This window comes from Lapidilactobacillus achengensis, assembly GCF_003946655.1.
GTDB lineage: Bacteria > Bacillota > Bacilli > Lactobacillales > Lactobacillaceae > Lapidilactobacillus > Lapidilactobacillus achengensis.
This window is the reverse complement of record NZ_RHOV01000001.1, coordinates 1-230,686: the sequence shown is the minus strand read 5'-3', so window position 1 is coordinate 230,686 and position 230,686 is coordinate 1. Positions and strand designations below refer to the sequence as shown.

The following is a 230,686-nucleotide window of genomic DNA, read 5'->3' as shown; positions in this document are numbered from 1 at the left end:
TTTAGCGGCTGGAGCGGAGAAATTCGGGGTGAGATCGCCGTGAAATTGTCCTTGGCGGCTCTGCCGCTTAGGACAAGGCTCAGCTTTGAGATTTTCGGCGCCCTTCCGAAAAGCTCAAAGTGACGCCCACAGCGAGCTCACCCCGAATTTCGCAGCGCAAGCCGCGGGCATAATACTTTACATGACCAAACAAGCTTCAAACAGCAAGCAAGTGAGTGACGACTAGTCGCACTTGCAGGCAATTTTTGTTATAATTTACTGAGAAGAAACGAGTTAGGTGCGAAGAAAATGACACGAGAAGAAATGTTAGAACGACAAAAGCATATCCGCAATTTTTCGATTGTGGCCCATATCGATCATGGTAAATCAACGATCGCGGATCGGATCCTTGAGCTGACTGATACGGTAGCGCCGCGGGAAATGCAGGCGCAGCTACTAGATAATATGGACCTAGAACGGGAGCGGGGCATTACCATCAAGCTCAACGCCGTGGAACTCCATTATCAGGCGAAGGATGGTCAAACGTATATTTTCCATTTGATCGATACGCCGGGACACGTGGATTTCTCCTATGAGGTTTCGCGGTCGTTGGCGGCCTGTGAAGGGGCGGTCCTGGTGGTTGACGCGGCGCAAGGTGTGGAAGCCCAAACCTTGGCCAACGTTTATTTGGCGCTGGATAACGATTTGGAGATCTTGCCGGTCATCAATAAGATCGATTTGCCTTCTGCTGATCCTGATCGGGTCAAGGAAGAAATCGAGGACATGATCGGCATTGATGCCAGCGAGGCGGTTTTGACCAGCGCGAAGGTTGGCACCGGGATCCCGGAATTGTTGGAGCGGATCGTGACCGATATTCCCGCGCCAACTGGTGATCCGGAGGCGCCACTGAAGGCCCTGATCTTCGATTCTGTCTATGACAGTTATCGGGGCGTGGTGTTGAGCGTGCGGGTGGTTGATGGCACCGTCAAGCCTGGTGACAAAATCAAGCTGATGAGCCACGGGCACGAGTATGAGGTGACCGAAGTTGGCGTGATGTCGCCGAAAGCGGTCCAACGAGACGTGCTGTTGGCGGGGGATGTGGGTTATTTGACCGCCGCGATCAAATCTGTTCAAGAGACTGATGTGGGTGATACGATCACTGCGGCGGCGCGACCGGCGGCCAAGGCCTTGCCGGGCTACCGCAAGATCCAGCCGATGGTGTATTCGGGGATGTACCCAGTGGATAACGCCAAATACAACGATCTCCGGGAAGCATTGGAAAAATTGCGCTTGAATGATGCCGCCTTGGATTTCGAACCAGAAACGTCGCAAGCGTTGGGTTTCGGGTTCCGTTGTGGCTTCTTAGGTTTGCTCCACATGGATGTGGTCCAGGAACGGCTGGAACGTGAATTCAATTTGGATTTGATCATGACCGCGCCTTCTGTGGATTATCACGTGGTGTTGACGGATGGGACCGAGCAGGTGATCGACAACCCGGCAGCGTTGCCAGAAGTTTCTGAAATCAAGGAAGTGCGCGAACCTTATGTTAAGGCGGAAATCATGGTGCCCAATGAGTATGTTGGCGCGGTGATGGAACTCTGTCAGCGTAAGCGTGGCGAATTTGTCACGATGGACTACTTGGACACATACCGGGTCAATGTGATCTATCAGATGCCGCTTTCCGAAATCATTTACGATTTCTTTGATGACCTGAAGTCCAATACCAAGGGTTACGCATCGCTGGATTATGAAATCAGTGGCTATCGCGCCAGTGATCTGGTCAAAATGGACATCCTCTTGAATGGCGAAGGCGTTGACGCGTTAAGCTTCATTGTTCACCGCGATTTTGCTTTCGAACGGGGACGCTTGATCGTCACCCGGCTCAAAGAGGTGATTCCGCGGCAACAATTCGAGGTACCGATCCAAGCGGCCATTGGCAATAAGATCATTGCCCGCGCGACGATCAAGGCCTATCGGAAGAACGTTTTGGCGAAATGTTACGGTGGTGACATCACGCGGAAACGGAAATTGTTAGAGAAGCAAAAAGCCGGTAAGAAACGGATGAAGGCGATCGGGAATGTTGAAGTGCCGCAGGAAGCCTTTATGACGATCTTGCAGCTCAATGATGACGATATCAAAGGTAAGTAAGGTCCAAGCTTTTTGACAGATGGGGGGTCCGACCATTGAAAAAGAAATTGAAGATCGTTGGTCTGATTTTATTGTTGCTGGTGTCCTTGACGCTGATCTTTAACCAACAGATCAAGGATCAGGCCATCAAATGGATGTCCAATAATCGCACGGAACAAGTGACTAAGAAGTCGATCAAGCAAGCCAAGAATGTTAAGGGTGAGTTCGATTTCTCCAAGGTGAAAAGCATTGATACGACCCAAGTGGCCAAAGCGGCAATCGATCCTGATCCCGTGGGCGCCTTGGGGAAAATCGCCATTCCCAGCGTTAATTTGTATTTGCCGATTTTCAAGGGTCTCAGCGACACGGCGCTATCTTCTGGCGCGGGGACGATGAAGGCGGATCAGGAGATGGGTCAAGGTAATTACGCTTTGGCTGGTCATTACATGACGAACAAAGGCATCCTCTTCTCGCCGATCGCCCAAACGCAAGTGGGTCAGTTGATTTATTTGACCGATCTGGAGAAGGTCTACACTTATCAGATCACCAGTAAAGCAGTGATCAAGCCTGAAGCGGTCACGGTCATTGATGATCGCGCTGGGGAGAAGATCGTCACCTTGATTACCTGCGCGGATGGCGGCGCCAATCGTTGGGCCGTTCAAGGCGCGTTGCAGAGTGTTAAGGCCGCGACTAAAACAGCCATGCAAGTCTTCGCCCACTAGGCTGGCGTTAGGGTGAGCGAACTGGATGTTCTAGCTGGTTCTTCTGAAGAATAGCGCGAAGGATGACCGTTAAGTTTGTGCGCGGAGACTTTGACTGGCTGGCTTTCTAGCCAAAGGACCAGCGGCTGGTCAGTAGGAATGTGTCCCAGGGAAGCCGCGGGAACGGTGCACTGGAAAAATGTCGAAAGTGATGGGGTTTGATTTTTTGCAAGATAAGTGGACAGCACCAAAAAAACTAGATCAAGCTGAGGTAGCCAATTTAGCAGCAGCCTTAAACTTGCCGCCTTTGATCGTGGCGATCTTAATGAATCGGGGTCTAACTGATGCGGCTGGGATTCGGGCGTTCTTGAACGTGGATCTGAGTCAATTGACCACGCCAGATCATTTTCATGATTTGGACCGGGCGGTGGCGCGGATCGAGCAGGCACTGGATGATAACGAGAAAATTACGGTCTACGGTGATTACGACGCGGATGGGGTCACCAGTGTGGCGATCCTTGTCGACACTTTTAGCGCGTTGGGCGTGGATGTGGACTATTATGTGCCCAGTCGCTTCAGCGATGGCTATGGCCCTAATCTGGCGCGCTATCAGGAGCTAGTTGCTCAAGGGACCAAGTTATTGATTACCGTGGACAATGGCATTACCGGTGTTGATGAAGTGGCTTATGCGCAGGCTCATGGCATGGATGTGATCATTACGGATCACCATGATTTGCCGGCGCAGCTGCCAGAGGCCTATGCGATTGTGCATCCACGGCATCCGCAGTCAACCTGTGACTTTGGTTATTTTGCTGGTGCTGGGGTCGCTTTTTATTTGGCTTGGGGTCTATTAGGGGATATGCCCGTAGAGTTGCTGGATCTGGCCACGATCGGCACCATTGGTGATGTGATGCCGTTGGTCGCGGATAATCGTCTGTTGGTGGCCGCAGGGATCAAGCAGATCCAAGCGGATCCACGATTAGGACTGACCGCTTTGGCGGAACTGGCCAAGATCGATCTGACGCAGATCGACGCCCGCCAGATTGCCTTCGGAATCGTTCCGCGGCTGAATTCACTAGGCCGCGTGGGTAGCGCGCGACCAGCCGTCGCCTTATTAACAACGTTCGATGATCAAGCAGCCGCTAAAATCGCCCAAGATGTTGAACAAACTAATCGGCAACGCCAAGACCTTGTGACGGAGGTCCTGGCTCAGGCCCAGACACAATTGGCCAATGAGCCAACACCTAAGGCAATCGTTGTCGCCGGTTCAGATTGGGCCGAGGGGGTCTTGGGAATCGTCGCCAGTCGGTTGGTCGATCAGTACCAGTGTCCCACTCTGGTTTTAAGCATCGCCGGAGAAACCGGCGTGGCCAAGGGTTCAGGTCGATCAGTGGGTGAGTTCGACCTGTTTCAGGCATTGGCTGACTACCAAACCCATTTTCAGAAGTTCGGGGGACATGCCGGCGCGGTGGGCTTATCGCTAGATGCGACCGAAATCGCTGGGTTACGGGAGCATTTGCAAAACGCCGCCCAGTCGCAATCAACGGCCATTACAGCCACGAGCGGCTTGTCAGCTGATTATGCCTTGAGCCCGACCGAGGTGGCAAGCTTAACACCAGAACTGATTGGCCAGCTGGCAACCATCCTTGGCCCCTTTGGTGAGAAAAACCCAGAACCAAATTTCATGTTTGATCAATTACCCTGGCAACAATGGCAGGCGATCGGCAAGGATCAACAGACCTTGAAAGGTGTCTTGACGCCGCAGATTGAGGCATTGGCTTTTCGCGCAGGCAACTTAGCGCCCCGTCTACGCCAGGCAGGCAGTCAGGTCGCGCTGCTAGGATCACTGGGCACCAATACTTGGCAAAGTCAAACCAAAGTTCAAATCATGATCAACGGGGTTCAGTTCCTGACCCCGGCGGCCACGCCAAAATCAGCGTCAGTTCAGCCTCAAGAATCACCTCAACCGGCGAATCCAACGCCAACAACGACCAGATCGACAGCGCCTTCAGCCCCGTCAAATCGCGCCAGTGAGTCCCCAGCATCTACTAGTACTAGCGAAAAAACGCCTGGTCAGGCCAGCGCTTTGGCCAAGTATAATACGGACCACTGGCAATGGCCGCAGCAACAGTTTGAAGTTGTCGATTGTCGCCGCTTACATCTCGGGGCACAAATGCTTCAGCACCCTTGGACCTATATTTGCTTCGACAGTCGGCTTAGTCAACGGCTTGGCCAACGCTATCAGCAGGTCAATTTCATTTCTCATCCCGACCAACTGACCACGCCTACCGCGGCGACGGTTTTCATCGATTTGCCCCGGCAAGTCAGCCAGCTACAAGCCTATTTGCAGATCTTGCAAACGCCGCGGCTATATCTGCTGTTCTACACGGCGCCCAAACGCCGCGAACAGTTGAAATTACAGATTCCCCAACTGCGCGCCTTATTAAAGGAAATCTATCAACAGCCCGCGATCGAGCAGCAACAGCTAACCCAATTCGCCGAGCACTGCCGCTTAACGCCGGCGCAACTAGATTTTGGAATTAGGGTGTTTTCTGAGCTGAATTTTGTTAAAATGGATAAGGATCGCTTGGTGGCCAACCGACAAGCGGTCAAACAACCGTTGACCGCTTCGGCGACCTTCAGGCAACAACAAGCAATGCAACAGGCTTATCAGCAATTGGCGTTAGGCAGTTTACAACAAGTAGCCCGATTTCTGAAACAAGCCTGACCTGTTGAACACGTTTTAAAAAAAGAGTGCGAACCGACCTGGTCAGCTTCAGAGCATTAGCCTATCCACTAGTTTGGCGGCGGGTTCAAGCCCGCGAACTAGCGGCGTAGCTAAGCGGAAGAAGCTAGGTCGGTGAACACATTTCCAAAAAGTACAGATAGATAAGGATGTAGAACATGACAGAGAAAGAAATTGATTTTCACGATTATATTGCCTCAGTTCCAGACTTTCCGGAGCCAGGGATCATCTTTCGCGATATTTCACCACTGATGGAAAACGGCCCTGCTTATGCGGCTGCCACAGCTAAAATTACCGCTTTTGCGAAAGAACACGGTGCAGAAATGATTTGTGGTCCTGAAGCACGGGGCTTTATCGTGGGGTGTCCAGTTGCGGATCGCTTGGGGATCGGCTTTGCACCAGCTCGGAAGAAGGGTAAATTGCCGCGGGAAACTATTTCGGTGACCTATGATTTGGAATACGGGCAAGCCGAGTTGTTCATGCACAAAGACGCCGTGAAACCAGGCCAAAAAGTGCTGGTCGTCGACGACTTACTGGCGACCGGTGGGACCATCAAGGCGACCATCGATTTGGTTGAACGTTTAGGTGGGATCGTTGTCGGAACAGCTTTCCTGATCGAACTGGTTGACTTAAAAGGCCGTGAGAAGATCAAAGATTACGATTTATTCACATTGTTGCAATACGAGGGTAGCTAGACCGAATCAAGCTGGTCAAGTTGCCATCGCTTTAACGTTAGATCGTTCTGATCAACGCCAAAAATAGACGTGAATCTGATTAAAATCAGACGCACGTCTATTTATTTTCAGAAAAATGTCTAAAATCGGCTAAAGAGTGGCAACTTCTTGGCCGATGACAACTGGATCATGGACCTAGTCTTTTAAGACCAAGGCTTAAAGCTACGGTCGGTATCACGATCCAGAGCGTAAGGCTGGCGTTGTAAGCGGGCCTGGCGAATCTTCACCAGACTCGGTGCCGGTTTGTGCCGATAGAGTAGCCAAACTAGCAAGGGTTCCAACAATAGAATGGCCAAACTAAGACCGACGACCCAATGGGCAGCATCGCGCATTTGCTTGACTGTAAAATGAAGTGATAGTTGTTTTTCCAGGAATCGTTCAAAGCTTGTTAACTTGTTTTCATTTTTTTCATGGCGCACGAGTTGGTGCTGGTGGCTGGAAACAGTGACTAATGGCGCCTCACCGGCCTGATGATTGACAAAGTAGCCACCGACCAGGCAAAGTAGGATTGTTAGTACGAAAATGAGATAACTATTTTTCTTAAAGAAGGCTGACATTTGATTTGCACTCACTTACACAAAAAGTAATTTTCATTCTAGTATAACACTTATCTCACTAAAATGTATGCGCTTTTAGAAAAAGATGAACAAATTTGAAAGGGCGATGCTTTTTGGTGAAAAGATTTTTCCTAGTGTTCACGACAGTCGGTTGTCACCATGCGATTGGCAAGTTATAATAAGTGTCATAACATTCTGGACATGAATTGTCGCAAGTGGAGGCGAAGAGCAGTGCATTCAAGGTATCGACAAAATAAATTGATTGTTTCATTCTGCGCGGTCTTGCTCGGGCTCTTCGTGTTACTGGGAATCGGGCTTTTGTTGCACGATCATCAGCAACATCAAGTTTTCGCATCCTTGGACATTCAGTTTTCGGCGCGCGAGACTGTCCCTTATGGCGCCAAGGTGACCAGTGCCGATTTAATAAACAAGATGACACCAGGGGCTCATTTGAAAAAGGCGTCAAAATTGAATACGAAGCGACCAGGTCGACAAGAATTGACCTTTGTCATCAGTAAAAATGGGGTCGACAAGCAGGTCGCCCATCGCGTTGAAGTTCAAGCACCTGAGAAGCTTCGGCGAGTCAAACCTTATCAATTGCCCAAGTCTGGTTCAGTCAAGGCCAGCTATTATCGTGATATTTTATTGGTCAATAAGACGCATCCAGTGCCGGAAACCTTTGGCGGTCCCAACGCTACCGCGGAGCAGGCCTTGTTGCAGTTGCAAGATGCCGCGCGAAAAGCCGGATATCAAATGCCGCAATTATCTGGGTACCGAAGTTATGCCACACAACAGCAACTCTATCAAGATTATGTTCAGCGTGATGGCGTTGCGGCGGCGGACCGCTATTCGTCGCGACCAGGTTTCTCCGAGCACCAGACTGGCTTGGCTTATGATGTGGGTGTGATTGATGATCAGTATGGTCAGACCCCAGCTGGTCAATGGCTGGCCCAGCATTGTGCGCAATTCGGTTTCATTATTCGTTTTCCCCAAGGTAAGGAAGCGGAAACCGGTTATCAATACGAACCTTGGCACATTCGTTATCTCGGCGTGACGGTTGCGCGGCAGATCATGACCAAGCAGATCACGCTGGAGGCTTACTTGGATCAAGTCGAGCTGCTGACGACGGGATCATGAGGTCGGCGACGGGCCCCTTTGCTGGCGAAACTCAGGGCAATTTGCCGGGTCGTTGGCACTAAAGACTGATTACTTTGACGGTGGCTATGTTATAATGTAAGCAACCGTTTTATTTGAAAATTTTTTATTTAACGTTGGAGGTAATGGTATGCAACAACCTGAAATCGTCAAAGACGATGGTCTGAAACGTTTCTTCAATCAAGTTTATGGCTATATGGCACTTGGCGTCGGCGTGACTGCAGGCGTGGCGTTCGTCTTGAATATGTTCTTTAAAAGCACGGTCATCACTATTTTAAATAATTATAGTTGGCTGATGTGGGTGGTTTTCGCTGGCGAGTTGTTGATGGTGATCTCCTTAAGCCGCGCGGCACTGAAATCAAAGGCGCAGACCATGGCCTATTTCGTTCTTTACTCCGTTTTGCAAGGCCTGACCTTTACGATCATTCCGTGGGTTTATGACCTGGGCGCGATCACGGCGGCTTTCTTGACCGCCTTAGTGGTCTTCGTCACCATGTCACTGTACGGTCGCTTGACCACCAAGCCACTGCACAAAATGGGGCGGATCGCCTTCATGGGTCTGATCGGAGTCTTGGCGGCGACCGTGATCAATATTTTCCTAGGCTCATCACAAATGGAATTTGTCTTGTCTTACGCCACTTTGATTGTTTTTATTATTTTGACGGCTTGGGACAACCAGAAATTAACCTTGATGTATCAGAACGCCACCGAAACGGGCAGCATTCCCGTGGAGAATTTGGCGATTTACGGCGCCTTGGAACTTTATCTGGACTTCATCAACTTGTTCTTGTCGATTTTACGAATCTTTTCACGGAACAATTGATCGGGATGAAAACGTTCCTCAGAAAAAAAGCTGCAGTTGTCACTGCGGCTTTTTTCTTGCGATTTAGTTGAAACAAGCTTGAAAATAATAAGTGCCATGTGAGCGCCTGGCCCATCTGGGTACAGAAAAGGAGGATAAACGAATGAAACTAATGTTGATTGGGTCACCTGGCAGTGGGAAGTCCACCTTGGCGCGCCAAATTCAGCTCGCGACCGGTTGGCCCTTAATGAATCTAGATTACTATTGGCATCAAACGGACTATTCGATGGTTGCGAAGAAACACTTCGATTTTCAGCAAAATGAGTTCATGTTGGCTCATCCTCATCACTGGATCATTGATGGCAATTATGGCGCCACCATGGACACCCGGATGCGCCATGCGGATGCGATCATCTGGTTGCAGGTCCCACGGGCGGTAGCCGTTAAGCGGGTATTAGCGCGTTCCTATCAGACGCGGGTCCATCACCAACAGCGCGCTGATATGGCGCCGGATTTCTCCGAGCACCTGGACCGAGACTATTGGGACTTTGTCAAGTTTGTCTGGAATTTTCCCGAACGCAATCGTCAGGCAATTCCTGAATTGGCCCACCGTTACGCGCCGCAAACGCCGTTACTGCTGGTCGGTCAACGGGATAAGGCGGCGCTGCTGGCCAAGATTCAGGCGGGCACCCTGCTGGATTTCCCTGATCGCATTTAGCGCCGCCGCGGTTTCCGAGGCGCAAATCACCAATAAAAGCTGAGCCAACCCACGACACCTGCCCCAAGGGTTAACCAAATTGGATTGATTTTGTAACGGGCGTTGAGCCACAAGGCGGCCGCCATGATCAATAGATTCAAGGGTTCTATGTGGAATTGGCGCCACTGACTTAGGTCATCGATCCCCATGGTGGTGCTGAGTAATAGCGAGAAGGCCACCGCGAAAATCAAACCGACGGAAACTTTTTTGACCGCCGTCAGCATTTGCGCCAAATAAGGGTTGCGGCGGATCAGCGCTTCGCGGCGCATGAAGAGTGGCACCAGCACCATTGAGGGGACACAAACCGCTAAAGTAGCGACTAAGGCCCCAGGAAAGCCGGCGGTGATCTGCCCCAAATAAGTGGCCGAATTAATGGCAATCGGGCCGGGGATCAGTAGATCCAGCGCGTTCAAATCGGCGTATTGCGCCATACTGAGCCCTAACTGGCGCATCTCGTTGAGCAGTAGGGATAACATGGCATAACCGCCGCCGAAGCCGAGCCAGCCGATTTTCAGAAAAGTCCACCACAACCGTGTCAGCATTTACTTGGCCTCCTGTTGTTGCCGTCCGGCTTGGAGAAGCCCGCAAGCTAGCGCGCCTAGAATCAAAAGCGGGGCGCCCACCAGGTTGGTGATCGTCAGGGAAAATGCCGCAATGGCCAGCAACCAAGAGTACCGGTCGGTCAAATTATGCCGGGCCAGATCAAAGGCGGCCACGAAGAGAAACGAGGCGGAGGTGGCTCGGATGCCGGCCAAGGCGGTCATGACCGGTCCGGAGTTAGGCAAGACTTGATAAAGGATGGTTGCCGCTGACATCAGCACATAAGCGGGTAGAACCGCGCCCAGACCCGCTGCTAGCATGCCGCGGCGGCCATTGATCTTGCGGCCGACGAAACAGGCGTTGGTCAGCGCGATCACGCCGGGAAAGGTTTGGGCCAGGGTGCTGTATTCTAGCAAGGTCGCGCGACTGATGACCGCATGTTTCATGCATAATTCTCGTTCGACCAAGGGCAGCATCGCCATCCCACCTGAAAAAGTCAGGCTCCCCGCCAGTAAATAAGTTTTGAATAAAAGCCAATTTTTTGACATCTGATCACTCCTTAAGTCCAGTGTAGCAGGTGGAAATGATAACCAAAAATACATCTTTAGTCATTCGACCATATCAAAAAAGTTATGAGGTGCGTTAATGAATTTGCGTCAATTGCGTCTTTTTCTCAGTGTGTGCGAAACCAAATCCGTAACCCAAACGGGACACCGCTATTATCTGTCGCAACCGGCCGTCTCCAAGACAATCAGTCAGTTGGAGCAGGAACTGGGGTTGAACTTGTTTGATCGCGTTCGGGGTCAACTGGTCTTAAATCGCGACGGCCAAGCTTTTCGCCAGCAAGCACAACAGCTGGTCCAGGCGCATCAAGACTTGGCTGATTTCAAGCAAACACGCCACCAACAAGCGCCGATCGCCTTGGGGCTGAGCTTGACCATTGGCACGCAAGCCCTGACACCAGCGCTGCAAAACTTCCAGCTCCAATATCCCCACACCCCTGTGAAAATATACGCGGAAAACGTGGATCAGATTCAGCAGCGACTACTCAACGGCGAGATCGACGTCGCTTTGATCGAGGGCTTCCGGACGAACGCCGCCATTGTGCGCCAGCCCTTGTCAAAATACCGCTTATTCTGTGTGGCCAGCCCACAGGCAACCTTTTGGCGGGAAACTTCTTGGACACCGGCCGAACTGGTGCAGGTGCCCTTATTGTTGCGCGAGCGGGGCAGTTCACTGCGGGATAGCTTCGACGCGCTGATGTGGCAGGCACATTTAGCCGTCACACCCATGATTGAAAGCGTCAATACCGAAGTCTTGATCAACGCGGCCTGTGGCGGGCTAGGCTTGACCGTGCTCCCAGAACCATTGTGTCAGCCTTACTTTGCCACTAATCAGCTGCAACGCCTGCAAGTCAACGCCCCGCAAATGAGCACGCAGAATTATGCGGTGACATTGAAGGACCGCTCTCAAACCGCCGCGGTTCAAGCTTTGATTGCTTGCTTTGCGGAACTGATGTTAGCTTGACCGGTGCACGCAAGCCGGCTTGATCAGATTGATCAAGTTGGTTTGACCGATTCTTGGACGTTTGGTCAGCGTCACAGGTGCTAATTGGTTGGCAAAAACTATTTATCATTCGAATAAGAAAATAGAAATGATTTTTCCAAGCGTTTTCTGGTCACTCTGGCTTCGGATACAGTATAATATAGCTATCTAAACGAAGAGGGTGTTGATCATGAAGAAATATTTGGCATAGTTTATTGGGACGTTTATGCTGGTCTTCGTCGGAACTGGTTCGGTGGTTCTAGCGAAAGGCGATGCTTTGACGATTGGGTTGGCGTTTGGGCTGACGGTGACGGTGATGGCCTATTCCGTTGGCGCGATTTCCGGCGGGAATTTCAATCCCGCGATTTCCACGGCCTTGATGGTCAATGGGCGCTTATCGATCAAGGACGGCTGTAGTTACATTGTCGCGCAGTTTCTTGGCGCCACCGCCGCGTCAGGCATTGTCAAATGGTGGACGATTGGATTAGGCCAACCGGGAAATTCCTTGGGGCAGACCGATTTTCCTAAAGTCAACGCGGCCACGGCCTTTGTTGCCGAGACTTTGATTACGTTTATTTTCGTCTTGGTGATCTTATTGGTGACCAGCCAAAAGTATAGCGCCGGTCAAATGGCGCCAGTGGCGATCGGGTTGACGCTGGGCTTGCTGATCATCACCGTGCTAAATGTCACCGGGGGCTCCTTGAATCCTGCGCGGAGTTTCGGCCCCGCGATCTTCGCTGGCGGTACTGCTCTGGCTCATTATTGGGTTTATCTGCTAGCGCCATTACTAGGTGGGGTGCTGGCGGCCTTTGCCGGACGAGCCTTAGGAACAGAAGAGGATTAAACTTCGCCTGCACGCGGGAGCGCTTAGCACTTGGCAGGTGACTGGGATGAGCATCAGAATTTGAGAACATTAAACACAATTTCAACGACTTGTACCGTCTGGCGTCATCAACGTTTTGGTGACGAGTCAGGATGGTACCGGTCGTTTTTTGTGGGTTTGGGTTCTGGGAAATTAGCCCACCTGCCTGAGAAACCCGATATTTGCTACGCTCCAAGGATTGATCGCGCATTAAATTTAATTTCGATTGCCGGAAACGTGCCGCTCAAACGTTACTATTAGTAGAGGAACCATTCCTCGAAAAACAGAGTGTAAATCGACCTGCACAGCTTCTGAGCATTAGCCTAGCAATGGTTATGAAAGCTTGGTTGTGCTTTCGGAACCATTGCGTAGCTAAGTGGAAGAAGCTAGGTCGATGCACACGTTTCAAAATAATGAACGCGGGCTGAATTGAACCGCGTTTTGGCGAAGAAGGCAGGGAGAATCATGGCGCGACCGATTAAGAAGGGAATCGATTATTTCCCGTTAGATGTAAATTTCTTGCAAGATTTGAAGGTGCGTAAAGTTCGTCGGAGTTGTGGCGATCAGGCGCCGTTGATCCTGCTTTGCGTGCTGGCCCATGTGTATCAAGATGAGGGCTACTATTTGGCTTGGGATGAGGATGTTTGCTTTATGATCGCCGAAGATACGGGGGTCAGCGAGGAGCTGGTTTTGCATACGGTGGCACGCGCCGCGGCGGTGGGCTTCTTTGCCCAGCAGTTGTGGCAAGATCAAAGAATTCTGACATCCCATGGCATTCAGGCGCGCTATGCCAAGGCCGCCTATCAAAAAATGGACCATTCGCTGAGAGCCGACTTGGTTTTATTACCGGGAAACGTGCCGGCGGAGGGCTGCCAATGTGCTAGCTCCTGACGAGAACAAGGTAAATCAGGTGATCAATCCCCAAAGTAAAGAAATAGCAAACCAGACCAAAAGAGAGTATCAGAAAAGTACTCGCGAAAGCAGCCCATCCGTTCCTAAAGTTGCTGATGATCAATCCAGTGCCGTGCTTGCCGTTTCCAGCTTTAGCGGCAATCGCCAAGGCGCGGCTCAGCCCCAAACGGCCACCGCCCCAAGCTCACCTTTAGCGCAAGCGTTGGCCAAGGAACTGTTAGTGGCAATTCGCCAACATTTGCCGCGCTTACGTCAACCTGATCTCGGTACCTGGGCCGAAGTTTTCCAACAAATGTTGACGGTGGACCAACGTGCGGTTTCAGAATTGCGACAGCTGATTGCCTGGTCGCAGCAAGATTCCTTTTGGCAAAGCGTGATCTTGGATGCCAAAAAATTCCGCCAACATTTCGACCAAATGGCGGCCCAACAGCAGCGCCCCGCGCGATCGCAAGTGCCAACGAAGGCTCAGGTCATCATTCCCTCTTGGTTGCGGGAGCAGGAAGCGCAGGAAGCTCAGTAGAATCAATGAGATAATGAAGGTGCGCTTGATTTTTGGCGCGGGGTCCAGGGATTACCACAATGACGTTTCAGCCTGCGTGGACTTTTTCAGAAATTGCCGCCGAAGGATTTTTTTAAAAAACTGACTTGAATTTAGCGGCAACTCTTTGGTATACTAATTGAGTTGTGGAGAGTTGGCAGAGTGGTAATGCACCGGACTCGAAATCCGGCGAACCGGTAACACGGCGCGCAGGTTCAATTCCTGTACTCTCCTTTCATAGTACTTCATTGCTTGTTGATGGACCCCGGAAATGCTGATATAAAGGCATTGCGGGGTTTTCTTTTTGGTTGCTTTTTGTACGACTCGGACAAACTAGGGTAAGTAGCACACTCGCTATAATGCCTGAAGTGCAGTCACAGAGGTCTCTACTAAATCACGTTCAAGGATTTTTAAAGGTGCGGTCCACGGATGGCGATCATTGTACCATTGTGGCAATGATGGAAAAGGATTACTATTTTGACCAGGGTCTATCAAAACAAAATCACCAGAACACGGAGGATCAGCAAATGGATCAAGTTGAACAATGGCAGGCGGAAAGTCAGTTAGCGATGCACGGGTGGGATTTCAGCCATCTTGACGGCCGCTGGACAAATGAGCCTTTACCTTGGGATTATCAGGCTGTGGTCAAGGCTAATCTTAAGGATGAGCTGATGTGGCTTGATGTTGATACTGGAGGCGGTGAACTAATGGACAGCTTTGGGCATCCCACGAATAAGACGGTGGTTACGGAAGGCTGGGGGCCAAATTTACAGCTCTTGCGCGCGAAATATGCCACTTCCGGTGTGACCGTGATTCCCGATCCAAACGAAGACTTGGCCCAGGTGCCAGCTGATTACTTTGATATCATCACCAACAGTCATGGGGCGTTGCCAGTCCGGGAAACGGCCCACAAGTTACGCGCCGGTGGGATTTTCATTACCCAGCAGGTGGGCGCGACCAATAATTTCGCCTTGTCGCGCTTCCTCGACCCCAATTACAGCCCGGCGTATCCCGACAATACCCTGATCGACGCCTGCGCGCGCTTGCAGCAAGCCGGTCTGCAGATTGAGCAACAGAATTCGGCCTATAGCAAAATGAGTTTCTTCGATGTGGGCGCGATCGTCTATTATGCCACCGTGATTCCTTGGGAATTTCCAAATTTCTCGGTAGCGACTTGCCTGCCTCGACTGAAGCAACTTAGTCAGCTGATTGAGGCGAACGGGAGCGTCTCAACTTTCGAAGATCGATTTATGATCGTGGCGCGTAAGCCCGACGAAAACAGAGAGGGGCGCGCCGAATCCAGAGAAAGCGATTCGCACTAGTGTCTGGTGTTGTCCATCTTGATTTCCTGAGCGATTTAAGGGTCCAAGTGTTCTGTTCATTTTGACAAGCGAGCAATAGGGCGCTAGCGGCTTAAACCATCGTCCTGAGGCTTCAAAAACGCGTGACTTTTCCCTGAAACCAACTGACGCTCTTCTCACGGCGCTCGATCTGGTGGCTAGCTCGTTTACCGGCGTTGTTTACCAGTAAAAATTCCTTTTTACCTGAACTTGGGGTATCATATTATTAGAAACTAAATTAAGCTAGCGAGGTTCCCGATAGCGGCGCCTAGCTTGAGCAACTGAACCTGAAGCGGGTTAAGCTGACTGGTCTGAGCGATGCTGGCGGATTTCGTCACGTGAGTTCGTTGATGGATTGTTTGCGCCCTGACGGAGTTTTCCATGAATCAGCGTGTGTTCCCTGATCAGTGGGGATGATCGCGCGATTACCAGCGCTGTTTTAACCTGGCTTCGCTATATTGCCAGCGTGATTTGGCGGTGCAATTTGAACATACACCGGGTGCCCGCGGTCAAAATCGCCGCTTGCCAGGATTGGCTTAGCCTGAGGATTAAGCTGACCCCTGCCGGCATGATTTTGACTTGCTAACCGCGAACTGACAGGGCAGGGGACAACCAACGGCACAACTGAATAGCACACTAATGAGATGAATTGAGTGAGATGAACATCATGACAACAGAAACTTTAACGGTATACATCGATGAGTCCGGCAATCTGGGCCAAGATCAGGGCCGTTATTTTACCTTGGCCGCCGTTGTTGGCACGACCGAGGCGATGAAAGGCTTGCGCCGCCGTCAAAAGAACGCGGCCGAGCGCTTTCGTCGTAGCAGCCCAACGAAAAAATGGCCCAACAACGAGGTCAAGGCCGCAGCGTTGAACCAAAAAGAGCGAGCAACCATGTTACGGCAGGTACTCACGCCAGAAATCCAAATCTATGCGTTGATTTTGGATAAGCGGCATTTACCGGTGACCGATTTCGCCAGCAAAAACAGTTCTTACGATTACTGGGTCCAGTTGTTGCTGGATCAAATCGTTGCGACCCAACCGCGGATCACTGAGCTCTTGACCCAATTGGATCAACGGGCCCTGAAAGATGGTAGTCAGAATTCCTTGGCGGATCATTTGCGGATCCATTTCAACTTCGAAATGCAGCGTCCTGATCTAACCGTGACGATCAGTTATTACGAGTCCCAACTTAATTATGGAATCCAGGCCGCCGATTTCGCGGCGAACGCGATCAATAATTTTTATGAGACGCAGAAAAAAGGGGCCTACACGGCGTTGCATAAAAATCTGCGCCAAACGGTCACGCTTCCACAGGCTGTTTTCGGCGAGAACGGGAGCCAGTCAGCTAAGCCGCGGCGGAAACGTCACCGTGCCGCTCGCAAAAATACCGCCAAAATCACTGCCCTCGTCCCAGACGCAAACGGCCAGGCTGACCAAAAAGCTGGCCGTAAATCGGTGGGCGCGCCAACCAGCGCCACACCAACCGGCAAGCGGGCGCGGTCCCAGGCGACGTCTAGGCGGAAAGTTACGGGCGCAAAAAAGGCGAAAGCGACCGCCATGTCAACGACGCAGACTCAACCAACCGGGAAGAAGCGGACAGACAGTGCCGCGCTGGTTCCCGAAGCGCAACCGCAGCCAAGTAAGTTGGCGCACTCAGCGGCAACCACGAAGTCGGCTACGGCAGATTCGGCGCCAACACTTGCGGCGCAACCGAACCCAACAGCGCGTAAACGCCGCCATAAACGGGGTGGTCGTAATCACCCTAAGCGTCAACCGTCAGCTGAGCAACTTCAGCCGCAAGCACCGGTGGCCACCCCGCTTAGGCAGGTAGCCAGTCAGGCCCAAACCGCACCCGTCGCGCCACCATTACCGACCAGTAAGCAGCGCCAGCGTAAACACCGGCAGCGCCAGAAGCGACACACATCGACGCCGCCGACGTCAACGATTTTGACCAAGAAACAGGCCAATGGGAAACAAACCAACAACGAACAGGTTATCGAGGAACAGACCAACAAGAAGCAGACCAATGAGAAAATGAGGAAACAAGCAGTGAAAGCAGATCAAGTCAAGACCGGTCAGCCCCACGCAGCGGCCAACGAGAGCAATTCCCAGCTGCGAGTAAAAACGACAGCCAAAACAGGACGGAAAATAGGCGCTAAAGCCGGTTCAGCCCAGGCAAAAACTAAATCAGGCCAAGCCGCGCAGAAGCAAGTTAAGTCCGGGTCCGCTACCCAAACGCCCAAACAGACAGAACCAACAGGTAGCAAACAAGGGCAGGGTCAGCCCCACAAGCGTGCGGCGCAACAAGGCGGCGCTCGATCCGGCGGCCAGCCAGCAGCAAAACGTGGCCAGTCCGCCGCCACATCGTTGCAGGATCAATTACCAAGCCAATCCCAAGTTCGGTCAACTGCGGCGGGCAGTCAGTCTAATCGCCGTAACCAGCCTAAATCCCAATCACGAAAACCGGCGACCACGGCGGCCAAATCAGCCGTGACGAAGCAGATTCAGCCGCATCGGTGGACGATTCGTCCGATTACACCAGCCGTTTCCACGCAAGAACAATTGATCCATATCAAGATGACCGCGCAACAAACGGCAACTTCTGGGCCAGCGCGGCCGACCCAAGCAGTCCCACCCAAACAGCAACCATCCGTCAAACAAGCCCGCAAACGCCAACGCTCCGCGGCGCCAGTGTCAACGGCCAAATCAACCGACGCCTCAATCACCAACGCGAAGCAGCATCAAGCGAGCAAGGCGACCGCGCCAGGCGCCAAATCAACACCTGCTCGCCAGACAACCAACAACCGCCCCTCAAAAGCAAAAGCGACTGGTAAGGCGGTCGTCAACCAGGCCAGCGCTCAACCAGCGGCTAAGGTTCGATCTGCCGTCAAGGGTCAGGCTGCCATCAAAGCACAGCCTCACAAGCAGGCTCCCGCCAAGTCTGGCCAGCCAACAGGGCAACAACCAGTTCAGCAGGGGACTAAGACGCACGCGCCCCGACCAGTCGGCTCGCGTGTTAACGCCCCTAAGCAGTCTTCACCAGCAAATCAACAGCGCGCTAAGTCGGCCAGCAAGCCTGCGACCAAAAAAGTTGGCCAACCAGCTTCCCACCAGGACGCCACGCCGGCAGGTCAAAATCCAGCCAAGCGGCCAGCGCGTCAAGCGGGCCAATCTTCGTCTCCAGTAACTGCACGAAAATCAGGAGCCAAGTCGCAAGCGGCCAAAGCGAAGGGCTCGGCAACCTCGACTCAGACCGTTAAAGCCAAGAATCAGGGTCAGCAGAAGGCAAGGCCTGAAACAGTGGCGGTCCCCCAACCGAAGAAGACACAACGTTCCGCCAAAAACGCCCAGCGCACCCAGCCAGCCAAACCGCGTCATGCCCAGAACCAACCAATTAAGGCCCAAAACGGGACCCAATCAACGCCGCAACAATCCTCATCTACCACCCAATCACGGCCAGTGGCCCAGCCGCAGAAACAGCCGCAACACACCAGTGGGAAAAGTGGTCAACAACCCGATCAAACTGCGCAACGTCAGTCACAATCGGAACAGCGGCGAGCTCAGCGGTCAGCGTCAAATCAATCAAAGTCAAATCAATCAAAGTCAAATCAATCAAAACCATCCAAGCAGCCGGCACATCGCCAGCAAGTCAAAAAGCCGGGCCAACCGGTAAAACCAACGCCGGCAGGGGATTCAGAAACCACCGCGCGTCGTCATCCTTGGACAATCCGCCAAATTGATTAGGTCCATCAAATTCTGTTAAACTAGTTTTAAGCCAACCATGACGGATCTGTGGTCATGGTTTTGTTGCCCAGGTGATTGGGTTGACGTCCGGCCAATTCGTTCAATGGGAGATCAGCTATTTTCACCAAATGATTTTTGACCAAATGTTGTGTTAACGTTTGTATTTCTTATTTTTAGCAATTCTGCAACTTTTGATAGCTTGCTATCTTTCACATCTGGGAGGGAAACTGATGAGTTTAGTTGTTCTAATTGGCGCTCAAGCGGTGGGAAAAATGACGGTTGGCGAGGCCTTGGTGCCGGCGCTGAATGGCCGTCTGTTGTTCAATCACCAAACGCTTGATCTTTTCGCCAATTATCTTGGTTATGATCGGCGCACTTTCCAGTTGTCGGATCAAACACGGAAGGCACTCTTTCGGGCTTTCGTAGCCGATCCAGCGGCCAATCCAGTGGACACCATTATTTTCACGGTGATGATCGATTTCAATAGTCAGGATGATTTGGATTTCCTACAAGAAATCAGCACGATTTTCCTCACTGCCGCCGAGCCCGTTTATTTCGTGGAGTTGCAAGCAGACTTGGCGGTCCGGCTGCAGCGTAATCGCAGTGAGCATCGGCTGGCGGCAAAGCCTTCCAAGCGGGATTTGGCTGCGTCGGAGCAAGATTTACGCGAAAGTGTGACCCAATATCGCTTGACCAGTCGGCCAGGAGAGTTGGCGCGCTTGTTTCCCCAAGTAAACTGCTTGGTGCTGGACAACACAGGCTTAGCGCCCACCATTGTGGCCCAACAGATTTGCCAACATTTTTCGATCGGTCAGCATTAATCGCCGAATAATATTCGTTGTAGCTTACATACGAATCGTTGTATAATGCAAAGTGCTGTCAAATAGCATTTAATTATCTGCACGATTAAGACTAAAAAATTAATTATATGCGCATTCTTATGTATGCTTTCGGCTGGATCTGATGAGACTCGGCGCGCCAACGACAAAAAAGAAGCTTACCTAATCAATTAAACATTGGGCAAGCTTCTTTTCTGATTTACGTCTGATTTAGGCGGTGGTCTTGATGCATCCACCCATTAACCAGGTTGCTGAACACGTATTGACGGATTCCTGCTTCGGACCGGTTTGGTGTGACCCAACACGTTCAGTGCGTAGGTCAGTCCTGGTCAACATCGGAGGGCAACAGAATCGTTTGGGAGTGCCCATCATCGTAGGCCAGCACCGTTTCGGGGTAACTGGTGTGATAGGCGGCCTGCGTATCGATCGCGATTTGGTCGCCGGTGGTTTCTGAGTCGAAGCTGATTTGGACGTTGTTCTGGTCATTTGCGGCAATGGAAAATTGGAGCAGATTTTTCAGCGGGAAGACACCTTGAAGATCGTGATCGATAATCAGCCAGAGCGCGTCGATCAGGGCATCGGGTAGTTGACTGGCCACAGCGATGGTGGCAAAACGTTTATCTGTTGCTTGAAACATGGACAAAACCTCTTTTCAGTGGTGGACATTCAGTCGTGAAAAAGCAGTTGGAAATAATTGTCATGAAAGAACTGTGGCGAAAGAACAGTCGGGCCAAGGCCGTCGGGACAAAATAAGCAGGAACAGAATTGGTAGCTCAAAATTGCTGATTATTCAGGAGCAACCGTCAAATCGGTGACAGTTGCTTCGACGAAATCAATCAGATCTTGCGGAGCCAACTGGACAGAGCGCCCTAGTTTACCGGCGGAAACGGTCATCGTTGGGTGCGCCAGCGCCGCTTGATCAATGTAAATCGGGAAGTGGTGTTGTTCATGGATCCCGATCGGCGTGTTGGCCCCGTGGACATAACCGGTTGTCTGTTCTAGTTCTTTTTGCGGTAACATGCGAACCCGTTTATTGCCGGAAGCGGCGGCCAGCTTGCGTTCGTCCAAGTGGGCATTGATCGGGATCACACCGACCAACGGCCCTGTTTTCTCTCCGTGGAGCACCAGTGTTTTGTAAATCAGCTGCTGCTCATCGGCTTCGTGGGACTGGCCTAGCGTGAATTCCAGTTGTTCATAGGGAATCTTGGCGCGATCGAGAATCTTTTCCACCAAGGTCTTTGGTAATTTATTCTTACGTTTACTCATTTAGACACCTTAATTCTAGCATTTTTTCGGCGCGCTCACTATAATAATGGGCAAGAGGTGAGGAACATGTTCGCTTTCAGAAAGAAAAAATCGACCGATGAAGCTGAGTTCGATTTCACTAAAATGATGCGTCAGGTGCGGCAAGATCCCCAGCACTTGGAGCAAGTCCAGCAAGATTTCAAGAAGTACACACGCAGCTATCCCCGGCCGAATCAACCTGTTTCTCACGGATCAGGCAAAGATCGGCAGGAAACCTAGGAGAGACTGGGGCAAAACATTGTTTTGCGCCAGTCTCTTTTTTCATGTTTATTCTTTCGCTGGACCGGTTAACTTTGCTTGCTTAGGCGTGCCGGTCAACGATCCGCCGCTCAAGCCTGATTCCATCAATGAAAAGCGTCACATCCATTGTTTCATTCTTGTTGCGCCTTGTCGTTCAGATCTTTATTTTAGCTTGTTCCAGGTGGAGACGCAACCGCGCCAAATTCGTCGCGGGGCTAGCGTTGACACTGCCCGGAATCCGCTGTCTGGTTAGTGTGACGCAAAATCCGTTGCCGACCTAGAGATCCCAAGCGGCCGAGCTTAGTTCATCAATGGCCCGATCCAGTGATTTACTCCCATCGGAAACCGTGATTTCCAGACGTTTCAACTCCGGACGGTGGGTCAATTTGACTAACAAGTCGGCGACATTATCCCGGCTCACGCTGGCGGACAAATCGCTACCTTTGTCAAGGTTAACGTCGCCAGAACCAGCATCGTTGGTCAAGGCCACGGGCCGAATAATGACATAATCCAAATGGGTCCGGTGAGTCAACCATTCATCCGCGTAATGCTTGGCGATGAAGTAGTTGTGCAGGCTACCTGACCACTTCTCGGCATGGTTGGCATCAACAGAGCTAACGAGTAAATAGCGTTTGACCCCAGCCTTTTCGGTGGCGTTCATGGTTTTGATCGCGCCATCAAGATCGATCTTCAACAACTCCTGACCAGCTGATCCTGCCGTGAAAATCACTACATCCTGATGTTCGAGTACAGGCGTCATTTTCGCGACTGGCCAGTCTAGGTCAAAGGCGACATAACTAACATTTTTTGCGGTTGAAACGGCCTGAGTTGCCGGTTTGCGCACGCCTGCTGTGACTTGATCACCTTGAGCCGCTAATTTCTCAACTGTTCTTTGGCCAATTTGACCATGGGCACCGATAACAAATACTTTCATATTCGAAGTCCTCCTATCATTTACTAATTCTAGTCTAAGCTAAAAGAACGAAATTGTTTAGTGATTACACTTTCGGAGCGCCACTGACAGGTGGCAAAAGTAGGTTGACCGCAGCTTGCGCTGCGCGTGGCGTTGGTGGTGGGCAGATTTGGTGGGGCTCCAGGTCGGGCTGGGGGTGGTGGAACGCTGCGGGCACGACTTGAAGCTTTTCGGAAAACCACCGAAAATCTTCAAGCTCGGCCTTATTGTAGGCGATAAATCGCCAACAATAATATCGCGGCTGACTCACCCCCAGCCCGACCTTCCGCCAACGCCCAGGGTCAGCTTCTGAGCATTAGCCTATCAACTATTTTGTAGGCTGGTTTATGCCCCCAGAATAGTTGATAGGCTAAGCGAAAGAAGCTAGGTCGGCGAACACGTTTTGTGTGGAGTACGTTTCTATTTTGGCCGCGGCTTGCGCTGCGAAATTCGGGGTGAGCTCGCTTGCGCTGCGAAATTCGGGGTGAGCTCGCTGTGGGCGCTGTTTTGAGCCAATCCGCAAAGTGCGCGGCTTGTCTCAAAATCAGGCCTTGTCCTAAGCGGCAAAGCCGCCAAGGACAATTTCACGGCGATCTCACCCCGAATTTCTCCGCTCCAGCCGCTCAACGTTATAACAGCCGCTTGAGCACTCACGCCGACCGGCAAGCTATGGTCAATTGATGGGGAGCCACGAAATTGACGACCGTGGCTAGTGGTCATCAGCTTTAAATGGGTGACACCAGTACAGTCGGTCTGATGAACTAAGGCGAGTTCTTGATGAAGCAGCCGAATCGGTCGGTTTCCAACCAGTGATTGTTAAGGAAACAAGTAGAAATGTTTGGCCTACGCAAAATATCCCGACCTCCTAATCCAAATCAGTTGGCATTGCCGTACCACCCCCCCCAAAAAAAAGAATAATTGTTTGATCTCTAGCTTGCCAAACCACTTCGTCAAATCCTTCGCTTCGACTGCAGATTGACGCAATACTGCCTAGCAACCGGCTGGGACTGCGCGGCTCAGTGGTGAAATTGTCCTTGGCGGCTTTGCCACTTAGGACAAGGCTCGATTTTGAGACAAGCCGCGGGTTTTGCGGATTGGCTCAAAACGATGCCCACCACGTTCCAGTCCGCAACAGCAGTCCCAGCCGGTTGCGTCCCCACCCAAACCCATCATATCCGCAATCAGACGAAAAATCTGAACCGGCAACCGTGCTTTTCCAGGTTGGCTTCAAACGATCATCCCGGATTCTCGACTTGTTTTTTGTGGTGAGAAGGGCGGTTCTGTGTCATAATAGGAACAGCAGCACAAGCAAGGTCGAACAGTGACATTCTCGAATGCGGAGATCCGCGCGGAGCGGAAAAAGGAGCGCAATAATATGGATATTCTAAGCTATTTAGATGAGCAGATCGAACAAAGTGATTTTCCTGGGGATTTGAATATTAATTGGGACAAGGAGATTCGTTCATTTGAAATCGAAATTCTGATGACAGGCCAGACCAATGAACTGGAAATTGAAGACCAAGAGGGAGACACTCAGGCTGAGGAAGTCAGTTATGATGACGCGATCCTGATTTATGACGACCAAAAAGTAGACGGCGCGGATTACGCGGACAATTACTTGGCGACGGTGCCGTTTTCCGGGCGGCAGGGGATCGAGAAGGCTGTTTTGCAAGGGTTGATGGCTTACTTAGGCGATTTGCTTGACGATGGGATGAATGATTTTCTGGATTTCTTGGATCCGGATCTCGAAGTGGCAACTTTTCAATTAGCTTGGTCACAACCGGCTTTTGAAGCGGCGGTAGCGGCGGCGCGGGAGAATGGTGCCAGTGGCTTCTACGCTTATCCTAAATATTAGGCGGTGGCAAGATGAACTGGGAACAAATTCGGATTGATTGTCCTGCGGCGGCATTGGATTTGATTGCCAACCAATTGATTGAGTTGGGGACTGGCGGGGTGCAGATTTTGGATCAAGAAACCGCGGCAACCACCACGGCGGTGTTGGCCTACTTGCCAGCGGATGAAGAATTAGATAAGTTTGTCGCGGCGGTAACGGCGCGGTTAGGAAACTTGCAAACGGAGGGCTTTCTCCATGGGCCCTGGCATTTGTCAACGCGGCAGATCGATGGTCAGGCCAGCGCAACCGCGTGGGAAGCTTACTATCATGTGCAGCATTTGACCCGCTTCATTACGGTGGTGCCGCAGTGGGAACCTTATCAGCCCACCGCAAGCGGCGAAATCGTGATTCGCCTGGATCCAGGTCGTTCTTTTGGGACGGGGATGCACCCGACGACTCAGCTTGCGGTGGCGGCGTTGGAATTGGCCATGCGTCCGCAAATGCGTGTTTTCGATGTGGGGACCGGGTCAGGAATCTTAAGTTTGGTGGCCAAGTCGCTGGGCGCGGCTACGATCCAGGCAACGGAACTGGACGAGGCCGCTTTGGCCTTCACGTGCAAGAATCTTGAGCTAAACCAAGCGGCGGATCAGATCCAACTGTACGCGGGGAGCTTACTAACGCCGATCGTAGGTCAAGCGGACTTGATCATCGCCAATATGTTGCCTGAAGCGCTGTTGCCGTTGATTCCGCAACTTGATCATCATTTGGCGGTTGATGGTCAGGTGATTTTGACGGGGATCATCGCTGAACAGTTACCGAAAATCACAGCGGCCCTGACGGCGGCAGGCTTCGTCAGTTCGCTGACCTTGAGTCAGGGACCGTGGTCTTGCCTAAATTGTCGCCGCAAAACGGAGGTGGCCTAATGCAGCTTTTGTTTGTGGAACGACCCTTGATGCCGGCGGCGCAGTTGGTGTTAACTGGCGCGGCTTATCAACACGTGATTTGCGTCTTGCGTTTGGAGATCGGCGCGGCGCTGGAGCTCGTTGGGTCAGATCAGGTGGGCTTCGCGGCGACGATCACAGCGATTGACCCGGCCAACAGCAGTTTTAGTGTTCAACTGGCCGCAGTGGCTTTGCCAAACACGGAATTGCCGGTTCAGGCGACCATCATTTGCGGGTTACCCAAAGGTGAGAAAACCAAGTTGATCGTCCAAAAAGCGACCGAGTTAGGCGTGGCGCGGATCATTTTCTGTCCGATGCAGCGGTCGATCATGCGGTGGCGTCCGGAACAAGTGACCAAGAAAGTCGCTCATTTGCAACAGATCGCCGCTAGCGCCGCCGAACAATCTCATCGCCGCCTGATTCCCCAGGTCGAATATTGGCCTACGTTGGCGCCGTTGCCGAGTGTCGGTCTGAATTTGGTCGCGTACGAGGAAGTTGTGAAAAACGGCCAACAGGATCTCGCGCTGGCCCAAGCGTTTCAGACGCTACGGCAACAGTTGTTGGCGCTGCCCCATGAAGCGGCGGTCCCGCCGACTGATCGGCCAGCAGTGCGGATGATCTTCGGTCCCGAGGGTGGCTTGGCGCCGGTGGAAGTGGCCGATTTAACCGCTCGCGGCGTGCAAAGTGTGGGTTTGGGCCCGCGGATTTTGCGAACCGAAACGGCGCCTCTTTATTTTCTCAGCAGTTTAAGCTATGCTATTGAGGTCGAGACTTTGCCAAGGTAGGTCTGTCTGCTGGATTTGGACTGCTTGGCCGTTGACGCGCTGTCTGTGAGCGCGCGAATAATGATCGTGTATCGATCAAGATGAATAGGAATGAATGTTGAACCGATGACAAAAATAAAAAAAATCTTGCCCTTGCCGATGCTGATCTTCTTAGCGGTGGCTTTGATTGTTTGTTTCCCGTTACCGTTATTGACGAGCTGGCTTCATGTCTCCACGGTGCACCGCATCATCAGTTTGTTTCTGATCGTGGATCCCTTGCTGGTGATCGTCAGCGCGGTGGTGATCAAGCGGGCGCACTTTGCGAAATGGTGGTTGTTGGCTTTTCCCGCGATCTTTGCTTTGAGCGTGTGGTGGCGGTTTGCGAAATATAATTATTGGTTAGTGGGGATGTACCTGTTGCTGGCGATCATCATCTATGTGGTGACGCCTCAACCTAATGCCCAAGCGTGATCTTGGCGCTTGCAGGCGCGTTTGGCACTTGCGGTAGACGGGTAGACGGCAACAACGATTGATTAAAGATTAAGGATGATGGCGATGTCCAAGGAACGTGTCTTGACTCAAGATGAAGTCATGGAACTTTGCCGAGAATATATGAATCAGGATCATTTGGCTTTCGTGCAGAAAGCCTATGACTTCGCGGCGTATGTTCATCGGGAACAAAAGCGACAGTCAGGGGAACCTTATATTATTCACCCTGTCCAAGTCGCGGGAATTTTAGCGGAATTACATATGGATCCAGAGACGGTGGCCTCTGGCTATTTGCATGATGTGGTGGAAGATACCAATGTAACCTTGGGTGATGTGGAAGAGCTGTTTGGCAAAGACGTGGCGATCATCGTTGATGGCGTGACCAAGCTCGGCAAGATCAAATACAAGTCGCACCAAGAACAACTGGCGGAAAATCACCGGAAAATGTTACTGGCCATGGCCAAAGATCTGCGCGTGATCATGGTAAAATTGGCGGATCGATTGAATAATATGCGGACCTTGCAACATTTACGCCCGGATAAGCAACGCCGGATCGCCGATGAAACTTTGGAAATCTATGCGCCCTTGGCGGATCGGTTAGGGATCAGTCGGATCAAATGGGAGTTGGAAGATATTTCCCTGCATTATTTGAATCCGCAACAATATTATCGGATCGTCCATTTAATGAACTCCAAGCGTGGCGAACGGGAAAGCTATATTTCCGAAGCCATTGGTGAAATCAAGGCGGCGTTGAGTGAGCTGAACGTGAAGTATGAAATTTATGGCCGGCCCAAGCACATCTACTCGATTTACAAAAAAATGCGCGACCAGCATAAACAATTCAACGAACTCTATGATCTGTTGGCGATTCGGGTCGTGGTGGATTCGATCAAAGATTGCTACGCTGTTTTAGGCGCGATCCATACCAAGTGGAAACCATTACCAGGTCGGTTCAAGGATTATATCGCCATGCCCAAGGCCAATGGTTACCAATCACTTCATACCACGGTGATCGGGCCGCAAGGGAAGCCGCTGGAAGTGCAGATCCGCACCCAAGAAATGCACCAAGTGGCCGAGTATGGGGTCGCGGCGCATTGGGCGTACAAAGAAGGCGTTAAAGATGAGATCCATCTAGACGCCACTGGTCAGAAATTGGATATTTTCCGGGAGATCTTGGAAATTCAGGATGAATCCGAAGATGCCAAGGACTTCATGGAAAGTGTCAAGGGTGACATTTTCAGTGACCGAGTCTACGTGTTCACGCCTCGGGGTGATGTTTACGAATTACCGAAAGGCTCGGTGCCGATCGATTTCGCTTATTTGGTTCACACCGAAGTCGGCAACCATACCGTCGGCGCCAAGGTCAATGGCAAAATCGTGCCGCTGAACTACCAGATGAAGAATGGTGACATTGTCGAAATGTTGACCTCAACTTCGGCGTCACCAAGTAAAGACTGGGCGACGATCGCGTTTACAAGTCGGGCCCGCAACAAGATCCGCCGTTTTTATAAGCAAAAGGAAAAAGATGTCAACGTTGATCGTGGCCGCGAATTGCTGGAGAAGCAGCTCCAAGAATTAGGCTACCCGGCCAAGCAATTCATGGATAAAGATCACATGGGTCAGGCGCTGGGTCGCTTTAATTTCAATACCGATGAGGAATTGCTGGGCGCTGTGGGTTACGGTGAGATCTCGGCGCAAGTCGTCGCCAACCGCTTGACCGAAAAGGCACGCAAGGAAAAAGAAGAAGAGCTGCAGAAGCAACAAGCTGAAGAAATCTTGACCACGCCGAAGACTCCAACCAAACCGAAGGATAGTAACGAGAAACTCAAGATCCAACACGAAGGCGGGGTCGTGATCCAAGGGGTCAATAATCTCTTGATCCGCTTGGCCAAATGCTGTAATCCAGTTCCTGGTGATCCGATCGTTGGTTATGTGACGAAAGGACGCGGGGTGACGATCCACCGCGCGGATTGTCCCAATATTTTGAATGAACAAGACGAGATGCGTTTGATCGAAGTGGAGTGGGATGAAGTTGACGACACGACCCAATCCTACTTGGCTAATCTGGAGATTTTCGGGTACAACCGCAGTGGGTTGCTCAACGAAGTCTTGCAGACCTTGAATTCGCAAAGCAAGAATCTGAATAACGTGAATGGCCGCGTCGACCACAACAAAATGGCCAATATCTACGTTACCGTCGGCGTGCGCAACGCCCAACATTTGGAACGGATCATTGATAGCCTGAAGAACATTCCCGATGTTTATGAAGTCAAGCGCGCCAAAGGTTAGGGCTGACCGCGAGAGCTAGTGTCTAAATTTGCCAATATTTGCCAACAGTCACGAACAAAGTCGCCAACCGATGAGTTCTCATCTGGCCAGGCGCTTTTTTCGTGGGGCAGAATGGCAGCGGCGCAAGACGGACAGGGGTCAGCAGACAGAATTCCAAGATTAGGAATTTCAACAAGATGTCGAATATGAAGATATTGAATGCTATGATATTGAATTTTAAGATATCGAACATTGAGATATTGAATACCAAGATATCGAATTTCAAAATGTCGAATACCAGGATATCGAATACCAAGAGATCAACTTTGTAGATGGGAGTTTTTAGATATGCGAGTCACTTTACAACGGGTCAAATCGGCTAATGTCAGTGTTGCTGGCGCTGTGATCGGTCAAATTCAGCGGGGGTTGGTGCTGTTTGTGGGCATCGCGCCAACGGATACCGCGGCCGAGTTCACTAAAATGGCCAACAAGATCGCGAAGTTACGGATTTTCGAAGACGATCAGGAGAAAATGAATTTGAACGTGCAACAGGTTGGCGGCCAGATCCTCTCGATTTCCCAATTCACGCTATACGCGGACACGCGCAAGGGGAATCGGCCGAGTTTCACCGCCGCCGCTAAACCGGACCAAGCCGAGGCCGGCTACTTAGCATTCAATTTCATTCTGGCAAGCCTGCTGGCTCAACCGGTCCGCACCGGCAAATTCGGTGCGGACATGACGGTGATGGCGGTGAATGATGGACCGGTGACGATTAATTTGGAGGTATCCCATGATTAAGAACTTGATTTGGGATTATGATGGGACCTTGTATGATACCTACCCGAAAATGTTGCATTGCCTGCACCAGGCTTTGGCTGATTTCGGGCAAACGAGCTTGAATCGTGACGAATTGTATCGGCTGATCAAAATCAAATCGATCCGCTTCGCCTTGAATTATTACCAACAGGTTTATGGGATCCCTGCTGATCAAGTCAATCAGCGGCTTCATTCTTATATGCGGGCGCCAGACGCGCTGGTTGTAAAACCATTTGCCGGGGTGGCGGCCGTGTTGCGCCAAGTTGTGGCGGCCGGTGGTGTCAATTTGCTGGAGACCCACAACAATCATGAGGCGATTGCCCAAATGGAACAAGATGGTCTCTGGCAGTATTTTGCCGGGGGGATCACCGCTGACGACGACTTCCCGCGGAAGCCTGATCCGACGGGGCTGAACGCGTTGGTGGCACAACACCGGCTCCACCCAGCGCAAACGGTGATGGTCGGTGATCGACGGTTGGATATTGAGGCCGGGACCGCCGCCACGCTGCCAACGATTTATTTCGACCCTGATCATTTCACCGACGCGCCAATGGCAACTTATACTGTTGATCAGATCGCCGCGATCTCACCGTTGTTGACCGCGGCCGAGCCGGGGGATTTTTTTGAGCTAGTCAGGAAGTTTTGAGCTAGTCAGAAATAATGTCTGGATCCATTTTAGGGGCGTTTATTGCGGTGTGATTTTGAAATTTTGCATCTGTCGAAATGAGCTGGTTCTGCAGCTAATGGGGGGTCTATCTGTTGAAATTTTCAAAAGAAATGGATCAATATCTGGTTCAGAAGCGACCAACCCCCGTTGGAGCTTCAGTTCATTATGGGAATTTGTCGAGGTTAGCGATGGCAAAGGCACAGGCGCGGTTAACCCCTGTGCCCGTTGATGTGATCGTTAAGTTAATCAATGAGTTCTTGGGGAAAATCGATCTGCCAGAAGTCGCACACCCGATCATGACTGATTTCAAAGTGGATCAAGCTACCAAGAATGCTGCGCTGGATTACAACGCAATAAAGCGGGACAATGATTTGAATGCGGTCAATCACATCGTCTGGCTTAAATTCACGATGGATAAGTTCCTTGGCGTTGTCGCATCGGGAAATGATTGTAATTTCGACATCCCACCTGATCCTGCGAATTACAACGATCCCGGTCGTCAATCAAGATGGCAATACAACACTTCGGGCATCCTGATCGATCAGCTAGGAAAGAAGTGGGATGAGCGTCTGCTTGTGGTCTTTCCCTTGCCTGGGATCACCAATAAATCGAAATCCGCTATCGATCGCGGGATTGGCCAGTACTTACTGAAACATGATGTCCCGATCTTAGATTATTATTCACATCTTTTTTGATTGAAATCAGCAGATAGAGGCTGACGACTGGCTTTATTTCATTTTTCTGTTTTTGTCTGAACCGGCCTCGATTCTTTGAACGTGAGTGGATTCGAATTTCTTGATCGTTAAAACAAGGTGCCCATCGATTTGATGGACACCTTGTTTGTTTTACGATCAAAAATGATTTTATCTGGTTAAGCGGTCAACGCGCGGCTGCAAAACTCGGCTTGGATGCTATGACCACAGGAAACGAGGAATTATTTGAAGTAATTGGTCAGAGCAATCACGATGTCGTTGGCAACTTTGTTGTAATAACTGCTCTTGGTGATATAGCGGAAGTCCTTGCTGTTGTTGATGTAACCCAGTTCCAACAGGACGGCCGGTCGTTGATTGTCGCGCAAGACTTGGAAGTTGCCAAACTCATAACCACGATTGGTCAGTGGCAGGTTGCCCAGTTGCGAGCTGAGTAGTTGCGCTAGTTTCTTGTCACGATTGTCATGGTAGTAGTAGGTGGTGATCCCGGTGGCGGAATTGACGGTATCACTGGAATCAAAATGCAAGCTGATGAAAGCGTCCGCCTTCAGTTGATTGGCCGCCTGGGCCCGCGGAGCCAGATCCAGATAGCTATCATCGGTCCGCGTCAGCACCACATTAGCGCCAGCGGCTTTCAATTTGGATTCGATCACGTTGGCGATGGCCAAGGTGTAACTCTTCTCATATTTGGCGCTTTGGGAGAGGGCGCCGACGTCATTGCCGCCATGACCAGGATCCAGCACGATTGTCGCTTCGGCCAGATTTGAGGCGATTTTTGGCATGGTGTCCTCCAGCGTTTTCCGGTTGGCCATGGAGACGACCCAGCTGGCCACATAACCGGTTTTGCCCGCTTTGGTTTTGACTTCATACCATTGATCGACGGTTTTGACATAGGTCAAGATGGTCTTGGCCGGCAGATGTTCCAGCACATTGGCGCTGGTATTCGGTTGCGACCGTAAAGCCGTGTTGTCAGTGTCGACAACGGCCACTTGGTCCTCAGCCTTCGTCGGTAGAACGCTGGTATCACCGATATTGGTGGTTTTGGCGTTACTTTCTACTTGATCCGTGATCTTGACCTTGGTCTTCTGGACCCAAGCGACTGAATCTTGATATTTCACCTCGAGCCAATCGCCTTCTTGGTAGAGGATCGTGACCTTGTCTCCGGCGTTGAGCTGCTTCAGCGGCTGAGTGTTGAGCTCATTGCTGGCGTAAATCGGGGTGTCACCTTGATCGATCAGCCCGATCCGATTGGCGGTGGCGCTGACTTCTGTGTTCTTGATCAACCAACTGGCGACCCAACCGACAGAAGTTTCACTTAGTCGCACTTGGTACCATTCATTCCGCTCGCTGATCACGGTCAAGCGCTGACCTTTTTTGACTTGGGCGGTGACATCATAAGCCAGTCCTGGGCCCTTGCGCACATTAAGCACGTTCGCCTGGACCACGACTTGCTGCGAGTTTGCCATGACGATCGAAGTGCCGATCGAACCAATGATCGCCAAAACCACGATCAATGTGAGCCGCCACTGCCACAGTTTATGTAAGAAATTTTTCATTCGCGCCATTCCTTTACGCCTTATTCAGGGAACCGTCTGCTGTTCGCGTTACCTAGTTTGATTTTACCATGATTAAGGTCGTTTTGCGCCTACTGACCTCATTTTTAACAAAAATGGTTGGGATTATTCTGGGGCGCGGGTTGAAATGAGCTGAGATGCCGGCTGCATGCTGAGAAAAACGCCAGCGTTAGCACCTTGTTCTTAGGCGGATCGAGATCAGAATGAAGCTGTTTGGGGTAATCTGATCGGATTTAGCTTGTTGACATTCTGACAATTTCCGCTAGAATCGGCCATGGGATTGGCGTTGACGGCAAGCACACCTCAGTGGCCGTTGCGGGTGCGCCAACCCGCGTAATCCAATAAATAGTGACAAAACTGGAGCCATCATCTAAAAAAGATGAGATAGGAGCAGATGATATGGTGAAACCAAATGAGGATCCGCGTGAAGATATTCAGCGCCAGGAAGATCCAAGCGCTGAACAGCTTTACGTCCCCACAGATAACGCTGAGAATCTAGTCTTAGCAATGTTGGCCATTTCGCAGAAGATGTCGGGCACACTGCCGACCAAGGCCGATTTTTATGATAGTTTGAATCAGTTTGGGGTTGAACCGACCGCGGAATTCCTTGCGAAAGTTCACGCGTCATTTCCAGAATTGGAGATCTGATAATTCCGTTTGGCTAAAAGGGGGTCGGGCAAGTGTGGTCGGGCTCCAGGTCGGGCTGGGGGTGGTGGAACGCGGCGGGCGTCACTTTGAGCTTTTCGGAAATGCACCGAAAATCTCAAAGCTGAGCCTTATTCTAGGCGGCAGAGCCGCCAAGAATAATATCGCGGCTGACTCACCCCCAGCCCGACCTTCCGCCAACTAGTAAACAGCCCACCAACGCCAGAGTGTGAATCGACTTGGACAACTTCTGATCATTAGCCTAGCTACCCAAGGTTTTGGAAGCTGGTTTCGCTTCCCAATGTCGGGCATCGCTAAGCGCAAAATTCAGACGATTTGTCACCGTGAAAACGTTGCCAGTCTTGACTTTTGCTGACTAGACGTGTAAATTAGTAAGCGAATATCAAACCGATGAAAAATGAAAAGTAGTTCAAGCACAGAGACTGCGGTAGGTGAGAAAGCAGAATGAATGAAACGACCATTTTGAGGTTGAGCCTGGGCTCCGTCTGCAACGACGTTATCCAATTAGACCAAATTAAGGTGGTACCGTGCAAAAAGCACCCTTATCAAACAAGATAGGGGTGCTTTTTGTCTTTTTTCATCAAGGAGGAATAACCATGCGCTATCAAAAACCGAAAGGCACTGCCGATATTACCCCAGCAGAGTCACGTAAATGGCAATTTGTGGAACAAAAGGCGGCGGAAGTCTTCGGCACCTATGACTTTCAAGAAATTCGAACGCCGATCTTCGAATCCTATGATGTTTTCGAACGTTCGTCCGGCGAAAGTTCTGACGTTGTTTCCAAAGAAATGTATGATTTCTTTGACAAGGGCGAGCGTCATATTGCTTTACGCCCGGAAGGCACCGCTGGTGTGGTCCGCGCTTATGTGGAAAACAAACTCTTTGGACCGGAATATGTCAAACCTTACAAAGTTTATTATCATGGGCCGATGTTCCGTTACGAACGGCCCCAATCCGGTCGTCAGCGGCAATTCCACCAAATCGGGGTCGAGGCGTTCGGCGCCAGTTCACCAGCCTTAGATGTGGAAATTATCGCGATGGCGGAGGAATTGTTGCATCAGTTGCAACTCAGCGATTTGAAATTGGAGATCAACAGTTTAGGCGATGCGGCCACGCGGCAAGCCTATCACGAAGCTTTGGTCAATTATTTGACCCCTTTGCAAGATCGGCTTTCCGCTGATTCCCAACGGCGCTTGACGACAAATCCCTTGCGCATTCTTGACAGCAAGGATGCCCACGATCAGGAGTTAGTCGCCGACGCGCCAAGTATCTTGGATTATTTGACCCCTGACTCCGCCGCTCATTTCGCGGCGGTCAAGGCGGGCTTGGCCGCTTTAGGAATCGACTACACGGTCAATCAAACCATGGTTCGTGGGTTGGATTATTATACGGATACGATTTTTGAAATCATGGTCAGCGCGCCGGCTTTCAACAACACAGAAATGACTGTGATCGCTGGCGGTCGTTATGACGGACTGGTTCAAGAATTCGGTGGACCTGATGAACCGGGCATCGGCTTTGGAATCGGTCTTGAGCGGCTGTTGTTGTTGCTGGATGAGACGAAATTGGGTTTGGCCACGCCAGGATTGGACTTTTATCTGGTCAAGGCAGGGGACCAATTGGATAGCCCGGCCTTGCAGATCCTGAACGCGATTCGCCACGCCGGGTTCCGCGCCGATCAGGATTATCTTGATCGCAAAGTCAAAGGCCAATTCAAAAACGCCACCCGGCTGAACAGCCGCTTCGTGATCACATTAGGTGATAGCGAGTTGGCTAGTGGGCAAGTTCCAGTGAAGGACTTGGCTTCTGGCGAGCAGGTTTCCGTCAGTCTCAGCGCGATCCAGGCTGATTTTAACAAGGTTTATCAAGATTTGATGCAACAATTTGGAGGCAAAGCGTAATGGTAGAACGAACAACATATTGTGGTTTAGTTGATGAACAGTATTTAGGTCAAACCGTTGATCTGGCGGGCTGGGTTCAGAAACGGCGGAGCTTGGGCAATCTGGTTTTCATTGACTTGCGTGATCGGGAAGGAATCGTCCAATTGGTTTTCAGTAATGAAATCGATGAGGCTGCTTTAGCCGTCGCGGAAACACTGCGTTCTGAATACGTGATCGCGGTCCAAGGCCGGGTGCGCGCTCGTGGGGAGCATGCGGTCAATCCGAAAATGAAAACAGGTAAGATCGAAGTCGAAGTGACCAAATTGACGGTTTTGAATAAGTCAAAAACACCACCCTTTGATATCGCTGACAATGTGACCGCTTCCGAAGATACCAAATTGAAGTATCGTTATTTGGATCTGCGCCGGCCAGAAATGATGAAAGGCTTGCGGACGCGGGCCCAGATCGTTAAGTCAGTCCATCATTATTTAGACGATCATGGCTTTATCGAAATCGAAACACCCGATCTGACCAAGTCGACTCCCGAAGGCGCTCGGGATTATTTGGTGCCATCGCGGGTCTATCCAGGCAGCTTCTTCGCCTTGCCACAATCGCCACAATTATTCAAGGAATTGTTGATGGGCGCGGGTTTTGACCGGTATTACCAGATCGCCCGTTGCTTCCGGGACGAAGATTTACGGGGAGACCGCCAACCGGAATTTACCCAAATCGATTTGGAAACAAGTTTCTTGTCCGCTGAAGAGATCCAAGCAATCACTGAGGGTGTCATCGCTCAAGTCATGCACGATGAGAAGGGGATCGATGTCAAATTGCCGTTCCCACGGATCACTTGGAATGACGCCATGGCCCGCTATGGTTCTGATAAACCAGACTTGCGTTACGGCATGGAACTCCAAGATCTGAGCGACTATTTCAAGGAGAGTAGCTTCAAGGTCTTCACTGACGCCATCGCCAATGATGGTCAGGTCAAGGCAATTGTCGCGCCGCAAGCGGCAGCCCAATACTCACGGAAAAAAATCGACGGCATTCAAGATTATCTCAAACGTTTTGGCGCTAAGGGGTTGGCTTGGGTCAAAGTCGAAGCAGGCACCGTTGCTGGACCGATCGCGAAATTCCTGAAAGATGACGCTGCCAATTTGTTGGACCGCCTGGGCGCGCAAGATGGCGACTTGATTCTTTTCGTCGCCGCCAGCCAAAAGGTTGTGGCAGACAGTCTGGGCTATTTACGGACTTTCTTCGCCAAAGAATTGAACCTCATTCCGAAAAATCAATTTGCGTTCACTTGGGTCGTTGATTGGCCTTTATTCGAATATGATGAAGGCGACCAGCGTTGGATCGCGGCGCACCATCCCTTCACGATGCCCAATGAAGAAGATGTTCATTTGCTGGACACAGATCCTCACGCCGCTCACGCGCAAAGCTACGATATTGTCTTGAACGGCTACGAATTAGGTGGTGGTTCGATCCGTATCCATCAACGTGAGATCCAAGAAAAAATGTTGAAAGCCTTGGAAATCAGCCCGGAAACAGCCCAAAAGCAATTCGGCTTCTTGCTGGATGCGATGGACTACGGGTTCCCACCACTAGGCGGCTTGGCGATCGGGTTGGATCGCTTTGCGATGCTGCTAGCGGATCGGGACAATATTCGGGATGTGATCGCCTTTCCGAAGAACTCCAACGCTACCGAACCAATGACCGCGGCGCCAACGCCAGTTGCGCCAGCGCAATTGGACGAACTTGGTATCGAGGTCGAGAAACAGGATTAGGGTTTGGTGGCTTGAACGCCAGCAAAGCGCCCTTAATGAAAAGTCATGTCTGCGGACATGGCTTTTTTGCATGGAATTTGGGAATTGGATGATATAGTAGGTTGGCCGCAGCTTGCGCTGCGCGTGGCGTTGGTGGTTGGCAGATGTGGCGGGGCTCCAGGTCGGGCTGGGGGTGGTGGAACGCGGCGGGCACGATTTTGAGCTTTTCGGAAGTGCACCGAAAATCTCAAAACTCGGCCTTATTGTAGGCGATAAATCGCCAACAATAATATCGCGGCTGACTCACCCCCAGCCCGACCTTCCGCCAACGAGTAAACAGCCCACCAACACCACGCTCCGCTCCAGCCGCTCAACGTTATAACAGCCGTTTGAGCACTCACGCCAGTTGGCAAGCTATGGTCAATTGATGGGGATCCACGCAATTGACGGCCATGGTTAGTGGGCACCAGCTTTGAATTGGTGACACCAGCGAAGTTTGTTTGATGGACTAAGGCAAGTTCTGGATGAATCAGCTGGATCGGTCGGTTTCCAACCACAGATTGTTAAGGAAACAGTTGGCACGTTCAGCCTACGCAAAGTATCCCGGTCGCCTAATCCTAATCTGTTGGCATTGCCGTACCACCCCAAAAGAGGGTAATTGTTTGACCTCTAGCTCGCAAAATCACTTCGTCAAATCCTTCGCCTCGATTGCAGATGAGCTCGATTCTGCCTAGCAACCGCCTCAGGACGTGTGGCTCAGCGGTGAAATTGTCCTTTGCGGCTCTGCCGCTTAGGACAAGGCTCGATTTGAAGACAAGCCGCTGGGCTTGCGGATTGGCTTCAAACGATGCCCACCGCGTTCCAGCCACGACAAACGTCCTGAGGCGGTTGCGTCACCGCAACACCCGCTACACATACAATTAGGCAAAAAATCCCGAACAGGAGGATCATCAAAACAAATTGTACCCAATTTGTTTCGTTGCATTTTCGGGGCATAACACAGATAATGGAGTTAACGATGGAGAAAGAAGTGAGTTTGATGACACAAGCAAGCGCGATTTTTGCCGGTGGCTGTTTCTGGTGTATGGTGCAACCTTTCGATCAGCATCCAGGGATTTTGAAAGTAACCTCGGGGTATACAGGCGGTCATGTGGTCGATCCAACTTACGAGCAAGTTTGTAGCGGCACGACTGGTCATACGGAGGCGGTCAAGATCGATTTCGATCCGGCGGTGATTTCGTATCAGGAGCTGGTCGACATTTATTGGCAGGTGACCGATCCAACTGACGCGTCTGGTCAATTTCAGGATCGGGGCGATAATTATCGGCCGGTCATCTATGTGGCCAATGAAGCGCAGCAGCAGATCGCCACGGCTTCGCGGGCGGCGTTGGCGGCTTCCGGGGTGTTCAAGGAGCCGATCGTGACGACGATCGAGCCGGTACAGCCGTTTTATCCGGCGGAAGATTATCATCAGGATTTCTACAAGAAGGATCCGGCGCGGATGGCGCTTGAAGAAGCGGGCGGGCGCGCGCACTTTATCAAGTCGCACTGGTCGAAGTAACGCGGTAACGCGCACCCAGGTGGCACGGCACCTAGCGTGATGAGTTCGCTCGCGACCGCGATCGGAGCATTCATTGAGGCGATTACAGTGCCTGCTGTGACAGGCTGGCCCAGGTGCTCAAGCGCTTTTTTCAAAAAAATGCTGGGGCAGGACTAACTCCCAATGGTGACAGTGTGTTACAATAATGGCACATTAGCTTGTAGAGAGGATCCTTACGACCATGTTTAACGATTTAGAGAAAATGAGGAAGCGACATTCTAACTTGTCTAAGTTATCAATGGCGTTTTTTTATGCAATTGCGGTTTCAATCGCCTTGAACTTCTTCTGGCAACCCGGTAAAATTTATTCATCCGGCGTCACGGGGGCGGCCCAAGTGATCGCCAGTCTTTCAGAGAAAATCCATATTCCATTGACCACGCCGATTCTATATTTTGCCTTGAATATTCCGTTGTTTATTTTGGCTTGGTTTAAAATTGGACACCATTTTACGGCCTTTACTTTTCTGGCGGTTCTCTTTTCGACGCTCATGATGCACCTGATGCCTGGGGTCCATATTACCAACGATCCGATCGTCTGCGCGATTTTTGGCGGGTTGATCAACGGGATGGGCACAGGGATGGCCTTGAAAAATAATATTTCTACCGGTGGCTTGGATATTATTGGAATTATTATTCGCAAGAAGACCGGGCGGAGTATGGGCTCGATCAATATTTTCTTCAATCTGATCATTATTTTGGCGGCCGGATTCGTTTTTGGCTGGGTCCACGCCCTTTACAGCGCCATGGGGATCTTCATCAACGGTCGGGTGATCGATATGGTTTATACCAGTCATCAGCGGTTGCAGGTGATGATCATTACCAATCAACCGAAGAAAGTGATCAATGAGATCCAGCATTCAATGCGGCGGGGGATCACGATCGTTCATGACGCGGAGGGCGCCTTCAAGCATGAGGAGAAGACGATTCTGTTTACGGTCATTTCCCGCTATGAAATGCACGATTTATCTGACGCCATGTCCAAATCGGATCCCTATGCCTTTGTCAGCATCACTGAATCCTTCAAGATCATGGGCCATTTCTATGAGCCTAAAGTTGAATAAATAGAGAGTGTGAGCCGACCCGGGTAGCTCCTGAGCATTAGCGCGGCACGTTGCAATGTTGTCCGCTGCTTGCGCTGCGAGAATCGGGGTGAGCTCGCTGTGGGCGTCACTTTGAGCTTTTTGGAAGGGCACCAAAAATCTCAAAGCTGAGCCTTGGTCTAAGTGGCCAAGCCACTAAGACCAATTTCACGGCGATCTCACCCCGATTCTCTCCGCTTCAGCCGCTCACGGTAGCTTATTCTTTTAAGCATTCACGCCGACTAAGAAGCTATATTCAAATGAGTTGGCGCTACGCAAATGACGAACACGTTTAAAGATAGAGTGTGAGCCACCCGAATAGCTCCTGAGCATTAGCCTAGCCAGGATTTTGGAGGCAGGGGCTTGGCCTCCGGAAGCCTGGCATAGCTAAGCGGAAGGAGCTGGGGAGGCGAACACGTTTAAAAAAGGAGACTTTACGATGACCACACCATTATTGATCGGTTCTCACGTGAGTATGAGTGGGCAGAAAATGTTAGTCGGCGCCGCGGAAGAAGCGATTTCCTATTCGGCGACCACGATGATGGTTTTCACCGGCGCGCCGCAAAATACGCGGCGTAAACCGATCGCGGAGTTGCGGATCCCTGAAGGGCAAGCGTTGATGACGGCCAATGGCATTGCGAAATTGGTGGTGCACGCGCCTTATATTCTCAATTTGGGCAATACGATCAAACCGGAAAAGTTGCCCTTCGCGATCGAATTTATGCAAGAAGAGGTGCGTCGCGCCGATGCGTTAGGGGCTTACGCAATCAGTTTCCATCCTGGCGCTCATGTTGGTGCCGGCGCTGATGTGGCGATCACCCAAATCGCTCATGCGTTGGATGAAATCATCTCCCGGGACCAAAAGGCGACGATCGCGCTGGAGACGATGGCCGGCAAAGGGACGGAAGTTGGGCGAACTTTTGAAGAACTCGCGCGAATCATTGATCGGACCCAGCAAAACGACCATCTTAGCGTTACTTTCGATACCTGCCACACCAGTGATGCTGGTTACGACATCAAGAACGACTTCGATGGGGTTTTGAACCAGTTCGATCACATCATTGGGCTGGAGCGGTTAAGCGTGATCCATTTGAATGACTCGAAAAATCCCCAAGGCAGTCACAAAGATCGCCACACCAATCTGGGCTTCGGCACGATCGGGTTCGACGCGCTGAATCAAGTCGCGCACCATCCCCAATTGACGGCGGTGCCCAAAATCATGGAAACCCCGTATCTGGGGGTGACGCCGGAAGCCAAAGGCACGATCGCGCCGTACGCGGCGGAGATCGCCATGGTGCGGGCCGGGCGTTTTGACCCGGACATGATCGAGCAACTGCGGGCTCAAGCTTAAACTGCTTGGCGCGATCTGAAAAATGGGACCTGGTCATGGGAACTCTGGGTCGCGCGACAGTAGCTACCCAGATCAGCATTGCCCAATAGCATGGACTAATTGAGAAAATTGACCAACCAGAAAACGCGTCCAGACCTGGCGTTCCTGTCCAATTGACAGGAGCACCGAGTCTGGGCGCGTTTCTTGGTTGATTATTTTGTTGACGATATTGTTTGTGCTGATATGGCTGCTGTTGTTGATGATCTTGCTACTGATGATTTCGGTAATCATTATTTTGTTCGCCCGTTGTTGCTTTTGTCAGGCAGGGCGGTGAGCTTAATAATGATCTAAGCCTAGGCGTTCGAGGATCATGGTGGCAGTTTCTTCGATCGAACGGTTCGAAACATTGATCACGTAACAGCCCAGTTTCTTGTAAAGCGTCTCCGCGAAAGCCAGCTCGTTTTTGATTTCGTTCATATTGGAGTAGCTGGTATCTGGATTAAGACCGTAAGCGATCATGCGCTCGCGGCGGATGTTGTTGAGCACTTTCGGATCATTGGTCAAACCAATGATCTTGTGGGGATCAACTTGATAGATTTCATCGGGAATATGGGCTTGGGGCACGATCGGCAAATTGGCCACCTTGATATTGCGGTTGGCCAGAAACAGGGAGATCGGTGTTTTCGACGTCCGAGAGATTCCCAACAGGATCACATCAGCCTCCAAGAACCCGCGGGGATCCTTGCCGTCATCGTAAAGAACCGCGAATTCCATCGCCGAGATGCGATCGAAATACATTTCGTTCAAATGATGGACCGCGCCAGCTTCATGGGTCGGCGCCAAGGAGAAGCGTTTGCTGACTGAGCGGACGACCGGTGTCAATAAATCGATCGCGGTCAATTCATGATTGGCGGCTTCGATTTGGATATACTCACTGAGCCCTTGCGTGACCACCGTGTGGGTGATAATGGCATTCTTTTCCACGGCAACTTGGATCAAACTGTCGACTTTCTCCTTCGTGTTAACAAAAGGATAGCGTTCATAGATCGGTTTGATCTCAGGAAATTGCGCCATGGCCGCTTGGGTCAATTTAAAAGCCGTTTCTCCCACAGAGTCCGAGATCAAGCATAAATAAAGGGTTTTTCGTTGTGCCATTGCTATCATCCTCATTTATTTCGTCATTTTCTTTACTAAGTTAATCATAGCATATTCAACGCTTACATAACTATTTTAACGGAATTTTCCTAAAGTTGTTGACCTCATTTTTATCTTTCGCTATAATAGACAAGAACACTTATGGGGTTGCGCAATTTGCACAGGTCGTGGGTAGTTACATAGAAACCGGAAGGAGGGAAATCACATGGCTAATAAGACAGTTGTCCGTGACAATGAGTCAATTGATGATGCTCTTCGACGTTTTAAACGTTCCGTTTCTAAAAGTGGTACACTTCAAGAATATCGGAAACGAGAATTTTACGAGAAACCTAGCGTTAAGCGTAAATTAAAATCCGAAGCTGCCCGGAAACGTAAAAAGTTTAGATAATGAGAAACGCCCTCTTGGTTTGGGATTACGAATGTGATCACCAACTAGGGGGCTTTTTTCTTTGTTGGCGAACTTTAGCGGCTTTTACGGCGGACGCAGGAAACTGACCTGACGCCGCCAAACTATTTTTTCAAAAAATGAAAGCGAGGAATTATGATGGATCTGACCACACAATTGACCAATGATTTGAAAACGGCGATGAAGGCCCATGACAAAACCAAATTGAATGTCGTGCGGATGATCAAATCTTCACTGATGAACGCTAAAATCAAGAAGGAAAGCCTCCAAGCCACCTTGACCCGCGAGGAAGAATTAGCGGTTTTGAGCACCGAACTGAAACAACGCCAGGATTCGCTGGCTGAATTTGAAAAGGCGGGTCGCGACGATTTGGCCGCCGAAACCAAAGCGGAAATCGCCATTGTCCAAACCTATCTACCCGCGCCTTTGAGCGATGCCGAGTTAGGTGAAGCCGTCAGCGCCGCGATCGACGAAACCGGCGCAACCTCCATGAAGGACATGGGGGCAGTGATGAAGGCCCTGATGCCCAAAGTCAAGGGACGGGCCGATGGCGGCAAAGTCAACCAACTCGTCAAAGCAGCCTTAACGAAGTAACGCGTTCAAGCGCCTGGTAAGGCCGCAGGAGCGTTCCTTGTCGGCTGAGAGTATCAGTACTGATCGCGCTCGTTTGCCCGTCGCTGGCGGCCAAGACGGCGCTAAACGTCCAATGACTTCCACAGTTCGGCTGCCAACGCATTGTTTAACTGCCTAGCGACATTGGAACGCTTGAAATTTTAGTCCCACTAAATAATGATCATGGCAACGGCACTCGGCCAAAAAGCGAGTGCCGTTTTTGACCCCAAAAGTTAATAAGCGCTTGTCTGGACAGATTGTTACTGCATTCTGGCCTGCGATTTAGTTCGCTGGGTTTGGATGTGGACGCAACCGCCTCAGGACGTTTGTTGTGGCTGGAACGCGGTGGGCACTGTTTTGAGCCAATCCGCAAGCCCGGCGGCTTGTCTCAAAATCAGGCCTTATTCTAAGCGATAAATCGCTAAGAATAATCTCACCGCTGAGCCACACGTCCTGAGGCGGTTGCTGGGCAGAATTGAGCCTATCTGCAATCGAGGCAAAGGATTTGACGAAGTGCTTTTGCAAGTAAGAGGTCAAACAATCGCCTTCTTTTGGGTTGGTACGGCAATGCCAACGGATTTGGATTAGTAGGTCGGTATATTTTGGATAGTGTCGACAACTTTATCTCACTACAAAAGCGGGTTTGAGTTCGCAATCGACCGATTCAGCTGATTCAACAAGAACTGGTTTGTTAATCAGACAGATTGTACTGGTGTCACCAATTTATAACTTGTAACCACTAACCAAGGCCGTCATCTGCGTGGTTCCCCATCAATTGACGATAGCTCGCCCAATTGGCGTGAGTGCTCAAACGACTGCTATAACGTTGAGCAGCTGGAGCGGAGAAATTCGGGGTGAGATCGCCGTGAAATTGGCCTTAGCGGCTCTGCCGCTTAGGCCAAGGCTCAGCTTTGAGCTTTTCGGTGCCCTTCCGAAAAGCTCAAAGTGACGCCCACAGCGAGCTCACCCCGAATTTCGCAGCGCAAGTTGCGGCCAAACTACTTTCACCTTTTTTGCTAGTCGCGCTCTGGAGCGGTTTGTGCTAAAATTTAGGTATTGCAAGTATTTGATGGGAGCGAAATAGTTGGTCGAAGAAACCTCGGTTGAAAAGGCGTTCACCTTGACCCACCCAGAGCAGGCGTTGAACCTACTGGGAGTCAATGATGAATTTCTCCATTTGTTAGAAGAAGACTTGAACGTTGAACTACGCGCTTTCGCGGAGAAAATCACGATCACCGGGCCGGCGCACACGGCTAGTTTAGCGCTGCAAGTCTTGGAACAATTAGCACAAGTCAGCGCCCAAGGAATCACCCTCAGCACCGCCGATGTTCAAAGCGCTTTGAAAATGGCGCAAAAAGGGACTTTGGAATATTTTAGCGAACTTTATCAGGAAGTCCTGATCCGGGACAGTCGACAGCGGCCGATCCGGGTGAAGAATCTGGGGCAGCGCCAATATGTTCAATCGGTCCGCCACAATGAAATCACCTTTGGCGTAGGACCAGCAGGGACGGGGAAAACATTTCTAGCGGTGGTCTTGGCGGTCTCGGCCTTGAAGAGCAACCAAGTCCAGCGGATCATTTTGACCCGGCCCGCGGTTGAAGCAGGTGAGAGTCTGGGCTTTCTTCCCGGCGACTTGAAAGAGAAGATCGATCCATATTTACGGCCGCTGTATGACGCGTTGTACACGATTTTGGGTACGGAGCAGGCCAATCGGATGCTGGATCGGGGCATTATTGAGATCGCGCCGCTGGCTTATATGCGTGGGCGGACTTTGGAAGAGGCGTTCGTGATCTTGGATGAGGCCCAGAACACGACCACCGCTCAGATGAAGATGTTTCTGACCCGTTTGGGGATCAATTCGAAAATGATCATTAACGGTGATTTGACCCAAGTGGATCTGCCGCATAATCAGAAGAGTGGGTTGCGGCAGGCGACCGAGATCTTGCAGCAAGTCAAGCGGATCGGGATCGTGCGCTTTTCTTCAACGGATGTGGTACGCCATCCAGTTGTCGCTAAAATCATTGACGCGTACGAAAAATTTGATCAGGAGCAGATGAAACGTGAATCTAGAAATCATTAATGACGACCATTTGTTGCCCGCAGAACGGGAAGATTGGATCCGTAAATTAGTCGAATTTGCGGCGGCGAAGCTGGAATTGCCTGCCGAAACGGAAATGTCGATCAGTTTGATCACCGATGACAAGATCCGCGAGATCAATCGGGAGTATCGCGACAAGGATCGGGTGACGGATGTGATCAGTTTCGCCATCGAGGATGATGAGGCTGATGAGTGGCCCAACTTCCGCGAGCTGGAAGACGAGCTGGACATTCCGCGCAATATCGGCGATTTGTTTATCGCCCCTGGACATGTGGCGGAACAAGCCAAAACTTACGAACATAGTTTTGACCGGGAATTCGGCTATACGGTGGTCCACGGTTTTCTCCACTTAAATGGTTATGATCACATCGAGCCCGCCGATGAGCAGGTGATGATCAAACTTCAAGAAGAAATACTTGATGCTTATGGCCTCAAACGTTAAGCCGCCGCAAACAGGCAAGAACCATAATTTCTGGCAGTCGTTCAAGCACGCTTGGACCGGTCTGCGCTTCACCTTCCAGCATGAGCAGAATTTCAAGTTTCACGTCTTGATCGGCTTGTTGGTGATTATTTTCAGCGCGGTGATCCAAGTCAATACCACCGAGTGGCTCTGGCTGATCGGGGTGATTTTCATTGTGTTGATCGCCGAACTGTGGAATACGGCGGTGGAATATATCGTCGATTTGTTGGTGGCCAAACAGTATGATCCCTTGGCCAAGCACATCAAGGACGTTTCCGCGGCGATTGTCTTGGTAGCCGCGGCGTTGGCGGTCATCGTCGGCTTGATTATTTTCATACCATATTTTTGGCAGTTATTGTTTTAAAAAACATTTTGCATGATAAGGGAGATTTTTGGATGGATCTAACAGAATTGACCGCAGCGGCGCAAGAGGCGCGGCTGGCTGCCTATGTACCTTATTCCAAATTTGCGGTGGGTGCCGCCGTTTTGACCGAAAATGGCACCATCTATCAAGGCTGTAACATTGAGAACTCGTCCTTTCCGCTGACAGTTTGCGCGGAGCGGGTGGCGATTTTCAAGGCGGTGGCCGCGGGTCAACAGCACATCAAGGCGATCGCGGTGGTGGCTGACACGAAAGGCCCCGTTTCACCTTGTGGCGCTTGCCGCCAAGTCATGACCGAGTTCATGGCTCCAGATGGCACCATCACCATGAGCAATCTTCATGGTGACACCAGAACGGTATCGGTCAGTGAGATCTTGCCGTTTTCATTTTTCCTAAAGGATGATCGTAATGACGGAACAACCATTTAAATCAGGCTTCGTGGCCTTACTAGGCCGCCCCAATGTGGGCAAATCAACGTTAATGAATCGAATCATTGGCGAAAAGGTGGCGATCATGTCACCTAAAGCGCAGACCACGCGCAATAAGATCCAGGGCGTGATCACCGACGCCGACGCTCAGATCATTTTCTTGGACACCCCGGGGATCCACAAACCTAAAAACGATCTGGACAACTATATGGACCAAGCGGCTTTCTCCGCGTTAAGTGAAGTGGACATCGCCGTTTATATGACCGGCGCCGCCGATAAAATCGGTCCTGGTGACCGTTTCATTTTGGAGCGCTTGGCGAAACTGGACACGCCTTTATTCTTGGTCATCAACAAAATCGACTTGGTCCATCCTGACGACTTGCTGGACCTGATCGTGGGCTACCAAGAGTTGGCGAAGTTTGCCGAAGTGATTCCATTATCGGCCACGGAAGGCAACAATGTGGACGAATTGGTCAAAGAAATCAAATCCTATTTGCCAGCGGGACCGAAATATTATCCTGACGACCAATTGACCGACCACCCTGAGTACTTTATCGTGGCGGAATTGATCCGCGAGCAGATCCTATTACTGACCCGCGACGAGATTCCCCATTCCACTGCGGTCATCGTCAATCAAATGAATACCCATGAGCAGGGGAAGCTGGTGATCGACGCCACAGTTTTCGTTGACCGGGATAGTCAAAAGGGCATCGTCATTGGCAAAGGGGCGGCGATGATCAAGCAGATCGGGATCCGCTCCCGGAAGGAGATCGAGCCGCTACTTGGTGAGCGTGTCAACTTGAAACTGCAAGTCAAGACGCAACGGAATTGGCGCGATAACCCGATTTTCTTACAACGAGCTGGCTACAATCAGAAGGATTTCAAGAATTGAGTCGTTTGATCGACGCCGAATTTCAAGGCTTGGTCATGTATCGGCGTGATTACGCCGAGCGTGATTTGCTGGTTCAGATCTTGACCGATCAATTCGGCCCGAAAATGTTTCTCGTTCGGGGAGCAAAAAAGCGCGGGTTCAAGCTGACCAGCGCTATTTTGCCATTTACGGAAGCAACTTATGTCGGGCGGATCAGTCCCGAGGGCTTATCCTATTTGACCACCACGAAAACAACCAAACTCTGGCGTAACATCAGTGAAGACCTGTTGTTGCAGGCTTACGCGGCTTACATTCTCAGCCTGGCTGGCGCGGCTTTTCCCGAAGGTGAGCCTTTGGGTCGGGCCTTCACCTTGATCCAAACCGCCTTGAACCAAATCGACGGCGGCATTGATCCGCAATTATTGACGAACATGGTGGAAATCAAATTGCTGGACCGTTTCGGTGTCGCCCCTGATCTTAGCGGTTGCGCCATTTGCGGCCGCAATGATCTGCCTCTTGATTACTCGGAAGCGTTTGGCGGCCTGCTTTGCCAGAACCATTGGGCCCGTGATCCCCATCGCCTCCACGCCCAACCTAACGCCGTCGTGCTGGTGCAACGCTTGGCGCGGATGATGCCCTTGCAGTTGGGCGCCACGGACCTGAATCCGCGGACCAAGCGCGAATTACAACGCGTTCTGGATCACATTTATCAAGATCAAGTCGGGCTAGTGCCTAAGAGTAAGAAATTTCTGGATGGACTGGTCAATGGCGGTAATGGGCTATTGTTGAAGCGAGATTGATTACTAGTTGGTTCAACTCATTGAAAGGTTTGGAGGTCATTTAGCAATGGCACAAGCACCATCATTTCGCAACGCGCTGCCAGAAAAGTTACTTGAATACGGCTTTCAAGCGGTCGGTCGGGGCTATCACTATAGAACAACAATTTTGAACGGCGATTTTCATTTGTCGGTTTTGATCGATCAAGACGGCCGCGGGCAGACAACTTTGACCGAAATAGCGAGCAATGAGGAATATATTCTCTATCAAACCAACGCCACGGGCGCGTTTGTCGCGGAAGTGCGCGCAGCCGTCGCCGCGGTTCTGGACGACATTGCCGCTAAATGTTGCGTGACCACGGTTTTTAAAACCGCGCAAGCGATCCAGCTGATCAACGCTGTCCAACAACAGTACGGCGATCAGTTAGAATTTCTCTGGGAAAAATTTCCCACCAACGCAGTCTGGCGCCGCCAGGATAATAAGAAATGGTATGGCTTGTTGCTGACTGTCCCGCGGCGTAAATTAGGCGGTGATTCCGATGAAATCGTGGAGATCATTGATCTGCGCAGCGCACCAGAGAACTTAGCTGGGCTGCTTAAACGGCCGAACTATTATCCCGGCTGGCACATGAATAAGCAACATTGGTACACGATCATTCTAGACGGGTCGGTGCCGCTGACTGAAATTTGCCAGCGCATAGAGGAAAGTTATTTGTTGGCGAAGTAGGCGCTATCGCCGGTGTTGGCGGGTTGACCCGTTCGCTTGATCAATGTTGGCGCATTCGTCATTTTACTCTATATGAACAAATAAATGGCATGACTCCAGGTTTCATTGCGAGTCATGCCATTTATTGAATTAGATAACTTTCTAGCTGTTGAGGTTGACCACAGGATCTAGGCTAGCCTGAAACGGGTACTTTTCGAGTATTTTGTCAGATATTTTGCGATTGGTTGAAATCAAGGACTCCGTCAACCGCGGTAATAAAATCTGGATTAGCAAAATGATGACTGACGACGATCAGCGTGACGTCGCTCAGTTGCAACAAGGCAGTCTCGATGGCAGTTGCCGCCTGCGGATCAAGCGAAGCTGTCGCCTCATCAACCAGCCAGATCTTCCGTTGCTGGTAGAAACCACGGGCCAACGCGATCCGTTCCCGTTGGCCACCTGATAACTGCTGACCAGACTGAATGATCTCTGTTGCCACGCCCGCTGGAAAAACCTGGGGCATTTGATCGAGCCCGCTGAAATGTAAGGCGGCCTGTAACCGTTCCGGATCTTCCGGCGCGTCCAACATGATATTGAAGCCTAACGTCGCCGAAAAGATATGCGGCTGTTGGCTGAGATAAACAATTTGTTCGCGGATCTGAGGAGCGGGCAATTGTTGATAGTCCTGACCGGCCAGCGTCACAGTTCCCGTTGTGGGAATGAGTCGCCCGGCCAATAAATTAAGCAAGGTGCTTTTGCCCACACCTGATGGTCCGATTATGGCGTATTTTTGCTGAGCGGTAAAGGTATAGGAGAAATCCTGGAGGATCGGCTTGTCGTCATAAGTAAACGTGACGTCCTCCAAACTGACTGTCGCCGGCGCTAATTGTGCCGGTGCGGCAGTGGTCGTGGAAATGTGCGGCGACGCTGTGACTTGCGTATATTTGGCAAAAATCGGTTCAACAGTTTTCATTTCGACCAGATTGGCCATCAAGCCCGTCAGGTTAGCGAAGATCGTGGCGGAAAAGTAGCGCGCACCACTGATTGCCCCAACCGGTACCAGTTTTGCGAAGAACAAAGCGCAGGCGTGGGCCATGACAATGACTTGACTAGTCAAACTGATGAAATTTGAGGCGCCCATCATACGCCCAGACGTGCGCGCCTGCGCGATCTTGCTGGTCGCAAAGTTGGTCGTGGCGCCTTTCGTGAACTTAACGGCGGCTTTCTGCCGATTCAATTGCATCAGTTCATCGAAACCACCAAACAGATCCGTAAAACTTTTGGTCAGCTGTTCGGCGCTGTGTGAGGACTTCAAGGCCGCGGCGTTCATTTTCTTCGTGAAAACGCGTGGCGCCGTCAACATCACTGCCAACAGGAGCGCGATCGTAATGATCAATGAATAGTGAAATTGAATGATCGCGCCAATACTCATCACGATCGTCAGCCCCTGTGAGACGACTAAGGCCAAGGTCTCAAAACCATAATCGTTGATCGTATTGATATCGTTGGTCACCCAAGAAAGATAGGTTGCCTGGTCCTGCTGATGATAATCCGCATACGGCAAGCGACTTAAATTAACCACGATCTGCTGGCGAATATCCTGATCCATGGCTTGGACCCATCTTTCCATACTGGTTTCGTTCGCAACGATCTGCCAACCCCAAACGATATTTGTTAATTCGAGAACAACCAGCCATAAAATGACAGCTCTCAGATTCAACTTAACGATATTCGTGACAATATTTGCACTGCCCAAGCCATACATGGTTGTACAACCAGCGCCCACGATTTGCCAAAACAGCGTGATCAGACTAAGCCGACGCTGCCGCTTGATACATTTCCAAAGTGACATAGCACTCCTCCAATTATAAAAACAAAATTTTAAAACTTATACAACTATTTCAGTATACGAGTTTTCCCCAAGCTCAACAAGTCATTATTAAAAAAACACACAAATAATGGCGGATGAACTCATAATACCCGCGAGTCATGTCTCATGACTTTAATATTTTCCGATTGGGAAGGGCTGTTATCTTCAAATCCACTTTATAGTATTCGTGCGTATCTCAATGACTAGGATAATGTTGAGGGGCTGGAGCGGTGCGGGCGTTGGTGGGCTGTTCGTTAGCTGGTGGAAGGTCGGGCTGGGGGTGAGTCAGCCGCGATATTATTGTTGGCGATTTATCGCCTACAATAAGGCCGAGCTTGAAGATTTTCGGCGGGTTTCCGAAAAGCTTCAAGTCGTGCCCGCAGCGTTCCACCACCCCCAGCCCGACCTGGAGCCCCACTACACTTGCCCACCACCAACGCCCCGCGCAGCGCAAGCCGCGGCCAAGCGACTTTCCACCTTGCTAAACCGGCAATTATCGACTCCGCCATTAATTTTAACTCTTGCAATTTCACAAATTTAGGGCTATCATAAGTCGTAACTTAATACCACCGCAATGATCAGGTCAATCAGCGTACCCAGCGAGTGCCGACAGTGAAAGGGCACAGTCACGCTATCTGGCGCCTAGGAGCGGTTAAGCAATGAAGTGTAGATGTACGCATCTAAATTAGGGTGGAACCGCGAAAATAATCGTCCCTATGTGGCTACCAGTGTAGCCGCATAGGGATTTTTTTATGTTCCGGGAACGCTTAAGGCGGATGGACAATTAACGATGAGGTGAGGAAATGGTCAAACAGTTGAATATTCAAGAGATGATCTTGACGTTGCAACAATTTTGGGCGAAAAAGGGTTGTATGTTGATGGAGGCCTATGATAATGAGAAAGGTGCGGGTACGATGTCGCCGTATACTTTCCTGCGGGCGATCGGGCCAGAACCTTGGAACGCGGCTTATGTGGAACCATCACGGCGGCCGGCAGATGGGCGTTATGGCGAGAATCCGAACCGCTTGTTTCAGCATCATCAATTTCAAGTAGTCATGAAGCCGTCACCGAAGAATATCCAAGAATATTACTTGGATAGCTTGCGGGAGCTGGGGATCGAGCCCTTGGAACATGATATTCGTTTCGTTGAAGACAACTGGGAAAATCCGTCAATGGGTTGTGCCGGTGTTGGTTGGGAAGTTTGGCTGGATGGCATGGAGGTTTCGCAGTTCACCTATTTCCAACAAGTCGGGGGACTGACCGTTGATCCGGTCACGTCTGAAATCACTTATGGGGTCGAACGTTTGGCTTCTTATATCCAAAACGTCAATTCCGTTTTCGATTTGCAGTGGGGCGATGGCGTGCTCTACGGCGATATTTTCAAGGAACCAGAATACGAGCACTCAAAGTACGCTTTTGAAGAGAGCGACCAGGAAATGTTGCTGAATTTCTTCAACAGTTATGAAAAAGAGGCGCTGCGGTTGATCAAATTAGGGCTGGTCCATCCTGCCTATGATTACGTGCTGAAATGTAGCCATACCTTCAATCTGTTGGACGCCCGCGGTGCCGTTTCCGTGACCGAACGGGCCGGCTATTTAGCACGGATCCGCAGTATGGCGCACAAGATCGCCAAGGCCTTCGTGGAAGAACGGAAGAAACTGGGCTTCCCATTATTGGAACATGCTCAAGCAAACGCTGGGGAGGAAAACTAAAATGACGGCAAATTATTTATTAGAAATTGGTTTGGAAGAAATGCCGGCCCATGTTGTGCGCCCAAGTGTGGAACAACTGAAGACCAAAACGGCCGCTTTTTTGAACGACCAGCATTTGGCGTTTGCGCGGATCGAGGTCTTCGCGACACCGCGGCGTTTAGCTGTCTTGGTGCGGGATCTGGCGACAGAACAGCCCGACCAAGTTGAAGAAGTCAAAGGTCCCGCTAAGAAGATCGCCTTGACACCTGATGGCGAGTTCAGCAAGGCGGCGCTTGGTTTTGCTCGGGGTCAGGGCGTTGATCCCAGCGCAATCACCTTCAAAGACTTCAAGGGCGTTGATTATGTCTTCGTTGAAAAAAAGACGGTGGGTCAACCCGCCGCCGCAATCTTGCCAGAATTGATCGAGGTGGTCAAAGGCCTGACCTTCCCAACGCGGATGAAGTGGGGCACGAATCACTTCGAATATATTCGGCCGATCCACTGGTTGGTCAGTCTGCTGGATGATCAAATCATTCCGATGAGTCTGTTAGACGTCACCGCTGGCCGCGTTTCCCAGGGCCATCGTTTCTTGGGGCAACCGGTGACAATCGCCACGGCGACTGATTATGAACAAGACTTGGCCCAAGAGAAAGTGATCGCGGATTTGGCGCGCCGGCAGGCCTTGATCGAGGCTCAGATTCAAACCATCGCTAGCGACAATGATTGGCAAGTTGATCTTGACCCTGATCTGTTGGAAGAAGTGGTCAACTTGGTGGAATACCCAACGGCGTTCGCTGGCCACTTTGATCCCAAATACTTGGCCGTTCCTGAACCGGTTTTGATCACTTCGATGAAGGATAACCAGCGCTATTTCTACGTGCGTGACCAAAACGGCCAGTTAGCCGCTGATTTTATCGGGGTTCGCAATGGTAATCGCGAACATCTAGACAATGTCATTGCTGGTAACGAGAAAGTGCTGGTTGCGCGTTTAGATGACGCTCGCTTCTTCTTCGAAGAGGATCAGAAGCTGTCGATCGACGCTTATGTGGCGAAATTGAAGAAGGTCACCTTCCACGACAAGATTGGCACGCTCTATGAGAAAATGCAGCGGGTCAATGTCATTGCCCAAAGCCTAGGCCATTTATTTGGCTTAAGCGCGCAAGAGATGGCTGATTTGGATCGGGCCAGTCGAATCTACAAGTTTGATCTGGTGACCGGCATGGTCGGTGAGTTCCCTGAATTACAGGGCACGATGGGGGAGATCTACGCGAAGATTTTCGGTGAAAATGACGCCGTCGCCCAAGCGATCCGCGAACATTATTTGCCGATCTCCGCGGAAGGCGCCTTGCCCGCTTCGAAAGTTGGCGCCACCTTGGCGATCGCCGATAAACTCGACAGCACGCTGGCCTTCTTCGTGGTGGGAATGATTCCCAATGGTTCCAACGATCCTTACGCGCTGCGGCGGCAAGCTTACGGCGTAGTCCGGATCCTGTTGGCCAACCAATGGCACCTTTCCTTAGGCAAATTACAAGCCGAAATCGAACAAGTTTTGGCCGACCGGGGCTTGACCTTCAAGCTGGACTGGCTAAAGAACGGCGCCGAACTGCGGCATTTCTTCGCCGACCGAATGCGTCAATTGTTCAGTGAGAAGAATTTCCGCCATGACTTCGTGGAAGCCTTGGCTGATTCCAACGCGATCGATCCAACCACGATCAACGAGGTGGCCGAGACTCTGAACGAGCACCGCCACGATGATGACTTCAAGGAAACCATCGAAGCGTTGACTCGGGTCTTGCGTTTGACCAAGCAAACCGACGCCAAATCCAGTGAGTTGTCCGTCGATCCCGCCTTGTTTGAGAACCCCTCCGAACAGGTGTTGTATGACGCTGTGGTCCAGATCCGCGGCCATTTCGCCCACCAAACGGTTGAACAAAATTATGAAGCGCTCCGTGATCTACGCCCGCTGATCGAAAACTATTTCGAAGAAAATATGATCATGGCTGACGATCTGCAAGTGCGGAATAATCGCTTGAACCAATTGCGAATCCTGCAGAAGCTGATCACGATTTTCGGTGATCTGCAAGAATTAGTCGTCAAATAGGCGCGGCTGTTTTAAACTACGGTTGACCGACTAAAAATATAAAACCCGCTTTTCAGTAACACGCTGATTTTCTGACGCGCGGCTGAGGAGCGGTTTTTGATTGGTGGAATATCGTTAATAACGGTAACGCTAGCAACTAGGGAACGTTTTTAACCAAAAGCGCGTGAAAGGTCAATTCGAAAGGAGCGCGCTGATTTTGAAACATGCTCAAGCACTACCTGGGTCGGTTTGTACACTTGGCGCCGTGTAAGTACGTCAGCTTAAGTAAATCACTGTGGTTTCGACTTGGAAGCCGGCATTTTCATATAACTGATGGGCCCGGGCATTGCTGGCCTCCACACCTAAGCGTAAATACGGGATTTGATCATAGGTTAGGCATAATTGGTTAAGCAAATAAGTGCCCCAGCCGCGACCTTGCCGCTCCGGGCTGATGAACAAACTGAATAGATAAGCGCTGTCCCCATCCAACTTAATGGCGCAAGCACCCAGCGGTTCTTGCCCCTGCCAAAGAACTTGAAAGTCATTTTGTTGATCCTGCAGGCAACCCAACAGATATTGGCGGGTACTGTCCATGGTGTTTTCTGGGAAGGCTGCCTGGTAGATCGGCAAAACGTTGGGAATCTCATCAGTACTTAGTGGTCGTAAAACAGTATCGGCGCGCACAGGGAGGACCAGTGTTTTTTGTCGCGGGCGTACCATTTGCATTTCCCAATCCGGATCCGCCGTTAACCCAATCGCAGCTAAAAAATCAGGCTCCCTGTTTAAAAAGGCCAGTTCCGTCCAATATTCCCAGTGCTCATAGCCAAATTGACGCAACGTTGTTTGACAAAGTTCGCATAACTGCTGGCCGATCCCTTGACGCCGCTTCTGTGGAAGCACAAAAACCGCCATTTCCGTTTCCTCTGGTGGTTTGGCGTCGGCGTAGATCGTGGCCACGCCGACCACGTGCTGGTCACTGATCGCCAACGCAACCCAAGGCATTTCCTGAAAATAGTTAAAGCGATTATCCAAATAAGGATCTTTGGCGCCGCCATCATAAAGATGACACTGGGCGATCAAGTCCCCGATTTCTTCAGTCTGTTGTTCGCTGAGCTGGGTTGAAATTTGAAAATTTAGCATTCTACGCCCCCATCTTAACCTAGTATGATGATTCCTAGTTTAGCGCCACGGTGGCAGAGAGGCAAATTTATTTGTAAAGAGGATGATCTTTCAGAAAATTTATTTGCGTGGCTTTGCAAAAAGCAATTTTCGTTCTAATTTCTTTCCTGATTGCATGTGGGGTGGGTTTGGGGGTGGACGCAACCGCCTCAGGACGTTTGTCGTGGCTGGAACGCGGTGGGCACTGTTTTGAGCCAATCCGCAAGCCCGGCGGCTTGTCTCAAAATCAGGCCTTATTCTAAGCGATAAATCGCTAAGAATAATCTCACCGCTGAGCCACACGTCCTGAGGCGGTTGCTAGGCAGAATTGAGCCTATCTGCAATCAAGGCGAAGGATTTGACGAAGTGGTTTTGCAAGCCAGAAGTCAAACAATTGCCCATTTTGAGTGGTACAGCAATGCTAACTGATTTGGATTAGGAGACCGGGATACTTTGCGTAGGCTGAACATCTCTACTCGTTTTCTTAACAATCCACTGGTGGAAGCCGATCAATTCAGTTAATTCACCGAGAACTAGTTCTGTTCATCAAACAGACTGCACTGGAGTCACCAATTTAAAGCTTGGCTCACTAACCACGGTCGTCAATTGCGCGAATCCTCATCAATTGACCATAGCTTGCCAGATGGCGTGAGTGCTCAAACGGCTGCTATAACGTTGAGCGGCTGGAGCGGAGAAATTCGGGGTGAGATCGCCGTGAAATTGTCCTTGGCGGCTCTGCCGCTTAGGACAAGGCCTGATTTTGAGACAAGCCGCGTACTTTGCGGATTGGCTCAAAACAGCGCCCACAGCGAGCTCACCCCGAATTTCGCAGCGCAAGCTGCGGCCAACCTAAGTCGGCGTAGTTGCCCAGCTAGCCAAAATTTTCCGCAAGCACCACATTTGAAGTTCTCACGATTTTATGTTAAATTATAAGTTGTATAAGTGTGTCTAGGCTGGCGAACAGATTGTGGTCAGCCTATTTCTTGCTTATGAGTTACGAGGAAAGGATGTGAAGATCATGGCAACGAAGATTCCCGAGAGCTACATCGACATGGTGCGCTCCAAGACGAATATCGTTGATTTGATTGGCCAAACTGTCCAGTTACACAAGTCGGGCAAGAATTTGTTTGGTCTGTGTCCTTTTCACGAGGAACGGACGCCGTCATTTTCAGTCAATGAAGAGAAGCAGATCTTCCATTGTTTCAGTTGTCATCGCGGTGGCAATGTTTTTAAGTTTTTGATGGAGCTGGAACAGATTTCTTTCCCAGAAGCGGTCATTAAGGTCGCCGAGTTCAGCGATTTACCTTTGCCAGAGAATGTGGTCGCCGCTAATCAGCAGGATCAGCATTCGGAAACGCGGCAATTGCAGAAGTTGTATCAGGACGCGCAGGTGCTGTACAGTCATATTCTGACCAAGACTCAAGTCGGTGAGGGCGCGTTGACTTATTTACATCAGCGCGAAATGACCGATGAGGCGATCAGTGAGTTCGGTTTGGGCTACGCGCCGCAACAGGCTAATGTGTTATTGGATTTCCTGACCAGTCGTCAGGTTTCCCGGGAGTTATTGGTGCGTTCCGGGCTCTTCGCGCAGCGCGAGGATGGCACTTTGATCGATCGCTTTCGGGATCGGGTGATGTTCCCGATCCAAGATCAAAATGGCAATGTGATTGCATTTTCCGGGCGGATCCTTAGTCAGAAAGAGCATGAACCGAAGTACTTGAATTCTCCGGAGACGAAGCTTTTTCAGAAGCGGGAAACGTTGTATCATTTCGCTCAGGCTCGACCGGTGATTCGTCAGGAACAAACGGCGATCCTGTTTGAAGGCTTCATGGATGTGATCACGGCTTTTCGGGCGGGTGTCAAGAACGGCGTCGCTTCCATGGGAACCAGCCTGACCAGCCAACAGCTGTATCTGTTGTCCCGTGCGGCGAAGAAACTGATCGTTTGTTATGATGGTGACGATCCCGGTCAGCACGCCTCGGCGGCAGCGCTACAACTGTTGAAAGAGACTGATTTTGAAGTCGGTGTGGTCAGTTTGCCCGAGCAAAAGGACCCTGACGAGTTCGTTAAAAAGTACGGGGCGCTGGCGTTTCAAAAGCAATTACAGGATCATGTCCAAACTCCGATCCAGTTCACCTTGGCGCAACTGGCGCGGCGGTATAATTTAAATCAAGACGCGGATCGGTTGGCCTATGTCCAGGCAGCCTTGCAGGAACTGGTCAAATTACCGTCCGCCGTGGAACAAGATCTATATTTGAAACAGGTGGCGCGGCAAGGTAACGTTGATTTAACGGCGCTTCATCAAGAATTCGAAGGTGCGGCGCGGCAATTTCATCGCCAACAACGAGCGCAACAACGGCAAACGCGTGAGGTGGCGCCACCAACCGCGCAGCAACCACCGACGCCAGCGTTGTCAACGAAACTGGATGGCGCGGCGATCTCTGAACGGCGGCTGCTCTATCTGGCGATCCGCCAAGATAGTCTCTTGGCGCGGTTGGCCGCCGATGATGATTTTCATTTCAATAATGAACAGATCCAGGCCTTATTCGAGGCTTGGCGGGATTACGCGGAGAGTGCCGGCAGTCATTCGTTGTCGGCCTTCGTTGATCTGCTGAGTCCGGATCTGCAGAACTTGTTGATGGAGATCGAGATGATGGAAGTGCCTGACGAGGTCTCCGATGGAGAAATCGATGATTATCAGCGCAATATCATTCAGGCCAAAATCAAACAAGCCCTCGTCGCCGCTCAGCAAAATGTGCAACACGCCACCGAGGTCGGCGACGAAGAGGCGGAAATGGTTTGGCTCAATCAGGTGCTGAATCTGAAAAGACAGTTGATTTAAACAGATTCAGTTATGCCGCACGAATTTTATAAGTGAGTTTACTAGTTAAAATGGGGGTAGAATTGATGGCAAAGAGCACGAAAAAAACAGTCCAACAACCCGATGTTAAATTGGAAACCGCAATCAAGAACTTGATCGCGGCGCACAAAGCCGATAAAGAGGTGACCAATGATGAATTGGTCAGCAAGATCGTCCAACCTTATCAGTTGGAGGACAAGGCTGTTGAAGAATTATTGCAACAAATGGAAGACAAGGGTTTTGCGATCGTTGATGCGAATGGTGACCCCAGCGAATTATCCCTCAAGAAGCAAAAGACCGTCACGAAGAAGGAAATGGCCAATTTATCAGCGCCGACCGGGGTTAAGATCAACGATCCCGTGCGGATGTATCTGAAAGAAATCGGGCGGGTCCCTTTACTGACAGCAGAAGAAGAAGTCGCCTTAGCGCTTAAAATCGAACAAGGCGACCAAATCGCGAAACAACGGCTCGCCGAAGCTAACTTGCGGTTGGTTGTTTCCATTGCCAAGCGTTACGTTGGGCGCGGGATGCAGTTCTTGGATCTGATCCAAGAGGGCAACATGGGCTTGATGAAAGCCGTCGAGAAATTTGATTACCGCAAGGGCTTCAAGTTCTCCACCTACGCGACTTGGTGGATCCGTCAGGCCATCACCCGTGCCATCGCCGACCAAGCGCGGACCATTCGGATTCCGGTGCATATGGTGGAAACCATCAATAAACTGATTCGGATCCAGCGTCAATTGCTGCAAGATCTAGGACGGGAACCGACACCAGAAGAAATCGGCGCCGAAATGGATATGCCTACGGAGAAAGTTCGTGAGATTTTGAAAATCGCCCAAGAACCGGTTTCGTTGGAAACCCCAATTGGCGAAGAGGACGATTCTCATTTAGGTGACTTTATTGAAGACGCGGACGCGACCAGCCCTGAAGATCACGCTTCCTATGAGTTACTCAAAGAACAATTAGAGAGTGTGCTGGATACCTTGACCGACCGCGAAGAAAATGTCTTGCGGTTACGCTTTGGTCTTGACGACGGCCGAACACGGACGCTGGAAGAAGTGGGCAAAGTCTTTGGTGTGACGCGGGAACGGATTCGCCAAATCGAAGCTAAAGCGCTGCGGAAATTGCGGCATCCATCACGGTCTAATCAACTGAAAGACTTTTTGGAATAAGCATGAACAGCAACGTCAATTGAATCATCATCAGCAGTGGCGCCAGGCAATCCTGGTGTCACTGCTTTTTTTGCGTCCAAGTCACTTTCAATGGTCGCGTTCGGCATCGCGCATCCGCCAGAAAGACGGCAAAAATTCTTTCAAGAAAGCAAATCCCAGTGGCATCATAATGGAAACGCTTCAAGAAAATAAAGTTGGCTTAGCAGTTAAAAAACTACAAGATGTAGGTTGACTAATGCACAGTGTCGTAATATAATTCAAAACTGTAGTAATAATAGTGGCACACCAAGGGAAAAAGGCGGGTGATTACTTGTGGCAAAGCAGCGTGATATGAGTAAAGAAAAGATTATGGCCACGGCTCAGGAAATTGTCGAAGAGAACGGTTTTCCGACATTGTCATTTCGGAGTTTAGCGCGGAAACTCGATATTCGTTCGCAATCGCTTTATAACTATTATGCGAATATCGATGCGGTGATCGAAGATATGGGGGCGACTTTCATGAAGACCTTGTATTTGAAAATGACGGAAAATTTGACCGGGATCTCCGGCAAGGACGCGCTTCGCGGATATGCCAATATCGCTCATGATTATTTCGAATCGCAAGGACCGATGGTGCAGTTACTGTATTATGTCCATCGTTATTCTGAAGAGAGTCCCTTTGTCCAAGAAACTGGACGGGTCTTAAATCTATTGCGACGAGTGATTCGGCACATCAAGCTCAAACAAATGGACAACGACGCTTTTGAAGAGGCCTTCATTAGCAGCGTGATGGGTTATACGGTGATCGAAATCATGGGTTTTTTAAACAAGGTCGGCGCTGAGCAGCACCGGTCGTTCCAACAATTGATCGATTTATACCTAGGAGAGGTCATTTCCTAGCGGGAGGACGTGTTTTTTCAAATGGTTAAGGACGAATTTGGTTTTATTAAGAAAAATAAATTGATTTTATTATCGGTACTGGTCATTATGGTGATTCCCTTCTTGTACGCGATCTTCTTCTTGAAGTCGGTCTGGGATCCTTATGGCAGTACTCAGGATCTGCCGGTCGCGGTGGTCAATAACGATCAGGCAGTCAAATATAACGGCACAACGATGAATGTCGGTCAAGAAACCGAGAAGAAGTTGCGCAAGAACAAAGAACTTGGCTGGCATTTTGTTAGCGCCAAGCAGGCTAAACAAGGGATGAAGGACAACAAATATTACACGGTCGTCACGATTCCTGAGAACTTTTCAGCCAATGCGGCAACGGTTCTTGATGAACATCCTAAGAAAATGCAACTCAAGTATGAAACCAATGATTCGTTGAACTACCTGAGTCAAGTTATTTCCGGCGTTGGGGTGTCCACGTTGGACAAAGAAATTCGCGCCAATGTGACCAACGCTTATGCCAGCGCTTTGTTCGACCAAGTCAAATTGGTGGGCAAAGGGATGAAAACCGCGGCCAAGGGTGCGACCCAATTGAACGACGGGTTGGTGACCTTGGACGACGGCGTTAACCAATACACTGTCGGGGTGTCCACAGTTCATGATGGCATCCAAACCATGAGCCTGAAGGTCAAGCCATTGTCCAGCGGCGTGCAACAATTGGCCACTGGCGCTAACCAACTGAATAGTGGGTTAACAACTTATGTTAGTGGCACCGCCAAAGTTGCCGCCGGCTTAAACACCTTGAATGGCCAAACCGGTACCTTGAAGACAGGCGTCGCGCAATTAGCTCAAGGCAGCAAATCCTTAAACGCCGGCGTCAGCCAATACGTTGACGGCACGACCCAGATACTGAATGGCTTAACGCCGTTGACCAGTATGCTCCAACAAGCGGGTCAACTCCAAACTCAGTTGACCACTGCGAAAAGCAGTATCACGAAGTTGAGTAGCGCGTTGCAGGAGAATCAGACAAGCGTCGCGAAGGCCAATGCGGCTTTTGAACAGGGCGAGGCTGCCATCAACGCAGGGTTGGCCGACCCGAATCTTTCGCAACAGAGTAAGGCTCAAATTCAGGGCGGCCTGACCGCAATGAAGCAATCCTATAATGGCCTGGCTCAGGTTCGCAATGGCGAAGCCCAGGCTACTACTCAACTGCTCCAAGGCATGAGTTCGGCGTTAACAACGATCGACACCAAAGTTTTGAGTGCAGCAAACCTAGCCTCAGCCCAAAAATTGGCAGCGCAATTACCAGCTTTGAACGCTGGGATCGCGGCCTTGAAGACCAATGGACCGAAGCTGAAAGCTGGTGCTAGCCAGTTAGATACAGGTTTGAACAGCTTGAATGCCAGCGTGCCCGCGTTGATTGCTGGTGTCAACCAACTGAACGCTGGTGGCCAACAATTGGCGGCTAACGGCAGCGCGTTGACCAGTGGTTCCAGTCAATTGGCTAGTGGTTTGACCACCTTGAATGGTCAAATTCCAACTTTGACCAGTGGCGTCAACCAATTGTTAGCGGGCACCACTCAACTGACCGCCAAGAACGATCAATTGACTTCCGGTGCTGACAAGCTTCAATCTGGCAGCAAAACCTTGTCCTCATCATTGGGCGATGGCGCCAAAGAAGTCAATGGCATCAAGTTGAGCAACGAAACCGCGGAAATGTTCGCGGCGCCAACCAAGACAACTCATACTTATTACAGTAAAGTTGCCAATTATGGTCACGCCTTAGCGCCATATGTTTTGTCCTTGGCCCTGTACGTCGGCGCGTTAGTCTTTAACTTCGCTTATCCGATTCGTAAGGTTTCCAAGAAAGACGGCACGGCCACACAATGGTTCTTCAGTAAAATTACCATTGGCGCCGTTGTCGCGACCGGGATGGCCTTGGTTGAAGCGAGCTTGATCATGGCATTCGGCTTACAAGTTGATCACGTCGGCTTGTTCTACCTGATTGCTTGGTTGTTCGCGATGGCCTCGATGTACCTGATCATGTTCCTGTCCATGTGGCTGGACAACCCAGGTCGGTTCTTCGCGATGATCCTCCTGATGCTTCAATTAGGTGGCGCCGGCGGGACCTTCCCAATGCAGATTACCAACCACTTCTATAACGTGATCCATCCATTCCTACCAATGAGTTATTCGATCATGGGCTTCCGTCAAGCCATCACCAGCGGCATCAACGGTGGAACAGTCAACTTCGCGATCTTCTTCCTGATCTTGGTCAGCGTGATCTTCCTAGCACTGTTATGGTTAGTAATGAATCATTTGCAAAAGAAGCATCTGATGGGTGTCTCGCAATTAGACGACAATCAGAAATTGCAAGAAGTTGAACAATAGGCAACTTTTGAAGTTCACCGAAGTTCTAAATCACTAGTCAAAATTTTTGCAAAATTATCATGAGATCACCGGCCGTTCGCGGTCCGGTGATTTTTTTGTCGGCCGATATTGGGACCAAGGTTCTGCGCTTGATTGCGGGTGTGGTAGGTGTTGCGCGTGAGCGCAACCGGCTGGGACTGCTGATGCGGACTGGAACGTGGTGGGCATCGTTTTGAGCCAATCCGTAAAACCCGCGGCTTGTCTCAAAATCGAGCCTTGTCCTAAGCGGCAAAGCCGCCAAGGACAATTTCACCACTGAGCCGCGCAGTCCCAGCCGGTTGCTAGGCAGAATTGCGCCTATCTGCAATCGAAGCGAAGGATTTGACGAAGTGCTTTGGCAAGCTAGAGGTCAAAATAATCGTCCACTTTTTGGGGTGGTACGGCAACACCAACGGATTTGGATCGGGAGGTTGGGACATTTTGTGTCGGCTGACAGCTCTGCTTGTTTCCTTAACAGTTCATTGATGAAAACAACCCACTCAGCTGGTTCATCCAGAAATCGCCTCAGTTCCTCGAGCAGACTGCGCTGGTGTCACCAATTTAAAGATTGTAACCACTAACCACGGTCGTCAATTGCGTGGCTTCTCATCAATTGACCATAGCTTGCCGAGTGGCGTGAGTGCTCAAACGTCTGTTATAACGTTGAGCGGCTGGAGCGAAGCGTGGCGTTGGTGGTCCGTTTGTTTGTTGGCGGAAGGTCGGGTTGGGGGTGAGTCAGCCGCGATATTATTGTTGGCGATTTATCGCCTACAATAAGGCCGAGTTTTGAGATTTTCGGCGCACTTTCGAAAAGCTCAAAATCGTGCCCGCCGCGTTCCACCACCCCCAGCCCGACCTGGAGCCCCACCACATCTGCCCACCACCAACGCCACGCGCAGCGCAAGCCGCGGCCAACCTACTTTTATCTGCAACGTACCAACAGCTCAGCCGCGGGCAAATTGTCCGAAGGGCTTGCCAGAAGTAGGCCCAATAGCGTACAATTAAATTATTATTTTATTAGAGAGGAGGGACAGTTCGATGGTCAGCATGTCAGAAACCCTACAACCACGCAATTTGATCGGTGCCTACACCAGTTTTTGTCATGCGATCGTGTTCGACTGTGGGCCAACAACGCTACCAGTCTATCCTTTTTTAAGCAAACCAACACGAAGAAAATGACCAATGTCCCTCAATTTGAAAACGCCGTTACGGCTTTTTAGGTCATGAATCTCGCTTCATGACTTTTTTTGTGGGCTGGGATAAGGAGTCCAACTATGTATTTACAAGCAAATGACATTACCAAACGTTTTAGCAATTATCCGATTTTAGACCATTTAAACCTGCAACTGGAACCTGGCGAGAAGTCTGCCTTGATCGGCGTCAACGGTAGCGGCAAAACAACCTTATTCGAGGTTTTACTGGGGATTGAAGGGGTGGATGCGGGCAGTGTGAGCCAACAGAAAGGCTTGCGCATCGGTTACGTTCAGCAACAAACCGCCAATGAATCCGTCAGTGTGATGACTTATCTACTCCGGAATTTCAGTCAGATCAGCCAACTCAGTGAAACACTTCATTACTATGAAAAGTTGATGACCGATCCGCAACAAGATCTAACCGCGATTCTGCCCAAATACAGTCGCGTTCAGGAGGATTATGAGGCCGCCGGCGGTTATACCTTAGCGGAGCGCCTGCAAAGTATTTTGAAGGGGGTCGGCTTAGGCGATTTGGCTGAAGCGCCGCTGGATCAGCTTAGCGGGGGCGAGAAAGTGAAGGTCGAGCTGGCCAAGGCCTTGGCTCAGGAGGCCGATCTTTATTTACTAGACGAACCAACCAATCACTTGGATCTGGCCGGGATTTTATGGCTGGAAGAGTTTTTGAAGCATACCAAAGCGGCCTTTCTGGTCATTTCCCATGACCGCGCTTTTCTTGATCACGTCACGACCAAGACGTACCAACTTGAGGACGGTCAGTTGAAGAGTTACCCTGGCAACTATTCGCGTTTTCGCTTCTTGAAGCAGGCCGAGTTGGAAAAATTGCAAAAAGACTATGATTTGCAGCAAAAAGAGATCAAGCGACTGCAACGTTTGATTCGGCAATATCGCCAGTGGGGCGTGGAAAGTGATAATCCGAAATTCTTCAAGAAGGCTAAGGAAGTGGCCAAACGTTTGGAACGGCTCACCGTGATCAAGCGACCGCAGCCGCAAACGCCACCCGTCCCGAAACTCAGCGCTAGCTCGCGTTCGGGCAATGAAGTCCTGTTGGCACGGGGAATCGGCTGTTTTGCAGGGGAGAAGTTACTCTTCGCTGACAGCGATTTTGCCATTTATCGTGGTGATAAGGTGGCCCTGCTAGGTGATAATGGCGCCGGCAAAACCACGCTGGTTCAAACGATCTTACAGCAACATGAACTGGCGGACGGCGAGTTGAAGCGCGGCGCCAGTTTGCAGATCGGTTATTTGCCGCAGCATATCCGCTTTGCGCAACCGCAACAACGCTTGTTAGCCTATGCGATGGGCTTCATGGGTGCCGAGGAACCGGCGCGACGCTTGCTGGCTCGCTATGGCTTTCCCGCATCAGAAGTGACCAAACGCTTGCAAGATTTATCCGGCGGCGAAACGGTGCGGTTAGTTTTGGCGAAATTGGCGCAGCAAGCGGTCAATTTGTTGATCCTTGATGAACCGACGAACCATTTGGATATTGAAGCGAAAGAGGAAATCGAGCAGTTGATCCATGATTATCAGGGGACTTTGCTGGCCATCAGTCATGATCGCTATTTTCTGGAACAGAATTTCGATCAGTATTTGTTGATCAAAGATCAGCAGATCCAGCAAATGACGACGATGCCGATCTTATAAAAAGTTTGGTTGCGTAGCTCAGCAGACCTGGAGTGGTGGAACACGACACTTCGCAGACAAAAGTAGGTTGGCCGCGGCTTGCGCTGCGAAATTCGGGGTGAGCTCGCTGTGGGCATCACTTTGAGCTTTTCGGAAGGGCGCCGAAAATCTCAAAGCTGAGCCTTATTCTAAGCGGCAAAGCCGCTAAGAATAACGACACGGCGATCTCACCCCGAATTTCTCCGCTCCAGCCGCTCAACGTTTTAACAGCCGTTTGAGCACTCCCGCCGACTGACAAGCTATCGCCAATTGATGGGGTTTCACGCAAATGACGGCCATGGTTAGTGGTTGCAAGCTTTAATTTGGTGATACCAGCGCAGTCTGCTTGCTGAACTGAGGCAAGTTCTTGATCAGTCGGTTGAATTGGTCGGTTTTCACCCAGGGAATGTTAAAGAAACAAGTAGAACTGTTCAGCCTGCGCAAAATAGCCCGACCGCTTGATCCAAATCAGTTAGTATTGCCGTACCACCCCATAAGTGGGTAATTGTTTTGACCTCTTGCTTGCAAAAGCACTTCGTCAGATACCCAACTTCGATTGCAGATAGGCTCAATTCTGTTCAGCAACCGGCTGGGACTGCGCGGCTCAGTGGTGAAATTGTCCTTGGCGGCTTTGCCGCTTAGGACAAGGCTCGATTTGAAGACAAGCCGCGCCCTTTGCGGATTGGCTTCAAACGACGCCCACCACGTTCGAAACAGAGTGCGTAGCGCAACGGGTTGACTTCGAGCATTAGCCTAGCTCTTGTTTTGGAAGCGTCCTTCGCTTCCGGAACAAGAGCGTAGCTAAGCACAGAAGTCAGTTGCGCGGAGCACGTTTCCAGTCCGCAACAGCAGTCCCAGCCGGTTGCGCTCACGCGCAACACCCACCAAAACCTGCAATTAGGCGATAGATCAAAACAGGGAACTAAAAGCCCACTAAACAGCAATTCCCGCCCAATCCCCAGCTAATTTTAATCGGAGCTTCGTTTTTCCCACCAGCAACCTCAAGATTTGCGCCTGCGGGAGGTTTTTTCAAAGCGGAATAATTGCTATAATAGGGATATTATCAACTGACGAGTCCCAACTTGTCTGAAGAATTGAAATGCTGAAGGAGGTCACTGCGATCCAAAAATTATCAAGACGTTTACAGGCTGTCGCGGATTTGACGGCGCCGTGGTCGCGCATCGCTGATATTGGCTCCGATCATGCCCATTTGCCGATTTATTTGGCCGAGATCGGTCAATTGCAGCAAGGGGTGGCTGGCGAAGTGATCCCGGGACCTTTCGCCATTGCGGAGGAACACGTGGCCGCCGCGGGCTTAAGTGAGCGGATCACGGTGCGCTTGGCCGATGGGTTGGCGGCTATTGCGCCTGCCGATCAGATGCAATGCGCGGTTTTGGCGGGAATGGGTGGTTTTTTGATCACGCAGATCTTAGCCCGCAGTGCGGCGACGGTCGCTAGTTTAGCGGGGCTGGTCTTACAACCGAACCAAAATGTGGCCGAGGTGCGGCAATGGCTGGCGGCCCATCAATGGCGGATCACCGCGGAGAAAATCGTGTTTGACGATGGGCACTGCTATCAGATGATGCAGGCGCAGCCCAGCAAGGAACCGCTGCAATATACCGACCTCGAAGCGTTGATGGGGCCTTGCTTGCTTCAGGCCGGGGCAGAGCCAACGTTTGTGCGCTACTGGCAATTCAAATTAGCGCAACGACAGAAATTGGTGCGTCAACTACAACAGGCACAAACCTTGCCGCTGGAGAAATTGGCGGCCTTGCAACGCGAGATCACTTTGATCGAAGCCGGGCTCGAACAAGTCCAACCGCGAAAATAATTTTTTGTCAAGGAGGGCACTGATGAGCACACCAACTGTGCAACAATTGATCACTGAAATGGAACGATTAGCGCCACCGGCCTATGCGGAACCGCATGACCCTGTGGGATTGCAGTTAGGACGGCAGGAGCAAGTGGTCCACAAAGTGATGGTCACGTTAGACGTGCGGCCCGAAGTTGTGGCTGAGGCGGTGGCGGCCCAGGTCGATTTGATCATCGCCCATCACCCAATGATGTTCCATCCCGCGGTCAATTTGGATCTGGCGGATCCGCAAAACGCCATGTACGCCACGTTATTGCGACATGACATCAGTGTTTTTGCGGCGCATACAAACCTCGATGAGGTCAGTGGCGGCATGAATACGTGGCTGGCCGAAGTTCTGGGTTTGACTGAGTTGCGGGCGTTCAATCCGCGTCCGAAAGCCGAGCCCCAATTGGCGGCATATTTGGGTGTGGTCGGGCGTTTGCCGCAAGCGCAAACGGTCCGTGAGTTTGCGGTGACTTGCAAAAGCAAATTTCAGGTCGCTGGTTTACGCTTGATCACGCACCAGCCCGACCAATTGGTGGAGCAGGTGGCGATCATTGGTGGTGACGGTGGTAAGTTTTATCCGGCGGTGGCTGGGACAGGCGCGCAAGTGTTGATCACCGGTGATGTTTATTATCATACCGCGCACGATATGTTGGCCCATGGTTTATCGGTGATCGATCCCGGACATCACATCGAAGCGGTCATCAAGACCAAACTGCCGCCGCTGATCAGCCAGTGGGCCCAGGCCAACAACTGGCAACTCAGCGTGTGTTCGTCCCAATTGAGTACCGATCCGTTTCAATTTATTTAGCAGAGTGTGAGCTACCCCGGTTAGCTTCCGAGCATTAGCCTAGCAACTATTTTGGAGGCTGGTTTATGCCCCCAGAATAGTTGCGTAGCTAAGCGGAAGAAGCTGGGCTGGCGAACACGTTTAAAAAATTTGGAGGTTTTCCCATGACAAAATATCAAGAGCTACTCCCTTTATTCCTCAGTTACGTGAAAGAAAATACCCGCTCAGACGAAAATTCGACGACAATTCCTTCAACGGAACGTCAGGTCGTTTTTCTAAACAAGTTGGTCCAGCAATTAAAGGATCTGGGTTTGGCGGAAGTAAAGTATAACGAAACTAATGGCTACGTGACTGCGCTTTTGCCAAGTAACCAAGCCAAAAAAGTGCCCACGATCGGATTCTTGGCCCATGTGGACACCGCTGATTTCAACGCGGAAGGGGTTGCCCCGCAAATCGTGGAGAATTATGACGGTCAAGCCATCATTCCGCTTGATGCGGCTGGCAACTATGTCTTGGATCCGGCAGAATTTCCGGCGCTGACCCATTATGCGGGGCATACTTTGATCACCACCGATGGCAGTACGCTGCTTGGTTCCGATGACAAATCAGGGGTGGCCGAGATCATGACCGCGCTGGCGTATTTGCTGGCCCATCCGGAGATCAAGCACGGTGATTTGAAGGTTGGTTTTGGGCCTGATGAAGAAATCGGGACCGGAGCCGATAAGTTTGATGTGGCTGATTTTAACGCTGATTTCGCTTATACCGTTGATGGCGGTCCCGAAGGTCAGTTGGAGTACGAGACGTTTAGCGCCGCGGCCTTAGAAGTTACTATCGCCGGCAAAAACGTGCATCCTAGCACGGCCAAGGGGATCATGGTCAATGCCTTACAACTGGGAATCGATTTCCAAAACGCTTTACCAGCGGCGGAAGTCCCAGAAAAAACGGACGGACGGGCGGGCTTTTTCCATCTGTTGAGCTTCAATGGAACCGTTGACGAAGCGAAAATGTCCTATATCATTCGGGATTTTGAACGCGACGGTTTGGCGCGGCGCAAGGCTTTGGTGGAAAAAATCGCGGCGAAATTGAACGAACCATTTGCCCAACCACGTGTTCAAGTGAAGATGTATGACCAATATTACAACATGGTCGAAGTGATGAAGGACCATATGGACGTGGTTGAATTGGCGGAGCGAGCGATGGTTGCCCTAGGAATCACGCCTGATGAAGAACCTGTTCGCGGTGGCACCGATGGCTCCAAGATCTCCTTCATGGGCTTGCCAACGCCTAACTTATTCGCAGGCGGCGAGAATATGCACGGCCGTTACGAATTCGTTTCGTTACAAGTGATGGAAAAAGCGGTGGACGTGATCTTGAAGATCAGTGAATTGAATGCCCAATAAGCCAGCTGAAAGCAAGGCGATGGCCGGCGCGGCTAACGCAGGTCTGGCCGCCAAACCGCTGGCTATGCCGATCGATGCGGCCACGCAGGTTTATGGTTTGTTGGCTCATCCAGCTCATCATAGTTTATCACCATGGCTGCATAATCAAGGCTTTGCGGCGCGTCAACTTAACGCGGTTTATCTGGCGTTTGACAGTGGGAACCATTCAGGCGCGGCGTTAGCGACAAGTATCCGGGCCTTGAATTTGAGCGGTTGTAATCTTTCGCTGCCAGATAAGGAGACGATTTTGCCTGATTTAGACGTGCTGACGCCCACGGCTCAATTAATTGGCGCGGTCAACACGGTGACCAATTCGGCGGGTCAGCTCGTCGGCACGAATACGGACGGCATCGGTTTTGTTCGTGGGTTACAGGCTGCGGGGATCACCACGACCAGTAGTCGAATCGTGTTGTTGGGTGGCGGCGCGGCGGCGCGGGCGATTTTGGTGGCCTTGGTGCAAGCCGGGGTGGCGCAGTTACAAGTTTTCCAGCGCCAGCAACGGCCTCATTTTCGCCAATTACAGGAATTGGTGGCGGAATTAGGCGCGGCGACAGTTGCCGTGATGGATTGGGCCCAATTGGATCAGGTCGCGTGGTCACAGGTCGATTTGGTGATCAACGCCACTGATCTTGGTTTTGGCGCTCACCAGAACCAGAGTCCCTTAGCCTTGGCCAATTTGCGGCAGTTGCCGGCGACGGCCAGTGTGTGGGATGTGATCTATTCACCGCGCCAGACCAAGTTGTTGGCCCAAGCGGCCGCCTGTGGTTTGGCGACGCATAATGGCCTAGCCATGTTGCTATATCAAGCGGACGCGGCCTTTCAAACGTGGACGGGGCAAGAATTACCCTTGACCCAATTGCGAGACTATTTAAAAATAAAGTGAGGTTTTACTTTGATTATTCAATTTAAACAACCAGTGAATCAAGCGGTCCTCCAAGAGATTTTGCGTAAACTCAAGGATGCTCATTATCATGGCATCTTGGTTAAAAATCATTTGGTTATCTTTGATGTGGCCCATTTGGAATTAACGCCGCGAGAGCAGGCAGCCATCGCGGACGTGATCACCGAACAACCACGGTATGTCTTGGGAAGTCGGGTTTTTCATCCGGAGGACACGATTATCCAAACTGCGCATAACCGGATCGGTGGGCAGCAATTCACGGTGATGGCGGGCCCTTGTTCTGTGGAAAACCAGGCGATGATCACTGATTTAGCCGCGAAGGTCAAAGCGGCGGGCGCCACGGTGATTCGTGGTGGCGCCTACAAACCGCGGACCTCACCTTATGACTTTCAAGGCCTAGGGGAAACCGGGTTGCGCTACTTACGCGCCGCGGCGGATCAACAGGGTCTGGATGTGATCACCGAGGTCATGTCGATCGATGAAATCGCCGTCGCCGCGCCTTACACGGATATTTTCCAAATCGGGGCGCGCAATATGCAGAACTTTGACCTATTAAAGGCCGTGGGTAAGGCGGGGAAACCTGTCGCGCTGAAACGGGGCCTGGCTGCGACAATCGATGAAATGTTGAACGCGGCGGAGTACATCGCGGCCCAGGGCAATCTACAGATCATGCTGGTCGAGCGGGGAATCCGTTCCTTTGATAGTACCTATACGCGCAATGTTTTGGATGTCGGCGGCATTGCGGTCTTACGCAAACTCAGCCACTATCCGGTGATTGTTGACCCTAGCCACGCTTCTGGTCACGCTGATCTGGTTGCGCCGTTGGCTAAGGCTGGCGTGGCCGCTGGCGCCCAAGGCATGTTGGTCGAAGTTCATCAAGATCCCGCCAAGGCTTTGTCCGACGCGGCGCAACAATTAACGCCAGCGCAGTTCGCGCCCTTGGTGCAACAAGTTCAACAGATCCACGCCTTGCTGCAACAACCGCTAACATCAGACCTGCAGACGCCGGCGCAGTCCACTGCCACTACGGCACCTGTTGATCATGACTAAGCCCAATGACGGTGCTTCTCAACTTCAACCCGTGGCCAAGTCCAGCGCGGCGCCGGCAACGGTTGGTGCCACTGAATTGAGCCAATGGACCTTGGCGCTGGCGGACAAAACGACCCAGATCACCTTGGGACCTGGCGCGCGTCAGCAGTTACGGCCATTTCTACAAACGACCGCGGCGCGAAAAATTTTGCTCTTAAGCGACGACAATGTGGCGCCGCTTTATTTGCGTTCCTTGGTCACTGAGCTGACCGCGGCTGGGTTGACGGTGATCACGCAGGTTATCGCCGCTGGTGAGGCCAGCAAGAATTTAACGACCGCCAGCACGCTTTATCAGGTTTTGCGCCGAAACGAATTTTCCCGCCAAGATGTCTTGATTGCCTTAGGTGGTGGGGTGATCGGTGATCTTGGCGCGTTTGTGGCCAGCACCTATATGCGGGGGATGGGTCTGATCCAACTCCCAACGACTGTCGTGGCCCAAGGTGACAGTAGCCTGGGCGGTAAAACGGCGGTTGATTTCGCGGAAACGAAGAACTTGATCGGTAGCTTTTATCCGGCCCAGGCGGTGTTCAGTGATCCGGTGTTTCTGACCAGTCTGCCACCGCGAGAAATCAGCAGTGGCTTGGCGGAAATGATCAAGTGCCTGTTGATCGGCGCTCAGCCTGATCAAGCGCAGACCCATTTGACCAGCTTGAACGCTGGTTTAGGCGCTGGTATCAAGCAAGGGGACCCGGCGCTGTTGGCCTTGATCGCCCCATTAGTGCGCCAGGGCGCTCAGGTGAAAACCGACTTGGTTACCCGCGACTTTTACGATTTTCGCGAACGCCGCTATTTGAATTTCGGCCATACCGTCGGCCATGCTGTCGAAGCTTTGGCCGCGGGGCAATTGCGTCATGGCGAAGCGGTCAGTATTGGCATGGTGAGTATTCTGACCGCAGCCGTCGCCCATGGGTTGCTGGCTCCGGCGGTTCTGACGACCGTCAGCGCGACGTTGACGGCGTTGCAGTTGCCCACAGCGATCCCGGCCGCGATGACGCCAGCGCAATTGTTGGCGAAGATCGCGCTGGACAAGAAAGTCGCCGCCGGTCAAGTTGAGCTGGTTTTACTGCGGGATTGGGGTCAACCCTATCTGCATCGAGTCCCATTAGCGGCGTTAGGGGACTGGTTAGGATGGTCAAAATGTTGAATTATGTCACAGCGGGTGAATCCCACGGCCCATATCTGTCCGCGATCATTAGCGGTTTCCCAGCCAATGTGCCTTTATCGCGCACAACCTTATGGGCAGATTTGGCGCAACGGCAACAGGGTTACGGTCGAGGCGGGCGCATGCAGATCGAAACCGATCAGGTGGAAGTTATCAGCGGGTTGCGCTTTGGTCGGACGCTGGGTTCACCGATTGGCCTGCTACTGCCCAATCGAGATTTTACCAATTGGCAAGACGTGATGGCGCCATGGCCCACGGCGGAAAATGACGCCAGCGGTCAAACTAGCTCGGCCGCGCGACGGAAACGGACGATCAGTCAACCGCGCCCCGGTCATGCGGATCTTAGTGGGGCGCTGAAATACGCGCAAACGCAAGATCTGCGCAATGTTTTGGAACGGGCCAGCGCGCGGGAAACCGCCATGCGCGTCGCCGTCGGCAGTTTGTGTCGTCAGTTTTTGCAAGCGTTTGGAATCGAGATTTTGGGCTGGGTCAGCGGGATCGGTGCCGTCACGGCCGCCCGGCAAGCGCGTGGTGCGGTCAGCGCGCCGCAAAGTTTGACCGCTTTCGCTAAAATCCAGCAACAAGTGGCCGCCGATCCTGTGCGCACAATTGATCCGGCGACCAGCACCGCCATGCGGACGGCGATCGATCAAGCGCAAGCCGCGGCGACCACATTAGGCGGCCGCTTGCAAGTGGTCGTTCAAGGCTTGCCGATCGGTTTAGGTTCTTATGTGGCCGCCGACACCAAACTTGACGGTCGCTTGGCCCAAGCGCTATTGAGTATCAACGCCATCAAAGGGGTCAGTTTCGGTGGCGGCTTCACGCTAGGCGAACAGCTGGGGCGCGCGACATTGGACCCAATTCTAGCCACCGAAAATGGCTTCACTCGGGCCAGCAATCATCAAGGCGGCCTGGAAGGTGGCATGACGAACGGCCAACCCCTGGTGATCGATTTGGTGATGAAGCCGATTCCCACACAACCTCAAGGCGCGCCCACCGTTGATTTACGCACGATGCGCGCCACTGGGGCCACGGTGCAACGCGCGGATGTGACCGCTGTCCCTGCCGCTGCGGTGATCGCCCAGAGTATGACCGCGATCGTGTTGATGCAGGCTTTTTGCGAAATGTTTGGCGGCGATGAGTTTGGTCGGATCCAGGCGGCCTATCAGCACTACTTAACGACGACCAAAGCGGAATTCTTTGATAAGTAGCGCTTGGTTCGTCGGTGTCCAACTGGCGGCTTGCGCTTGCGTCAGGCCCGCCCGCCAGCGCTAGCTTACTGGGCCGCTGGTTGTCGACTGCCAATGATCCTGGCTTGATGATTCAGAACAACCTTGAAAGGAAGCGAGTCCGTGATGACGCCGACAACGCTATTTACAACTGAATTTGATCCGACAATTGACGCGGGATTGCAGGGCAACTACCAGACGCCTGGCGACAAAAGCATTTCCCACCGAGCGCTGTTGCTCGGCGCGTTGGCGCAAGGGACCACGGTGATCCATGGCTTATTGCCGGCTGCGGACATCCGCTCAACGCAACAAGCCTTACAAAGTTTAGGCGTCAAGTTGATCACCCGTGATCACACCACCGAAGTTATTGGCCAGGGGGGTTGGCAATTCCAACCGACTGCCGAAGCGGTCAGCCTTGATTTAGGCAACTCGGGAACAACGACCCGCCTGTTGCTCGGTTTGTTGGCCCGCCAACGTTTTACCAGTCACTTGCAGGGCGATGCCAGTCTGTCCCAGCGCCCGTTACGCGATATTATCGAACCGTTGAGTGAAATGGGCGCCAAGTTCACGACGGAAACGGCGACACTGCCATTGATGATCGCGCCCAATCAGTGGCTCAATGGCTTGCGCTATCGCCTCCCGGTCGCCAGCGCCCAGTTGAAAAGTGCTTTGATTTTGGCGGCGCTACAGGCAGACCAACCCAGTGTCTTCTGGGAATTAGCGCCGACACGCGATCATACCGAACGGCTGTTGCAACTATTCGGCGCGCAGGTAACGGCCACCGCCGGTAAAATTCAAGTAACTCCACAACGGCAGCCTTTACAGGCCCAAGAATTAACGATTCCCGGGGATCCTTCCAGCGCCGCTTTCATGATTTGCGCCGCCTTATTCCGGCCCCACAGTCGACTGACTATCACCAACCACAGCCTTAATCCCACCAGAACAGGGCTGTTGCGGCTGTTGCAAGCGCTAGGCGCGCCGATCACGATTTTACCTTCGAGCCAAACAAAAACAGTTGAGCCCGCCGCAGATCTCTTGGTTGAAACGTGGACCCAACCGACGGGGACCATCCAGATCGACCAGCATAATCTGGGTGGCGTCATTGATGAAGTGCCCTTGCTGGCGCTATTGGCGACCCAATTGCCTGGAACTTCCGTCATTACTGACGCGGCGACCTTGCGCCATAAGGAAACAGATCGCTTGGCCGTGATTACCGAACAGCTCCGCTTATTTGGCGCCCGAATCGATGAGAATCCCACGGGACTGGTTATTCACGGCGGCCATGCCTTACACGCGCCCACGGTGGCCACTTTGAACAGCCATGGCGATCATCGAATCGCCATGACGCTGGTTATCGCCGAATTGTTGCTGCAGGCGAAAGTTCCCATTGCCGGGTTGGATAGCATCGCCATCTCCAATCCCACCTTTTTACAGGATTTAGTGCGCGCGTTGGGGGGACCAGCATGACCTTGATCTTGATCGGCTTTATGGGTGTTGGTAAAAGCACCGTCGCGCAAACCTTGGCCCAAGGCTACCAGTTATCGCTGTGTGATCTTGACCAAGTCATCGTCCGCGAACATGGCCCCATCGCTAAAATCTTTGAGCAAAGGGGGGAGGCGGGTTTTCGACAATTGGAATACGACAATTTGACCCAGTGCCTGCAACGTGGACCGGATATTCTCGCTTTAGGCGGCGGAATCATCGAAACCCCTGCTAGCCGCCAACTTTTACAGACCCAGCCACAAGTACTCTGGCTAAAAGGAAGCTTTGAATTGTCCTGGCAGCGAATCAGTCACGACACCGGACGCCCACTAGTCGACACCTTGACCCGCGATGGCTTGCGGCAGCGTTTTGAGCGCCGCCAAGAGTTGTACGCGGAAGTGGCGACGGCACAATTGGTCCTGACCGACCCCGTCCCAGCGCCAGCTGACTTGGCGGCCGAGCTTCATCGCCGCTTCTTTACTGGTTAAAAAACACCGTCAGAATTCAACGTGAATTCTGACGGTGTTTTTTGTTTGCTGTGGTGGTGATAACGATGCTGAATTGATTGAGAATGTCCTGTCCCGCTGCTCGAACATTGGTGAAGAGCTGGTTCATCAAGAACTTGCCTTAGTTCATCAGACAGACTGCGCTGGTGTCACCAATTTAAAGCTGGTAACCACTAACCCAGGTCGTCGTTTCCGTGGATCCTCATTAATTGACCATAGCTTGCCAGTCGGCGGGAGTGCTCAAACGGCTGTTAAAACGTTGAGCGGCTGGAGGCGAAGACCAGCCTCCAAAAGCCTGACTAGGTTAATGCTCGAAGTCAACCCGTTGTGTTCCGCACTCAAAACGTGTTCGCCGACCCAGCTCCCTGTGCTTAGCTACGCAATTGTTCCGGAAGCAAAGGGCGGCTTCCAAAACAATTGCTAGGCTAATGCTCAGGAGCTACCCGGGTCGGCTCACACTCTGGCGTTGGTGGGCTGTTCACTCGTCTGGCGGAAGGTCGGGCTGGGGGTGAGTCAGCCGCGATATTATTGTTGGCGATTTATCGCCTACAATAAGGCCGAGTTTTGAGATTTTCGGTGGGCTTCCGAAAAGCTCAAAATCGTGCCCGCCGCGTTCCACCACCCCCAGCCCGACCTGGAGCCCCACCACACCTGCAATCCACCAACGCCCCAAGCCCACCAACCCAAGCAATTTACAAGTTAGGATCCACCTTAAAGTTCAGCGGCGACCGGGCCGTCTGCTTAGTGATCAATGTGCTGATCAGCTTTTGATAAGCACTAAGCGCGACTTTGGCCACCTGGGCATTACTTTGATCCAGAGCAGCTTGGCGTTGCTCGCTAGCCAAGGCGCTGATCTTAGCGTCGGCCAGCGCTAATTGTCGCCATAAATCCTGCGTGGTTTGCGTTTGCGTGCCACTTAAATCGCGGGCATAGGCCTGAGGCGCCCGGTCAACCAAAACGCCAGCCTGCTTGAAGACCCAATAAGCCGAGGTGGGGGCATAAGTTTCTCGACCACGTTGATACATTTGCGGAACCTTCGCGCCTTGACTGTAGAAAGGCACAAAAACACTTTGCGCGGTCACGCCCATTGCCAGCCAATGGATCCCAACCAACTCTGGCGTCGCGGTGGGCCGCAATTGTAACAAATGGGATTCTTGGGTGGTGGCGACACTGATCGGGCGAAAACGCTTGGCCACCGGTTGATTTCCCATTAAATCATAAGGCGTGCCTTGAAAATGATCGCCTAAAACACGCGCCGCGGCCGCAATCGTGATCGGATAATCTGGCTGCCGCAAGAACGGCAATTCATGATCCTGAGGTGTTTGCTGGCAGGATGGCGTTAATAACCGTTGGCCACTCCAAACGCGCGGCGTATTATAGGTCAGATCCGAGTCATCGTTGGTGCCAAAAATCCGACGAAAATTGAATGGCCGGTCGGCAGGCCACAGGTTATTTTCCGTGACGAAATCTTGCAAGTGGGGTGCCCAAATAAAGTGATCTGGATCAGAAAAGTCCACGGTTTGGATCGAGATCTGATTGGCGACAACGGCGTACGCGTCATCTGGGATTCGTTGCGCGACCCACTGGTGCCCAGCCGCGACTTCGAAATACCAAGCCTCATTTTGATCCGCAAATAAGATCCCATTGGCCTCCGCGCTACCATGCTCGTCGATGATCGCGCCTAAACGTTGTACGCCGGCTCGCGCGGTTTTGACGTAGGGGAGCACGACGGTCACGATGGCCTCTTCCAATAAGCCGGTTTCCGTTTCGAACGGATCATGGGCCAAAACCCGTTCATTCCCATAAGCGCTCTCGGTCGCGCTAACCGCCACATGGTACTCGTTGATCCCGTCTTCGGCAAAGATCCCGTAACGATCTGTCCACTCTGGAGTGGCCGAATGTTGAAAAATCAACTCGGGCAGCTTCAGTTCAAATTTATTTGCCCGCGAGCGAAAATGATTACCTGTGACCCTTTGGCGGGGATTGAATTGCAGATGCTTCGGCCAAGCCGTTTGACTATCCTCGTTACGCCCGATGATCACCGAACCATCATTGCTGGCGTTTTTACCGATCAGGATCGAAGTGCAAGAACTTCTCTGAATTTTTGGTTGCATTTTAAGCGCTCCTTGTTCATGATAAAGGCAGCCCCAATTCCAATTAAGGAGGAAAAAAAGATGCCTTTAGTTCATATTGATTTGATTGCTGGCCGTAGTGAAGACCAGTTGAAAGCTTTAGTCGCCGAGGTAACGGCTGCAGTGGTCAAGAATACCGGCGCGCCGGCGGAACATGTCCATGTCGTTTTGAACGAAATGCAGCCGAACCGTTACGCGGACGGCGGCGTTTTACGCAGCGAGCAATAAACCAGCTGAGCGAAAGCGCCCATTAACCGACGGGCAAACAACAGGTGTGATCGCGCTGAGGCGAACCGCCAATCTTGCCCGGCGGCAAAATTCGACCAGAATCAAAAAATAGAGTCCGGTTTTGCCCACAAGCGGCGCCGCGACTCTGTTTTTGAAACGTGTTCGCTACCCCAGCTTCTTCCGCTTAGCTACGCAAATGTTCCGGAAGCCAAACCCGTGCTTCCAAAACCTTTGCTAGGCTAATGCTCAGAAGCTCCCGGGGTAGCTCTCACTCTGTTTTTGAAACGTGTTCGCTACCCCAGCTTCTTCCGCTTAGCTACGCAAATGTTCCGGAAGCCAAACCCGTGCTTCCAAAACCTTTGCTGGGCTAGGGCTCAGAAGCTCCCGGGGTAACTCACACTCTGTTTAAACGGCCAAGTACTTGGTCAAATAGTCGGCTAATCCGTCCTCGTTGTTCGGCAAAGTGGTGATATCATTGGCGGCGGCCTTCACCGCAGGAACGCCATTAGCCATCGCCACGCCCCAACCAACATGGGTCAACATTTCCAAATCGTTGACCTCATCGCCAAACGCAATGATGTCCTTATTGGCAATATCAAAATACTCCGCCAAATATTGAACGCCGCGATACTTGTTGATGCCTTTCTCGACGATTTCCAAAGCGTTGATCGCGCCGCCCCAACTATTCATTTCAATATTCGGATATTTAGCGTAGAGCGTTTCGCGAATGAATTCTTGATCCTGATTATCCACGAAAATCGTCAGGGAAGTGGGATCCGCCTGCAGATTTCGCTCGTTTAAAACCTGATCTGGACCCAGCGCCTTAGGAAAGAAGCCGATATCCAAGTCAGAAACTCGGTCAGCGTAAACAAAATTTTTACCTTCCGCTGCGATCATTTCGATCGGCAGGTCTTGCTTCAACTTCAAAACATCAAAAACCAGATCCCGCGGAATCGCTGATGAATATTCCCCAGCCCATTGATGTTCAGGAATGTGGATCAACCCGCCATTGAAATTCACCATCGGTCCTTGAAGCCCTAACTGATGATAATAATTCTCGCTGATCCGATTTGGCCGACCGGTCGCGATCGCCACCATATGTCCTTGCGCCGCGGCCCGGTGCAACACTTCAACGGTTTTCGCCGTGATCTTTGACTCGTTGTTCAACGTTGTGCCATCAAGATCTAAGGCAATCAATTTCTTTGTCATAATGATTTCGGTTACTCCTTATTTCAATCTTTCACTTTAAATTGCTTTTTTAATTTTTCTCAATTTTTCATACAATAAATCGGTATGTTGCTTTATTTTAGCAAAAAATAGCGCATAAATAAAGCAGATAATTCAGAAATGGCGCTTTGTTCTGGTATTTCTCGTCCCAAAAATTGCCTTAGCTCGTTATTTACGTTGATCCAGGTCGGAGCCAGCACCAACGAGTTTGGATTAGTCAAGTGGGCACGTTGCATAGGTTGACCAACTTCGCTCGGTTCCTTAGACAATCTTAGTCAATCCTTGAGTGAAGGCCAATGATTCGGTTGATTCGTCAAGACGCTGCCTGAGCTCATCAGACAAACTGTACTGGTGTTACCAATTTAAAGATGGCGACCACTAACCACGGTCGTCAATTGCGTGGTGCCCCATCAATTAGCCATAGCTTGCCAGCCGGCGTGAGCGCTCAAACGACTGTTAAAACGTTGAGCGGCTGGAGCGGAGAAATTCGGGGTGAGATCGCCGTGTCGTTATTCTTAGCGGCTTTGCCGCTTAGAATAAGGCCTGATTTTGAGACAGCCGCGCACTTTGTGGATTGGCTCAAAACAGCGCCCACAGCGAGCTCACCCCGAATTTCGCAGCGCAAGCTGCGGGCAACCAACTTTTGCGAGACGAATGCACAGAAGGCTACCCAAGCCAGCGTGAAAACACGCTATTTGTCAATTGCGCTTTTGTAAGTGAATCAGTATAATGACGGTAAGGAGTGATAGCAGTGGAGCAAGCAGAAGCAATGCAAGAGAAGATTCTCGGCGCCTTAGAAACCGTGATCGACCCAGAATTAGGCATCGATATCGTCAACCTCGGCCTGGTTTACGAAGTTGAATTAGACGACGACGGCCTGTGCTCGATCAAGATGACTTTGACGACCATGGGATGCCCGTTGACCGATTATTTATCCGAAGCCATTGACACCGCCGTGATGAAACTACCTGAAGTCAATGATGTCGCGATTGACTTAGTTTGGTACCCCCAATGGACACCGGAAATGATGAGCCGTTACGCGCGAATCTCATTGGGGATCGGTTAGTTTTACCAAATCAAGGAGCTGATGAAATGGCCCAACCACGAATTTATCGCATGAGCTTTGGTCAGATCTACCCGCTTTATTTACAGAAAATCACGAAAAAAGGGCGCCAACAAGCCGAATTAGATCAAGTCATTACTTGGCTGACCGGCTATTCGCCAGCGCAGGTCCAAGCACAGATTGCCGCGCAAGTTGATTTGTATACCTTTTTCGCCGAGGCGCCCGCCTTCAATCCGAAGGCGAAACTGATCACCGGGAAGATCTGTGGGGTCCAGGTGGAAACGATCGCCGAGCCGTTAATGCAACAAATCCGTTACTTGGATAAATTGGTTGACGAATTGGCTCGCGGTCGCGCCATGGCGAAGATTTTGCGGACGTGAGACCAAGAGCGACCCCATCCCGTTCAACAAAAAAAGACCGCATCAGCGGCCTTCACTGTCATGACAACGGTTATTTTTTACTTGCAAAATAGGCCGTTAGCCGTTTAGCTTCTTCGTCAGTGGGTTCGCTTTCGCCTGCTTTGATTTGATGGATTTTCTCCACAGTAAAGTGACTTTCGAACGCGATCTGCGTGTCTGTCAGTTCTTTCTGTTTCTGAAAATCAATCAAAGCTTGGCCGATAGTTGATAGTGCCATTTCGTCATACCTCCTTAATGTCAGTCGGAAATTGGACTCAAGTTAATTTTAGCATTAATCTAGAGAGATACAAAATAAAATGTAGGTGAAGTAGATGTCAAATCAAGATTTATCAAGTTTCCCCACCGGCGAGTTCGCCGCTTTCTCAACCACAAAAATGGCTAATTTCCTGCCATATAGCGAAAAAACAACCATGACCATGGTCAAAGCCTTCTTCGGCGCTGATTATGGCAAGAAGGCCGACGTGATCAACGAGCGCCTGGTTGTGCTCGGGAGTGAAGGTTGGGCGCCAGTGGAATACGGCAAGATCATCGCGCGTTTTGTCAATAAGAAATATAAAATTATTGACGGCGACTACTATCGCCGCAACTTCAACGCGCCGATCATCGACGAGCAGGGGCAAGGCATCCACTGATTTCCTCAAAATCACTGGGGCAATGATCTGGCTGACCGGATGCCGCACGCAATACCTGTGAACGAACTCATTCAAACAACTGAAAAAAGCATTTCCGGTGTCGTGGTGGTCCTGCTGGACGTCATCCACGTGACGGAAATGCTTTTTTATTTGGGTGGAAAACGGGCAATCAGGATCCTCGAATCGGGGTTTCAAACGGGACCCAAAGACCGGGACGCCCAAAAAATCATGGTCGCCAAGACGTCCTTTGAACCTGTGCCCATAACCGACCAAATCGGACTAACTAACCCGCTTGCCAGTCAGGTAGCACCTGATAAATCAGCGGCGTCAATGGTGGGGGTCAGCCCTTGCGGGACTGCTTAAGCGTTCAGCCCGGCTTGAAGTTGTGCCAGGGCCGCTTGTTGCAGATAGTTCGGCAGTTCTGGCAATTCCTTACTCTTCAAATGCGTAATGACGCGAGGCACCTTCAGGTCAACGATCTGGCGTAAAATTTGAACCGCTTCAAAATCGGTTTTACCATCATCTCGGTCCGTGATTCCGGTGATGATCGCTTCCGGAGTTTGGAAAGGATCAGTCGTGCTGAGCACAATGGCATCGGGCAGCTGTTCGGACTGAACAAGGGCGCTGGCCAAGGCTGTCTGAGCACCTAAGGTCATTTGATCTTGTGTTTGTCCGCGCCGAATCTCCCGCAAGCCCGCGGTGGTTGTCACCGGCGCGCAACTGAGCCAAGACGACCAACTGGTTTGGAGGTCAGCCCAAGCGCTAGTCAATGGCAATGCTTGCTCGTGGAAACTGGCAGCTAGGCGCAAGGCGTTTTTGGCTAGAGGCCAGTTAGTAGTCAGTTCAGCGCCAGCGGCTACGGCGGCCAGTGGACTGTCCGGCCCGATTGCGGCCAGGACCCGTTTGATTGGCGCGCCTAAAAGTTGCGCGTAGCGGGCGGCCAGCACCTCGCTTAAATCATCACTGGCACAAACAATCGTCAATTCCTCAGCAGGTGCTTGTTGGGCAATCAGGAAGTAGCTCAAAATTTGCGGAACCAACACGCTTAATTGACCACCGTCCACAGGAACATAGACTTGGCCCGCAGCCTTAGTGGTCTGACTGAGAGCCGCTTGTTCGGCCTGCCAGCCCGTCAAAGAGTTCAGTGACGCTGTTTCGTCAACCGCAACGGGGGTGACCTGTTCCGCTAAACTTGCTGCGGCAAACTGTTTTTGAACCAAAGGTGGCACTGTTGCAAGGGCCGCGTAGCCAGTTAGATGGTTGCCGGCGTCCAAATGTTCTGCCAAGGCAATCAAGGCATTGGCGTCGTGCGCCACCAGAGCTAGCGGTTGAGCCGTATCCACGAGGGACTGCACCAAGGCCGTGTTCCAATCAGCCGCTGACATGGTTAGTCCGGTGGCCATCTCGGCATAGCGCGTCGCCAATTTTCCCCGTTTCGGGGTGACCGCGATCGGCGCCCGTTTACCCCAAGTGGCTGTTAAGGCTGTTGTCGCCAGCGTCGTTAATTCCGTTAAGTCACGCTCAGGTAAGAACGCCTGCAAAATCGCCGCCAACAAATCTGGGGCCGCCGCTGTTTGCCAGGTGTCATCCAGTGGCGCTAACCCAGTAGGCACAACCACGCGACCATCGTTACGATCAGCGCGCCAAGCTGCCATTGCATCGGTCAATGCTGTTAAATCATCACCAAATTGATATTTCACCGTCATTTAAGTCCATCCTTTGTCTCTGTTTTGATCACGGCATTTAACTTCTTGTTACGTGGTTAAACGCTCTCATCTATATTTTAACGTAGTTTTGTGAAAAGACCAGCAGTTCTCTGAAAAACTTCCAATTTTTTCCAGAAAATTCACTGGGCAAATTGTTGGCAAGATCAGGCGGGTATCGTTTGAACTGACTGGTTATTATTCTTGATTTCTTGTTTGATTGCTGGTGTGGTGGGTTTGGTTGGGTACGCAACCGCCTCAGGACGTTTATCGTGGCTGGAACGCAGTGGGCACTGTTTTGAGCCAATCCGCAAGCCCGGCGGCTTGTCTCAAAATCAGGCCTTATTCTAAGCGATAAATCGCTAAGAATAATCTCACCGCTGAGCCACACGTCCTGAGGCGGTTGCTAGGCAGAATTGAGCCTATCTGTTATCGAAGCGAAGGATTTGAAGAAGTGATTTTGCAAGCTAGAGGTTAAAACAATTGCCCACTTTTGAGGTGGTACAGCAACGCCAACGGATTCGGATTAGAAGGTGGTACAGTTTGCATCGGTTGAACATCTTTACCCGCTCCATAAACAATTCTTGATGAAACCGACTAATTTAACTGATTTATCAAGATCATGTCCTAGTTCATCAGGCAGACTTCACTGGTGTCACCAATTTCAAGCTGGTGACCGCTAACCACGGTCGTCAATTACGTGGCTCCCCATCAACTGGCCATAGCTTGCTGGTTGGCGTGAGTGCTCAAACGGCTGTTATAACGTTGAGCGGCTGGAGCGGAGAAATTCGGGGTGAGATCGCCGTGAAATTGTCCTTGGCGGCTTTGCCGCTTAGGACAAGGCTCAGCTTTGAGATTTTCGGTGCTCTTCCGAAAAGCTCAAAGTGATGCCCACAGCGAGCTCACCCCGAATTTCGCAGCGTAAGTCGCGGTCAACCTACACAATTATCTAGGCAGACAGCTGATCATCCTGCCGTTCAAAAAGTATGGATTTTAGGGTATAATAACAAAAGACTGGGCTGGACAGCTCACCCGCAAAAAACAAGGAGGCGGCCATGGATTATTTGAAAAACATCGACCATTTGGCCCGCCGCTACGCGACAATCCTCGACATCCAATTGCAAGTTGAGGAGATTCGGCGTTGTTGTGCTGAATTGCAGTCCGGACAATTGCTGTCGCGGCCTTTACCGCCGCTATGCTTGAACGAGTCGATCTGGTGGCAAATGGTGACTGTTGCCGAGACCCAAGCGCTGAGTTTGTCCGTGGCACAACACGATTTTCAACAGCTGGATCATTTACTCCATCATTTTCGTAAATATTTGCAATATCACTTTGGTCAGTGGACCCTGATCTCACAACAAGCGTTGACGATTTGGACGCGACAGTGGCCCTGGCGGCGTTATTTAGAAGTGATGGCCGGTGATGGTCGGCTCGCCGCGGCTCTGGCGGCGCGCGGCCAACAGGTGATCGCGACCGATAGTTTCGCTTGGCAGGGGGAGAATTTAACTGGTCGCCAGACTTTCTTCCCGGTGCAGCGGTTGACGGCCACGGCGGCGGTAGCACAGTATGCCCAACAGGTGGACGCGGTCATTTTGTCATGGAGTCCCAATAATGATCCGACTGATTTACTATTGTGGCAACAGTTACAACGGCTACCGGCGGCGCAGCGACCGCAATTGCTGGTTCTAGGTGAGGTATTCGGCGTGACGAACAGCTTGCTCTTTTGGCAGCAGGTCCCGCACCATTTCTCGGCGCCGGCACAACTGATCTCCCGCTATTTGCCCGCGACCAGCGACGGACTCCGTGAACAATTACGGGTTTATTGAAATTCCAGTGCTAAAAAATCTAATGATAATAAATGAAACAAATGGAGAATTTTCAGAAAAGTTAAGGGTCGGTGAAGATGAAACGACGAATGATTTTGGACTTATTATTAGTGGTGCTCAGCGGACTGCTGGTCTTGTGCTTTCAACAGGACGATCAGCGGAATAACCAAAGCCAGCTCGATCGGAATGGCCTGTCCGAGAATAGTTTGATCATTACTGGTGGCAAGAAGCTGGCCGTGACGCCGCTGATCAAAACGTTAGCCAGTAGTGATCTGGATAATTTCCAGTTGCAATTGATCGATAACAAGGACGATAATTTTTCCTATATTTACATCAAAGGCGATGTGACCGAGGTGATGCCCACGGTTTCAGGGCGTTTGCTTAATGCCAATGACTTTCAGTCCGAAGTGCCCTTTGTCCTCTTAGGTAAGAACCGCCTTAAGGAAGCTTACAAACCACAATCCCAAGAGTATTTTCTGAAAAATGATCACTATTTGGCGGTGATTGGGGTGATCGGGACTAGTGGCGATTACGCAATCAACAATCATATTTTCATTTCACTTTCACCTAATCAAAGCGATCAAAATTTAATGACGACCGATTTTCGCGTGGTTTATGACCCGAAAGAGCCGAATAGCGCGCAAACCAAGGAAATCATCAAATTATTTGACGCCAAGAAGGCCACACGGTTGGTGGATACTTCGTCGGTTCAACGGGAACGACAAGGCTGGTTCCAGCGGTCAGGCATCTTGTTGACACAAGCGATCCTGATATTTACGGTGATGGCCACGCTGGCTTGGATCATGATCTACTATATTGTGTTGGCCGGTCGCGGTTTCGATTTGGGTGGTTTTCTGAAAGAACAACTGCGATTGAAATTGTTGGGGCAAACTGCCTTTCATCTTTTTCTGCCCACATTGCTAGGTTATTTCATTGGTGTGAAAATTTGGTCGGCGAGCCACGCCATGGTGATCCTAGGATTATTGTTATCATTTGACGTGGTGGCGTTACTGATCACATTCTTGTATTTAACTTTTTCACGGAATTATCCACGGTTGCAACAAGCGGTGGATCAGCTCAATCAGGAGGAATTCAAGCATTGACAACGACCGAACAATTACCAGTAGCCTTTTGTCAGAAATATCAAGCGCTACTTGGTCCTGAAGAAGCTGCCCGTTTTCTGGAAAGTTTCCAAGCGCCGGCGGAGAAGGGCTTCCGCCTGAATCCTAAGAAGGCCAGCAGTGCTAATCCCGAGATCATGGCGCTCCGTGCTGCCCATCAACCGATTCCGTGGAGCCCTCAAGGTTATTACGGGCAGGTCAAGGGGTTGGCCATTAGCCAAACCTCCGGGGCGGTTTACAGTCAGGAGCCTAGTGCCCAGGCGGTGGCGGCTTTGGCGGCACCGGCGCCGGGGAGCCGGGTGCTGGATCTGTGCGCCGCGCCTGGCGGGAAAACCACTCAGTTGGCCAGTCTTCTAGGCGAGACCGGGTTATTGGTCGCCAATGAAATCGATCCGCAACGAGCCAAGATCCTTTCTGAAAATGTGGAACGATTTGGGTACAGCAATGTGGTGGTGACCAATCATGCCCCCGATCAGTTGGCCCAGTTTTTCCCGGCGTTCTTTGATTTGATCGTTGTGGACGCGCCGTGCTCGGGTGAGGGCATGTTCCGCAAGGATCCAGACGCGATCCAGTACTGGGAACCCGACTATCCGTTGGCCTGTCAACAACGGCAACGGACAATTTTGACGGAAGCGTTGACCATGCTTAAGCCCAATGGCAGCTTGGTTTATTCGACTTGCACGTTCGCGCCAGAAGAAGACGAGGAAAATATTGCTTGGTTGCTGGCGCAAGAACCGCGCTTTCAAGTCGTCGCGCCAGAAGGTCCTGGCTGGGACCAAGTTGATCGCGGGCGGCCAGCCTGGGGCGCTAATCGACCTGAAATGACGGCCACTCTACGCTTTTGGCCGCAGAAATTGCGGGGTGAAGGTCATTTCATGGCCAAATTGATCCGCACGGACGTCCATCAATTGACTGAGCCCCTTCAAGCTGAACCTGGCGTGACACCACCGCGCCTCAACGAGTGGGCCGAGCGCGCCGCTCAAGAAGTGACTTCAGACCAGCGGCAATCTTGGCCATCAGCGCCATCCAATAGTCACACTGCCAGAACCAAGTTGGCTAAACGCGGAACGACCAAAGCTGACAGTAAGCTGCCGCAAGCGCTGACCGCTGCTGAAACCCAGACTTGGACCACTTTTTTGCAAGAGAATCGCTTGACCTTGCCGGATTTCTTCGCGCAATTGACCCTAGTGCGGGTGCAAAACCAGTTATTTGCTCGGCCCAACTGCCTACCGGCGGATTCGCGGATCCGCTACGTGCGCCGCGGGTTGTGGTTAGGCGAATGGCGCAAGAACCGCTTCGTGCCCAACCAGGCCTTGGTCATGGCCTTGCCCGCAACGGCTTTTGGACAAATCCTCGATCTGTCGGCATCTGACTATCAACGGTTTCGTCATGGAGAAACCGTCTCACTGGCCGCCACGATGATGGCTGAACTGGGATTGCACAAGGGTTGGTATCCCGTGGCCCACCAAGGCTTGATCTTTAGTTGGGGTTATTTGGTGGATACTACGATCAAGAATTTCTACCCGAAAAATTTGCGAACGCGTTAAGCCAGCCAGACTGTGAGTAGCGCGACCAAGCCAACCAACGAAATGTTAAAATAAAAGGTCAAGAACGCCTGGTGTGAGATCATCTTTCAACACCAAACAACACCAAAAATTCTAGACCCAACAAATGCCAATCTAAAAAACCACCAAACCAGAGTAGCCAACGGTTCCTCTGGTCTGGTGGTTTTTTTCAATACAGCAGCTTTGGTGGCAAAATCTGACGCCAATACTGGCAGAATCCGCCGGCGCTGGTTGCCAAGCGCCGCGATTAGCTAAGTGTTCAATCAGTTTGGGTGCCAGCGACAAGTTGGCAGCGTTCAACCGCGCCGGTGGGTCAGGGCGGTTGGGTCCAGACCGATTTGCTGGCCGAAATTAGCCAAATCCGGGCTCAAGATCAGCGGAACCTGGCGGAGTTCGTGAACACGGCGGCAACCCAGCAGGTTCAATAAACCGCGAAATTCAGCCAGCCAAGCCGCAAAGGAGGTTACCATCGCCGCCTCGTCCTGATGCAGGGCCAAATGGAGAAAGTAACCAGACATGCCCACGAAATCGGCGCCTAGCGCGAAGGCTTTGATGGCTTCCCAAGGCGTTCTGATCCCGCCACTGGCAAAAGTTAGAGGCGTGAAATGACCGGTTGTTTGCCAAATTTGTTGGCGGCCTAGCAAACTTTCCACGGTTGAAAGACCGAAATCGCTTAAATCAGAAAGTAGAGGTTGGGACCGGCGTTCGTTTTCAATCGCAATGAAATCGGTGCTGCTGGCGCCAGAAAGGTCAACGCCGGCGATGCCCCAAGCCGCAAAGTCGCGCAGGGCAGCGGGCGCCATTCCGAAACCGACTTCTTTGGCGATCAGTGGGACCTGGCTGCCCAGCGCTTGTTGTAGTTTTTGAAAGTTATGGCGCCAGTGAAAGTCTTGATCTCCTTCAGGCATGGCGAATTCCTGGGCCGCATTCAAATGGATCTGTAAAGCGTCGGCCTGCAGCAAGGTCACCATTTGAGTCGCCATAGCAACGGAATGACTAGCACCCAGATTAGCGAAAACAACCCCTTGGGGATTCTCTTGGCGGACGATCGTAAAACTTGGCGCTAATTCTGGTGCTCGTTGTAAGATGCTCATGGAGCCAACCGCCATGGGAATCTGAAAATGAGCGGCCAAGTGAGCCAACTTGCCATTGATCGTTTGGGCGCTATTTGTGCCCCCCGTCATGGCATTGATGTAGATCGGTGCCTGCACGGTTTTGCCAAACAAGGATCGGGCCAAGTCAATCTCGGTTGGATCCGTTTCCGGCAATTCTGGATGCAGCAGGCGCACTTGCGCGAAATCAGGATGGCCTTGGGGATGTTGGCGATAGAATTTCTCCGCCAAAGCCAAGTGGGCGCGCTTGCGTTGCGCTTGTTGTTGCAGCGGGTCGATGGCTGTCATACATTCGCTCCTGTTAATTCGAAAACAGTTAAGGGTAGGGTGGTGATCTGATGTTGGTTCCAAGCCGAAATCAGGCGGGCCTGATCAACACTATGGTCGGTCAAAACAATCCCACAATCGCCACCACCGGCGCCAGAGGATTTCGCGGCGCCGCCATAATCTTCGGCGATCTGGCAAAGTTCGGCCAATTCGGGTGTTTCGATATCCACCTGCGAGAAGACGCCTAATTGCTTGATCAGTTGGCGATTCAGGCGAATGCCATCCTTGATGACATTGACTTCGGCGGCCTTGATGCCTTTGATCATCGTTTCCACACAGCGGCGACTGGATTCTAAGAAATTCTGATACTGCTGCTTTTGCGCAAATTTGGCGATCGTGATCCGATCGACTAAGTGACTCGTTGACGCTGGTGAGCCGGTCCAGCCGATCAACAGTTCCAACTCGCTGGGTACGCGTAATAATTCGATTTTCAAGCCGGGCCAATCACTGGCGATGATCTCACTAAAGGTATTGTTCTTCAAAACAGTGCGCAGCCAATCCTTGTCGAAGGTGCTAAAGGCGATCCAGCCGCCGAAAACACTGGCCGCGATATCGCCTAAGGAGCCGTTACCTTGAACGTTGAAATGCGCGATGGCGGCCAATTTGAAAATATCCAAGCGATTCAAAGGCAGTTGATAGAATTCGATCAGCGCTTTGACTGTGGCTACGGTCACCGCTGCAGAACTGCCTAACCCATATTTGCGGCCACCTTGATCCTCCAATTGACTGTTGATATCCAAATCAAAGACCCGCAGCGTGTGCCCCATTTCCAATGCCAAAGCCTCAACCACGCGAATCGCTTCCAGAATATAATGATAAGGATTATCCCGATTGTCGAAAATCATTTGATCGCCGCGGCGACGCCAGTGAAAATTAGTTTCCAAATATTGTCGCGAATTGATTGTCCCTTGATCTTGGGTCTCCGTGATCGAAACGGTGATAAAACGATCTAGCGCCACAACCAAAGCCGGATGACCAGGCTCCAGAACCGCGTATTCGCCTGCAATATATAATTTTCCCGGTGCCTTTACTGTAATCATGCAATTGATCGACCTTTCCTGAATGAATTAATCTTTTGAAACTGTTAAACATTTGCAGCTTTCAAACATTGCAGCATTCAAACATTTGCAGCAGTTAAAACATCTGCAGCAGTTAAATTGCAGCAGTTAAATCTTTTAGCGTTATGACATTTTATCGTTATTGCTGAGAGACGACGCTTGCGCTGCGCCTCTTCAGATGGGAGATGGGACGCCCGCAATCTGTCCCCGCGGTCAAAGGCTGCCGACCTCAATCTCGGTAAGCGACGCCAGGTCCCGGTTGGCAGATCGTACACTGCAATTGGGGTAGCGCTGCCTGCAACTTTTTGACCACGGCGGCGGCATCTTGCTTAGCACATAGTAGTTTAGGGTTGGGACCGGCGTCAAGCGTTATGTAACAACTTAACCCTTTTGTACGAAATTCCTGGACCAACTGCCAGATTTTCAAGGTCATGGGGGCAAAATAGGTGAAGGGCGGCACCGCGCTCAAGGTGGTGGCGTGCATTTGCATCGCGTTGGCCTCGGCGAGCTGACCGATTCGGGCAATGTCGTGGGCAGCGATGGCCTGAGACATGGTGGCGATCCCACTCTCCGCGGTTTGGACCCACGCGGGGTAGAAGGGGGAGGTTGCCACAGATTGCTGCATCCCGGCGCTGGACAGGACTTTCTTCGGGCGCTGGTCAACGAGGACCGCAATCACCACAATGGGGAAATCGACTGTCGCCAACAAGGGTTCCGCGTAAGAGCTTTGGTCATCATGACCAGCATGCCAAACGACAAACCCACCGAAAATCGAACGGCACGCGGAGCCAGAACCGTGCCGAGCAAAAATCGACAATTCGCGCGGGGATAGTTGCAGCCCCGCAGCCTGCGCGCCCGCGGCGGCCAACGCGGCGAACGCCGACGCGGAGGAGGCCAAGCCCGCGGAGGTCGGGACATGATTTTCAGTTTCAACGCGGGCGAAGTTCGACCAGCCAGCCGCTTGCCGAATCAAGTTCAGCATGCGGGTTATTTTAGGACTGACCGGTTGTGCCACCCCAGCAAAAACAAACGAATCAGCGGTCTGATTCGTTTGTTTAGGCAGAAATTCGACCTTGGTCTCCGTATAGAACTGATCCAAAGTTAAGGATAGCGAACTGTTATACGGCAACATTTGTTGAGGATCTTGCTTGCCCCAGTACTTGATCAAGGCAATATTTGTATAGGCGCGAGCGGTAGCCATGGCGCAACTCCTTTGGTTTGATTCGTTTGATTGTTTGATTCGTTTGGTTTGAGAGGGTTGATTTTTTCTGACGGTCAAGTTTTGAACTGGATCAACCGCCGTGCTATTGGTTCATTGAGCTGGGCGTTGCCGACACCATCATGAGAGGTCGGTGACCCACGTTTGGTAATCCGCGAAGGCTGGCCGCGCTTGCTTGGCGGCCAGGGCCGTCGGGAAGTAGCCGAATACGCAACCGCCTAAGCCGCCGCCGGTCAATTTTGCGCCCCAAGCGCCAGCCACGCGCAACCGCTGGATCAATTGATCCAACTGGGGCAGACTGACCTGCAATTGCTGCAAGGCTTGTTGATTGGCGTCCAAAAGTTCTCCCAGTCGCCGCTGACTTGCTTGGCGGGCCTCAGGTTGGGTTGGTTGTTGTTGCAATAGCAGCCGGATCTGCGGGGTGATCTGACCAATAGCCTGCATCAGGGCTTGCCATTGTTGCGGTTGCGCTTGCCGTAACGCCGCCACTTGCGCGATTGCCGTTCCCGTTTGCCCAGTCAGACCGCTGTCCACGATCAATAACGCGCCTGGCAAACGCAAGTTCAATGCTTCTGGCATGTGTCCGCGGCGGAAGTAGTAACCCTGAGCCGATCCCACCACTAAGGCATCCAATCCACTGGGATTGCCATGCTGGATTTTCTCTTCTGTGGCGATCAGTGCCTTTTGGCGGGCAAGCGATAAGGTCGAGGGAAATTGAACCGCCAAAGCCGCGACAATCGCCGAAGCAATCGCCGCGGACGAGCCCATGCCCCGTTCGAAGGGGATCGCGCTGGTCAGCGTGACTTGCATTGCTGCCGGCAAAGGTTGCGCCGCCGGAAAGTAGGCGAAGAAGGCCGCGAACAGTCCCTGTAAATTGGCGAGTTCCGCCGGGGCAAGCGCCAAGTCGCCCTGATAGAGGTCAGACAGCAAGGTGACGCTTGGCGCTCGGCCTGCTTGCTGGCCTTGACTGCTGATTTGCGCGGTGACCTTGATAGCCCGCAGTGGGATCGCGATGCCAGGAATATCGTAAACCACCGCGTGTTCACCTGCCAAAATCAATTTGGCATGACTGGCGCCCACGCTAGTTTGGACTAGCGGCCACTGCTGTGGTGTGGTTGATTCTGGGGAAGTAGTGCTCAAATAGATCCGCCTTCCTTGATTTAAGATCCGCCAACCGCTGAAATCATCCGGAGCTGGCGCTTTTTCTTATTCGATTATAGCATAGGCGACCTAGGATATTCATTAATTGCTAATCTTTCACTTTCGTAAAATATTTGAATTTTCAACGGCGGCTCCGTTTCACCGCCGCAGGTCACAACTAGACGGCCGCCGTGATCACCCAGTTGAAAATAACGGCGGCCCCGCGCAAATTAAACCAATATTATATGCTAAAATAAGATAAGTTGAGATGAAATCATGGAGGTGCCCGCATGTCTTTGAAAATCATTTATGGGTTACAGCAAGATAATGTGACCGGAGAAATGTACCAACAAATCGGCCAAGCTTATCAGCGTTCGCCGGAAAAACAATTTATCTGTTTGGTGCCCAACCACATCAAATTCAGTAGTGAGGTGCGAATCTTACAGGCGATCGGTGCCAGTGATCCACGCCTGAGCAGTAATGGTCTGATTGCCAGCAGCCGGCTACAGATTCTGTCGTTTTCGCGACTGCTTTGGTACTTCTTGCGGGATGATCCTTACTATCAGCAGCCCCAACTAACGGCAGCTAGCCAGGCCATGTTGTTGAGCGAGCTGCTGAATCGGGAACGGGCGCAATTTCCGATTTTCTACGGCGAGCGGCGACGAATGGGCTTTCTAGAGCAATTGGGGGCGCAGTTGACCGAACTGGCTCAGGGGGAATTCAGCCCCACCGATTTGCAGCAAGCGGCGACCCAGTTGGCGACTCAAGGGGTGCCTCGCTCGACCACGGCCAAATTACAAGAATTAAGTCGGATCTTACAACTGTATCAAGCGGAGATCGCCAGTCATTTCGTGACCAATGAACAGCTGATGACTTATTTGATCGCTCAGGTGGAGCAGCGTGATTTCAGTCAGTTCGAAATTTTCATCAACGGCTTTTCTGAATTCAACCAGCAACAGTTGAGCTTGATCCGTGGCTTCTTACGTCAGGGCGCGACGGTTTATTTGACGTTATATCTCCCGGCGGCCACGAGCCAGATTCCTTATTACTTCGATAGTTCTTGGCGGATTTTGAAACAATTGGGCTATGATTCATTGGCTGATTTAGGGACGGCGGCGCTGTTTCCGGCCAGTCAGAAGCGCTTGAGTCCCGAGTTGCAGCTAGTTGAAGATTTCTGGATCGCCAGCAACGCCGGCATCAAGGTGGCACCACCAGCCACCTTGGCCCAGCAGAATCTTCAGGTTTGGCAGGCTGACTCGTTGACCAGTGAGGTGCGGGGTGTGGCCAATTATATTCGCCAGTTGGTGGCCTTGCAAGGCTACCGCTACCGTGACTTTTTGGTTTTGGCTGAGGATCTGAACGTTTATTCGGCTACGATCGAGGCGCTTTTCCGCCAAAACGAGCTGCCTTTCTTTAGCGATCAACAAACACCGATGGCCAACCATCCTTTCGTTGTCTTCATTCGCAGCTTATTGGCCTTGAGTCAAGGTAATTTCCAGCTCAATGACCTTTTGGTGCTGCTGCGGACGGAACTGTGGCGACCGGAAGCCCAATCGTTGACCGAATTCCGCCAACACTTGGACTGGTTAGAAAACTATGCGTTGGCGTTTGGGTTGCGGAGCTATCACTGGTTGAACGCGACGCCTTGGCCAATGGCGGGACCGTATGTCAAGCATCCCGTTGACCCGGCGCCGCAGAGTTCGCCTGAGCAATTGGCCCAACAGGCCGCCATCGAAGAGCTGCACCAGTTCTACGGGCAAGCGCTCAAGCAATGGCAACAAACTGTTAAGCACGTGACGCAAGGCGCCCAGTTCGCCCAAGCGCTGTTTGAATTCCTGAAGCAAAATGGCGTGATCGCCCGGTTGCAGGAATGGGCCCAGGCTGACGTGACCGCCAACGATTTGGTGTTGGCCCAACGCCCGCAGCAAACCTACCAGGCCTTTATTGGCTTGTTGGACGATTATGTGCAGGTGTGGGGCGCCCAGCCCTTTGACCTCGCCTTATTCACCGATCTGTTGAACGCCGGGTTCAGCAATACCGAGTTTGCCCAGATCCCGGCCACTTTAGACGCGGTGCTGGTTTCCAAAATCGGGATGGTCCAGACTCAGACTCAGCGGGTCACAATTATTTTGGGAGCGACGCGGCAGAACTTGCCCAGCCTGACCCAAGGGCAACAATTGATCGATGATCAGGAACGCCAATTATTGAACCAACTGCATCAAGAACCAGGTGAGCCCCAATTGCGCCAAGCCAGCGTGGAAAGTTCGGCGGATCTGCCTTTACGCTACGCTAATATTTTCTTCAGTAGCAACGAGCGGTTGATTTTCACCTATCCTAGTCACAATGACCAGCAAGGCGCCCAAGAATTATCGCCTTATGTGGCCCGGTTGCAGCAGCAATTCAAATTGGGCGCGCCGGCCTATTTGGCGGATCACCCACAATTGACGCCAACGCGGCAGCAACAGCCGGCCTTGGGCTATGCCGCGTCGCGCGCGGGGGTCGCCGAACCCTTATTGTTACTGGCGCGCGAGGCGCAAACAAAGCAGACGGACTTGCCTGCTGACTGGCAACGCGTGGCCGCGATTCTCTTGGCTGGTCCTGCCGGCGCCTTTTACCGGCGCTTGTGGCGGAGTCTGAGTTATCACAATCAGGCTGTCAATCTTGAAGCGCAAAACGTCGCCTTGATCTATGGCGACCATTTATTTAGCTCGGTTTCGCAATTGGAGAGTTTCTATACGAATCCATACGAATTCTTCCTGAAATACGGCTTACGCTTGCGGCCACGACAACGCTTTGCCGTTAATAGTGCTGATACTGGCACCTATTTCCATGACTATTTGGATCGATTCTTGAAGGCAGTGGCGGCGACGGATCAGCCGCTTGCCCAGTTGACGGCCGCCGAACTGACCCAGATCACAACACAGATCCAACAGACTTTGGCCGAAGATCCCCGTTATCAATTGCTGAACGGTCCTGGTCAGATGCATTATTTCGCCCGTCGCTTGGCCACGACCAGCGCCTTTATGGCCAACGTCTTGCAAGAGCAGGCCAGTCACTCGTTCTTACGGCCTGCGAAAACCGAGATCCAATTTGGCCAGATCAGCGCGCCAGGGCAACTGCCGGCGCTGGATTTCAAGTTGCCTGAACAGCGCGAACTGTCAGTACGCGGGAAGATCGACCGCCTTGACGTGGGCCAGTGGGGCGGGGATTGGTATTATCAGATCATCGACTACAAATCGGGCCAGAAGAAATTTGATTATACCCGCGTTTTCTACGGTCTATCCTTGCAGCTGTTGACTTATTTGCAAAGTGTCCAAGACAATCGCCAACAACTGGCGCTACCTGAGGCCACGTCTATCGGCGCTTTTTACCTGCATCTGTCGGATCAGAAAATGACCTATAAAACCGGGCTTGACGACGCCAAAGTGCTCTTGGCGCAGATTCTCGATGATCATCGCTATAACGGGATCCTTTTGGAAAACACCACGGCGAAAGAAGCCACCACAGCTGAGTCGCTTCAGGCCAACCAGGATTATTTGGCCGCGCTAGACCCGGCCAATCAGGCCAGCAAGTCCAGCCTGTATCCGCGCGGTTTCAGTAAGGCGAAAGGCTACGCGGTCACCTCGGATAATGGCTTCCCACGACCGCAATTACCAGAATTATTAGCGTTCAATCGGCATTTATTGACCCAAGCGGCGATCGAGATCTTTTCTGGAAAATTGCGGATCGCGCCTTATCGGATCGGCGCCGACGAAACCGGATTGCAGTACAGTGATTTCAAGGGGATCATGATGTTTGACGCGATGTTACCTGAGAATCAATATCGCCAATTGATCACACTTGATAAAACGGATTTCTTAGCAGAATTAATGAAATTTACCGCCGCCCAAGCGGCCAAGGAGGGACAACCTCATGCCTAATTTTACCCAGCAGCAACAAGACGCGATTCGTCATCACGGTCATGATATTCTCGTGTCAGCCTCGGCCGGCTCCGGCAAAACCACGGTCTTGGTGGAACGGTTGATCACCGAGATTTTGGAGCAGGGGACAGATCTGGACCAATTACTGGTCGTGACCTTCACGGACGCCGCGGCGGCCGAGATGCAGGCGCGGATCCGCAAGGCCTTAGAACAAGAATTGGCCCGTGCCCAAGCCCCCGAACAACAACGGCTCCGCAAGCAAATCAACTTATTGGCGGCGGCGCAAATCAGCACCTTACACGCCTTTTGCTCGCAGGTGATCCATAAATTCTATTATTTACTGGATCTGGATCCCAGCTTCCGGTTATTGACCGATGACACCGAGCGGCAATTATTGATGGAGCAGGTTTGGGGCGAATTGCGAGATCGTTATTACGACGCGGATGACCGTGAATTCTTTGACTTGGCGGACCAATTCGGCAGTGATCGTTCTGACGACGGTTTGACGCAAGTGATTTTCCAATTGTATTATTTTGCCATCACTCGACCGGAAACCGGGCAGTGGCTGACCGGTCTGACCCAGAATTATCAAATCGATCAAACAATTGATAGTAGCCTGTTTTATCAGAAATGGTTGGCGCCTTACTTCCGGCAACGTTGTCAGCAGTTGCAGCAACAATTCACGGTCCTGGCGCAAACCGCGAAACCGATCATCAAGGCCGAAGTCGTCACCGAACCAGCGGCGGCTAGTTTAGCGTTGCTGACGGCGTTGTTGGCCCAACCCCACCCAACCTACGCGGATTTCAAGAACACGATTGCCGGCTTGCAGTTGCCTGCCCGCTTCATGAAGGCGTTAAAGAAGAACGGGGAGGTGATCACCGCCGCCGAAACAGATACCCGGTTAACGGTCAGTCGGTTATTACAAACGCTCCGGGAAGATCTGAAGAAGTTCAGTGGGGATTATTTCCAACGCTCCGAAACGCAAATTGTCGCCGATCAGAAAAAAGCCCAACAAGTGGTTCAGACTTTAGCCAAAATCACCACCGAATTCATTTCGGCTTATCAAACCGAGAAGCGTCGTCTGAAGGCCTTGGACTTCAACGATTTGGAACAATTGACTTGGCAACTTTTGAGCTATCAAGACCCTCAAGACCAAACACGGCCGGTTCGCGATTACTATCAACAACGGTTCCACGAGGTGATGGTCGACGAGTATCAGGATATCAACCCGTTGCAGGAAGCGATTTTGCAGACGGTGTCCCAACGCGATCCAGGTAATTTATTCATGGTCGGGGATGTTAAACAGTCGATTTATGGCTTTCGCCAGGCCGACCCGCGGAAGTTTCTGGATAAATACGCGGCCTTCAAAGCAACGTCCAACCCAGGTGAGCGGATCATTTTGGCCGAAAACTTCCGCTCGGCCGAGAACATCAACGCCAGCACTAATTTTATCTTTGAGCAATTGATGCACCATGATCTGGTCGAACTGGATTATGATGAGGACGCGCAACTGAAAACCGGCGCCACCGCCTATCCAGCCAGCTTGGGCACCACCACCGAATTGTTACTATATGAAGCTAAAAATAGCGGCGCGGCCGCGGAATCCGCAGGGATCAGTCCCGAAGCCTACGCCGCTTTTGATAAAAAGCAGGCGACGATCGCGATTTTGGGACGACGTTTGCAACAAATGCACGCCAGCGGCTATCAAATCTGTGATGGCCCTGATCAGCCGCTACGTCCGATGGCTTATCGGGATGTGGCGATCCTGGTGCCAACCCGGGCCAATAATTTGGAAATCGTCAATCAATTGGCTGAATTTGGAATCCCCGTGTATGTGCAAGATGCCAATGATTATTTCCAAACGACCGAGATCCAAGTGATGCTGGCACTGCTGGCGTTGATCAACAATCCGGAACAAGATATTCCACTGGTGACAGTTTTGCGGTCACCGATCGGTGATTTCGATGAGAATGATCTGGCGGCGATCCGCGGGCGCCAACGCACAGGTAACTTCTACCAAGCGCTGCAAGCACTGGCGGCTTTAAGCGTTCCAGCCGCCGAAGCAATTGACCCGGTGGCGGCAGAACAGGCAACGACAAGCCAGACCAGCGAACCCGGTCAACTTAGCGATCAACTGCGGACGCTGGCCAAGAAGTCGCAGGACTTTTTGGCTATGTTACAGGACTTTCGTGATTATAGCGCGCAACACAGCATCGCCGAATTGGTTTGGCGAATTTATCAAACCACCGGTTATTTAAATTATGTGGGTGGGATGCCTGGCGGTTTGCAACGCTCGATGAACTTGCACGCCTTGTATCAACGCGCTTTTGTCTATGAACAGTCCAGCTTCAAAGGGCTTTATCAATTTATTGACTTCATCGCAGAGATGCAGAGTCATCAGCAGGACTTGGCCCAAGCGCAAGTAGGCGATGCCGATCAAGACGCGGTTCAACTCATGACCATCCATGGCAGTAAGGGGCTGGAGTTCCCGATCGTCTGCCTTTATGATCTGGACCATGGCTTCAATAACAGTGACTACACCAAAAACGCCGTCGTGCTTGATGGCCAGCTGGGGTTAGGGCTGAAATATTATGACCGTCAAACGCGGATCAAATATCCGACCTTGATCGACACGTTCATTCGCCAACAGCGGCAACAGGGGAGTATCGCCGAGGAAATGCGGAAACTCTATGTGGCCTTGACTCGGGCCAAGCAGAAATTGCTGCTGGTCGGCGCGATCGACACTTGGGAGAGCACCTTAGCGAAATTCGAGAATCCGGAAGCGGAGCAAACACCGTTACTACCAGTGACACTCCGAGATCCCAGCAAACTTCATAACTTCTTAAGTATGATTTTGCCCGCGGTCCTGCGCTCACCGAAGTTGCAGATCAGCGGTGGCAGTGATCAAACCGATAGCGCCGCCAAAATCGCCCTGAATCAGGCCGATTTCTTGATCCACTTGTACCAAGCGCCAGAATTGATGCAAACGATCCAGCCAAGCATGGCCGCACCGAAAACGGCACCTACCACCTTAACTCATTTAGATGAGAAGTTGGCGGCGACCATCACGAAGTTGCTCGACTTTCAATATCCGCACCAAACCGCCACTCAGACGACCGCCTATCAGTCGGTTTCCGAAATCAAACAAGCCTTTGCCGATCCCGATCAATTTCAGTTGAGCTTCTTGCCACTAGCCACCGGTCAGACCGCGGCTAGCTTACAACCGGCCGCAGCGAACGCCAAAATGGACGAGCCCGTGGCATCTAGGCAGCCCGCCCCAAGTGGTCGCTATTTGGACCAAGAGTTTCCGGCGCCGGCCTTCTTGACGGCGACGCAGGAAGTCACTGGCGCTCAAATCGGGACCGCGACGCATCTTTTGCTACAGCGCGTTGATTTGCGCCAAACGATGACTTTGGCTTATTTAGCTGGCCTGCGTCAAGAATTGACCACGGCCGGCTTGATCGATGCTGCGGTGGCTGCACGGATTGACTTAACAGCCGTTCAAAATTTCTTCGCCACTGACTTGGGTCAACTCCTGCAGGCGCCTGAAAATCAAGTTTTTCGTGAGGTGCCGTTCTCGCTATTGCTGCCGGCCCAGGCGATTTTCGCCATGCCAGATGAACCCGAGATCCAAAATCTGCTGGTTCATGGTATTATGGACGGGTACGTGATCACGCCGGATGAGGTGATTCTCTTCGATTATAAGACGGATCATCTTGGTAGTGGGCCAAATCAAGCTAAGCGCTTAGCGGCCCTGATTGAGAAATATCGCGGTCAACTGAATTTATATGGCCAGGCGTTAAGCAGTATTTTGCAACGACCGGTTTCACAACAGTATCTCTATTTCCTGAGCGCGAATAAATTGGTGGCGTTGACGGGAAATAATTTGACAGCGTGATTTATTGGAACAATTATGGAATGAATGGAGGTGAGGGTGGTGAACACTCGAGATTATGCGGTGGTGGATCTTGAAACGACCGGGACCCAGCGTGGTGCTGGCAATCGAATCATTCAATTTGGGTGCGCGATCATTCATGATCGGCAATTGACCGAACATATTTCGCTGGATCTGAATCCCCAGCGTGAAGTGCCCTTGGAGGTTCTCCAGCTAACCAAGCTAGATCCGAAGAAGCTTGAGCAGGCGCCAACTTTTAAGGAAGTGGCCGCGACCCTCCAACAACTTTTAGCAAACAAAATTTTTGTCGCCCATAACGTGAATTTCGATCTTCCTTTTTTGAACGAGGCCTTTCAAGATGTCGGCTTGCCGCCGCTTCATGTGACGGCGATCGATACCGTGGAGTTGGCCCAGATCATGTTACCCCAAGCGGCCAGTTATCGGCTGCAAGACTTGAGTCAATATCTGAATATCACCCACAAACATCCTCACCAAGCGGACAGTGACGCGATCGCCACTGCCAAAATTTTGCTGCTGCTCCTTAAGCGGATCGACCAAGTACCTGGTCCTGTCTTGCAACAACTTGGTCGCCTCGGCCGCTATTTGAGCCGGGAGACCGGACAGGTTTTCCAGCGGGCGGCTTCGCGGCGGCATCAGCAACCGTTACCCGATCACTTGGTGCAAGTGGGTGAATTGGTCTTGCGGCGGCCCTTACCAGCGGCAACCAGCCAGCCGCTGGGGCCCGTCGCCCAGTATCCGGAAACATTCACGGCGAAAATGCAACTTTGGGGCAAATTATTACGCCCGCGCCAAAGTCAGTTCAAAATGATGGACTTTATTCAGCAACATCGCCATGAGCCGGCAGGGCGGCCGTTGGTGATCGAGGCGCCTACGGGGATCGGGAAATCGCTGGGTTATTTGCTGCCGTTATCGTACCAATTGACAGCGGCGCCCACGCCCTTGCGGTTAGTGATTACCACGCCGACCACGGTTTTACAAAACCAACTTTATCGACAAGCGGTGCCCTTACTCAATGATTTGCGGCAAACCCATTTCAGCGCGGCCATTCTAAAAAGCGCCAGCCACTATGTTGATTTGGATCGTTTCACCCGCTACTTGCGGCAGGGTCCGCAGAATCGTGGTTCTGTCATCAATGAAATGCGCCTGTTGATCTGGCTGATGCAAACCAAAACCGGCGATTTAGACGAGCTCCAAATGACGAATTACGAAACTGCCTTTTTCCAAAGCATCAACCATTTGCCGCAACTGACCGCCAGCAGTCCCTACGCCGCGGTCGACTTTTGGCGGCGCATCGTCACTCAAGCGGCCCAGGCGGATATTACCATCACCAATAACGCGTACTTGGCCCAACATTTAGCTGAGTTCACAGCCGACCAGCAGATTTTGGTGGTGGATGAAGCCCAGCATTTCGCCGATGATCTGACCAACAGTTCGCACCATTACTTCTCGGTGATGCGCCTTGTTAGCTGGGCGCGCCAAGCCTTGGAGTTGTTGCACACCCTGATTGATAATAATGATGTGGAACCCACGTTGGAACAAAGTTATTTGCATTTGACCGAGACGCGTAGCTTGCTGAATTTGTTCCAACAAGAACTCTTGACCTTGAATGATTCGGTGCTGCTCTTGGCCCACGCTAGCTTTATTACCAAGCCCGTTTATTTGGATCTGACCGCCAATCCGGATGAGCGCCAACGTCTGATCGGAACCTTGCGTCAGACTTGTCGCGCCCTCGATCATTATTTGGAAGCCAGTTTCGCGCTGGAACAGAACTTCAGCGCCAGCCAATTGCAGTCTAGCACCCGGCAAAAAGTCACCGATTGGCAGCGGCTCAACACCAAATTGGAGCGCGGTCTCGATCAGTTAGAAAATGCGCAGACGCGTTTGCAGGAGCAGGCCTTTAGCGAGTTCGGATTTTATTTGGATCTGGATGATGATGGCATCAATTATCGCTTCAATTGGTTGGCACGTTCACACGAAGTCATGCGTCAGGCCCTTGACCAGCAGTTTCCCCGCCAAATTTATACCGGCGCGTCGTTAGCGATCGGCACCGATTTCAGCTATTTCCTGAAACAATTGCATTATCAGCGCCAGCAAGTTGACCTTTTACAATTACCATCGCCTTTCGATTATGGTCAAAAGGCCGAATTGGTCACCCCCGCGACCACTTATTCACCCTCCGAGAATGGCGCCGACTACGATCATTGGTTGGTGGCGGTGATTTTGCCGATCCTGCGGAAAACCCAGGCGCAGACCTTGATCCTCTTCAATTCATTGGCCAGTGTCAAGAACGTCTACTACCCCTTGCAACGGGTTTTAGGTGGGGAGCGGGAGATCATGGCCCAGGGGATCACCGGCAGTAATGACAAAATTGCCAAACGGTTCCGGTTTACCAATAACGGGATTTTATTGGGTTCGCAAAGTTTCTGGGAGGGGATCGATTTCCCGGGGCAACAACTATCCTTGTTGATCATTACCAGGATCCCGTTTGAGTCCCCGAAAAATCCGATGACCAATTATCGGCAACAACAACTGGCCAGTCATGGCTCCGGCAGCCCCTTCTGGGATGACGGCCTGCCCCGAGCGGTCTTGAAACTCAAGCAAGGGTTCGGCCGGTTGATTCGTTCGGAAGACGATCGCGGTTTAGTGGTGGTTTTGGACGAACGCCTGGATGAAAGTAGCTACGCCGGGATCGTTCAACAGGCCTTTCCCGCGGGCCTCCCTCGCGTCAAGCTGGCTAATTCGCTCTTACCCGACCACATTCACGATTTCCTTAAAGCCTAGGCGGTCGCCGAACTGGCGCGACTGAAACCAATCGGTAAACCTTAAGTTCAGCTAAAAAAAGGAGTATTTACCGACTTAACGTTCCAAAGCCGGGTTTTTTTGCTATAATAATTTCAGTGACCCTTGGCTGCTCAATACCAGCCACCTTTCTGGAGCTGATCGGGAAGGTGCAACTGGCTGAGGCGGCGAGGCGGGACTTTTTCAAAGGAGTGAACCACGATGACGCGACGGCGCAAACGCACGATTTGGATCAGTGTTCTGGCAGCCGTGGTTTTACTGGTGGGTCTGTATTTGGCGACCATGATGCCGCGGATCAGCGCGCAACGGCAAACAGAAGCCATTGCTAAGAAGGCCGGGAATTTGACGCGCACCACTGACTTTATGATTTATCACCGCCAGCAGACTTATTATGCGGTGGCTGGCTATAATCAGAAAGACCAGCTGACCTACGTGATCGTCAATGGCAAAACCGGTAAGATCAAGGTGCTGGCGGCACGCCGGGGGTTGACCCAGGCAGCTGTCCGAGCGCAGGTCCAAACGCAACAAGCTCCACAGAAAATCTATGGGATCAATTTAGGCATCGATGCGGGCGAACCAGTTTGGGAAGTCGCGACGAAGAAACGTAATGGGCGACTCAGCTATCGCCTGGTTGATTTCTATACGGGCAAGACAGTCGATTTGATCGATAACTTATAATTTGTAATGGGTTGAAGCAAGATTAAATAAAAGTTGGGAGTTTTTAAGATGGTACAAATCATTCGCATCGACGAGGCTAAAGATCACGTTGACGAAGAAGTTAAAATTGGCGTTTGGCTAACAGACAAACGCTCCAGCGGAAAAATCGCCTTTCTGCAATTACGTGACGGGAGCGCCTTTTTCCAAGGGGTGATCGTCAAGAATAATGTCGCGCCGGAAGTCTTCGAAGCGGCCAAAGAGATGCATCAGGAAACAAGTTTCTGGGTCACCGGCACGATCCATCAAGATACCCGTTCGCATTTCGGTTATGAGATCGAAGTCAGCGATATTGAGATCATTGGCGAAAGCAACGATTATCCCATCACACCGAAAGATCATGGGATCGAATTTCTATTGGATCACCGTCACCTCTGGCTGCGGTCGAAGCGGCCCTTCGCAATCATGCAGATTCGCAATGAAATGATTCGGGCTACCTATGAATTCTTCAATCAAGAAGGATTCATCAAGATCGATCCCCCAATTCTAACTGGCTCGGCGCCAGAAGGGACAACCGAACTCTTCCAGATCGATTACTTCGATCATGACGCTTACTTGAGCCAAAGTGGTCAACTTTACATGGAAGCTGGCGCGCAGGCGTTTGGCAAGGTCTTCTCCTTTGGCCCAACTTTCCGGGCGGAGAAATCAAAGACTCGGCGGCACTTGACTGAATTTTGGATGATCGAACCGGAAATGGCTTTCACGCACCAAGAGGAAAGCTTGGCGGTCCAAGAGAAGTATATTGCCTATCTGGTGCAAAGCGTGTTGGATAATTGTGACTACGAGTTACATTTATTAGGTCGCGATCCGGAAGTTCTGAAGAAATATACCAAGTTGCCTTATCCGCGGATCAGCTATGATGAAGCGGTCAAGATGTTGCAAGATCATGGCACGGATATTAAATGGGGCGATGATTTTGGCGCGCCGGACGAGACCTTCTTATCCGATCAATTTGACCAACCCGTCTTTGTTCTCAACTACCCCGTGGCGATCAAACCGTTTTACATGAAGAAGGCGCCTGATCGTGATGACGTTTATTTATGCGCGGATTTGTTAGCGCCTGAAGGTTACGGCGAGATCATCGGCGGCTCCGAGCGGGAAACGGACTACGAGGTCTTAAAGCAACGAATCTTGGACGCTGGTCTGAAGGAATCTGATTACGATTGGTATTTAGATTTACGCAAATACGGCAGCACCCCTCATTCCGGCTTCGGCTTAGGTTTTGAACGGGCGATCACTTGGATCTGCAAGTTAGATCACCTGCGTGAGGCGATTCCGTTCCCTCGGATGATCAATCGGATCGAACCGTAAGCAACCAGCGCAGGCGGCAATTTCGCCACTATTTTAAAAAAGGAACCGTGATCAAATGACTGAATTTACTATCAACGATTTGGTCGGAACCTCTTACACGGTAATTGCCAACTTGATTTTAGATCACTATGCCGAACTTGGTATGAACGATCATCAGTTGGCAATTTTTCTACAAATCGTTAAATATAGCCAGCGGGATGAGAAGTTTCCTAGTCCGGATCAACTGGCCTTAGTTGTCAAAAAGCCGGTGGGGGAGGTTTACCAAGTTCTATCTCAACTGACGCAACAACATTTCATCAGTGTGACGACTGATACGTATCAAGAGCAGCACCGCGATCAGTATAGCGTGGCGCCATTCTTTCAACGAGTCGCCCAATTACGTGATCAGCAACAAGCGGTCCAAACATTTCAAGCGGAACAAGCCGAGATCAGCAAACTCTACAAAGAATTTCAAGTGGAATTTGGTCGCACCTTATCCCCATTCGAAATGGAAACCATCGACAACTGGCTTAATCGCGACCGTTACAGTGTGGATCTGATCCGCTTGGCCTTGCGTGAGGCCGTGCTTAGCGACGCGCGGTCACTTCGCTACATCGATCGGATTCTATTGGATTGGCAAAAGCGGCACATTACCAACGCTACCGACCTCCAGAAGTATAAAGCTAAATTCAATTAGCTTCAGCCAGTTTTGGCGGTCGTTCTTTAGTGTCGACAAAGGGGTCCATTGACTTAGCAAGCTTGTTGGCCCTGCGGCGGTGGTAATGGGGGACTTCGCCATCGTTGTGCCGGCATCAAGATGAAAGGGATGGGAAAATGTTATCAAAAGACGAGACTCGTCTGGCCATTGAACGGATCATTGCTTTATATCCCAACGCCGTGCCCAGCTTAGACGCGCGCACGCCGTTTCAGAAAGTGGTTTCGGTTTTACTCAGCGCTCAGGCCACGGATGTCTCGGTGAATAAGGCGACTCCGGCTTTGTTTGCGCGTTTTCCGGACGCCGCTGCCTTAGCCGCGGCCACCCCGGCGGAAGTCGAACCTTACATCAAAACGATCGGACTCTATCACAATAAAGCCAAATATTTAGTCGCGTTGGGTCGCAAACTCCTAAGTGACTTTGGCGGCCAAGTGCCCCAAACGCGGGCCGAACTGGTGACCCTGCCAGGCGTGGGCCGTAAATCCGCCAATGTTGTTTTAGGCGATGCCTTTGGGATTCCCGCGTTTGCGGTGGATACCCACGTGACTCGCGTCAGCAAGCGGTTGGCCATCGCCGCGGAAACCGACAGTGTGCGCCAAGTCGAGACCCGGATCACCAGCGCCTTGCCTGAATCGGAGTGGATCCATGGCCACCACGCAATGATTTACTTTGGTCGGGAAATCTGTCACGCCCAAAAGCCTGCCTGCCAAACCTGTCCGCTGTTCGATATTTGCGCGTTTGGCCAAAGCTATCTGGCTAACTTGGGCTGAATTTGGCCCCGCGACACTCCAGGCAAAAGCTAACGGCGTCCTTCAGCGAGCGATAAGGGAAAATAAGGATCATTGGCCGAATCAAATAAAGGGTCCGGACCGAGAAATTCAACGAATTTCTTGGTCCGGGCCTTTTTAATTTGGCTCTGATAATCAGAAGGTCACGGGCCTAGGCGCATTGGTGGTCACGTCATCAGCTGGCGGTGCTTGCCTGGCGCTGCCCAATCATCGGTGGTGGAAAAAATAATTTTCATTTTATGAGAGCTTTTTTGAAATATTAAAAATACATTTATTTGGATAATCAAATCCGTGTTTCAGCCAAGGATAGCAGAACTAGTACTGAGAGGTGCTGGTGTCAAAAAACGATATTCCTGTTTTAACCGCGTTGGTTCACTGATTCCAACAAACAATCCTAACTTATTTGGATAGTTCTCGTTCGTATCTTGAGCATCAATCTAACGGAAATAATATTCATACCGAGATATTATTCAACGTAAATTCGCTGCCAGATAAAAGAATCATTAAAAGAGGTTGACTTCATTCTAATTTTATTTTATTATCTTATCAATCACTTGTGAAATAAAGTTCGGAACTGGCGCTCGATTGGGAGCGGGCGTTCAAACAAATCAGCATTGACGCGGCCGTGAACGCGGTCAATTCCGGATCAGAATTTGTTCAGTTTGGTGATGATCAACGCGTTTCAACGGGGAAGGGCATCCCCGACCGGATAATTGAAGGGGCGCGACCAGTTCAAGTTTTGACAATGATGGAGAAGAGGAGGAAACCAAGCGGGCCAAGAATGGGTCTGATTTGGCAATCAATGAAATGAAAAAAATAAAGACGGGGCCAACAATTGATGTGTTCGGAGAATTTAGCGCTAAGGTTGCCAATTCCCCTGACGAAATCATGATCTTAACGGCATCCCAACAAATAAACTATCGGCAGATGTGCCAGGAGGTTGTCACCCTGGCCGCCAGCCTTCAACGTCAGGTCGCCGGTGAAAAGGCGCGGATCCTGCTGTACTTGCCCCATTCATACAAAATCATTGTCAGTGTTTTGGCGGTGTTGAAGCTGGGTTATAGCTATGTACCCGTGCGTCATGGTGCCACAGCGGCGGATATCGCTAAAATCGCCGCGGCCTGTCAGACGAAGTTCGTCATTACCGCTGAGGAAGACGATCCTCGTTTGGCCGGATTGGCCCAGATCGTTCTTGATCAGTCGCCGATGATGCTGGTACCCGCAGACGCCGCTGATCATCACCTCTATCAACCGGATGAAGAGTTGTACGTCTTGTTCACCTCAGGCAGTACCGGCGTGCCCAAAGGATGTGCCGTCAGCGCAGGCAATGTTAGTTATATTTTGCATAATTTAAAAACAATTGCCCAATATGAACCCGACGATGTGGTTTGCTTTAGCACGCCTTATACCTTTGATGTGGCGGTCAGTGAGATCTACGCTTTTACCCTCGATCCGAAAATATTGGTCTATGATAGTTCGGAGTATGCCGAGTTCAAGCGTTTCCCCGACGTGGCTTACGCCAACCACGTCACCCATATGGCGGTTTCGCCCTCTAGCTTACTCAATATGATCAAGGTTTATCGTGAGGAGCAGTTGCGGCGGCTTTTCGCCCACATGAAATGCATGATGGTGGCCGGTGAAGCTTTCAAGCCGGAACTAGCCAAGGCCTGGAACCGCAACGACTGGGATTTCAGGTTGATCAACTTATACGGTCCCACCGAGGCGACCGTTTACGCCACGGCTTACGAGTTGGTCAAGGGCAACGATTATGGCACCAATATTCCGATTGGTCAACCATTGGCAGGTTGCCATTATCAAATCGAACATCCGAACGCGAGTGGCGTCGGCGAATTGGTTTTATCCGGCCAAGGAATTGCCCACGGCTATCTGAACAACCAAGCTGAAAATAAAAAAAGATTCCGTGATGTTGCTGGCGTCAGATCATTTCGGACAGGTGACCTGGTCAGCCAGGAAAATAGCCAGATCATCTTCCATGGGCGTAACGATCAGCAGGTCCAAATCAATGGGATCCGAGTGGAATTGGGCGAAATTGAATCCCGGATTTCCGAGGACCAGGAGATCACTGACGCGGTGGTTTTCAGTGATGGCGCCACGATTTCCGCGGTCGTCACCGCTGCCAATCAAGCTTTAGATGTGCCGGCATTGCAGAAACGTCTGATCAGTCGGATGCCCCGCTACATGATCCCCAGTGACATTCGCGTGCTGGCGCAACTTCCTTTGAACGCCAGTAATAAAGTTGATCGCAAACAACTGAAGCAGCTATTCCAACCAGCCGCGGCCACTAACGCCGCAACACCAGCGGCCACGGATCAGAGCACCGAAATTTTGGTCGGCTTGATGCAACGGGTACTTGCTAGTAAGACTAAGCAACAGTTTGACGCCCAGACCGATTTCTTCCGTGCCGGCGCGGATTCGCTGGATACGATCGGCTTATTGACCGAAATTGAAACGACCTTTGGCGTAGCGATCAGCGTCGACCAGGTGTATCAGTTGCGCACCGCGGAGAAACTGATCAGGCAAATTCAGCGCGAATCCAATTCGACGGCACCCAACGCTGGGACCGAACTCGCGCGCGGGGTCACGTCAAACAATGATCAAGCCATCGCAAGTCTCAGCAAGCAGGTAGGCGCCTTCTTATTCGCGCCGAACGAGCTGGTTAAGCAGGCCACTTATGAGGCGCTTTACTTACAGCGGTTTTATTACGATAAATTTGCCAAGAACACCTTGCCGTTTGTTTTTAAAGCCAATGACAATGCCAGTGTCGCCGCGATCGAACAGGCGATTCGCCAGTTGATGCAGGAGAACACACTGCTTTACGCGAAAATTGTCAAGCGGCACGGCAAATTACTTTTCGAAGATTACGCGGTGCCCGCCGATTTGAAGATCCCGGTGATCAGAGTCCAAGGGGACGCGCCGCGATTCAATGACTTCGTGATCGCGAACTATGAAGATGAGCTGTTTTATGCCCGCTACCATCAAGGTTTCTTGGCTGTCTGGATGATTCTGGTCTATGACACCCATACCGATGTGGTGGGGTTGTTCGATCATACCGTGGCCGACGCGCCAAGCTTGACGGCGATCCGTGATCGGCTTAGTTTGCTTCTCAGCCCCGGCGACCACCCCTTAGTTGCGGTGCCACCTTATCAAGATTATTGCGCATTGATCCGGCAGAACAATACCGATCCCGACGCCACCTTGAACAATTGGTACATGCAAGCGTTAAAGAACTGCGCGGTGGCTCATCATGAAGCGGTGTTGGCCGATCTAGGTGGCATCGACAGTTGCCTCGTCGAAAAAGATTTCACCTTTGTGGATAGCGTGGATGCGACGATTCAGACCGCCTATCTGGTCGGCCAGCGGCTTTTACCTCTGCTTGACCAAAGTGCGGTGGCCGTGCGCACCATTATGAATATTCGCAACCTCCCGGGATTCACCTTTAACAAAACCGTGGGTGATCTGCATGTTAGTATGTCATTTCCCTACTATCAGACAGATACTTACGCGGCGTTTAAAGCCAGAGCACAGCGCGTCCTGAACTTGTTTGCCACTGAGAATTTCCGGCATTCTTCGATTTTAGAGGATGATGCCTTTCAGAATGACCCAGACCGCAATCAAATCAAGGCCATCGTCAGCGCCGCGGATCTGGTGGTGGTGAACTTCTTAGGTCGCGTGACGCATCAGGAGCTTGAAGCATTCAGGCGGGATGTGGTGACGATTCAGAAACGATTGAACGCCAGTGATCCGCGGGTGTATGTGACTGCGGTGGAAAATAAGGGCATGTTAGCGATTTTCAATAACAGAGGCTTACAGTGATAATGAAAATTTTGGTAGTAAGAATAACGAAGCGTGGTGATTGACGACCAACATCAAGTCAACGGGGCAACTCCGCCGGCGGATCAAGCCAGGGCAATCGTGGCGTTCGGTCCAGACTTGATCATTGGCGTGCCTTGATCCGCGAATCGAAGTGAATGGATCTGATCAGGGATGAATAAGAATAAAAGATATTTATTTTCAAGTCGAAGTATTTCCAAGATCGGGGACGTGCTGTTCGATTATGGCAACGTCACTTGGATGGCGGGACTTAGCGCCGGTATGGCCGCAAAGTACGTGGCCTTATACCAATCGGTCCAATCAGTCGTCTCGATCATCTTTAATTTATTCGGCGGGGCGGTGGCCGATAAAGCGAATCGGAAAAAGTTGATCGTCGTGGCCAACGTCTTGAGCGGATGCGCCTGTATCATCATCTCGTTGTTCAATCAAACCGCCACCATGGCTTTAGGCATGATCGTGGTTAATTCATTCTTGGCGCTCATTGGCGCTTTCTCCAGTCCGGCGTATAAATCGATCATTCCTCTAGTTATGAAAAAGGATGATATCCTAAATTTCAACGCCAATATGGAAACGGCGATCCAAATCATCAATGTTAGTGTGCCCGTGCTGGCGTTACCCTTGGTAAAACTCGTTGGCGTTCGCGGCGCGTTGTTGATCGATGGGGTTTCATTTTTCATCAGCGCCTTACTCAACAGTTTCATTGTCGCCCGTGATCCAAACACGTCTCGGGTTGGCAAACGCCCTGGCATTCTTGTTAGTATTTTCGATGGGCTCAAATATGTGCTTCATGATGCGACTGTCCGACTACTGCTGATCGTTTCGGCGCTGATCAATTTGTTTTTGGCTGGCTATAATTATCTGTTGCCCTTTGGCGGAAATATCTTTATGGACAATAAAGCCTATGCCATGCTCCTCAGTTCGGGGGCGATCGGCTCGATCATTGGCGCGTTCATGTCCAATAAAATCAGGAAAAGAATCAGTGTCTTTTCGTTACTGAGCTGGTTGGCCGCCAGTGGTGTGTTTATTGTTTTGATGGCCCTGTCACCCAATCTTGTCGGCACGATCATCGCCAACGCGATTTTTGAAATCTGCTTGACGATCTATAACGTCCAGTTCTTTAGTATTTTACAAATGAGCGTGAATGATGAAATTCAAGGCCGGGTTTTTAGCGCCGTCTTTACGGTGGCGGTCTTGTTCATGCCGGTGGGCACTTGGATGTTCTCCGAGTTCGTTTCGATTCGGGCCAAATGGGGCTTCCTGTTTGCCGGCTTGGGCATTTGCGTCACGGCGCTCATCGGGATGAGTTACGAGAAAATCTGGCGAAAGAGCAGTCACTAAGCCACTTCTCATGGGCCACACCAACCGGCTGGCGCCGATGGGTTGAGGAGAACTAAAGTGTCTTATGAAATAGAAACACTTAAATAGAAATGCTAAAATAGAAACGCTAAAATAGAAATACCGAATCAGAAATCTTGGGATTTTTGATTCGGTATTTTTTTGTGACGGCAAAAACCTGCCAGATTGCGTACTTATCAAGGTGAGCACGTTTAAAAAAACAGCCGACCAGTCACTACGAAAGTGACTAGACTGCTGTTTAAGGTGAGACTGATTATTGCGTCGTGCTACTGCTGCCAGTTCCTGGCGATTCGGTGTCACCGCCATTGCCGCCACCTGTTGTTGGGGAACTGCTACTGGAGCTGGAATCGTTGCCGCCAGGTTCGGTCGGGGTGGTCGTGGTGCTACTGGACGAAGATTCACCGTTTCCAGGTTGCTCCTGATCGATTGCGCTACTACTCGTCGAACTTTCACTGGAACTGGAACTACTACTCTCTGAGGATGATTCATCCGTTTGATCATCGGTCGCGCTGTCAGGCTCAGAACCTTTGACATACAATTCGCCGCCTTGGCTGACGACACTACTAGGCATGGTCCAATCCGAGTTGCTGACTTTTTGGCTGAGGTAAACCATCATGTAGCGGTAAATCAACTGGGCAATCGTTTGATTGGCCACCCCGTGTTGATTGGCCTTGTCGTAGCCGGTCCAGACCGCGATCGAGTAATGCTTGGTATAACCAGCGAACCAAGAATCCTTGACCGTATTGTTCAAGGCCGCATTCTTGGCGATTTCTTTATCTGTATAGCCGGTGGTCCCGGTTTTGCCAGCTTGGTAAAGGCCGGAAATGGCGGTGCTGGTCGCGCTGCCATTGGTGATCACGTCCTTCAACACATCGGTGATCATGTACGCCGTGGAAGCCTTCATCGCCCGCGTGCCTTCGTTGCTGTCGGTGTAATCGTGTTCGATTTTGTCAGCGGTGGTGATTTTCTTGATGTACTGCGGTTTGTAATAGGTCCCACCATTGGCAAACGCGTTGTAAGCGGAAGCCACTTGCAGGGTGGAAATATTCGCCCCGATCCCGACGGATAAGCCAGCGCTACTAGGAATCTTGATTCCTAGATTGCTGACGAATTGGCTGGCCTTGGTCAAGCCGACTTCTTCCAGCGTCCGGACAGCAGGGATATTCCGGGAAACGGCCAGTGCCTGCCGCAAAGTCATCGTGCCTAGATACTTACGGTCCCAGTCCATCAAACTAATATTGGTGCCTGGGTAGGTATAAGGGGTATCCTCAACCTTTTGGGCGGTGGACCAGTCGAGATATTCAAAGGCCGGCGCGTAATCCAAAAGTGGTTTGATCGTTGAGCCGTTGCTGCGATCGGTTTGTGTCGCTCGGTTCAGCGCCATTTGCACATTGCCGACCTTACGATTACCGATCATCGCGATCACATTGCCGTTATTGGGATCGGTGATCGTGACCCCAGTTTGGAACAAATCATCTGGGAAGGCAATCTGTGTCCCATTGACCAATTGATAAAGATACTTTTGCGTTGGTAAATCCAAGTTGGTCACCACAGACAAATTGTCGCGGTAGGGGTCATAGCCCTTGCTCTTGATTGCCTTGATGACTTCCTGGATGTACGCGTCGGCGACCAGCGCATTGTCATTGGATCCGGCCGCCGCTGCTTTCGCCTGTAAACCAGTATCGATGGCGGTCGCCTTGGCGGTAGCTGCTTCACTGGCCGAGATCTTGCCATTGTCAGCCATCGCTTGAATGACCAGATCACGCCGGTTTTTCGCCGCTTCGGGGTGCACATAAGGATCGTAATTATTCGGGGAGTTGGGGATCCCGGCGATCAGTGCCGTCTGGGCAATAGTCAGTTTGTCCAGATCCTTGCCATAATAGTAGGTCGCCGCAGTTCCCATGCCATAGATCCCATTGGCCTCATAAACCGCGTTGATATAGTACTCCAGAATCTGCTCCTTGGAAAAGTGCCGTTCCACTTGCATTGCCAGCCAAGCTTCTTGGGCTTTACGCCGCAAGGTTTGATCAGACTTCTTGGTGGAGAAGTAAGTCAGTTTGACCAGCTGCTGAGTCAAGGTGCTCCCACCTTGGGGATCACTATTCGGGTGCGTCAAGTTATAAAAAGCCGAAGAAGCAATTCGAATCGGATCGATCCAAAACGGCTCATTGTAGAAACGGCGGTCCTCGATCGAGACGACCGCGTCCTTCAGTTGTTGCGGGATCGCGGTGCTCTTCACATTGGTCCGATTCTCGCTACCTAGCTTCGTCAGAACTGTTTTGGCATCGGCGGCATAGATGGTCAAACTTTGGCCGCTTTCCAATTTACTGGCGGATAATGCTGGTGCATCCTTCGCATAGTAGGCGAACAGCCCGACACCAAAAACGGTGCCCGCCACGATCAGCCAAAGGAACCATTTGATGATCCGCCGCCACAGTGGCTTTTTCTTCTTAATTGGCTTCTTCGAGCGTTTGTTCCGTGTTTGCGCAGCTTTCCGCGCCTCGCGAGTCATTGCTTTATTTTGTTGCGCCATAAAACGATCACCTATTTTTTCAAATTTGTCTTCTGGATCAATTGATCAACTGCCGTTAAGTAATCTAAGCTGGGTCGATAATGCAACCGTAATTCATAGCCCGTGGCCGCGATCTCGGTTAGACTGATCGACTTACGCCCAGTAGTTTGCGCTTGCTGCCAATGCTGGATCAACAGGGAAGCGGGCGTGACGAAATACCGATTCAAACTGGTGAATCGCATGATCGTGAAACAGATGCCACCTTGTTGCAAACAGCGTTGGAAATGGTCGACCTGATGTTGATGGAAATTCTTCAAGGGGAAAGATTGTTTATTGGTGGTTTCCTTGGCCTCAAAGTCCAGATAATAACCTTGGTAAACCCCGTTGTAGTCGGTCGTCGAGGCCTGACGGAAATAAGCCTCACGAATCACCGCTTGACTGCGTTGCGGATAGTCCACCTTAACGATCTGGATCGGCGTCGGCTTCTTATAGATCACCGCTTGTCCTTGCTGACGGTAGAAGTCGTTGCTTTCATTGATGGTTTCTTCCAAAGTCATGCCCCGGCCGCCAAAAATCACTTTTTGTGACCGCGGGCGCGGCTGTTTTGTGTTAGACTGAGATTCATCTGGTTGAAATTGATATGGTTGCCCATTTGGATAATTGATTATCATTGTCGACACTCCCAATGCCCACATTATACCAGATTGTCCCCCTGAACTTCATTAGAAAGGCTGTTTCCCCATGGCAAATCGATTGTGGTTGACTGGTTATCGTTCGTACGAACTCAATGTTTATCAAGATACGGACCCGAAATTGAAAGTTATTAAGTATTCGCTAAGAAATACCTTACAGCGCTATCTAGATGATGGTCTGGAGTGGGTGTTGACCGGCGCCCAATTAGGCACGGAGCAGTGGGCGGTTAGCACGGCGGTGGAGCTGAAAGCAACTTATCCCCAATTGCGGGTCGCGATCATGTTGCCGTTTAGTGCGTTTGGGCAACAGTGGAACGAGAAAAACCAAAACAAGCTGGCGCAGATCCTGGCCCAAGCTGATTTTGTTGGCTACACTTCTCAGGAGCCCTATCGCAATCCCAGCCAGCTACAAAATTATCAACACTTTATGGGGCAGCATACCGAACGAGCCTTGCTGTTGTACGATCCGGAACATCCGGGCAAGCCGCGTTATGACTACGAATACATTACTCAAACCTTGCAGCCTCAAGGGTATGAATTAGAACTGATCGATTTCTATCAGTTGCAAGATCAAGCCGACGAAATGAATCAACGGGAGTGAGTTTTGCAAGTAATCGGGAGAAATCGGGAGTTTTAGTTCTCATTTGCTTGATTTTTTGGTATACTGTTAAAGATGCGTGATCGATGATTAATGAGGTGCAAGAATTTATGGACAAACCAGAAGAGAATCGCGAATTCAAAATCAATCTTTCACCTGAAGACATTGTTAACAAGGACTTCAAGAAAAAGTATCGTGGTTACGACGATGCGGAGGTCGATCCCTTTTTGGATCAAGTCATTCAGGATTATGAGAGTTTTCGTAATCGAATCAAGACCTTAGAGCAGGAGAATACGCGCCTGGTCAAGCGGGTCGATGAGTTGTCGCGCCAACTTGATACCAACGGCGCGAGTACGCCGAGCTTCAATAGCGGTGTTTCCGCGGTGCAAAATACCACTAATTATGATATTTTGCGGCGGATCAGTAACTTGGAGCGTCATGTGTTTGGCGAGAAAGAAGCGGCGAAGATCGCAGGTAATCCTGCAACAACTCAGCCAACAACGCCGACACAACCGAGTAATAATTTCGGCGGTCCAAGCCAAATCGATCGGTTCTAAATAACACCGATCATCGCAACATCATCAATTCATGTGAATAATGGTAAGTTTCGAGTAATCGCGGTTTATTTCGGATAAACTGAGGAAAGTCCACGCTCGCACAAGCTGTGATGCTTGTAGTGTTCGCGCTTAGCCCAATAAGCTAAGGTGCCTGGTGACAGGTAACGGCAGGCAGCGACCTAAAGTATACGCCATGGTCAATGCCTTGAAAGTGCCACAGAGACGATGCGCCCCTGAAAATCGGCGCCTGGAACGGGTAAACCCCACGAGCGAGCAACCCAAATTTTGGTAGGGGAGTCCTACGGCGGAAATCGAACCTAAAGTAGGAGCGTCAGCAGATAGATGATTACTGAAGATCAGAATGGACCTAATTCTGGTTGGAACAAAACGTGGCTTATAGAAATTTACCAAGGTGGTTGGCGCAAACTCGTTTTGCGTCAATTTTTTTCAGAAAAAATCAAACTGTCCACTAAACGGCAGTTCCTTAAAACAGCAAATATTGGCGGCAAATACGCTTGTTGAGGATTAGTCTTTAACAATCCGGTTTGCCAGGAACATTAAGCAAGATTGGCATGATTAACATTTGTATTTGTGAGGAGGCAACAAATGACCTATCAGTTAATGGCCACCATGGCGGCCGGCTTCGAAGCAATCGTGGCGAAAGAATTACAAGCGTTGGGGTATCAGACCCAAACCGATAACGGCCGTGTTTATTTCCAGGGTGAGGCCGCGGACATCATCAAAACCAACTTATGGCTGCGCACCGCTGACCGAGTGATGATCATCGTGAAGACATTCAAGGCGATGGATTTCACCGAATTATTCGATCAAGTCAACGCGATTCCTTGGGAAACTTATTTGACGATGGACGCGCAATTCCCGGTCACTGGCCGCTCGGTAGCTTCGAAACTGCACAGCGTCCCCGACGTGCAAGCCATCACTAAAAAGGCGATCGTGCAACGGTTGCAGGATGCTTACCATCGCCGCTCCCGGTTACCAGAAACGGGCGCCCTCACCAAAATTGATATTCGCTTGCGGAAGAATCAAGCCGAGTTGTTGATCGATACTACCGGCGACAGCCTCTTCAAACGTGGGTACCGGATCGATCACGGTGGCGCGCCCTTGAAAGAGAATTTCGCCGCTGGTCTGATTGCCCTCACACCTTGGCGGGCCAATGATCCATTTCTTGATCCAATGACTGGCTCAGGCACGATTGCCATTGAAGCGGCCCTAAAAGCGCGAAATATCGCGCCTGGATTGAAGCGGCATTTCGCTTTTGAGCAGTTTGCGGCCATCACACCAGAAATGGTGGCGGCGGCGCGCGCGGCGGCCCAAGCCGAGATCAGAAACGATCTGACCTTGCAGATTTTTGCCAATGATATCGATGAAACCATGATCGCGTTGGCGAAAGTCAATGCCGCCCAAGCCGGCGTTCTCCACGACATCACCTTCAAGCAGGTCGCCGTGAAAGACTTCAAGACCGACCTGCGGAACGGCATCATCATCGCCAATCCACCATACGGGAAACGCTTGAACGACCAGAAAAAAGCCCGCGAGATCTATGCGGACATGGGCCAAGCTTTCCGTCCCTTGACGACTTGGAGCAAATACATTCTTACCAGCGATCTAGAATTCCAGAATTTCTACGGACAGCGCGCCACGAAACGGCGCAAGCTCTATAACGGTTATCTCCGAACCGACCTGTTCCAATATTGGGGCCGCCCAGATTACAAAAACAAGAGTGAGAGCCAACCTGGGTAGTGCTTGAGCATTAGCCTAGTCGCTGTTTTGGAAGCGTACTATGCTTCCGGAACAGTGACGTAGCTAAGCGGAAAGCACTGGGTTGGCGAACACGTTTCGAATCATGTCCGCGGCATAAGCTGCGCGAAGCGTTGGTGGTGGGCAGATGTGGTAGGGCTTCAGGTCGGGCTGGGGGTGGTGGAACGCTGCGGGCACGATTTTGAGCTTTTCGGAAACCCACCGAAAATCTCAAAACTCGGCCTTATTGTAGGCGATAAATCGCCAACAATAATATCGCGGCTGACTCACCCCCAGCCCGACCTTCCGCCAGCAAGCAAACAGCCCACCAACGCCAGAGTGCGGAACACAACGGGTTGACTTCGAGCATTAACCTAGTCAGGATTTTGGAGGCCGGTCTTCATCTCCAGAAGCCTGACGTAGTTAAGCGCAGAAGACAGTTTAGCGCACGCTCCAGCTGCTCAATGTCTTACTAATACGATTAAGTGGCGCCACGCCGAGTGATAGGTGATGTCCAATCAATGGAAGGTCACGCGATTGCCGACCCGAGGATTGAGGATGAATACATTTCAAAAAGACGAGCAGGATGGATGACTGCTCGTCTTTTTGTTGCTGTTTTCTCGGTAGGTTAACATTTGAGAAGCGCTTTAAATAAAGTGGTCGCGATGCAGCCGGTAGATCACCCAGCCGATCGGAATGATCGAGATCAAGATCGAGAAGAGCCAACCCCATTCTTTGTCGGCGAGGGGCAGGGTCATATTCATCCCGTAAAATCCAAAAATAATCGGCGGAATCATTAAGACAACGGAATAGATCGTCAATAGTTTCATCACTTGGTTCAAATTATTATTCAACAGGTTGTTGTAGGTGTTCGATAACTTGTCCACGATGTCACTGTTCAATTCCAGCATTTCTTGGGCTTGCCGCGCTTCGACCTCCACATCTTCCAGCTGAGATTGACTGATACTACTCAGCTGTAAATTGGCTGCTCGCCGCGCCGCCAAGCTTAGTTGGCTGATGGCGACTAAATTACCGTTGGCGCCAGTTAAATAGTAAGTCAGATCCGTACTTAAATTAGCCAGTTCAAAAATATGCTTCGAATTATTCCGCTGACGTTGCCGTAAATGAGTTTCAATTTGAGCGCGCACCTGGGTCAACCGCTGAATATGATCAAAATAGGTCGTCGTGATCTCAAACAATAACGAGAAAATCGAATCCCAAACGCCCTTAGTCTGATCACCCACATTCAGATCCGTGGTCATTGACAGCACGTATTTGGTCTGCTCCGTCACGAACACAAACAACAGATTATCCTTGATGATAAAGCTGACCGGATGGATCACGCGGCGATCTGCTTCGGTGGCGGCGACCGGCACATTATAAACAATCAACCAATTTTGCGTGAAAGAATTGAATTCGACGCGCGCCCGTTCCAGCGGGTCCGTCGCGTAACGCAAGAACTCCCCCGTCAAATGATAATTATCCATTAATTCCGTGCGATCTTGCGGCGTCATCGCGATCACCGAGATGATTTGATTATCCGCCTTGGTCTTTCGTCCTACCCGTAACATAACTTGCTCCTTCGCGATAATGATAATTACAGCCTAATGCAAAATCGGTCGAGAAACAAGTTTATTCGCAAACTTCTGCCAAAGTTGAGCAGGGGGCCAGCTACACCAGGCGTCAGAATAGCCAGCGCGCGCAATCGACCCCGTTAAACAAACGAATAAAAAAGGCAAGCCCACATTTTACGTGAGCTTGCCTGGCCAACCAAGACTTGTGCTTATTGCGCCAGCAAATCGATCAGCTGTTCTTGACTGATCCCGGTGAAATACTGACTAACATCGAGTTTCGCCAAGGCCGTAGTCAAATGACCGCGATCATAAATGATGCCGGTTAGATGATCCGCGAGTTCATGGACATCCTGAGGACCGAAGAAGTCCCCGAAGAAAGTGATGGCTTTGATGCGCCCATTTTCCACTAACATCCGAGCGTCGATCGTGCCATAATCGAAGTGTTTCCGTTTTTGAATACTGAATTGAGGATTCTTGCCGTAGACCCAGTTCCAGTTACGGTAAGTGTCTTGAGCAATCAAGTCGATGGCCGCTTGATCCTCAGCGGTAAGCCGATATTCCTTATCCGCGACTTCCGCCAAATCAGCCACCCCAAAGATTTCTTTGATCAGGCGGTCACGGAACTGTTCCGTGGTCAGCCCCTGAAATTCTGGGCGTAAGTAAGGCTTGATGTTGGTGACCCGCGAACGAATCGACTTAATGCCTTTAGAGGCGATTTTATCGGCGGGGACATTCAACGCCTTGGTCAAGACGTCCAGATCCACGTCAAAGGAGAGGGTGCCGTGACTGAAAGTCTTGCCGTTACGCGTATACATGGCATTGCCGGAGAACTTCTTCCCGTCAACGAGAATATCATTGCGCCCACTGACTTCAACGGAACTCGCGCCCATCTTCTGCAAAGCCGTCACGATCGGTTGGACGAAGGACTTGAAATCGCCAAACGTCTGATCCTTGGCGTCAACGACGAAACTGAAACAAAGATTGCCCAAATCCTGGTAGACCGCGCCGCCGCCGGATAAACGCCGGGTCACAGTGATACCGTGTTCTTCCACGTAAGTTTGGTTGATTTCCTCGAAAGTATTCTGATTGCGGCCCACAATGATACATGGCGCTTCAATATAGAATAACAATAAAGGCTCATCAAAAGATTTCTGATTCATCAGGTATTGCTCAGTCGCCAAGTTGTCGCGAATATCGCGCTTGGGCATGACCACATAGTACATAACGACCCCTCCAATGACCGCCGCGCCAGGCACGACAGTTTAAATTCTTGCACTTCCAGTCTAGCAAACTTCGCTATGAAAAACGACTAAAAAGAATTGCGAACAATTAAAAAAGAGTGTGAGCCAGTCCGGGAGCTTCTGAGCATTAACCTAGTCAGGATTTTGGAGGCGCACCATGCCTCCAGAAGCCTGACGTAGCTAAGCGGAAGAAGCTAGGGTGGGGATCATGTCCGCGGCTTGCGCTACGAGAATCGGGGTGAGCTCGCTGTGGGCGTCACTTTGAGCTTTTCGGAAGGGCGCCGAAAATCTCAAAGCTGAGCCTTGGTCTAAGTGGCAGAGCCACTAAGACCAATTTCACGGCGAGCTCACCCCGATTCTCTCCGCTCCAGCCGCTCACCGTTTTCTTATTCGCTCTAGCGCTGGCACCATCTGATCAGCGATGTCCAATCGGTGGCAAGTCACGAAATGGACGACCGTGGTTATCGAACTCAATTCATCTTGTTGGTGACCCTAGGACACTTGGCCTGCTACCCAAATCAAGTCTTTCGATAAAATTTCGAAATAGATTGTCAGCGCTCGCCGGCTGTATGGAGGGGGGCATTAGTCTTCTGACCAGGCGTGGTGTGGTAAAGCTTGCAGGCATTATTCGGCAGTCCATTTAAAAAACCATCGACTCCCCAAGGAATCGATGGTTTCAATCGAACGGTTTCAGTTGGCTGCCAGGTGCACTTAGTCCTGCACAAAGCTAACTTGGCTCATTACCTGACCACAAAGAGTACTGATCAACTTATGCAAATAATAACGGTAACGAGGAGATCTAAGAAAATACGAATAATAGCTTGATTAAGCTGGCCTTAGAATTTCTCCCAGTCCTTGGCCCAAATCATGGACATGGCCTTCTCACCAGTGTGGACACCGATCACCGGGCCAATGATGCTAGTATCAAAGGTAACTTGTGGAAATTTCTGGGAAAATTCTTGGAGCCATTCCTGTTTAGCGGCGGGATCGTTGGCGTCAAAAATCGTACACCTGATGGGGTAGTCCACCTCTGCGATCGCAGCCGCAAAATGGTCCATGATCCATTGAACCGCGCGTTTGGTTTGACGTTCCTTGGCGATCGCGGAAATCTCGCCTTTACCCGCGGCGTGAATATCAATGGAAAGGATCGGTTTGATTTTCAACAGCCCGGCCACAAAACTGGAGGCGTTACTTAGGCGGCCAGTGCGGCGTAAGTGGGCCAGATCATCGACCATGAAGTAGACCCCGGTCGTTTCCCGGAGGTCGGCTAGGGCGGTCATGATTTGCTCCGGATCAGCATCCGGGCTTTGCGCCATCTTACCCGCTAATTGGGCGGCAAAGGCCAACCCCGCGCAGGTAATGTGGGAATCAAACGCGTAAACTTTCAGGCGTTGCTCCTGAGCCGCATAAGCCGCTAAATTACTATAGAAAGAACTGATCCCGCTAGAGATCACGGGCGCGATCAGTGCCTCGTAACCCTGATCGGCCAATTGACCGACTAATTCTTGGACAGCCCCGATAGAAGGTTGTGACGTGGTGGGTAAGACCGGATCGGTACGCATCCGATCATAAAAAGGTTCCTGGCCAATATCGATCATGTCTCGTAACGTTTCATCGCCCCAGAGAATCGGGATCGGTAACACATGGATTTGATAGCGCGCGGCTTGCTCTGGTGTCAAGTAGGCGGTGCTATCAGTCATAACTGCAACTTTCATCTTGAAACTCCTTTTTAAGATAATGCCTAAATTTTATCATAGTTTCCCGCAAGATTCACGAGTTGCGGGCAAACTGTTTATTTTACCAACTGCCCATTGCCGGCGGAAACCGCTTAAGTCGCCCGAATCAAGGGACTTGGCCACTCCAACCTTTTTCCCACGCGCTAAATCGAAAAAAGTCGCCCGGCCGAGTATAATTATTAGACTTACTTTAAACAAGTTGATATATTGGAATCAAGGAATAAAATTCAAATTGAGTTGGGAGTTTTTATGATGAATCAAGACTATTTAGCATTATTGAAACAACGACGGTCGATCTATGCCTTAGGTAAGGAAATCACCTTGACCGATGAGCAAGTGGTTGACTTGGTGGAAGCGGTGGTCGCGGAATCACCGACCGCCTTCAATAGCCAAACGACTCGGGCTGTTTTTCTATTCGGGGCGAAGCATGATCAACTCTGGGAGCTGATCGCCAAACGCCTGGAAAAAGAAGTTCCCGATCCTGAAGCGTTCAAACGCACGGCCGCTAAGCTGGCGACCTTCAAGGCTGGTCACGGCACGATTCTGTATTACACGGATATGGCAGTCGTTCATGATCTGGAACAGAATTTCCCGCTATACCGCGATAATTTCCAAGACTGGTCGGAGCAAGGTCAAGGCATTATGACCGTCGGCGTTTGGACAAGCTTGGCGAATAACGGGATCGGCGCCAGCCTGCAACATTACAACCCGCTGATCGACGCGGAAGTAGCGGCGGCCTTTGATATTCCAAGCACCTGGCGTTTACGGGCGCAAATGCCTTATGGTTCCATTGAAGCCCCCGCTGGTGACAAGGATTATTTGCCTGCTGATCAGCGCTTCCGGGTGCTCAAGTAGACCCGTCAGCGCTGGCTGATCTGATGTTAGTTAGTTGTTAGTTAATGATCAACAAAAAAGTCTTAACTGGACCCACATCCGGTTAAGGCTTTTTTGAAACGTGTTTGTTATCCCAGCTCATTGCGCTTAACAACGTCAGGCCTGACTTCCATAGATTGCCTGACGCGCTAGGTGGTGGGCGGTGGTATTCTGGCGATCGGTGATTTGCTTGACGATAAAGAGCTGGCACTGGTCACTGACCGCCAGAATTTGTTTCAGTTCGGTGTCATAGTGCTTGGCGTAGCGCTTGGTCAAGGCCTGCGCCACCAATTGGCTATCGGTTTGTAAAATTACGGCGCTGGTCGCCAAGGGCCAATGCTGCGCCAAATAGGTCAGCCCGGCCAGGACCGCCGCGAATTCGGCATGATGATTGTCGGTGTAGGGAACCTGTTGTTGCCAACGCACCGCCATTTCCGGTCGATCATGATCTTGAATGAAGAAGCCTAGTCCCGTGATTTGCCGCGCGCGATCCACCGCAGCATCCGTTGTCAGCCAAAGCATCGCCACACTCCTGACTCGCTAAATGATCCGATTCACCGCCACGAGCGAACAGCGGCGGCGACGTGATCACCTGGCGTGATTGATAGTCCCATTGTACAACAGTCTGTGATAAGATAGACGATGAGGTGCGCCTTTTATGAAAATAACGAAGAAAATCTACTGTCAAACACTGACGTTGAATCGTCTGAATCTCTGGCTTTGGACCACCGCGATCCTGCTGCTGGGCGTGATCTTTCAATTGGAAATGACCGGCGCGGTTAGTTGGATTGCCGTCGGGCTCGGCCTGATTTTTCTAGGGTTGGCTACATATTTGGGATTAAGTTCCTATGTACAGCTCGACCAAACGACCGGTCAGTTACAACTCCATTTTCCCTTCCGTCGCCAAGCCTTTACGTTACCTTTAGCAGAAGTCCAGCGGTATGATTTCAGTAAACGCACGATCACGGTGGCCACCACGAAAGCGAAAGAATATCGACTCTGGCTCAGCGCGAAACACGTCCGTGAATTCCAAAAAATGATCATCCAAAAGGGGCAAATTGAACCATGAAAACAGATATTGCCATTGCACAAGCAAATCAAGCCGCGCCGATCGAGACGATTGCGGCCAAATTAGGCCTCACCGCCGCCGAGATCGAGCCCTATGGTCATGACAAGGCCAAATTACCAGGTGCCACTTTGGCCAAATTGCGGCAACGACCGCTAGGCAAGTTGGTTTTGGTCACGTCGATCAATCCTACCCCTGCAGGGGAAGGCAAATCAACAGTTACCGTCGGCTTGGCGGATGCCCTGAATCAAAGTCACCATTCTGCGGTGATTGCCTTACGGGAGCCTTCTTTGGGCCCAGTGATGGGCATGAAGGGCGGGGCCACCGGTGGCGGTTACGCGCAGGTGGTGCCCATGGCGGACATCAATCTGCACTTTACTGGGGATATGCACGCGCTGACCGCGGCCAACAACACTTTGGCCGCGTTGATCGACAATCATTTACACCAAGGTAATCAATTGAACTTGGATCCGAAACGGATTCGCTGGCCCCGAGCGTTGGACATCAATGATCGCGCCTTGCGGGAAACAATCATTGGTTTGGGGAAACCAGCAAACGGTCAGATGCGCAGCGCCAGTTTCCAAATCACGGTGGCCAGTGAAATGATGGCGATTCTCTGCCTGGCCCATGATTTGACCGATCTCAAAAAACGCTTGAATCAGATTTTGATTGGCTATACTTACCAGCGCCAACCTGTTTTTGTCGCGGATCTAGGCGTGGCGGGCGCTTTGACTGTGCTGTTGAAGGACGCGCTTTGGCCTAACTTGGTCCAAACTTTGGAACAAACGCCAGCAATCATCCATGGCGGTCCCTTCGCGAACATTGCCCATGGGTGTAATAGTATTTTGGCCACGGAGGCCGCGCTCCACGCTGGGGAATACGCGATTACCGAAGCCGGCTTCGGCGCTGACCTAGGCGCGGAGAAGTTCTTGGATATTGTTACGCCGCAGCTGCCCAAAGCCCCTGATGTGATCGTGGTCGTGGCGACCATTCGCGCCTTGAAATATAATGGCGGCCAGCCATTGGCGGACCTGGATCACGAGAACCTAGCGGCGTTACGCCAAGGCTACCAAAATCTTCAACGCCATTTGCGCAACATGCAACGCTACCAAATTCCCGTCGTTGCCAGTATCAACCAATTTGCGACTGACACCAGCGCCGAATTGACGCTTTTACAAGATTTGATCGCGGCGGATCACGTGGACAGCGCCCTAACTTCAGTGTTCGCTGACGGGGGTAAAGGCGGCTTGGCCTTGGCGGATCTAGTCGTCACCGCCGCACAACGGCCGGCCACCTACCAACGCCTATACCAGGATAGCGCCGATGTGGTCACGAAATTGACCACGATCGCGCAGAAAATCTACGGCGCGGCCGCCGTTGAATTGACCCCAACCGCCCAGCGCCAACTCCGCCAATTGCGCAAATTTGGCTGGGAGAACTTACCGGTTTGTATCGCCAAGACCCAATATTCTTTCTCGGATGATCCGAAAGCTTTGGGCGCGCCTAGTGGCTTCACCTTAACGATTCGCGAACTGATTCCTAAATTGGGCGCAGGCTTTATCGTCGCCATGGCGGGAAATATCTTGACGATGCCAGGTTTACCGGCTCACCCGGCGGCGGAAAAAATCGATATTGACGCTGATGGGCAAATCACCGGTTTGTCCTAGACGAACCATTCTAAACTGTTACGCGCTGCGTAAAACCGAAGGAGAAAAAAATAGATGCAGATTTTTATCATGGTGCTGGGAGCGCTGGTTCTTGGCGGCGATCAATTACTCAAATACTGGATCACGCAAAATTTAGCCATGGGGCAGGCGCGGACAATGTTGCCTGGCTTGTTGTCCTTGACCCGGATCAACAATAGTGGCGCCGCTTGGAGTAGCTTTGAAGGGCAGACCTGGTTCTTCTATATTGTGACCATCGTGGCTTTGGCGGTGATCCTACCTCTGTTGGTCCGCGCGTTTCGGCGCCACGACAGTCTGGTCTACTTTAGTGGGTTGGTTTTGATTTTGGCGGGCACATTAGGCAATTTCATTGATCGGGCGCGGCAAGGTTTTGTTGTCGATATGTTTCAACTGGACTTCATCAACTTTCCTATTTTCAATGTGGCTGATATGGCGTTGACGGTCGGGGTGATCTTGATCTTCATTTATGTGCTCTTTCTCGACCGTGACGAGGACACAACTTCGAAAGGATCGCAGCGCTAATGGACAAACAAACTTTCACCATTCAAGCCGAACGGGGCCGCTTAGACAAGGTTCTCAGCCAAATGTCCCCGGAATTAAGTCGTAGTCAGGTGCAAAGCGCAATCAAAGCGGGGCAGCTGTTGGTCAATGGGCAACCCACGCGGGCCAAATATAGCGTTCAAACCGGTGATCAAATCGAATTGAGCCTCCCAGAGCCGACACCGATCGCCGCCGAACCTCAGGAAATGCCTTTGGATATCATCTACGAAGATGATCAAGTCCTGGTGGTCAATAAGCCACAAGGACTGGTCGTTCACCCCAGTCCGGGCCATCCCGACGGCACCTTGGTCAACGGACTGTTGGCGCACGGGCAGCTGTCCAGCATCAATGGCCAGATTCGCCCAGGAATCGTGCACCGCATCGACAAGGATACCTCAGGGTTGTTAATGGTGGCAAAAACCGACCAGGCCCATCGTAGTTTGGCGGCCCAACTGAAGGCCAAAACAAATCTCCGGCAATATTTGGCTTTGGTTCACGGGGTGATCAGCGCCGACACCGGCACGATCGACGCGCCGATCGCCAGAGATCCTAAGAATCGCCAGCGTCAAGCCGTGGTTGCGGGTGGACGGCCTGCAGTCACACACTTTGAAGTGTTGGAGCGCTTTGATCAATTCACCCTTGTGGCTTGTCGCCTGGAAACTGGACGGACCCATCAGATCCGCGTCCATTTCCGTTACATTGGCCATCCTTTAGCTGGCGATCCGCTGTACGGCCCGAAAAAGACCTTGCCTGGTCACGGTCAATTTCTCCACGCTGGGACGCTAGGTTTCACCCACCCAACGACAGGAGAATGGTTAACCTTCTCAGTTCCGGTACCAACGATTTTCCAACAGACACTGGTGCGACTACGCGCCCAACAAGCGCACCAGACGCACCCAGCAGCAGGAACCAAGCGAGACTGAATTAGCAGGGGCTTGTCCACTGCCAACAGATGAACGCGGCGCGGTGGCCAGTTCCCGTTCCCCACCTGGCTGGCATGGTCCTGGTCCGGTGTCCAGCGTGCTTGACTTTTATTATCCTGATCCCTAGACTGAAATTATCGACCTGAGCTTGGACCGGGAAAGCGGGCCGCTCATTCTTTTCAGCGCGGGATAGCAGTGATGTTTGACTCACGGCCACAAGGGGACGTGAGTTTTTTTAGGAGGAGACCCATGACAAAAGTAGTCTTGGACAAAACGGCGATGCAACGCGCGTTAACGCGGATCACCTATGAAATTATCGAACAGAATCGCGGGCTCAACGACTTGGTGATTGTCGGCGTCAAGACCCGCGGCATTGTGTTGGCCCAGCGAATCGGCGAGCGGATCGCCCAATTGGAAAATACAAAGATTCCTGTTGTTGCCCTGGACGCGACTGAATATCGGGATGATCGGACCGTCAGCCAGCCCACACCACCACAATTAGCGACGCCGATCACCGGTAAAAATGTGGTGTTGGTGGATGATGTGCTCTATACCGGTCGCACGATTCGGGCGGCGTTGAATGCCTTGATGGCAGCGGGGCGGCCCCAAAAGATCGCCTTGGCGGTCTTGATCGACCGTGGTCATCGGGAATTGCCGATTCGCCCTGACTTTGTCGGCAAGAATATTCCCACCGCCCGGACCGAGAAAATCAAAGTCCAAGTGGCGGAGATCGACGAAATTGATCAGGTCATCCTGGCCTGAGTCAATGTTGCTGGCGTCAATGTTATTTTGATCGATGTCGCTTAGTTCAATGTTGCTTAGAACAATGTCGCTGGCAAGCGTGGCTAGGTTCGGCGCTGCTTGATTCCTAGCCGACGATCAGTCCTCATCCCTTAACAAGACCGGAAATGAAGGCCAAAATAATGAAACGATTTTTGATACTTGAAGATGGTACTGTTTTCCCAGGCGAGTCTTTCGGCGCGTCGATCAACACCACGGGAGAATTGGTGCTCTATACTGGCGCGACGGGTTACCAAGAAGCCATCACCAACAAGAGCTATACCGGCCAGATCATTGGGTTTACTTACCCCCAGCAAGGGGCGGTCGGTATCAATCGCGATGATTATGAATCGATCGAGCCCACCATCAAGGGGGTGGTGATCGGTGAATCTTACGAGCTGACCAGCCATTGGCGCGCGCAAATGACCTTGGATCAGTTTCTGCGCTCCAAGCGGATCCCTGGTCTAAAAAACGTGGATACCCGCCGACTCTATCGACATTTGGCGACTCACGGCAATATGAAGGCGAGCTTGATGGATACCCATGATGACCACGCCCATGATCAGATCAAGGCGTTGGTCGTGGCCAACAATCAAGTCAGTCAGGTCTCGACCAAGCAGGCTTATCCCAGTCCTAATATTGGGCGCAATGTGGTGGTTTTGGATCTCGGTCTGAAGAATACTGTTTTGCGGGAATTATCGAAACGTCAATGTAACGTGACAGTGCTGCCTTTTGACACGCCCAGCGAAACGATCACGACGATCTCGCCCGATGGTATTTTGATCAGTGATGGCCCTGGCAATCCCCAAGCCCTCACGAAAACCATCGCCACTTTGCAGGAGATCCAAGGTCATTATCCCATCTTCGCCATTGGCTTAGGCTTCTCGGTGGTGGCGTTGGCCAATGGACTGGCCGTTGAGGCGCGTCATTTCGCGCGCCATCAGATCAATTTAGTCGTCAAGGAGAAGATCACCCAGAATATTTGTCTGACTGCCCAAAATGGTAACTATGGTCTAACCGCGATCCCTGCGGACTCCAATCTGTTAACGACCCACTTGGCGGTCAATCATCAGGAAGTGCTGGGCTTTCGCCATCGATTCTTGCCGGTTTTCGCGGTCAATTTCGATCCTGAAGCCGCGGCTGGTCCCACCGACGCGCAACATTTGTTCGATGACTTCTTGGATCTAATGAACGCGGATATTGAGCGAAAGCAGAGGGTATTTTGATGGGTAAACGCACAGACATCGATAAAATCTTGGTGATTGGCTCCGGGCCCTATGTGGTCGGGCAATCCAGCGAATTCGATTATTTAGGTACCGAGGCCGTCAATACCTTGGCTGCCGCCGGTTATCAAGTGGTTTTGATCAACTCAAACCCGGCAACCAACATGACCGACCGGCATCCCAATGTTAGCATCTATCTAGAACCGATCACCGAGAAGTTTCTAACCGAGATCATTCGCAAAGAGCTGCCTGACGCGATTCTAGCGACTGTTGGCGGCCAAACGACCGTTAATCTAGTGATGGCGTTGCGGCGGTCGGGCTTGCTGGATCAATTGGGCGTGCAGATTCTAGGCACTGATCTTAGTCGCGAAACACCGGCGACCAACGTTGATCAATTTCAACAAGCGATGCAGGCGTTGGATCTGCCGATTTTAAGCAGCTTGATCGTCACGAACAGCGCCGAATTGACTCACGCCAGCAGTCAGTTAGGCTGGCCGATCATGGTGCGGCCGGTTAATTCCATTGGCGGAACAGGCGGGGGCATCGCTGAAAGTCAACACCAGCTCCAGCAGATTTTCAAACGGGCCGTGGCGTTATCGCCGCGGCATCAAGTCGCGCTGTGCCAAAGTGTGGTCGGTGCCAAAGAAATCGAATTCGAAATTTTACGCGATCGGGCCGATCAGGTGACCGCGGTTTTCAACTGCGAGCAATTAAATCCGGTGGGAATCCATTCTGGCGATTCAATCACGCTGGCACCGATCCAGACCCTGACCGATCGCCAAGTGCAACAACTGCGGCAAACCGCGATCACGATCGGGCGACATCTAAATATTGTCGGCTCCTGCAATATCCAATTCGCCGTCGCCGCAGACAGCGATGCTTTTTGGATCATGAAGGCAACGCCGCGGCTAGGGCGAACCAGCGCCTTCGCGGCCAAAGCGCTGGGCTATCCCCTGGCGAAAATCGCCACCTTATTAACCTTGGGACTGCGGCTGGATCAAATCGAGCACCCTTATGAACAGGGGAGCACCGCCTTGGTTGAACCGGCTTTTGATTATATCGCGTGCAAGTTCCCCGGCTGGCCGTTTGACCGGATCACTGGCGCTGATCGAACCTTAGGCGCGGAAATGAAGGCCACTGGCGAAGTCTTGGTGTTTGAACGGAATGTGGAGGCGGCCCTGTTGAAAGGGGTGCGCTCCTTTAATTTGCACATTGATCATCTATGGAAGCCGAACGTGGCGGCCTTGCCTGATGATGAACTGACCGCGCAGCTGATCCACCCCACGGATGAAGAAATTTTCTGCTTGGCGGAAGCGCTGCGGCGCGGATACAGCGTCAGCGATCTGAGCCACATCTCCAAGGTCGACGCGTTTTTCGTGGCGAAAATCCAGAATATTATTCAATTGGAGCAAGAACTCCGCAACCATAAGGGCGACCAAGCAACCTTGGCCAAGGCGAAAATCTACGGATTCTCTGATTTGAAGATTAGTCAATTATGGGAGATCCCCGTTGCCCAATTGCGCGATTTTCGTAAAGAAGCGGAGATCGAGCCAGGTTTTCAAGAAATCAATAGTTTAGCTACCAGTCCGCTGGTTCATTCGCAACAATACTTCATTACTTACGCCACAGGCAATGAGGTCAGTCCCACCGATCAACGGGAGAAGATTCTCTTGATCGGTTCCGGCCCCACCAAGATCGAACAGGGCAGCGAAGTTGACTATGAAACGGTTCGGGGTCTGTTGGCGTTGCGGCAATTAGGCTATCAAACTGTCTTGTTGAATAATAATCCCGACGCGTATTCCACCAGTGTTGGGGTTGCCGATCGCCTTTATTATGCGCCGATCAACGCGGAATCGGCGCTGAACGTGGCGACCGCGGAACAACCCGACTATATCATCACCCAGCTTGGCGGCAAATCCGCCAGTAAGTTGACCGCCGCATTGGAAGCCCGCGGTCTCAAAATTCTTGGCGCCGACGCGGCGGCTTTAAATCAAGTCCATCAACCAGAACAATTCCGTGAATTATTGCAACGCCTGCAGTTGCAGGGTCCGCAAATCGTGCAATTATTGCAACCAGAGGCTATTCCCGAGCTGTTACAGCGGCATCACTTGCGCTATCCTTTGCTGATCCATCCCAACCCTGACCATTTCTTCTCACCAACGGAAGTCATTCGCAACGCCCCCGATCTCCAACGTTATTTGGGCCATTTCCAACACGATTTGGCGAATTTCCCCTTCACCTTGCGGGAGTTTCTGAGTGGCGACAAATATGAGGTTGACGGGATCTTCGATGGAGAACACGTGCTGATCACGGGCATTTTAGCGCATCTGGAACATTCCAGTCTGCATTCTGGCGAGGCGATGACCGTGACCCCCGCCCAAAATCTCAGCGTGGCCATGGCGGAACAAATCAAGAATGTTTTCAAAACCGTCGGGCAAGCCTTATCCGCGCGAGGTTTTATGAATATTCGCTTCTTGGTCAATGCGGGCCAGCTCTATGTGTTGGCCATCGACTTGAAGGGTAGCCGCAACTTGGCCTTTATTAATAAAACCACCACGGAGCCAGTGGTGACGCTGGGCGTGCGCGTTTTGCTGGGGGCCAGCCTGGCCGAATTAGGCTATCCTGGCGATGGCAGCCTTAAAATCGCCAATTATCACATTAAGATCCCAGTTTATTCCTTTACGAAGCTCAATAAGCGGGAGAAATTATCCCAGGTCCAAATGAAAACGACCGGTGAGGCCATTGGCAGTGACATCACCTTTGAAAAAGCACTCTACAAAGCCTTGGAAGCAGCGCGGCAACCTTTGCCGGCTTTTGGCCGGATCCTCTTCTCGATTGCTTCCCATGATTTGGCGCAAGGTCTGGCGATCGCGCAACGGTTCAAGCAATTGGGCTACCAGATCGTTGCCACCGCTAAAACCGCCACCGCCTTTCAAACCGCGGGCTTACCCACTGATTTCGTCCACAATATCGGTAAGAAACAGCCGGACATCGCCGCAGAAATCAGTGGCGGTCGGATCCAAATGGTGATCAATACCACCGAATGGCGCGGTCCGGTTAGCATTTCCGGCGCGTTGTTGCGCGAAGTTGCGGTGATGCATAGCGTCCCGCTGATCACCACCATGGATGAGGCGGAAGCAATCCTGACCGTACTAGAATCACGGGCCTTCGCGATCCAACCCTTGATCTAACTGGCGAGAGCACGGTCAACCGTCGCGCTAACTGGTAGCGTCGTGCCAACACAGAAAACAGCCTGATCGTCATCAATGACGGTTGGGCTTTTTGCTGGTCCGATTTGGCCAATCGGGACTGACCAGGGCCAACGACTTCAATTTCGCAAAATCAAAATCACCCAACGCGCCAATTCGAAAAATCTGAAAGCAAAAAAACCAGCGCGAGCCCAAGTGGCTAGCGCTGGTACTGAAAATGTCTGAGCTAGTTCATGCCTGCAATGAGGCAGTTTGAGCCAGGGGGCTTACTTACTAACGGATTGAGTCGGTTTCTGACGCAACTGGTCGACGAGCGCCAATTCCGGCGTGACGTAAAGAGTATGTTGCCCGGTGTAAATGACAAAACCGGGTTTCGCGCCATTAGGCTTGTGGATCGCCTTGACCGTTACATAATCGACGGGAACTTGGCTGGATTGTCGCGCCTTAGAGAAGTATGCCGCCAACATCGCCGCTTCCTTGATGGTTGCCGCGCTCGGATCCGCGGCGGAGATGATCACGTGAGAGCCAGGAATGTTCTTGGTATGCAGCCATAAATCGGTCTTTTTCGCGGTTTTCAAAGTTAATTGATCATTTTGGAGATTATTCTTTCCGACGAGAATTTCGGTGCCATCACTGGCGTAGAAACGTTCAGCCGGATTGACCTTGATTCGTTGTTTCTTCCGCTTTTGATTCGGACGCAAAACGCCTTGTTGCTCTAATTCGAATTGAATATCCACCAAATCTTTCGGATCGCCAACCCCAACCTGGGCTTCAACCCCAAGCAAATAGTCCAACTCACCTTGAGTCTCTTGCAGTTGTTCCGCCACCACCACTAGGGCGGTCTTCGCTTTCTGATAACGCGTGAAGTATTTCTGCGCGTTCTTCGATGGCGACAGATCCGGCGCCAAGTTGATCACCAGCGGCGTCTCGTTTTCGTAATAATTGGGGAGGGTGACAGATTTCGCGTGGGCCGGAACTTGACTCAAATAAGTCGTCAGGATCTCACCTTTGATCCGATCAATATCCGCGTTCTCCGCATGGTCCAAAGTCGCCTGTAATTTCTTGACTTTCTTCTGGTTCCGTTTGATCACAGTGGTCAGGCGTTGCAACATGTTGCTGGCCAATTGATGTTTGCGGTCCGTCTCAGCCTTTTGTCCATAGAACTGATCCAACATTGTACTCAGATCCGCGAAATCGGTTTGCTGAGCGGTCATGGTTTGGTAGGGGATGGCGCTGAATTGCAACTGCCCCTGGAAATCACCGATCGTCGCCTGGCGCTGGGCGAAACTTTGCCAAAAATTGGTCGCGGTATCCCGCAAACTGGCCAGATCCAGACAACGACTGGTCCGTTGCGCGATTTCGGCTGCGGTATCCTTACCCAGCCCTTGGAACGTGCGTTGCCAGACCTGATTTGGTTTGGTTTTTAGATCGTGCAACGCCAACAATAATTGTTCCCAGTCTTGCTCCGTCATTGCCTGCGCCGCAAATGGATCAAAGCCCGTCTGCAATTCCGGTTGCACATACTGCGCTCCTGGCATCAAAAGGCGGAAACGGTTTTGATCCGGTGAAACATGCTTGATCAAGTCGATGATGCGGTTCGTTTCACTTTCCACCAGGAAAATATTACTGTGGCGACCCATGATCTCCACAATCAGCAAAAGATCCTCCTGATCGCCTAACTCATTTCGGGAGCGCAACCGTAGCTGTAAAATCCGATCATTGGCAACTTGCTCGACGCCAACCACCGTGGCGTTTTCAAGATATTTCCGCAGCGTCATCACGAAATTCGGCGGGGTTTTCGGATTGGCATATGGGATCCGCGTAATCTGCGCCCGGGCCAAAGTTGGATTGATCGACAGTAACAGTGGGAAATTCTGCCGCTGATTGCGGATCACAACGATAATATCTTGGGGGTAGGGTTGCTGCAACTTAACGACTCGACCACCAACCAGCTGGTTTGCCAGCTCCGCCGTCATCGCATGCAAAAACACACCATCAAATGACATAAAATCATTCCTTTCATTGATAAAAAAGCATTCGTATTATTAGTTGTATTATGCATTCGTTTTGTTGTATAATACAATCATCTTAAAAATAGAGGAGATTTGATTCTTATGGAGGCTCTCACCGCAGTCCTCGTCGACCTGGCCCAACAGATTCGTCTGGTTGAACAACAATTAAGTGAGCAACTGGATCTGCCAATTTCGCAAATGCGCTTATTACTAACGCTATCCGAGCAGACCGTCAGTTTGGCCCAATTGAAGACCACGTTGGTTTTGGATAATTCCACCTTAAGCCGTCAATTGGCCGGGTTGACCAGCAAAGGTTTAGTGGCCGTCGTCACGCAAGCCGATAAACGTCAACGATTTTACCAGCTAAGCCCCACCGGATTACAAGTCCAAACTAAAATCGAGCAGCAATTACGCGACTTGCAAGAATTCCTGATCGGTAACTGGGATCAAGAGGAGAAACGGCTATTGACCACGCTACTGAATCGATTGTTGCGCAGTACCGCCAAACTTCATTTGCAGGAATCCCACAAAACCAGCTCCACTCAAGGGGACTAACGGATCAGCCGGGAGTCAACTGGTTTAGTGTGCCGACCAGCTCGACAGCTTGCCGAGTTGGGCCCAGTCCAGTAAATTTAACAAAAACACTGGTCAACCTAATCAAGCCTGACAACACCGCTTAAAGGATTCAGAGCAAGCAAACCGCAAGCCTAGTAGGCAGACTGTTCTATTTTACCATAGATTCAAGCGAGTTTTACCATGAGCGACTGCTAAACGTCGATGACTGCAAGCGGCGCTTAAGTAACTGACCGCGTCGCCGCGATCGGGCGGACGCCATTCTTATTTCTGGGGGTTAATTCATTGAAAATCGCAATCGTCACTGATAGTTCTGCTTATTTATCCGCCGCGGAATGTCGTCAATACGGCATTACCGTGATTCCGATCCCGTTGATCATGGATGATCGGGTTTATCGAGAAGGCGTTGATCTGGCGCCCGCCGCTTTCTATGAGCAGTTACGTCAGGCCAAGACCTTGCCCAGTACCTCGCAACCGGCCGTGGGCGATCTCCTGCGCACTTATGAGAACTTGGCTAACGCTGGTTATGATACGGTGATTTCGATCCATTTATCCAGCACGATTTCCGGCTTTTATCAGACTTTGGCGACACTGGCGCCTCAGGTCAAGCACTTGCAGGTCTTGCCCTATGACTCGGGGATCACTGTGCGGCTATTGGGTTATATGGCCATCGAAGCGGCGCGGCTGGCCCAACGCGGCGCCACGCCGGAGCTGATCTTCGCCCGTTTGGATCAATTGCGGCATCAAATCAATGAAGTTTTCATCGTCAATGACTTGCAGAACCTGGTGCGCGGCGGACGCTTATCGAATATGTCCGCGGTTTTGGGCAATATGTTGAAGATCAAGCCCTTATTAACATTTGCCGATGATACGAATAAAATCGTGCTTTTCGACAAAGTCCGCGCGTTGAAACGTGCGTATCAACGCGCCGAGGCGATTTTCGCCCGGGACTTAGCGCAAAGTTCGGTACCGCTGCGGTTGTTGATCATTCACGCCAACGATCCCCAGGCCGCCGAAAATTGGCAAACCAGTTTACAGGCCAAATTCCCCGAAGTCGTCACCGAAATCACTTATTTCGGACCGGTGATCGGCACGCATTTAGGTGAGAAGGCGATCGCGCTTGGCTGGATGCCGGATATCTTCGCCACTGAGGTTCAGCCCTGATTTAACAACGTCGACCAAAGAACTGCTTGGGGCTCGACCGCAACCGCGCCTCGCCGCTCAGCCACACCAAGCGCAGACACAGTTCATCATAACATCACGAAAATATCCCGAGAACGCCACTTTCTCGGGGTATTTTCTTAATATTCAGCGGGCATAATTTGGTCATTGGCTCAGTAAAGCCCCTAACTAGGTCAACGGGTTTATTCAGCATTTTTGGCTGACTGTTTTTAGACACTTTGGCCAATGTGTCAAAAATGCGACACTTTTCCCGTTTTGTCTAATGGTTTTTTGCCGCCCTGGTCCTATAATGGAGCTGTAAAAGTAAACAAGGAGTGATAGTTATGACCCGTAAAGCTTATATGATCGGTACAGGTATTGGTAACTTAGCAGCAGGTCTTTATCTGATTCGTGATGGTCACTGGCAAGGAAAACAAATCACCATGTATGGTTTGGAAACCCACGGTGCCAACGATGGCGCTAAAGTCAGCGATTACGAACACGAATATAGTAATCAGGCATTAAGCAACAATAAGGGTTATTTGGCGAAAGGTGGCCGGATGCTCAACGAAGAAACTTACGAGAACCTTTGGGATCTGTTAGGTTCCGTTCCTTCCGAAGACCATCCTGGCTGGAGCGTCACTGACGATATCCTGAACTTCGACCATGATCATCCAACCCATGATGTCGGCCGCTTGATGGATAAAACTGAAGGATTGCGAATCAACGGCGGTAAGAACGATTATCGTCACATGCAATTCAATAACCGCGACCGCGAACTTTTGACCAAATTGATGATGTTGCCTGAATCCAAGGAACCAGAATTGAACAACATCAGTATTGAGGAATGGTTCGCTAAGAGCCCGCATATGTTCACGACGAACTTCTGGTACATGTGGGAAACTACCTTCGCGTTCAAGCGGCAAAGCGCGGCGATGGAGCTGCGGCGTTACATGAACCGGATGATCCTTGAATTCAGCCGGATCAACACGTTGGAAGGGGTCACGCGTTCTCCATACAACCAATATGAAAGTATTATTTTGCCAATGCGCCACTTCCTAGAGAAACAAGGCGTGACGTTCGTTAACAATTGTAAGATCACGGAATTATTGTTCGCCGACACGCCGCTCCGCGATGATATTATCGTTGAAGGCTTACGCTACGAACGGGTTGATCAACCTAAGGACGCCAAAGACGCTCGCGGGATCATCAAAGTTGATCCTGACGATTTCGTCTTTGACACCAATGGTTCGATCACTGATAGTAGCTCGATCGGTGACATGGATACCCCAGCGAAAGAGAATATGGAATATGCCGCTTCCGCGCAATTATGGAAACAAGCCGCTAACCATTTCTATCAATTAGGTCAACCTGATAAATTCTTCGGTGATCGGGAACAATCTGAATGGACCAGTTTCACAGTAACGACCAACAATCATTACCTGTTGAATGAAATCTGCCGGATCACCCAGCAACAACCAGGGAACGCGCTGAATACTTTCATTGACAGCAATGAATTATTGTCGATCGTCGTCCACCATCAACCTCACTTCCATGCCCAAAAAGAAAACGAAACCGTCTTCTGGGGTTACAGCTTGTACCCACGCCAAGTCGGCGATTATGTGGACAAACTATTCATGGAAATGACCGGTCGGGAAATGTTGGAAGAGTTCATTGGCCAACTGGCCGCAATCGATCCAAGCCGGGACAACATCCGTAACCATATGGATGAGATCATGGCCAGCATCGTCAACGTGATCCCCGCACACATGCCATATGCCAGCGCCTTATTCAATCAACGCGCTGTCGGCGACCGGCCTGCAGTCGTGCCTAAGGGATCCAAGAACTTGGCTTTCATCAGTCAATTCGTGGAAATGCCATTTGACATGGTCTTCACCGAACAATATTCCTTCCGGGCTGCTCAAGTCGCGGTTTACCACTTTTTAGGCATTCCTGACAGTCAATTAACGAAACTCCATCACTATGAGAAGAACGCCAAGGTAATGGCGCGCGCGACGCGGACAATGTTCCGTTAACACTTGCTTCTTAACGTAACTGGCCTATCCTTCCTGCACTAGTCTAGTTGCGGTGGTGTTAGCAGCTCTGACACTTCACTTGATCCAGATCATTTAACCTGTTGAGGTTGATGATCTGGATTTTTTTGTTGCCTGATTGCAGGTGTAGCGGGTGTTGCGCGTAAGCGCAACCGGCTGGGACTGCTGTTGCGGACTGGAACGTGGTGGGCATCGTTTGAAGCCAATTCCAAAAGTGGGAATTGTCTTCAAATCGAGCCTTGTCCTAAGCGGCAGAGCCGCCAAGGACAATTTCACCACTGAGCCGCGCAGTCCCAGCCGGTTGCTAGGCAGAATTGAGCCTATCTGTAATCAAAGTTGGGTATTTGACGAAGTGCTTTTGCAAGCTAGAGGTCAAACAATTGCCCGCTTTTTAGGGTGGTATGGCAATGTCAACGAATTCGGACCAGGAGGTCGGAACATTTTTGGAAACAGAGCTTCTCTACTCGTTTCCGTAACCAATCCATGTGTGGAAATAGATTGATTCAGCCAGTCCATCAAGATCATGTCCTAGTTCATCAGACAGACTGCGCTGGAGTCACCAATTTAAAGTCCGTGACCACTAACCACGGTCGTCATTTGCTTGGCTCCTCATCAATTGACAATAGTTGGCCGGTCGGCGTGAGTGCTCAAACGACTGTTATAACGTTGAGCGGCTGGAGCGGAGAAATTCGGGGTGAGATCGCCGTGAAATTGTCCTTGGCGGCTTGCCGCTTAGGACAAGGCCTGATTTTGAGACAAGCCGCGCACTTTGCGGATTGGCTCAAAACAGCGCCCACAGCGAGCTCACCCCGAATTTCGCAGCGCAAGCTGCGGACAAGCTACTTTTCAAATGAACTCAATCAAAGTCACCAGCTTGTGCGCTGCGCAAAAAAACCTCTTGACAGCAGCCGATTTGTTCGCTATGCTAGTTGCAATCAGTCAGTCCTTTAAAATAGTCCCGTGAGGCTAGCAAGGAATAAGTGCCCAAGTCTGCCTAGACTTGGCAATAACCGTGTCAAAACGGATCCTTCCTCTGCCCACTGGACAGGGGATTTTTTTATGGAAAGGGAGCCGATCCAGATGGAAAAAGAAGTTATTGATGGGGTAACCATGAAACGAGCGCTGACCCGAATTACTTATGAGATCATCGAACAAAACGCCCAACTTGATGATCTGGTCTTAGTCGGGATCAAAACGCGGGGGATCTATCTGGCGCAGCGGATCGCCCAACGCCTGACTCAGTTGGAAGGGCGGCAGGTGCCGGTGGGGGAGCTTGATATCACGCTTTATCGTGACGATCATCATCAACCTGGTCCTAACGATCCCGAAGTCCACGGGGTCTCGCTGCCCGTCTCGATCGAAAACCGGCATGTGGTGCTGATTGACGACGTTCTTTTCACCGGTCGGACGGCCCGCGCGGCCTTGGACGCCTTGCTTAGTCAGGGACGGCCACAACGAATTTCATTGGCGGTACTAGTCGACCGGGGCCATCGTGAATTGCCGATTCGCGCCGATTTTGTCGGCAAAAATATCCCCACGTCGTTAGACGAACAAATCAAAGTTGCGGTCATGGAACACGATGGTCGCGACGGCATCTACATTCAAAAAAATTCATAAATCACCAACCGTAACGATTTAATTGTCCCCAGAGAGAGGCAGAATGGTTTCGCGTCGGGCTCTTACCGAACGGTCATTCTTCTGGGAAACTAGTGGGGTGACCGTTTTTTGTAGGAAAAACCGCGCTGATTTTGCGCGGAAAACCCCAGTCCCATCGTCAGATGAGCAGCCCCAACACGGCTACCCACCAAAAGCAATCAACTAGACGCTCAAGACGCCTAAATAGCATTAAATAATCCATCATGAGGTGACCAGTATGATCTTTTTATCTAAGCTAAATCAGCAAAAAGCCATTGTTTCAATGGCCGATTTCTCAGCAACCGCGGTGACACAATTACTCGATCGGGCCAGTGCTTTCAAAGCCGGCGCCCAGGCGCAAGTTCAAGAGCCAACCTTTGCGGCCAATTTATTTTTTGAAAATAGCACCCGGACCCACACCAGCTTCAGCATCGCCGAACAGCGCTTGGGGCTTAAGACGATCGAGTTTTCACCGCAAAGTAGCTCGGTCCAGAAAGGGGAGACCTTGTATGACACCTGCCTGACCATGGCGGCGTTAGGCGTGCAACTGCTGGTGATCCGTCATCCCGAGAATGCCTATTATCAACAATTGCTGGGGCAAGCGTATCTGCCAGTGGCCTTGATCAACGCCGGTGATGGTAGTGGTGAACATCCCTCCCAAAGTTTGCTGGACTTGTTGACGATTCGCGAAGAGTTTGGCCATTTCGCTGGTTTAAAGGTGGCGATCGTCGGCGATCTCGCCCATTCACGCGTCGCCCGTTCCAATATGGAAATTTTGCAAGCGCTGGGAGCCGAGCTTTATTTCTCCGGTCCGGCGCAATGGTACCAAACGCAATTCGATCGTTATGGGGAATATCGCCCGCTGGATGAGTTGGTGGGCGCCGTCGATGTGCTGATGTTGCTGCGGGTCCAACATGAACGCTTAGAATCAGCGGAAAACCAGACTTTCAGCGCGGCCGCTTATCATCAAGCTTATGGGCTGACGGAGGCGCGGGCGCAACGATTACAGCCCCAAGCAATCATCATGCATCCTGGTCCGATCAATCGCGATGTGGAACTGGCCAGCAGCCTGGTGGAAAGTCCCCATTCTCGCTACTACGAACAAATGCAAAATGGCGTGTACGTGCGCATGGCGATGATCGAAACCGTTTTGCAAGCCAATGATGTCAAATTCAAATCAAACAGGAGGGTAACGCAATGACGAACAGCTCTAAATCAACCACAATCCTGATCAAAAACGCCCAGATCAATTCCGGCGGCAACCAGTTGCAACCACAAGAACTGCTGATCCAAGCGGGCAAAATCACCGCCATGGCCACCGAGATCCCGATCCCCGCTAACTTTAGCGGGCAGATTTTTGACGCGGAGCACCATTTGGTCAGTCCCGGCTTAGTCGACTTGCACGTGCACCTGCGAGATCCTGGGCAAACCTACAAAGAAACGATTGCCACTGGTAGCCAGGCCGCGGCTCGAGGTGGCTTCACCTATATTGGCGCCATGCCGAATCTGACCCCAGCGCCAGATACACCGGCGCAACTGGCCGTGATGAATCAACGTAACCAGACCGAGGGCGTGGTGCACATTGGGCAATACGCCACCTTGACCACCGACCGCCGTGGGGATCAGTTGGTGGATTTTGCTGGGCTTGCCGCAACCGGTGTGCTGGCTTTCTCCAATGATGGCTCCGGAATCCAAACCGCTGACACCATGTATCGGGCGATGTTGGCCGCCAAAGCAGTGAATAAGCCAGTGGCCGCTCACGTGGAAGATGACAGCCTGCGCCATGGTGGGGTCCTCAACGCCGGGGCCAAAGCTCGGGAATTAGGACTGCCAGGTTTACTAGAGGTCGTCCAAACGGCCCAATTGGCGCGGGATTTAGTTTTGGCCCAAGCGACCGGGGTCCATTACCATGTCTGCCATGTGGCCACCGCCGCGGAACTGACCTTGATCCGCCAGGCTAAAGCCGCGGGCGTCCAGGTCACCTGTGAGGTCAGTCCCCACCATCTGCTCCTAGCCGACCAAGACATTCCCGGTGATGACGCCAATTACAAAATGAACCCGCCGCTACGCACCGAATCCGACCGCCAAGCCATGGTCGCGGGGCTTTTAGACGGGACGATCGACTGCATCGCCACCGACCACGCGCCTCATAGCCAAGCTGAAAAAGAGCAAGGCTTTCGCCAAGCGCCTTTCGGGATTGTCGGCAGTGAAACAGCCTTCGCGTTGTTGTATACGAAATTCGTCCAAACCGGGATCTTCACCTTGGCCCAATTGTTGAACTGGCTTAGCCAACGACCCGCAGCGCTGTTCCAACTCAATCAAGTTGGCCGTTTGGTTGTTGGTGGTCCCGCTGATCTGGCCCTTTTCGACCTGGATCACACTGCGCCAATCATGGTTCAAACATTTGCCTCCAAAGGTCAAAATTCACCTTTCATTGGCTGGCCCGTTGCTGGCCACACCGTCGCGACCATGGTGGCCGGGCAATTTGTTTATCAACGTCAGGAGGTCCAAAGATGACCGCACGTTATTTAGTTTTAGAAACGGGGCAAGTCTTCACCGGCGTGGCTTTCGGGGCAGCCCAGGCCGCGGTTACCGGGGAGTTGGTGTTCACCACCGGGATGACCGGCTATCAAGAATCGTTGACCGATCCGTCTTTTTGCGGTCAACTGATCATGTTTACTTATCCGCTGATCGGGAATTGTGGAATCAACCGGGACGATTCTGAAGCAATCGATCCCACTTGCGCCGGGGTCGTTGTTCGTGAGGTGGCGCGGTTGGCCAGCAATTGGCGCCAACGCCAACCCTTGGCTGATTTTCTCCGGCAGAAGGAGATTCCGGGGATCAGCGAGGTGGATACGCGCGAATTGACTAAACTGATCCGCCAAGCAGGCACGCTCAAGGCGCGGTTAGTTGATGAGTTGCCTACACCGGCGCAAATCGAAGCGATCAGCGCGACCCCCTTGGCTCGTAACCAGGTCGCCCAAGTTGCCACGACCAAGGCCTATCCCAGTCCTGGTAAAGGTTATAATATCGCCGTGATCGATTTCGGGTTGAAGCACAGTATCTTGCGCCAATTAGCCGCGCGGGATTGCGATGTGATCGTCTTACCGGCGACGACCACCGCCGCTGAGCTGTTAGCGCTGGCTCCTGATGGCGTGTTGCTCAGTAATGGCCCCGGTGATCCTCAAGATGTTCCCGCCGCCTTGCCGCTGATTCGCGGGATCCAAGGTAAAATCCCTTTGATGGGCATCTGCCTTGGCCACCAACTGTTCGCGCTGGCCAATGGCGCCACCACTTTCAAAATGAAATTCGGACATCGCGGCGGCAATCATCCCGTCCGCGAAATCGCCACCGGTCGAATCGATTTCACCTCACAAAATCACGGCTTTGCGGTCGACCCGGCCTCCTTGGCTGGCACCGATCTCCTGGTGACTCACGAAGAATTAAATGATCAAACGATCGAAGGACTCCGCCATCGCCGCTATCCCGCGTTCTCCGTTCAGTTCCATCCGGACGCCACTCCCGGTCCCCACGACGCCACGCATCTCTTCGATGAGTTCATCGAAATGATCACGGCCACGAAACGTGCTTGAGTCACGCTTAGGTGGACGGTAATAACCTGCCATCGCCTGTCGTCCACCCGAGCCCCAGTTAAATGCCATCAGCAGAAAAAAAGGAGTTCCCTCATGCCTCAACGTACAGATATCCAAAAAATCATGGTCCTCGGTTCGGGACCGATCATTATTGGTCAGGCCGCGGAATTCGACTATTCCGGCACCCAAGCCTGCCTAGCGCTGCGCGAAGCAGGCTATCAGGTCATCTTGGTCAACTCCAATCCGGCGACGATCATGACCGACCCCGAGATCGCCGACCAGGTTTACTTAGAGCCCTTGACCTGTCCCTTCGTCAGTCGGATTTTACGCAAGGAGCTGCCTGACGCGATCTTGCCCACACTAGGTGGCCAGCAGGGGTTGAATCTCGCCCTGGAATTGGCGGAGAGTGGGATTTTAGACGAATTGCAGATCGAATTACTGGGCACCAAACTGACCGCGATCAATCAGGCCGAAGATCGGGAATTGTTCAAGCAATTGATGACTGACTTGCAGCAACCGATCCCCGCGTCAACCACGGTCCAAACCGTGGCGGCCGCTTTAGAATTCGCCCAACAAAATGGCTATCCCGTGATCGTCCGACCTGCTTTTACCATGGGGGGCACCGGTGGGGGACTTTGCGCCAATCCAACCGAATTGGCGGAGATCTGCGCCAACGCTTTGAGCCTATCGCCGATCACCCAGGCCTTGATCGAGCAAAGCATCGCCGGCTTCAAAGAAATCGAATATGAGGTCATGCGCGACGCCGCCGACAACGCCTTGGTGATCTGTAACATGGAAAATGTTGATCCAGTCGGCATCCACACCGGGGATTCGATCGTGACCGCGCCAGTGCAAACCTTGACCGATCGCGAGAACCAAATGTTGCGCGACGCGTCCTTGAAAATTATCCGGGCCTTGAAGATCGAAGGTGGCTGTAACGTTCAGTTGGCGCTAGATCCTCAGAGCTTTCAATATTATGTGATCGAGGTCAATCCCCGTGTCTCACGTTCCTCCGCGCTGGCGTCCAAGGCCACCGGTTATCCCATCGCTAAAATCGCCGCCAAAATCGCGGTGGGCCTGACCCTAGACGAGATCGTCAATCCGGTGACTGGAACGACTTTGGCGGAATTTGAACCGACCTTGGATTATGTGGTGACGAAAATCCCCCGTTGGCCGTTTGACAAATTCGCCCAAGGTGAACGCCGTTTAGGCACCCAAATGAAGGCCACCGGAGAGGTCATGGCCATCGGGCGAAATTTCGAGGAATCCTTGTTGAAGGCCGTGCGTTCGCTGGAAATCGGTACCCATCATTTGGAACTGCCTGAACTGGCTCAAGTCAGTGACCAACAATTAAGCGACCAATTGATCCATCCCCAAGATGACCGCTTGTTCTATCTGGCCCTGGCTTTGCGCCGAGGCTATGACCTAACGGAATTGCAGGAGTTGACCAAGATTGATCTGTTCTTCTTGGATAAGGTCCAACACATTATTGAGCTGGAGCAAGCGCTGGCGGCCCATCCCCAAGATCAAGCGGTTTTACGGCAGGCTAAACGCAATGGTTTCAGCGATGAGACGATTGCCAGGCTTTGGCAAACAACGGCGCTGGCGATCCGCCAACAGCGGCAAGCCCTAGGCCTAACCCCGGTTTACAAAATGGTCGATACATGCGCAGCGGAATTCAGCTCGCAAACGCCTTATTTTTACAGCAGTTATGAACATGAGAATGAAAGCCAGCCCAATGGCAAACCGGCTGTCTTGGTTTTAGGCGCGGGTCCGATCCGCATTGGCCAAGGGATTGAATTCGATTACGCGACCGTTCATTGCGTTCAGGCGATCCAGGCTGCTGGTTACGAGGCGATCATCATCAATAATAATCCGGAAACGATCTCCACGGATTTCTCGATTTCAGATAAGCTGTATTTCGAGCCTTTGACCTTGGAAGATGTGCTGAATGTCATTGACCTGGAACAACCTTTGGGCGTGATCGTCCAATTCGGGGGTCAGACCGCGATCAATTTGGCGGCGCCTTTAGCAGCGGCAGGGGTGAAAATTCTCGGAACCGAGCTGGCCGATTTGAACCGGGCTGAGGATCGGGATGAATTCGAGCAGGTGATCCAAGAACTGGGGATCCCCCAACCACTAGGCGACACCGCGACCACCGCGCCAGCTGCGTTAGCCGTCGCTGAACGGGTGGGCTATCCCGTTTTGATCCGTCCCAGTTACGTGCTCGGCGGGCGGGCGATGAAAATCATCGCCGATCCCAATGAACTTGAGCGCTACATTCATGACGCTGTCCAAGTTTCCCACGAACATCCGGTTTTGATCGACCATTATTTGGTGGGTAAGGAATGCGAAGTTGACGTGATCTCAGATGGCCACCAAGTTTTACTGCCTGGGATCATGGAACACATTGAGCGGGCTGGGGTCCATTCCGGCGACTCGATGGCGGTTTATCCCGCGCCTTCCTTCAGCCCCGCCATCAAGGCCAAAATCGTTGCCGCCACCCGACAATTAGCGCTAGCGCTGAACTGTGTCGGCTTGATGAATATTCAGTTTATCGTCCGTGATCAGCAAGTCTACGTGATCGAGGTCAATCCCCGGGCCAGCCGCACCGTGCCTTTCCTCAGTAAAGTTACCGGGATCCCCATGGCCCGCGTTGCTACTAGGGTGATTTTGGGCGCCAGCTTGGCAGAACTCGGTTACCAAGATGGTCTATATCCTGAAGGTCCCTTGGTCCACGTCAAGGCGCCGGTCTTCTCCTTCAGTAAACTGCACAACGTCGATAGTCTGTTAGGCCCGGAAATGAAATCAACTGGCGAGGTCATGGGTACCGATACCACCTTAGAAAAGGCGCTCTTCAAGGCCTTCACCGCCGCCAAATTGGTGTTACCTGAGTATGGCACGATCTTGTTCACAGTGGCCGACGAAGATAAGGCCGAAGCCAGTCAGCTGGCCCGCCGTTTTCGTGAGTTGGGCTATCAGATCATGGCTACCGCTGGCACCGCCGCCTATTTCCAGAAGGCAGGGATCAACGGGCAAACAGTGGCGAAGTTGCCCGTAACCACGGCGCCTAACATCCTTGACCAATTGCAGGCAGGTAAGATCCAAGTCGTCATCAATACCTTGAACCGTGATCAAGATGCCGCTTCTGATGGTTTTCAGATCCGCCAAACGGCCACCGAACACAATGTACCGCTCTTTACTTCACTTGATACCGCCGCGGCGATTTTACGCGTCTTAGAATCACGGACCTTTACCACCAATCCGTTAGGAGGAACAGTGCGATGATCCAAGAACAAATGACGATCGTCCGTCAGCACCAATTGACCGACGATGTCTATGAATTGGTTTTGGCTGGGGCGATGGCACGCCTGCCTTGGACCCCGGGGCAATTTGTCGAAGTGCAAGTCCCAGATCCGCGGCTACTCTTGCGGCGCCCGTTTGGAGTGGCCGCCTTGGATCCCGCCCAAGGTCAGTTGACATTGCTCTACAAAACGGTCGGCGCCGGCACCGCCGCTCTGAGTCAGGCCCGACCCGGTGAAAAATTGGCAGTCTTGGGTCCCTTGGGCCATGGCTTCCCTAGTGATTTTCTCCAAGCAGGGAAGCAAGCGCTCTTGATCGGTGGGGGAACGGGGATCCCGCCACTTTACGCGTTAGGCCGACAACTCCACCAACAAGGGATCCAGCTGACCAGCGCCTTGGGCTTTGCGACCAAGTCACAATTTTTTTATCAAGCCGAATTCGCGGCCTTAGGTGATCTGGCGTGCGCCACCAATGATGGTAGTCTTGGTTTTCGCGGTCATTTAGGGTTACTGTTGGACACGCAATTCGCGGACGCCCAGACACGTTTCGCGGCGATTTACGCCTGTGGTCCCACCGGCTTGCTCATGGCCGTCAACAACCGTTATCGAGACCATCCGCACGCCTATCTATCTCTAGAAAGTCGGATGGCCTGCGGTGTCGGTGAATGTTACGCCTGTGTGGTGCCCGCGGCCTCAGATACGGCAGCCACGGCCGTTTATAAAGTCTGCGATGAGGGTCCTGTTTTTGCCACCGGGGAGGTCAAACTATGACAACAAGCAATCATGATCATCAGAATCATCAGGCAACCAACGAGCACCCCGCCCACCACCTGGCGTCGGCCGACCGTTTAGCCGTCCATTTACCTGGCCTTGATCTGAAAAATCCGATCATGCCCGCCAGCGGCTGCTTCGGCTTTGGTCAACATTACGCGGAACTGTACGATTTGAACCAGTTGGGCGCGATCATGATCAAGGCGGCGACCAATGAACCGCGGTTAGGCAATCCGACCCCGCGCGTTGCTGAAACGGCTAGCGGCATGCTGAACGCGATCGGGCTGCAGAACCCGGGACTTGAGGCGATCATGGGCGAGAAACTGCCTTGGTTAGCCACAAATTTCCCAGATCTACCGATCATCGCCAATGTCGCCGGCACAACCGAAGCCGATTATGTGGCGGTTTGTCAACGAATCAGTCAAGCGCCCAATGTGAAAGCCATCGAATTAAATATTTCCTGTCCCAATGTGGCCCACGGCGGACTAGAATTTGGCACGGATCCTAAAATGGCCGCCGCCTTGACCGCCGCGTGTCGCGCCGTCAGTCAAGTTCCGCTATACATCAAACTTTCACCCAACGTCACCGATATTCGCCCGATTGCCCTGGCGGTAGCCGCGGCAGGGGCGGATGGCTTGACCATGATCAACACCTTGGTGGGCATGCGGCTGGATCTACGGACCCGCCAACCGATCCTGGCCAACGGTACCGGAGGTTTGTCCGGCCCCGCCATCAAGCCGGTGGCCGTTCGCTTGATCCACCAGGTCCATCAAGTCACCGATCTGCCGATCATTGGCATGGGCGGGGTGATGACCGCCAGTGACGCCTTAGAATTGATCATGGCCGGTGCCAGCGCCGTGGCGGTGGGGACCGCCAATTTCGCTGATCCTCAAGCCTGTCCTCGGATCATTAATGAATTGCCTCAAGTGCTCGACCAATATCAGATCAGTAGTATTCAACAACTGATCCAAGAAACGGCGGTAGTCAGATGAAACCAACGATTGATCCAAGTGATCCAAAGCGACCGATCATTGCCCTTGATTTTCCCAGTAAAACAGCGACCTTACGTTTTTTAAAAAAATTTCCCCAAGACGAACACCTTTTTGTCAAAGTCGGCATGGAATTGTATTACAGCGCTGGTCCGGTGATCGTCGAACAGTTGATCGAGCAAGGCCACGATGTCTTCCTTGATCTCAAATTACATGATATTCCCCATACTGTGGAACGGGCGATGCGCGTGATCGCTGGCTTAGGGGTCCGCTATACCGACGTTCACGCGGCGGGGGGCAGCGACATGATGCTGGCGGCGCGGACGGGTTTGGAAGATGGCACCGCCGCTGGCCAGCCGGTACCAAAATTATTGGCGATCACCCAATTGACTTCGACCAGCGAGCAACAGATGCAGTCCGAGCAATTGGTCAATGCCACACTGAACACCAGCGTTAGTCATTATGCCCGCCTAGCACAAAAGGCCTGGTTAGCCGGCGTGGTTTGTTCCGCGCAAGAAGCCAGCATGTTGGCCCAGATCACCGGTCCTGAATTTCTCCGGGTCACACCGGGAATCCGCTTGGTTGCGCACCAGGCCGGCAGCGATGATCAGAAACGGATCATGACCCCGGAGGCGGCCGCTGCGCAGGGGAGTAGTCAACTGGTCGTCGGGCGCCCGATCACCGAAGCCGCCGATCCCGTTAGCGTCTATCACCAAATCAAACAACTTTGGGAGGAAGCCAGTCATGGTCTCAATAAAACAAGCAAAAAATCAAACCAGTAAAGCGAGTCAACAGATGGGTAACAAGCAAGTCGCAACAACTTCGAGCACCGCTCAAATCAATCCCAATCAGACCAAAAACACAGCCGCTACTTCTGCCGCTTCCGCCGCAACTGGCGCGGCCGTGGACAGTCAAGCGCTGGCGCACCAGATCGCCGCTGATCTTTTGCGCATCAAAGCAGTCACACTCAGCCCGCAACAACCGTTTACCTGGGCCAGTGGCTTGAAAAGTCCGATCTACACCGACAATCGGCTAACGATCAGTTATCCCGCCATTCGGCAACGAATCGCCCAAGGCCTGGCCACGATGATCCAGCAACTTTATCCGCAAGTAGACGTGATTGCCGGCACCGCGACAGCGGGCATTCCCCATGCCGCGATCGTCGCGAGCTTGTTGGATCTGCCCCTGATCTACATTCGTTCCCAACCCAAGGACCACGGTCAAGGTCGTCAAATCGAAGGTCATCTAGCCGCCAATAGCAAAGCTGTCGTGATCGACGATTTGATTTCCACCGGTGGCAGTGTCCTTCAAGCCGTCCAGGCCGCCCAACGTGAAGGCGCGCAAGTCTTAGGTGTGGTTGGGATCTTTAGCTATCAACTGCCAGTGGGCCAGGCGAATTTTGTCGGCGTAGACCTGCCGTGTACCACCTTGACCAACTACACCAGCTTGATCGAGACCGCCGTCGACCAAGGATATATCAGCGCTCAAGATCGCGAGATTCTGCAACAATGGCGCCAAGATCCCCAGGCTTGGGGCGCGCAATTCGCGAACTGATTTCGGGACTTGATGAGGTGCAGAAGCTCAAGTGATCAAGTGATGAGTAATAAAGTGATGATACGAGTTCCGCTTCCGCTAAGGATAAATAAAATGACAAAGAGAGAATCTTTCGCAGTAGCAGATTTTCTTCTTGTCATTTTTTGCGTCCAGATTAAATGTTCAAGTAATGTAATTCAGTTAGATCATCCCAGCCGTCGCTAAAATTTTTTCTCGGTTTCGCCATAGTTATTCGCAGGATAATCTCGGGGATGGTCCAGATATGGGTGGGTAGGTTAGGTAGCGCGAACTGACTGAGCCATTCGATAAATCTAAGTTAACATAATATATATTATCGGAAGTAGTGTTACGGGAATAATTCCTGGGTTTGTACGTCCTTGAATGAAGCCCGCTCAGCGTGTAATTGATCTTATTAGTGTTATCGAGATCTGTCTGGGTTCTGAATTCTGACTCTTGCAACCCAATCATTCCCGCTACCAAATCACAACACTGACTTTTTATTTAATCACCAGCCATCAGTCAGTAATCAAATAGCGCTCTAACAATCAACGCGCCGACATTCTAGTTACTTATCTATCGACTTGTATCTACTAGCGCCAACAGCCACACTAACGATCAGCAATCCAAGTGCAAGTCGCGATCACAAAAAATGAACCGTAGCTCAGTTCAATGACTGCTGCCACGGTTCACGTTTAGATTGCTTAGTTGTGATGACTTACTGGTCCTTTTTAGTTTGAACGCCGCTGACAGCCTTCTGACGCACCATCCCGAAATTTTCAAGGTTGTTGCATCCAATCCTTTTTGACATCCGTTTTTTTTCAGGCAATCTTTTGCATTCGAAAATTGATCAGGATCAGTTGTTGTCGCTCAACCTGATTTTCCTTGATAACTTGATAACCATGATGTTCAAAAAACGGTCGCGCTGTGATCGAGGCGTCCGTCGTCCAAACCGATGCGGGTTGGCGCCGCTCGATTGCCCTTAATAAATGTGCGCCGATGCCCGCGCCTTGGTGAGCCGGATCAACATAAAGATAATCCAAGTAACCCGTGGCGGTCATTGCCGCAAACCCAGCAATCTCTCGATCTTGAGTAACGGCTACTAGCGTTGTCATGGACGCGATCGCCGCTAGCCAAGCCTCATTGCTGAAACTAGCCCAAGCTTGGCGCCGCGGCCAATCATAATCTCGATCTGGAATTTGCTGAATCGCACGCCGAATCATGGCCAGAGTCGCTTCAGCGTCCTCCAGTTGAAAATCACGATAGCTGACCGAAGCGGGCTTGCTGGTCGCCATTAACAGACACATCCTTTTTTCTCAAGCTTTTAGTTCAAAGAAATAACAGCAATTTCCGAATGCTAGCCCCTCAAAAACACGATTTCATGTTACCTTATTCACGTATTTTCCCGAAATTAGCGCCCCCACTTGATTCATTATTCGTGGGTTTCTGGCGCCTGATCCGGGCCTGTGGACCCCGCTGGCTTGCGCTCACCTGTCAAAAAAGCCTTCGCCCGCGCTACATAAGGCGTCCGCTGATTGCAGGCGGCCAACGTCTGGGCATCATGGGTACTGGACTGCCCAGTGAGACAAACCTTGCGGTACAACTCGTAATATGGCAACCCCACTTGTTCCGCCGCAGCCAGCTCCGCGGAAACATCGTAAGCCACATGACGAAAATCAACCCCGGCGAACCCTTGATCATCAAGGTGCAACAAGGCAAATTGGGCGCGGTGATCTTGAAACAACGGCCCCCACTCACTAAACGGTTGCCCAATAGATCCCGGATTGAGCACCAGTTGATCCTGACGACTCGTTCGCAACAGTTGATGATGCACGTGTCCGTAGACGGCCAAATCAACGGGACCGCCAGCCTGTTGCTCCGCCTGGGTCAGCAAGTTATCGAATTGATCTTGCTCCTCAAAGGGTAACAGCTGATGGCCATAATTGATCTGCGGTAAATTATGATTCAGGGAAATCGTCAGGCCATTGCGCCGCACAATGGCGGTGATTGGGCTAGTCGCTAGCCGTTGCGCGTAGGCCGGCTTCAGGTCACGACAAACATATTCTACCAAGTTGGTCACGTAGACATCTTGCGTATTGGCCAAATCAACGAACTGAGCGCCATTGCGACTGATTTCGTCAACGAAAGCATCCCAATTCCCTTTGAGAAAAACAGTCAGATTGACTTGATCAAGTAACTCAAACAATTGGTTGGTCCCCGGTCCCGGCATCACCAAGTCTCCTAAGTACCAATACTCAGTCGCGCCTTCTGCTTGCGCCGCCGTCAAAACTGCCGTTAACGCTTGAACATTGCCATGAACATCCGATAAAATTGCGATGCGCTGATCCATAATTACCCTCTTCATTCTGTCTAACTTAATCTATTTGGCTAACATTATCTGAATTTGATTGGATCTGAATTTGATTAGTTTCTGATTTTTAGATTTTAGAACTGCTCAAATCAGCCGTCAAGCAAAATCATTCTTCCTAATTACATCACATATTACATGACATTTTACATGACATTAAGGATTCCATTAAGTTCGATGACCAGTTTAAGCGCTGATTTCCCGGCGCCAAGCCATCGCAATCTCCGGGAATCCGGTATTCTGATCGATTTGGTGACAACTGATCACGAAATTCTGGCGCAAATAGAAATTGATTGCGTGAGTATTCGCCTCGTAGGCGTACAAGGTCAATTGCGGGACCGCCTGCTTCGCCTCAATGATCAAGCGCTGCCCCCAGCCTTGGTGGCGATGCTCCGACGAGATGAACAAGCCCGCGATTTCTGTATCGATCAGCCCCAAGAAGCCAATGATCGGCCCGGTCGCCGTTTCGCGCGCGACAAACAAGCGTGCCTCGGGCAATTGTTGCCGCACACTTTCCAAATTCTCCTGCCAATAGTCAGCCGTAATGAAATCATGCGCGTCTAAATTACCCTGTAACCAAATATCAGCGATCGTTGTAATCTCGGCCATCGTCGGCACCAAAAGTTCATTGATCATAAATCGACCCTCCATCACCGCTCATTGATCTTGAGTAGCTACGTTTTAGTGGCGCTAATTCTGTCTTGACGGATCTCAGCCCAGCAGCCACCGCCACTTGGTCGACCCAGTCTCGTTACTTGGTTCATTGCTTGGTTTTATTTTAGATTTCTGATTATCAAAATATTTATTTAGCGTTGTCTTCTAGCAAGCTGCCAAGTTGGCAACAAGCTATTTTAAACAACTCTTTTATCGCTATCATTCTATTTTTTGTAACTTTCTACTTCGGTACCACTCAATTTTTAGCAACATCTTTTAGCAACATTTTTTAGTAACATTCTATTTAACAACATTCTATTTTAACAATAATGCGGTCAGAATGAAACCGCGGTTCTGATCAATTCCACCTCAGCGGCCTGCCATGCCACGAAAAAAGCCAGGGATCAGCATTGATCCTTGACCTCGTTCGCTGGTACCGTAGCGTTGAACAACCGAAAACTGTTGCCACCGCTGCTTTGATCAAATTCTTTGATTGCTCTAATTGATCGTTCTAAAAAGCGGCCGTCAATGGTGGGACGACTTGTTTCTTCCGGGAAACAACGCCAGGTAACTCAACCACGTGATCAACCAATTTCTTGCCAAACGCCTTTTCGAAGGCAGCTAACCCGTTCGCGGCGCCATAGGCCAGTACTTGGGAATCGCTGGTCAAAATATTAGTGATGATGACGACGAATAAGGCGTAATCGTGGGCGCTGATTTCTTGATCGATCGCCGCCGCTAACGCAGTCTGGCGCGCTAAAACACTAGGAAGGTCGATGGTGTTGATCTGCGCAACACGGACCGCGTTCCCGTTCATTTCGAAACTTTTAGCGTCAAGGTCAATCAATTCCGCCTCTGATTTAGCGGACAGATCTGTTCCCGCCTTCAACATGGCTAACCCATAGGCCTCATAGTCAACATCAGCAATCTTCGCCAAAGCGACAACAGCGGCGCGATCCAAAGGTGTGGTGGTTGGTGATTTGAAAAGTAAGGTGTCCGAAATAATCGCGGACAACATCAGACCAGCAATCGCTTGAGGAATCGCGATCTCATGTTGCTCATACATTTCCCACAGGATCGTGCTGGTACAGCCCACAGGTTCAGCGCGATAATATAAAGGTTCCGCCGTATTGAAGTTGCTGATCCGATGATGATCGACCACGTGTGAAACGCGCACGTCGGCAATATCGCTGACACTTTGTTGCGGTTCGTTATGATCCACCAACATGACGGCTTGAACTTCATTAGCCGCTGTTTCGATGACCCGCGGTGCTGACACACCGAAATGATCTAAAGCATAGGCCGTTTCTTCATTCGGCGCGCCTAAAGCCACCGCTTCCGTATCCGCGCCTAATTGTTTTTCTAGATAAGCGTAGGAGATCGCCGCCGCGATCGCATCTGTATCTGGATTTTGATGTCCGAAGACAAGTTCCTTTGCCATAAAAAAAGCTCCTTCACTGTTATCATCTTGACTGCTAAATTGCCTGTTTTACAAATTAACTGTTCAGTTCTATTCTACCGCAAAAAGCAGAGTCTGTGACCCCCAATCGCAATTTATTCCCCCAAGCCAATTGCCGACAGCAAAAAATCCAGGAGACAATGAACTGTCCCCTGGATTGCTAGGTCAAATTTAACGGAGCGCGATGCCTTCGCTTAAGACCGTGCCATAATCACGTTCCTTGAAGAAATCATCCCACTCACTGAAGAAGCGTTCGATCCGCGGAATCTTCAGCTTATCTTGACGATAAACGAAAGCCATATCGAAATTGATCGCCGGGTCAAAGGTTGCCTGCTCCAACTTAAACTCATTTTGGTGAGCTAACCAGAAGCTATACGGTAATGCGGTTGACAAGCCACGCGCTTGCGCGAAACGCATGATTTGGAATGGTGACGTGAACTGCGCCCGACTGACCGGTTCATCAACCATCTTATTCTTGTAGACTTCCATCAGCAATTGCGAAATAAAGTAATCAGGTGGATAAGTGACCCAATCGGTTTTCGTAGTCGCTGGTAAGCGAACTTTAGGTTTATTCGCCAACTTCTCGTCTTGATGGAAGAAAATCAAATGATCCGAAAAGATCTTGCGGCTACCATAAGAACGCCAATTTTTGATGCTTTGGTCTGGCACGTACATCACCGCTAAATCGATTTGGTTGTTCTCTAGTTGATCCCAGATCTCCCGCCGCGTCAGTAAAACAAACCGCACCTTAATATCCGGATATTTCTCCGAGAAGTGAATGAAGAAAGCCTCGAAAGCGCTGTCTTCCATTGACGAAAGAAAACCGATATTGATTGACCCACTGGTTGGGCTGGTAGATTGCTGTACCTTATCCAAGGCTTCGTTGACCAGCGCGAAAATTGACTGGGTGGTCGCTAACATCGTCCGCCCGGCATCCGATAGATATAATTTTTTCCCGATCGAGAAGAAGACCGGAGCCCCCACAGTTCGCTCTAGCTTCTTGATCTGTTGTGTTAGCGCCGGCTGCGTAATTCCTAGAATCTGCGCGGCTTGCGTGTAATTCATCGTCTCGGCCAACTGTAAGAAATAAGTCAGCGTTTTCGAGGCGAATAAGTTCTCTTGACGTGTCTTCATAAAAATCCCCCCACTTATTTTAAAGTCTTCGGAACTTTAACATTATAATAATATAAGGGCGTAAAAAGGGCAACAATTTTGATTGTTGCCCTTGCTTAAGCCATTTCTAAGACGACTTGCTTACAAAAAGTTAACTATCTTGTCTAGCCAAGTCCTACTTTTCGTGCATGAATGCACTATTTTTTAGCGTGTACGCCAGCCTTGATAATCTTCAACCTGTAACAAATTCTCAGCGTTAACGACCCGATCATGAGTTGGCGGCTCAATGCCCTTCAACGGATAATCGATCCCAAGGGTTTCATACTTAACCACGCCCATGGTGTGATAAGGCAGAATCTCAACCTTATCCACATTATTGAGGGTCTTGATGTAGTGACCCAGGTCGCGCAAATTCTCATCATAATCAGTGCGTTCAGGCACCAAAACGTGGCGGATCCACATATGATGGCCGTTATCGGACATATACTGGATCATCGCAAGGACGGTTTCGTTATTAAAGCCTGTTAAACGTTTGTGCCGATCGGTGTCGATCTGCTTGATATCAACCAAGGAGACATCGGTGACCGCCATCAACTGCTTGAACTTGCTGAACCACGGCTCCTTATAAGTAAAAGGCTGGCCGCAAGTGTCCAAACAGGTGTTGATGCCTTCAGCTTTCGCCTTGGTAAACAAATCGATCAAGAAATCGATCTGCAATAAGGATTCGCCACCGCTACAGGTGATCCCGCCGCGTTTGCCCCAAAAAGCCCGATATTTGATGGCGTCAGCCAGGATCTCATCACTGGTCATTTCGTCCCCGGTGCCAATGTTCCAAGTATCGGGATTATGGCAAAACTCGCAACGCATCCGGCAACCTTGGAGGAAAATCACGTAGCGGATCCCCGGTCCATCCACGGAACCGAATGTTTCAATTGAATGAACATAGCCCATCACTGGTTTTGTTGTTGTTGCTAATACCATAACAGTCATTCCTTTCAAACTACAAAAGGCAATAAACCGTAGTTGTTTATTGCCTTTTGTAGAAAGCGCTTGAACAGCGCTCCCTAACTAAAATGTGTTGTAGAACTACATTGTTTCGAAGTAAGTCCGCGAAATAACGTCGTCTTGTTGTTCCTTCGTCAAGTCTGCGAAGTAGACACAGTACCCGGAAACACGAACGGTCAAGGTAGGATATTCTTCAGGATGTTGTTGCGCGTCGATCAGCGTATCACGGTTGAATACGTTGATGTTCAAATGCATCCCATTATTTTCGATATAGCCATCGACCATGTTAACCAGAGTATCTTTGCGTGCTTCATCATCATGACCTAAAGTATTTGGTGTTACGCCAAAGGTATTGGAAATGCCATCGCGTGCGTAGTGGTATGGTAATTTAGCAGTTGAAAGCAAGGAAGCCAAGGCACCGTTCTTTTCAGCACCGTATGCAGGGTTAGCACCAGGTGAGAATGGTTCGCCAGCTTTACGACCATTAGGAGTTGTCCCAGTATTCTTACCGTAAACAACGTTAGAAGTGATCGTCAAGATCGAAGTTGATAACTTCGCGCCACGATACAGATGATGCTTGTTCATCTTCTCGAAGAAGGCTTGAACTAACCATTTCGCGATATCATCAGCACGATCATCATTGTTACCATAACGTGGATAGTCGTCATTGTCAGCAGTGAAGTCAACAGCGATGCCGTTTTCGTCACGGATAACCTTAACGTGGCCATACTTGATTGCGGAAATTGAGTCAACGGCATGTGAGAAGCCGGAGATCCCAGTTGCGAACGTCCGATCAAGATCGGTGTTCTTCAAAGCCATTTGAGCAGCTTCATAGTAATACTTGTCATGCATATAGTGGATCGCGTTCAGAGAGTTAACGTAAACGTCAGCTAACCAATCCATCATTGGTGAAAGCTTCTTCATGAATTCATCGTAATCGATGTAGTCAGAAGTGATGCCTTCGTAAGCGGGTCCAACTTGTGCTTTACCTAATTCATCAACGCCACCGTTGATCGTGTAAAGAATGACCTTAGCTAAGTTAGCCCGAGCGCCGAAGAATTGCATCCCCGTTGCGATTGGTTGTGCTGAAACACAGCAAGCGATGCCGTAGTAATCAGTGCCCCATTCGTTACGCATCAAGTCATCGTTTTCGTATTGGATCGTTGAGCTCTTGATCGAAACTTCAGTCGCATAACGTTTGAAGCCTTCTGGTAAGCGATCTGACCATAACAAAGTGATGTTAGGTTCTGGCGCAGCGCCCATGTTATCCAAAGTCTTCAAGAAACGGAAAGCAGTCTTAGTAACATGATGACGGCCATCAATGCCCATGCCACAAAGTGATAAAGTTGCCCAGATCGGGTCGCCAGAGAATAATGAGTTGTAATCTTCAGTCCGAATGAAACGAACCATCCGTAACTTCATGACCATATGATCGATATATTCTTGGGCTTGTTCTTCAGTGATCGTGCCCCGCTTCAAATCGCGGTTGATATAAGCATCGATAACTGTGTCGATCCGGCCAACAGACATAGCCGCACCGTTTTGAGTCTTAACAGCAGCTAAGTAGCCGAAGTAGATCCATTGGATCGCTTCTTGAGCGTTCTCAGCCGGACGGCTCAAGTCGAAGCCATAAGAAGCGGCCATCTTCTTGATGTCGTTCAAAGCACGATATTGTTCTTGAACTTCTTCACGAAGACGAATAACATCATCAGTCATTTCGCCGTCGCCAATATTTTCAAAGTCGTGAGCCTTAGCAGCCATCAAACGATCGATCCCATAAAGGGCGATCCGTGGGAAGTCAGAAACTAACCGGCCACGTGCGTATGCGTCAGGCAAGCCAGTGATGATCTTGTAGTGACGGCATTTCCGCATTTCAGGTGTGTAAGCATCGAAAACACCTTGGTTATGAGTCTTGCGGTCTTCGGTGAAAATCTTATGTTGTTCAGCGTCAACATCGAAGCCATAAGCTTTCAAAGCGTCTTCAGCCATCCGGATCCCACCGAAAGGCATGAATGCGCGTTTCAAAGGCTTGTCAGTTTGCAAACCAACGATTGTTTCCAAATCTTTCTCAATATAACCAGGTTTATGAGAAGTAATCGTGCTGACCACATTGTTGTCAGCGTCCAAAACGCCACCAGCTTCGCGTTCTTGCTTCTTCAAAGCCAGGACTTCATCGTTTAATTTAGTTGTTGCGGCAGTAGGACCAGCCAAGAAACTTTCGTCACCTTCATATTGGTTCAAGTTCTTCTCAATGAAGTCGCGAACGTTGATCGTTGTTTGCCAATCACCGCCGACAAAACCTTCCCAATAAGAAGGAGTCGCCGTTTTTTCCATCTGTTTCATTTATATAGCCTCCATTTGAACAAAATAGTTACAACACATTTGACGATTTAAGTATAACATATCACATTAGTTTTGCAAGCCTTTTCTCTGCCCTATTTTCAGGGGGTATAACAGCGTAAAACGCTATCATTGCAAGGTTTCGACGTGTTTATGATGTAATACTGTTATCGCAATCACAAAAAAATATGCCAAAATAATATATATTGAGGTACAGATTAAATGAGTTGTATTATAACAAGATGCAGAAACAGCCATTCAACAAGCACCGCCGTTGCGGGGTCGAATGGCTGTATCAGTCAATCATTGAGTTTTAATTAGCCGAATCCGGGTCAGCATCAGGATCCGCTAAAATCGGCAAAATTTTAGTTGGGGCCCCGACTTGATCGGTATCTAGGACAAAACTGCCGTTAGAGTAGCGATCTCCGATTGGATAATCGCTTGGTTGTAGCGTGACGAATTGCGCCGTCGAGGTCTGGATCTGCAATTCAGTCAGCTCGGTTGCGACCAGCACCACTCCCACGATTCGATGAGGCTTACTCTTTAGCTCCCGAAGGACCAGAAGACCACGACGGGCCCGATTACCTAATGGCAATTCACTGGCGCTCATTTGCTTATAGGCGCCGCGCTGGGTCAAGATGCCTAAGATCGGCTGCTCCGCCAGTTGGTCCGCGTTCAAGATCAAGGTGGCCGCCACCGTGTCGTCGTCTTTCAAACTGCTAGAACGCACACCAGCGGCTTTCGCGCCAACAACGGGAACATCACTTAAGGCGAAGTGAAGCCCATAAGCCTGGCGCGTGAAACTAAAGACCTCAGCGAAAGGCACTTGTTCGGGCAACAAATAGTCAACCGCCAGCACAACTGCCGCCGCGCTTTTAAGTGTGATCGCGTTTTGCGGTCGGGAACGATAAGTACGGCTGGGCTGTAAGTCGCTTAAGCTGACCTGTTTGATATAGCCATCAGAGGTGGTCAAAATAAAGTTGCCACCATGATCGAGGCTCGCGAACTTAAACACGGCCAAGACGGTTTCATTGCTAGCCAAGCCCACATCTTGCGAAAGATGTTGACCGGTATCCTTCCACTTAGAATCCATCAATTCATGAACCGGACGATACATCAGCCGTCCCAAGTTGGTGAAAATATACAGATGTTCCAAGGTGTTGGCCGGTTCGGCGTAGATTGGGAAATCTTCATCCTTAAGTCCATTATCGCTAGCACCGGTGGCTTGGTAAGAACGCAGGCTACTCCGCTTGATATAGCCGTCATGACTGACCAGCACCATCACATCTTCAGCGGTCACCATGACACTAGTATCGATCTCCAAGCTAGCGACTTCCGCTTCGATCTTGGTCAGCCGCGGTGTGGCAAAAGCTTGCTTGACCGTTTGCAGCTCCGTACGGATCACCCGATCAAGCTCAGTCGCTTCCGCCAGAATTTTCTGATAACCGGCGATGGCCACCGACAATTGTTGATGCTCAGCCTCTAAGGCGGTCACGTCGGTATTGGTCAGTCGATAGAGCTGTAAGGAAACGATCGCCTCAGCTTGCGCCTCAGTAAATTGATAAGCGCTGACCAAATTTTCTTTGGCATCGCCCTTATTTTTACTGGCACGAATCGTGCGGATCACTTCATCCAGAATCGACAAGGCCCGAATCAAACCTTCCACGATGTGTTGGCGCTTCAAAGCCTTGTTGAGATCAAATTCGGTGCGTTTCGTCACGACTTCCCGCTGATGCGCCACATAGGCACTTAACGCTTGTTGTAAGCCGACTTGTTGTGGCCGCAGATCCGCGATTGCCACCATATTGAAGTTATAGGAAATCTGTAGATCCGTGTTCTTGAAGAGATAGTTAAGAATGCCTTGACCGTCAGCATTCCGCTTCAATTCCACCACGATCCGCAAACCCGTGCGGTCGGTTTCATCCCGAACTTCGGAAATGCCGTCAACTTTCTTAAGGATCCGCAGTTCGTCGATTTTTTTGACCAGCAGGGCCTTATTGACTTCGTAGGGCAGCTCGGTGATGACGATCTGCTCCCGTTGACCCCGGGTGGTTTCCAGCGCTGTTTGTGCGCGCAACATCACCCGGCCGCGACCAGTTTGGTAAGCATCCTTGACGCCAGCGACCCCTTGCAAAATTCCTCCCGTCGGAAAATCTGGTCCCGGGACGAACTTCATTAAATCGGCCAAGGTTGCTTGCGGGTGCGCCATCAAATAAATCGTCGCGTCGATCACTTCCCCCAAATTATGGGGAGGAATCTCGGTGGCATAACCAGCAGAGATCCCTGAAGAGCCATTGACTAAGAGATTGGGAAAATGCGCCGGCAAAACAGTCGGCTCCTCCGTCGTATCATCAAAGTTCAACACCATGTTGACGGTGTCTTTTTCGATATCGCGGAGCAGTTCGCCAGAGATCTTACTCAACCGCGCTTCCGTGTACCGCATCGCCGCTGGCGGATCACCGTCCATCGAGCCATTGTTCCCGTGCATCTCGATCAAAGGCGCCCGCAGTTTCCAGTCTTGACTCATCCGCACCATAGATTCATAAATCGAGCTATCACCATGGGGATGGAAATTACCCATCACATTCCCCACGGACTTCGCTGATTTCCGAAATTCATGATCGTAAGTATTTCCATCAAGATTCATCGCGTAGAGAATCCGCCGTTGCACCGGCTTGAGGCCATCCCGAATATCCGGCAAGGCGCGCTCTTGAATAATATATTTAGAATAACGACCGAAGCGCTCCCCCATGACTTTCTCTAGGGAGAGTTCCTCGATTTTCTGTGGTTGTTCCGCCACCCTGATCACTCACCTTTATGTTGTTCGACTTGTTTCAAAAGATCTTGGGTCCCGGTATTTTGCTGGACATCTTCGGCCGCGGTCGTATCCAGAATACTGCCGGCCTCATCCAGAGTGAATTTAACATTTTGCTCGATCCAACGTCGCCGCGGCTCGACCTTATCACCCATTAAGGTGGTCACACGCCGTTCCGCCAAGGTGGCGTCGTCGATCTTGACCCGGATCAGCGTTCGTTGCGCCGGATCCATGGTGGTTTCCCACAATTGGTCAGCGTTCATCTCGCCGAGCCCTTTGAAGCGCTGCAAACTATAACCATGCCCCAATTCCTTGGTGGCCGCGCTCAATTGGTTTTCGGTCCAAGCATAACGGATCTGCGTTTTCGCGCCGCGACCTTTCTGCAGCTTGTATAGCGGCGGCAAGGCAATATAGATCTTACCAGCTTCGATCAACGGGCGCATATAGCGATAAAAGAAGGTCAGCAACAGAATCTGAATATGCGCGCCGTCATCGTCAGCATCGGTCATAATAATGATTTTGTCATAATTGGCCGCTGGTAAATCAAATTCCGCGCCCACACCGGCCCCGATCGTATAGATCATCGTATTGATCTCTTCGTTTTTGATAATATCTTGTAATTTGGCCTTTTGGGTATTCAAGACTTTCCCCCTTAAAGGCAAGATCGCCTGAAACCGCCGATCACGGCCTTGCTTGGCGGAACCACCGGCGGAATCGCCTTCGACCAAATAAAGTTCATTCTTCTTCGGATTCCGAGACTGGGCTGGCGTCAATTTACCCGACAACAGGCCTTCATTCTTCTTCCGCTTCTTACCGTTCCGACTTTCATCCCGAGCTTTACGGGCGGCATTCCGGGCTTCACGCGCCTTTAGCGCCTTTTGCACGAGCATTTGCGCCGTATCCCCATTTTCCATCAAATAGAAGGTCAATTGTTCGTAGATCAGTCCGTCCACCGCCGAGCGCGCTTGCGGCGTGCCTAAGCGGCCTTTGGTTTGGCCTTCAAATTGCAGGATCTCCTCGGGGATACGCACCGAGATGACCGCGCTCAAGCCTTCGCGAACATCGCTGCCGTCGAGATTCTTATCTTTATCTTTCAGTAAATTTGTCTTCCGGGCGTAATCGTTGAACGCCTTGGTCCACCCCGACTTCATCCCAACTTCATGGGAGCCGCCATCGCCAGTCCGGACATTATTAACGAATGAAATAATGTTTTCGGAATAACCATCATTATACTGACCAGCAAATTCGATCTCAATGTCGTCCTTGGTGCCTTCGATGCTGATCACATCGGTCAAGGTATCCTTGTCCTCGTTTAAATAGCGCACGAAGGATTGCAAGCCATCATCGAATTTGAAAACATCGGTCCGTGTTGGCGTCACCCGTAAATCGGTCAGCGTGATCTGGATCCCCTTCAATAGAAAGGCCGATTCCCGCAAACGTTCCGCTAACACATCATAACTAAAGCTAGTGTTCGCAAAAATCGTCGGATCGGGCATAAAGGTCACCGTTGTTCCTGAAGCCAGCTTGCTCTTACCAACTTGCTTCAAGGTGCCAACCGGATGGCCGCCCTGTTCAAAACGCTCCTGATAAAGGCGATGGTCACGGGAAACTTGAACTTCCATCCAGCTGGACAACGCGTTGACCACCGAGGCGCCGACCCCGTGGAGCCCACCGGAAGTTTTGTAATTATTTTCGGTAAATTTACCGCCGGCGTGTAACACGGTCAAGATCACTTCGATCGTTGGCCGGCCGGATCGGTGCATCCCAGTCGGCATCCCCCGACCTTGGTCCTTGACCGTCAAACTCCCATCGGCGTTCAGGCAGACATCGATTTCTTTGCCATAGCCACTGAGTGCTTCATCGACGGCATTATCGACGATCTCATACACCAAATGATGGAGCCCACGACTATCCGTGGAGCCAATGTACATCCCTGGCCGTTTACGGACCGCCTCCAGTCCCTCGAGGATCTGGATCGAATTATCATCATACTTCTGTTTAACCATTTAAACCCCCACTAGCGCTTCATACGAATGTATGTTCTTCTTTCAAAACATTAAATTAAAAAAACCGATCTGTCAAGACTGGGTCGCCACACACACCGGTGATTCGGCCAAGCGCCACCTCATATGCGGCCGTTTGGTAATGACTAACAGCAGCGCGGCCCCCATTGTTGCGACCAAGAATACCACTGGTTGAGAAAACATGGTACAATATGAACGCAATCATTTTGGGAGGACTCACCTTGAAAATCGCAGTCTTAGTTATTTTAGCATATTTGCTGGGATCATTTCCTTCCGGCGTCATTGTCGGCAAAATTTTTTATCATCGGGACATTCGCCAGTTTGGCAGCGGTAATATCGGCACGACGAACACCTTTCGTGTCTTAGGACGCCCAGCTGGTCTGTTGGTTTTGGCCTTGGATATCCTGAAAGGGACTGTGGCGGCCAGTCTACCGGTGTGGTTTGGACTGGGCCTGCCCCATTACGCCATTCTCGCTTTCGGCGTCGCCGCGATCTTAGGTCATTCCTTCTCGATCTTCATCAAATTCGCTGGCGGCAAGGCCGTGGCCACCAGCGCCGGCGTGTTGTTGGCCTATAATCCTAGTTTCTTCGTGATCGCCGCCAGCACCTTCGTGATCATCATGTTGCTCAGCAGCATGGTCAGCGTGGCCAGCATGCTTGGGATGATCTTGATCACCCTGTTTTCGCTCTTTTACCGGGATCCATTTCTAACGGCCTTGGCCGCCGCCTTGACCATTTTTATTTTCATTCGTCATCGCGAGAATATCAAACGGATCCGTCAGGGCACAGAGAATCTGGTGCCCTTTGGTTGGTATTACCATCACCAACACAAGCCGAAGCCGCCGAAGCAATAACCGTCCAGAATAACCCCGCGACCCACCTCGTCGCGCAAAAAAGCTGTCCTAGCCCCGCCGCACTGATTCAAAGTGCGCTGGTACTAGTGGCAGCTTTTTTAACAGCTTCCGTAATTTCGGTGGGATCAAGCGAAACTGATTTGATACTTCGCGCGGAAACGTTCTTGCGGCGCCAAGGTGTTCATGCCGAACTTCTCCGTCAATTCTCCGGTGGCGGTGGTCAAATCAGCGATGCCCCACCAAGGCTCGATACAGATATAATCACCTTCATGAGGATAAGCGGTCCAGATGCCCACAAAGGGAGCATCCCGCGTGTCCAGCGTCACCATGTGCGGGGTTTTATCGGAACGGATTTGAACCTCGTTGGCGCTGTTCAACTGAAAAATCAGCGCGTCATTCTTAAAAACATCATGATCAATGCGCCAATCCACATCTGTCGGCGCTAGCGTGCGGGCTTCATAGTCAACGCCTTCAGGACTGAGGGGAATCTGAATCCGACTTTTGCTGGGCTTGAACCGCAAATAATAATCGCTGAATTTCAGCTCAGGAGTCATCGGAATCTTGAAGCCAGGATGACCACCGACCGCGAAGATCAGTGGTTGATCGGTACTGGGATTCGTCACGTAATAAGTCACATTGATCAAGCGGTTGATCAGTGAATACTTGATGCGCAACTCGAAGGCGAACGGATAATTGGCCCAAGTAGCGGGACTATCCTTCAACAAGAACGTCAGACTGTGATCTGTCTCGCGCTCCAACGTAAATTCCGAATCACGGGCGAAACCATGTTGGGTCATCTGATAGGTCTTGCCTTGATAGCGATACTGATCGTTTTTCAATTTACCCACGATCGGAAAGAGGTTCGGCGCATGCCGGCCCCAAACCTGGGTATCTGCTTGCCATAAGTATTCCTGACCAGTATGGCGATTGATCAGGCTTTGCATTTCGGCACCCTTCGTATTGACGGTCAGCCGATAAAACTCGTTTTGTACTTGAATGTCCATGGAAATGCCCCCTAAAGAATATATTTACTTAAATCACGGTCCGCGGCGATTTCGTCGATCCGATCAGCCACATATTGCTCGGTGATCATGATCTCACCCATTTGCATATCAGGGCCGTCGAAGAGAACTTCTTCCAACACCTTTTCCAAAATAGTCGCCAGGCGCCGGGCCCCAATGTTGTCACTGGTCTTGTTCACCTCATTGGCCACCGCTGCGATCTTATCGATTGCTTCCTTGGTGAAGGTCAACTTGACGCCATCAGCGCCGACCAACGCGACATACTGTTTGATCAGGGCAGTATGCGGTTCGGTCAGAATCGCAATGAAGTCTTCCTTGGTCAAATCATCCAGTTCCACCCGAATCGGGAAGCGGCCTTGCAATTCTGGGATCAAATCGCTGGGTTTGGTTTGCGCAAAAGCTCCAGAACCAATGAACAGCACGTGACTCGTGTCCAGAGGACCATATTTCGTATTGACTTGCGACCCTTCAACGATCGGAAGAATATCCCGCTGCACACCCTCACGAGAAACCTCACCAGAATTACGTTGTTGCTTGGAGGTCAACTTGTCGATTTCATCAATGAAAATGATCCCGTCATCTTGCGCCCGTTGCAGCGCCTGTTGTTGCAATTGATCACGATCGACCAACTTTTCAGAATATTGGCGGACCAATAACTCGCGCGCTTCTTTGACCGGCAATGTCCGACTAACTTTCCGCTGGGGTGACAAGGAACTCAGCATATCACCCATATCAACGCCCATGGTACCCATGGTATCCATCATCGGATTCTTCTTCTTGGCTTCTTCAACTTTGATGGTCACTTCGCGGTTCTCAAGCAGACCGCGGTCCAATTTCTCGGCCAGATCCAACCGTTCATTCAGCACTTGATCTGACACTTTTTCCGGCTGTTCTTCTTCCGGCGCGGGCAGTTGACCAGACATTAACTGATTCATCATTTGCATCATGTTGTTATTGTTTTGCTTTTGTTGCTTTTTCTCACCTGGGGCCAATAGGCGAATCAACTTCTTGTTGGCTTCTTTCAGCGCCTGCCCGCGAACCCGATCATAGGCAGCCTTTTCTTCAATGGCGACAGCGGCATCGGCCAGATCCCGAACCATCGCCTCAACATCGCGACCCACGTACCCGACTTCAGTGAACTTGGTCGCCTCCACCTTAACAAAAGGCGCATTAACGATCGTGGCCAGCCGGCGGGCAATTTCCGTTTTACCCACCCCAGTTGGACCGATCATCAATAAATTCTTGGGGGTAATATCTTTTTGTAGTTGTTCATTCAATTGGTGCCGGCGGTAGCGGTTATACAAAGCGACAGCCACCGCGCGTTTGGCGGAATTCTGACCGATCACATAGTCATCTAAGGCCGCGACGATTTGCCGGGGTGTTTTCTCTAGTGCCATTAAACTGGACTCCTCTCAGAACTGGTCTGTGATAATGTTGTGGTTCGTGAAAATATCGATGGAAGCCGCGATTTCGATCGCTTCACGGGCAATCGCTTCCGCGGTCATCTCTGGCGCGTGCCGAGTCATGGCGATCGCCGCCGCCTGCGCAAAATTGCCGCCTGAACCGATCGCGATCACATTCTCATCGGGCTCGATCACTTCACCATTGCCAGAAATCAGTAATAAATGCTCCTGATCAAAGGCGATCAACATGGCTTCCAGCTTCTGTAACGTGGGGTCTTTGCGCCAATCTTGGGCCAATTCCACCGCAGAACGCCGCAAATCGCCACTATAACTTTGCAATTTCTTTTCAAACCAATCTGATAAGGTGAAGGCGTCCGCCACACCACCGGCGAAACCGGTGATCACTTGGTCATTGAAGATCCGCCGAACCTTATGGGCGGTCGCTTTCATAATATATTTCTCACCCATAGTCACTTGGCCATCGCCAGCGATGGCGATTTGATCATGATGTTTTACAGCAACGATCGTTGTCATAATATCAACCTCTTTTATTTTTTCTTTTTAGCTTGTGGATCAGTTCGCGCCGAGTTGGGGCTTGCCGCTGAGTCGGTAGCGGTGTTTGGTTTAGGCGGCTCTGTTGTTGAGCTAGACGCGCCAGGCTCACTTTCGGACTGAGCCCGGGGGAAATACTGCCGATAATCCGCCTGAAGATGTTGCATGGTCACGTGCGTATAGATTTGCGTAGTGGACAGACTGGCATGACCCAATAACTCCTGGACCGTCCGCAGATCGGCCCCATGATCCAGTAAATGCGTCGCAAAAGTATGTCGCAACATATGAGGATGGATATCGCTATTCACACTAGAGTTCTTGATGATCCGATCCAAAATATAAGCGATCCCGCGACTGGTCAATTGTTGTCCGCGCTGATTAACAAATACATACTCATGCGTTGCTGGCCCTTGCGGTAGTTTTTGCATCAAAACCGGACGACTCTCCTGTAAATATTGCTGCAAAGCCGCCTGGGCGTGATGTCCGAACGGCACGTAGCGATCTTTGTTGCCCTTGCCATGGACCAGCACGATCCGCATGGTCAGATCCAATTGGGCGTTGGTCAAATCACTGACCTCGCTGACCCGCATACCTGTGGCATAAAATAATTCCAGCAGCGCTCGATCGCGCACTGTGACCGGCTCATCACCAACCACGGCGGCAAATAAAGCGGCCATCTCTTGCTCGTAGAAGAACCGCGGCAAGGTTTTGGCTTGGCCCTTGATGCGCACCGTCGCGAAGGGATTGCCTGCAACTAGTTTATGATTTTCCAGATAACGATAAAAGGACCTTAAGGCTGAAATTTTCCGGCTGATCGTCTCGCGGGCCAATTGTCGCCGCGTCAATTCATCAAGAAACGTCTCGATTTCCAGCCGGCCAACCTGACGATAGGAAGCTAAACCACCATTTGCGGTCAAGAAATTCGTGAAATCAGCAATATCTTCCAAGTAGGCCTGTTGCGTCAGAGGCGAATACTGCCGCTGCACCAATAAATACTGGCCGAAATCAGTGACCCATTGTTGTTCTGCCATAAAAAAACCTCTCATCCAATAAGTATACTGTACCATACTGGTGAAAGGAATGAATAGAATTAAAGTTCAAAAATCAGGCTTTTACAAGCCAGCGCCCTGCCTAGCCAACGGTCAAGCGCCGGCGCAGCTTACCGCGGTCCAGCGCCAAGGCGGCCACTGGTCTTGGTCAAACAAGCTAGATGAAACTGCCCTAGTTCAACGCCCCATCAACCGCGAGCTGACGATCGGATCGGACGTTGAGCGCCAACTGGTCGATGGCCGTTAACGCCCGCTGAGCCAAGGCCTCTTTCCGTAATTTTTTGTCACGGATCGTCGTGGGCAGCTCTGGGAAGATGCCAAAATTGGCATTCATCGGTTGGAAATGACGACTACTGGCGTGGGTAATATAGTGAGCCATTGAGCCCAATGAAGTGGCCGGATCAACGGTGTAAAGTTCCTGGCCGCGCAAGAGCCGCCCAGCGTTCAACCCCGCCAACAAGCCACTGGCCGCGCTTTCCACATAGCCTTCTACGCCAGTCATTTGCCCGGCGAAGAACAAATCGGCCCGTTTGCGCGACCGATAAGTCGGCTCTAGAACCTCAGGCGAGTTCATAAAGGTGTTCTGGTGCATGACACCGTAGCGCACGATCTCGGCGTTTTCTAAACCGGGAATCATCCGAAAGACCCGCCGTTGTTCGCCAAACTTCAAATGTGTTTGGAAGCCCACGAGATTATAAAGGCTTCCCGCAGCATTATCTTGCCGCAACTGAACCACCGCGAACGGTTTCTTGCCTGTCTTGGGATCTTCCAAACCAACAGGCTTCAGCGGACCGAACGTCATGGTCTTCACACCGCGCCGGGCCATCACTTCGATCGGCATACACCCATCAAAAACCTGGTCGTCTTCAAAATCATGCATCTCAGCCTGCTCCGCGGTGGCCAAAGCCTCACGAAAGGCCATGAAAGTCGCTTCGTCCATCGGGCAGTTCAAATAGGCGGCTTCACCTTTATCATAGCGCGATTTCAAATAAACTTGATCAAAGTCAATGGATTCCTTCGTGATGATTGGCGCCGCCGCGTCAAAGAAGTGCAGACCAGCCGCGCCGTTAAGGTCTTGAATCGCCGCCGCTAAATCTGGTGAGGTTAGCGGGCCGGTGGCGATCACTGTGGGCCCGGTTGGCAAAGCCGTCAGCTCCGTGGCGATGACGGTGACTAAGGGATGTTGGCGCAATTGTGCCGTGATATAACCCGAGAATTGATCCCGGTCGACCGCTAAAGCGCCGCCGGCAGGAACGGCGCTACGATCGGCCGCCGCCATCACCAAGGAATCCAGGCGCCGCATTTCCTCTTTAAGCAACCCAACGGCATTTGTCAGCTGATTTGCCCGCAGTGAATTAGTACACACCAACTCCGCGAAATCACTGGTATGGTGGGCCGGGGTTGATTTAGTCGGTCGCATTTCATACAAATGGACCGGAATGCCTTGTTGGATCAACTGCCAGGTGGCTTCGCTGCCTGCTAAACCAGCGCCAACAACATTAACATAATCTGTGGTCATCGCTTAACCTCATTTAATTGATTTTGAACTACGTGCCTACTCGTCTACTAGCATAGAAACGCCGCTAATTTTTGGGGGCTCATTTCGCCCCTGATTGAATTGAACCACTGTCCTGCTGTGCTGACGCAAGCGTTTATTTCTGGACTTGTTCTTGATAGTCACCGTTCGGACACAGGATCTGGTGACCACCCTTGACTTTCTTGTCCACCAAATAATGTTGACAAACCGGGCAATCGCGGCCGACTGGTTTGTCCCAAGAAACGAAATCACATTCCGGATAACGGGAGCACCCGTAGAAAATCCGATTCTTCTTCGACTTACGTTCGAGAACTTGACCTTGATGACATTTCGGACATTCAACGCCGATTTCTTTGGTGATTGCCTTGGTATTGCGGCAGTCTGGGAAGCGACTGCAGGCGTAAAATTTCCCAAAGCGCCCCATCTTGATCACCATTGGCGCGCCACAAATGTCGCAATCAAAACCAGCGGGCTCATCCTTGATTTGAACTTTCTCGATTTGTGTTTCAGCGGTCTTCAATTCCGTTGCGAATGGTCGGTAATACTGATCGACCACCTTGACCCAGTCACCTTGGCCAGCCTCGATCCCGTCCAAATCATTTTCCAACTTGGCGGTAAAATCAATATTGACAATATCAGGGAAGAATTCCTCAATCAAATTATCAACGATCTCACCAAGTTCAGTCGGTTCGAAACTCTTACCTTGAAGTTTCACGTAATAGCGCTTCTGGATTGTATCAATGGTTGGGGCGTATGTTGAAGGCCGCCCCACGCCGTTTTCTTCCAGCGCTTTGACCAAACTGGCTTCCGTATAACGAGCTGGCGGTTGGGTAAAGTGCTGCTCCGGATCCGTTTTGACCAGATCAGCTTGGTCGCCAACGGCCAGATCCGGTAATTTGTTCTCTTTTTGCTCCTCGGTGCTACTCTGGTAGATCTTGGTGAACCCGGCGAACTTCATTTGCGAGCCATTGGCGCGATAAATGACCCCGTTCTGTTCCAACTGGACCATCATCGTGTCGTAGACCGCAGGCGTCATTTGACTAGCCAAGAACCGCGACCAAATCAGGCTGTATAAGCGCAATTGATCGCGAGTCAAAATTTCCTTCAATGAATCCGGTGTCCGCATGACGGAACTAGGACGGATCGCCTCATGGGCATCTTGAGCCCCTTCAGGATTCTTGTTCTTCCGGAGCTTCGTGGCCGCATACGCCTCGCCCAAAGTCTCATGCAGATAAGTCGCCGCCTCATGCTTCGCAACGCTGGAGATCCGGGTTGAGTCGGTCCGCATATAGGTGATCAAACCAACGGTCCCTTCTTTGCCCAGATTGATTCCTTCATAAAGCTGTTGCGCGATCATCATCGTCTTGCGCGTCTTGTAATTTAGGCGACGATTGGCCTCTTGTTGCATTGAACTGGTGGTGAATGGCGCTGCCGGGAAACGTTTCCGCTCTTTCTTGGTCACCTTGGTCACGTCAAACGGTTGTTGGCGGTCGATCCGCTTAAGAACGGCCTGAACCGCAGCGTTGTCGGGTAAAGCCTGCTTCTTCCCGTCATAACCATAAAAATTCGCCGCGAACTTCTTGCCGCGCCCTTTTTGAAACTCTGCCGCAAGACTCCAATATTCTTCCGGAATAAAGGCTTTGATCTCCCTTTCCCGATCAATGACCAACTTCAAAGCAACGGATTGTACCCGGCCGGCGCTGAGCCCCTTCTTGACTTTGGCCCAGAGAATCGGACTGATCGAATAACCCACGATTCGGTCCAACACCCGTCGTGCTTGTTGCGCGTCAACCAAATTCATGTCGATACTACGCGGTTCTTTAAAGGCATCTTTGACCGCATTTTTCGTGATTTCGTTGAAAACGACCCGATTGTTCGCCGTCGGATCCAAGTTCAAAATGTGGGAAACATGCCACGCAATGGCTTCTCCTTCTCGGTCCGGATCGGCTGCCAGATAAACATGATCGGCTTTTTTGGCGGCGGCTTTCAGTCCTTTGATGACATCGCCCTTGCCTCGGATCGAAATATATTTCGGCTGATAATCGTGATCAAAATCAATGCCCATCTGACTTTTTGGTAGATCCCGAATATGGCCTAAACTGGCAACGACGTGATAATTGCGCCCCAGGTATTTCTCAATGGTTTTCGCTTTTGCCGGCGATTCGACAATAACCAAGTTCTTCTTGGTGGCCATGCAAAAACTCCTTTCCTTCTGCTAGAAAACGTATTTATCAAAACTTCTAGACCGTCAAAAGCGGTGACGGTCAAATCGGAAATAATCATAAGCTAGTTTTCAACCGCTTGTCAACCATAAGAATTTCGGAGCAAGGCCGATTTGACCCGAAAAAGGCTAAATTGCCGCCATATTTTGAAAATCAACCAAGACGTCGGCAGCGGTCAGGACCGGGGTTGCGCCCGCGGCCAATAGTTCATTGGTCCCCACAGAGGTTGGCGTCAAAATATCCCCAGGCAACGCGTAAACATTGCGATTCTCTTGCAGCGCTAAATTTGCGGTGATCAAAGAACCGCTGTGATGCTCAGCTTCCGTGACCAAAACACCTTGGCTCAACCCGGCGATGATCCGATTGCGCTGAGGGAAATTATATCGGGTCGGTGCCGTGCCAGGTGGATATTCACTCAACACCAGACCCCGCTGCCCAATCAGTTGTTGTAACGAACGATTGCACTGGGGGTAGAAAATATCCAGACCCGTCCCAATCACCGCAATCGTTTGCCCATGGGCCAAGAGCGTTTCTTGATGAGCCAATTGATCGGCCCCCGCCGCCAGTCCACTGACGATCGTGATTTGATTTTGGACCAGCGGCGGGATCAAGCGGCGTAAACAATGTTGGGTGTAATTCGTACACGCCCGGGCGCCCACCACCGCCAATTTCGCGGTGGTCAACAGTCGCAAGTTGCCTTGATAATACAGGATCAGTGGCGGTCGATAGATTTCGGCCAAGGCCTGGGGATAGTCAGAATCTAGAATCGTCAAAAAGGGCATATTCGGCCGCGCGACTGGTTGCAACTGACTGGGACGCTGGGGCCAAGCCGCCAACAGCTCCTGATCAAGCCGCGGCCACTGCCAAGTCGCCACCTGAGTCGTTGCCAAAGTCCGCAACCACAGCGCCAACCACAGTCGATCGCGGTAACGCCACTTCGGTTGGGCCAACGCCGCTAATAACACCGCGTCTTTTTCCAAAAAAATCACCTACATTCTTAATCATACACTCATGATCAAGTACGCAGATGATCGCGATTTTACTTTTTCTGTTCGACCTTTTTGCCAAGAAAATAATTACCCTTGTGCGTTAGCGGCCAGCCGCTTGGACCGGGCTAAAACTGCGGCGATGGATCGGGCAAGGTCCCAGGCGGGCCAGCCCAGCCAAATGGGCCGCGGTGCCATAACCGGCGTTTTGAGCGAAATCATAGCCGGGATAAACCTGATCATACATCGCCATCAAGTGATCACGGACCTGCTTGGCAACAATACTGGCGGCGGCGATGCTGGCGGATTTCTGATCACCTTTGATCAACTTCTCCTGTCTGATCGGGACAGGGATGGTCATCGCGTCCACCAGAATCAATTGGGGCCGCCAAGCCAGCTGATTGATCGCCTGGGCCATGGTCAATTCGGTGGCGTGATAGATGTTTTCCCGATCGATCAGGTCGGCGCTTCCGACCCCGATGCCAACAGCTAACGCTTGCCCGAGAATTTCTGGATACAACGCTGCTCGTTTCTTCGCGCTGAGCCGCTTGGAATCATCGACACCAACCAAAGCGAAATCATGGGGCAAAATAACGGCGGCGGTGACCACTGGTCCAGCCAGCGGGCCGCGGCCCACCTCATCCACCCCAGCAATCAGAGGAAACTGCGGCCAAAATTGCCGCTCCAACCGCAAGCGCCCGGCCAAGGCCGCTTGGGCCTGTTCAGCGGCCAGCACCCGGCGCTGATACTGCTGCAACGCGTGCTGAACGCCCACCCGCGGATCGGCCTGCAAGCGCCGCAACCACTGGGGATCAACAGGTTGCGCTGGCGCGTCGGCCAAACGGGCCTTGATCCGGGCCAAAGTCCAAGGTGCTTCTGCGCCGGAATCGGCGCCGGCTAACTTCAGATCAGTCATCGGCAACGGTGGCCTCCCAACCAACTGGAGGCAGATCCAAAGTGATCCGTCCTAATTTACCTTTACGGAAATAAAGCAAGAACTTCGCCGCCATCCGATCATAATCATCCCGGAACCCTGCCTGTTTCGTCAATAATAACAGCAGTTCCACCGCCGGCAGGTCCAGTTGCGCCGCAGTCAACTGATAAGTTTGTTGTAAGATCTGTGGGTATTGTTTTTGATAGAAACCAAGGGCGAACAAGGTGATGTCATCCTCATGGTATAAACCTTCCTTGATGGCCCCAGTCAGGGCTAGTTTCTGCCCGACGGTGGGATCTTCAAACTTCGGCCAAAGCACCCCGGGCGTATCGAGCACTTCAAAATCATCCTTGGTTTTCAACCAATTTTGCTTACGAGTTACGCCGGGACGATTGCCGATCGGGGCGATATTCTTGCCAGCCAAGCGATTCAGAAAAGTCGATTTCCCCGAATTGGGGATCCCGATACACATGGCGCGGATCGTGGTTTTCAGTACCCCTTTTTGCTGTTGCGCGGCGATCTTCGGCGCCAGGATCTGCTTAGCCGCGTGCAAAACGGGACGAAGCGGCTGGCCGTGTTGTGAATCCAACGCCAAGACTGGTTGCTGTTCGCGCTGGTAATATTTCTGCCAAGCCTGGGTCATTTGCGGGTCCGCCAAGTCAGCCTTGTTCAAGAGCAATAAATGTGCCTTGTCCCCGATCAATTCCCGTAACATCGGATTGCGGGAACTTTCCGGCAAGCGGGCATCCACCACCTCCAAAACCAAATCAACCTGTTTTAAGCGTTCTTGAATCTCCCGTTTGGCCTTGGCCATATGTCCGGGATACCATTGAATTGTTGCCATTGTTCTAACTCCTTCGTGCCAAGGGTCTGGCGCCCATGGACTCTAATTTTCGCGAACGCCTCGCCAGAAAGCCACAGAATGGAACTGGGGGCCTTCTGTGCGGCCAAGCGCAAAATTCCTGTTCGTCGTCGGTTCACGCCAACTGCTGTTTCTGATGGACCTGTTGATCGTGGCCTGATCTACCCTGATCAATGACTAGTGCTTAATGATCAATGAATAATGATTAATGAGCAGACTCTATTTTACCATTCAACGCCAATATTTTCAGGGAATATTGAAACGTGAATCGACGGGTGGCCAAAAAAAGGGCCCGGCGCGCAAAATAATCATGTTTGCTGGTCGTTTTCCGTCATACTGCACTACTAAGTTACCGATCAGGTCAGGCAAATGGAACCCAAAAAGACCAAGTTAGCCGAACTACTGATCATTCAGTCGCGCTAACTTAGCCAGTGGTCGTATTTTTAGTTGAAAATCCTGACTTTTCGCAGGGTTTGAGCGGCGGACCGCCTTATTTCCGGGCCTGACGCGCTAGGATATCGTCAATGATATCGCGCAGTGACACCTGGGCCATTTGAGTTTCGGCGGCGGTTTGGACCTGGGTGTAAACCCCATTCAAGGTTCCTTGGATATTACCGCCCACAATACAAAGCGGATTTGTTTTCTCATCAACATGGAGCAAATTACGGTTGTCCTCAATCACCAAATAAACATCCAAGAGGCTAATATCTTCCGGCGCTTTAGCCAAACGCAAGGCGACTTTACCTGGCTGGCTATTGAGCAGACCGGCCTTGACCAAGGTCGACATCATGCGGCGCACCATACTGGGATTCGCTTCAATGCTTGCCGCGATCGCCGTGCTGGACAGATTACCATCCGCATAAACATAAACAAAGGCCAAGATATGGACCGCATCGCTTAATTTATGGGAAAACTTCATGTTCAATCACTCTCCGGGTAACTTCTCGATAAGAAAGCACGCATATTTTCTGGCTGACGACCGGTGATTTTCGCAAAATCAGCGGTGACAATGTCGAACAGACCCAGCGCTGCCGCCGCATACATGCTGGCCAGTTCGGCGCCGTCACCTTCAGCCGCGTAAATCTCCTGGAATTGGGCGCCTGTCACCGGTTGATAACCGATCGAATGTCCGGTGACCGCTGTCATGATTCGACCCAATTCTGGCATCGTCAAACTTTCTTCCTGAGTTACAGTATACACCTGTCCGGCGTCTCGTAGTTGCGGTTTCGTCGCCAAGGCCGCGATCGCCGCGGCGCTATCAGCTTGACTGATGAAGGCCATTGCCTGTTGCCCCACCGGATAGATCAAAGCCTGACGCTGGATCAGCTCAGGTAGATAGGGCACCAGCGGATCCGCGTAAAGCGAATTCTTGATGATGGCGTAGTGTAAGCCACTCCCCGCTAAGCGCCGCGGCACGTAAGCATAATACGGCGCCATGGTAAAGGGATCATTCTCTTGATCCGCGTAAAAACTAACGAAGATCACACTAGGCACCTGCGCAGCCTGTAACGCTTGTAAGGAATTTTCAAATTCATTGATGCGCCGCTGTAAATCATAGGTTTTACTAGGAATGTAAACCACCACATCCTGGCCGCTAAAAGCCTGCGTCATCCCAGCCACATCAGCGTAATCCAACGCCGCCAGGTTCACACCTTGAGCCTGCAATGTTCGGGCCTTGGCCACCGTGTGCACCGCCGCCGTGACCTGCGCTGGACCCACCGTGGCAACTAAATCGGCCACCACTTGCTGGCCAAGATGGCCGGTCGCCCCGGTCACTAAATATTTCTGCAAAGTTGATTTCATTGTCATTTCCCCTTTTCTCATTAAACTTACTAATCTACCAGAAATCTCCTGATCTCCCAGTCAGCCAGGTTGGCGGTTAATTCATTTTTCAAGTCACCGCGCCAACCGATCTCACCTTTGATCGCGCTAGGCCTTAATCCTGCTTGAGAATACCATGGGCTTGTAAGTAACGTTTTGCGACCACCGCGGCCTTTTGATGCGCAACGGTCACCTGATAATTCATTGCCTGCATGTCTTTCGTGGAGATCTTCCCCGCGATCCGATTCAGACTGGTGACGATCTGCGGATGGTCCTGCGCAAAACTCGTTAACATCAGCGGCGCGCCTTGATACGGTGGGAAAAACGACTTGTTGTTCGTCAACACCACCAAATCGTACTTTTTGATCTGCGGATCGGTGGTATAGGCGTCACTCACATCCAGATCACCTTGGGCCAAAGCCTGATAGCGTAAAGCCGGCTCCAAAGTTTTCACGTTTTTGAAATTAAGGCCATAGGTTTTCTGTAAACCAGGGTACCCATCACTTTGTTGGAAGAAATCCGGGTCAAACCCCGCCCGCAGTTGCGGATACTTGGCCAGATCACTGATGGTCTTGAGCTGATATTTCGCCGCGGTCTGGCGGGTGACGGTCATCCCATAACCGTTCTGATACGCCATTGGCCGCAATAAGCTCATTTTGAATTGCTGCGCCAGTCCATTTTTCGCGTCCTGATAGGCACTTTGCGGATCATGACTGATTGCTGAATCGGTCTTGACCAACGATTGCAACACGGTTCCGGTAAATTCAGGATAAATATCGATTTGTTGCGCCTTCAGCGCCTTGAACAGGAAACTGGTCCCGCCAAAATTCCGCTTGAGCTCCACATTGACATGCTTGTTGTCGGCTTCGATCAAATCTTTATACAGATTGATCAAGATCTCCGGTTCGCCCCCCATTTTACCGGCGATGGTGATGGTTTCTGTTTTCGGCGCGGTCGCTGCCCGCACGCCATAAACACCACCACCAACCGCCACTAAGGCGACCAAACCGATCAGCAACCGTTTCAGCGAGGTGTGGGAGAGCAATTTGATCAACCAGCTGGCCACCAAAGCCAAGGCCGCCGCCAAAATCGCCCCAATCAACAAGGCCGGATTGTTATTGGTTTGGATGCCCAAGAGAATATAGGTTCCCAAACCACCACCGCCGATCAACGCCGCTAAGGTGGCCGTGCCAATGATCATCACCACGCCGATCCGGATCCCTGACAGAATCATCGGCATCGCCAAGGGGATCTGGACCCGCAACAATTTATACCGCTTGGACACCCCCATGGCATCAGCCGCCTCGATCAATAAGGGATCAATATTGGTCAAACCTGCGTATGTATTCTGGAAGATCGGCATGATCGCGTACAAGACCAACGCGATAATCGCTGGGACGGTCCCAATACCCACCAAGGGAATCAACAAGCCCAAAATCGCTAAACTAGGGATCGTTTGAATCACACTGGCCACCTGTAAGACAAATTCGCCACCGCGGCGATGGTTCATTAAAACCACGGCCAAGGGGATCGCGATCAAGATGGTGATGATCGTGGCGATCAAGGCCACCTCAATATGTTGGCCTAACGCCACCAAGATTTCATGCCCATTCGTTTGGGCGTAATGGATCGTTTCATTGAACATTGGTCGCAACCTCCTTTTCTAAACTGGCCAAGTAACTCACCAAATCGGTGGCGGCCAATGTCGTCTGGTTAACCTTGACCTGAACCAACGGCTGGTTCTGGATCAACGCCGCCCATTGATAGATCGTCGTTTCCGGCGGCAAAGCCACCAACGTCGGACTAGGTGACGGGCCCGTTGCTTGACCAAAGCCCGCTTTAACGACTTGGCGCAAGGTTTGGTGGTCTTCAATAATGTCCTTGAAGAAGTTAGCGACAAACTCATTGGCGGGAGCGCCAATGATCTCTTGTGGCCGCCCCACTTGTTGCAAATGACCATCATGGATCACCGCCACATGATCGGCCAACAACATTGCCTCATGCATATCATGCGTCACAAAGATAATCGTCGTGGCCAACTCCCGATGCAATTTCAAAATCAACTGCTGCAACTGCCGCTTGGAAACAGGATCCAACGCGGAAAAAGGTTCATCCATCAACATCAATTTCGGATCTGCGGCCAAGGCGCGGACGATCCCGACTCGTTGCGCCTCGACGCCAGATAACTCTGCCGGCTTTCGGTTCGCGTAAATGGCCGGGTCCAAATCCACCATTTGCAACAATTGTTCGATCCGCGGCCGGATCTTCGCCTTGGACCAGCCCAAGGCCTCCAACTGCACCCCGGCGTTTTGTAGCACCGTCATATTGGGAAAAAGCGCGCTGGATTGTAGCACGTACCCAATATGTTGCCGTAATTCTTGCAAATTGCCAGCGGCAACGTCCACCCCGTCGATCAACACTTGCCCACTAGTTGGCACCACCAACCGATTGACTGTTTTCAACAAAGTGGTTTTGCCACTGCCGGATGGTCCTACTAAAACAAACAACTCCCGCGAAGCGACGCGCAAATTGATCGCCGCCAACGCCGCCCCACTTTGATACTCTTTAGTGACCCCTTTAAATTCAATCAAAATCATCGCTCCTACATGTAACTATATTAATAACTTGTTGTTTTAATAATAACACCATTTTCAAATTTGACAAGTCATTTATCCTAAAACAAGCGAAAAAAAAGACGAGCGCTGAACCTCGATGCTCAGCGCTCGTCTGACCCAAATAATCGGGTCTAAAATATTTTTTTAAGTGAATCAGGCCCCTGTTGCCGTTAATTTGGCGATGGCCTGCGTCAACATCTGATCGTGGGCTTGTAAATAGGTGGCCACGGCTTGATACAGCGCGATCCGCGTCTGCTCGTTAAAAACGCCTGTAGCGGTTAGCTGCGCTTGTGTCTGCACCTGTTTGACGGCGGCGACGGTGCTATCATCATAGACACCTTTTGTATTCGCCAACTGGTAACCTAAGCCTTGCAAATTCTGCTGTAACAATTTGACTTGGTCACTGACGTCACCAGCTTGTAAGGTTTCCCCGCTGGAAATCAGACTCAGATTCGCCAATGCGGGGTAAGCCACCAGCACATTGGGGGTGATTCCCTTGTGGTTGATCCAAGTCTTGTTGGGGGTCAACCATTTCGCCGTGGTAAATTTCATTTCGCTGGTTTTGCTTAGTGGCACCACGGCTTGGACCGTGCCTTTCCCATAGGACTTGGTTCCGATCAGCGTCGCCGTACCCGATTGCTGCAACGCCGCCGCGAAAATTTCCGCCGCGCTAGCGCTACTGTTATCGATCAGAACCGCCACTGGTTCTGTTACTTTAAAGCCTTTGTCATATTTCTCGCTGGCGCGATAAATGTCTTCCTGGCCGGCGCGATCCTGAACCCGCATGATCACCTTTTTGTTGGCTAAAAACATACTGGTCACTGCCAGCGCGCTATCCATTAAGCCGCCAGGATTGCCACGCACATCGATCACGAAACGAGTCGCCCCAGCCTGACGGAGCTTCTTGATCGTCTTTTTCATGCCACTAGCGGTGTTTTCTGCAAAAGTCGTCACACTGATCACCCCGACGTTGGAGCCCTTTTCTGAAAGGGCGCCACTGACCGTAGCTTGATCGATCGCTGCTCGTTTCAAACTGACTTGGAAGGTGTCACTGCCCCGCTTGATCGCCAATTTGACCGTACTACCTTGCTTACCGCGGATCTTGCTGACGGCTTGATCCACGGTCATTTTGGCGGTAGAGTGGCCATCGATCGTCAGGATCAGATCATCAGCCTTCAAACCGGCTTTCTCCGCTGGTGAGCCCTTGATCGGAGCGACGATCTCGATGGCTTCCTTGCCCTGTCGCACCTGGGCTCCGATGCCTTGGAAGGACCCAGAGATCGAGTCATTGAGGCTGGAGGTTTCTTCCGTGGTCAAATATTGCGAGAACGGATCGTCCAAACTGTCCAACATGCCAGAAATGGCGCCGTTGATCAACTTCTTGGAACTCACTTTCTGAAAATAATTGGCTTTGATCGTGTGATAGACTTGATTGACCTGCTGTGTTTCACTGACCGCAGCCAGCCGTTGCGACACCTGATGCATGGTGAAAACAGCGCCGCCCACCACACCTAAAATCAAGGCGACCGCCACACTAACCCAATAAGTCAAACGAGTAAAGCGCTTCGGACGTTGCGGCTTGGGCAACAGTTGCCCCAGTTGCCCCTCATTTGAGGTTAGCTTGATGAGGTTGATGGCCGCCTCTGTATCGAATACAGGCGGCTCAGGCGCCGCGCTTGCTCCCGCTTGTTCCGGTTCCTTGGGGGCGGCGGTTTGGGGTTGTTCAGCCTGATCCCCAGTTGGCTGTTCTTGATCTGTTGATTTCAATCTTTTCCCTCGCTATGCTTCACTTTCCAAATATTGTTGGTAGGCCTGATCGAAAATCGTCATGCCCGGCAAATAATTGCCATTCAATTCCAAATAACGCGAAAGTCGGTCATAATCCGTTTCCTGTTTAGGAAAACTATGATCAAAGAACGCGTTGTTGGCAAACTGCGCGATCTCATCGTGGCTGTTGGGATTTCGTTGGGTCATTAAATATTGATAAAAGCTGCGTCTGAAGATCATGCGCGCGCCACCTTTCTTATTCCTGCGAAATCATTATCAAAAGTACGGCACCAGGTCAGTAAAAATAAAGCCAGCGCCTCAGCAAAGTTAATCAGCGCAAACCCGGTGAGTTCCGTCTGCCGGCTTGTCCGAATTGCGCCCTTATTTCGGCAAATACACGCTGAAATCCAGTTCATCGTTATCTAAATCAAAGCGCGTGGCCCGCAGGCTAATCCCGTTTTTGATCTTGTACTTGCGTAAATGCAGGGTGATCGTACTCTTCTTCGTGTCCAGGCTGACCCAGCTAGGAATCTTATAGTCATGACCAATAAAGTTCATCACTTGGCTGATTGGAATTGGGAGCGCGCCGATCGACAAGCTTTGGGCCTTCAATTGGATGTCGCCGTTTTCCAACACGTAGGGATCCAGCGATAAGTTAAAGGGCACCTGAGTCCCTAAGAAGGCGAAATTGCCGCTCAAAACGGCTTGATCGGTTAATTTGAACTGATACTTAATGTCATCACTCTTCAAGTAATCACTGAGTCCATACGCGACGATCCGATTGACCTGCTTCTTGGTCATCTGCACATTCATGACCGGCTCGTCAGCCGCCGCCACGTCGGCCGATAAGGTGGTCGGCGCCGGGCTAATGAATAGCTTCGTGCCGACAAAAATGCCCACGCCTAAAATCAAACCGATCAAGACTAGGAAAAGCCACTTCCACAGATTGAAAGGTTGTTTCGGTTTGTTTTTCTTAGGGGATTTCGCGGCTGGGGTCCGCCGTAGAGTTTGTGTTTGCGTTTGTTCTGCCATGATTTACTCCTCGATTTCCTAACGATATAACCAAGCTGTTCTGATACTCTGGATCTTCTTGACGAAGCGACCGGCAATCGCTTGGTAGCCGCGATTATTCGGATGGAAGTGATCTTCCGTATACAGATACGGATTGAAGGCATCCTGACCCGCCTTGTTATTCGCCAGGATCGATCCTTTTGGTTGGGTTATCACCGTGTCAATATCCACATAATACGTTTGCGTATATTGCTTGAGCACCTGTTGGGTCGTTTGATTCCACAGGCCCATGCTGGTTTTCATATCCGTGATCTGTGGGAAATAAACATAAAACGGATTATAGATGCTCGCCACGACTAAGGGCGCCTGGGGATTATACTTGCGAATCTCCTTGATCAACCGATTCAAATTCTTCTGATAAACCTTCTGACCTGCCTTAACTTTATTCAAATCCATGTTCATCACATCTTTTTTGATGATGTGCATCAAGTCATTGGCGCCGACGGTCATGGTGATCAGATCCGCCTTGGCCAACCCCGCTTGAATGTCCTTGGATTTAACGATGCGCTGATACACTTGACTGGAAGTATCCCCGCTCTTACCAAAGTTCTCACTGGTCAGAGTTACATTATCGACCTCGGCCAACTGTGATTTGACCAAGGGCACGTACCCGCCACTCTCACTGGCATCGCCTAACCCGAAAGTCAGCGAATCGCCAATGGCCACATAGTTGACCGTGGCCTTCACTTTAGTTTGCTTGGTGGTCAAACGACCCCCGTGACTGGTTGTTCCTGCTGGTGATTTGACCACCAATTCTAGCACCAAAAACATGACCAACGCGCTGATCACGATGGTCAAGATAACTTTAAGTGCCTGTCCCATTTTCTTCATTAACTTTCACGACCCATGTTTACATACTCTAAAACCTGAAAAAATCAACAAAAAAGTGGAACCGTAGCCCCACTTTTCTTCCCGCTTATCCTCGATAAAACATTACCGCGATCGCCCCAGCACCGGTATGGGTGGCGATTACAGGGCTCGTTGGCGCCACCAAGATCGGCACCTGTGGTAAAACGGCTTGGATTTGTTCCTTAACTTGATCAGCGAGGGCTTGCGCGTCGGCGTGAGAAATGCCGACCATCTTGACAGAAGCGCCGGCATTGGCCATTTTCTTGACCAGATCCCGGTAGAAATTCTGGATCGTCTTCATCCCGCGCCCTTTGGAGATCGCCTCTAACTGGGCATCATGTAACTGCAAAATAACTTTGATATTCAAAAGACTGGATAACATTCCGGAAACGCGGCTAAGGCGACCCCCCTTGACCATGTTCGTCAGACTGGTGACCGACATATACAATTCCGTTTGGTCGCGGACCTGATCCACCGCCGCGATGATCGCCTCGCGACTGGCGCCTTGCTGGGCCATTTTGGCCGCCTGTAACACTTGGAACGCCATCGCCCGATCGGTGAAATCACTGTCGATCACGGTCACCGTCGACCGAGAGATCTGGGCCGCTTGCCGGGCCGCGTTGACTGTGCCACTAATTGTTTCAGTCATATGAATCGAGATCACTTCGCTACCATCGGCTGTTAACTGATCGTAACAATCCAGGATCGTGCCGATCGAAGGTTGACTGGTCTGAGGTAAGGCCTTGGATCGGCTCATTTTTTCCATAAATTCTTGCCTTGATAAATTCACACCGTCAGTATAAACATCGTCATCGATCACGATCGTCAGTGGGATGACCGTGATTTGATATTGTTCGATTTCTGCCGGTGTCAATTGGACTGAGGAATCAGTCACAATCTTGATTTTGCTAGTCATGATATCTAGGCTTCCTCTCAAGCGCTTACCGCAATGATTTTATTGGCTTCATTTGGCTAGTATACCAGAATTAGCCGCCAAATTCATTAAAAGTGACTAGCCGAACCAACAAAAAAGGGGCACTTCGCCCAAAAGAGTGTGAGCCAGCCCGGGTAGCTTCCGAGCATTAACCTCGTCAGGATTTTGGAGGCCGCTCTTTGCCTCCAGAAGCCTGACGTTGTTAAGCGCAAGAAGCTGGGCTGGCGAACACGTTTCTATCATGCCCGCGGCTTGCACTGCGAGAATCGGGGTGAGCTCGCTGTGGGCGTCACTTCGAGCTTTTCGGAAGGACGCCGAAAAGCTCAAAGCTGAGCCTTGTCCTAAGTGGCTGAGCCACCAAGGACAATTTCACGGCGACCTCACCCCGATTCTCTCCGCTCCAGCCGCTCAACGTTATCTTACTCGTTTCAGCGCTCCCGTCGGCTGGCGAACACGAGTAAGCGATCGCTGATTGCCGTTTTTCCGAACTGATCAAGCAGGATAAATTTGTTGCAAAGCCGCCACATCAGCGGCGCTCAAACTTGTCACTCCTTGATCCAATGGATACATGACCGAACTTTTCGCGGTACTGTGGCCTAACCCTAAACTATGGCCCACTTCATGCAAAGCCACGGAAACCGCCACGGCTTGAGGATAGGCCACGTTCAGTTGCGCCGAGCCTTGATTGCGCGCGTGCTCGTAAGTTCCCAGCCGATAAGTGGTGATCGCCGGTCCACCTTGACCTAATTCGATCGTCGTCTGAACGCCAGCGCCTTGGTTCTTCTGGTAGGTACCCAAGGTCAACTGATTGCTGTCACCATGGCCAGTGCCCGCCACTAAATTAACCAGTCGGGTGGCGTTGTACGCGGCAATCGCGCTGGTAAAAACTTGTCGCACTTGGTCGGGCGTTTGCGCCTCAAAGTGATAATAATAAGTGCGTTGCAACTTTCCAGTTGGGACGATCGACTCGATCGGTGTTGTGTTCGCCGCCTGATCCGACGTTTGCGGCGCCACTGCAGTCGAACTTGACGAACTCGATGCGCGCGTTGACGCCGCCGAATCACGACTCGCCGCAGCCGCGCTGGCCGCAGCCGACGCGCCAGTCGCCGCTGGCGTGGCGCCACCGTTCAACCGTTGGAACCCGGCTTTGATCAAGGCGATGGTTTTGAGCGAAACTTGTTTGACCTGTTGCTGAACTTGCAGCCGTTGTTGCGCTGGCAAGGGACTGCCGGCGCCAGTGAAAAACCAAATCACAGCGACTAACAGAATTAATTTGATCCATTTACGATGTCGACGCACCTGCTCACTCCCCATTATAGTTGTATACTTTAATCGCCTGACTCACGTGATCGCGGCAACTCAAATCGCATAATCACGTGATCGCGCACCTAAATCGCCCATTTTCAGAAACCAAAGGAGCGTGGCGTTATTTTTAAGCTAACTTTATTGAACCACACTCGCTGGTCAAGTGCGAACCCTTTTAGAAAAAATTAAAAAAGAAAGTCAGCAGGCTGACTTTCTCATTGGGAAAATGTTGATTTGATCAAACGCGTGGGCGCTGTTCTAACAAGCAAGCGGACCAGCGATCGTTTCATTCCCCGACGGATTCAGAAGACGGTCCAGCCGTGGCCCGGATCCGCTGAAACTCCAGAAAATGATAGGCGGGCTGAGAGCCCTGGGCCAAGAAATCTTGCTGCTGGGTCAATTCAAAGTCAGCCCAAGGCAGCGCGGGCATATAAGTATCGCCAGCGTAGTGCCCGTCGATTCGCGTCTGATAAAGAAAATCCACCTCGGCAGCAAATAGAGTAAATAAGGCCACGCCGCCGATCACATAGAAAGTACGCTGCGGTTCTTGGGCTAGGCGTTGCCGCAAAGCGGCCGCGCTGCCAAAGACCTCGACCTCATCTGGAAACTGCGTCGCCGCCTGATGCGTTAAGACCAAATGATGCCGTTGTGGCAACGGACCGTGGGGAAACGAGGCATAGGTCCGCCGCCCCATCACGATCGTTTGCTGCCACGTCACTTCCTTGAAACGTCGTAGATCAGCAGGCAAGCGCCAGGGCAGCTGCCCCTGAGCTCCGATCAACCCATTTTGATCCTCCGCCCAAACAAAGGCAATCATGGCAGACCTCCTTAAACAGCCACCGGCGCTTTGATCGCCGGCGCTGGGTCGTAGCCGCTTAATTTGATATCCGCCATTTGATAATCGGCCAGATCCGCCCGAGGCGCTGACGTCAATTCCAGCTGAGGCAGCGTCCGAGGGGTCCGCTGCAACTGCGTCTTGACTTGTTCCAGATGATTCGCATAAATGTGGGCATCGCCAAAGGTATGGACGAAATCGCCCACTGCCAAGCCAGTTTGGCGCGCCACCAAGTGTGTCAGCAGCGCATAACTAGCAATATTGAAAGGCACCCCTAAGAAGGCATCGCCGCTGCGTTGATACAACTGGGCCGACAATTTACCCTCATTCACATAAAACTGAAACAAGGTGTGGCAAGGTGGCAAGGCCATTTGGGGAATATCTTCCGGATTCCAGGCGCTGACGATCAGCCGCCGCGAATCCGGGGTCGCCTTGATCTGCGCCACCACCTGGGCCAACTGATCGATCGTCTCGCCTTGACGCGTCTGCCAATGCCGCCATTGCTGCCCATAAATATGGCCTAAATCACCATAGATTTGCGCGAAACTTGGATCATCAATGATTCGTTGATCAAACCGAGCCATTTCTTGGCGATAGACCTGCGCAAAGTCCGGATCGCGCAGGGCCCGCCGCCCAAAATCTGTCATATCAGGTCCCTGATAGGCCGAGCTGGCCACAAATTTAGCAAAGGCCCATTCATCCCAAATGTGATTATTGTGCTGTAACAAATAACGGATATTGCTATCCCCACGCAAGAACCATAACAGTTCGCTCTTGATCAAGCCAAAGGGCACTTTTTTCGTGGTCAATAAGGGAAAGCCCTGACTCAAGTCAAAGCGCATCTGATAGCCGAATAAGCTATAGGTCCCGGTCCCCGTTCGGTCTGATTTATAATGGCCGCGGGTCAAAATATCATTCAAAAAATTCAAATAAGTTTGTTCGCTTTGATTCACGTTGACTGATCCTTTATCTGTAGATTAGGCTCTCAATTCGGGATAAACATCAAACACGGTTCGGTTCGCGTCGATCACCACGTAGAGATGGCCATTTTGCGGCGAGATGATACTGGTTTGGTAAATGTTATCCAACCCCGAGGCATCTTTTTGTTTGAAAGGGAAATAGATCCGTAATGGTTTACGGTCACTTTCCTCAAACACGAGATCACATTTTTCGATATCTTGGTACTTGATCGCGCGCCCGAACATCCCCATTTCTAGAGAACCAGCATTGATATCGGTTGTCTTGGTGTGGTCTGCCTCAGGTAAAATCTCGATTTTAAAGCTCTTGCAAGGATGGATTTCTTGCATCTTACCCGCACCATTGATGCGGCCATAAGAAGTGGTGACGCGAGCGATCCAAACATCAGCCATTTCGGCGTGAGAAACCGTCCATTCATCCCCATTGCGGAAATAAAAACGTAATTCCTTAAACACGTGTTCTTCAATCATGACCAGATAACTTCCTTTCTCGCTTTCAGTCTAGGTTCTCCCCTATCATATCATATCTGGTAATCGTTTTCGTAGCCAAACGATCAGGGTCTCAGGCTCATTGATCACAGCTCCAGAAACGACAGCTTGCTCCGCTGATTTCAGCGCCCGTCCCAGTTGCGGACCAGGAGTCAACCCCAGGCGCGCCATTAAAAGGCCACCATCCACTGCAAGTTCGTGGGCGTCATGGATCGGCAAAGCCTGATAACGTTGCTCCAAGTCAGCGAAGTCCACCGTCCAGCCTAAATTAGCGCCAACCGTTGCCAACCGCGGCAATACCTGATCATCAAGTTGATAAAGATCGGCCGCGCTGATGGCTTGGCCCGCTTGCAACTTACGACTGAAGGCTAAGCTGGCGCGACTGGCCGCGATCACTTGATTGGCGGTTTTCCATTGACGTAACATCACCGTCAATTGCTGGTCCGACAGCGCGGCCACATCAGCCAACATGGTCCAAACGGCGGCCTCATCCTGCAGAGCGCTGGTGGCGCGCTGGGCAAACGTCGGCATGGTTAGCGCTTGGTCTTTAAAGAAAGGGACGTGGGCCACCAGTCCTGTTTGCAGGAAGCTGGCCCAACCCACTTGCCAGTTAGGACTAAGCATCATTTTGATAAACTCAGTGTGGATCCGTTCCACCGCGATTTTATCCAGCAAGGCCCGATTATCGATCAAACTTTGATAAGTTTCCGGGACGATCGTGAATCCTAGCTGACTGCTAAAGCGCACCGCTCGCATCATCCGCAGCGCATCCTCGTGAAAGCGAGCCTCCGCGGCGCCAACCGCCCGAATCTGTTTGGCCCGTAAATCGGCCAGCCCGGCGAAATGATCGATCACCAAGCCATCGTGGCGCACGGCTAAGGCGTTGATGGTGAAATCGCGGCGTTGCAGATCTTGGGCCAACGAGCGCACAAAGGTGACCTGATCAGGCCGGCGGAAATCTTGATAGCCCGATTCCGTGCGAAAAGTCGTCAATTCGTAACCCACGTGATCAACCAGCACCGTGACAGTCCCGTGTTTGATGCCGGTATCGATGGTTACCGGGAAGATGGCTTTGATCTCCGCGGGGAAAGCGCTAGTGGCAATATCCACATCTGCGATTGCCTTGCCTAAGAGAAAGTCCCGCACAGAACCGCCAACAAAATAAGCTTCATATCCATTAGCTTCAATTTGTTGTAGAATAGGAAGTGCCTGTTGGAATTCTGGGGGAAACTCAGATAAATACATTGATTATCAACACCTATTTCTTAATTTTAGTGGTGGTTTGATTCGGATAAGGGGTCAGGATATGGTAGCTAAACTACGTGTTCACTTCACTTGGACACATCTCAAGGAAATTTTGATGATCAGCCTCGGCGCGCTTTTTTATGGCTTTGGCTTGGTGACGATCAACATCAAGAACAATTTGGCCGAAGGGGGCATCACTGGGATCACCTTGCTTTTCCGCGCCTGGTGGCAAATCGACCCAGCCTACACCACGATTCTGCTGAATATTCCGCTGATCATTCTCGGTTATCGATTTCTCGGCAAAAAAGGCCTGGTCTACACGATTTACGGCACTATGGCCTTGTCCGCATCCCTGTGGATCTGGCAACGCTTGCCGGTAGGAAATTTGATCAATCTTCATGATGATCTGTTTATCGCCGGTGTGCTGGCGGGAATTTTCGGTGGCTTTGGCTCCGGATTGATTTACCGTTTTGGCGGGACCACTGGCGGCAGCGATGTGTTGGCGCGGATCCTGGAAATCGAACGCGGCGTCCCAATGGGCAAAACGCTGCTGGCCTTCGATGTGCTCGTGTTGTTGGCGTCACTGAGCTATCTGGACATTGAACACATGATGTATACCCTGCTGGCCTCCTTCGTCTTTTCCCGAATCGTGGACGCGACCCAAGATGGGAGTTATTCCGCCAAAGGGATGCTGATCATTAGTGACCATTATGAAGTGATCAGCCAGAAATTAATGGATGAGCTGGAACGTGGCGTGACCTACTTGAACGCCGAGGGTGGGTACCAACGCGACGAACGCCAAATCATTTACTGCGTGGTCGCGCCAAACGAACTGGTCCAAGCGAAGCGCATCATCATGGCCTGTGACAAAAAGGCCTTTGTGACGATTCTCGAAGTCCACGAAGCTGTGGGCGAAGGCTTCACCTATGCCCGGCCGCACCATTCTCTCTTTTCTAAACGCAAAGCCGGTTAACCCAACAAACAGACGGAATTGCCCGTCGTCAAAAGTAAGCCGCTTGCGCACGGCATGCTGCGCGACCATTGACCGTAACCACAACCTGCCCCACCACTATTTTGGTGAGGCGTAAGCACCTGCTAGCTGATTGCTAGGGGTGCTTTTTTGATGAGCTACTGATTCTATTTATTTTTCGGCAGTCGCGCCGCCTGTTTGAACGTGGCTGGTTTTAGCGTTCGCGATCATGCTCCAGGTCAAAGAGCAACTCGCTGTAATCAGGATCATCCGGAGCGAGCGTCAAATATTGTTTCAACGCCAAAATCAACTCGGACGTCTGGGCCTCCGCTTGTAAAAAGGCGATGAACTGCCGCATAAAATCAGGATTGGTTTTCAAATTCGGGTAGGCGGCAAAGAACGCCGCCTTGGCTTCGGGGACTTGATCCAAGCGATCGTAAGCCGCCGCCAATTGCCAGTTGACCTGTGGATCGGCCTGATCCGCCGTGGCAATCGGTGCCAACAACTCGATCACGGCCTGATCATCGCCCTTTTGCGCCATAATCGTCGCCAACAACAGCCGCAGCGGTTGAGCGTCAGGATCGACCCGCAGACCCGCTTCCAAGAGCTCCTGGGCCGTTTGGGGCTGTTGTAGCTGGATGGCCGCCTCTGCCCCTAACCGCGCCAGATTCAGATTAAACGCGTCATAGCCTAGACCAACCTGGGCCGTCTGTAAAGCCTCAGCCTCATGACCCAACGCACGCTGGCTGGCAACCAGTGGTTCATACAAGGCGCTATAATCAGCGTTTTGTTGCTGCAAACGGGTCAAAACCTTGATTGCCTGTTCCTCCTGATGCAAACTATGGTAGAGCACGCCCAATTGGAACAGTTGTTCATCTGTGGCCAAGTTCTTCGTTAGCTCCTCGAGCAACGCCACTGCGGCTTCGTATTCACCGGAACCAGAGAGTGCCTCGGCCAAGCGTTGTTTGATCGAAACCTGGGCCCAATAATCATGCCCCGCCGCCAACAAACGCTGATCATATTGAGCCGCCTCCTGATAACGACCCATATTGGCGTAAAGTTCCGCCAAGCCAAAGTCCAGCGCCGGCTCATCAGGTAAAAGCCGCTGCGCCGCCAAAAGTTTCTGCTCGCTGACTTCCAACAAGTTCATGGTTTGATACAAATCGGCCGCCGTGACCAGACTTTCTGGATAGACCGGTGAATCAGGCTTAATTTGATTCAGCCAATCCAAGGCCTGATCGGTTTGATCGTCATCGATCGCCACTTCGGCCAGAATCAGCTTCGCCTCATCAGCGCCAGGGTCATGAGCCAACAATTGCCTGGCGATCTGCGCCGCCTCCTGATCAAAGCCCAGCGCCTGCAACTCTTCCGCCAAACTAAATAATGTCGCGTCATCATCCTCGGCCAAAGCCAACGCGAAGTCACGCTGCGCCGCGGTCAGATCCTGATCATCTAGGTCTTGCAACATTTGTTCTGAATAACTCATGGTGGCACTCCCTTCTTTGCCTGATCACCTAAATCAGACAAGCTCCTTTTTATTATAACGGATTTCAGCTGAAATTGAACGGAACAGCACGACCTTTTACCGAAGAACCGATTGCCAACGATGACAAGCCCGGTCATAGCGCCGCTGAGTTGTTCACGGAACCCGGTGACGAGTTTGCCGTCTCGTGAGGATCAAGTAAAAAAAATAACCCGTTGGAGCATTGCGCCCCAACGAGTCTAACGTTCTAATTATTTAACTGCATCTTTCAAAGCCTTACCTGGTTTGAATGCAGGAACCGTACTTGCAGGGATCTTGATTTCATCACCTGTTTGTGGGTTGCGGCCTTTACGTGCTGCACGTTGACGAACCTCAAAGTTACCAAAGCCGATTAGTTGAACCTTTTCGCCATTAGCAAGCGTTGATTGGATCGTGTTGAAAACAGCATCGACAGCTGCAGTTGCGTCTTTCTTAGTCAAGCCGGTCTTTGATGCAACGCTATCGATCAATTCTGCTTTATTTGCCATATGGAATTCACCTCCCGCAGCCAAGCGTCACGCTAAGCATGCTTTTATATTTCATGAATTATGAAATTGAAACAATGATACGTTTTAGATCATTATTCCACTGATAAAGTTATCATAGAAAGCGCGATATAACAAGGTTTTTTGTCCAAAAAAGCGAGATTTTAGCAAAAAAATCTTAGCTTTCGCCTTTTTTCCTAAAATTAGGGTAAAATAAGGCGTTTTACTTGCGTTTTCGGGCAATCAAGCGGATCGGTGTCCCCGAGAAATCAAAGCTATCCCGAAGCTGGTTGATCAAGAAACGCTGGTAAGAGAAATGGAACAAATCGGGATCATTCACGAAAACCACAAATGTTGGTGGCTTGATCGCCACTTGGGTCAGGTAATAAACGCGGAGACGGTGACCTTTCACGTTTGGTGTCGGTGTGATCGCCACGGCGCGCAAGAGTACGTCATTCAGGACGGAAGATTGGATCCGGCGTTGTTGGTTCTCAGAAACGGTTTTGATCATTTCTGGCAACTGTTTCAACCGCTGCTTGGTGACCGCCGAAACGAAAATAATCGGCGCGTATTCCAAATACTGTAATTGTCCCCGAAGTTTCTCCGTGAACTCACCCATGGTTTTGGTGTCTTTTTCGACCAAGTCCCATTTGTTGACCAGAATAATGATCGCCCGCCCAGCCTCGTGGGCATAGCCGGCAACTTTCTTATCCTGCTCGCGCAAACCATCGGCGCCATCGATGACGAAGAGAACCACGTCGGAACGGTCGATCGCACGTTGCGCCCGCATGACCGCATATTTCTCAGTGGCCTCATAAACCCGGCCGCGCTTACGGATCCCGGCGGTATCGATCATCGTAAATTCTTGCCCGGTCTCATCAGTGAAATGGGTGTCGATCGCGTCACGTGTTGTCCCCTCGATATTGGAAACGATCACGCGCTCTTCGCCAAGAATCGAATTGACCAGAGACGACTTGCCAACGTTAGGCCGGCCGATCAAACTAAACTTGATCGATTGGTCGTCCTCATCATTTACTTCAGGCGGGAAGTGTGCGACCACTGCGTCCAAAAGATCGCCCAGCCCCGTTCCCTGAGTGCCGGAAATTGGCAAAGGTTCGCCGAATCCCAGCGAATAGAAATCATAAATATCTTGGCGTTGTTCGGGATTATCGGCCTTATTGACCGCCAAGATCACTTCCTTATGGGAACGGAAGAGAATCTGCGCGATCCGTTCATCAGCGTCTGTAATGCCTTCCCGAGCGTTCACGAGAAAAACGATCACATCGGCCTCTTCGATCGCGATGTCGACCTGATTACGGATCTGGGTCATGAACGGTTGATCCGCGAATTCGATCCCACCGGTGTCGATCATGCTAAATTCATGGTTCAACCACACGCCGCGGCTGTAGATCCGGTCACGGGTCACCCCTGGCGTGTCTTCAACGATGGAGATCCGTTCCCGGGCGATTCGATTAAAGATCGTCGATTTACCCACGTTTGGTCGGCCAACGATCGCGACTACTGGAATTGCCATTTAACCACCTCTATTTTTTATCGGTAAAAAAAGAGTTGGGCCAAATAAAGGTCCAAACTCTTTTTCAAAGTATGACACTGATTATTTGTCTGAATCGTCGCTGTCTTTCTTCAAAGCATCGCCGATCATTTCGCCTAAACTAAAGCCATTGCTAGTTTCAGGCATCTCATAATCACTTGGAGTCGCTTCTTCTTCCTTACCTTCTTCGCCTGGCTTTTCAGTCAGTGCTTTGATGGATAAAGATAGACGCTTGTTCTCAGGATCTTCGCTCAAGACCTTGACTTGAACAACTTCGCCCTCTTTAAGAACTTCATTCGGAGTAGCGATATGTTGATGAGAAATTTGGGAAATGTGAACCAAACCTTCAACACCAGGCGCAACTTCAACGAAAGCACCGAAAGTCGTCAAGCGTTTAACGGTTCCTTCGATTGTCGCACCTACTGGCGCAACCTCAGCGATCTTGTCCCAAGGTCCTGGTTGTAAAGCCTTGATTGACAGGGAAATGCGATCCTTGTCAGCATCAACGTTGAGCACCTTGACTTTGACTTCTTCGCCAACCTTTAAAACATCGCTTGGCTTGTTGACGTGTTCGTGAGCGATTTCAGAAATGTGAACTAAACCATCAATGCCGCCTAAATCGATAAAGGCACCAAAATTAGTTAACCGAGCAACCTTGCCTTCGACAACATCACCGGGTAACAATTTAGCGAAGATTTCTGCCTTCTTCGCTTCTTTTTCAGCCTTGACCAATTCACGCCGAGACAGGATCAGGCGGTTCTCGCTTGGTTCGATCTCAATGATCTTGACTTCCATGGTTTGACCAACATAGCTCTTCAAATCATCAACGTAGTGATCATCAACCATTGAAGCTGGAATAAAGCCACGAACACCAGCATCAACAACCAAGCCACCCTTAACGACCTCGGTCACTTTGACAGACAAAGTCTCGCCAGCCTTGAATTTAGCTTCAATATCGGACCAAACTTTGCGTGCCTCTAAGCGACGCCGTGATAACAGGTAGTTACCATTCTCTTTGTCGTGGCCCAAGCTTGATAAGACGACTAATTCTATAACGTCGCCCACTTGCGCTTGGTCTTCGATCTTGGCGTTGCGGTCAGCGGTCAATTCCTTTAAAGGAACGACCCCTTCAACACCGGCGCCTTGAACACCAACAACCAGTTGATTGTCATCGATTGCTAAAACTTCGCCCTTGACAACATCGCCCACTTTGATTTCTTGAACGCTATTCAGCGCTTTTTCCATTTCACTTTGACTGTAATCTTGCTCTGACATAATTATCCTCCTGCACTATAACATCACATTAATTCTAATAGAAAAGCAGCGAACAAGCTAGTAAAAAGTACTAATTTGCTCGGAAAAAATGAATTTTATTGCATTTATTGCTTTTTTTGCGCCAAATCGACGATTTTTGCGACAACTTCGTCAATCGTCAGCGCGGTTGTATCGATTTCGATCGCATCTGCCGCCTTGGTCAACGGTGAGACTTTCCGATGCGAATCTTTATAATCTCGGGCGACGATCTCGTCCTCGAGTTGGGCCAAGGGCGTCTCGATACCTTTGGTCAAGTTTTCGGCGTAGCGCCGGCGCGCCCGTTCAGCGGCACTTGCCACCAAAAATACCTTGACCTGCGCCTGGGGCAAAACCGTCGTGCCAATATCACGACCATCCATCACGATCGAATGCCCGCTGGCAATCTGCCGTTGTTGCGCTACCAGTGCTTGGCGAATCTGGGCCAACGCTGAAACTTGCGAAACGTTATTGGTGATCTCTGGTGTCCGGATCGCAAAGGTCACATCTTCTTGACCAAGAAATACTTGCTGCTCATGTCCCGGTGCCCCCGGTTTGAAACTAATTTCTTGCTGGGTCAACTTGGCTAAGATGCCAGCCTCGTCGCCATAATCCAGCTGGTTCTCCGCGGCTAAAACTGTTGCGGCCCGATACATGGCGCCGGTATCACAATAAATAAATCCTAATTCTTGTGCGACCCGTTTGGCCACGGTACTTTTCCCGGCCGAAGCTGGTCCGTCGATTGCTATTTGCACGCCCTATCATTCCTTAACTAATTTATCAGTTTGCTTATTTGACTCGTAATGATTGACCTGGTACGATCGCCGAATTGCTACTCAACCCGTTGAGTTGGAGCAATTGATCCAATGAGATCCCATTGTTGAGCGCGATCCGGTAAAGGTTATCGCCCGCCTTAACGGTATATGTTCCGGCGGTCGTACTGGTTGATGACGAACTCTCCGTCGTGCTGGAACTAGCAGCCGTGCTGGTTGACGAACTGGTCGAATTGTCCGTGGTGTTGTCGGTTGAATTATTGCTATTGGCGATCGCTTCGCTGGAAGACGAAGCCGCTTCTTCCGAACTACTTGTCGCAGATTCGCTATTGGCCTTAGACGTCGTACTATTCGTATTCTTCTTCGTCGATTTCTTTGGTGCTGCTTTGGAAGAAACCTGGATCTCGGGACTCTTCTTAGCGTTCTGATCGCTGACCCAAGCACCGATCGTACTGCCGATCACGGCCAACAAAATGACCACCAAAACAGCAACGAAAACGGTATTGTTGCGTTCCCGCTTCTTCGTTGCTGTTCGAGAAAGTTGACCATTGGCGTCACGATCATTATCAAAGTTTTTTTCCCACGGACGCGTGACTTTTTCCGTTGGCTGATTTTGATTATCTTGATTGTCTTGCTTACTCATGATTGACCCCCTTTTCTGTCTATGCATTATTCTATCATAATCTCAGAAATATTTTCCAGAAATCTACTAAATCAGCAAAAAACTCACGTAACTTTCAAAAAAGGCGGGTCAAAATCACGAAAGGATCACGAATTTGGTCCGATGGCGCCGTTTTCGCCGGAACAACTTGAGCCAACTTCAACTGTTGCAACAAGGCACTCAGCCGGGGAGCTGGCGCCTCACTGCAACAAAGCTCATCGTGCTGGATCTGTGGCGGGTCCGGGTCAAAATAAGCACATAATTGTTGGCGCAAGCAACTTTGTGACGTCAGGTAGGCCCAGAAATTCTCCCACTGGCGCCAGCGCAACTGCGCGGTTTTTTGCAAGATCGCGATCACCTGTTCAGCGGGCATGCCCGCCTGTTGATAAGCTTGCAAAACCGTCTGTTGCCCTGGGTTGAGCCCCACTGGATCTTGAGGCTGGTCAAAGAATCTTTGGACCAACCCTGGTGTCAATTGATTGGTCTGGAGCCGCTGCGACAGCCGCTGCTGATCATTAGGCTGGACAAAGATCACGGCCAAGGCTTGCAGCCCATCACGTCCAGCTCGGCCGATCTCCTGCAAATAACTTTCGAAATTCGCTGGTAACTGATAATGGATCACCAGACGTAAATTACTTTTGTCAATGCCCATACCGAACGCACTGGTGGCCACCACCACCCGTAATTGATCCTTGAGAAACAATTGTTGGATCTGATTCCGCTCGATCGTCGCCAGCCCAGCGTGATAGAAAGCAGCCGTGCCTGGTTGGGCCTGGTTCAAACGTAAGGCGACTTCTTCGGCCTCGCGACGAGTGGCGACATAGATCAAGGTCGGCACCTGTTCGGCCACCAACTGTTGCGTCTGCTGCCACTTCGTTTGATCATCTGGCACATTTTGCAAACGTAAATAGATGTTGGGCCGATCCACCGACGCTTGATAGACAAAGGTCTCCGGACTTAACCGCAAATTCGTCAAAATATCCTGGCGAACGCGGGTGTTAGCTGTCGCGGTCAAGGCCAAGGTCAGGCGTGGTCGCAATTGCTGGCGCAACTGACCCAAGCGCAAATAACTTGGGCGAAAATCAGGGCCCCAACTGGAAATACAATGGGCCTCATCGATCACCAATAAGCCTAGGCCGAGCTGACGCAGTTGCGCCTGAACCACAGGCTGCTGCAAAGTCTCCGGCGCCATGAAAATAAACCGATAGTCGCCTAGCTGACGGAGCAATTGCTGCCGTTCATCAGGGGCTAACTGACTATTGATCACCGCGACTTTACCGAGATTTTGCCGGCGGATCCGCGACGCCTGATCTGCCATCAACGCGATCAACGGACTGACCACCAAGATCGGTCCGTCAAGATGAGGGCTCATGAATTGATAGAGTAACGATTTGCCACTACCAGTGGGCAAGATCCCCAGGGCGTCGCGGCCGGCCAACAATGCTTGTAATAACGCCGCTTGCCCAGGACGAAAGGTCGCAAAGCCGAAGCGCTGCTGTAATTCTGTTTGCAACTTGGTTAAGTCGATCTCAGTCATGGGTCACGCCTCCTTGCTGGGACGATTGCGCCGTGGTCTGGAATTGCCCCAACGCGGTCAGCTCCTGAATCCGCTGGCTGAAATAGCCATCGGGATCTAAAGTAAGCAGTTGTTGGATCGCCGGCGCGGTCAAAGCAAAATCGGGGCACAAAATGGCCGCCTGTAAGAGATGTTCTTTCAGGGTACTTGCCTTCAAACGCGAGTCGTGGGTCAATTTAGTCCAACTTTTCCCTGACAAAACCTGTTGATAAGTCCAGCCAGCGCTAGCGTTCAATGGACTGGCCGGCACCGGCAGCAATTGCGCCAAAACCGGATAAGCCGCCGCGTGACCATGAACGAAAGTCAATAGTTGGCCCAAACAATCGATTTGCGCCAACGGCAATTCCGCAGCCGTCAAGCCCAACGCCTGCGCCAAACTGCCCGCGGAAACACCTGGATCATAATCGCTCCAAAAGGAATTCGCGATGATCAAAGCCGTGCGTGGCGGCAAGGCGTTAAAGGCCTGACCTAATTCACGGGCCAGCCCCTGACTGCCCTGACGCCCCCAGCGCCGCAACCAGCGTTTGACATGGCCTTGAACATTAATGCTTTCAGTTAACGGTTGATAATGTTTGATTTGATGGTCCAAGTTGCTGACCACTTGAACGGCCAGCAAAAGTCGCGTCCATTGCGTCAACGCTGCCCCCATTCGCCAATAATCGTACGCCCGGGGCCAAAAATCCCGCGCTAGTAATTGCTCACGAGCGGTTTGCCCAGCAGCCGTTAGCGTGACTAGCGCTTGCTTGGAATCCAGCGTCACCAAACCAGCCTGCGCCAATTCACGCAAACTTGCTTGATAATCGGACCATTTTAAATTAGGATAAAGATGAAATTGATTCAATAAATCGTATTCTTGGCCCGCAAACAGATTTGAAATCGTTTGTTTACCTTGAAGAAGATAGAAAATAGCTTTATAGCGTCGCGGCTGATCCGCGAAGGTAACCAATAAAATCGTCGCTTGCACACCGACACCACCAATCGAGGTTTTTAAAGATGATCTATACCCGTGTTGTTCCTGCTCAATGTATTGCTTGTGGACTTTGCCAATTGAAGGCACCGGAACTCTTTGCCTATGACGAAGAAGGCATCGCTTACGTTAAAATCGACAATAACCAAGGCACCACGCCGCTTCCCTTGCCCTTGCAGGCACAATTCAAAGCAGCTTACACCAATTGTCCCACTGGCGCGATCATTCGTCAAAATCAGCCCTATACCGAAGCTCAGCGCCAACAATTGGACGCTGACCCGGATTTGACCGACCCCAGTCACCATTAACGTCATCCCAGCCCAGTGGCCGTTCCTTTTCAACCAAGCGCTCACCGGACCAACCGATTTTTGAATTTGGGGGAACACCCACTAGCCTCATCCTTAAAATACGCGACACAGCGGCCAAACCCCGCTCCACAATCAAAAGAAAACCACTTGTTCCACCGCTGGCATCACAAGCTGTCATGAAAGCGTGGGGAACAAGTGGTTTTTGTTAGGCCGATCTTAGCTTAATTCTCGATGCCGTCCCGTTCGATCAACATCAAGCGACGCACGCCGGATCAATTTGCTTGGTGGAACTCACCATGCTTTCTGCGGAAATAAGCGCCCACATGAATTTCCAATAAGACAAACAAGCCCATCACCAGGCTCCCCTTGATCAAGTTGAAGGGCACGATGGTCATCACCACATACTTCAAATAGCTCATGCCCAATTTGAAACCGGTCACCTGCACATACAACGGCGTTAAAATAAAGTAATTCAAAATGGCCATCACCAAGGTCAACGCCAACGTGCCACTGATAATCAGCGCCAAGCGCCGGCGCCAATTTGAACGCTGATTCAACAGGGCCCAAGTCACGCCCAATAACGTGAAACTAGCCACCACTGACCCCAGTTCACCTAATAACGCCGGGGCCGAGAAACCGGTCATGACTAGGTGCAAGAACGCTCGAATCAAGACCACCCCACTGGCGCCAGGGAAGCCGAATAAGATCAGACCAGACAAAGGCACCAAATCACTGAAATCCAATTTCAAGAATGGGAAAAAGGGAATCGGGAACTCAAGCAACATCAAACAATAGCTGAGCACCCCAAACAAAGTGACACTGACCCAATACCGCAAACGCCGACTACTACGCATTAAAACCGCTCCTTTACGAAACAGCTGTCTTCGCGCAGCCCCTCTGTTAGCCAAATAAAAACTGTTAGTCAGGGAACAACCAACAGTCTTGATCAACATAACAAAAAAGACTGTCTTCTTCCATCTAGACTATACTATCGGTCTCGGAGTTGCACCGAGTCAACCGTTCACACGGGTCGCGGACTTTACCGCCGGTCGGGAATCACACCCTGCCCTGAAGACAAACTATTATTCTTATTTTTTATCAGTTAAAGTATACCAAAAAAGCGCTGCCAGAGCAAGCGCTTCGTGTCACCAGTCTCAGCAGCCTATTTATGCTCCGCTAACTGATACAGCTCATGGACTTCTTTAGTATTCAATTTCCGGGCCTCACCTGGTTGGACCCCAGTCAAATCCAAAAATCCGTACTGCTCGCGCCGTAATTTCATCACTGGATAACCAACTTTTTGGAGCATCAACTTCACTTGATGGTTCATCCCTTCATGGATCGTTAACCCCACTAACGCCGTTTGCTTGGTTCGATCACTACTCTGGAGCCAAGCCTTGGCCGGCGCGGTTTGTTTGCCCTTGATGACCACACCCTGGCGCAATTGTTTCAGCGCGGCCGCGGTGGGAATGCCCTCAACTTTGGCCAAATAAGTTTTATCGACTTGAAACTTGGGGTGCATCAAGAGATTCGCTAATTCGCCATCATTGGTCACCAGGATCAGCCCGGAAGCGTCATAATCCAACCGCCCGATCGGATAGAGGCGCTCTTGCTTATCCACGAAATAATCACTGATCACCTTACGGCCCTTATCATCGCTGACGGCGGAGATCACCCCCCGCGGCTTATAAAACAGATAGGTCGCTAAGCGCGGTTTTGACAACGGAACACCGTCAACTTCCACATGATCACGGGGACCCACCTTGGTGCCTAATTCGCGAACGATGGTGCCATTGACTGCCACTTGGCCGGCGACGATCATCGCCTCGGCCTTGCGCCGCGAGGTGACCCCGGCATTGGCGATTACTTTTTGTAGCCGTTCTTGTTGTTCATTATTCTGACTCATGATTGGTCTCCTTAAGTTCCTGGGTTAACGCCTGTTGGGCATTGGTTGATGTTGCGTTGGCAGTTGATGCTGATTTGTCATCGGTTGCGCTTGTAGTTGCTGCTGATTTGTCATCGGTTGCGCTTGTAGTTGCTGCTGACTTGTCATCGGTCGCGCTGACAGATGCTGCTGACTCGTTGGTCGCGCTGGTTGTGGGATCTGTGGCCGCCGCTGGTTCAGCGGCACCTGGGACCTGAGCGTTTTCTTTGCTGGCTTGATCAAAGAAGAGATCCAGATTGCCATGCTGGTCGAAAGCCTGGCCGGCAAAATCTTGTAAGTCAGGCAAATCCTTCAGATCCTTCAGCCCAAAGTAATCGAGAAAGTAGCCTGTGGTGCCGTAAAGGATCGGGCGCCCAGGTGCATCTTTGCGCCCGGCCTCCTTGATCATTTGCCGCGCCATTAGGGTTTGTAACGCGCCAGTACTTTGAACGCCGCGGATCGCGTCGATCTCGATTCGGGTCACCGGTTGCTGATAAGCCACGATCGCCATGGTTTCCAAGGCTGCTTGGCTCAGCGAATTGGGTTGATGACCGGCAAAATACTGATGCAACAAGGGCGCGAAGCGGGCCTTGGTCGCCAACTGATAGCGCTCGCCAAAACTCAACAGCGTTAAGCCACCGGGACCAGCCTGGTAGTCGGCTTGCAATTGAGCCAACAATTGCCGGAGGGCGCTGGGATGGATCCCTAAGATCCCGGCCAATTCCTTCAATGTGATGCCGGCGTCGCCAACCGTATAGAGCACACTTTCGATCTCACCTTGATACTGGGTCACAGGTCATTACTCCTCACTCAACTGGATTTCTTGACTAAAGGTACTTTGGTGGCAACAGATCACCTTGTTTTTCATTAATTCTAAACAGGCCAAGAAGAAGACCACCACTTGTTCCCGATCGAACTGACCGGTCAACAGGCTCATAAAGGTCACCCGTTGCCCCGCCGCTTGTTGCAACTGCGCTTCGATCTGAATGATTGCTTCATCCAAAGAAAAAGTCTCGCGACTGATCGTTTGTTGCGAGAAATGTGCTTCCTTTTGGCGCTGCTGGAGCAGCTCACTTAAGGCGGCCGCCATTTCATTGACCGTCACCAAATCCGGCGGTAACGGGGTGGTAATGGTTTCTTGCGGCGAACTCTCTTCCTTCACAAAATACTGGGACCGGTCGCGCTCTTGGCTCTGCAAATAGTGGCCAACCTCTTGATAGGTTTGATAAGCCAATAATTGGGCAACCAGCACCTCCCGGGGATCCTGCTCGGCCTCGTCTGGTTGATCCAACTGTGCTGATTTCGGCCGGGGTAACAGCATCCGGCTTTTGATTGCCATCAGATTGGCGGCCATCACTAAATAATCCCCGGCAACATCCAGGGTCAAGGCCTGAGTTTCATGTAAGAAAGTCAGGTATTGATCCGTGATCTGGGCAATGGGGATATCATAAATATCGATCTGTTGAATTTTGATCAGGTGTAACAAGAGATCCAGTGGACCTTCAAACTCCGATAATTTGATTTCTAATTCCATCGATGTCACTTACTGCTTCTCAGGCGCGGCAGGCGCCGTTCCTTGATGGCGCTCCCAAGCCGAGACGATCTCCGTCATATTAACAGGGGCCATCAACCGCTTGCCCTCGTAGTGCTGGGTCAACGCATCCAGCACTGCAAACGCGTTCTCTTGGTTGCGATAATCAGGTGTGAATGCCAGGTGGCGCAAAAGGATATAAGTCGACTGGATCTCGATCCCGACAATGCCCACAAAATCCCCCTGCTCCGTTCGCCACAAATACAAAGCCAATTGATCGTCACTGGTGTAGTTCTTCAACTCCGCCGCCAGCCGATCGAATTTCTTAAGATCTGGCGTAAATGATAGCAAACCTAAGGCGATTTTCTCGTAATCCTGTTTATACTTTACTAACATGTCATTCCTCCCGAACTGATCGCGCCCTGCGTTAGTCGCGGGGATGAGCCCGCTCGTAAACCTGCAGCAAACGCTTTTGGGTAATATGCGTGTAAATCTGCGTCGTGGAGATGTCCGCATGTCCCAATAATTCTTGAACCACCCTGAGATCGGCGCCATTTTCCAGCAAATGTGTGGCAAATGAGTGCCGTAACGTATGGGGTGTGACATCTTTCTTGATGCCGACCTGAGCGATATATTTCTTGATGAGCTTCCAAATAGCCTGGCGGGTCATCGGTTGACCGCGAAAATTCAAAAACAAGGTTCCCACGAAATGATCTGTTTTGATCAGCTTAGGTCGACTTTCGTCAAGATACAGTCTAACATATTTGACCGCCACATCGCCAATCGGCAAAAGCCGTTCCTTATTTCCCTTACCCACAGTTTGTAATAAGCCTAAGTCTAAATGAAGTTCGGCCAATTGCAAATGAACCAACTCGCTAACCCGTAAACCTGTGGCGTACATCACTTCTAGAATGGCCCGATCACGCAGGCCCAGTGGTGTGGCTAAATTGGGCGCCGCCAACAATTGGTCGACTTCAGCGACGCTTAAAGCCACGGGAAGATGCTGCCCGCGCTTGGGCGAAGGGATCGTGGTCATGGGATCATGCTGGATCAGCTCGCATTGGCGCAACCAACGATAAAATTGCCGTAAACTAGAAACTGCCCGCATGCGACTGCTCTGGCCTTTTCCTTGTAATTGCAAAACATGAAGATAATCGCTGATCACGGCTGGATCCTCAGGGAACGCGGTCAGTTGTTGCGCCGTCAACCAAGCCAAATACTGCCGCAAATCGCGGCCGTAGCTCAAAATCGAATTCTCCGCCAACCCCTGCTCAATTCGCAAGGACCGTAAATAATCGGCTAACAGGTTAGTCACGATAATCGCGGCCTTTATCGGTCAAGCGCGTGCCTTCACGGTCGGTACTGATCAAGCCTAGTTTCAGCAAACTACCTAGCGCACGCTTGAACGCCCCTTTACTGATCCCAAAATAAGCCTTGATTTCTTCAGGATCGCTTTTATCTTGATAAGTCATTTGTTGTTCTGGCACTCGCTGCAACACCGCCAGGATCATTTTCGCGTCATCGGCGATTTCTTCATAAGCTAAGGGACGCAGGCTGATCGACAAACGACCATCCCGTGTCAAGCCGATCACCCGCCCTTGAACCGGTTCACCGACCCGCGGCTCATCCAAACGTTCCGTATGATGGACAAAAGCCAACCGTTTATCCGTTAGGACCACGAAGGAACCGACTTTCTTATCCTGATAAACGGTACCGCTGACCGCTTCGTTACGGGTGAATTCCTGACTAAAACGCCCATGTTCCTTGAAATACTCATCGCCGGCCTGCTCCGCCCACAACCGATCCTTGTGATCGGTCTTCAAAGAAACATAGAGATGATCCCCCTTTTGCGGCCAAATATTGTGTAATTCTGGCAGTTCATCTAGGGATAAGACCACATCTTTATCCGGCAACCCAATATTAATGAACACCCCAAGGTCACGGCGTACCTGAACAACTTCGCCAGGGCCGACATGACTGCGGCTGACTAGCGGTGGTTCAGTATTCAAGACCCACTGCCCCTTCATATTTTGATAGACAAACCCGCTGACGGCGGTCCCGGTTTGGAAATCGGTTCGCGGACTGTCGACTCGTAAGGTTTGACCCTCAGCTTGGGCAAAGAAGCCCTGCTCGTTTCGATCACTGATCGTAGCAGTCACGATCGTTCCTTGTTCTAACATTTAAAAGATCCTTTCTTTTTCCGTTCATTCCGATACACGACCGTGGTGAATCAACCGCGGTTCACCATGGCATTGACCATGGTCAAGATCACATAGGTCATCCCTGACGCAATCACTGGGCCAGCGGCAATGCCCCGGAAGAACACCACCCCGACAATGGTCCCAAAAACCAAGGCCACCGTTATTTCTGGACTTTGGCCTAATAGCCCGACCCCTTTGGCCGACAAAACCGCCACCAAAATACCACAGCCAACGGCGATGAAGCCCGCCGGTGTTTTAAAAGCGTTGACCAGATCTTTGAACCCGATTTTCCCGGTGGCAATCGGCACTAGGATCGCCACTGAAATAACGGTCACGCCCCAATTGATCCCCCGATCGCCCACAAATTTCAACCATTTGTCCGCCTGAGGTAATAATTTAATCGCCAAGACCACCGCGGTGGCGATGATCAATGATTTATTCCGACCTAGCAAGGCGATTGCTAGGATCAAACCGAGAAATAACCAGCTTTCCACATTTTCACCCATCTCCTGTATTCTTCCATCATTGTACCAAAAAAAGTGGCGTTAATGAGGAAAAATTCTAAATTCTATCTTTCACGGTCCGTTTGCGTGCGGCGGTGGACGCGCTGACGGCGGCGGTGGACGCGCAAGTTTATCTTGGCAGTCCCTCCAGTAATCAAGGTCAAAAAGAGCTCGGTTCCCCTCGCGGGTCCCGAGCTCTTTTTCAATTCAATGAAGCGAACAACACACTTGATCAGCTAATGATTAAAGTGAGTTAGAAGCGCCACGGTAGATCACGCCACGACGTGAATCAACGGTGATCAATTCGCCATCCTTGATCAGGCTAGTAGCATCAGCTGCGCCGACAACAACAGGAATACCCATTGCGATCCCGACAACAGCAGCGTGTGAAGTCAAGCCGCCAGTTTCAACGACGATCGCGCTTGATTTTTCGATAGCTGGCAAGTAATCCTTGTCAGTTGTCTTAACAACCAAAACGCCACCTTCAGTTGCTTTAGCAACCGCGTCTTTAGCGTTATCAGCAACAACAGCCTTGCCAACGATTGTTTCGTCGCCAACACCTTGGCCTTGAGCTAACTTAGAACCGATCAATTGGATCTTCATCATGTTAGTTGTGCCGCTTTCGCCAACAGGAACACCGGCAACGATCAAGATCAGGTCGCCTTCTTTAGCGAAGCCGTAATCTTGCGCCTTTTGACCAGCGATTTCGAACATTTCATCAGTTGAAGCTGGCTTAGCAGCTAAAACAGGTGTAACGCCCCAGTTGACAGTCAAACCGCGTTGCGTCTTCTCATCAAAAGTGATTGCTAAAATGTTAGCGTTAGGACGATATTTCGAGATCATCCGTGCTGAATAGCCTGATGAAGTTGCCACAACGATGGCCTTAACGTGTAATTCTTCAGCAGTCCGAACAACGGATTCGCCAATAGATTCAGTGGCGTTAGAACCTTTATATTCTTCAAACCGTTGTAATGCTAAAGTATTACGCTTCTTCATTTCGGTTTCAGTCCGAGTATCGATCCGGGCCATTGTAGCAACGGCTTCAACAGGATAGTCGCCGTTAGCACTTTCGCCAGAAAGCATCGTTGCGTCAGTACCGTCCATGACAGCGTTAGCCACGTCAGTAACTTCGGCACGAGTTGGGCGAGGATTTTCTTGCATGGAGTCTAACATTTGTGTTGCTGTAATAACAGGCATGCCCAAAGTGTTACACTTCTTGATCAAGTTCTTTTGAACGAAAGGAACGTTTTCAAATGGAATTTCAACACCCATGTCACCACGAGCAATCATCAAACCATCAGAAACTTTCAAGATTTCATCGATATTGTCGATACCTTCTTGAGATTCGATCTTAGGGAAGATTTTAACATTTTCAGCATGTTTTTCTTCCAAGATTTCACGAATATCTAAAACGTCGGCAGCTTTACGAACAAAGCTGGCAGCGATGAAGTTGATGTTTTGGTCGCAACCAAAACGAATATCGTCAGCATCTTTTTCAGTGATACCTGGCAAGCGGATCTCAACGCCAGGCGCGTTAACACCCTTACGCGAGCCGACCTTGCCATCATTTTGAACTTCTGTAACTAATTCATGATTAGCTTCGTCTTTAGCAGTGATCTTCAAGTCAACTAAGCCATCATCGATCAAAACGTGACCGCCAACATGAGTATCATCATACAAGCCAGGATAAGTAACCGCGATCTTGTCAGGGTTACCAGTCAAACTGTCATCCATTGAAACACGGATAACATCGCCCGTATGAGCTTCAAAAGAACCGTTTTCTTGAACCGTTGTCCGGATCTCTGCGCCCTTAGTATCAAGCATGATACCAACAAGCTTACCAGTGATCTTTTCTGCTTCACGGACCATGTTCATCCGGCTTAAATGTTCCTCATGATCACCATGAGAGAAGTTGAACCGGAAAACATTAGCTCCGGATTCGATCAACTTCACAATAATGTCGGTGTTGTTACTTGCAGGTCCAAGTGTTGAAACAATCTTGGTCTTTTTCATGAAAAAAAACGCTCCTTACATTGATTTTATTAAAAGGCTTGAACGCCATTCTAACCGTGTATTATCATAGCACAAAATGCTTACTGATTGAACTTATTATTCATGTCGTAAAGGTCTAAATCTGCATGATGTTTTTCATCAAACAGTTCTTCCATAGGATGCTCAGTGATCTGGTTGTTCTCGATCCCGATCGCTAAGCCACCTTTACCTTGAAGCAACAGCTCAACGGCGTAATTGCCCATCTTGCTGGCCAAGACCCGATCACGTGCGGTTGGAACACCACCACGCTGAACGTGGCCGATCGTGGTCGCCCGTGAATCAAAGTCACCATACTTGTCCAATTCCGCTTTGAATTCCTGAGCACTCATCACGCCCTCCGCCAAAACAATGACGGCGTTATCGTGACCGGCTTCCCGGAATGCTTCCAACTTCTTGGCAATGGCCGGAACATCATAGTCCCGCTCTGGCACGATGATCGCCTCAGCGCCAGTAGCGACACCAGCCCACAAGGCCAGATCGCCAGCGCCACGGCCCATCACTTCAACCACGAAAACCCGTTGATGACTGGTGGCGGTGTCGCGGATCTTGTCGATCGCCTCGACCGCCGTACTTAAAGCAGTATCAAAGCCAATGGTAAAGTCAGTATAAGGCACGTCATTATCGATCGTACCTGGTAGACCAACCGCGTTGTAACCATGTTCAGTCAAACGTAGCGCGCCATGATAGGAGCCGTCGCCGCCGATCACAACCAAAGCATCGATCCCGAATTTCTTCAGTTGTTCGATCCCTTTCAGTTGGCCTTCGACATTGGCAAACTCTGGATAACGGGCCGAGTATAAGAAAGTCCCACCACGAGCGATCTTATCATCTAAAACAGCCTCATCTAATGGAAAAATATCGCCAGCAACCAGACCAGCAAAGCCATAGTTGATGCCATAAACCTCAAGCCCTTCTGCAGAAGCTCTCCGGGCTACGGCACGAATCGCGGCGTTCATACCAGGTGCGTCGCCACCACTCGTTAAAATACCGATTTTTTTCATTTCTTCACCTCAAGTCAATCTCTCACTGTCATACTTGTGCTCCCGGATCTCTCCAGAACCACAGTCCTTAATCAGTCTACCACCTTTAAAGAAAATTGTCTTGTAATTAAAGACAAATATCATGAAATCAAACTGAAAAAAAGTAAAAATATTTGAAATCGCCGATTTTTTTCAGAAAGTCAGTTCCGGACAACCACATTATCACTACCCAACAATTGAGCCAATGCGGCTAGAAGCTCGCTGGACACCTGAACTTGAAAGCGTTGATCTAAGCGAACGTTTTTCTTGGTTGTTGCAAAATGAATGATAACTGGTGAAAGTCCCCGATGGGAAAGCAGTGTTTTTTCAAGCTTTTGTTTCACAGCCACCTGATCCGTCGCGGCGGTCAACTGCAAAAAGAGGGTCGCGACTTTTTGATCGGCGGAAACGGTGGCGATCTGTTCGGCAATAAATTGCGCTCGGCCTTGCCGCCCCGCCCTTTGATCGACTTTTCCTTGCAGCAGCAAGATCGCCCCGTTTTGCAAGAGTTCGTGGGACTGCCGATACGTTTGCGGGAAGACCGTGACATCCATTTCGGCGGTTAGGTCCTCAACTTTCAGAAAAGCCATCTGTTCCCCGCGCTTGGTTCTGATTGTCTTGAGCCCGGTGAGGTACACCAAGATCGTCGTCCGCTGACCTGCTGGTGGTAATTGGGCCAAGGTTTGGGCGCGGGCTCGCTGAAAGGCCTGGGTATAGTTGGACAAAGGATGCCCCGACACATAAACGCCCAGCAGTTCCTTCTCCAGCGACAACCGCGTTTGATTATCGTAGTCGGCCACGTGCTCCACTTTCGGCGCCAAAACATCGAACAACGGCATACTGCTGCCGGCCAACTGCAAACTTTCACTTAAGTCGGTCATGTTGAGCACCGTTTGATGCCGATTCTGATCAAATTGGTCGAAACACCCGACCTGAGCCAAAATCGTGAGAAAGTCAGTTTTCAACAATTTCTCTGGTAATCTTTTCAAGAAATCTGTGACACTTTGAAAACGACCGCGCGCCTGTCGTTCCGCCAAGATCTGCTGGCACCAATCGCGCCGCAAGCCCTTGATTGAACTGAAACCAAAGTAAACCTGCTCACCTTTCAAGATAAAACCAAAGCGGCTTTCATTGATATCTGGTCCATGGATCTTGATGTGCCGGCCGCGCAGCTCTTGCAAATAGTTCGCGACTTTTTGTTGGTTATTCAGGTTAGCGTTCAACAGCGCCAAGAAAAACGGCGCTGGATAATGAACTTTCAAATAGGCCAACCAAACTGCCACCATGCTATAAGCGACCGCGTGAGATTTATTGAAGCCATAATTGGCAAAACGTTCAATGTAATCATAAACCGTTTGCGCCACTTCCAAGGAGAAGCCCTGCCCTTGGGCCCCGGTCAAGAACTGTTCCTTGGCCGCGTCAAGAGCGCTGCGACTTTTCTTGCTGACGGCGCGGCGAAGGTTATCCGCTTGGGCCATGGTGAACCCACCCATCAACACAGCAACTTGCATGACTTGTTCTTGGTAAACCAACACACCATAAGTATCATGTAAGACTGGCGCCAAGGCTGGGTCTGGATAGGCAATTGGTTGACGGCCATTTTTCCGGGCCACGAACGTATCGATATTTTCCATTGGTCCGGGCCGGTACAACGCGTTAGTCGCTACAATATCCGCGAAACTAGTGGGGTGCAACTTGATCAAAACTTGGCGAATGCCCCCCGATTCAAATTGGAAAACGCCGTCTGTGTCCCCGCGCTGGAATAAGGCCATAGTTTCCGGATCATTCAACGGGATTTGGTGGGGGTCGAAATCGGCTGATCCTGGCTGCTGGCGAATACTGCGCAACGTGTTGGCAAGGATCGTTAAATTGCGTAACCCCAAGAAATCCATTTTCAGTAGGCCCAGCGCTTCCACATCACCTTTTGGAAACTGCGTCAGCTTAATATCCTCGGTGCCATTTTGGACGGGCACCGTATCGGTCAAGGCTTGGGCACTCAACACAATACCCGCCGCGTGGGTCGAGAAGTGACGGGGCAACCCTTCGATTTTCAACGCGGTCACAAACAAGAGACGATTGCGATCGCTGGTCGCCACTAAATTCTTCAACCCGTCGGAGTGTTTGTAGGCTTCCCGCAGATCCAACCGACTATCCGTGATGGCCCGAGACCACTCGTTCATCTCTGGCTGACTCAGGCCCAAAACCCGCCCCACATCACGCAAGGCTTGTTTCGCGGCCATGGTTCCAAAGGTAATGATCTGCGCCATGTGCGCGTCACCATAATGATCGTGCATGTAATGAATCAGTTCATCCCGCCGATCATCAGGAATATCCAAATCAATATCTGGCATGGAGACTCGTTCCGGATTCAAGAAACGTTCAAACAGCAGCTGATAGGTCAGCGGATCCACGTCTGTAATGCCCAGACTATAAGCCACCAACGACCCCGCGGCCGATCCCCGACCCGGCCCGATCATGATTTTGAGTTGGTGGGCCTGTTTGATCACATCCCAGACGATCAGGAAATAATCCGCAAAACCCATTTGAATGATGATCTTCAATTCTTCCGCAAGCCGTTGCTGGTAAGCGCCAGGTTTGACCCCGGACTTGGTCTGCAACCGGCGCGCCAGCCCCCGTTGCGCCAGTTGCGCCAAATAATCCGCCGAACTGACCCCTGCTGGTGTGGGGAAACGGGGCAATTCCGCTCGTTTGAAATCAAATTGGACCTGGCACTGCTGCGCGATTTTAACAGTGTTGGCCGCCGCGCCTTCAAGCTCAGCCTGTTGATAACGTTGGGCGCTGACTTCAGGCGGATCCAAATAGTATTGCCCCTGTTGTTGGGACTGGATCAAAGGCTGATCCAGTTGCTGGCCCTGGCCAATCGCCGCCAAGACATCATTGGTAAACGCGTCCTCGCTGGTCAAATAGCGCACATCATCCAAGGCCACCAGTGGGATTTGCCATTTCGCCGCCAGTTTAGTGGCCGCCCGTCGCATTGCCCCTGTTTGTCCACGGGTCGTGATCCCCCAGTACAATGGCGTTTGCGCAAATAGCGGTTGAAACTGTTGCCACCACAGATCCTGTTGGGCAGCTGGCAAATCAATGATTGCTGCCGTCTCGCTGGTCAATGCCGGCATGATCACGATTAGGTCCTGACATTCGGTCGCCAGTTGGGCCCAAGTTAAATCCGGCGTCGTCATTTTCAATGAGGACAAGCGAAATAACTGATGTAACCCATGATTATTGCGCGCGATAAAAATCAATTCCGCCTGCTGATTTTCAGCCAATAATCCTGGAAGTTGCACCGTTAGTCCGATCAAAGGCTTGATTCCCGCCGCCGTCGCCGCCCGATAAAAACTAACGGCGCCATACATTGTATTGAAATCAGTCAAGGCCAGCGCTTCATGTCCCTGCGTTTTGGCAGCGGCGATCAAAGCGTCGATCGTGATCGAGCTTTGCAGTAAGCTAAAGCAACTGCGGACTTGTAAATCAACAAAATCAGCCATTTCACTCGTTCCTTTCTAATAAATCCATTATACCAAAGATCCAGAGTTTGCGGTCAAGCTAGCCCGGCCAATACGCCGATGATTCGCGGCGCACACGGCTCAAATCGCCCAGTTCGGCCAGTCTTGATCCCGGCGAACCACGTCCGCTGCCAAATCACGCCAAAATAAAAAAGTGGGTGATGAAACATTACGTTTCGCCGCCAGCACTTTTCTAAATGGATATTTACATCTAACTCTGTCAAAACCCAATCTCGAACTCAGCTGTTCTTGACAATTCCCGGAACGAAATTCAATAACAGACCGAACACGAAAAAGGCGATCAAACTCGTTTGTAAGTTAAAGTTGCTCTGGTCGAGTTTCGCGCCGATAAATCCTGCGACGATTCCCAAGAGCAATGACCAAAAAATAACCACGATTCGTTTCATGATCGACCCTTCTTTCAAAGCATTATAGTAGCATAAAAAGGCAAGCTTGCCAAATGATTTCAAATATTTGTTCAATCAGCCCGCTGCGCGGGCGTTGGTGGATTGCAGATGTGGTGAGGCTCCAGGTCGGGCTGGGGGTGGTGGAACGCGGCGGGCACGACTTGAAGCTTTTCGGAAAACCACCGAAAAGCTTCAAGCTCGGCCTTATTCTAGGCGATAAATCGCCAACAATAATATCGCGGCTGACTCACCCCCAGCCCGACCTTCCGCCAAACGAGCGAACAGCCCACCAACGCCAGAGTGTGAACCGACCTGGGTAGCTCCTGAGCATAAGCCTAGCAATTGTTTTGGAAGCTGTATTTTGCTTCCGGAACGATTGCGTAGCTAAGCGCAGGGAGCTGGGTCGGCGAACACGTTTCCAGCCACGACAAACGGCCTGAGGCGGTTGCGTCCCCATCCAAACCCGGCATACCTGCAATTAGGCGAACGCCAACGGACAAATTTAATCAGATGCACCCAGCGCCAACGCTCAAGTCTAATTTTGGGCACTCGCGCTAATTGACAAGCTATGTCCAATTGATAGAGATCTCCGCAATTGACGATCATGGTTAGAGGTCACTAGCTCGATCTTGGTAACAACGGAATAGTTGACCTGAAGAACTCAAGCAAGTTCTGGATGAATCGGCCGAATCGTACTCGTGGACGATTTGGCGTGATGCTCAGTCAACACGATTGCACGACTTGAAATAGTCTAGCTGATAACCTCAAATCCGCTGGCATTGCCGTACCACCCCAAAAGTTGGCCATTATTTTGACCGCTAGCTTGCAAAAGCACTTCGTCAAATACCCAACTTCAATTGCAGATAGGCGCAATTCTGCCTAGCAACCGCCTCAGGACGTGTGGCTCAGCGGTGAAATTTGTCTTAGTGATTTATCACTTAGACAAAGACCTGATTTTGAGACAAGCCGCGCACTTTGCGGGTTGGCTCAAAACAGCGTCCACCGCGTTCCAGCCACGACAAACGGCCTGAGGCGGTTGCGTCCGCATCCAAACCCAGCATACCTGCAATTAGGCGAACGCCAACGGACAAATTTAATCAGATGCCCCAATACCAACCACCCAAGTCTAATCTTGGGCAATCACGCGGAAATTATCCTCGGTCTTAGCGCTGACCTGCGGATGTTGCCGTAAATAATCAGCGATCAGTTCCGTCATATCCGCCGGATTTTCCTGGACGATCTTGTCCGCCTTAAACATGGCGTAATTGCCACCACCAACGGCCCGATATTGATTGATCACTACTGTCAGCGCTTGATCATCGCGAACTGGCGCTCCTTGATAAGTTAAGCTGGTGATGCGGTGGCCGACTGGGCGGGCCACGTTGATCACGTAATTGATGCCCGCGTACATATCATAATTATAATGCTGCGGCTTTGGCTGCTTAAAGCGGTCGGAAACCACGATCTGACCCTGTGGATCCAGCGAGAAATATTCCGCCGATTGCTCTAGGGCTGCGCGTAAATCAGCGCCTGTGATTTTTTCCACGGCGAGGGTGTTGGGATAAATGTAGTTGGTCAGCACCGAGCGGAAGGTGATCACGTGGTCAAAACCGCGACCGTCATTGTTGAACAAGGCGGTGCCGGAGATCTTCGCGCCAGTGGCCGCGCGCTGAACATCTTGGACGAACTGGATATAAGGATGCGGCCGTAATCGTACAGCCATCGGATCGGTAATCGTCAAATCGCCGGTCGTTGTGCCCAAAGGTTGATCAAGCCAATCCTCCACCGCTTGATTGGTGGGCGTCAAGGCGTTCACTAATTCTGCCGCTGGTTGGGCAGTTCCCGTTGGCAATAATTCGGCCTGACTAGCGGTCACCTGTTGGGCTTCATTCACCGTCAACGTGATTTTCCCGACGAATTCCCCTTTTGAACCTGGTTGGGTGATCGGTACCGTGCCTAATTGAGCCGCTAATTCCCGATGTTGATGGCCAGTCACTAAGGCATCGATTCCTGGAATCAACGCCAACGCCGAGCCTTCGTTTTCCCCAGTCAACGCTTCGGTGGGCGCGTTCGTGGTCAAATCACGCTCAAAACCACCATGATAAGCGACCACAACCACATCGGCCAATGCTCGTAATTTAGGAACATAGTCTTCGGCGGTAGCGACAGCTGACCGGAATTGAAGCCCTTGTATTTTCTCTGGCGCTTCCCAGTGCGGGATGTATTGCGTGGTCAACCCAAGCACAGCGACCGTCAGAGCACCAAATCGCACAAGCTCATAGGGTTGTCCAAAAGCAGGTTGCCCGCTGGCGTCTAAAATATTGGCGCAAAGAAAATGACGAGAACTTTGTTGAATTGCGGTCCTTAAATAATCAGCGCCATAATTGAATTCGTGATTACCAACAATGCCGATTTGGTAGGGAATTTGGTTATAAGCTTGGGACAACGGCCGCAAATCATGACTAACCTTGGCCGCATAGTAAGCCAAGGGAGAACCTTGCAGGAAGTCGCCGTTCTCGATCACCAGCACTGGATCGGCACCAGCCGCGGCGACTTGTTCCTTGATCACCGTAGCCGCCCGCGTTAACCCATATGATTTCTGACTGTTGCGGCTAGTATAGTCAGTGGGCAATAGATAGCCGTGGGTATCACTGGTAGATAGAATCGTTAATTTCATTTTTTCTGACTCTCCTCGATTTTCAGTGTGGCTTCCTCGGCTTGTTGGGCCTCCAGCTTGCCTAAAAGCTTCAAGACCACCGTCCGCTGAACGACGGCGCTACAACTTAACTTCACTAAATTGGTGGTTTCAACCACCAAATCGTCCTGTTTCGCCGCTGTGATCACCACTTCGTTGGCGAAGTCGCCGACCACATCTTGAATTGTTTTCAAAAAGACGGTCACGAAATAATCGTAGGTTTGGGAATTCTTGTCCGGATGGACCACCAAATGCAGTCCTTGTTTGATTTCGCCAATCGAAAAAACACTTTTCAAGATCGCGATCACGATCAACCGGGCCAGTTGTTGCTGGCTATAACGCTTCTTCTGCGGCGCCCGCACCAAACCCGCCTTAACATAATTGTTGATCATCGCCGGGGTTAACTCATCGAACTCAAGGGGCTCCAACATTTTGTTGATGAAGCTGACCACCTGATCCATGTACAAATCAAATTGCGGCAATTCGCTCCACCGAGGAATTGTCAGCACTTGGATCTGTTGTAAATATTGGGCAAACTTTTGCTTTTCCATTTATGACACCTCACTAGCACCAGTTTAACACATCATAATGAAAACTAGCTAGCCTTGCTACCAGAATTGGACAAATAAAAAAGCCCGCTAAGCGGACTAATTATTAGCTTCTTCAGCCTTCTTGATCACTTGGCTACCCTTGTAGAAACCTTTAGGGGAAACGTGATGATTCAAGCGATATTCACCATTTGCCGCGTCGAATTGCAAGTTAGGTGTTTGCAACTTGATATGACCACGACGTTGGCGCTTTTTCATTTTAGAAGTGCGACGTGCAGGGACTGCCATTTTAAAAACTCCTTTTCAAATCAACTATTTAAGCGAGATCAAAGCAACGTAATAGATGCTGTTTTCGTTCACCTATCCATGATACTATCAATGTTCCTTGATGGCAAGTAAAATTTAACTTTCTCGTCAGTCGCGCTGCCGATTTTTTTCGTGGTCGCTGACCGGCGCCAGTTGTCAACCGCCAACATTATTGCTCGGATTCGTTGGAACCACCGGCCATTTGATGGGAGGCGCGCTGGTCTGATAACTGCGCCTCAAGAGCGGCAATGGTTTGCTCTTTTTCCTTCAATTCTTGCCGTTGCTTTTCTCGGGCGTCAGCCACCGCTTGGTCGATCGTTGCCTGTTGGTTCTGCTTCAATGAACTGATTTCTTGCGTCAATTGCTTTTGTTGGCGTTTGTGGGAAATACTCCCCGTAGTTGACAACAACAGCGCAATCAGCGCACCCAAAATCAAAGCCAGGATCAGAATAATGATCAGTGGTAGTTTGACTTTAACGAACCCGAAATTGATCACGGTTGGCGCCACGTTCAAAACCGCAAAGATAACCACGACTAAAGCGAGTACTAGCCCAATAATGAAACTCGTTTGCTTTTTCATTTTACCCGACCCCTATTTCTGATTGCCTAATGTGCTGGCTAAGAAATCACCTAAATGCGGCACCAATGGATAGATGCGCGCGGCGACTTCCATGATCCACGGTGTATTGATTTCCCGCACATCACGGCCAAAAACGCCGACGATCCGCTGCGCCAAGCGTTCAGAATCTAGCGCCAACCAAGCGATTTTAGCCAAATATTGATTGCCTTGATCAGCGGTCGCGAAGAAATCAGTCTTGACCGGGCCGGGATTGATCGTGGTGACCTTGATTCCCAAAGGCTTGACCTCCAGGCGTAACGAGTTGGAAAAGGCGATCACAGCCGCTTTCGTCGCCGCGTAAACCGCTGATTTCGGTGTTTGGATCTTACCCGCCATCGAACCGAAATTGATGATATGGCCCCGCGTGTTGACCAACAACGGCACCAATTCCCGCGTCAAAATCATTAACCCCAGCACGTTGACCCGGAACATCTGCTCGATCCGCGCCACCGGAATGTCGGTGAAGCTTTCAAAATCACCAAAGCCAGCCGCATTGACCAAGACGTCCACTTGGCGTGTGGCCGCACGAATTTCTGCAACCGCCGCCTCCAAGGCGTCAAGATCACCTAAATCAACGGGAATAACTGTCGTTGTTTCATGAGACAGCCGTTCACACTGAGCTTTAACTTCCATCAATTCAGGGACCCGCCGCGCCAACAAAAACAACCGCGCGCCGCGACTGGCCGCCTCTAGCGCAATATCACGTCCCATCCCTGAAGAAGCGCCGGTGATGACGACGACTTTATGCCGTAATGCCAAATCAGAATCTGTCATATTCGATTACCTCCTGATCACTCAATCCGCGAAAGGGACTGGGATAATATCGAAATCATTGACTACCCGAGTTGCCTTGAAAATATGCTGCGCTTCAGACTGCAATTGATGCACACCCTTGCCCAAATAGCGAGCGGAAATATGAGTAAGCAACAATTGGTGGCAATGCGCTCGTTGCGCCACCTTGGCCGCCTGCGTCGACGTAGAATGGAAATATTGATGCGCTAAGCGAGCCTCAGCCTGACTGAAGGTGCTTTCGTGGACCAACACATCGGCTTGTTCCGCCAACTTTAAAATATTCGGCGTCTGCCGCGTGTCACTAATAATGGTCACGATACGACCGGGTTTATTCGGACCCACAAAATCACGACCATCCAACTGGCGACCATCGGGCAAAGTCACCTGCTGACCTGCCTTTAGCTTACCATAAATCGGGCCTGAGGGAACCTGCAACTCGCGTAATTTTGCCACTAATAACTCACCGGGAAGGTCTGCTTCAACCACGCGATAACCGAAACAAGCGATCCGGTGATCCAATGGTAACGTCGTGACGGTGATACCCGCATCGGCGAAAATCACGCCAGCCCCAGATAATTCATGAAAGTTTAGCGGGTAACCCAAGCGCGTTCCAGTTGTTTTCAAGGAAGTCTGAACGTATTGCTTCAGGCCGATCGGTCCGTAAAGATCAACGGGCTCGATCCCGCCTTGATTGGAGCGACTGGATAGGAAGCCGGGCAACCCGTATAAATGATCGCCATGTAAATGGCTGATAAAGATTTTGGTCACTTTGCGCGGGCGGATCGCCGTTTGCAAAATCTGCTGTTGGGTCCCCTCACCGCAATCAAACAGCCAAATTTCATTTCGTTCATCTAACATTTTAAGGGCCAAACTACTAACATTACGGCCGCGAGCAGGCACCCCCGCTCCGGTTCCGAGAAACTCTAACTCCATTCGATCACATACCTTAATTCAAATTTTGATAACAGGTAAAGCCGCAACAAACTGGCCAGTCATGACTGGCCGATGCGGTGCTAGTCGTCGCACCACCGCAGTTCGCCGTGGCGCTACTTGTCTGCGGCTGCCAAAGTCGTCAGGATCTGTTTGGCAACATAAGTGTAATAGTACGGTGACCCGGTGGGATTAGGATGGACATCATCTTTAGCAAACCAATCTTCATGCGCCTTCGAGTAGCCATACCAATCAATCACATGTAAATTCGCGAAGCGTTTGGCGCCGGCGGCCAGGTCCGCATTGACCTGATTCTGCCACGCCCGAGTCGGCACATGCACATTAATCCAAAAAACATTGCGATCTGGTCCAAACAAATGCATGATCTCGTCCAGATCGTTGGCCTGAAATGAGCCGTTGGTGCCCAATCCCACCAGCACATTAGTCGCGACTAAGCCTTGTTGCAGCAAACCCTTGATTTTGGGCTGGATCGTATAAACTTGTTGACTGACCGTAGCGTCCAAGTACATTTTCGGGAAGATTCGCTTATAACCTTCCGCGCTCCCCAGCATGACAGAATCACCGATCCCGGTGATCTGTAAATTTTGCGCCGCATGGAGCTGAACTTGGGTCAAGCCATACTTCTCCAAATCTTGGTTGACCGGATTCTTAGCCGCCTCGGATTCTTCCGCGGCACTGGATTTGCTCGCCGAGATACTCAAGGACTCGCTTAACGATTTGTCCGACGCTGCCTTGCGACTTTCCGCAGCTGAAGAGCGCGCGGCCGCCGCAATTTTAGCGTTTTCTTTCTTGGTTTGCGCGGCGTTTTTCTTGATCGTTTTGGCCAAATCCGAATGATCCGCCGTGTTCGCACGCACACTAGGCGCCTGAATGACGCCGATCAGGCCTAGGATCATGATCAAACTCATGATCCCAGCAACGAAACGTTGACGCAACATTCCCCGATTTTTAGGCGTGGTGAACAGGGCTTTGAACCAAGTCCATGTTTGGCGATAATCAAAACGAGCCAAGGGGCGTTCAATAAAGCGATAGGACGCCTCACTCAACAGTAGGATCAAGATCACTTCGATCACTGGGTACAAAATCGGATGATCAGCGATATTGCGCATCCGGCCTTCAAAGAAGATCATGACTGGAAACTGGTAAAGATAAATGCCATAGCTACGACTCCCTAACCAATTAAACAGCGGATTCGTCAATAAACGATCCCAATCGGCGCCAGGATGGGCAACAACCGCCACCAAAACTACGGTGAACAGCGAAAACAGCACCATACCGCCCCGATACAGCCAAGACGACCGCGCATCCAGCGCCAAAGTCAACCAGATCATCCCTGCGAAACCAATCAAGCCGATAATATCGATACCAATGCGATCGCCTAAGGCCAATTTACCGCGTAACTCCCCGCTGGGCCAAACCACCGCTAAGGCGCACCCTAAGAGAATCGAGAACGCCCGGGTATCCGTCCCATAATAGATCCGACTGGGATCGGCGCTGGGATTGAAGAGCAAAGCCATCAAGCCGGCCGAAACTACCGCCAACCCGATGCTGGTCCAGAACACGGTCGCTTTCTTGCGCTTTGACCAACGCCAGATTCCCATCACCAACAGCGGCCATAACAGATAGAATTGTCCCTCGATCGACAGCGTCCACAAATGGGTAAAGGGCGACTCGTTATTGGCAAACCGCTCAAAATAAGACTGCCCATTGAAGATCTGCCACCAATTATATAGGTAGATCAAGTTTGTCGCGACGATTCGATGTAAATTGGCCAACAGGTCGCGTTGAAAAAGAACGATATAACCCGCCGTCGCCATTAACATCGTGATCAAGGTTGGATACAACCGCTTGATGCGCCGTAGCCAAAACCCACGGTAATCATAACGCCCCTTTTGGCGCAAATCAGCCAGTAAATGATCCGTGATCAAATAACCAGAGAGCACCATGAAAATCGGCACGCCTAAATAACCACCACGAAAAACATCCGGATTGAGGTGATATAAAATCACCGCGATCACGCCTAGCGCCCGCAGCCCGTTAAACCCATTGATATACCTTCTTTTCATGCGAATGTTTCGCTGCATGACGATTCTCCCCTTAATTCTTGTAATCTAAAATAAATTTTTTCGTGCCAACAACCACCAAAAGTGCCGAGTTTACTCAACGAAGTCAAACACGAAATCAGCGATCGTTACGCTGTCACCATTTTCCGCGCCATGCTCCCGCAACGCGTCTTCGATGCCCCAGTTATGCAAAATCCGGGCGAACCGCATAATGCCGTCTTGGTGATCCAAATTGGTCATTTTCACGAATTTCTCGATTCGGTCACCATGAACCTCAAATTCATGCGGCGCTACCTCTTCAATCGTGTAGCCGGCCGCTTGATCTTCATCAAAGCTGTAAAGCACATCTTTGTCCGGTTGCGCCATGATTGGATCAACCGCCGGCGCCGTAGCCAACAGATCAGCGGTGCGCTGTAAAAGTGGTTGGACCCCTTGATGACTAACACTGGAAATCGGCATAAATTCCGCTTCTTCCCCAGCCGCTTGCAAAGCCGCTTGGAAATCCGCCAGCCGTTCCGCTGCGCCAGGAAGATCCATTTTCGTCGGGACGATCAACTCTGGTCGTTGCAACAAACGCGGATCATATTGCGCCAATTCATGGCGGATCTGTTGATAATCCGTCAACGGTTCCCGACCATTATCGGGATCCATATCCACCAAGTGTAAAATCACCCGTGTCCGCTCAATATGGCGGAGGAACTGAATACCTAACCCGACTCCTTGAGCCGCGCCCGCAATCAATCCAGGCAAATCGGCCATCACAAAATCACGGCCATCGTCTAATTGGACCATGCCCAAGTTGGGAACTAAGGTGGTAAATGAGTAAGCGGCGATCTTAGGTTTGGCAGAAGTCGCCACTGACAACAAGGTGGATTTCCCCACCGACGGGAAGCCGACCAGGCCAACATCCGCCAGAACCTTTAATTCCAATTTCAAAAAGCGTTCTTCACCGGGTTCGCCATTTTCAGCGATTTCAGGCGCGCGATTCCGGGCCGTCGCGAAATGGATATTGCCGCGACCACCACGACCGCCAGCCGCGACCACCAGCTCTTGATGATTCGCGACAATATCTCCTAAAACCTCGCCGGTATCGGCATCCGTAACCGTGGTGCCCGTGGGAACCTTGATATAGGTATCTTCCGCGCCACGACCGTACATGCTCTTATTCATGCCTTTTTCCCCAGCGGCGGCCTTGAAATGACGCCGATAGCGGAAATCTAGCAACGTGCGCAAGCCTTCATCACCGACAAGAATGATCGAACCACCATGTCCGCCATCACCACCAGCCGGTCCCCCATTGGGAACAAATTTTTCACGACGAAACGAAACCGCACCATCGCCGCCTTTTCCGGCCTTTACTTCAATTGTTATTTGATCAACAAACATGGGTGATCCATCCTCCTAATTCCTGCAACTTGACTTAACGTCTAAAAGTTCATTACCTATGATACCAAATTATCGGGCAAAAAACTAAGAATAGCGTTAATCCGTGGCATTATTTTCTGTGGGCCCTGATTTGACTTCCCTGTCGGCGCCGCGTCACCTTCAGCGTGAAAACAATCAAGGCGATCAAAACAATCATTTCCTGTCATCCGCCCTCAGAAGTTGGCACCGAGCGGTCAGCCCCAGTGAAACAGTTTTGGTGGCGTTTTCCTAATTTACTGTTCGTGACGAATCTTTTGAAATATTTTGATTGTTTCTGACGGAAAAAGCTTGCTTTTTCTGCGAAAATCATTTATTATCTGTCATGAGGTGAGTCAATGTTAACTGAACAACGGTACCAAATCATTCTCCAGTTGCTGGCGAACCAGCAGATTTGTAAGATCAACGAACTCGTGCGCCTGACCGACGCGTCGGAATCCACGATTCGCCGTGATCTGGACGAACTGGAAAAGCAAGGTTTACTGGAACGGATCCATGGTGGCGCTCGTTTGTTGGCCCACCTAACCACCGATCAAGCTCAAACCGATCGTGAACAGCTACATCGTTCGGAGAAGGGTAAGATTGCGGAATACGTGGCTCAGCAATATCTTCATCAGCAACAATTTATTTTCCTGGACGCGGGCAGTACCGTGCAAGAAATCATTCCCTATTTAAGTGAATGCCACGGATTGACCCTGATGACCAACAGCATCACAACCGCCGCTCGCCTGTCTGAATTGGAATTGACGGTGAATTTACCGGCCGGACGCTTGAAGAATGATACCAAAGCCTTAGTCGGCGCGCCGACAGTCAATGACTTGGCTCAGTATCGCTTCGATCTGGCGCTGATCGGCACTAACGCCGTCGCACCTTCCGGCGATCTAATGACCCCAAGCATTGATGAGGCCAGTGTCAAGAAAGTCGCCATCAGTCACGCCAAACAAACGGTGGTGATGACCGACGCGTCCAAGTTCTCAGAAATGGCCTTCGCCACGTTCGGCAACTTACAACAGTTGACGGCGTTGGTCACCAATCATATTCCCGATAAGATCCGGCAACATTATCATCAAACTAACATCAAGGAGCTGACTTTATGATTTACACCATTACGGTCAATCCAGCCATCGACTACATTATGCGTGGTGAAGCGCTGGCATTGGGCCAAGTCAATCGTCTCAAGGAAACAGCATATCTTGCTGGGGGCAAGGGAATCAATGTTTCCCAAATCCTCAATCAGTTGGCCGTCGGTAATCGGGCTTGGGGATTTCTCGGCGGCTTCACCGGTCACTTTGTCCAACAATCCCTGGACGCGAAACAAATCGACAGCGACTTCACCCAAATCGCCGCCAATAGTCGCATCAACGTCAAACTCAGCGCTGGCGAAGAAACCGAACTCAACGCGCCGGGCCCTCAAGTAACCACGACGGAGATCGCCGCCTTCACCGCCAAATTCCACCAACTCAAACCAGGGGACGTGGTGATCATGTCAGGCAGTCTTTTACCTGATCTACCCACCGATTTCTACGCGCAATTGATCAAATTGACCAAAGCGCAAGGCGCCGACTTTGTGGTCGACACCACCGGCCAAGCCCTGCTGGATACCTTACCAGCCCACCCTTTGGTCATCAAGCCTAACCATCACGAATTAGCCGAACTGTTCCAGACTACTTTTGCCAATGATGACGAGCTGTTGGCTCATGGTCAGCGCTTACTGACTGCTGGCGCACAACATGTGCTGATCTCCATGGCTGGCGCCGGCGCCTACTTGATTACGGCGGATCACATTTATCATTCCGCGGCGCCACAAGGAGCGGTGGTCAACTCCGTGGGCGCCGGCGACTCAATGATTGCCGGATTTGTAGGTGAATTCAGTCAACATCATGATCCTGTTCAGGCCTTTGAGTACGGCTTGGCTTGCGGCAGCGCCACCGCCTTTACTGAGGATATTGCGGATCGGACGCAAATCGAGGCGATTCGCCCGCAAATCAAGATCACCACAGTTCGTTAAGCGGCAACAAACTTGCGGATTTTCGCAACTTTAATTGGAAGAAATAAGGAAAAAACTCTGGGAGGTTTAACATGAAAGTTCAAGATTTACTGATCAAAGATGCCATGATCATGGATCTCAAAGCAACCACGAAAGAAGCGGCCATCGATGAAATGATCGACCGTTACCACCAAGCCGGCGTTGTCCAAGATGTGCCGACCTATCGCGCGGCCATTTTGAAACGTGAGGCTGAATCAACCACCGGGATCGGTGATGGGATCGCCATGCCCCATGCCAAGACTGACGCGGTCGCCCGCGCGGCCGTTCTTTTCGCCAAAAGTAATCAAGGCGTTGACTATAACGCGCTGGACGGCCAACCTGTTCATCTCTTCTTTATGATCGCCGCACCGGCTGGGGCCAACAACGCCCACTTACAAGCATTATCCGCGCTTTCCTCATTATTGATCGATCCTGACCTGGTGGCCAAGCTGAAACAAGCGCAAACACCAGAAGAAGTTCAGCAATTATTCGGCGCCGCCCAAGCGGCCAAGGACGCTAAAGAAGCGGCCGAAGCGGCAGCAGAGCAAGCTCAGGCCGCGCAAACCAGCCCCGCAGCAACCCCAGAAGCAACAGAAAAACCTTTTGTGGTCGCGGTTACCGCCTGCCCCACTGGGATCGCCCACACCTACATGGCTGAAGCGGCCTTGATCAAAGAGGCCGAAGCAATGGGTGTCGCGATCAAAGTTGAAACAAACGGTTCTGATGGGGTCAAACACCAACTGACCGCCGCCGATATCAAACGGGCCAAAGGGGTGATCATTGCCGCCGATAAACAAGTCGAAATGGCGCGTTTCTCCGGCAAGCATCTATTGAACCGCCCCGTCATTGACGGAATCAAGAAACCCCATGAACTAATCGAAAAGACCCTCAACGAACAAGGCGCGATCTACCATGCGGACGGCGATGCCGTCGCCGCAACGGCCGCTGACCAAGGCGAAGCTGATCACGAATCGATCGGCCACAAAGCCTATGGTCAGTTGATGAACGGGATCTCCCACATGCTGCCCTTCGTCGTTGCCGGCGGGATCATCATGGCAATTTCTTTCTTGCTGGAACGTTTCGTTGGTGACCAATCCCTGTGGTTCACCTTCCCCAACCAAATTGGGAACGCCGCGTTCAGTTTTCTGATTCCTGTTTTGGCGGCCTACATCGCCGAAGCAATTGGTGATCGACCGGCATTAATGCCCGGTTTAGTCGGTGGTTACATGGCCAGCCAGGCCAGCATGAGCGTCGTCAGTTCCAAGAGTCCCGCTGGCTTCTTAGGTGGGTTAGCCGCTGGTTTCATCGCCGGCTTCATTGTCCTTTGGCTGAAAAAAGTCTTCAAAAACCTACCGAAATCACTGGACGGTTTGAAACCCATCTTTATCTTCCCGATCCTCGGTTTATTGCTGACAGGCGGCATCATGTTCTTCATTGTTGACCCGATTTTCAGCATGATCAATCTGGGCCTGACCAACTTCTTGAACAACATGGGCACCGCCAACGCCGTCGTTCTCGGTGCGCTACTGGCCGGAATGATGGCCATCGACATGGGTGGCCCCTTCAACAAGGCTGCTTACGTCTTTGCCATTGGTGCTTTTGAAACCACCCAAAATGGCGCTTTGATGGCCGCCGTGATGGTCGGTGGGATGGTGCCACCGCTGGCAATCGCCTTGGCGACCACGATCTGGCCGAACAAATGGACCAAATCAGAACGCAATTCAGGTTTGAGTAACTATATCTTAGGGATTTCCTTCATTACCGAAGGCGCCATTCCTTTCGCCGCGTCAGATCCTTTGCGCGTGATCACTTCCAGCGTCATTGGCGCCGCGATCGGTGGCGGGATCTCCCAGGCCTTTGGCGTCAACGTTCCCGCGCCTCACGGTGGCCTGTTCGTCTTACCGCTGGCGGACCACAAGCTAGCCTATCTGCTTTCCGTGATCATTGGTTCCGTGATTTCTGCCTTGATCCTTGGTTTGTGGAAGAAGCCATTACCAGATAGTAAATCTGGTCTGACCGCCAAAACCAAACACTGAAGGGCCATGAATTCCTAGAACATCGATTCCACCGCAACAAAGTCTCATAAAAGTACCCAGCTGACCCCTGTGACGCCGATGACGTCACAGGGGTTTTCGCCACCAAAATGACTTGGGCACACCTGGCCCAACAAAAAAACACCGCCATTCCGCGTTTTCTCGACGCTGAATGGCGGTGCTTTTTTGGCGCTTGGTCAACTGGTGGTGTGGTGCTACCCCTTGAGCAACAGCAACAGGCTAGAGAGCCACCAGATCTAGCTACCCCAAAGGCCACTCACGCTGGGAACTTCAATCAAGCGCTGTTAATCGGCGGCTTGGTTGATTGAATCCTTGGCGTGCAACTTCTTTTCGAAATATTTCAGGAGCAAGGAGAGCAACAAGGTCAACACGAAGTAAATCAGAGAAGTGATCACCAATGGTAAGAATGGTTTGAAGCTTGAGCCCTGAACCACACTGGTCTGGAACATCAATTCGCCGACCCCGATCACACTGACGATCGCCGATTCCTTTAAGAGTGAGATAAATTCGTTCCCTAAAGCAGGTAGAATCGTCTTGATGGCTTGCGGCAAAACGACTAAGCGCATCGTTTGTTTCTGGGAAAGGCCTAAAGAACGGGCCGCTTCTGATTGACCCTTGGCCACCGCCTCGATCCCAGAACGAATGACTTCAGAAACATAGGCCCCGGAATTTAAGGCCAAGGCAATCGCCGCGGAGGCGAAGGCAGAGACATTCAGATGCAGGATTTGGGTGCCGAAGTAGATCATAAAAACCTGGACCAGCAACGGGGTGCCCCGGAAATACTGAATATAAACCACGGCGATAGCTTTGACTAACTTGTTTTTGGCCCGTTTCATCAAGGCTAGTAAGGTGCCCAAGAGACTCCCGAAGAAAACACCAATAATGGTCAACACAATCGTGATCCCAGTACCTTTAAGGAAATAGCTCCCATAACCTTGCAGAAAGTTCTGCTTGGTCAACATTTGTGCATTAGCTTCTTTCCGCCATTCCGTAAATTGGCCGTTCTTCTTGACCTTCCGAATGGTTTGATTAACGCTGGCCAAGTAAGCTGGCGCGTCCTTGGGCACCGCCACCGCGCAATCATAATCCGAGTTGGTGAACTTGACCTTGGATAAGGCCAAGGCTGAGTTAGTTTGGACATAAGCGGCCGCCACCGGTTCTTCGACCACGACCCCAGCAACCTTCTTTTGTTGCAAGTTGAGAATCAAATCCGTCACTTTCTCCAACGAGGTGATCTGGGCCCCCGCCAGTTCATCTTTGGCCACAGTTTCTTGGGTGGTCTGTTTCTGAACGCCGACCTTCTCACCCTTGAAATCCATCACGCTCTTATATTTATCCAAATCATCTTTACGGACGACCACCGATTGGCCCACGGTTAAGTAAGAATCGGAGAACGCCACCTCTTTCTTCCGTTCCGGCGTTGGTGTCATCGCCGAAACGATCATGTCCGCTTTGCCGGTTTTCAAACTACCGAGCAAGGAATCAAAACCCATTTCCTTGATATGCAGTTCAACGCCGATGTCCTTGGCAATCTGCCGCGCCAAGGCGATGTCGAAGCCGACGATCTTGTCTTCCCCATTGATTGTCTTGTGGAACTCGTAAGGGGGATAGTCCGCGGAAACGCCCAAAACCATATAGCCACGCTTCTTGATCGCGGTCAAAGTTGGATCGGTGGTCGCCGCTGCTTGCGCCGGTCGCAAATTGACCAACCCGCTGAAACTACTGACCAGCAATAAGCCTAGTACCAATAATGCCCCAATTTTCTGCTTGATTGTTTTCATCAAAAACATCCTCTACCAAATTAATAGCATTAGTATACACCATATTTTATATTTATGCACTATTTTTGCGAAAATTCTTTTATTTATTCATGAAACCCTGGACTGAAGGGAAATATGCCTCTGGCCGTCCCGTTCTTGGCGCCCGCTTCGCTCCGCCCGCTGGCCCACCTGCCCAACAAAAAAAGCCGTCATTGAATCGACAGCTTGATTGTTTGCGCGACGGTTTTGGAAATGCCTAGTGCTTGCAGATCCGCCAATGAGGCGCTTTTGATTTTCTTCAGTGACCCGAAATGCTTCAGTAATTTCGTGCGGGTCTTGGGTCCCACACCTTGGATCGTTTCTAAACGTGATGACAAGGCGTTCTTACTCCGAGTTTGCCGATGGAAGGTGATCGCGAAGCGGTGGACTTCATCTTGGATGCGTTGCAACAGATAGAAGCCCTGAGATTTGGGATCCAACGTTACCGGAGTCCCAGCCTCGCCGAAAATCAGCTGCGCCGTTTTGTGCTTGTCGTTCTTGACCATCCCCGCCACCGGAATGAATAAATTGAGTTCATTTTCCAAGACATCTTTCGCGGCGGCCATTTCAATAATGCCTCCATCCATCAGAATGAGATCGGGCAAATTCTGCCCTTCCTTAAGCAGACGGGTATAGCGGCGGCGGATCACTTCCCGCGTATTGGCGGCTTCATCGGCGCCACGCTGATGTTCGACCTCACCGCGCAACTTATACTTACGGTAATTATGTTTGTCCGGGCGCCCGTCGAGAAAACTGACCATCGCCGACACCGGATCCGTCCCCTGGATATGGGAATGGTCAAAGGCCTCGATCACGTGGCCCGTTGGTAAGCCCAAGGCCGCCAATATTTCGTTTTGCGCCCCAATGGTCTGTCGTTCGTCCAACTCCAATAAGCGAAACTTCTCATTCAGCACCAATTTCGCGTTCTTATTCGCCAGCGCCTGCAATTCACGCTTGCGCCCGCGCACCGGTGTCTTGACGGGCACCTGCAAAATCTCACTCAGAACTTGATGATCCAACTCCTTCGGTACCAAGATCTCTTTGGGCAAAACATTGTTCTTTCGATTGTAAAACTGCAAAATAAACGTACTCAATTCTTCCATGGGTTCATCTGTGACCACTGGGAATAAGCGCTTGGTCCGCTTCATCAGACGCGCTTGGCGAATGAAGAAAATTTGGACCGACATCCACCCCTTATCCAAATAATAACCGAAAATATCCCGCGGCGTATTATCGTTGGAAATAATTTTCTGTTTCTCGACGGTCGCATCAATGTAATGCAGCTGATCCCGTAATTCCGCGGCCCGCTCAAACTGTAAACTAGTCGCCGCCGTATTCATTTCCCGCGTCAACTTCTGCTTCACCGCACCCACTTGCCCATTAAGGAACCGCTTGATTTTCTCAATTTGGGCCTGATATTCCGCCTCAGGCACCTCGCGGAAACAAGCGCCCAAACACTGCCCCATATGATAATACAGGCAAGGCCGCCCTAAATGACCGGCACAGCGGCGCAAAGGATAAACCTTCTGCAAGAAATGCATCGTTTCCTCAGCCGCGTAAACATTGGTGTACGGCCCGAAATAATAAGCGCCATCTTTTTTGATTTCCCCTGTGATCATGATGCGCGGATCACGTTCGTTCGTGATTTTAATATAGGGATACCCACTGCCCTGCTTCAAACGAATGTTGTAATAGGGCTGATATTTCTGGATCAAGGTGATTTCCAGTAGAAAAGCTTCCTTGTCCGTTGATGTGATGATCGTTTCGAAATCCACGATCTCCGCGACTAGACGTTCGGTTTTCCCGGTGTGGCTACTTTTGAAATATGAGCGCACGCGATTCTTTAAATTTTTCGCTTTGCCAACATATATAATCTGGGCGTTCAGATTCTTCATCAAATAACAGCCAGGCAAATCTGGCAATAACGCTAACTTATGCTCTAAATGTTCAGAAGCCAATTCTACACCTCATTAAAAAACGGTGCGCGCCTTGGCGCTCACCTTGAAATCTTCTCACTGGTTCCATTATACGATATTTCTCTTACTTTTAAAAACAAAGCGCGCGCTGCGATGGCGTCAAGTTAACGTGGGTTTTAGTAATAAAGATATTTGCTAGAATTATCTGAATACTGATGGCACCAATCTGGCTGTTAGTACATACTGACTATTTTTTCTCACGTTACTGATTCAATGTGTGATTCCGTGTTGCCACTCTCGC

The 230,686-nt window shown here is 51.1% G+C and carries 206 protein-coding genes, 1 tRNA gene, 1 other RNA gene, 2 pseudogenes and 1 riboswitch (1 of these 211 cut by a window edge); of the genes and pseudogenes, 115 read left to right on the top strand and 95 right to left on the bottom strand.

What is annotated here, in order from left to right:
• The 5 genes from EKM94_RS01035 to EKM94_RS01015 all read left to right on the top strand — a co-directional run.
• On the top strand, window positions 1-123 hold the 3' portion of the coding sequence (locus EKM94_RS01035; RefSeq protein WP_125596162.1) for a hypothetical protein. 69 nt of this gene lie to the left of the window's left edge; only the last 123 of its 192 coding nucleotides appear in the window; its start codon lies beyond the left edge, outside the window; its stop codon occupies window positions 121-123.
• Between the two features lie 165 nt (window positions 124-288).
• A complete protein-coding gene (lepA, locus tag EKM94_RS01030) occupies window positions 289-2,127 on the top strand; it encodes a translation elongation factor 4 (RefSeq protein ID WP_125596158.1) in 1,839 nt (612 codons plus the stop codon).
• Between the two features lie 35 nt (window positions 2,128-2,162).
• A complete protein-coding gene (locus EKM94_RS01025) occupies window positions 2,163-2,828 on the top strand; it encodes a class A sortase (RefSeq protein WP_225422118.1) in 666 nt (221 codons plus the stop codon).
• A 205-nt stretch (window positions 2,829-3,033) separates the two neighbouring features.
• On the top strand, window positions 3,034-5,535 hold the full coding sequence (gene recJ, locus EKM94_RS01020; protein ID WP_164511043.1) for a single-stranded-DNA-specific exonuclease RecJ: 2,502 nt from the start codon (window positions 3,034-3,036) through the stop codon (window positions 5,533-5,535).
• Between the two features lie 176 nt (window positions 5,536-5,711).
• Entirely contained in the window at window positions 5,712-6,248 is a 537-nt protein-coding gene (locus EKM94_RS01015; RefSeq protein ID WP_125596152.1) for an adenine phosphoribosyltransferase, read from the top strand.
• Between the two features lie 182 nt (window positions 6,249-6,430).
• On the opposite strand, the gene EKM94_RS01010 is transcribed toward EKM94_RS01015, so the two are convergent.
• Window positions 6,431-6,844 (bottom strand): hypothetical protein, encoded by a 414-nt coding sequence (locus tag EKM94_RS01010; RefSeq protein ID WP_125596149.1) that lies wholly within the window; start codon window positions 6,842-6,844, stop codon window positions 6,431-6,433.
• Between the two features lie 231 nt (window positions 6,845-7,075).
• Between EKM94_RS01010 and EKM94_RS01005 the strand changes: the two genes are divergently transcribed.
• The 3 genes from EKM94_RS01005 to EKM94_RS00995 all read left to right on the top strand — a co-directional run bounded on the left by EKM94_RS01005 (window position 7,076) and on the right by EKM94_RS00995 (window position 9,519).
• Complete coding sequence (locus EKM94_RS01005; RefSeq protein ID WP_164511042.1) at window positions 7,076-7,981, top strand: M15 family metallopeptidase; 906 nt, start codon at window positions 7,076-7,078, stop codon at window positions 7,979-7,981.
• Window positions 7,982-8,129: 148 nt separating this feature from the next.
• The gene (locus EKM94_RS01000; RefSeq protein WP_125596142.1) at window positions 8,130-8,822 is read left to right on the top strand and encodes a Bax inhibitor-1/YccA family protein; all 693 of its coding nucleotides are present in this window, start codon (window positions 8,130-8,132) and stop codon (window positions 8,820-8,822) included.
• Between the two features lie 142 nt (window positions 8,823-8,964).
• Window positions 8,965-9,519 carry a P-loop NTPase family protein gene (locus EKM94_RS00995; protein ID WP_125596139.1) on the top strand — a complete coding sequence of 185 codons (555 nt, stop codon included), beginning with the start codon at window positions 8,965-8,967 and terminating at the stop codon, window positions 9,517-9,519.
• Between the two features lie 26 nt (window positions 9,520-9,545).
• Here the strand turns inward: EKM94_RS00995 and EKM94_RS00990 are convergent, their stop codons facing one another.
• Window positions 9,546-10,100, bottom strand: coding sequence for a chromate transporter (locus tag EKM94_RS00990; protein ID WP_125596136.1), 555 nt, complete (start codon window positions 10,098-10,100; stop codon window positions 9,546-9,548).
• Entirely contained in the window at window positions 10,101-10,646 is a 546-nt protein-coding gene (locus EKM94_RS00985) for a chromate transporter (RefSeq protein ID WP_164511041.1), read from the bottom strand.
• A gap of 97 nt (window positions 10,647-10,743) precedes the next feature.
• On the opposite strand from EKM94_RS00985, the gene EKM94_RS00980 reads away from it, so the two are divergent.
• From EKM94_RS00980 to EKM94_RS00945, 8 genes are all read left to right on the top strand, one after another.
• Window positions 10,744-11,625: a LysR family transcriptional regulator gene (locus tag EKM94_RS00980; RefSeq protein WP_125596130.1), complete on the top strand. Its 882-nt coding sequence runs from the start codon at window positions 10,744-10,746 to the stop codon at window positions 11,623-11,625.
• Between the two features lie 232 nt (window positions 11,626-11,857).
• Window positions 11,858-12,487 (top strand): MIP/aquaporin family protein, encoded by a 630-nt coding sequence (locus EKM94_RS00975; protein WP_318531094.1) that lies wholly within the window; start codon window positions 11,858-11,860, stop codon window positions 12,485-12,487.
• A 483-nt stretch (window positions 12,488-12,970) separates the two neighbouring features.
• Window positions 12,971-13,396 (top strand): DUF4373 domain-containing protein, encoded by a 426-nt coding sequence (locus EKM94_RS00970; protein WP_125596123.1) that lies wholly within the window; start codon window positions 12,971-12,973, stop codon window positions 13,394-13,396.
• Complete coding sequence (locus tag EKM94_RS00965; protein ID WP_125596120.1) at window positions 13,383-13,937, top strand: hypothetical protein; 555 nt, start codon at window positions 13,383-13,385, stop codon at window positions 13,935-13,937. The genes EKM94_RS00970 and EKM94_RS00965 overlap by 14 nt, the downstream gene beginning before the upstream one ends.
• A 166-nt stretch (window positions 13,938-14,103) precedes the next feature.
• A tRNA-Ser gene (locus EKM94_RS00960) sits at window positions 14,104-14,189 on the top strand.
• Window positions 14,190-14,482: 293 nt separating this feature from the next.
• The gene (locus EKM94_RS00955) at window positions 14,483-15,277 is read left to right on the top strand and encodes an SAM-dependent methyltransferase (RefSeq protein ID WP_125596117.1); all 795 of its coding nucleotides are present in this window, start codon (window positions 14,483-14,485) and stop codon (window positions 15,275-15,277) included.
• Window positions 15,278-15,962: 685 nt separating this feature from the next.
• Window positions 15,963-19,043, top strand: a complete 3,081-nt coding sequence (locus EKM94_RS00950; RefSeq protein WP_164511040.1) for a DUF3800 domain-containing protein — start codon at window positions 15,963-15,965, stop codon at window positions 19,041-19,043.
• Between the two features lie 230 nt (window positions 19,044-19,273).
• Window positions 19,274-19,864, top strand: a complete 591-nt coding sequence (locus EKM94_RS00945) for a DEAD/DEAH box helicase family protein (RefSeq protein ID WP_125596111.1) — start codon at window positions 19,274-19,276, stop codon at window positions 19,862-19,864.
• Window positions 19,865-20,201: 337 nt separating this feature from the next.
• Here EKM94_RS00945 and EKM94_RS00940 read toward each other — a convergent pair whose 3' ends face one another.
• Both EKM94_RS00940 and EKM94_RS00935 read right to left on the bottom strand, forming a co-directional pair.
• Window positions 20,202-20,519, bottom strand: coding sequence for a DUF960 domain-containing protein (locus EKM94_RS00940; protein WP_125596107.1), 318 nt, complete (start codon window positions 20,517-20,519; stop codon window positions 20,202-20,204).
• Between the two features lie 149 nt (window positions 20,520-20,668).
• Window positions 20,669-21,148, bottom strand: coding sequence for an aminoacyl-tRNA deacylase (locus EKM94_RS00935; protein ID WP_125596104.1), 480 nt, complete (start codon window positions 21,146-21,148; stop codon window positions 20,669-20,671).
• Window positions 21,149-21,214: 66 nt separating this feature from the next.
• Here EKM94_RS00935 and EKM94_RS00930 point away from each other — a divergent pair, with 66 nt between their 5' ends.
• Window positions 21,215-21,406 (top strand): hypothetical protein, encoded by a 192-nt coding sequence (locus tag EKM94_RS00930; protein WP_125596102.1) that lies wholly within the window; start codon window positions 21,215-21,217, stop codon window positions 21,404-21,406.
• 298 nt (window positions 21,407-21,704) lie between these two features.
• Here the strand turns inward: EKM94_RS00930 and EKM94_RS00925 are convergent, their stop codons facing one another.
• Both EKM94_RS00925 and EKM94_RS00920 read right to left on the bottom strand, forming a co-directional pair.
• Entirely contained in the window at window positions 21,705-22,361 is a 657-nt protein-coding gene (locus tag EKM94_RS00925; protein WP_125596097.1) for an SDR family oxidoreductase, read from the bottom strand.
• 438 nt (window positions 22,362-22,799) lie between these two features.
• Complete coding sequence (locus EKM94_RS00920; RefSeq protein WP_125596094.1) at window positions 22,800-23,099, bottom strand: hypothetical protein; 300 nt, start codon at window positions 23,097-23,099, stop codon at window positions 22,800-22,802.
• Between the two features lie 302 nt (window positions 23,100-23,401).
• Between EKM94_RS00920 and EKM94_RS00915 the strand changes: the two genes are divergently transcribed.
• From EKM94_RS00915 to EKM94_RS00875, 9 genes are all read left to right on the top strand, one after another.
• On the top strand, window positions 23,402-23,704 hold the full coding sequence (locus EKM94_RS00915) for a hypothetical protein (protein WP_125596091.1): 303 nt from the start codon (window positions 23,402-23,404) through the stop codon (window positions 23,702-23,704).
• Entirely contained in the window at window positions 23,701-24,234 is a 534-nt protein-coding gene (locus EKM94_RS00910) for a DUF3013 family protein (RefSeq protein ID WP_125596088.1), read from the top strand. Before EKM94_RS00915 ends, EKM94_RS00910 begins: the two co-directional genes overlap by 4 nt.
• A gap of 11 nt (window positions 24,235-24,245) precedes the next feature.
• Window positions 24,246-25,136, top strand: a complete 891-nt coding sequence (locus EKM94_RS00905) for a 50S ribosomal protein L11 methyltransferase (RefSeq protein ID WP_125596085.1) — start codon at window positions 24,246-24,248, stop codon at window positions 25,134-25,136.
• The gene (locus tag EKM94_RS00900) at window positions 25,136-25,939 is read left to right on the top strand and encodes an RsmE family RNA methyltransferase (RefSeq protein ID WP_125596082.1); all 804 of its coding nucleotides are present in this window, start codon (window positions 25,136-25,138) and stop codon (window positions 25,937-25,939) included. Before EKM94_RS00905 ends, EKM94_RS00900 begins: the two co-directional genes overlap by 1 nt.
• Window positions 25,940-26,044: 105 nt before the next feature.
• On the top strand, window positions 26,045-26,389 hold the full coding sequence (locus EKM94_RS00895; protein WP_125596079.1) for a hypothetical protein: 345 nt from the start codon (window positions 26,045-26,047) through the stop codon (window positions 26,387-26,389).
• Between the two features lie 84 nt (window positions 26,390-26,473).
• The gene (locus tag EKM94_RS00890; protein ID WP_125596076.1) at window positions 26,474-28,696 is read left to right on the top strand and encodes a RelA/SpoT family protein; all 2,223 of its coding nucleotides are present in this window, start codon (window positions 26,474-26,476) and stop codon (window positions 28,694-28,696) included.
• Window positions 28,697-29,023: 327 nt separating this feature from the next.
• Window positions 29,024-29,473 carry a D-aminoacyl-tRNA deacylase gene (gene dtd / locus EKM94_RS00885; RefSeq protein WP_125596074.1) on the top strand — a complete coding sequence of 150 codons (450 nt, stop codon included), beginning with the start codon at window positions 29,024-29,026 and terminating at the stop codon, window positions 29,471-29,473.
• The gene (locus EKM94_RS00880) at window positions 29,466-30,137 is read left to right on the top strand and encodes an HAD hydrolase-like protein (RefSeq protein WP_125596071.1); all 672 of its coding nucleotides are present in this window, start codon (window positions 29,466-29,468) and stop codon (window positions 30,135-30,137) included. The genes dtd and EKM94_RS00880 overlap by 8 nt, the downstream gene beginning before the upstream one ends.
• Window positions 30,138-30,346: 209 nt before the next feature.
• Complete coding sequence (locus EKM94_RS00875) at window positions 30,347-30,853, top strand: hypothetical protein (protein ID WP_125596068.1); 507 nt, start codon at window positions 30,347-30,349, stop codon at window positions 30,851-30,853.
• A gap of 239 nt (window positions 30,854-31,092) precedes the next feature.
• Here EKM94_RS00875 and EKM94_RS00870 read toward each other — a convergent pair whose 3' ends face one another.
• A complete protein-coding gene (locus EKM94_RS00870; protein WP_125596065.1) occupies window positions 31,093-32,424 on the bottom strand; it encodes an N-acetylmuramoyl-L-alanine amidase in 1,332 nt (443 codons plus the stop codon).
• A 417-nt stretch (window positions 32,425-32,841) separates the two neighbouring features.
• Here EKM94_RS00870 and EKM94_RS00865 point away from each other — a divergent pair, with 417 nt between their 5' ends.
• From EKM94_RS00865 to aspS, 3 genes are all read left to right on the top strand, one after another.
• Entirely contained in the window at window positions 32,842-33,090 is a 249-nt protein-coding gene (locus EKM94_RS00865) for a hypothetical protein (RefSeq protein WP_125596062.1), read from the top strand.
• A gap of 614 nt (window positions 33,091-33,704) precedes the next feature.
• Entirely contained in the window at window positions 33,705-35,009 is a 1,305-nt protein-coding gene (gene hisS / locus EKM94_RS00860) for a histidine--tRNA ligase (RefSeq protein ID WP_125596059.1), read from the top strand.
• Window positions 35,009-36,775, top strand: a complete 1,767-nt coding sequence (gene aspS, locus EKM94_RS00855) for an aspartate--tRNA ligase (RefSeq protein ID WP_125596056.1) — start codon at window positions 35,009-35,011, stop codon at window positions 36,773-36,775. The genes hisS and aspS overlap by 1 nt, the downstream gene beginning before the upstream one ends.
• 239 nt (window positions 36,776-37,014) lie before the next feature.
• On the opposite strand, the gene EKM94_RS00850 is transcribed toward aspS, so the two are convergent.
• Together EKM94_RS00850 and EKM94_RS00845 are read right to left on the bottom strand one after the other, a co-directional pair.
• A complete protein-coding gene (locus tag EKM94_RS00850; RefSeq protein ID WP_125596053.1) occupies window positions 37,015-37,311 on the bottom strand; it encodes a hypothetical protein in 297 nt (98 codons plus the stop codon).
• A 60-nt stretch (window positions 37,312-37,371) separates the two neighbouring features.
• Window positions 37,372-37,623, bottom strand: a complete 252-nt coding sequence (locus tag EKM94_RS00845; protein ID WP_125596049.1) for a hypothetical protein — start codon at window positions 37,621-37,623, stop codon at window positions 37,372-37,374.
• A 170-nt stretch (window positions 37,624-37,793) separates the two neighbouring features.
• Between EKM94_RS00845 and msrA the strand changes: the two genes are divergently transcribed.
• The 4 genes from msrA (at window position 37,794) to EKM94_RS12240 (ending at window position 41,113) form a co-directional block, all read left to right on the top strand.
• Complete coding sequence (gene msrA / locus EKM94_RS00840) at window positions 37,794-38,315, top strand: peptide-methionine (S)-S-oxide reductase MsrA (RefSeq protein ID WP_125596383.1); 522 nt, start codon at window positions 37,794-37,796, stop codon at window positions 38,313-38,315.
• Window positions 38,316-38,535: 220 nt separating this feature from the next.
• On the top strand, window positions 38,536-39,414 hold the full coding sequence (locus EKM94_RS00835; RefSeq protein WP_125596046.1) for a YitT family protein: 879 nt from the start codon (window positions 38,536-38,538) through the stop codon (window positions 39,412-39,414).
• A 457-nt stretch (window positions 39,415-39,871) separates the two neighbouring features.
• Window positions 39,872-40,783, top strand: coding sequence for a deoxyribonuclease IV (locus tag EKM94_RS00830; RefSeq protein WP_125596043.1), 912 nt, complete (start codon window positions 39,872-39,874; stop codon window positions 40,781-40,783).
• Between the two features lie 183 nt (window positions 40,784-40,966).
• Window positions 40,967-41,113 carry a hypothetical protein gene (locus EKM94_RS12240; RefSeq protein WP_164511038.1) on the top strand — a complete coding sequence of 49 codons (147 nt, stop codon included), beginning with the start codon at window positions 40,967-40,969 and terminating at the stop codon, window positions 41,111-41,113.
• On the opposite strand, the gene EKM94_RS00825 is transcribed toward EKM94_RS12240, so the two are convergent.
• Window positions 41,099-41,917, bottom strand: coding sequence for a pyruvate, water dikinase regulatory protein (locus tag EKM94_RS00825; RefSeq protein WP_125596040.1), 819 nt, complete (start codon window positions 41,915-41,917; stop codon window positions 41,099-41,101). The two genes, EKM94_RS12240 and EKM94_RS00825, sit on opposite strands and share 15 nt — an antisense overlap.
• A 205-nt stretch (window positions 41,918-42,122) precedes the next feature.
• On the opposite strand from EKM94_RS00825, the gene rpsU reads away from it, so the two are divergent.
• Both rpsU and EKM94_RS00815 read left to right on the top strand, forming a co-directional pair.
• Window positions 42,123-42,305: a 30S ribosomal protein S21 gene (gene rpsU, locus EKM94_RS00820; protein WP_125596037.1), complete on the top strand. Its 183-nt coding sequence runs from the start codon at window positions 42,123-42,125 to the stop codon at window positions 42,303-42,305.
• A gap of 156 nt (window positions 42,306-42,461) precedes the next feature.
• A complete protein-coding gene (locus EKM94_RS00815; RefSeq protein ID WP_125596034.1) occupies window positions 42,462-42,917 on the top strand; it encodes a GatB/YqeY domain-containing protein in 456 nt (151 codons plus the stop codon).
• Between the two features lie 300 nt (window positions 42,918-43,217).
• Here EKM94_RS00815 and EKM94_RS00810 read toward each other — a convergent pair whose 3' ends face one another.
• Window positions 43,218-43,472, bottom strand: coding sequence for a hypothetical protein (locus EKM94_RS00810; RefSeq protein WP_125596031.1), 255 nt, complete (start codon window positions 43,470-43,472; stop codon window positions 43,218-43,220).
• A 223-nt stretch (window positions 43,473-43,695) separates the two neighbouring features.
• On the opposite strand from EKM94_RS00810, the gene EKM94_RS00805 reads away from it, so the two are divergent.
• The 8 genes from EKM94_RS00805 to EKM94_RS00770 all read left to right on the top strand — a co-directional run bounded on the left by EKM94_RS00805 (window position 43,696) and on the right by EKM94_RS00770 (window position 48,677).
• On the top strand, window positions 43,696-43,884 hold the full coding sequence (locus tag EKM94_RS00805) for a hypothetical protein (protein ID WP_125596028.1): 189 nt from the start codon (window positions 43,696-43,698) through the stop codon (window positions 43,882-43,884).
• A gap of 135 nt (window positions 43,885-44,019) precedes the next feature.
• Window positions 44,020-45,015 carry a PhoH family protein gene (locus EKM94_RS00800; protein WP_125596025.1) on the top strand — a complete coding sequence of 332 codons (996 nt, stop codon included), beginning with the start codon at window positions 44,020-44,022 and terminating at the stop codon, window positions 45,013-45,015.
• Window positions 44,996-45,475, top strand: a complete 480-nt coding sequence (gene ybeY, locus EKM94_RS00795) for an rRNA maturation RNase YbeY (RefSeq protein ID WP_125596022.1) — start codon at window positions 44,996-44,998, stop codon at window positions 45,473-45,475. Before EKM94_RS00800 ends, ybeY begins: the two co-directional genes overlap by 20 nt.
• The gene (locus EKM94_RS00790; RefSeq protein WP_125596019.1) at window positions 45,453-45,857 is read left to right on the top strand and encodes a diacylglycerol kinase family protein; all 405 of its coding nucleotides are present in this window, start codon (window positions 45,453-45,455) and stop codon (window positions 45,855-45,857) included. The genes ybeY and EKM94_RS00790 overlap by 23 nt, the downstream gene beginning before the upstream one ends.
• Window positions 45,858-45,889: 32 nt before the next feature.
• Window positions 45,890-46,303 (top strand): cytidine deaminase, encoded by a 414-nt coding sequence (gene cdd, locus EKM94_RS00785; protein ID WP_125596016.1) that lies wholly within the window; start codon window positions 45,890-45,892, stop codon window positions 46,301-46,303.
• Window positions 46,284-47,195, top strand: coding sequence for a GTPase Era (gene era / locus EKM94_RS00780; protein ID WP_125596013.1), 912 nt, complete (start codon window positions 46,284-46,286; stop codon window positions 47,193-47,195). Before cdd ends, era begins: the two co-directional genes overlap by 20 nt.
• Entirely contained in the window at window positions 47,192-47,974 is a 783-nt protein-coding gene (gene recO, locus EKM94_RS00775) for a DNA repair protein RecO (protein WP_225422116.1), read from the top strand. The genes era and recO overlap by 4 nt, the downstream gene beginning before the upstream one ends.
• Window positions 47,975-48,020: 46 nt before the next feature.
• The gene (locus EKM94_RS00770; protein WP_125596010.1) at window positions 48,021-48,677 is read left to right on the top strand and encodes an MmcQ/YjbR family DNA-binding protein; all 657 of its coding nucleotides are present in this window, start codon (window positions 48,021-48,023) and stop codon (window positions 48,675-48,677) included.
• Between the two features lie 205 nt (window positions 48,678-48,882).
• Here EKM94_RS00770 and EKM94_RS00765 read toward each other — a convergent pair whose 3' ends face one another.
• Window positions 48,883-50,508 carry an ATP-binding cassette domain-containing protein gene (locus tag EKM94_RS00765; protein ID WP_125596007.1) on the bottom strand — a complete coding sequence of 542 codons (1,626 nt, stop codon included), beginning with the start codon at window positions 50,506-50,508 and terminating at the stop codon, window positions 48,883-48,885.
• Between the two features lie 821 nt (window positions 50,509-51,329).
• On the opposite strand from EKM94_RS00765, the gene glyQ reads away from it, so the two are divergent.
• Window positions 51,330-52,238 carry a glycine--tRNA ligase subunit alpha gene (gene glyQ, locus EKM94_RS00760; RefSeq protein WP_125596004.1) on the top strand — a complete coding sequence of 303 codons (909 nt, stop codon included), beginning with the start codon at window positions 51,330-51,332 and terminating at the stop codon, window positions 52,236-52,238.
• A gap of 1 nt (window position 52,239) precedes the next feature.
• Entirely contained in the window at window positions 52,240-54,318 is a 2,079-nt protein-coding gene (gene glyS, locus EKM94_RS00755) for a glycine--tRNA ligase subunit beta (RefSeq protein ID WP_125596001.1), read from the top strand.
• 255 nt (window positions 54,319-54,573) lie between these two features.
• On the opposite strand, the gene EKM94_RS00750 is transcribed toward glyS, so the two are convergent.
• Window positions 54,574-55,437 carry a GNAT family N-acetyltransferase gene (locus EKM94_RS00750; protein ID WP_125595998.1) on the bottom strand — a complete coding sequence of 288 codons (864 nt, stop codon included), beginning with the start codon at window positions 55,435-55,437 and terminating at the stop codon, window positions 54,574-54,576.
• 624 nt (window positions 55,438-56,061) lie between these two features.
• On the opposite strand from EKM94_RS00750, the gene EKM94_RS00745 reads away from it, so the two are divergent.
• From EKM94_RS00745 to EKM94_RS00720, 6 genes are all read left to right on the top strand, one after another.
• On the top strand, window positions 56,062-56,388 hold the full coding sequence (locus EKM94_RS00745; RefSeq protein WP_125595996.1) for a hypothetical protein: 327 nt from the start codon (window positions 56,062-56,064) through the stop codon (window positions 56,386-56,388).
• Window positions 56,389-56,473: 85 nt separating this feature from the next.
• Window positions 56,474-58,297, top strand: a complete 1,824-nt coding sequence (dnaG, locus tag EKM94_RS00740) for a DNA primase (RefSeq protein WP_125595993.1) — start codon at window positions 56,474-56,476, stop codon at window positions 58,295-58,297.
• A 65-nt stretch (window positions 58,298-58,362) separates the two neighbouring features.
• Entirely contained in the window at window positions 58,363-59,487 is a 1,125-nt protein-coding gene (gene rpoD / locus EKM94_RS00735) for an RNA polymerase sigma factor RpoD (protein WP_125595990.1), read from the top strand.
• Between the two features lie 19 nt (window positions 59,488-59,506).
• Window positions 59,507-59,719 (top strand): hypothetical protein, encoded by a 213-nt coding sequence (locus EKM94_RS00730; protein WP_125595987.1) that lies wholly within the window; start codon window positions 59,507-59,509, stop codon window positions 59,717-59,719.
• Window positions 59,720-59,817: 98 nt separating this feature from the next.
• Window positions 59,818-60,366 (top strand): TetR/AcrR family transcriptional regulator, encoded by a 549-nt coding sequence (locus tag EKM94_RS00725; RefSeq protein WP_125595984.1) that lies wholly within the window; start codon window positions 59,818-59,820, stop codon window positions 60,364-60,366.
• 21 nt (window positions 60,367-60,387) lie between these two features.
• Window positions 60,388-62,745, top strand: coding sequence for a YhgE/Pip domain-containing protein (locus EKM94_RS00720; protein ID WP_125595981.1), 2,358 nt, complete (start codon window positions 60,388-60,390; stop codon window positions 62,743-62,745).
• A 37-nt stretch (window positions 62,746-62,782) separates the two neighbouring features.
• Here EKM94_RS00720 and EKM94_RS00715 read toward each other — a convergent pair whose 3' ends face one another.
• Window positions 62,783-63,037 (bottom strand): hypothetical protein, encoded by a 255-nt coding sequence (locus tag EKM94_RS00715; RefSeq protein ID WP_125595978.1) that lies wholly within the window; start codon window positions 63,035-63,037, stop codon window positions 62,783-62,785.
• A gap of 320 nt (window positions 63,038-63,357) precedes the next feature.
• Between EKM94_RS00715 and EKM94_RS00710 the strand changes: the two genes are divergently transcribed.
• Window positions 63,358-63,540, top strand: coding sequence for a hypothetical protein (locus tag EKM94_RS00710; protein WP_125595976.1), 183 nt, complete (start codon window positions 63,358-63,360; stop codon window positions 63,538-63,540).
• A gap of 497 nt (window positions 63,541-64,037) precedes the next feature.
• On the top strand, window positions 64,038-65,618 hold the full coding sequence (gene abc-f / locus EKM94_RS00705) for a ribosomal protection-like ABC-F family protein (protein WP_125595973.1): 1,581 nt from the start codon (window positions 64,038-64,040) through the stop codon (window positions 65,616-65,618).
• Between the two features lie 115 nt (window positions 65,619-65,733).
• On the opposite strand, the gene EKM94_RS00700 is transcribed toward abc-f, so the two are convergent.
• Window positions 65,734-65,925 (bottom strand): hypothetical protein, encoded by a 192-nt coding sequence (locus tag EKM94_RS00700; protein ID WP_125595970.1) that lies wholly within the window; start codon window positions 65,923-65,925, stop codon window positions 65,734-65,736.
• Window positions 65,926-66,246: 321 nt separating this feature from the next.
• Between EKM94_RS00700 and EKM94_RS12705 the strand changes: the two genes are divergently transcribed.
• The 11 genes from EKM94_RS12705 (at window position 66,247) to EKM94_RS00650 (ending at window position 76,516) form a co-directional block, all read left to right on the top strand.
• On the top strand, window positions 66,247-66,375 hold the full coding sequence (locus EKM94_RS12705) for a hypothetical protein (RefSeq protein ID WP_263853204.1): 129 nt from the start codon (window positions 66,247-66,249) through the stop codon (window positions 66,373-66,375).
• Between the two features lie 360 nt (window positions 66,376-66,735).
• Complete coding sequence (locus tag EKM94_RS00695; RefSeq protein WP_125595967.1) at window positions 66,736-67,467, top strand: tRNA (adenine(22)-N(1))-methyltransferase; 732 nt, start codon at window positions 66,736-66,738, stop codon at window positions 67,465-67,467.
• Window positions 67,468-67,489: 22 nt separating this feature from the next.
• Window positions 67,490-68,305, top strand: a complete 816-nt coding sequence (locus tag EKM94_RS00690) for a Nif3-like dinuclear metal center hexameric protein (protein ID WP_125595964.1) — start codon at window positions 67,490-67,492, stop codon at window positions 68,303-68,305.
• 143 nt (window positions 68,306-68,448) lie between these two features.
• A complete protein-coding gene (gene pepT / locus EKM94_RS00685) occupies window positions 68,449-69,684 on the top strand; it encodes a peptidase T (protein ID WP_125595960.1) in 1,236 nt (411 codons plus the stop codon).
• Complete coding sequence (locus EKM94_RS00680; protein ID WP_125595957.1) at window positions 69,674-70,606, top strand: shikimate dehydrogenase family protein; 933 nt, start codon at window positions 69,674-69,676, stop codon at window positions 70,604-70,606. The genes pepT and EKM94_RS00680 overlap by 11 nt, the downstream gene beginning before the upstream one ends.
• Window positions 70,607-70,615: 9 nt before the next feature.
• On the top strand, window positions 70,616-71,674 hold the full coding sequence (aroF, locus tag EKM94_RS00675) for a 3-deoxy-7-phosphoheptulonate synthase (protein ID WP_125595954.1): 1,059 nt from the start codon (window positions 70,616-70,618) through the stop codon (window positions 71,672-71,674).
• Window positions 71,667-72,857, top strand: a complete 1,191-nt coding sequence (gene aroB / locus EKM94_RS00670) for a 3-dehydroquinate synthase (protein WP_125595951.1) — start codon at window positions 71,667-71,669, stop codon at window positions 72,855-72,857. The genes aroF and aroB overlap by 8 nt, the downstream gene beginning before the upstream one ends.
• Complete coding sequence (gene aroC, locus EKM94_RS00665) at window positions 72,851-74,086, top strand: chorismate synthase (RefSeq protein WP_125595948.1); 1,236 nt, start codon at window positions 72,851-72,853, stop codon at window positions 74,084-74,086. Before aroB ends, aroC begins: the two co-directional genes overlap by 7 nt.
• A gap of 144 nt (window positions 74,087-74,230) precedes the next feature.
• Window positions 74,231-75,571, top strand: a complete 1,341-nt coding sequence (gene aroA / locus EKM94_RS00660) for a 3-phosphoshikimate 1-carboxyvinyltransferase (RefSeq protein ID WP_125595946.1) — start codon at window positions 74,231-74,233, stop codon at window positions 75,569-75,571.
• Entirely contained in the window at window positions 75,568-76,074 is a 507-nt protein-coding gene (locus EKM94_RS00655; RefSeq protein WP_125595943.1) for a shikimate kinase, read from the top strand. Before aroA ends, EKM94_RS00655 begins: the two co-directional genes overlap by 4 nt.
• Window positions 76,075-76,147: 73 nt before the next feature.
• Complete coding sequence (locus EKM94_RS00650; RefSeq protein WP_125595940.1) at window positions 76,148-76,516, top strand: hypothetical protein; 369 nt, start codon at window positions 76,148-76,150, stop codon at window positions 76,514-76,516.
• Window positions 76,517-76,784: 268 nt separating this feature from the next.
• On the opposite strand, the gene EKM94_RS00645 is transcribed toward EKM94_RS00650, so the two are convergent.
• Window positions 76,785-78,206 (bottom strand): C69 family dipeptidase, encoded by a 1,422-nt coding sequence (locus tag EKM94_RS00645; protein ID WP_125595937.1) that lies wholly within the window; start codon window positions 78,204-78,206, stop codon window positions 76,785-76,787.
• A 60-nt stretch (window positions 78,207-78,266) separates the two neighbouring features.
• Here EKM94_RS00645 and EKM94_RS00640 point away from each other — a divergent pair, with 60 nt between their 5' ends.
• Window positions 78,267-78,452 carry a 2-hydroxymuconate tautomerase gene (locus EKM94_RS00640; protein WP_125595934.1) on the top strand — a complete coding sequence of 62 codons (186 nt, stop codon included), beginning with the start codon at window positions 78,267-78,269 and terminating at the stop codon, window positions 78,450-78,452.
• A gap of 405 nt (window positions 78,453-78,857) precedes the next feature.
• On the opposite strand, the gene EKM94_RS00635 is transcribed toward EKM94_RS00640, so the two are convergent.
• Window positions 78,858-79,661: a Cof-type HAD-IIB family hydrolase gene (locus tag EKM94_RS00635; RefSeq protein ID WP_125595930.1), complete on the bottom strand. Its 804-nt coding sequence runs from the start codon at window positions 79,659-79,661 to the stop codon at window positions 78,858-78,860.
• 386 nt (window positions 79,662-80,047) lie between these two features.
• On the opposite strand from EKM94_RS00635, the gene EKM94_RS00630 reads away from it, so the two are divergent.
• The 3 genes from EKM94_RS00630 to EKM94_RS00620 are packed head-to-tail and all read left to right on the top strand — an operon-like array spanning window position 80,048 to window position 81,122.
• Entirely contained in the window at window positions 80,048-80,395 is a 348-nt protein-coding gene (locus EKM94_RS00630) for a hypothetical protein (RefSeq protein ID WP_125595927.1), read from the top strand.
• A 53-nt stretch (window positions 80,396-80,448) separates the two neighbouring features.
• Window positions 80,449-80,745 (top strand): metal-sulfur cluster assembly factor, encoded by a 297-nt coding sequence (locus EKM94_RS00625; protein ID WP_125596378.1) that lies wholly within the window; start codon window positions 80,449-80,451, stop codon window positions 80,743-80,745.
• Window positions 80,746-80,771: 26 nt separating this feature from the next.
• Window positions 80,772-81,122 carry a DUF2200 domain-containing protein gene (locus EKM94_RS00620; RefSeq protein WP_125595924.1) on the top strand — a complete coding sequence of 117 codons (351 nt, stop codon included), beginning with the start codon at window positions 80,772-80,774 and terminating at the stop codon, window positions 81,120-81,122.
• A 70-nt stretch (window positions 81,123-81,192) separates the two neighbouring features.
• On the opposite strand, the gene EKM94_RS00615 is transcribed toward EKM94_RS00620, so the two are convergent.
• Window positions 81,193-81,378, bottom strand: a complete 186-nt coding sequence (locus EKM94_RS00615) for an LBP_cg2779 family protein (RefSeq protein WP_125595921.1) — start codon at window positions 81,376-81,378, stop codon at window positions 81,193-81,195.
• 94 nt (window positions 81,379-81,472) lie between these two features.
• Between EKM94_RS00615 and EKM94_RS00610 the strand changes: the two genes are divergently transcribed.
• A complete protein-coding gene (locus EKM94_RS00610; RefSeq protein ID WP_125595918.1) occupies window positions 81,473-81,793 on the top strand; it encodes a hypothetical protein in 321 nt (106 codons plus the stop codon).
• Between the two features lie 57 nt (window positions 81,794-81,850).
• Window positions 81,851-82,156 (top strand): hypothetical protein, encoded by a 306-nt coding sequence (locus tag EKM94_RS00605; protein ID WP_125595915.1) that lies wholly within the window; start codon window positions 81,851-81,853, stop codon window positions 82,154-82,156.
• Here EKM94_RS00605 and EKM94_RS00600 read toward each other — a convergent pair.
• Complete coding sequence (locus tag EKM94_RS00600) at window positions 82,153-83,499, bottom strand: hypothetical protein (RefSeq protein ID WP_125595912.1); 1,347 nt, start codon at window positions 83,497-83,499, stop codon at window positions 82,153-82,155. The two genes, EKM94_RS00605 and EKM94_RS00600, sit on opposite strands and share 4 nt — an antisense overlap.
• Window positions 83,500-84,168: 669 nt before the next feature.
• Between EKM94_RS00600 and EKM94_RS00595 the strand changes: the two genes are divergently transcribed.
• The 4 genes from EKM94_RS00595 (at window position 84,169) to EKM94_RS00580 (ending at window position 87,990) form a co-directional block, all read left to right on the top strand.
• Complete coding sequence (locus EKM94_RS00595; protein ID WP_125595909.1) at window positions 84,169-84,384, top strand: hypothetical protein; 216 nt, start codon at window positions 84,169-84,171, stop codon at window positions 84,382-84,384.
• Window positions 84,385-84,551: 167 nt separating this feature from the next.
• Entirely contained in the window at window positions 84,552-85,322 is a 771-nt protein-coding gene (locus tag EKM94_RS00590; protein WP_125595906.1) for an SAM-dependent methyltransferase, read from the top strand.
• Window positions 85,323-85,399: 77 nt separating this feature from the next.
• Window positions 85,400-86,425 carry a hypothetical protein gene (locus EKM94_RS00585; protein WP_125595903.1) on the top strand — a complete coding sequence of 342 codons (1,026 nt, stop codon included), beginning with the start codon at window positions 85,400-85,402 and terminating at the stop codon, window positions 86,423-86,425.
• Entirely contained in the window at window positions 86,422-87,990 is a 1,569-nt protein-coding gene (locus EKM94_RS00580; protein ID WP_125595900.1) for an RsmB/NOP family class I SAM-dependent RNA methyltransferase, read from the top strand. Before EKM94_RS00585 ends, EKM94_RS00580 begins: the two co-directional genes overlap by 4 nt.
• Window positions 87,991-88,304: 314 nt before the next feature.
• On the opposite strand, the gene fni is transcribed toward EKM94_RS00580, so the two are convergent.
• From fni to mvk, 4 genes are all read right to left on the bottom strand, one after another.
• A complete protein-coding gene (gene fni, locus EKM94_RS00575) occupies window positions 88,305-89,408 on the bottom strand; it encodes a type 2 isopentenyl-diphosphate Delta-isomerase (RefSeq protein ID WP_125595898.1) in 1,104 nt (367 codons plus the stop codon).
• Window positions 89,405-90,487 (bottom strand): phosphomevalonate kinase, encoded by a 1,083-nt coding sequence (locus EKM94_RS00570; protein ID WP_125595896.1) that lies wholly within the window; start codon window positions 90,485-90,487, stop codon window positions 89,405-89,407. The genes fni and EKM94_RS00570 overlap by 4 nt, the downstream gene beginning before the upstream one ends.
• Window positions 90,488-90,734: 247 nt before the next feature.
• On the bottom strand, window positions 90,735-91,706 hold the full coding sequence (gene mvaD / locus EKM94_RS00565; RefSeq protein WP_125595894.1) for a diphosphomevalonate decarboxylase: 972 nt from the start codon (window positions 91,704-91,706) through the stop codon (window positions 90,735-90,737).
• A 138-nt stretch (window positions 91,707-91,844) separates the two neighbouring features.
• A complete protein-coding gene (gene mvk / locus EKM94_RS00560) occupies window positions 91,845-92,864 on the bottom strand; it encodes a mevalonate kinase (protein WP_164511037.1) in 1,020 nt (339 codons plus the stop codon).
• Window positions 92,865-93,154: 290 nt separating this feature from the next.
• Here mvk and EKM94_RS00555 point away from each other — a divergent pair, with 290 nt between their 5' ends.
• The 9 genes from EKM94_RS00555 (at window position 93,155) to EKM94_RS00515 (ending at window position 112,196) form a co-directional block, all read left to right on the top strand.
• Window positions 93,155-96,784, top strand: coding sequence for a PD-(D/E)XK nuclease family protein (locus tag EKM94_RS00555; RefSeq protein WP_125595890.1), 3,630 nt, complete (start codon window positions 93,155-93,157; stop codon window positions 96,782-96,784).
• The gene (gene addA / locus EKM94_RS00550) at window positions 96,777-100,682 is read left to right on the top strand and encodes a helicase-exonuclease AddAB subunit AddA (protein ID WP_125595887.1); all 3,906 of its coding nucleotides are present in this window, start codon (window positions 96,777-96,779) and stop codon (window positions 100,680-100,682) included. Before EKM94_RS00555 ends, addA begins: the two co-directional genes overlap by 8 nt.
• 39 nt (window positions 100,683-100,721) lie before the next feature.
• Window positions 100,722-103,481, top strand: a complete 2,760-nt coding sequence (locus EKM94_RS00545; protein WP_164511036.1) for a helicase C-terminal domain-containing protein — start codon at window positions 100,722-100,724, stop codon at window positions 103,479-103,481.
• A 219-nt stretch (window positions 103,482-103,700) separates the two neighbouring features.
• Window positions 103,701-104,177 (top strand): cell wall elongation regulator TseB-like domain-containing protein, encoded by a 477-nt coding sequence (locus EKM94_RS00540; RefSeq protein WP_125595881.1) that lies wholly within the window; start codon window positions 103,701-103,703, stop codon window positions 104,175-104,177.
• Between the two features lie 48 nt (window positions 104,178-104,225).
• Window positions 104,226-105,524: an asparagine--tRNA ligase gene (asnS, locus tag EKM94_RS00535; protein ID WP_125595878.1), complete on the top strand. Its 1,299-nt coding sequence runs from the start codon at window positions 104,226-104,228 to the stop codon at window positions 105,522-105,524.
• Window positions 105,525-105,579: 55 nt separating this feature from the next.
• A complete protein-coding gene (locus tag EKM94_RS00530; protein ID WP_125595875.1) occupies window positions 105,580-106,200 on the top strand; it encodes a DnaD domain-containing protein in 621 nt (206 codons plus the stop codon).
• Between the two features lie 137 nt (window positions 106,201-106,337).
• A complete protein-coding gene (gene nth / locus EKM94_RS00525) occupies window positions 106,338-106,988 on the top strand; it encodes an endonuclease III (protein WP_125595872.1) in 651 nt (216 codons plus the stop codon).
• Window positions 106,989-107,813: 825 nt separating this feature from the next.
• On the top strand, window positions 107,814-110,840 hold the full coding sequence (locus EKM94_RS00520) for a non-ribosomal peptide synthetase (protein ID WP_125595869.1): 3,027 nt from the start codon (window positions 107,814-107,816) through the stop codon (window positions 110,838-110,840).
• 171 nt (window positions 110,841-111,011) lie between these two features.
• Window positions 111,012-112,196 carry an MFS transporter gene (locus EKM94_RS00515; protein ID WP_125595866.1) on the top strand — a complete coding sequence of 395 codons (1,185 nt, stop codon included), beginning with the start codon at window positions 111,012-111,014 and terminating at the stop codon, window positions 112,194-112,196.
• 271 nt (window positions 112,197-112,467) lie between these two features.
• Here the strand turns inward: EKM94_RS00515 and EKM94_RS00510 are convergent, their stop codons facing one another.
• Both EKM94_RS00510 and recU read right to left on the bottom strand, forming a co-directional pair.
• A complete protein-coding gene (locus EKM94_RS00510; protein WP_125595863.1) occupies window positions 112,468-114,747 on the bottom strand; it encodes a transglycosylase domain-containing protein in 2,280 nt (759 codons plus the stop codon).
• Between the two features lie 11 nt (window positions 114,748-114,758).
• Window positions 114,759-115,397: a Holliday junction resolvase RecU gene (gene recU / locus EKM94_RS00505; RefSeq protein ID WP_125595859.1), complete on the bottom strand. Its 639-nt coding sequence runs from the start codon at window positions 115,395-115,397 to the stop codon at window positions 114,759-114,761.
• A gap of 70 nt (window positions 115,398-115,467) precedes the next feature.
• Here recU and EKM94_RS00500 point away from each other — a divergent pair, with 70 nt between their 5' ends.
• From EKM94_RS00500 to EKM94_RS00485, 4 genes are all read left to right on the top strand, one after another.
• Window positions 115,468-116,019 (top strand): DUF1273 domain-containing protein, encoded by a 552-nt coding sequence (locus EKM94_RS00500; RefSeq protein ID WP_125595856.1) that lies wholly within the window; start codon window positions 115,468-115,470, stop codon window positions 116,017-116,019.
• Between the two features lie 83 nt (window positions 116,020-116,102).
• Complete coding sequence (gpsB, locus tag EKM94_RS00495; RefSeq protein WP_318531093.1) at window positions 116,103-116,573, top strand: cell division regulator GpsB; 471 nt, start codon at window positions 116,103-116,105, stop codon at window positions 116,571-116,573.
• 46 nt (window positions 116,574-116,619) lie between these two features.
• An RNA gene (gene rnpB, locus EKM94_RS00490) (RNase P RNA component class B) lies at window positions 116,620-116,975 on the top strand.
• Window positions 116,976-117,179: 204 nt separating this feature from the next.
• Window positions 117,180-118,334, top strand: coding sequence for a THUMP domain-containing class I SAM-dependent RNA methyltransferase (locus EKM94_RS00485; RefSeq protein WP_125595853.1), 1,155 nt, complete (start codon window positions 117,180-117,182; stop codon window positions 118,332-118,334).
• 644 nt (window positions 118,335-118,978) lie between these two features.
• Here EKM94_RS00485 and EKM94_RS00480 read toward each other — a convergent pair.
• The 4 genes from EKM94_RS00480 to EKM94_RS00470 form a co-directional block, all read right to left on the bottom strand.
• Complete coding sequence (locus EKM94_RS00480; protein WP_125595850.1) at window positions 118,979-119,902, bottom strand: magnesium transporter CorA family protein; 924 nt, start codon at window positions 119,900-119,902, stop codon at window positions 118,979-118,981.
• A gap of 212 nt (window positions 119,903-120,114) precedes the next feature.
• Window positions 120,115-121,128 carry a lipoate--protein ligase gene (locus EKM94_RS00475; protein ID WP_125595847.1) on the bottom strand — a complete coding sequence of 338 codons (1,014 nt, stop codon included), beginning with the start codon at window positions 121,126-121,128 and terminating at the stop codon, window positions 120,115-120,117.
• Window positions 121,129-121,402: 274 nt separating this feature from the next.
• Entirely contained in the window at window positions 121,403-121,525 is a 123-nt protein-coding gene (locus tag EKM94_RS12700) for a hypothetical protein (protein ID WP_263853203.1), read from the bottom strand.
• Between the two features lie 457 nt (window positions 121,526-121,982).
• Window positions 121,983-122,861 carry a DegV family protein gene (locus tag EKM94_RS00470; RefSeq protein WP_125595844.1) on the bottom strand — a complete coding sequence of 293 codons (879 nt, stop codon included), beginning with the start codon at window positions 122,859-122,861 and terminating at the stop codon, window positions 121,983-121,985.
• A gap of 273 nt (window positions 122,862-123,134) precedes the next feature.
• On the opposite strand from EKM94_RS00470, the gene EKM94_RS00465 reads away from it, so the two are divergent.
• The gene (locus EKM94_RS00465) at window positions 123,135-123,737 is read left to right on the top strand and encodes a nitroreductase family protein (RefSeq protein ID WP_125595841.1); all 603 of its coding nucleotides are present in this window, start codon (window positions 123,135-123,137) and stop codon (window positions 123,735-123,737) included.
• Between the two features lie 135 nt (window positions 123,738-123,872).
• Here the strand turns inward: EKM94_RS00465 and EKM94_RS00460 are convergent, their stop codons facing one another.
• Window positions 123,873-124,277 (bottom strand): reverse transcriptase-like protein, encoded by a 405-nt coding sequence (locus EKM94_RS00460; protein WP_125595838.1) that lies wholly within the window; start codon window positions 124,275-124,277, stop codon window positions 123,873-123,875.
• A 136-nt stretch (window positions 124,278-124,413) separates the two neighbouring features.
• Here EKM94_RS00460 and EKM94_RS00455 point away from each other — a divergent pair, with 136 nt between their 5' ends.
• From EKM94_RS00455 to EKM94_RS00425, 7 genes are all read left to right on the top strand, one after another.
• Window positions 124,414-124,824 carry an EbsA family protein gene (locus EKM94_RS00455; protein ID WP_125595836.1) on the top strand — a complete coding sequence of 137 codons (411 nt, stop codon included), beginning with the start codon at window positions 124,414-124,416 and terminating at the stop codon, window positions 124,822-124,824.
• Entirely contained in the window at window positions 124,821-126,488 is a 1,668-nt protein-coding gene (locus EKM94_RS00450) for a formate--tetrahydrofolate ligase (RefSeq protein WP_125595833.1), read from the top strand. Before EKM94_RS00455 ends, EKM94_RS00450 begins: the two co-directional genes overlap by 4 nt.
• A gap of 54 nt (window positions 126,489-126,542) precedes the next feature.
• Window positions 126,543-127,028, top strand: a complete 486-nt coding sequence (gene lspA / locus EKM94_RS00445) for a signal peptidase II (protein ID WP_125595830.1) — start codon at window positions 126,543-126,545, stop codon at window positions 127,026-127,028.
• Entirely contained in the window at window positions 127,028-127,969 is a 942-nt protein-coding gene (locus tag EKM94_RS00440; protein WP_125595828.1) for an RluA family pseudouridine synthase, read from the top strand. Before lspA ends, EKM94_RS00440 begins: the two co-directional genes overlap by 1 nt.
• Window positions 127,970-128,218: 249 nt before the next feature.
• Window positions 128,219-128,731, top strand: coding sequence for a bifunctional pyr operon transcriptional regulator/uracil phosphoribosyltransferase PyrR (gene pyrR, locus EKM94_RS00435; protein WP_125595825.1), 513 nt, complete (start codon window positions 128,219-128,221; stop codon window positions 128,729-128,731).
• Between the two features lie 161 nt (window positions 128,732-128,892).
• Window positions 128,893-129,975, top strand: a complete 1,083-nt coding sequence (locus tag EKM94_RS00430; protein ID WP_125595822.1) for a carbamoyl phosphate synthase small subunit — start codon at window positions 128,893-128,895, stop codon at window positions 129,973-129,975.
• Window positions 129,975-133,163, top strand: coding sequence for a carbamoyl phosphate synthase large subunit (locus EKM94_RS00425; RefSeq protein ID WP_125595819.1), 3,189 nt, complete (start codon window positions 129,975-129,977; stop codon window positions 133,161-133,163). The genes EKM94_RS00430 and EKM94_RS00425 overlap by 1 nt, the downstream gene beginning before the upstream one ends.
• A 284-nt stretch (window positions 133,164-133,447) precedes the next feature.
• Here the strand turns inward: EKM94_RS00425 and EKM94_RS00420 are convergent, their stop codons facing one another.
• A complete protein-coding gene (locus EKM94_RS00420; RefSeq protein ID WP_125595816.1) occupies window positions 133,448-135,187 on the bottom strand; it encodes an Rqc2 family fibronectin-binding protein in 1,740 nt (579 codons plus the stop codon).
• Window positions 135,188-135,295: 108 nt separating this feature from the next.
• Between EKM94_RS00420 and EKM94_RS00415 the strand changes: the two genes are divergently transcribed.
• From EKM94_RS00415 to pyrE, 14 genes are all read left to right on the top strand, one after another.
• Window positions 135,296-135,748, top strand: coding sequence for a MarR family winged helix-turn-helix transcriptional regulator (locus tag EKM94_RS00415; RefSeq protein ID WP_125595813.1), 453 nt, complete (start codon window positions 135,296-135,298; stop codon window positions 135,746-135,748).
• Window positions 135,749-136,051: 303 nt separating this feature from the next.
• A complete protein-coding gene (locus EKM94_RS00410; protein WP_125595810.1) occupies window positions 136,052-136,930 on the top strand; it encodes a DegV family protein in 879 nt (292 codons plus the stop codon).
• A 341-nt stretch (window positions 136,931-137,271) separates the two neighbouring features.
• Window positions 137,272-138,963 (top strand): oleate hydratase, encoded by a 1,692-nt coding sequence (locus EKM94_RS00405; RefSeq protein ID WP_125595807.1) that lies wholly within the window; start codon window positions 137,272-137,274, stop codon window positions 138,961-138,963.
• A 214-nt stretch (window positions 138,964-139,177) separates the two neighbouring features.
• On the top strand, window positions 139,178-139,483 hold the full coding sequence (locus EKM94_RS00400; protein WP_125595804.1) for a hypothetical protein: 306 nt from the start codon (window positions 139,178-139,180) through the stop codon (window positions 139,481-139,483).
• Window positions 139,480-139,932 carry a hypothetical protein gene (locus tag EKM94_RS00395; RefSeq protein ID WP_125595801.1) on the top strand — a complete coding sequence of 151 codons (453 nt, stop codon included), beginning with the start codon at window positions 139,480-139,482 and terminating at the stop codon, window positions 139,930-139,932. Before EKM94_RS00400 ends, EKM94_RS00395 begins: the two co-directional genes overlap by 4 nt.
• A 129-nt stretch (window positions 139,933-140,061) precedes the next feature.
• On the top strand, window positions 140,062-140,598 hold the full coding sequence (pyrR, locus tag EKM94_RS00390) for a bifunctional pyr operon transcriptional regulator/uracil phosphoribosyltransferase PyrR (RefSeq protein ID WP_125595798.1): 537 nt from the start codon (window positions 140,062-140,064) through the stop codon (window positions 140,596-140,598).
• A gap of 256 nt (window positions 140,599-140,854) precedes the next feature.
• On the top strand, window positions 140,855-141,817 hold the full coding sequence (locus EKM94_RS00385) for an aspartate carbamoyltransferase catalytic subunit (protein WP_125595795.1): 963 nt from the start codon (window positions 140,855-140,857) through the stop codon (window positions 141,815-141,817).
• Window positions 141,814-143,133 carry a dihydroorotase gene (locus EKM94_RS00380; RefSeq protein ID WP_125595792.1) on the top strand — a complete coding sequence of 440 codons (1,320 nt, stop codon included), beginning with the start codon at window positions 141,814-141,816 and terminating at the stop codon, window positions 143,131-143,133. The genes EKM94_RS00385 and EKM94_RS00380 overlap by 4 nt, the downstream gene beginning before the upstream one ends.
• Window positions 143,130-144,209: a carbamoyl phosphate synthase small subunit gene (locus EKM94_RS00375; RefSeq protein WP_125595790.1), complete on the top strand. Its 1,080-nt coding sequence runs from the start codon at window positions 143,130-143,132 to the stop codon at window positions 144,207-144,209. The genes EKM94_RS00380 and EKM94_RS00375 overlap by 4 nt, the downstream gene beginning before the upstream one ends.
• 93 nt (window positions 144,210-144,302) lie before the next feature.
• Window positions 144,303-147,497, top strand: a complete 3,195-nt coding sequence (carB, locus tag EKM94_RS00370) for a carbamoyl-phosphate synthase large subunit (RefSeq protein WP_125595787.1) — start codon at window positions 144,303-144,305, stop codon at window positions 147,495-147,497.
• Window positions 147,494-148,282 (top strand): dihydroorotate dehydrogenase electron transfer subunit, encoded by a 789-nt coding sequence (locus EKM94_RS00365; protein WP_125595784.1) that lies wholly within the window; start codon window positions 147,494-147,496, stop codon window positions 148,280-148,282. The genes carB and EKM94_RS00365 overlap by 4 nt, the downstream gene beginning before the upstream one ends.
• A complete protein-coding gene (locus tag EKM94_RS00360) occupies window positions 148,279-149,274 on the top strand; it encodes a dihydroorotate dehydrogenase (RefSeq protein WP_164511035.1) in 996 nt (331 codons plus the stop codon). The genes EKM94_RS00365 and EKM94_RS00360 overlap by 4 nt, the downstream gene beginning before the upstream one ends.
• Window positions 149,271-150,053, top strand: coding sequence for an orotidine-5'-phosphate decarboxylase (gene pyrF / locus EKM94_RS00355; protein ID WP_125595781.1), 783 nt, complete (start codon window positions 149,271-149,273; stop codon window positions 150,051-150,053). Before EKM94_RS00360 ends, pyrF begins: the two co-directional genes overlap by 4 nt.
• Before the next feature lie 136 nt (window positions 150,054-150,189).
• The gene (gene pyrE, locus EKM94_RS00350; protein ID WP_225422121.1) at window positions 150,190-150,825 is read left to right on the top strand and encodes an orotate phosphoribosyltransferase; all 636 of its coding nucleotides are present in this window, start codon (window positions 150,190-150,192) and stop codon (window positions 150,823-150,825) included.
• 818 nt (window positions 150,826-151,643) lie between these two features.
• On the opposite strand, the gene EKM94_RS00345 is transcribed toward pyrE, so the two are convergent.
• The 9 genes from EKM94_RS00345 to parE form a co-directional block, all read right to left on the bottom strand.
• Complete coding sequence (locus tag EKM94_RS00345) at window positions 151,644-152,117, bottom strand: GNAT family N-acetyltransferase (RefSeq protein WP_164511034.1); 474 nt, start codon at window positions 152,115-152,117, stop codon at window positions 151,644-151,646.
• A 137-nt stretch (window positions 152,118-152,254) separates the two neighbouring features.
• Window positions 152,255-153,172 carry a metallophosphoesterase family protein gene (locus EKM94_RS00340; RefSeq protein ID WP_164511033.1) on the bottom strand — a complete coding sequence of 306 codons (918 nt, stop codon included), beginning with the start codon at window positions 153,170-153,172 and terminating at the stop codon, window positions 152,255-152,257.
• A 204-nt stretch (window positions 153,173-153,376) separates the two neighbouring features.
• The gene (locus tag EKM94_RS00335) at window positions 153,377-153,826 is read right to left on the bottom strand and encodes a GNAT family N-acetyltransferase (RefSeq protein ID WP_164511032.1); all 450 of its coding nucleotides are present in this window, start codon (window positions 153,824-153,826) and stop codon (window positions 153,377-153,379) included.
• 529 nt (window positions 153,827-154,355) lie between these two features.
• A complete protein-coding gene (locus tag EKM94_RS00330) occupies window positions 154,356-155,285 on the bottom strand; it encodes a manganese-dependent inorganic pyrophosphatase (protein ID WP_125595768.1) in 930 nt (309 codons plus the stop codon).
• A gap of 189 nt (window positions 155,286-155,474) precedes the next feature.
• Window positions 155,475-156,437, bottom strand: coding sequence for a LysR family transcriptional regulator (locus EKM94_RS00325; protein ID WP_125595765.1), 963 nt, complete (start codon window positions 156,435-156,437; stop codon window positions 155,475-155,477).
• A 183-nt stretch (window positions 156,438-156,620) separates the two neighbouring features.
• Window positions 156,621-157,397 (bottom strand): pyruvate formate-lyase-activating protein, encoded by a 777-nt coding sequence (pflA, locus tag EKM94_RS00320; RefSeq protein WP_225422115.1) that lies wholly within the window; start codon window positions 157,395-157,397, stop codon window positions 156,621-156,623.
• Between the two features lie 105 nt (window positions 157,398-157,502).
• Entirely contained in the window at window positions 157,503-159,764 is a 2,262-nt protein-coding gene (pflB, locus tag EKM94_RS00315; RefSeq protein WP_125595759.1) for a formate C-acetyltransferase, read from the bottom strand.
• Window positions 159,765-160,074: 310 nt separating this feature from the next.
• Window positions 160,075-162,561 (bottom strand): DNA topoisomerase IV subunit A, encoded by a 2,487-nt coding sequence (parC, locus tag EKM94_RS00310; protein ID WP_125595756.1) that lies wholly within the window; start codon window positions 162,559-162,561, stop codon window positions 160,075-160,077.
• Window positions 162,562-162,566: 5 nt separating this feature from the next.
• On the bottom strand, window positions 162,567-164,582 hold the full coding sequence (gene parE, locus EKM94_RS00305; protein WP_125595753.1) for a DNA topoisomerase IV subunit B: 2,016 nt from the start codon (window positions 164,580-164,582) through the stop codon (window positions 162,567-162,569).
• A gap of 209 nt (window positions 164,583-164,791) precedes the next feature.
• Between parE and plsY the strand changes: the two genes are divergently transcribed.
• Window positions 164,792-165,454 (top strand): glycerol-3-phosphate 1-O-acyltransferase PlsY, encoded by a 663-nt coding sequence (gene plsY, locus EKM94_RS00300; RefSeq protein ID WP_125595750.1) that lies wholly within the window; start codon window positions 164,792-164,794, stop codon window positions 165,452-165,454.
• 125 nt (window positions 165,455-165,579) lie between these two features.
• On the opposite strand, the gene EKM94_RS00295 is transcribed toward plsY, so the two are convergent.
• The 24 genes and pseudogenes from EKM94_RS00295 to EKM94_RS00180 form a co-directional block, all read right to left on the bottom strand.
• Window positions 165,580-166,458 (bottom strand): aldose 1-epimerase family protein, encoded by an 879-nt coding sequence (locus EKM94_RS00295; RefSeq protein ID WP_125595747.1) that lies wholly within the window; start codon window positions 166,456-166,458, stop codon window positions 165,580-165,582.
• 11 nt (window positions 166,459-166,469) lie between these two features.
• Entirely contained in the window at window positions 166,470-167,873 is a 1,404-nt protein-coding gene (gene hslU / locus EKM94_RS00290) for an ATP-dependent protease ATPase subunit HslU (protein ID WP_125595744.1), read from the bottom strand.
• Between the two features lie 15 nt (window positions 167,874-167,888).
• On the bottom strand, window positions 167,889-168,413 hold the full coding sequence (hslV, locus tag EKM94_RS00285; RefSeq protein WP_125595741.1) for an ATP-dependent protease subunit HslV: 525 nt from the start codon (window positions 168,411-168,413) through the stop codon (window positions 167,889-167,891).
• Between the two features lie 143 nt (window positions 168,414-168,556).
• Window positions 168,557-169,462, bottom strand: a pseudogene (gene xerC / locus EKM94_RS00280) (tyrosine recombinase XerC); the annotation flags it as partial.
• 190 nt (window positions 169,463-169,652) lie between these two features.
• Window positions 169,653-170,999, bottom strand: a complete 1,347-nt coding sequence (gene trmFO, locus EKM94_RS00275; RefSeq protein WP_125595735.1) for a methylenetetrahydrofolate--tRNA-(uracil(54)-C(5))-methyltransferase (FADH(2)-oxidizing) TrmFO — start codon at window positions 170,997-170,999, stop codon at window positions 169,653-169,655.
• Between the two features lie 133 nt (window positions 171,000-171,132).
• On the bottom strand, window positions 171,133-173,211 hold the full coding sequence (gene topA, locus EKM94_RS00270) for a type I DNA topoisomerase (RefSeq protein WP_125595731.1): 2,079 nt from the start codon (window positions 173,209-173,211) through the stop codon (window positions 171,133-171,135).
• A gap of 156 nt (window positions 173,212-173,367) precedes the next feature.
• Window positions 173,368-174,219: a DNA-processing protein DprA gene (gene dprA / locus EKM94_RS00265; RefSeq protein ID WP_225422114.1), complete on the bottom strand. Its 852-nt coding sequence runs from the start codon at window positions 174,217-174,219 to the stop codon at window positions 173,368-173,370.
• A 109-nt stretch (window positions 174,220-174,328) separates the two neighbouring features.
• Window positions 174,329-175,141, bottom strand: coding sequence for a ribonuclease HII (locus tag EKM94_RS00260; RefSeq protein ID WP_125595728.1), 813 nt, complete (start codon window positions 175,139-175,141; stop codon window positions 174,329-174,331).
• A complete protein-coding gene (gene ylqF, locus EKM94_RS00255) occupies window positions 175,134-176,003 on the bottom strand; it encodes a ribosome biogenesis GTPase YlqF (protein WP_125595725.1) in 870 nt (289 codons plus the stop codon). Before ylqF ends, EKM94_RS00260 begins: the two co-directional genes overlap by 8 nt.
• A gap of 508 nt (window positions 176,004-176,511) precedes the next feature.
• The gene (locus EKM94_RS00250) at window positions 176,512-176,940 is read right to left on the bottom strand and encodes an Rrf2 family transcriptional regulator (protein WP_125595722.1); all 429 of its coding nucleotides are present in this window, start codon (window positions 176,938-176,940) and stop codon (window positions 176,512-176,514) included.
• Between the two features lie 2 nt (window positions 176,941-176,942).
• Window positions 176,943-177,824: an NmrA family NAD(P)-binding protein gene (locus tag EKM94_RS00245; protein ID WP_125595719.1), complete on the bottom strand. Its 882-nt coding sequence runs from the start codon at window positions 177,822-177,824 to the stop codon at window positions 176,943-176,945.
• Window positions 177,825-177,957: 133 nt separating this feature from the next.
• Window positions 177,958-179,487 (bottom strand): ABC transporter permease/substrate-binding protein, encoded by a 1,530-nt coding sequence (locus tag EKM94_RS00240; RefSeq protein WP_125595716.1) that lies wholly within the window; start codon window positions 179,485-179,487, stop codon window positions 177,958-177,960.
• Window positions 179,477-180,439: an ABC transporter ATP-binding protein gene (locus EKM94_RS00235; RefSeq protein ID WP_318531092.1), complete on the bottom strand. Its 963-nt coding sequence runs from the start codon at window positions 180,437-180,439 to the stop codon at window positions 179,477-179,479. Before EKM94_RS00235 ends, EKM94_RS00240 begins: the two co-directional genes overlap by 11 nt.
• Before the next feature lie 171 nt (window positions 180,440-180,610).
• Window positions 180,611-182,224, bottom strand: a complete 1,614-nt coding sequence (locus EKM94_RS00230; RefSeq protein WP_125595710.1) for a S41 family peptidase — start codon at window positions 182,222-182,224, stop codon at window positions 180,611-180,613.
• Between the two features lie 12 nt (window positions 182,225-182,236).
• Window positions 182,237-182,464: a YozE family protein gene (locus EKM94_RS00225; RefSeq protein WP_125595707.1), complete on the bottom strand. Its 228-nt coding sequence runs from the start codon at window positions 182,462-182,464 to the stop codon at window positions 182,237-182,239.
• 141 nt (window positions 182,465-182,605) lie between these two features.
• Window positions 182,606-183,256, bottom strand: a complete 651-nt coding sequence (locus EKM94_RS00220; RefSeq protein WP_125595704.1) for a YpmS family protein — start codon at window positions 183,254-183,256, stop codon at window positions 182,606-182,608.
• Between the two features lie 18 nt (window positions 183,257-183,274).
• Entirely contained in the window at window positions 183,275-184,126 is an 852-nt protein-coding gene (locus EKM94_RS00215) for an SGNH/GDSL hydrolase family protein (protein WP_125595701.1), read from the bottom strand.
• A gap of 85 nt (window positions 184,127-184,211) precedes the next feature.
• Window positions 184,212-185,060, bottom strand: coding sequence for a DegV family protein (locus EKM94_RS00210; protein ID WP_125595699.1), 849 nt, complete (start codon window positions 185,058-185,060; stop codon window positions 184,212-184,214).
• Between the two features lie 307 nt (window positions 185,061-185,367).
• Window positions 185,368-185,574 (bottom strand): hypothetical protein, encoded by a 207-nt coding sequence (locus EKM94_RS00205; protein WP_125595696.1) that lies wholly within the window; start codon window positions 185,572-185,574, stop codon window positions 185,368-185,370.
• Window positions 185,571-186,377 carry a matrixin family metalloprotease gene (locus EKM94_RS00200; protein WP_164511031.1) on the bottom strand — a complete coding sequence of 269 codons (807 nt, stop codon included), beginning with the start codon at window positions 186,375-186,377 and terminating at the stop codon, window positions 185,571-185,573. The genes EKM94_RS00205 and EKM94_RS00200 overlap by 4 nt, the downstream gene beginning before the upstream one ends.
• A 292-nt stretch (window positions 186,378-186,669) precedes the next feature.
• Window positions 186,670-187,200: a dihydrofolate reductase gene (locus EKM94_RS00195; protein WP_125595690.1), complete on the bottom strand. Its 531-nt coding sequence runs from the start codon at window positions 187,198-187,200 to the stop codon at window positions 186,670-186,672.
• A gap of 11 nt (window positions 187,201-187,211) precedes the next feature.
• Window positions 187,212-188,171 (bottom strand): thymidylate synthase, encoded by a 960-nt coding sequence (locus EKM94_RS00190; protein ID WP_125595687.1) that lies wholly within the window; start codon window positions 188,169-188,171, stop codon window positions 187,212-187,214.
• A 24-nt stretch (window positions 188,172-188,195) separates the two neighbouring features.
• Window positions 188,196-188,663 carry a hypothetical protein gene (locus EKM94_RS00185; RefSeq protein WP_125596362.1) on the bottom strand — a complete coding sequence of 156 codons (468 nt, stop codon included), beginning with the start codon at window positions 188,661-188,663 and terminating at the stop codon, window positions 188,196-188,198.
• Between the two features lie 48 nt (window positions 188,664-188,711).
• Complete coding sequence (locus EKM94_RS00180; RefSeq protein ID WP_125595684.1) at window positions 188,712-189,929, bottom strand: CCA tRNA nucleotidyltransferase; 1,218 nt, start codon at window positions 189,927-189,929, stop codon at window positions 188,712-188,714.
• 61 nt (window positions 189,930-189,990) lie between these two features.
• On the opposite strand from EKM94_RS00180, the gene EKM94_RS00175 reads away from it, so the two are divergent.
• Window positions 189,991-190,902, top strand: coding sequence for a YitT family protein (locus EKM94_RS00175; RefSeq protein ID WP_225422113.1), 912 nt, complete (start codon window positions 189,991-189,993; stop codon window positions 190,900-190,902).
• A gap of 211 nt (window positions 190,903-191,113) precedes the next feature.
• On the opposite strand, the gene EKM94_RS00170 is transcribed toward EKM94_RS00175, so the two are convergent.
• From EKM94_RS00170 to EKM94_RS00135, 8 genes are all read right to left on the bottom strand, one after another.
• A complete protein-coding gene (locus EKM94_RS00170; RefSeq protein WP_125595681.1) occupies window positions 191,114-192,385 on the bottom strand; it encodes a tetratricopeptide repeat protein in 1,272 nt (423 codons plus the stop codon).
• A 248-nt stretch (window positions 192,386-192,633) separates the two neighbouring features.
• Complete coding sequence (locus tag EKM94_RS00165) at window positions 192,634-192,909, bottom strand: HU family DNA-binding protein (protein ID WP_125595678.1); 276 nt, start codon at window positions 192,907-192,909, stop codon at window positions 192,634-192,636.
• Window positions 192,910-193,129: 220 nt separating this feature from the next.
• The gene (der, locus tag EKM94_RS00160; protein ID WP_125595669.1) at window positions 193,130-194,440 is read right to left on the bottom strand and encodes a ribosome biogenesis GTPase Der; all 1,311 of its coding nucleotides are present in this window, start codon (window positions 194,438-194,440) and stop codon (window positions 193,130-193,132) included.
• A gap of 81 nt (window positions 194,441-194,521) precedes the next feature.
• Window positions 194,522-195,733 (bottom strand): 30S ribosomal protein S1, encoded by a 1,212-nt coding sequence (gene rpsA, locus EKM94_RS00155; RefSeq protein WP_125595666.1) that lies wholly within the window; start codon window positions 195,731-195,733, stop codon window positions 194,522-194,524.
• Window positions 195,734-195,837: 104 nt separating this feature from the next.
• Window positions 195,838-196,503, bottom strand: coding sequence for a (d)CMP kinase (cmk, locus tag EKM94_RS00150; protein WP_125595663.1), 666 nt, complete (start codon window positions 196,501-196,503; stop codon window positions 195,838-195,840).
• A 34-nt stretch (window positions 196,504-196,537) separates the two neighbouring features.
• Window positions 196,538-197,164 carry a LysM peptidoglycan-binding domain-containing protein gene (locus EKM94_RS00145; RefSeq protein ID WP_164511030.1) on the bottom strand — a complete coding sequence of 209 codons (627 nt, stop codon included), beginning with the start codon at window positions 197,162-197,164 and terminating at the stop codon, window positions 196,538-196,540.
• A gap of 94 nt (window positions 197,165-197,258) precedes the next feature.
• A complete protein-coding gene (locus EKM94_RS00140; protein WP_125595658.1) occupies window positions 197,259-198,719 on the bottom strand; it encodes a RecQ family ATP-dependent DNA helicase in 1,461 nt (486 codons plus the stop codon).
• A complete protein-coding gene (locus EKM94_RS00135) occupies window positions 198,712-199,722 on the bottom strand; it encodes a hypothetical protein (RefSeq protein ID WP_125595655.1) in 1,011 nt (336 codons plus the stop codon). Before EKM94_RS00135 ends, EKM94_RS00140 begins: the two co-directional genes overlap by 8 nt.
• Before the next feature lie 29 nt (window positions 199,723-199,751).
• Between EKM94_RS00135 and EKM94_RS00130 the strand changes: the two genes are divergently transcribed.
• Window positions 199,752-200,033 carry a ferredoxin gene (locus EKM94_RS00130; RefSeq protein WP_164511029.1) on the top strand — a complete coding sequence of 94 codons (282 nt, stop codon included), beginning with the start codon at window positions 199,752-199,754 and terminating at the stop codon, window positions 200,031-200,033.
• A gap of 272 nt (window positions 200,034-200,305) precedes the next feature.
• Here the strand turns inward: EKM94_RS00130 and EKM94_RS00125 are convergent, their stop codons facing one another.
• The 20 genes and pseudogenes from EKM94_RS00125 to obgE form a co-directional block, all read right to left on the bottom strand.
• Window positions 200,306-200,887, bottom strand: coding sequence for an ECF transporter S component (locus EKM94_RS00125; RefSeq protein ID WP_164511028.1), 582 nt, complete (start codon window positions 200,885-200,887; stop codon window positions 200,306-200,308).
• A 108-nt stretch (window positions 200,888-200,995) separates the two neighbouring features.
• Window positions 200,996-201,113: riboswitch (FMN riboswitch) on the bottom strand.
• Between the two features lie 82 nt (window positions 201,114-201,195).
• Window positions 201,196-201,939 (bottom strand): pseudouridine synthase, encoded by a 744-nt coding sequence (locus tag EKM94_RS00120; RefSeq protein WP_125595649.1) that lies wholly within the window; start codon window positions 201,937-201,939, stop codon window positions 201,196-201,198.
• Window positions 201,940-202,201: 262 nt separating this feature from the next.
• Window positions 202,202-202,729 (bottom strand): annotated as a pseudogene (gene scpB, locus EKM94_RS12695) (SMC-Scp complex subunit ScpB); the annotation flags it as partial.
• 27 nt (window positions 202,730-202,756) lie between these two features.
• Window positions 202,757-203,491, bottom strand: a complete 735-nt coding sequence (locus EKM94_RS00110) for a segregation and condensation protein A (RefSeq protein ID WP_125595644.1) — start codon at window positions 203,489-203,491, stop codon at window positions 202,757-202,759.
• Between the two features lie 9 nt (window positions 203,492-203,500).
• Window positions 203,501-203,884: an N-acetyltransferase gene (locus tag EKM94_RS00105; protein ID WP_125595642.1), complete on the bottom strand. Its 384-nt coding sequence runs from the start codon at window positions 203,882-203,884 to the stop codon at window positions 203,501-203,503.
• A 31-nt stretch (window positions 203,885-203,915) separates the two neighbouring features.
• A complete protein-coding gene (gene xerD, locus EKM94_RS00100) occupies window positions 203,916-204,803 on the bottom strand; it encodes a site-specific tyrosine recombinase XerD (RefSeq protein WP_125595640.1) in 888 nt (295 codons plus the stop codon).
• The gene (locus tag EKM94_RS00095) at window positions 204,796-205,668 is read right to left on the bottom strand and encodes a CvfB family protein (RefSeq protein ID WP_125595638.1); all 873 of its coding nucleotides are present in this window, start codon (window positions 205,666-205,668) and stop codon (window positions 204,796-204,798) included. The genes xerD and EKM94_RS00095 overlap by 8 nt, the downstream gene beginning before the upstream one ends.
• 50 nt (window positions 205,669-205,718) lie before the next feature.
• Window positions 205,719-206,183, bottom strand: a complete 465-nt coding sequence (locus tag EKM94_RS00090) for a DUF441 domain-containing protein (protein WP_125596354.1) — start codon at window positions 206,181-206,183, stop codon at window positions 205,719-205,721.
• Between the two features lie 252 nt (window positions 206,184-206,435).
• Window positions 206,436-208,205 (bottom strand): pyruvate kinase, encoded by a 1,770-nt coding sequence (pyk, locus tag EKM94_RS00085; RefSeq protein ID WP_125595637.1) that lies wholly within the window; start codon window positions 208,203-208,205, stop codon window positions 206,436-206,438.
• An 80-nt stretch (window positions 208,206-208,285) separates the two neighbouring features.
• Window positions 208,286-209,245 carry a 6-phosphofructokinase gene (pfkA, locus tag EKM94_RS00080; RefSeq protein ID WP_125595636.1) on the bottom strand — a complete coding sequence of 320 codons (960 nt, stop codon included), beginning with the start codon at window positions 209,243-209,245 and terminating at the stop codon, window positions 208,286-208,288.
• Window positions 209,246-209,424: 179 nt separating this feature from the next.
• On the bottom strand, window positions 209,425-212,769 hold the full coding sequence (gene dnaE, locus EKM94_RS00075; RefSeq protein ID WP_125595635.1) for a DNA polymerase III subunit alpha: 3,345 nt from the start codon (window positions 212,767-212,769) through the stop codon (window positions 209,425-209,427).
• A gap of 257 nt (window positions 212,770-213,026) precedes the next feature.
• Window positions 213,027-213,194 (bottom strand): DUF2929 family protein, encoded by a 168-nt coding sequence (locus EKM94_RS00070; RefSeq protein ID WP_125595633.1) that lies wholly within the window; start codon window positions 213,192-213,194, stop codon window positions 213,027-213,029.
• Window positions 213,195-214,320: 1,126 nt separating this feature from the next.
• Window positions 214,321-215,871, bottom strand: a complete 1,551-nt coding sequence (locus tag EKM94_RS00065; protein ID WP_125595631.1) for a bifunctional metallophosphatase/5'-nucleotidase — start codon at window positions 215,869-215,871, stop codon at window positions 214,321-214,323.
• On the bottom strand, window positions 215,868-216,440 hold the full coding sequence (locus tag EKM94_RS00060) for a DUF1836 domain-containing protein (RefSeq protein ID WP_125595629.1): 573 nt from the start codon (window positions 216,438-216,440) through the stop codon (window positions 215,868-215,870). Before EKM94_RS00060 ends, EKM94_RS00065 begins: the two co-directional genes overlap by 4 nt.
• Window positions 216,441-216,536: 96 nt before the next feature.
• Window positions 216,537-216,725, bottom strand: coding sequence for a 50S ribosomal protein L32 (gene rpmF / locus EKM94_RS00055; protein ID WP_125595627.1), 189 nt, complete (start codon window positions 216,723-216,725; stop codon window positions 216,537-216,539).
• 187 nt (window positions 216,726-216,912) lie between these two features.
• The gene (locus EKM94_RS00050; RefSeq protein WP_125595625.1) at window positions 216,913-217,323 is read right to left on the bottom strand and encodes a lipopolysaccharide assembly protein LapA domain-containing protein; all 411 of its coding nucleotides are present in this window, start codon (window positions 217,321-217,323) and stop codon (window positions 216,913-216,915) included.
• Between the two features lie 12 nt (window positions 217,324-217,335).
• Window positions 217,336-218,136 carry an SDR family NAD(P)-dependent oxidoreductase gene (locus EKM94_RS00045; protein ID WP_125595623.1) on the bottom strand — a complete coding sequence of 267 codons (801 nt, stop codon included), beginning with the start codon at window positions 218,134-218,136 and terminating at the stop codon, window positions 217,336-217,338.
• A 21-nt stretch (window positions 218,137-218,157) separates the two neighbouring features.
• The gene (rnz, locus tag EKM94_RS00040) at window positions 218,158-219,087 is read right to left on the bottom strand and encodes a ribonuclease Z (RefSeq protein WP_125595621.1); all 930 of its coding nucleotides are present in this window, start codon (window positions 219,085-219,087) and stop codon (window positions 218,158-218,160) included.
• A gap of 113 nt (window positions 219,088-219,200) precedes the next feature.
• Window positions 219,201-221,189 carry an acyltransferase family protein gene (locus tag EKM94_RS00035; protein WP_125595619.1) on the bottom strand — a complete coding sequence of 663 codons (1,989 nt, stop codon included), beginning with the start codon at window positions 221,187-221,189 and terminating at the stop codon, window positions 219,201-219,203.
• Between the two features lie 72 nt (window positions 221,190-221,261).
• Window positions 221,262-222,554 carry a GTPase ObgE gene (gene obgE, locus EKM94_RS00030; RefSeq protein WP_125595617.1) on the bottom strand — a complete coding sequence of 431 codons (1,293 nt, stop codon included), beginning with the start codon at window positions 222,552-222,554 and terminating at the stop codon, window positions 221,262-221,264.
• Window positions 222,555-222,928: 374 nt separating this feature from the next.
• On the opposite strand from obgE, the gene EKM94_RS00025 reads away from it, so the two are divergent.
• The 3 genes from EKM94_RS00025 (at window position 222,929) to EKM94_RS00015 (ending at window position 226,652) form a co-directional block, all read left to right on the top strand.
• Window positions 222,929-223,687, top strand: a complete 759-nt coding sequence (locus tag EKM94_RS00025; protein ID WP_125595615.1) for a DeoR/GlpR family DNA-binding transcription regulator — start codon at window positions 222,929-222,931, stop codon at window positions 223,685-223,687.
• Window positions 223,684-224,598 (top strand): 1-phosphofructokinase, encoded by a 915-nt coding sequence (gene pfkB, locus EKM94_RS00020; protein ID WP_125595614.1) that lies wholly within the window; start codon window positions 223,684-223,686, stop codon window positions 224,596-224,598. Before EKM94_RS00025 ends, pfkB begins: the two co-directional genes overlap by 4 nt.
• Before the next feature lie 71 nt (window positions 224,599-224,669).
• Window positions 224,670-226,652, top strand: a complete 1,983-nt coding sequence (locus EKM94_RS00015; protein WP_125595612.1) for a PTS fructose transporter subunit IIABC — start codon at window positions 224,670-224,672, stop codon at window positions 226,650-226,652.
• A 302-nt stretch (window positions 226,653-226,954) separates the two neighbouring features.
• Here EKM94_RS00015 and EKM94_RS00010 read toward each other — a convergent pair whose 3' ends face one another.
• A complete protein-coding gene (locus EKM94_RS00010; RefSeq protein ID WP_125595610.1) occupies window positions 226,955-228,451 on the bottom strand; it encodes an ABC transporter substrate-binding protein/permease in 1,497 nt (498 codons plus the stop codon).
• Window positions 228,452-228,639: 188 nt separating this feature from the next.
• A complete protein-coding gene (uvrC, locus tag EKM94_RS00005; protein ID WP_125595608.1) occupies window positions 228,640-230,427 on the bottom strand; it encodes an excinuclease ABC subunit UvrC in 1,788 nt (595 codons plus the stop codon).
• Window positions 230,428-230,686 lie beyond the last annotated feature (259 nt).

What these genes read in the sequence shown, in the direction of transcription:
- lepA (WP_125596158.1), top strand. Translation starts at nt 289, where the DNA reads ATGACACGAGAAGAAATGTTAGAACGACAAAAGCATATCCGCAATTTT.
- EKM94_RS01015 (WP_125596152.1), top strand. Translation starts at nt 5,712, where the DNA reads ATGACAGAGAAAGAAATTGATTTTCACGATTATATTGCCTCAGTTCCA.
- EKM94_RS01010 (WP_125596149.1), bottom strand. Translation starts at nt 6,844, where the DNA reads ATGTCAGCCTTCTTTAAGAAAAATAGTTATCTCATTTTCGTACTAACA.
- EKM94_RS01000 (WP_125596142.1), top strand. Translation starts at nt 8,130, where the DNA reads ATGCAACAACCTGAAATCGTCAAAGACGATGGTCTGAAACGTTTCTTC.
- EKM94_RS00995 (WP_125596139.1), top strand. Translation starts at nt 8,965, where the DNA reads ATGAAACTAATGTTGATTGGGTCACCTGGCAGTGGGAAGTCCACCTTG.
- EKM94_RS00990 (WP_125596136.1), bottom strand. Translation starts at nt 10,100, where the DNA reads ATGCTGACACGGTTGTGGTGGACTTTTCTGAAAATCGGCTGGCTCGGC.
- EKM94_RS00985 (WP_164511041.1), bottom strand. Translation starts at nt 10,646, where the DNA reads ATGTCAAAAAATTGGCTTTTATTCAAAACTTATTTACTGGCGGGGAGC.
- EKM94_RS00980 (WP_125596130.1), top strand. Translation starts at nt 10,744, where the DNA reads ATGAATTTGCGTCAATTGCGTCTTTTTCTCAGTGTGTGCGAAACCAAA.
- EKM94_RS00970 (WP_125596123.1), top strand. Translation starts at nt 12,971, where the DNA reads ATGGCGCGACCGATTAAGAAGGGAATCGATTATTTCCCGTTAGATGTA.
- EKM94_RS00955 (WP_125596117.1), top strand. Translation starts at nt 14,483, where the DNA reads ATGGATCAAGTTGAACAATGGCAGGCGGAAAGTCAGTTAGCGATGCAC.
- EKM94_RS00950 (WP_164511040.1), top strand. Translation starts at nt 15,963, where the DNA reads ATGACAACAGAAACTTTAACGGTATACATCGATGAGTCCGGCAATCTG.
- EKM94_RS00945 (WP_125596111.1), top strand. Translation starts at nt 19,274, where the DNA reads ATGAGTTTAGTTGTTCTAATTGGCGCTCAAGCGGTGGGAAAAATGACG.
- EKM94_RS00940 (WP_125596107.1), bottom strand. Translation starts at nt 20,519, where the DNA reads ATGTTTCAAGCAACAGATAAACGTTTTGCCACCATCGCTGTGGCCAGT.
- EKM94_RS00935 (WP_125596104.1), bottom strand. Translation starts at nt 21,148, where the DNA reads ATGAGTAAACGTAAGAATAAATTACCAAAGACCTTGGTGGAAAAGATT.
- EKM94_RS00930 (WP_125596102.1), top strand. Translation starts at nt 21,215, where the DNA reads ATGTTCGCTTTCAGAAAGAAAAAATCGACCGATGAAGCTGAGTTCGAT.
- EKM94_RS00925 (WP_125596097.1), bottom strand. Translation starts at nt 22,361, where the DNA reads ATGAAAGTATTTGTTATCGGTGCCCATGGTCAAATTGGCCAAAGAACA.
- EKM94_RS00920 (WP_125596094.1), bottom strand. Translation starts at nt 23,099, where the DNA reads ATGACCACTAGCCACGGTCGTCAATTTCGTGGCTCCCCATCAATTGAC.
- EKM94_RS00905 (WP_125596085.1), top strand. Translation starts at nt 24,246, where the DNA reads ATGAACTGGGAACAAATTCGGATTGATTGTCCTGCGGCGGCATTGGAT.
- EKM94_RS00900 (WP_125596082.1), top strand. Translation starts at nt 25,136, where the DNA reads ATGCAGCTTTTGTTTGTGGAACGACCCTTGATGCCGGCGGCGCAGTTG.
- EKM94_RS00895 (WP_125596079.1), top strand. Translation starts at nt 26,045, where the DNA reads ATGACAAAAATAAAAAAAATCTTGCCCTTGCCGATGCTGATCTTCTTA.
- EKM94_RS00890 (WP_125596076.1), top strand. Translation starts at nt 26,474, where the DNA reads ATGTCCAAGGAACGTGTCTTGACTCAAGATGAAGTCATGGAACTTTGC.
- dtd (WP_125596074.1), top strand. Translation starts at nt 29,024, where the DNA reads ATGCGAGTCACTTTACAACGGGTCAAATCGGCTAATGTCAGTGTTGCT.
- EKM94_RS00880 (WP_125596071.1), top strand. Translation starts at nt 29,466, where the DNA reads ATGATTAAGAACTTGATTTGGGATTATGATGGGACCTTGTATGATACC.
- EKM94_RS00875 (WP_125596068.1), top strand. Translation starts at nt 30,347, where the DNA reads ATGGCAAAGGCACAGGCGCGGTTAACCCCTGTGCCCGTTGATGTGATC.
- EKM94_RS00870 (WP_125596065.1), bottom strand. Translation starts at nt 32,424, where the DNA reads ATGAAAAATTTCTTACATAAACTGTGGCAGTGGCGGCTCACATTGATC.
- EKM94_RS00865 (WP_125596062.1), top strand. Translation starts at nt 32,842, where the DNA reads ATGGTGAAACCAAATGAGGATCCGCGTGAAGATATTCAGCGCCAGGAA.
- hisS (WP_125596059.1), top strand. Translation starts at nt 33,705, where the DNA reads ATGCGCTATCAAAAACCGAAAGGCACTGCCGATATTACCCCAGCAGAG.
- aspS (WP_125596056.1), top strand. Translation starts at nt 35,009, where the DNA reads ATGGTAGAACGAACAACATATTGTGGTTTAGTTGATGAACAGTATTTA.
- msrA (WP_125596383.1), top strand. Translation starts at nt 37,794, where the DNA reads ATGACACAAGCAAGCGCGATTTTTGCCGGTGGCTGTTTCTGGTGTATG.
- EKM94_RS00835 (WP_125596046.1), top strand. Translation starts at nt 38,536, where the DNA reads ATGTTTAACGATTTAGAGAAAATGAGGAAGCGACATTCTAACTTGTCT.
- EKM94_RS00830 (WP_125596043.1), top strand. Translation starts at nt 39,872, where the DNA reads ATGACCACACCATTATTGATCGGTTCTCACGTGAGTATGAGTGGGCAG.
- EKM94_RS00825 (WP_125596040.1), bottom strand. Translation starts at nt 41,917, where the DNA reads ATGGCACAACGAAAAACCCTTTATTTATGCTTGATCTCGGACTCTGTG.
- rpsU (WP_125596037.1), top strand. Translation starts at nt 42,123, where the DNA reads ATGGCTAATAAGACAGTTGTCCGTGACAATGAGTCAATTGATGATGCT.
- EKM94_RS00815 (WP_125596034.1), top strand. Translation starts at nt 42,462, where the DNA reads ATGGATCTGACCACACAATTGACCAATGATTTGAAAACGGCGATGAAG.
- EKM94_RS00790 (WP_125596019.1), top strand. Translation starts at nt 45,453, where the DNA reads ATGCTTATGGCCTCAAACGTTAAGCCGCCGCAAACAGGCAAGAACCAT.
- cdd (WP_125596016.1), top strand. Translation starts at nt 45,890, where the DNA reads ATGGATCTAACAGAATTGACCGCAGCGGCGCAAGAGGCGCGGCTGGCT.
- era (WP_125596013.1), top strand. Translation starts at nt 46,284, where the DNA reads ATGACGGAACAACCATTTAAATCAGGCTTCGTGGCCTTACTAGGCCGC.
- EKM94_RS00770 (WP_125596010.1), top strand. Translation starts at nt 48,021, where the DNA reads ATGGCACAAGCACCATCATTTCGCAACGCGCTGCCAGAAAAGTTACTT.
- EKM94_RS00765 (WP_125596007.1), bottom strand. Translation starts at nt 50,508, where the DNA reads ATGTCACTTTGGAAATGTATCAAGCGGCAGCGTCGGCTTAGTCTGATC.
- glyQ (WP_125596004.1), top strand. Translation starts at nt 51,330, where the DNA reads ATGGTCAAACAGTTGAATATTCAAGAGATGATCTTGACGTTGCAACAA.
- glyS (WP_125596001.1), top strand. Translation starts at nt 52,240, where the DNA reads ATGACGGCAAATTATTTATTAGAAATTGGTTTGGAAGAAATGCCGGCC.
- EKM94_RS00750 (WP_125595998.1), bottom strand. Translation starts at nt 55,437, where the DNA reads ATGCTAAATTTTCAAATTTCAACCCAGCTCAGCGAACAACAGACTGAA.
- dnaG (WP_125595993.1), top strand. Translation starts at nt 56,474, where the DNA reads ATGGCAACGAAGATTCCCGAGAGCTACATCGACATGGTGCGCTCCAAG.
- rpoD (WP_125595990.1), top strand. Translation starts at nt 58,363, where the DNA reads ATGGCAAAGAGCACGAAAAAAACAGTCCAACAACCCGATGTTAAATTG.
- EKM94_RS00725 (WP_125595984.1), top strand. Translation starts at nt 59,818, where the DNA reads ATGAGTAAAGAAAAGATTATGGCCACGGCTCAGGAAATTGTCGAAGAG.
- EKM94_RS00720 (WP_125595981.1), top strand. Translation starts at nt 60,388, where the DNA reads ATGGTTAAGGACGAATTTGGTTTTATTAAGAAAAATAAATTGATTTTA.
- abc-f (WP_125595973.1), top strand. Translation starts at nt 64,038, where the DNA reads ATGTATTTACAAGCAAATGACATTACCAAACGTTTTAGCAATTATCCG.
- EKM94_RS00695 (WP_125595967.1), top strand. Translation starts at nt 66,736, where the DNA reads ATGCTGAAGGAGGTCACTGCGATCCAAAAATTATCAAGACGTTTACAG.
- EKM94_RS00690 (WP_125595964.1), top strand. Translation starts at nt 67,490, where the DNA reads ATGAGCACACCAACTGTGCAACAATTGATCACTGAAATGGAACGATTA.
- pepT (WP_125595960.1), top strand. Translation starts at nt 68,449, where the DNA reads ATGACAAAATATCAAGAGCTACTCCCTTTATTCCTCAGTTACGTGAAA.
- EKM94_RS00680 (WP_125595957.1), top strand. Translation starts at nt 69,674, where the DNA reads ATGCCCAATAAGCCAGCTGAAAGCAAGGCGATGGCCGGCGCGGCTAAC.
- aroB (WP_125595951.1), top strand. Translation starts at nt 71,667, where the DNA reads ATGACTAAGCCCAATGACGGTGCTTCTCAACTTCAACCCGTGGCCAAG.
- aroC (WP_125595948.1), top strand. Translation starts at nt 72,851, where the DNA reads ATGTTGAATTATGTCACAGCGGGTGAATCCCACGGCCCATATCTGTCC.
- aroA (WP_125595946.1), top strand. Translation starts at nt 74,231, where the DNA reads ATGACGCCGACAACGCTATTTACAACTGAATTTGATCCGACAATTGAC.
- EKM94_RS00655 (WP_125595943.1), top strand. Translation starts at nt 75,568, where the DNA reads ATGACCTTGATCTTGATCGGCTTTATGGGTGTTGGTAAAAGCACCGTC.
- EKM94_RS00645 (WP_125595937.1), bottom strand. Translation starts at nt 78,206, where the DNA reads ATGCAACCAAAAATTCAGAGAAGTTCTTGCACTTCGATCCTGATCGGT.
- EKM94_RS00640 (WP_125595934.1), top strand. Translation starts at nt 78,267, where the DNA reads ATGCCTTTAGTTCATATTGATTTGATTGCTGGCCGTAGTGAAGACCAG.
- EKM94_RS00635 (WP_125595930.1), bottom strand. Translation starts at nt 79,661, where the DNA reads ATGACAAAGAAATTGATTGCCTTAGATCTTGATGGCACAACGTTGAAC.
- EKM94_RS00630 (WP_125595927.1), top strand. Translation starts at nt 80,048, where the DNA reads ATGGCGACCACTAACCACGGTCGTCAATTGCGTGGTGCCCCATCAATT.
- EKM94_RS00625 (WP_125596378.1), top strand. Translation starts at nt 80,449, where the DNA reads ATGCAAGAGAAGATTCTCGGCGCCTTAGAAACCGTGATCGACCCAGAA.
- EKM94_RS00620 (WP_125595924.1), top strand. Translation starts at nt 80,772, where the DNA reads ATGGCCCAACCACGAATTTATCGCATGAGCTTTGGTCAGATCTACCCG.
- EKM94_RS00615 (WP_125595921.1), bottom strand. Translation starts at nt 81,378, where the DNA reads ATGGCACTATCAACTATCGGCCAAGCTTTGATTGATTTTCAGAAACAG.
- EKM94_RS00610 (WP_125595918.1), top strand. Translation starts at nt 81,473, where the DNA reads ATGTCAAATCAAGATTTATCAAGTTTCCCCACCGGCGAGTTCGCCGCT.
- EKM94_RS00600 (WP_125595912.1), bottom strand. Translation starts at nt 83,499, where the DNA reads ATGACGGTGAAATATCAATTTGGTGATGATTTAACAGCATTGACCGAT.
- EKM94_RS00590 (WP_125595906.1), top strand. Translation starts at nt 84,552, where the DNA reads ATGGATTATTTGAAAAACATCGACCATTTGGCCCGCCGCTACGCGACA.
- EKM94_RS00585 (WP_125595903.1), top strand. Translation starts at nt 85,400, where the DNA reads ATGAAACGACGAATGATTTTGGACTTATTATTAGTGGTGCTCAGCGGA.
- fni (WP_125595898.1), bottom strand. Translation starts at nt 89,408, where the DNA reads ATGACAGCCATCGACCCGCTGCAACAACAAGCGCAACGCAAGCGCGCC.
- EKM94_RS00570 (WP_125595896.1), bottom strand. Translation starts at nt 90,487, where the DNA reads ATGATTACAGTAAAGGCACCGGGAAAATTATATATTGCAGGCGAATAC.
- mvaD (WP_125595894.1), bottom strand. Translation starts at nt 91,706, where the DNA reads ATGGCTACCGCTCGCGCCTATACAAATATTGCCTTGATCAAGTACTGG.
- EKM94_RS00555 (WP_125595890.1), top strand. Translation starts at nt 93,155, where the DNA reads ATGTCTTTGAAAATCATTTATGGGTTACAGCAAGATAATGTGACCGGA.
- addA (WP_125595887.1), top strand. Translation starts at nt 96,777, where the DNA reads ATGCCTAATTTTACCCAGCAGCAACAAGACGCGATTCGTCATCACGGT.
- EKM94_RS00540 (WP_125595881.1), top strand. Translation starts at nt 103,701, where the DNA reads ATGACGCGACGGCGCAAACGCACGATTTGGATCAGTGTTCTGGCAGCC.
- asnS (WP_125595878.1), top strand. Translation starts at nt 104,226, where the DNA reads ATGGTACAAATCATTCGCATCGACGAGGCTAAAGATCACGTTGACGAA.
- EKM94_RS00530 (WP_125595875.1), top strand. Translation starts at nt 105,580, where the DNA reads ATGACTGAATTTACTATCAACGATTTGGTCGGAACCTCTTACACGGTA.
- nth (WP_125595872.1), top strand. Translation starts at nt 106,338, where the DNA reads ATGTTATCAAAAGACGAGACTCGTCTGGCCATTGAACGGATCATTGCT.
- EKM94_RS00520 (WP_125595869.1), top strand. Translation starts at nt 107,814, where the DNA reads ATGAAAAAAATAAAGACGGGGCCAACAATTGATGTGTTCGGAGAATTT.
- EKM94_RS00515 (WP_125595866.1), top strand. Translation starts at nt 111,012, where the DNA reads ATGAATAAGAATAAAAGATATTTATTTTCAAGTCGAAGTATTTCCAAG.
- EKM94_RS00510 (WP_125595863.1), bottom strand. Translation starts at nt 114,747, where the DNA reads ATGGCGCAACAAAATAAAGCAATGACTCGCGAGGCGCGGAAAGCTGCG.
- recU (WP_125595859.1), bottom strand. Translation starts at nt 115,397, where the DNA reads ATGATAATCAATTATCCAAATGGGCAACCATATCAATTTCAACCAGAT.
- EKM94_RS00500 (WP_125595856.1), top strand. Translation starts at nt 115,468, where the DNA reads ATGGCAAATCGATTGTGGTTGACTGGTTATCGTTCGTACGAACTCAAT.
- gpsB (WP_318531093.1), top strand. Translation starts at nt 116,103, where the DNA reads ATGATTAATGAGGTGCAAGAATTTATGGACAAACCAGAAGAGAATCGC.
- EKM94_RS00485 (WP_125595853.1), top strand. Translation starts at nt 117,180, where the DNA reads ATGACCTATCAGTTAATGGCCACCATGGCGGCCGGCTTCGAAGCAATC.
- EKM94_RS00480 (WP_125595850.1), bottom strand. Translation starts at nt 119,902, where the DNA reads ATGTTACGGGTAGGACGAAAGACCAAGGCGGATAATCAAATCATCTCG.
- EKM94_RS00475 (WP_125595847.1), bottom strand. Translation starts at nt 121,128, where the DNA reads ATGTACTATGTGGTCATGCCCAAGCGCGATATTCGCGACAACTTGGCG.
- EKM94_RS00470 (WP_125595844.1), bottom strand. Translation starts at nt 122,861, where the DNA reads ATGAAAGTTGCAGTTATGACTGATAGCACCGCCTACTTGACACCAGAG.
- EKM94_RS00465 (WP_125595841.1), top strand. Translation starts at nt 123,135, where the DNA reads ATGAATCAAGACTATTTAGCATTATTGAAACAACGACGGTCGATCTAT.
- EKM94_RS00460 (WP_125595838.1), bottom strand. Translation starts at nt 124,277, where the DNA reads ATGCTTTGGCTGACAACGGATGCTGCGGTGGATCGCGCGCGGCAAATC.
- EKM94_RS00455 (WP_125595836.1), top strand. Translation starts at nt 124,414, where the DNA reads ATGAAAATAACGAAGAAAATCTACTGTCAAACACTGACGTTGAATCGT.
- EKM94_RS00450 (WP_125595833.1), top strand. Translation starts at nt 124,821, where the DNA reads ATGAAAACAGATATTGCCATTGCACAAGCAAATCAAGCCGCGCCGATC.
- lspA (WP_125595830.1), top strand. Translation starts at nt 126,543, where the DNA reads ATGCAGATTTTTATCATGGTGCTGGGAGCGCTGGTTCTTGGCGGCGAT.
- EKM94_RS00440 (WP_125595828.1), top strand. Translation starts at nt 127,028, where the DNA reads ATGGACAAACAAACTTTCACCATTCAAGCCGAACGGGGCCGCTTAGAC.
- pyrR (WP_125595825.1), top strand. Translation starts at nt 128,219, where the DNA reads ATGACAAAAGTAGTCTTGGACAAAACGGCGATGCAACGCGCGTTAACG.
- EKM94_RS00430 (WP_125595822.1), top strand. Translation starts at nt 128,893, where the DNA reads ATGAAACGATTTTTGATACTTGAAGATGGTACTGTTTTCCCAGGCGAG.
- EKM94_RS00425 (WP_125595819.1), top strand. Translation starts at nt 129,975, where the DNA reads ATGGGTAAACGCACAGACATCGATAAAATCTTGGTGATTGGCTCCGGG.
- EKM94_RS00420 (WP_125595816.1), bottom strand. Translation starts at nt 135,187, where the DNA reads ATGTCATTTGATGGTGTGTTTTTGCATGCGATGACGGCGGAGCTGGCA.
- EKM94_RS00415 (WP_125595813.1), top strand. Translation starts at nt 135,296, where the DNA reads ATGGAGGCTCTCACCGCAGTCCTCGTCGACCTGGCCCAACAGATTCGT.
- EKM94_RS00405 (WP_125595807.1), top strand. Translation starts at nt 137,272, where the DNA reads ATGACCCGTAAAGCTTATATGATCGGTACAGGTATTGGTAACTTAGCA.
- pyrR (WP_125595798.1), top strand. Translation starts at nt 140,062, where the DNA reads ATGGAAAAAGAAGTTATTGATGGGGTAACCATGAAACGAGCGCTGACC.
- EKM94_RS00385 (WP_125595795.1), top strand. Translation starts at nt 140,855, where the DNA reads ATGATCTTTTTATCTAAGCTAAATCAGCAAAAAGCCATTGTTTCAATG.
- EKM94_RS00380 (WP_125595792.1), top strand. Translation starts at nt 141,814, where the DNA reads ATGACGAACAGCTCTAAATCAACCACAATCCTGATCAAAAACGCCCAG.
- EKM94_RS00375 (WP_125595790.1), top strand. Translation starts at nt 143,130, where the DNA reads ATGACCGCACGTTATTTAGTTTTAGAAACGGGGCAAGTCTTCACCGGC.
- carB (WP_125595787.1), top strand. Translation starts at nt 144,303, where the DNA reads ATGCCTCAACGTACAGATATCCAAAAAATCATGGTCCTCGGTTCGGGA.
- EKM94_RS00365 (WP_125595784.1), top strand. Translation starts at nt 147,494, where the DNA reads ATGATCCAAGAACAAATGACGATCGTCCGTCAGCACCAATTGACCGAC.
- EKM94_RS00360 (WP_164511035.1), top strand. Translation starts at nt 148,279, where the DNA reads ATGACAACAAGCAATCATGATCATCAGAATCATCAGGCAACCAACGAG.
- pyrF (WP_125595781.1), top strand. Translation starts at nt 149,271, where the DNA reads ATGAAACCAACGATTGATCCAAGTGATCCAAAGCGACCGATCATTGCC.
- EKM94_RS00345 (WP_164511034.1), bottom strand. Translation starts at nt 152,117, where the DNA reads ATGGCGACCAGCAAGCCCGCTTCGGTCAGCTATCGTGATTTTCAACTG.
- EKM94_RS00340 (WP_164511033.1), bottom strand. Translation starts at nt 153,172, where the DNA reads ATGGATCAGCGCATCGCAATTTTATCGGATGTTCATGGCAATGTTCAA.
- EKM94_RS00335 (WP_164511032.1), bottom strand. Translation starts at nt 153,826, where the DNA reads ATGATCAATGAACTTTTGGTGCCGACGATGGCCGAGATTACAACGATC.
- EKM94_RS00330 (WP_125595768.1), bottom strand. Translation starts at nt 155,285, where the DNA reads ATGGCAAAGGAACTTGTCTTCGGACATCAAAATCCAGATACAGATGCG.
- EKM94_RS00325 (WP_125595765.1), bottom strand. Translation starts at nt 156,437, where the DNA reads ATGAAGACACGTCAAGAGAACTTATTCGCCTCGAAAACGCTGACTTAT.
- pflA (WP_225422115.1), bottom strand. Translation starts at nt 157,397, where the DNA reads ATGGTATTAGCAACAACAACAAAACCAGTGATGGGCTATGTTCATTCA.
- pflB (WP_125595759.1), bottom strand. Translation starts at nt 159,764, where the DNA reads ATGAAACAGATGGAAAAAACGGCGACTCCTTCTTATTGGGAAGGTTTT.
- parE (WP_125595753.1), bottom strand. Translation starts at nt 164,582, where the DNA reads ATGGTTAAACAGAAGTATGATGATAATTCGATCCAGATCCTCGAGGGA.
- plsY (WP_125595750.1), top strand. Translation starts at nt 164,792, where the DNA reads ATGAACGCAATCATTTTGGGAGGACTCACCTTGAAAATCGCAGTCTTA.
- EKM94_RS00295 (WP_125595747.1), bottom strand. Translation starts at nt 166,458, where the DNA reads ATGGACATTCAAGTACAAAACGAGTTTTATCGGCTGACCGTCAATACG.
- hslU (WP_125595744.1), bottom strand. Translation starts at nt 167,873, where the DNA reads ATGGCACTAGAGAAAACACCCCGGCAAATCGTCGCGGCCTTAGATGAC.
- hslV (WP_125595741.1), bottom strand. Translation starts at nt 168,413, where the DNA reads ATGACAACGATCGTTGCTGTAAAACATCATGATCAAATCGCCATCGCT.
- trmFO (WP_125595735.1), bottom strand. Translation starts at nt 170,999, where the DNA reads ATGACCACAGATTATGTTAATGTTGTTGGCGCTGGTTTAGCAGGCAGC.
- topA (WP_125595731.1), bottom strand. Translation starts at nt 173,211, where the DNA reads ATGGCCACCAAGAAGAACTTGGTTATTGTCGAATCGCCGGCAAAAGCG.
- EKM94_RS00260 (WP_125595728.1), bottom strand. Translation starts at nt 175,141, where the DNA reads ATGACTGATCTGAAGTTAGCCGGCGCCGATTCCGGCGCAGAAGCACCT.
- ylqF (WP_125595725.1), bottom strand. Translation starts at nt 176,003, where the DNA reads ATGGCAACAATTCAATGGTATCCCGGACATATGGCCAAGGCCAAACGG.
- EKM94_RS00250 (WP_125595722.1), bottom strand. Translation starts at nt 176,940, where the DNA reads ATGAAGTTTTCCCATAAATTAAGCGATGCGGTCCATATCTTGGCCTTT.
- EKM94_RS00245 (WP_125595719.1), bottom strand. Translation starts at nt 177,824, where the DNA reads ATGAAATCAACTTTGCAGAAATATTTAGTGACCGGGGCGACCGGCCAT.
- EKM94_RS00240 (WP_125595716.1), bottom strand. Translation starts at nt 179,487, where the DNA reads ATGTTCAATGAAACGATCCATTACGCCCAAACGAATGGGCATGAAATC.
- EKM94_RS00235 (WP_318531092.1), bottom strand. Translation starts at nt 180,439, where the DNA reads ATGATTTTGATTGAATTTAAAGGGGTCACTAAAGAGTATCAAAGTGGG.
- EKM94_RS00225 (WP_125595707.1), bottom strand. Translation starts at nt 182,464, where the DNA reads ATGATCTTCAGACGCAGCTTTTATCAATATTTAATGACCCAACGAAAT.
- EKM94_RS00220 (WP_125595704.1), bottom strand. Translation starts at nt 183,256, where the DNA reads ATGGCAGAACAAACGCAAACACAAACTCTACGGCGGACCCCAGCCGCG.
- EKM94_RS00215 (WP_125595701.1), bottom strand. Translation starts at nt 184,126, where the DNA reads ATGAAGAAAATGGGACAGGCACTTAAAGTTATCTTGACCATCGTGATC.
- EKM94_RS00210 (WP_125595699.1), bottom strand. Translation starts at nt 185,060, where the DNA reads ATGACTAGCAAAATCAAGATTGTGACTGATTCCTCAGTCCAATTGACA.
- EKM94_RS00195 (WP_125595690.1), bottom strand. Translation starts at nt 187,200, where the DNA reads ATGATTGCCTTTGTTTGGGCGGAGGATCAAAATGGGTTGATCGGAGCT.
- EKM94_RS00180 (WP_125595684.1), bottom strand. Translation starts at nt 189,929, where the DNA reads ATGTATTTATCTGAGTTTCCCCCAGAATTCCAACAGGCACTTCCTATT.
- EKM94_RS00175 (WP_225422113.1), top strand. Translation starts at nt 189,991, where the DNA reads ATGGTAGCTAAACTACGTGTTCACTTCACTTGGACACATCTCAAGGAA.
- EKM94_RS00170 (WP_125595681.1), bottom strand. Translation starts at nt 192,385, where the DNA reads ATGAGTTATTCAGAACAAATGTTGCAAGACCTAGATGATCAGGATCTG.
- EKM94_RS00165 (WP_125595678.1), bottom strand. Translation starts at nt 192,909, where the DNA reads ATGGCAAATAAAGCAGAATTGATCGATAGCGTTGCATCAAAGACCGGC.
- der (WP_125595669.1), bottom strand. Translation starts at nt 194,440, where the DNA reads ATGGCAATTCCAGTAGTCGCGATCGTTGGCCGACCAAACGTGGGTAAA.
- rpsA (WP_125595666.1), bottom strand. Translation starts at nt 195,733, where the DNA reads ATGTCAGAGCAAGATTACAGTCAAAGTGAAATGGAAAAAGCGCTGAAT.
- EKM94_RS00145 (WP_164511030.1), bottom strand. Translation starts at nt 197,164, where the DNA reads ATGAGTAAGCAAGACAATCAAGATAATCAAAATCAGCCAACGGAAAAA.
- EKM94_RS00140 (WP_125595658.1), bottom strand. Translation starts at nt 198,719, where the DNA reads ATGACTGAGATCGACTTAACCAAGTTGCAAACAGAATTACAGCAGCGC.
- EKM94_RS00130 (WP_164511029.1), top strand. Translation starts at nt 199,752, where the DNA reads ATGATCTATACCCGTGTTGTTCCTGCTCAATGTATTGCTTGTGGACTT.
- EKM94_RS00125 (WP_164511028.1), bottom strand. Translation starts at nt 200,887, where the DNA reads ATGCGTAGTAGTCGGCGTTTGCGGTATTGGGTCAGTGTCACTTTGTTT.
- EKM94_RS00120 (WP_125595649.1), bottom strand. Translation starts at nt 201,939, where the DNA reads ATGAGTCAGAATAATGAACAACAAGAACGGCTACAAAAAGTAATCGCC.
- EKM94_RS00110 (WP_125595644.1), bottom strand. Translation starts at nt 203,491, where the DNA reads ATGGAATTAGAAATCAAATTATCGGAGTTTGAAGGTCCACTGGATCTC.
- EKM94_RS00105 (WP_125595642.1), bottom strand. Translation starts at nt 203,884, where the DNA reads ATGTTAGTAAAGTATAAACAGGATTACGAGAAAATCGCCTTAGGTTTG.
- EKM94_RS00095 (WP_125595638.1), bottom strand. Translation starts at nt 205,668, where the DNA reads ATGTTAGAACAAGGAACGATCGTGACTGCTACGATCAGTGATCGAAAC.
- pyk (WP_125595637.1), bottom strand. Translation starts at nt 208,205, where the DNA reads ATGAAAAAGACCAAGATTGTTTCAACACTTGGACCTGCAAGTAACAAC.
- pfkA (WP_125595636.1), bottom strand. Translation starts at nt 209,245, where the DNA reads ATGAAAAAAATCGGTATTTTAACGAGTGGTGGCGACGCACCTGGTATG.
- dnaE (WP_125595635.1), bottom strand. Translation starts at nt 212,769, where the DNA reads ATGGCTGATTTTGTTGATTTACAAGTCCGCAGTTGCTTTAGCTTACTG.
- EKM94_RS00070 (WP_125595633.1), bottom strand. Translation starts at nt 213,194, where the DNA reads ATGAAACGAATCGTGGTTATTTTTTGGTCATTGCTCTTGGGAATCGTC.
- EKM94_RS00065 (WP_125595631.1), bottom strand. Translation starts at nt 215,871, where the DNA reads ATGAAATTAACGATTCTATCTACCAGTGATACCCACGGCTATCTATTG.
- EKM94_RS00060 (WP_125595629.1), bottom strand. Translation starts at nt 216,440, where the DNA reads ATGGAAAAGCAAAAGTTTGCCCAATATTTACAACAGATCCAAGTGCTG.
- rpmF (WP_125595627.1), bottom strand. Translation starts at nt 216,725, where the DNA reads ATGGCAGTCCCTGCACGTCGCACTTCTAAAATGAAAAAGCGCCAACGT.
- EKM94_RS00050 (WP_125595625.1), bottom strand. Translation starts at nt 217,323, where the DNA reads ATGAAAAAGCAAACGAGTTTCATTATTGGGCTAGTACTCGCTTTAGTC.
- EKM94_RS00045 (WP_125595623.1), bottom strand. Translation starts at nt 218,136, where the DNA reads ATGACAGATTCTGATTTGGCATTACGGCATAAAGTCGTCGTCATCACC.
- rnz (WP_125595621.1), bottom strand. Translation starts at nt 219,087, where the DNA reads ATGGAGTTAGAGTTTCTCGGAACCGGAGCGGGGGTGCCTGCTCGCGGC.
- EKM94_RS00035 (WP_125595619.1), bottom strand. Translation starts at nt 221,189, where the DNA reads ATGCAGCGAAACATTCGCATGAAAAGAAGGTATATCAATGGGTTTAAC.
- obgE (WP_125595617.1), bottom strand. Translation starts at nt 222,554, where the DNA reads ATGTTTGTTGATCAAATAACAATTGAAGTAAAGGCCGGAAAAGGCGGC.
- EKM94_RS00025 (WP_125595615.1), top strand. Translation starts at nt 222,929, where the DNA reads ATGTTAACTGAACAACGGTACCAAATCATTCTCCAGTTGCTGGCGAAC.
- pfkB (WP_125595614.1), top strand. Translation starts at nt 223,684, where the DNA reads ATGATTTACACCATTACGGTCAATCCAGCCATCGACTACATTATGCGT.
- EKM94_RS00015 (WP_125595612.1), top strand. Translation starts at nt 224,670, where the DNA reads ATGAAAGTTCAAGATTTACTGATCAAAGATGCCATGATCATGGATCTC.
- EKM94_RS00010 (WP_125595610.1), bottom strand. Translation starts at nt 228,451, where the DNA reads ATGAAAACAATCAAGCAGAAAATTGGGGCATTATTGGTACTAGGCTTA.